This is a genomic window from Mycolicibacter sp. MU0083 (genome assembly GCF_963378075.1).
GTDB lineage: Bacteria > Actinomycetota > Actinomycetes > Mycobacteriales > Mycobacteriaceae > Mycobacterium > Mycobacterium kokjensenii.
This window is the reverse complement of sequence record NZ_OY726394.1, coordinates 3,654,812-3,885,497: the sequence shown is the minus strand read 5'-3', so window position 1 is coordinate 3,885,497 and position 230,686 is coordinate 3,654,812. Positions and strand designations below refer to the sequence as shown.

197 protein-coding genes, 2 tRNA genes and 4 pseudogenes (2 of these 203 cut by a window edge) are annotated in these 230,686 nt (G+C 70.1%); 117 read left to right on the top strand and 86 right to left on the bottom strand.

Features of this window, described 5'->3' with window-relative positions; all coding sequences use genetic code 11:
- A protein-coding gene (locus RCP38_RS18215; RefSeq protein WP_308474310.1) for a DNA polymerase III subunits gamma/tau crosses the window boundary here: on the top strand, positions 1-1,028 show its 3' portion. The gene continues 973 nt to the left of window position 1, outside the view; 1,028 of the gene's 2,001 nt are visible here — the last part of the coding sequence; its start codon lies beyond the left edge, outside the window; it ends in the stop codon at positions 1,026-1,028.
- 10 nt (positions 1,029-1,038) lie between these two features.
- Here the strand turns inward: RCP38_RS18215 and RCP38_RS18210 are convergent, their stop codons facing one another.
- A complete protein-coding gene (locus tag RCP38_RS18210; protein ID WP_308477408.1) occupies positions 1,039-2,352 on the bottom strand; it encodes a class I SAM-dependent methyltransferase in 1,314 nt (437 codons plus the stop codon).
- Between the two features lie 85 nt (positions 2,353-2,437).
- On the opposite strand from RCP38_RS18210, the gene RCP38_RS18205 reads away from it, so the two are divergent.
- Entirely contained in the window at positions 2,438-3,652 is a 1,215-nt protein-coding gene (locus tag RCP38_RS18205; protein WP_308477406.1) for an FAD-dependent oxidoreductase, read from the top strand.
- Here the strand turns inward: RCP38_RS18205 and RCP38_RS18200 are convergent.
- From RCP38_RS18200 to RCP38_RS18190, 3 genes are read right to left on the bottom strand one after another with little or no spacing between them, the layout of a single operon-like run.
- Positions 3,649-4,944 (bottom strand): class I SAM-dependent methyltransferase, encoded by a 1,296-nt coding sequence (locus RCP38_RS18200; RefSeq protein WP_308474309.1) that lies wholly within the window; start codon positions 4,942-4,944, stop codon positions 3,649-3,651. The two genes, RCP38_RS18205 and RCP38_RS18200, sit on opposite strands and share 4 nt — an antisense overlap.
- Positions 4,941-6,320 (bottom strand): FAD-binding oxidoreductase, encoded by a 1,380-nt coding sequence (locus tag RCP38_RS18195; RefSeq protein WP_308474308.1) that lies wholly within the window; start codon positions 6,318-6,320, stop codon positions 4,941-4,943. The genes RCP38_RS18200 and RCP38_RS18195 overlap by 4 nt, the downstream gene beginning before the upstream one ends.
- A gap of 46 nt (positions 6,321-6,366) precedes the next feature.
- A complete protein-coding gene (locus RCP38_RS18190; RefSeq protein ID WP_308474307.1) occupies positions 6,367-7,131 on the bottom strand; it encodes an Rv3717 family N-acetylmuramoyl-L-alanine amidase in 765 nt (254 codons plus the stop codon).
- Positions 7,132-7,250: 119 nt separating this feature from the next.
- Here RCP38_RS18190 and RCP38_RS18185 point away from each other — a divergent pair, with 119 nt between their 5' ends.
- The 3 genes from RCP38_RS18185 (at position 7,251) to RCP38_RS18175 (ending at position 9,249) form a co-directional block, all read left to right on the top strand.
- Positions 7,251-7,586: a YbaB/EbfC family nucleoid-associated protein gene (locus RCP38_RS18185; RefSeq protein ID WP_308474306.1), complete on the top strand. Its 336-nt coding sequence runs from the start codon at positions 7,251-7,253 to the stop codon at positions 7,584-7,586.
- A 10-nt stretch (positions 7,587-7,596) separates the two neighbouring features.
- Positions 7,597-8,208, top strand: a complete 612-nt coding sequence (gene recR / locus RCP38_RS18180) for a recombination mediator RecR (protein ID WP_308474305.1) — start codon at positions 7,597-7,599, stop codon at positions 8,206-8,208.
- A gap of 159 nt (positions 8,209-8,367) precedes the next feature.
- Positions 8,368-9,249: a hypothetical protein gene (locus tag RCP38_RS18175; RefSeq protein WP_308474304.1), complete on the top strand. Its 882-nt coding sequence runs from the start codon at positions 8,368-8,370 to the stop codon at positions 9,247-9,249.
- Here RCP38_RS18175 and RCP38_RS18170 read toward each other — a convergent pair.
- From RCP38_RS18170 to RCP38_RS18140, 7 genes are all read right to left on the bottom strand, one after another.
- Entirely contained in the window at positions 9,246-10,430 is a 1,185-nt protein-coding gene (locus RCP38_RS18170; protein WP_308474303.1) for an NAD(P)/FAD-dependent oxidoreductase, read from the bottom strand. The two genes, RCP38_RS18175 and RCP38_RS18170, sit on opposite strands and share 4 nt — an antisense overlap.
- The gene (locus tag RCP38_RS18165) at positions 10,427-10,609 is read right to left on the bottom strand and encodes a rubredoxin (RefSeq protein ID WP_308474302.1); all 183 of its coding nucleotides are present in this window, start codon (positions 10,607-10,609) and stop codon (positions 10,427-10,429) included. Before RCP38_RS18165 ends, RCP38_RS18170 begins: the two co-directional genes overlap by 4 nt.
- Positions 10,606-10,779: a rubredoxin gene (locus RCP38_RS18160; RefSeq protein WP_308474301.1), complete on the bottom strand. Its 174-nt coding sequence runs from the start codon at positions 10,777-10,779 to the stop codon at positions 10,606-10,608. Before RCP38_RS18160 ends, RCP38_RS18165 begins: the two co-directional genes overlap by 4 nt.
- A complete protein-coding gene (locus RCP38_RS18155; protein WP_308474300.1) occupies positions 10,779-11,996 on the bottom strand; it encodes an alkane 1-monooxygenase in 1,218 nt (405 codons plus the stop codon). Before RCP38_RS18155 ends, RCP38_RS18160 begins: the two co-directional genes overlap by 1 nt.
- A 63-nt stretch (positions 11,997-12,059) precedes the next feature.
- Entirely contained in the window at positions 12,060-13,337 is a 1,278-nt protein-coding gene (locus RCP38_RS18150) for a PucR family transcriptional regulator (RefSeq protein WP_308474299.1), read from the bottom strand.
- Complete coding sequence (locus RCP38_RS18145; RefSeq protein ID WP_308474298.1) at positions 13,334-14,032, bottom strand: type 1 glutamine amidotransferase; 699 nt, start codon at positions 14,030-14,032, stop codon at positions 13,334-13,336. The genes RCP38_RS18150 and RCP38_RS18145 overlap by 4 nt, the downstream gene beginning before the upstream one ends.
- Positions 14,025-15,251, bottom strand: a complete 1,227-nt coding sequence (locus RCP38_RS18140) for a Mur ligase family protein (RefSeq protein ID WP_308474297.1) — start codon at positions 15,249-15,251, stop codon at positions 14,025-14,027. The genes RCP38_RS18145 and RCP38_RS18140 overlap by 8 nt, the downstream gene beginning before the upstream one ends.
- An 86-nt stretch (positions 15,252-15,337) precedes the next feature.
- On the opposite strand from RCP38_RS18140, the gene RCP38_RS18135 reads away from it, so the two are divergent.
- Positions 15,338-16,336, top strand: coding sequence for a DEDDh family exonuclease (locus RCP38_RS18135; protein ID WP_308474296.1), 999 nt, complete (start codon positions 15,338-15,340; stop codon positions 16,334-16,336).
- Positions 16,337-16,343: 7 nt separating this feature from the next.
- Here the strand turns inward: RCP38_RS18135 and RCP38_RS18130 are convergent, their stop codons facing one another.
- Both RCP38_RS18130 and leuA read right to left on the bottom strand, forming a co-directional pair.
- Positions 16,344-16,943, bottom strand: a complete 600-nt coding sequence (locus RCP38_RS18130; protein WP_308474295.1) for a hypothetical protein — start codon at positions 16,941-16,943, stop codon at positions 16,344-16,346.
- A gap of 121 nt (positions 16,944-17,064) precedes the next feature.
- Positions 17,065-18,879: a 2-isopropylmalate synthase gene (gene leuA, locus RCP38_RS18125; RefSeq protein ID WP_308474294.1), complete on the bottom strand. Its 1,815-nt coding sequence runs from the start codon at positions 18,877-18,879 to the stop codon at positions 17,065-17,067.
- A 217-nt stretch (positions 18,880-19,096) separates the two neighbouring features.
- Here leuA and RCP38_RS18120 point away from each other — a divergent pair, with 217 nt between their 5' ends.
- The 22 genes and pseudogenes from RCP38_RS18120 to egtD all read left to right on the top strand — a co-directional run bounded on the left by RCP38_RS18120 (position 19,097) and on the right by egtD (position 43,129).
- On the top strand, positions 19,097-19,318 hold the full coding sequence (locus RCP38_RS18120; protein ID WP_308474293.1) for an antitoxin: 222 nt from the start codon (positions 19,097-19,099) through the stop codon (positions 19,316-19,318).
- Positions 19,315-19,776 carry a type II toxin-antitoxin system VapC family toxin gene (locus tag RCP38_RS18115; protein ID WP_308474292.1) on the top strand — a complete coding sequence of 154 codons (462 nt, stop codon included), beginning with the start codon at positions 19,315-19,317 and terminating at the stop codon, positions 19,774-19,776. Before RCP38_RS18120 ends, RCP38_RS18115 begins: the two co-directional genes overlap by 4 nt.
- A 64-nt stretch (positions 19,777-19,840) precedes the next feature.
- Positions 19,841-21,106 (top strand): aspartate kinase, encoded by a 1,266-nt coding sequence (locus tag RCP38_RS18110; protein ID WP_308474291.1) that lies wholly within the window; start codon positions 19,841-19,843, stop codon positions 21,104-21,106.
- A gap of 2 nt (positions 21,107-21,108) precedes the next feature.
- The gene (locus RCP38_RS18105) at positions 21,109-22,146 is read left to right on the top strand and encodes an aspartate-semialdehyde dehydrogenase (protein ID WP_308474290.1); all 1,038 of its coding nucleotides are present in this window, start codon (positions 21,109-21,111) and stop codon (positions 22,144-22,146) included.
- Between the two features lie 72 nt (positions 22,147-22,218).
- The gene (locus tag RCP38_RS18100; protein ID WP_308474289.1) at positions 22,219-23,364 is read left to right on the top strand and encodes a DUF4185 domain-containing protein; all 1,146 of its coding nucleotides are present in this window, start codon (positions 22,219-22,221) and stop codon (positions 23,362-23,364) included.
- 362 nt (positions 23,365-23,726) lie between these two features.
- Entirely contained in the window at positions 23,727-24,242 is a 516-nt protein-coding gene (locus tag RCP38_RS18095; RefSeq protein ID WP_308474288.1) for a PGRS repeat-containing protein, read from the top strand.
- Positions 24,242-24,457 (top strand): hypothetical protein, encoded by a 216-nt coding sequence (locus RCP38_RS18090; protein WP_308474284.1) that lies wholly within the window; start codon positions 24,242-24,244, stop codon positions 24,455-24,457. Before RCP38_RS18095 ends, RCP38_RS18090 begins: the two co-directional genes overlap by 1 nt.
- A gap of 16 nt (positions 24,458-24,473) precedes the next feature.
- Positions 24,474-24,632, top strand: coding sequence for a hypothetical protein (locus RCP38_RS18085; RefSeq protein ID WP_308474287.1), 159 nt, complete (start codon positions 24,474-24,476; stop codon positions 24,630-24,632).
- 140 nt (positions 24,633-24,772) lie between these two features.
- Positions 24,773-26,779, top strand: a complete 2,007-nt coding sequence (locus RCP38_RS18080; protein ID WP_308474286.1) for a hypothetical protein — start codon at positions 24,773-24,775, stop codon at positions 26,777-26,779.
- A gap of 580 nt (positions 26,780-27,359) precedes the next feature.
- A pseudogene (locus RCP38_RS19990) lies at positions 27,360-27,608 on the top strand (PGRS repeat-containing protein); the annotation flags it as partial.
- Positions 27,609-27,672: 64 nt separating this feature from the next.
- Positions 27,673-27,900 carry a hypothetical protein gene (locus tag RCP38_RS18075; protein WP_308474285.1) on the top strand — a complete coding sequence of 76 codons (228 nt, stop codon included), beginning with the start codon at positions 27,673-27,675 and terminating at the stop codon, positions 27,898-27,900.
- Complete coding sequence (locus RCP38_RS18070; protein ID WP_308474284.1) at positions 27,900-28,115, top strand: hypothetical protein; 216 nt, start codon at positions 27,900-27,902, stop codon at positions 28,113-28,115. The genes RCP38_RS18075 and RCP38_RS18070 overlap by 1 nt, the downstream gene beginning before the upstream one ends.
- Positions 28,116-28,199: 84 nt before the next feature.
- Positions 28,200-32,978 carry a PE family protein gene (locus RCP38_RS18065; protein ID WP_308474283.1) on the top strand — a complete coding sequence of 1,593 codons (4,779 nt, stop codon included), beginning with the start codon at positions 28,200-28,202 and terminating at the stop codon, positions 32,976-32,978.
- Positions 32,979-33,017: 39 nt separating this feature from the next.
- A complete protein-coding gene (locus RCP38_RS18060) occupies positions 33,018-34,115 on the top strand; it encodes a PGRS repeat-containing protein (RefSeq protein WP_308474282.1) in 1,098 nt (365 codons plus the stop codon).
- A gap of 1,749 nt (positions 34,116-35,864) precedes the next feature.
- Positions 35,865-36,194, top strand: a complete 330-nt coding sequence (locus RCP38_RS18055; RefSeq protein WP_308474281.1) for a hypothetical protein — start codon at positions 35,865-35,867, stop codon at positions 36,192-36,194.
- A gap of 82 nt (positions 36,195-36,276) precedes the next feature.
- Positions 36,277-36,645, top strand: a complete 369-nt coding sequence (locus RCP38_RS18050) for a hypothetical protein (protein WP_308474280.1) — start codon at positions 36,277-36,279, stop codon at positions 36,643-36,645.
- Between the two features lie 86 nt (positions 36,646-36,731).
- Positions 36,732-38,180: a catalase gene (locus RCP38_RS18045; protein WP_308474279.1), complete on the top strand. Its 1,449-nt coding sequence runs from the start codon at positions 36,732-36,734 to the stop codon at positions 38,178-38,180.
- Positions 38,181-38,202: 22 nt separating this feature from the next.
- Positions 38,203-38,838: a sensor domain-containing protein gene (locus RCP38_RS18040; protein ID WP_308477404.1), complete on the top strand. Its 636-nt coding sequence runs from the start codon at positions 38,203-38,205 to the stop codon at positions 38,836-38,838.
- 64 nt (positions 38,839-38,902) lie between these two features.
- Positions 38,903-40,189: an ergothioneine biosynthesis glutamate--cysteine ligase EgtA gene (gene egtA, locus RCP38_RS18035; RefSeq protein ID WP_308474278.1), complete on the top strand. Its 1,287-nt coding sequence runs from the start codon at positions 38,903-38,905 to the stop codon at positions 40,187-40,189.
- On the top strand, positions 40,186-41,475 hold the full coding sequence (gene egtB, locus RCP38_RS18030) for an ergothioneine biosynthesis protein EgtB (RefSeq protein ID WP_308474277.1): 1,290 nt from the start codon (positions 40,186-40,188) through the stop codon (positions 41,473-41,475). The genes egtA and egtB overlap by 4 nt, the downstream gene beginning before the upstream one ends.
- Positions 41,475-42,167, top strand: a complete 693-nt coding sequence (gene egtC / locus RCP38_RS18025; RefSeq protein WP_308474276.1) for an ergothioneine biosynthesis protein EgtC — start codon at positions 41,475-41,477, stop codon at positions 42,165-42,167. Before egtB ends, egtC begins: the two co-directional genes overlap by 1 nt.
- The gene (gene egtD, locus RCP38_RS18020; RefSeq protein WP_308474275.1) at positions 42,164-43,129 is read left to right on the top strand and encodes an L-histidine N(alpha)-methyltransferase; all 966 of its coding nucleotides are present in this window, start codon (positions 42,164-42,166) and stop codon (positions 43,127-43,129) included. Before egtC ends, egtD begins: the two co-directional genes overlap by 4 nt.
- 23 nt (positions 43,130-43,152) lie before the next feature.
- Here the strand turns inward: egtD and RCP38_RS18015 are convergent, their stop codons facing one another.
- Complete coding sequence (locus RCP38_RS18015; RefSeq protein ID WP_308474274.1) at positions 43,153-45,579, bottom strand: DUF7159 family protein; 2,427 nt, start codon at positions 45,577-45,579, stop codon at positions 43,153-43,155.
- Between the two features lie 300 nt (positions 45,580-45,879).
- On the opposite strand from RCP38_RS18015, the gene glpK reads away from it, so the two are divergent.
- Together glpK and RCP38_RS18005 are read left to right on the top strand one after the other, a co-directional pair.
- Positions 45,880-47,397, top strand: a complete 1,518-nt coding sequence (gene glpK / locus RCP38_RS18010; protein WP_308474273.1) for a glycerol kinase GlpK — start codon at positions 45,880-45,882, stop codon at positions 47,395-47,397.
- On the top strand, positions 47,349-48,125 hold the full coding sequence (locus tag RCP38_RS18005) for an HNH endonuclease family protein (RefSeq protein WP_308474272.1): 777 nt from the start codon (positions 47,349-47,351) through the stop codon (positions 48,123-48,125). Before glpK ends, RCP38_RS18005 begins: the two co-directional genes overlap by 49 nt.
- Before the next feature lie 9 nt (positions 48,126-48,134).
- On the opposite strand, the gene RCP38_RS18000 is transcribed toward RCP38_RS18005, so the two are convergent.
- Positions 48,135-48,887: a PadR family transcriptional regulator gene (locus RCP38_RS18000; RefSeq protein WP_308474271.1), complete on the bottom strand. Its 753-nt coding sequence runs from the start codon at positions 48,885-48,887 to the stop codon at positions 48,135-48,137.
- A 142-nt stretch (positions 48,888-49,029) separates the two neighbouring features.
- Between RCP38_RS18000 and RCP38_RS17995 the strand changes: the two genes are divergently transcribed.
- Both RCP38_RS17995 and RCP38_RS17990 read left to right on the top strand, forming a co-directional pair.
- A complete protein-coding gene (locus RCP38_RS17995) occupies positions 49,030-49,269 on the top strand; it encodes an AbrB/MazE/SpoVT family DNA-binding domain-containing protein (RefSeq protein ID WP_308474270.1) in 240 nt (79 codons plus the stop codon).
- A pseudogene (locus RCP38_RS17990) lies at positions 49,266-49,695 on the top strand (PIN domain-containing protein). Before RCP38_RS17995 ends, RCP38_RS17990 begins: the two are co-directional and overlap by 4 nt.
- On the opposite strand, the gene RCP38_RS17985 reads toward RCP38_RS17990, so the two are convergent.
- Positions 49,679-50,518, bottom strand: coding sequence for an RDD family protein (locus RCP38_RS17985; RefSeq protein WP_308474269.1), 840 nt, complete (start codon positions 50,516-50,518; stop codon positions 49,679-49,681). The pseudogene RCP38_RS17990 and the gene RCP38_RS17985 overlap by 17 nt on opposite strands.
- An 86-nt stretch (positions 50,519-50,604) precedes the next feature.
- Here RCP38_RS17985 and RCP38_RS17980 point away from each other — a divergent pair, with 86 nt between their 5' ends.
- Positions 50,605-51,597, top strand: a complete 993-nt coding sequence (locus tag RCP38_RS17980; RefSeq protein WP_308474268.1) for a stage II sporulation protein M — start codon at positions 50,605-50,607, stop codon at positions 51,595-51,597.
- 145 nt (positions 51,598-51,742) lie between these two features.
- Here RCP38_RS17980 and RCP38_RS17975 read toward each other — a convergent pair whose 3' ends face one another.
- Genes RCP38_RS17975 through RCP38_RS17955 form a run of 5 tightly spaced genes read right to left on the bottom strand, consistent with a single transcriptional unit; the run spans position 51,743 to position 57,011 of the window.
- Positions 51,743-53,062: a DUF58 domain-containing protein gene (locus RCP38_RS17975; RefSeq protein ID WP_308474267.1), complete on the bottom strand. Its 1,320-nt coding sequence runs from the start codon at positions 53,060-53,062 to the stop codon at positions 51,743-51,745.
- The gene (locus tag RCP38_RS17970) at positions 53,059-54,036 is read right to left on the bottom strand and encodes an AAA family ATPase (RefSeq protein ID WP_308474266.1); all 978 of its coding nucleotides are present in this window, start codon (positions 54,034-54,036) and stop codon (positions 53,059-53,061) included. Before RCP38_RS17970 ends, RCP38_RS17975 begins: the two co-directional genes overlap by 4 nt.
- A complete protein-coding gene (locus RCP38_RS17965) occupies positions 54,033-55,142 on the bottom strand; it encodes a DUF4350 domain-containing protein (protein ID WP_308474265.1) in 1,110 nt (369 codons plus the stop codon). Before RCP38_RS17965 ends, RCP38_RS17970 begins: the two co-directional genes overlap by 4 nt.
- Positions 55,139-55,747, bottom strand: coding sequence for a DUF4129 domain-containing protein (locus tag RCP38_RS17960; RefSeq protein WP_308474264.1), 609 nt, complete (start codon positions 55,745-55,747; stop codon positions 55,139-55,141). Before RCP38_RS17960 ends, RCP38_RS17965 begins: the two co-directional genes overlap by 4 nt.
- Before the next feature lie 10 nt (positions 55,748-55,757).
- Positions 55,758-57,011: a hypothetical protein gene (locus tag RCP38_RS17955; protein WP_308474263.1), complete on the bottom strand. Its 1,254-nt coding sequence runs from the start codon at positions 57,009-57,011 to the stop codon at positions 55,758-55,760.
- Positions 57,012-57,036: 25 nt separating this feature from the next.
- Between RCP38_RS17955 and RCP38_RS17950 the strand changes: the two genes are divergently transcribed.
- On the top strand, positions 57,037-57,501 hold the full coding sequence (locus tag RCP38_RS17950; RefSeq protein WP_308474262.1) for a GatB/YqeY domain-containing protein: 465 nt from the start codon (positions 57,037-57,039) through the stop codon (positions 57,499-57,501).
- Here the strand turns inward: RCP38_RS17950 and RCP38_RS17945 are convergent.
- From RCP38_RS17945 to RCP38_RS17935, 3 genes are all read right to left on the bottom strand, one after another.
- Positions 57,498-57,899: a hypothetical protein gene (locus RCP38_RS17945; RefSeq protein WP_308474261.1), complete on the bottom strand. Its 402-nt coding sequence runs from the start codon at positions 57,897-57,899 to the stop codon at positions 57,498-57,500. The two genes, RCP38_RS17950 and RCP38_RS17945, sit on opposite strands and share 4 nt — an antisense overlap.
- Positions 57,900-57,976: 77 nt before the next feature.
- Positions 57,977-58,585, bottom strand: coding sequence for a TetR/AcrR family transcriptional regulator (locus RCP38_RS17940; RefSeq protein WP_308474260.1), 609 nt, complete (start codon positions 58,583-58,585; stop codon positions 57,977-57,979).
- A gap of 113 nt (positions 58,586-58,698) precedes the next feature.
- A complete protein-coding gene (locus tag RCP38_RS17935) occupies positions 58,699-59,730 on the bottom strand; it encodes an alcohol dehydrogenase catalytic domain-containing protein (protein WP_308474259.1) in 1,032 nt (343 codons plus the stop codon).
- A 176-nt stretch (positions 59,731-59,906) separates the two neighbouring features.
- Here RCP38_RS17935 and RCP38_RS17930 point away from each other — a divergent pair, with 176 nt between their 5' ends.
- From RCP38_RS17930 to RCP38_RS17905, 6 genes are read left to right on the top strand one after another with little or no spacing between them, the layout of a single operon-like run.
- On the top strand, positions 59,907-60,800 hold the full coding sequence (locus tag RCP38_RS17930) for a metal-dependent hydrolase (protein ID WP_308474258.1): 894 nt from the start codon (positions 59,907-59,909) through the stop codon (positions 60,798-60,800).
- Positions 60,801-60,845: 45 nt separating this feature from the next.
- Positions 60,846-61,997 (top strand): hypothetical protein, encoded by a 1,152-nt coding sequence (locus RCP38_RS17925; RefSeq protein WP_308474257.1) that lies wholly within the window; start codon positions 60,846-60,848, stop codon positions 61,995-61,997.
- Positions 61,994-63,580 (top strand): flavin-containing monooxygenase, encoded by a 1,587-nt coding sequence (locus RCP38_RS17920; RefSeq protein ID WP_308474256.1) that lies wholly within the window; start codon positions 61,994-61,996, stop codon positions 63,578-63,580. Before RCP38_RS17925 ends, RCP38_RS17920 begins: the two co-directional genes overlap by 4 nt.
- Positions 63,577-64,857 (top strand): cytochrome P450, encoded by a 1,281-nt coding sequence (locus RCP38_RS17915; RefSeq protein ID WP_308474255.1) that lies wholly within the window; start codon positions 63,577-63,579, stop codon positions 64,855-64,857. The genes RCP38_RS17920 and RCP38_RS17915 overlap by 4 nt, the downstream gene beginning before the upstream one ends.
- 26 nt (positions 64,858-64,883) lie before the next feature.
- Entirely contained in the window at positions 64,884-66,095 is a 1,212-nt protein-coding gene (locus RCP38_RS17910; RefSeq protein ID WP_308474254.1) for a cytochrome P450, read from the top strand.
- Between the two features lie 17 nt (positions 66,096-66,112).
- A complete protein-coding gene (locus RCP38_RS17905; RefSeq protein WP_308474253.1) occupies positions 66,113-66,967 on the top strand; it encodes a mycofactocin-coupled SDR family oxidoreductase in 855 nt (284 codons plus the stop codon).
- A 97-nt stretch (positions 66,968-67,064) separates the two neighbouring features.
- Here RCP38_RS17905 and RCP38_RS17900 read toward each other — a convergent pair.
- A tRNA-Pro gene (locus RCP38_RS17900) sits at positions 67,065-67,138 on the bottom strand.
- Between the two features lie 222 nt (positions 67,139-67,360).
- Here RCP38_RS17900 and RCP38_RS17895 point away from each other — a divergent pair.
- Positions 67,361-67,546 carry a hypothetical protein gene (locus RCP38_RS17895; RefSeq protein ID WP_308474252.1) on the top strand — a complete coding sequence of 62 codons (186 nt, stop codon included), beginning with the start codon at positions 67,361-67,363 and terminating at the stop codon, positions 67,544-67,546.
- A gap of 5 nt (positions 67,547-67,551) precedes the next feature.
- Here RCP38_RS17895 and RCP38_RS17890 read toward each other — a convergent pair whose 3' ends face one another.
- Both RCP38_RS17890 and ponA2 read right to left on the bottom strand, forming a co-directional pair.
- Positions 67,552-68,517 (bottom strand): metallophosphoesterase, encoded by a 966-nt coding sequence (locus RCP38_RS17890; protein ID WP_308474251.1) that lies wholly within the window; start codon positions 68,515-68,517, stop codon positions 67,552-67,554.
- Between the two features lie 38 nt (positions 68,518-68,555).
- Positions 68,556-70,985, bottom strand: a complete 2,430-nt coding sequence (gene ponA2 / locus RCP38_RS17885) for a transglycosylase/D,D-transpeptidase PonA2 (RefSeq protein ID WP_308474250.1) — start codon at positions 70,983-70,985, stop codon at positions 68,556-68,558.
- A gap of 408 nt (positions 70,986-71,393) precedes the next feature.
- On the opposite strand from ponA2, the gene RCP38_RS17880 reads away from it, so the two are divergent.
- Positions 71,394-71,732: a WhiB family transcriptional regulator gene (locus tag RCP38_RS17880; RefSeq protein ID WP_373692528.1), complete on the top strand. Its 339-nt coding sequence runs from the start codon at positions 71,394-71,396 to the stop codon at positions 71,730-71,732.
- A 30-nt stretch (positions 71,733-71,762) separates the two neighbouring features.
- Here the strand turns inward: RCP38_RS17880 and bagB are convergent, their stop codons facing one another.
- Both bagB and bagA read right to left on the bottom strand, forming a co-directional pair.
- Positions 71,763-72,917: an ATPase BagB gene (gene bagB, locus RCP38_RS17875; protein ID WP_308474249.1), complete on the bottom strand. Its 1,155-nt coding sequence runs from the start codon at positions 72,915-72,917 to the stop codon at positions 71,763-71,765.
- Complete coding sequence (gene bagA / locus RCP38_RS17870; RefSeq protein WP_308474248.1) at positions 72,914-73,933, bottom strand: ATPase BagA; 1,020 nt, start codon at positions 73,931-73,933, stop codon at positions 72,914-72,916. The genes bagB and bagA overlap by 4 nt, the downstream gene beginning before the upstream one ends.
- A gap of 50 nt (positions 73,934-73,983) precedes the next feature.
- Here bagA and RCP38_RS17865 point away from each other — a divergent pair, with 50 nt between their 5' ends.
- The 3 genes from RCP38_RS17865 to RCP38_RS17855 are packed head-to-tail and all read left to right on the top strand — an operon-like array spanning position 73,984 to position 75,367.
- Positions 73,984-74,145 carry a DUF4177 domain-containing protein gene (locus RCP38_RS17865; protein WP_109413488.1) on the top strand — a complete coding sequence of 54 codons (162 nt, stop codon included), beginning with the start codon at positions 73,984-73,986 and terminating at the stop codon, positions 74,143-74,145.
- On the top strand, positions 74,142-74,600 hold the full coding sequence (locus RCP38_RS17860) for a RidA family protein (RefSeq protein ID WP_308474247.1): 459 nt from the start codon (positions 74,142-74,144) through the stop codon (positions 74,598-74,600). The genes RCP38_RS17865 and RCP38_RS17860 overlap by 4 nt, the downstream gene beginning before the upstream one ends.
- Positions 74,601-74,647: 47 nt before the next feature.
- The gene (locus RCP38_RS17855) at positions 74,648-75,367 is read left to right on the top strand and encodes an MBL fold metallo-hydrolase (RefSeq protein ID WP_308474246.1); all 720 of its coding nucleotides are present in this window, start codon (positions 74,648-74,650) and stop codon (positions 75,365-75,367) included.
- Between the two features lie 78 nt (positions 75,368-75,445).
- Here RCP38_RS17855 and crp read toward each other — a convergent pair whose 3' ends face one another.
- Complete coding sequence (gene crp / locus RCP38_RS17850; RefSeq protein WP_013830875.1) at positions 75,446-76,120, bottom strand: cAMP-activated global transcriptional regulator CRP; 675 nt, start codon at positions 76,118-76,120, stop codon at positions 75,446-75,448.
- A 311-nt stretch (positions 76,121-76,431) separates the two neighbouring features.
- On the opposite strand from crp, the gene nth reads away from it, so the two are divergent.
- Genes nth through marP form a run of 4 tightly spaced genes read left to right on the top strand, consistent with a single transcriptional unit; the run spans position 76,432 to position 79,830 of the window.
- Complete coding sequence (nth, locus tag RCP38_RS17845; protein ID WP_308477400.1) at positions 76,432-77,175, top strand: endonuclease III; 744 nt, start codon at positions 76,432-76,434, stop codon at positions 77,173-77,175.
- A 9-nt stretch (positions 77,176-77,184) separates the two neighbouring features.
- Entirely contained in the window at positions 77,185-77,808 is a 624-nt protein-coding gene (locus tag RCP38_RS17840) for a TlpA family protein disulfide reductase (RefSeq protein ID WP_308474245.1), read from the top strand.
- A 37-nt stretch (positions 77,809-77,845) separates the two neighbouring features.
- Complete coding sequence (locus RCP38_RS17835) at positions 77,846-78,640, top strand: NUDIX hydrolase (protein WP_308474244.1); 795 nt, start codon at positions 77,846-77,848, stop codon at positions 78,638-78,640.
- Positions 78,637-79,830 (top strand): acid resistance serine protease MarP, encoded by a 1,194-nt coding sequence (marP, locus tag RCP38_RS17830; RefSeq protein ID WP_308474243.1) that lies wholly within the window; start codon positions 78,637-78,639, stop codon positions 79,828-79,830. The genes RCP38_RS17835 and marP overlap by 4 nt, the downstream gene beginning before the upstream one ends.
- A gap of 16 nt (positions 79,831-79,846) precedes the next feature.
- Here marP and RCP38_RS17825 read toward each other — a convergent pair whose 3' ends face one another.
- Both RCP38_RS17825 and RCP38_RS17820 read right to left on the bottom strand, forming a co-directional pair.
- Entirely contained in the window at positions 79,847-80,797 is a 951-nt protein-coding gene (locus RCP38_RS17825; protein WP_308474242.1) for an alpha/beta fold hydrolase, read from the bottom strand.
- Positions 80,797-81,297, bottom strand: a complete 501-nt coding sequence (locus RCP38_RS17820; protein ID WP_308474241.1) for a phage holin family protein — start codon at positions 81,295-81,297, stop codon at positions 80,797-80,799. The genes RCP38_RS17825 and RCP38_RS17820 overlap by 1 nt, the downstream gene beginning before the upstream one ends.
- 286 nt (positions 81,298-81,583) lie before the next feature.
- Between RCP38_RS17820 and RCP38_RS17815 the strand changes: the two genes are divergently transcribed.
- On the top strand, positions 81,584-82,300 hold the full coding sequence (locus RCP38_RS17815; protein WP_308474240.1) for a chymotrypsin family serine protease: 717 nt from the start codon (positions 81,584-81,586) through the stop codon (positions 82,298-82,300).
- Between the two features lie 34 nt (positions 82,301-82,334).
- On the opposite strand, the gene acs is transcribed toward RCP38_RS17815, so the two are convergent.
- Entirely contained in the window at positions 82,335-84,296 is a 1,962-nt protein-coding gene (gene acs, locus RCP38_RS17810) for an acetate--CoA ligase (RefSeq protein ID WP_308474239.1), read from the bottom strand.
- A gap of 41 nt (positions 84,297-84,337) precedes the next feature.
- On the opposite strand from acs, the gene RCP38_RS17805 reads away from it, so the two are divergent.
- A complete protein-coding gene (locus RCP38_RS17805) occupies positions 84,338-85,084 on the top strand; it encodes an oxidoreductase (RefSeq protein ID WP_308474238.1) in 747 nt (248 codons plus the stop codon).
- Positions 85,085-85,510: 426 nt separating this feature from the next.
- Here RCP38_RS17805 and RCP38_RS17800 read toward each other — a convergent pair whose 3' ends face one another.
- Complete coding sequence (locus RCP38_RS17800; RefSeq protein ID WP_308477398.1) at positions 85,511-86,281, bottom strand: HAD-IB family hydrolase; 771 nt, start codon at positions 86,279-86,281, stop codon at positions 85,511-85,513.
- Between the two features lie 502 nt (positions 86,282-86,783).
- Between RCP38_RS17800 and ssd the strand changes: the two genes are divergently transcribed.
- The 7 genes from ssd to RCP38_RS17765 all read left to right on the top strand — a co-directional run bounded on the left by ssd (position 86,784) and on the right by RCP38_RS17765 (position 91,389).
- The gene (gene ssd / locus RCP38_RS17795) at positions 86,784-87,866 is read left to right on the top strand and encodes a septum site-determining protein Ssd (protein WP_308474237.1); all 1,083 of its coding nucleotides are present in this window, start codon (positions 86,784-86,786) and stop codon (positions 87,864-87,866) included.
- Positions 87,863-89,038, top strand: a complete 1,176-nt coding sequence (locus RCP38_RS17790; protein ID WP_308474236.1) for a TadA family conjugal transfer-associated ATPase — start codon at positions 87,863-87,865, stop codon at positions 89,036-89,038. Before ssd ends, RCP38_RS17790 begins: the two co-directional genes overlap by 4 nt.
- Positions 89,035-89,838, top strand: a complete 804-nt coding sequence (locus RCP38_RS17785; RefSeq protein ID WP_308474235.1) for a type II secretion system F family protein — start codon at positions 89,035-89,037, stop codon at positions 89,836-89,838. Before RCP38_RS17790 ends, RCP38_RS17785 begins: the two co-directional genes overlap by 4 nt.
- Complete coding sequence (locus tag RCP38_RS17780; protein ID WP_308474234.1) at positions 89,835-90,425, top strand: type II secretion system F family protein; 591 nt, start codon at positions 89,835-89,837, stop codon at positions 90,423-90,425. The genes RCP38_RS17785 and RCP38_RS17780 overlap by 4 nt, the downstream gene beginning before the upstream one ends.
- A gap of 99 nt (positions 90,426-90,524) precedes the next feature.
- On the top strand, positions 90,525-90,707 hold the full coding sequence (locus RCP38_RS17775) for a DUF4244 domain-containing protein (protein WP_308474233.1): 183 nt from the start codon (positions 90,525-90,527) through the stop codon (positions 90,705-90,707).
- 6 nt (positions 90,708-90,713) lie between these two features.
- Complete coding sequence (locus RCP38_RS17770; RefSeq protein WP_308474232.1) at positions 90,714-91,061, top strand: TadE family type IV pilus minor pilin; 348 nt, start codon at positions 90,714-90,716, stop codon at positions 91,059-91,061.
- Positions 90,964-91,389 (top strand): Rv3654c family TadE-like protein, encoded by a 426-nt coding sequence (locus RCP38_RS17765; RefSeq protein ID WP_308474231.1) that lies wholly within the window; start codon positions 90,964-90,966, stop codon positions 91,387-91,389. The genes RCP38_RS17770 and RCP38_RS17765 overlap by 98 nt, the downstream gene beginning before the upstream one ends.
- 6 nt (positions 91,390-91,395) lie before the next feature.
- Here the strand turns inward: RCP38_RS17765 and RCP38_RS17760 are convergent, their stop codons facing one another.
- On the bottom strand, positions 91,396-92,433 hold the full coding sequence (locus RCP38_RS17760) for a PAS domain-containing protein (protein WP_308474230.1): 1,038 nt from the start codon (positions 92,431-92,433) through the stop codon (positions 91,396-91,398).
- 308 nt (positions 92,434-92,741) lie between these two features.
- On the bottom strand, positions 92,742-95,096 hold the full coding sequence (locus RCP38_RS17755) for a DEAD/DEAH box helicase (protein WP_308474229.1): 2,355 nt from the start codon (positions 95,094-95,096) through the stop codon (positions 92,742-92,744).
- 314 nt (positions 95,097-95,410) lie between these two features.
- On the opposite strand from RCP38_RS17755, the gene RCP38_RS17750 reads away from it, so the two are divergent.
- The 3 genes from RCP38_RS17750 to topA all read left to right on the top strand — a co-directional run bounded on the left by RCP38_RS17750 (position 95,411) and on the right by topA (position 99,264).
- Entirely contained in the window at positions 95,411-95,614 is a 204-nt protein-coding gene (locus RCP38_RS17750; protein ID WP_005138711.1) for a cold-shock protein, read from the top strand.
- Between the two features lie 101 nt (positions 95,615-95,715).
- Complete coding sequence (locus RCP38_RS17745) at positions 95,716-96,327, top strand: hypothetical protein (protein ID WP_308474228.1); 612 nt, start codon at positions 95,716-95,718, stop codon at positions 96,325-96,327.
- Positions 96,328-96,441: 114 nt separating this feature from the next.
- Positions 96,442-99,264, top strand: a complete 2,823-nt coding sequence (topA, locus tag RCP38_RS17740; RefSeq protein WP_308474227.1) for a type I DNA topoisomerase — start codon at positions 96,442-96,444, stop codon at positions 99,262-99,264.
- Position 99,265: 1 nt separating this feature from the next.
- Here topA and RCP38_RS17735 read toward each other — a convergent pair whose 3' ends face one another.
- Positions 99,266-100,939, bottom strand: coding sequence for an adenylate/guanylate cyclase domain-containing protein (locus RCP38_RS17735; RefSeq protein ID WP_308477396.1), 1,674 nt, complete (start codon positions 100,937-100,939; stop codon positions 99,266-99,268).
- Between the two features lie 18 nt (positions 100,940-100,957).
- Between RCP38_RS17735 and RCP38_RS17730 the strand changes: the two genes are divergently transcribed.
- The 3 genes and pseudogenes from RCP38_RS17730 to RCP38_RS17720 form a co-directional block, all read left to right on the top strand.
- The gene (locus tag RCP38_RS17730) at positions 100,958-102,184 is read left to right on the top strand and encodes a DNA polymerase III subunit delta' (RefSeq protein WP_308474226.1); all 1,227 of its coding nucleotides are present in this window, start codon (positions 100,958-100,960) and stop codon (positions 102,182-102,184) included.
- A gap of 29 nt (positions 102,185-102,213) precedes the next feature.
- Positions 102,214-102,289, top strand: a tRNA-Thr gene (locus tag RCP38_RS17725).
- A gap of 192 nt (positions 102,290-102,481) precedes the next feature.
- Positions 102,482-103,243, top strand: a pseudogene (locus tag RCP38_RS17720) (class I SAM-dependent methyltransferase); the annotation flags it as partial.
- 7 nt (positions 103,244-103,250) lie between these two features.
- On the opposite strand, the gene epsC reads toward RCP38_RS17720, so the two are convergent.
- From epsC to RCP38_RS17695, 5 genes are all read right to left on the bottom strand, one after another.
- Positions 103,251-103,835 carry a serine O-acetyltransferase EpsC gene (gene epsC / locus RCP38_RS17715; protein ID WP_308474225.1) on the bottom strand — a complete coding sequence of 195 codons (585 nt, stop codon included), beginning with the start codon at positions 103,833-103,835 and terminating at the stop codon, positions 103,251-103,253.
- A 7-nt stretch (positions 103,836-103,842) separates the two neighbouring features.
- A complete protein-coding gene (gene cysK / locus RCP38_RS17710) occupies positions 103,843-104,778 on the bottom strand; it encodes a cysteine synthase A (RefSeq protein ID WP_308474224.1) in 936 nt (311 codons plus the stop codon).
- Positions 104,779-104,899: 121 nt separating this feature from the next.
- The gene (locus RCP38_RS17705) at positions 104,900-106,246 is read right to left on the bottom strand and encodes a M1 family metallopeptidase (protein ID WP_308474223.1); all 1,347 of its coding nucleotides are present in this window, start codon (positions 106,244-106,246) and stop codon (positions 104,900-104,902) included.
- Complete coding sequence (locus tag RCP38_RS17700) at positions 106,243-110,163, bottom strand: Pls/PosA family non-ribosomal peptide synthetase (protein WP_308474222.1); 3,921 nt, start codon at positions 110,161-110,163, stop codon at positions 106,243-106,245. The genes RCP38_RS17705 and RCP38_RS17700 overlap by 4 nt, the downstream gene beginning before the upstream one ends.
- 44 nt (positions 110,164-110,207) lie before the next feature.
- Positions 110,208-112,025, bottom strand: coding sequence for a hypothetical protein (locus RCP38_RS17695; RefSeq protein WP_308474221.1), 1,818 nt, complete (start codon positions 112,023-112,025; stop codon positions 110,208-110,210).
- On the opposite strand from RCP38_RS17695, the gene RCP38_RS17690 reads away from it, so the two are divergent.
- Positions 111,991-112,935, top strand: coding sequence for an NAD-dependent epimerase/dehydratase family protein (locus tag RCP38_RS17690; RefSeq protein WP_308474220.1), 945 nt, complete (start codon positions 111,991-111,993; stop codon positions 112,933-112,935). The two genes, RCP38_RS17695 and RCP38_RS17690, sit on opposite strands and share 35 nt — an antisense overlap.
- A 148-nt stretch (positions 112,936-113,083) precedes the next feature.
- On the top strand, positions 113,084-117,451 hold the full coding sequence (locus RCP38_RS17685; protein WP_308474219.1) for an HAD-IC family P-type ATPase: 4,368 nt from the start codon (positions 113,084-113,086) through the stop codon (positions 117,449-117,451).
- On the opposite strand, the gene RCP38_RS17680 is transcribed toward RCP38_RS17685, so the two are convergent.
- The 4 genes from RCP38_RS17680 to RCP38_RS17665 all read right to left on the bottom strand — a co-directional run bounded on the left by RCP38_RS17680 (position 117,373) and on the right by RCP38_RS17665 (position 119,950).
- The gene (locus RCP38_RS17680) at positions 117,373-117,573 is read right to left on the bottom strand and encodes an Rv1535 domain-containing protein (protein ID WP_308474218.1); all 201 of its coding nucleotides are present in this window, start codon (positions 117,571-117,573) and stop codon (positions 117,373-117,375) included. The two genes, RCP38_RS17685 and RCP38_RS17680, sit on opposite strands and share 79 nt — an antisense overlap.
- Positions 117,574-117,675: 102 nt before the next feature.
- On the bottom strand, positions 117,676-118,017 hold the full coding sequence (locus RCP38_RS17675; RefSeq protein ID WP_308474217.1) for a DUF2304 domain-containing protein: 342 nt from the start codon (positions 118,015-118,017) through the stop codon (positions 117,676-117,678).
- A 16-nt stretch (positions 118,018-118,033) separates the two neighbouring features.
- A complete protein-coding gene (locus tag RCP38_RS17670; RefSeq protein ID WP_308477394.1) occupies positions 118,034-118,732 on the bottom strand; it encodes a glycosyltransferase family 2 protein in 699 nt (232 codons plus the stop codon).
- Between the two features lie 30 nt (positions 118,733-118,762).
- A complete protein-coding gene (locus tag RCP38_RS17665) occupies positions 118,763-119,950 on the bottom strand; it encodes a hypothetical protein (RefSeq protein ID WP_308477393.1) in 1,188 nt (395 codons plus the stop codon).
- Positions 119,951-120,058: 108 nt separating this feature from the next.
- Here RCP38_RS17665 and RCP38_RS17660 point away from each other — a divergent pair, with 108 nt between their 5' ends.
- The gene (locus RCP38_RS17660; protein WP_308474216.1) at positions 120,059-121,051 is read left to right on the top strand and encodes a TerC family protein; all 993 of its coding nucleotides are present in this window, start codon (positions 120,059-120,061) and stop codon (positions 121,049-121,051) included.
- Here RCP38_RS17660 and RCP38_RS17655 read toward each other — a convergent pair.
- Positions 121,040-121,477, bottom strand: a complete 438-nt coding sequence (locus RCP38_RS17655; protein WP_308474215.1) for a nitroreductase/quinone reductase family protein — start codon at positions 121,475-121,477, stop codon at positions 121,040-121,042. The two genes, RCP38_RS17660 and RCP38_RS17655, sit on opposite strands and share 12 nt — an antisense overlap.
- 67 nt (positions 121,478-121,544) lie before the next feature.
- On the opposite strand from RCP38_RS17655, the gene RCP38_RS17650 reads away from it, so the two are divergent.
- On the top strand, positions 121,545-122,240 hold the full coding sequence (locus RCP38_RS17650; RefSeq protein ID WP_308474214.1) for a TetR/AcrR family transcriptional regulator: 696 nt from the start codon (positions 121,545-121,547) through the stop codon (positions 122,238-122,240).
- Here RCP38_RS17650 and RCP38_RS17645 read toward each other — a convergent pair.
- A complete protein-coding gene (locus RCP38_RS17645; RefSeq protein WP_308474213.1) occupies positions 122,221-122,709 on the bottom strand; it encodes an inorganic diphosphatase in 489 nt (162 codons plus the stop codon). The two genes, RCP38_RS17650 and RCP38_RS17645, sit on opposite strands and share 20 nt — an antisense overlap.
- 80 nt (positions 122,710-122,789) lie before the next feature.
- On the opposite strand from RCP38_RS17645, the gene dacB reads away from it, so the two are divergent.
- Genes dacB through hpt form a run of 4 tightly spaced genes read left to right on the top strand, consistent with a single transcriptional unit; the run spans position 122,790 to position 126,808 of the window.
- Positions 122,790-124,163: a D-alanyl-D-alanine carboxypeptidase/D-alanyl-D-alanine endopeptidase gene (dacB, locus tag RCP38_RS17640; RefSeq protein ID WP_308474212.1), complete on the top strand. Its 1,374-nt coding sequence runs from the start codon at positions 122,790-122,792 to the stop codon at positions 124,161-124,163.
- A complete protein-coding gene (locus RCP38_RS17635; RefSeq protein WP_308474211.1) occupies positions 124,160-125,203 on the top strand; it encodes a zinc-dependent metalloprotease in 1,044 nt (347 codons plus the stop codon). The genes dacB and RCP38_RS17635 overlap by 4 nt, the downstream gene beginning before the upstream one ends.
- Complete coding sequence (gene tilS / locus RCP38_RS17630) at positions 125,182-126,153, top strand: tRNA lysidine(34) synthetase TilS (RefSeq protein ID WP_308474210.1); 972 nt, start codon at positions 125,182-125,184, stop codon at positions 126,151-126,153. The genes RCP38_RS17635 and tilS overlap by 22 nt, the downstream gene beginning before the upstream one ends.
- A 22-nt stretch (positions 126,154-126,175) precedes the next feature.
- A complete protein-coding gene (hpt, locus tag RCP38_RS17625) occupies positions 126,176-126,808 on the top strand; it encodes a hypoxanthine phosphoribosyltransferase (protein ID WP_308477391.1) in 633 nt (210 codons plus the stop codon).
- Between the two features lie 6 nt (positions 126,809-126,814).
- On the opposite strand, the pseudogene RCP38_RS17620 reads toward hpt, so the two are convergent.
- Together RCP38_RS17620 and RCP38_RS17615 are read right to left on the bottom strand one after the other, a co-directional pair.
- Positions 126,815-128,352 (bottom strand): annotated as a pseudogene (locus RCP38_RS17620) (HNH endonuclease signature motif containing protein).
- Between the two features lie 55 nt (positions 128,353-128,407).
- Positions 128,408-129,148 carry an SIMPL domain-containing protein gene (locus RCP38_RS17615; protein WP_308474209.1) on the bottom strand — a complete coding sequence of 247 codons (741 nt, stop codon included), beginning with the start codon at positions 129,146-129,148 and terminating at the stop codon, positions 128,408-128,410.
- 65 nt (positions 129,149-129,213) lie between these two features.
- Here RCP38_RS17615 and RCP38_RS17610 point away from each other — a divergent pair, with 65 nt between their 5' ends.
- A complete protein-coding gene (locus RCP38_RS17610; RefSeq protein ID WP_308474208.1) occupies positions 129,214-130,068 on the top strand; it encodes an SCO6745 family protein in 855 nt (284 codons plus the stop codon).
- A 13-nt stretch (positions 130,069-130,081) separates the two neighbouring features.
- On the opposite strand, the gene RCP38_RS17605 is transcribed toward RCP38_RS17610, so the two are convergent.
- From RCP38_RS17605 to RCP38_RS17595, 3 genes are read right to left on the bottom strand one after another with little or no spacing between them, the layout of a single operon-like run.
- Positions 130,082-131,098: a zinc-binding dehydrogenase gene (locus RCP38_RS17605; RefSeq protein WP_308474207.1), complete on the bottom strand. Its 1,017-nt coding sequence runs from the start codon at positions 131,096-131,098 to the stop codon at positions 130,082-130,084.
- Positions 131,098-132,276 (bottom strand): LLM class flavin-dependent oxidoreductase, encoded by a 1,179-nt coding sequence (locus RCP38_RS17600; protein WP_308477389.1) that lies wholly within the window; start codon positions 132,274-132,276, stop codon positions 131,098-131,100. The genes RCP38_RS17605 and RCP38_RS17600 overlap by 1 nt, the downstream gene beginning before the upstream one ends.
- A gap of 11 nt (positions 132,277-132,287) precedes the next feature.
- Positions 132,288-133,292: an alpha/beta fold hydrolase gene (locus tag RCP38_RS17595; protein ID WP_373692389.1), complete on the bottom strand. Its 1,005-nt coding sequence runs from the start codon at positions 133,290-133,292 to the stop codon at positions 132,288-132,290.
- 129 nt (positions 133,293-133,421) lie between these two features.
- Here RCP38_RS17595 and ftsH point away from each other — a divergent pair, with 129 nt between their 5' ends.
- The 14 genes from ftsH to clpC1 all read left to right on the top strand — a co-directional run bounded on the left by ftsH (position 133,422) and on the right by clpC1 (position 147,906).
- Positions 133,422-135,758, top strand: a complete 2,337-nt coding sequence (gene ftsH / locus RCP38_RS17590) for an ATP-dependent zinc metalloprotease FtsH (RefSeq protein WP_308474205.1) — start codon at positions 133,422-133,424, stop codon at positions 135,756-135,758.
- Positions 135,759-135,786: 28 nt separating this feature from the next.
- Positions 135,787-136,353, top strand: coding sequence for a GTP cyclohydrolase I FolE (folE, locus tag RCP38_RS17585; RefSeq protein ID WP_308477388.1), 567 nt, complete (start codon positions 135,787-135,789; stop codon positions 136,351-136,353).
- The gene (gene folP / locus RCP38_RS17580) at positions 136,350-137,186 is read left to right on the top strand and encodes a dihydropteroate synthase (RefSeq protein WP_308474204.1); all 837 of its coding nucleotides are present in this window, start codon (positions 136,350-136,352) and stop codon (positions 137,184-137,186) included. The genes folE and folP overlap by 4 nt, the downstream gene beginning before the upstream one ends.
- Complete coding sequence (gene folB, locus RCP38_RS17575; protein ID WP_308474203.1) at positions 137,179-137,568, top strand: dihydroneopterin aldolase; 390 nt, start codon at positions 137,179-137,181, stop codon at positions 137,566-137,568. The genes folP and folB overlap by 8 nt, the downstream gene beginning before the upstream one ends.
- On the top strand, positions 137,565-138,083 hold the full coding sequence (gene folK, locus RCP38_RS17570) for a 2-amino-4-hydroxy-6-hydroxymethyldihydropteridine diphosphokinase (RefSeq protein WP_308474202.1): 519 nt from the start codon (positions 137,565-137,567) through the stop codon (positions 138,081-138,083). The genes folB and folK overlap by 4 nt, the downstream gene beginning before the upstream one ends.
- The gene (locus tag RCP38_RS17565) at positions 138,083-138,568 is read left to right on the top strand and encodes a DUF3180 domain-containing protein (RefSeq protein WP_308474201.1); all 486 of its coding nucleotides are present in this window, start codon (positions 138,083-138,085) and stop codon (positions 138,566-138,568) included. Before folK ends, RCP38_RS17565 begins: the two co-directional genes overlap by 1 nt.
- A gap of 105 nt (positions 138,569-138,673) precedes the next feature.
- A complete protein-coding gene (locus tag RCP38_RS17560; protein ID WP_308474200.1) occupies positions 138,674-139,888 on the top strand; it encodes a DUF6779 domain-containing protein in 1,215 nt (404 codons plus the stop codon).
- Between the two features lie 127 nt (positions 139,889-140,015).
- Positions 140,016-140,918, top strand: coding sequence for a Rossmann-like and DUF2520 domain-containing protein (locus RCP38_RS17555; RefSeq protein WP_308474199.1), 903 nt, complete (start codon positions 140,016-140,018; stop codon positions 140,916-140,918).
- Between the two features lie 74 nt (positions 140,919-140,992).
- Positions 140,993-141,868 (top strand): pantoate--beta-alanine ligase, encoded by an 876-nt coding sequence (panC, locus tag RCP38_RS17550; protein ID WP_373692527.1) that lies wholly within the window; start codon positions 140,993-140,995, stop codon positions 141,866-141,868.
- On the top strand, positions 141,868-142,284 hold the full coding sequence (panD, locus tag RCP38_RS17545) for an aspartate 1-decarboxylase (RefSeq protein WP_308474197.1): 417 nt from the start codon (positions 141,868-141,870) through the stop codon (positions 142,282-142,284). Before panC ends, panD begins: the two co-directional genes overlap by 1 nt.
- Positions 142,285-142,286: 2 nt before the next feature.
- Entirely contained in the window at positions 142,287-143,099 is an 813-nt protein-coding gene (locus RCP38_RS17540) for a type III pantothenate kinase (protein WP_308474196.1), read from the top strand.
- A gap of 51 nt (positions 143,100-143,150) precedes the next feature.
- The gene (lysS, locus tag RCP38_RS17535; protein ID WP_308474195.1) at positions 143,151-144,674 is read left to right on the top strand and encodes a lysine--tRNA ligase; all 1,524 of its coding nucleotides are present in this window, start codon (positions 143,151-143,153) and stop codon (positions 144,672-144,674) included.
- Between the two features lie 117 nt (positions 144,675-144,791).
- On the top strand, positions 144,792-145,133 hold the full coding sequence (lsr2, locus tag RCP38_RS17530) for a histone-like nucleoid-structuring protein Lsr2 (RefSeq protein ID WP_308474194.1): 342 nt from the start codon (positions 144,792-144,794) through the stop codon (positions 145,131-145,133).
- A 253-nt stretch (positions 145,134-145,386) separates the two neighbouring features.
- Positions 145,387-147,906 (top strand): ATP-dependent protease ATP-binding subunit ClpC, encoded by a 2,520-nt coding sequence (gene clpC1 / locus RCP38_RS17525; RefSeq protein ID WP_308474193.1) that lies wholly within the window; start codon positions 145,387-145,389, stop codon positions 147,904-147,906.
- A gap of 75 nt (positions 147,907-147,981) precedes the next feature.
- Here the strand turns inward: clpC1 and RCP38_RS17520 are convergent, their stop codons facing one another.
- Together RCP38_RS17520 and mhuD are read right to left on the bottom strand one after the other, a co-directional pair.
- The gene (locus RCP38_RS17520) at positions 147,982-149,286 is read right to left on the bottom strand and encodes a serine hydrolase (protein ID WP_308477386.1); all 1,305 of its coding nucleotides are present in this window, start codon (positions 149,284-149,286) and stop codon (positions 147,982-147,984) included.
- A 28-nt stretch (positions 149,287-149,314) separates the two neighbouring features.
- Entirely contained in the window at positions 149,315-149,632 is a 318-nt protein-coding gene (gene mhuD, locus RCP38_RS17515) for a mycobilin-forming heme oxygenase MhuD (protein WP_308474192.1), read from the bottom strand.
- 24 nt (positions 149,633-149,656) lie between these two features.
- Here mhuD and RCP38_RS17510 point away from each other — a divergent pair, with 24 nt between their 5' ends.
- Positions 149,657-150,418 (top strand): alpha/beta fold hydrolase, encoded by a 762-nt coding sequence (locus RCP38_RS17510; RefSeq protein WP_308474191.1) that lies wholly within the window; start codon positions 149,657-149,659, stop codon positions 150,416-150,418.
- On the opposite strand, the gene RCP38_RS17505 is transcribed toward RCP38_RS17510, so the two are convergent.
- Positions 150,385-151,332, bottom strand: coding sequence for an HhH-GPD family protein (locus RCP38_RS17505; RefSeq protein ID WP_308474190.1), 948 nt, complete (start codon positions 151,330-151,332; stop codon positions 150,385-150,387). The genes RCP38_RS17510 and RCP38_RS17505 overlap by 34 nt on opposite strands.
- Between RCP38_RS17505 and RCP38_RS17500 the strand changes: the two genes are divergently transcribed.
- Entirely contained in the window at positions 151,331-151,966 is a 636-nt protein-coding gene (locus RCP38_RS17500) for a carbonic anhydrase (RefSeq protein WP_308474189.1), read from the top strand. The two genes, RCP38_RS17505 and RCP38_RS17500, sit on opposite strands and share 2 nt — an antisense overlap.
- 93 nt (positions 151,967-152,059) lie before the next feature.
- A complete protein-coding gene (locus RCP38_RS17495) occupies positions 152,060-152,824 on the top strand; it encodes a hypothetical protein (RefSeq protein ID WP_308474188.1) in 765 nt (254 codons plus the stop codon).
- A gap of 5 nt (positions 152,825-152,829) precedes the next feature.
- On the opposite strand, the gene radA is transcribed toward RCP38_RS17495, so the two are convergent.
- Both radA and RCP38_RS17485 read right to left on the bottom strand, forming a co-directional pair.
- Positions 152,830-154,233, bottom strand: coding sequence for a DNA repair protein RadA (radA, locus tag RCP38_RS17490; RefSeq protein WP_308474187.1), 1,404 nt, complete (start codon positions 154,231-154,233; stop codon positions 152,830-152,832).
- 49 nt (positions 154,234-154,282) lie between these two features.
- Positions 154,283-154,837 (bottom strand): copper chaperone PCu(A)C domain-containing protein, encoded by a 555-nt coding sequence (locus RCP38_RS17485; protein WP_308474186.1) that lies wholly within the window; start codon positions 154,835-154,837, stop codon positions 154,283-154,285.
- Between the two features lie 248 nt (positions 154,838-155,085).
- Between RCP38_RS17485 and carD the strand changes: the two genes are divergently transcribed.
- Genes carD through ispF form a run of 3 tightly spaced genes read left to right on the top strand, consistent with a single transcriptional unit; the run spans position 155,086 to position 156,744 of the window.
- The gene (carD, locus tag RCP38_RS17480; protein WP_013830798.1) at positions 155,086-155,574 is read left to right on the top strand and encodes an RNA polymerase-binding transcription factor CarD; all 489 of its coding nucleotides are present in this window, start codon (positions 155,086-155,088) and stop codon (positions 155,572-155,574) included.
- Positions 155,575-155,605: 31 nt separating this feature from the next.
- Positions 155,606-156,271 carry a 2-C-methyl-D-erythritol 4-phosphate cytidylyltransferase gene (gene ispD, locus RCP38_RS17475; protein WP_308474185.1) on the top strand — a complete coding sequence of 222 codons (666 nt, stop codon included), beginning with the start codon at positions 155,606-155,608 and terminating at the stop codon, positions 156,269-156,271.
- Positions 156,268-156,744 (top strand): 2-C-methyl-D-erythritol 2,4-cyclodiphosphate synthase, encoded by a 477-nt coding sequence (gene ispF / locus RCP38_RS17470; RefSeq protein WP_308474184.1) that lies wholly within the window; start codon positions 156,268-156,270, stop codon positions 156,742-156,744. The genes ispD and ispF overlap by 4 nt, the downstream gene beginning before the upstream one ends.
- A gap of 27 nt (positions 156,745-156,771) precedes the next feature.
- Here the strand turns inward: ispF and RCP38_RS17465 are convergent, their stop codons facing one another.
- Positions 156,772-157,572 carry a hypothetical protein gene (locus RCP38_RS17465; RefSeq protein WP_308474183.1) on the bottom strand — a complete coding sequence of 267 codons (801 nt, stop codon included), beginning with the start codon at positions 157,570-157,572 and terminating at the stop codon, positions 156,772-156,774.
- A gap of 126 nt (positions 157,573-157,698) precedes the next feature.
- On the opposite strand from RCP38_RS17465, the gene cysS reads away from it, so the two are divergent.
- The 4 genes from cysS to RCP38_RS17445 all read left to right on the top strand — a co-directional run bounded on the left by cysS (position 157,699) and on the right by RCP38_RS17445 (position 162,380).
- A complete protein-coding gene (cysS, locus tag RCP38_RS17460; protein ID WP_308474182.1) occupies positions 157,699-159,108 on the top strand; it encodes a cysteine--tRNA ligase in 1,410 nt (469 codons plus the stop codon).
- Positions 159,109-160,050: a 23S rRNA (guanosine(2251)-2'-O)-methyltransferase RlmB gene (gene rlmB, locus RCP38_RS17455; RefSeq protein WP_308474181.1), complete on the top strand. Its 942-nt coding sequence runs from the start codon at positions 159,109-159,111 to the stop codon at positions 160,048-160,050. It abuts the gene before it with no gap.
- Entirely contained in the window at positions 160,047-160,943 is an 897-nt protein-coding gene (locus RCP38_RS17450) for a glycerophosphodiester phosphodiesterase family protein (protein WP_308474180.1), read from the top strand. The genes rlmB and RCP38_RS17450 overlap by 4 nt, the downstream gene beginning before the upstream one ends.
- Positions 160,944-161,060: 117 nt before the next feature.
- Entirely contained in the window at positions 161,061-162,380 is a 1,320-nt protein-coding gene (locus tag RCP38_RS17445) for an HNH endonuclease signature motif containing protein (RefSeq protein ID WP_308474179.1), read from the top strand.
- Between the two features lie 93 nt (positions 162,381-162,473).
- On the opposite strand, the gene RCP38_RS17440 is transcribed toward RCP38_RS17445, so the two are convergent.
- From RCP38_RS17440 to kstR, 3 genes are read right to left on the bottom strand one after another with little or no spacing between them, the layout of a single operon-like run.
- On the bottom strand, positions 162,474-163,718 hold the full coding sequence (locus RCP38_RS17440; protein WP_308477384.1) for an SLC13 family permease: 1,245 nt from the start codon (positions 163,716-163,718) through the stop codon (positions 162,474-162,476).
- A complete protein-coding gene (locus tag RCP38_RS17435) occupies positions 163,715-164,635 on the bottom strand; it encodes an MBL fold metallo-hydrolase (RefSeq protein ID WP_308474178.1) in 921 nt (306 codons plus the stop codon). Before RCP38_RS17435 ends, RCP38_RS17440 begins: the two co-directional genes overlap by 4 nt.
- 16 nt (positions 164,636-164,651) lie before the next feature.
- The gene (gene kstR, locus RCP38_RS17430) at positions 164,652-165,323 is read right to left on the bottom strand and encodes a cholesterol catabolism transcriptional regulator KstR (protein WP_308474177.1); all 672 of its coding nucleotides are present in this window, start codon (positions 165,321-165,323) and stop codon (positions 164,652-164,654) included.
- A gap of 217 nt (positions 165,324-165,540) precedes the next feature.
- Here kstR and RCP38_RS17425 point away from each other — a divergent pair, with 217 nt between their 5' ends.
- On the top strand, positions 165,541-167,667 hold the full coding sequence (locus RCP38_RS17425; RefSeq protein ID WP_308474176.1) for an acyl-CoA dehydrogenase: 2,127 nt from the start codon (positions 165,541-165,543) through the stop codon (positions 167,665-167,667).
- Positions 167,668-167,863: 196 nt separating this feature from the next.
- Positions 167,864-171,706: a bifunctional nitrate reductase/sulfite reductase flavoprotein subunit alpha gene (locus RCP38_RS17420; protein WP_308474175.1), complete on the top strand. Its 3,843-nt coding sequence runs from the start codon at positions 167,864-167,866 to the stop codon at positions 171,704-171,706.
- 10 nt (positions 171,707-171,716) lie between these two features.
- Here the strand turns inward: RCP38_RS17420 and RCP38_RS17415 are convergent, their stop codons facing one another.
- Both RCP38_RS17415 and RCP38_RS17410 read right to left on the bottom strand, forming a co-directional pair.
- Positions 171,717-172,274, bottom strand: coding sequence for a hypothetical protein (locus RCP38_RS17415; protein ID WP_308474174.1), 558 nt, complete (start codon positions 172,272-172,274; stop codon positions 171,717-171,719).
- 23 nt (positions 172,275-172,297) lie between these two features.
- Positions 172,298-173,386: a ferredoxin--NADP reductase gene (locus RCP38_RS17410; protein ID WP_308477382.1), complete on the bottom strand. Its 1,089-nt coding sequence runs from the start codon at positions 173,384-173,386 to the stop codon at positions 172,298-172,300.
- 173 nt (positions 173,387-173,559) lie between these two features.
- On the opposite strand from RCP38_RS17410, the gene hsaA reads away from it, so the two are divergent.
- The 3 genes from hsaA to hsaB are packed head-to-tail and all read left to right on the top strand — an operon-like array spanning position 173,560 to position 176,236.
- Entirely contained in the window at positions 173,560-174,750 is a 1,191-nt protein-coding gene (gene hsaA / locus RCP38_RS17405) for a 3-hydroxy-9,10-secoandrosta-1,3,5(10)-triene-9,17-dione monooxygenase oxygenase subunit (RefSeq protein ID WP_308474173.1), read from the top strand.
- A 16-nt stretch (positions 174,751-174,766) separates the two neighbouring features.
- Complete coding sequence (gene hsaC, locus RCP38_RS17400; RefSeq protein WP_308474172.1) at positions 174,767-175,663, top strand: iron-dependent extradiol dioxygenase HsaC; 897 nt, start codon at positions 174,767-174,769, stop codon at positions 175,661-175,663.
- 6 nt (positions 175,664-175,669) lie between these two features.
- Positions 175,670-176,236, top strand: a complete 567-nt coding sequence (gene hsaB, locus RCP38_RS17395) for a 3-hydroxy-9,10-secoandrosta-1,3,5(10)-triene-9,17-dione monooxygenase reductase subunit (protein ID WP_308477380.1) — start codon at positions 175,670-175,672, stop codon at positions 176,234-176,236.
- Between the two features lies 1 nt (position 176,237).
- Here the strand turns inward: hsaB and RCP38_RS17390 are convergent, their stop codons facing one another.
- On the bottom strand, positions 176,238-177,095 hold the full coding sequence (locus tag RCP38_RS17390) for an alpha/beta hydrolase (RefSeq protein WP_308474171.1): 858 nt from the start codon (positions 177,093-177,095) through the stop codon (positions 176,238-176,240).
- 33 nt (positions 177,096-177,128) lie between these two features.
- On the opposite strand from RCP38_RS17390, the gene RCP38_RS17385 reads away from it, so the two are divergent.
- Entirely contained in the window at positions 177,129-177,599 is a 471-nt protein-coding gene (locus RCP38_RS17385) for a hypothetical protein (RefSeq protein ID WP_308474170.1), read from the top strand.
- Here the strand turns inward: RCP38_RS17385 and RCP38_RS17380 are convergent.
- Genes RCP38_RS17380 through fadD3 form a run of 9 tightly spaced genes read right to left on the bottom strand, consistent with a single transcriptional unit; the run spans position 177,594 to position 187,268 of the window.
- Complete coding sequence (locus tag RCP38_RS17380) at positions 177,594-178,859, bottom strand: hypothetical protein (protein ID WP_308474169.1); 1,266 nt, start codon at positions 178,857-178,859, stop codon at positions 177,594-177,596. The two genes, RCP38_RS17385 and RCP38_RS17380, sit on opposite strands and share 6 nt — an antisense overlap.
- Positions 178,860-178,868: 9 nt before the next feature.
- Positions 178,869-179,270, bottom strand: a complete 402-nt coding sequence (locus tag RCP38_RS17375) for a heme-binding protein (protein WP_308474168.1) — start codon at positions 179,268-179,270, stop codon at positions 178,869-178,871.
- 54 nt (positions 179,271-179,324) lie between these two features.
- The gene (locus tag RCP38_RS17370) at positions 179,325-180,491 is read right to left on the bottom strand and encodes a pyridoxal phosphate-dependent aminotransferase (protein WP_308474167.1); all 1,167 of its coding nucleotides are present in this window, start codon (positions 180,489-180,491) and stop codon (positions 179,325-179,327) included.
- Positions 180,488-181,684, bottom strand: a complete 1,197-nt coding sequence (locus RCP38_RS17365; RefSeq protein WP_308474166.1) for an alpha/beta hydrolase family protein — start codon at positions 181,682-181,684, stop codon at positions 180,488-180,490. The genes RCP38_RS17370 and RCP38_RS17365 overlap by 4 nt, the downstream gene beginning before the upstream one ends.
- The gene (locus tag RCP38_RS17360) at positions 181,681-182,667 is read right to left on the bottom strand and encodes a linear amide C-N hydrolase (RefSeq protein ID WP_308474165.1); all 987 of its coding nucleotides are present in this window, start codon (positions 182,665-182,667) and stop codon (positions 181,681-181,683) included. Before RCP38_RS17360 ends, RCP38_RS17365 begins: the two co-directional genes overlap by 4 nt.
- Before the next feature lie 19 nt (positions 182,668-182,686).
- A complete protein-coding gene (gene ipdE2, locus RCP38_RS17355; protein WP_308474164.1) occupies positions 182,687-183,634 on the bottom strand; it encodes an acyl-CoA dehydrogenase IpdE2 in 948 nt (315 codons plus the stop codon).
- Entirely contained in the window at positions 183,635-184,600 is a 966-nt protein-coding gene (locus RCP38_RS17350) for an acyl-CoA dehydrogenase (RefSeq protein ID WP_308474163.1), read from the bottom strand. It abuts the gene before it with no gap.
- Positions 184,597-185,730 (bottom strand): acyl-CoA dehydrogenase family protein, encoded by a 1,134-nt coding sequence (locus tag RCP38_RS17345; protein ID WP_308474162.1) that lies wholly within the window; start codon positions 185,728-185,730, stop codon positions 184,597-184,599. Before RCP38_RS17345 ends, RCP38_RS17350 begins: the two co-directional genes overlap by 4 nt.
- On the bottom strand, positions 185,730-187,268 hold the full coding sequence (fadD3, locus tag RCP38_RS17340; RefSeq protein ID WP_308474161.1) for a 3-((3aS,4S,7aS)-7a-methyl-1,5-dioxo-octahydro-1H-inden-4-yl)propanoate--CoA ligase FadD3: 1,539 nt from the start codon (positions 187,266-187,268) through the stop codon (positions 185,730-185,732). Before fadD3 ends, RCP38_RS17345 begins: the two co-directional genes overlap by 1 nt.
- A gap of 55 nt (positions 187,269-187,323) precedes the next feature.
- On the opposite strand from fadD3, the gene ipdE1 reads away from it, so the two are divergent.
- Genes ipdE1 through RCP38_RS17315 form a run of 5 tightly spaced genes read left to right on the top strand, consistent with a single transcriptional unit; the run spans position 187,324 to position 191,727 of the window.
- The gene (gene ipdE1 / locus RCP38_RS17335) at positions 187,324-188,478 is read left to right on the top strand and encodes an acyl-CoA dehydrogenase IpdE1 (RefSeq protein ID WP_308474160.1); all 1,155 of its coding nucleotides are present in this window, start codon (positions 187,324-187,326) and stop codon (positions 188,476-188,478) included.
- Entirely contained in the window at positions 188,475-189,284 is an 810-nt protein-coding gene (gene ipdF / locus RCP38_RS17330; RefSeq protein WP_308474159.1) for a (5R,7aS)-5-hydroxy-7a-methyl-1-oxo-2,3,5,6,7,7a-hexahydro-1H-indene-carboxyl-CoA reductase, read from the top strand. Before ipdE1 ends, ipdF begins: the two co-directional genes overlap by 4 nt.
- A gap of 4 nt (positions 189,285-189,288) precedes the next feature.
- Positions 189,289-189,882, top strand: a complete 594-nt coding sequence (kstR2, locus tag RCP38_RS17325) for a TetR family transcriptional regulator KstR2 (RefSeq protein ID WP_308474158.1) — start codon at positions 189,289-189,291, stop codon at positions 189,880-189,882.
- A 1-nt stretch (position 189,883) separates the two neighbouring features.
- Positions 189,884-191,062 carry a steroid 3-ketoacyl-CoA thiolase FadA6 gene (gene fadA6 / locus RCP38_RS17320; RefSeq protein ID WP_308474157.1) on the top strand — a complete coding sequence of 393 codons (1,179 nt, stop codon included), beginning with the start codon at positions 189,884-189,886 and terminating at the stop codon, positions 191,060-191,062.
- An 11-nt stretch (positions 191,063-191,073) separates the two neighbouring features.
- On the top strand, positions 191,074-191,727 hold the full coding sequence (locus RCP38_RS17315) for a TetR/AcrR family transcriptional regulator (protein WP_308474156.1): 654 nt from the start codon (positions 191,074-191,076) through the stop codon (positions 191,725-191,727).
- Here RCP38_RS17315 and RCP38_RS17310 read toward each other — a convergent pair.
- Positions 191,724-192,329: a TetR/AcrR family transcriptional regulator gene (locus RCP38_RS17310; RefSeq protein ID WP_308474155.1), complete on the bottom strand. Its 606-nt coding sequence runs from the start codon at positions 192,327-192,329 to the stop codon at positions 191,724-191,726. The genes RCP38_RS17315 and RCP38_RS17310 overlap by 4 nt on opposite strands.
- Positions 192,330-192,413: 84 nt before the next feature.
- Here RCP38_RS17310 and RCP38_RS17305 point away from each other — a divergent pair, with 84 nt between their 5' ends.
- Positions 192,414-192,803 carry a VOC family protein gene (locus RCP38_RS17305; protein WP_308474154.1) on the top strand — a complete coding sequence of 130 codons (390 nt, stop codon included), beginning with the start codon at positions 192,414-192,416 and terminating at the stop codon, positions 192,801-192,803.
- 9 nt (positions 192,804-192,812) lie between these two features.
- Here RCP38_RS17305 and RCP38_RS17300 read toward each other — a convergent pair whose 3' ends face one another.
- The 3 genes from RCP38_RS17300 to RCP38_RS17290 are packed head-to-tail and all read right to left on the bottom strand — an operon-like array spanning position 192,813 to position 197,533.
- On the bottom strand, positions 192,813-194,234 hold the full coding sequence (locus RCP38_RS17300) for a phytoene desaturase family protein (protein WP_308474153.1): 1,422 nt from the start codon (positions 194,232-194,234) through the stop codon (positions 192,813-192,815).
- Entirely contained in the window at positions 194,231-196,048 is a 1,818-nt protein-coding gene (locus RCP38_RS17295) for a DUF3556 domain-containing protein (protein ID WP_308474152.1), read from the bottom strand. Before RCP38_RS17295 ends, RCP38_RS17300 begins: the two co-directional genes overlap by 4 nt.
- A 24-nt stretch (positions 196,049-196,072) precedes the next feature.
- Entirely contained in the window at positions 196,073-197,533 is a 1,461-nt protein-coding gene (locus tag RCP38_RS17290) for a class I adenylate-forming enzyme family protein (protein ID WP_308477378.1), read from the bottom strand.
- A gap of 171 nt (positions 197,534-197,704) precedes the next feature.
- On the opposite strand from RCP38_RS17290, the gene RCP38_RS17285 reads away from it, so the two are divergent.
- Positions 197,705-198,979 carry a PucR family transcriptional regulator gene (locus tag RCP38_RS17285; protein WP_308474151.1) on the top strand — a complete coding sequence of 425 codons (1,275 nt, stop codon included), beginning with the start codon at positions 197,705-197,707 and terminating at the stop codon, positions 198,977-198,979.
- Here the strand turns inward: RCP38_RS17285 and RCP38_RS17280 are convergent.
- The 5 genes from RCP38_RS17280 to echA20 form a co-directional block, all read right to left on the bottom strand.
- Positions 198,958-199,098 carry a hypothetical protein gene (locus tag RCP38_RS17280; protein ID WP_308474150.1) on the bottom strand — a complete coding sequence of 47 codons (141 nt, stop codon included), beginning with the start codon at positions 199,096-199,098 and terminating at the stop codon, positions 198,958-198,960. The two genes, RCP38_RS17285 and RCP38_RS17280, sit on opposite strands and share 22 nt — an antisense overlap.
- A 199-nt stretch (positions 199,099-199,297) precedes the next feature.
- Complete coding sequence (gene ipdC, locus RCP38_RS17275) at positions 199,298-200,374, bottom strand: (3aS,4S,5R,7aS)-5-hydroxy-7a-methyl-1-oxo-octahydro-1H-indene-4-carboxyl-CoA dehydrogenase (RefSeq protein ID WP_308474149.1); 1,077 nt, start codon at positions 200,372-200,374, stop codon at positions 199,298-199,300.
- Positions 200,374-201,126 (bottom strand): cholesterol ring-cleaving hydrolase subunit IpdB, encoded by a 753-nt coding sequence (gene ipdB / locus RCP38_RS17270; RefSeq protein WP_308474148.1) that lies wholly within the window; start codon positions 201,124-201,126, stop codon positions 200,374-200,376. Before ipdB ends, ipdC begins: the two co-directional genes overlap by 1 nt.
- Positions 201,123-202,016, bottom strand: coding sequence for a cholesterol ring-cleaving hydrolase subunit IpdA (gene ipdA / locus RCP38_RS17265; protein WP_308474147.1), 894 nt, complete (start codon positions 202,014-202,016; stop codon positions 201,123-201,125). The genes ipdB and ipdA overlap by 4 nt, the downstream gene beginning before the upstream one ends.
- A complete protein-coding gene (gene echA20 / locus RCP38_RS17260) occupies positions 202,013-202,768 on the bottom strand; it encodes a (7aS)-7a-methyl-1,5-dioxo-2,3,5,6,7,7a-hexahydro-1H-indene-carboxyl-CoA hydrolase (RefSeq protein WP_308474146.1) in 756 nt (251 codons plus the stop codon). Before echA20 ends, ipdA begins: the two co-directional genes overlap by 4 nt.
- A gap of 88 nt (positions 202,769-202,856) precedes the next feature.
- Here echA20 and RCP38_RS17255 point away from each other — a divergent pair, with 88 nt between their 5' ends.
- From RCP38_RS17255 to RCP38_RS17240, 4 genes are all read left to right on the top strand, one after another.
- Positions 202,857-203,633, top strand: coding sequence for an SDR family oxidoreductase (locus RCP38_RS17255; protein ID WP_308474145.1), 777 nt, complete (start codon positions 202,857-202,859; stop codon positions 203,631-203,633).
- A gap of 14 nt (positions 203,634-203,647) precedes the next feature.
- Positions 203,648-204,553 carry an SDR family oxidoreductase gene (locus RCP38_RS17250; protein ID WP_308474144.1) on the top strand — a complete coding sequence of 302 codons (906 nt, stop codon included), beginning with the start codon at positions 203,648-203,650 and terminating at the stop codon, positions 204,551-204,553.
- Positions 204,554-205,175: 622 nt separating this feature from the next.
- The gene (locus tag RCP38_RS17245) at positions 205,176-215,207 is read left to right on the top strand and encodes a PGRS repeat-containing protein (protein WP_308474143.1); all 10,032 of its coding nucleotides are present in this window, start codon (positions 205,176-205,178) and stop codon (positions 215,205-215,207) included.
- A 582-nt stretch (positions 215,208-215,789) separates the two neighbouring features.
- On the top strand, positions 215,790-225,368 hold the full coding sequence (locus RCP38_RS17240) for a PGRS repeat-containing protein (protein WP_308474142.1): 9,579 nt from the start codon (positions 215,790-215,792) through the stop codon (positions 225,366-225,368).
- A gap of 200 nt (positions 225,369-225,568) precedes the next feature.
- On the opposite strand, the gene RCP38_RS17235 is transcribed toward RCP38_RS17240, so the two are convergent.
- Genes RCP38_RS17235 through RCP38_RS17225 form a run of 3 tightly spaced genes read right to left on the bottom strand, consistent with a single transcriptional unit; the run spans position 225,569 to position 227,607 of the window.
- Entirely contained in the window at positions 225,569-226,057 is a 489-nt protein-coding gene (locus RCP38_RS17235; protein ID WP_308474141.1) for a nitroreductase family deazaflavin-dependent oxidoreductase, read from the bottom strand.
- Between the two features lie 9 nt (positions 226,058-226,066).
- Entirely contained in the window at positions 226,067-226,456 is a 390-nt protein-coding gene (locus tag RCP38_RS17230; RefSeq protein WP_308474140.1) for a DUF8021 domain-containing protein, read from the bottom strand.
- Positions 226,456-227,607, bottom strand: coding sequence for a steroid 3-ketoacyl-CoA thiolase (locus RCP38_RS17225; protein ID WP_308474139.1), 1,152 nt, complete (start codon positions 227,605-227,607; stop codon positions 226,456-226,458). The genes RCP38_RS17230 and RCP38_RS17225 overlap by 1 nt, the downstream gene beginning before the upstream one ends.
- Before the next feature lie 167 nt (positions 227,608-227,774).
- On the opposite strand from RCP38_RS17225, the gene RCP38_RS17220 reads away from it, so the two are divergent.
- The 3 genes in view from RCP38_RS17220 to fadE29 are tightly spaced (at most 37 nt apart) and all read left to right on the top strand, a layout consistent with a single transcriptional unit that may run on beyond the window.
- Positions 227,775-229,022, top strand: coding sequence for a cytochrome P450 (locus tag RCP38_RS17220; RefSeq protein ID WP_308474138.1), 1,248 nt, complete (start codon positions 227,775-227,777; stop codon positions 229,020-229,022).
- Positions 229,023-229,059: 37 nt separating this feature from the next.
- Positions 229,060-230,073 carry an acyl-CoA dehydrogenase family protein gene (locus RCP38_RS17215; protein ID WP_308474137.1) on the top strand — a complete coding sequence of 338 codons (1,014 nt, stop codon included), beginning with the start codon at positions 229,060-229,062 and terminating at the stop codon, positions 230,071-230,073.
- On the top strand, positions 230,058-230,686 hold the 5' portion of the coding sequence (gene fadE29, locus RCP38_RS17210) for an acyl-CoA dehydrogenase FadE29 (protein ID WP_308474136.1). 535 nt of this gene lie beyond the right edge of the window; the window shows 629 of its 1,164 coding nt (coding positions 1-629); its start codon is at positions 230,058-230,060; the stop codon falls past the right edge of the window. Before RCP38_RS17215 ends, fadE29 begins: the two co-directional genes overlap by 16 nt.

Genomic DNA, 230,686 nt, shown 5'->3' with positions numbered 1-230,686 from the left:
GGGAGCAGGCCGCCCGGCTGGGGCCGGCCACCCTGACCCGGTACGCCGAGGTGGTGCATGCCGGCCTCGGCGAGATGCGCGGCGCCACCGCACCACGACTGCTGCTGGAGGTGGTCTGCGCCCGGCTGCTGCTGCCGTCGGCCGCCGACACCGAGGCCGCGCTGCTGCAGCGGGTGGAGCGCATCGAGGGCCGGCTGGACATGTCGATCCCGGCGACCGCGACGGGCGCGGCACGGCCCGCTCCGGCGGTACGGCCCGCCCCTGCCGCACAGGCCGCCTCCGCCGCACCGGCCCGGCCGGTCGCGGCTCCCGCTCCGGCGGCTCCCGCCCCTGCTGCCCCCGCTCCGGCCCCTGCTGCGCCGGCACCCGCCGCCAAGCAGTTCACCCGGCGCTCCCAGGCGCCCGCGGCGACGGCGTCGTCCCCGCCGCCGGAGGCGCGTCCGGCACCCACCCCGGCCTGGGAACCCGAACCGGTCCGCCAGCCCGACCCGGCCCCCGCCGCAGCAGCGCCCCCCGCCGCAGCGCCCCCGGCCCCGGTGGCCCCGGCACCGGCGGCCCCCGTGTCGGCTGCTCCCGGCGAACCCGATGCGGCCGCCGTGCGCTCCGTGTGGAGCACCGTGCGAGAGAAGGTGCGTCAACGCAGTCGCTCCACCGAGGCGATGCTGGCCGCCGCGACCGTGCGCGCCGTCGAGGGCGACACGCTGGTGCTGTCCCACGAAACACCCTCGCTGGCCCGGCGACTGTCCGAACCGCGCAACACCGACGTCATCACCGAGGCCCTCAAAGACGCCCTGGGGGTGAACTGGCGGGTGCGCTGCGAAACCGGGGGGCCCGCCGGCGGCCACGCCGCGGCATCCGCACCGGTCGACGCCGAATCGGCCCGGCGCGCCGACGAGGAGGCCATGCTGGCCGAGGTCGCCGACGACGCCGCCTCGGGCGCCGACGCCGCGCCGCGCCGCGACCCCGAAGAAGTCGCCCTGGAACTCCTGCAGAACGAACTCGGCGCCCGCCGCATCGGCGGGGACTGACCACGGCCTGCTAAGGCTGCCACCAAGGCCGCAGCGGCAGATCGTCGTCGCCGTCGTCGTCGACGTTGCTGGCCAGCACCTGATGCAACTGGAACAGGTTGCGTTCGAAGCACAGCACCGACGCCGCCATGTAGAGCCCCCACACCTTGGCCCGGCCCAGCCCGACCTCGGCGACGGCGTCGTCCCAGTGCGCCACCAGGTTGCGGCCCCACTGCCGTAGCGTCATCGCGTAGTGGTGCCGGAAGTCCTCCTCGTGCAGCACCTCCAGCCCGGTCTGCTGGATGGCGGAGATGACGCGGCCCGACCCGGTGATCTCGCCGTCGGGGAACACGTACCGGTCGGTGAACGCGTCACCGCGGTAGGTCGAGTTGTCCGGCAGCGTCACGCACTGATTCAGCAGTAACCCGCCGGTGCGCAGCTTCGATTTGAGGCAACCGAAATAGGAGCGGTAGTGGCGCACCCCGATGTGTTCGCTGACCCCGATCGACGAAACGGCGTCGAACCCGGCCTCGCGCACATCCCGGTAGTCGCTGTAGCGCACCTCGGCCAGCTCCGACAGGCCCTCGGCGACGATGTCGCGCTGGGCCCGCGCCACCTGCTCGCCCGACAGGCTCACCCCGAGTACGTGCACACCGTGGCGGGCGGCGTAACGGACCATGCCGCCCCAGCCGCAGCCCACGTCGAGCAGTCGGTCGCCGGGTTGCAGACGCAGCTTCTCGAAGATCAGCCGATACTTGTTCTCCTGGGCCTCCTCCAGCGTCGCGTCGGCGCGCGGGTAGATCGCACAGCTGTAGGTCATCGACGGGCCCAACACCCATTCGTAGAAGGTGTTGGACAGGTCGTAGTGGTGGTGGATGGCGTCGGCGTCGCGGGCCCTGGAGTGCCGCAGACCGTCGACGGCCCGGCGCCAGCGCGGCGGCGCTTCCTCCGCCGGCGGCGCGATCGGCTTGAGGTTCTTGAGCCCGATAGAGCGCACGATGTTGGCCAGCGCCCGCGGCGCCGGATGCCGGAACTCCAGATCGGTCAAGGCGTTTAGCACCGGGTAGGGATCGCCCGGATGTACCCCGCGCAGTTCCAGATCACCGGCGACGTAGGCCCGCGCGATGCCGAGCTGGCCCGGCGAGGTCGCCAGATAGTTGGTGGCCCGCGGGGTCAGCAACTCCACCCCCAGCGCCGCGTCGCCCGGCCCGATGCTGCTGCCGTCGTAGGCGGAGATCTTCAGCGGCGGCTGCCCGCCGCCGGCGAGCAGCATCAAGACCTCGGCCAAGCCGAGTCTGCCGTCGGTGGCGGTCGGAGTGCTGGTGGTCGGCTGCGTTTTCACCATCATGATGGGTCCCCCCTTGCCCAGATGCGGATAACCGCCGGGACGGCACCTCAAACCCGCGTAACGTGGCACCGCGATGGGCGACATGACGGACACCACCACCTGCGCGATCGTCGGTGGCGGACCCGCGGGCATGGTGCTGGGTCTGCTGCTGGCCCGGGCGGGCGTGCAGGTGACGCTGCTGGAGAAGCACGCCGATTTCCTGCGGGACTTCCGCGGCGACACCGTGCACCCCACCACGTTGCGGCTGCTCGACGAACTCGGATTGTGGGAACGCTTCGAGACGTTGGCCCGCAGTGAGATTCACCAGGTCAGCCTCGATGTGGCCGGCCGCGACGTCACCGTCGTCGACTTCGGCCGGTTGCGCCGCCAGCCGCACCCCTACATCGCGATGGTGCCGCAGTGGGATCTGCTCAACCTGCTCGCCGAAGCCGCGCAGGCCGAGCCGACGTTCACCCTGCGGATGCAGACCGAGGTCACCGGGCTACTGCACGACGACGGCCGGGTGGCCGGGGTGCGCTACCGGGACGGGAACGGCGACGGCGAACTGCGTGCCGCCCTCACCGTCGCCTGCGACGGACGCTGGTCCATCGCGCGCCACGAGGCCGGCCTGCACTCCCGAGAGTTTCCGGTGAACTTCGATGTGTGGTGGTTCCGGCTGCCCAACGACCGCGCCGGCGAACCCACCCTGCTGCCCCGCCTGGGCCCCGGCCGGGCCGCGATCATGATCCCCCGCGACAGCTACTATCAGGTGGCCTATCTGGGGCGCAAAGGCACCGATGCGGACAAGCGGGCGCGCGGCATCGAGGCGTTCCGCCGGGACGTGGTGGAGCTCATCCCCGAAGCCGAGGAATCCGCTGCGGCACTGCGCACCATGGACGATGTCAAACACCTCGATGTTCGGGTGAATCGCTTGCGGCACTGGAGCATCGACGGCCTGCTGTGCATCGGCGACGCCGCGCATGCGATGTCCCCGGTGGGCGGTGTCGGCATCAATCTGGCGGTGCAGGACGCGGTGGCCGCCGCGACCATCCTGGCGCAACCGCTACGCGAAGGCCGGGTGAGCCGGCGTGAGCTGGCCGCCGTGCAACGGCGCCGTCAGGTGCCCACCGTCATCACCCAGACCGCACAGCGGGTGGCGCACCGGGCGCTGGGCCCGATCCTGCGCGGGGCGAACCTGAGCCCGCCCGCGGCCGTGGGCACCGTGTTGACCAGGCTGCCGTGGCTGGCGGGTATCCCGGCGTTCCTGGTCGGGGTGGGGGTGCGACCCGAGCGCGCCCCGGCCTTCGCCCGGCGCTAAGGCCGCCACCACGGCCGCAACGGCATCCCGGCCCCGGCCGTCCCGCCGACGTCGCCACCGTTGGCCGCCAGCATATGGTGCAGCTGAATCACGTTGTGCTCGAAGCCCAACCGCGACCCCGCCAGATACAGGCCCCACACCTTCGCGGTGGCCACACCGACCTCGGCGACCGCTTCGTCCCAGTGCGCCACCAGGTTGGCGCACCAATCCCGCAGCGTCAGCGCGTAGTGGCCGCGCAGATTCTCGGTGTGCAGCACCTCCAGGCCGGCGTCCTGGATCTCGCTGATGATGCGGCCCGAGCCGGCCAACTCCCCGTCGGGGAACACGTAGCGGTCGATGAAATCCCCTGCCTTGGGGCCGGATCGGTTGTCGGCGCGGGTGATGCAGTGATTCAGCAGCAGTCCGCCGGGGCGCAGCCGCGACTTCAGGAACCCGAAGTAGCCGGGGTAGTTCGCGACACCGACGTGCTCGGTCATCCCGATCGAGGAGACCGCGTCGAACCCCGACTCGGGCACGTCGCGGTAGTCGCAGTGCCGCACCTCGGCACGGTCGGACAACCCCTCGTCGTCGATGGCGCGCTGCGCCCAACGGGCCTGCTCGGCCGAGAGCGTCGCACCGATCGCATGCACCCCGTGGCGGGCGGCGTAACGCACCATGCCACCCCAGCCGCAGCCCACGTCCAGCAGGCGATCGCCGGGGGACAGGCGCAGTTTCTCGAAGATCAGCCGGTACTTGTTCTCCTGGGCCTGCTCAAGCGTCGCGCCCGGATCCGGGTAGACCGCGCAGGTGTAGGTCATCGACGGGCCCAGCACGCACGTGTAGAAGTCGTTGGACACGTCGTAGTGATGGTGGATCGCATCGGCATCCCGAGATCTGCTGTGCCGCAGTCCTTCCGCGATGCGTCGCCAGCGGGGCAGGTGCTCCTGCGGCGGCGGCGCGACCGGCACCAGATGCTCCACCCCGATCGAGCGCACGATCGAGGCCAGCACCCGCGGGGAGGGCCGCTTGAAGTGCAGCTCGTCGGCGAGCGACTTGAGCAGCAGGTAGGGGTCGCCCGGGTGAACGCCGTGCACCCCCAGGTCCCCGGCGACGTAGGCGCGGGCCATCCCCAGGTCGCCCGGTGCGGTGGCCAGGTAGGTGGTGCCCCGCGGGGTCAGCAGATCCAGCCCCAGCGGCGCGTCCTCGGGCCCGGCGGTGGATCCGTCGTAGGCGGTGAACCGCAGCGGCAGCCGGCCGTCGGTCGCCAGGGTCTGCAGCACCTGGGCCAGGCTGAGTCGGCCGGCCGTCGTCATCGCCGCCGCACCGCCTTGTCGTAGAGGTCCAGCAGCCGCGCATCGGGGTCGTAGATCTCCTTGACCGCCCGGTAGGCCGCGCCGCCGTAGAGTTCGTCGAACTCCGCCGGGGTGTAGTAGGAGTCGGAGTACAGCGACTTGTGGCCGTCGAGTTCGCCGACCTTCGCCTCGATCAGCCGATTGGTGGCGCCCTCGGTGGCACCGGCCGGGACCGACGACCAGAACCCGATGTTGACGTAGGTGCGGTTGGGCCGGATCGGGTACAGCGGCCACTGCTCGTCGGCGCGCAGTCGCAACGGGCACAGCCACACCGGCTGGATCGGCACGTGGGCGAAGAACCAGTCCAGGAACTCCACGCAGCGCCCCAACGGCACCTCGACGTCCTGGACGACCCGTTCCCGCGGCGGGCGGTGGTGACGCTTCTCGATCCGGTCGGCGATGCCGAAACGCTGGTCGTAGGCAACCAGTTTCGCGTAGACGCTGCTGCGCCGGTACCGCCGCGGCCACCAACGCCGCACCAGCGGCCGCTGGACCCCGAACGCCCGCGAACACCAGAACCAGTCGGTGTCCCAACGCCACAGGTAGTCGGCGACGGTCAACCGGTCGTCCTTGACGCCTTCCGGATGCCGGATCGACCGGTAGTAGATCCGCTGGCCGGTGTAGTCGCTGACCGCGCCGGGGACATCGGTCTGGATCCCCAGACACAGGTAGCTCTCCGCGGGGCTGAACACCACCCCGTCGAGGTAGTCCACCGCGACCCCGTCGAACCCGCCGGTGTCGATGATGCGGTCCATCGCCGACACCAGCTCCGACAGCGAATCGAACCGGATGTGCCGCAATGCGACGAACGGCTTGACCGGCTCCAGCTCGATCTGCAGTCGCGTCGAATACCCCAACGTGCCATACGAATTCGGAAACGCCTGAAACAGGTCGCGGTGTTTGTCCCGGGATACCGTCAGCAGCTCACCGGCACCGGTCAGCACCTCCATCTGCAGCACCGACTCGTGCGGAAGCCCGTTGCGGAACGACGCCGACTCGATTCCCAGGCCGCTGACCGCACCCCCGACGGTGATCGTCTTCAGCTGCGGGACCACCAACGGCGCCAACCCGAACGGCAGGGTGGCGGCGACCAGGTCCTCATAGCTGCACATCCCGCCGACGTCGGCGGTGCGTGTCTCCGGGTGCACCGCGATGACGTCGGCCAGCCCCGAGGTGTCCAGTCCCGGCGCCCGGCGTCTGGCGCGCGCCCGGAACAGGTTGGTGGTGGGTTTGGCCAGCCGGACCGACTCGCCGTCGGGGATGTTGCGGTAGCTATCCAGCAGAAGCTGCACCCCCCGCGCGTGGGATGTCGGTGTTTCGGCCGGCCGAACAGACATCACCATCCACGCTAGCCGCGGATCACCGGGCGCGCACCCGGTCGGGTCAGGGCAGTTGCGCCTGACTGCTCAAGAAGCCGGCGACCCCGCGGGCCATCGCCTCGGCGTAGCGCTGCCGGCCCGCCGGGCTCTCCATCAGGGCCGCGTCGGTCGGATTCTTCATGTTGCCCAACTCGACCAGCACCGACGGGTACTCGGCCAGGTTCAGCCCGGCCAGGTCGGCCCGGCCCTTGAGGCCGTCGGTGCCGATGTAGTTCGCCGGTGGAATCCCCGAGGCCTGCAACTGGCTGCGCATGACCTGGGCGAGCCGTACGGCCGGCCCCTCCTGGGCCGGGTTCAGCGGCGGCGCCGAGTAGTTGACGTGGAATCCGCGGCCGCCGGCAGGCCCGCCGTCGGCGTGGATGGACACGATGGCGCTGGGATGCAGCGCGTTGGCCGCCGCGGCACGGGCGTCGATGCACGGTGCCGGCCCGTTGTCGTCGCCGCGGGACATCGCGGTGCGCACACCCATCGCGGTCAGGGCCTGACGGAGTCGCAGCGTGGTGTCCCAGGCGAAGCTGTGCTCGGGGTAGCCGGAGTTGGTCGCGGTGCCGGTGGTCTGGCAGTTCTTGGTGCCGCCGCGGCCATTGGGCACCTGGCGGTTCAGCGCGGCGGGGTCGCCGGCGCCGCTGTGGCCGGGGTCGAGGAACACGATCATCCCGGCGATGTTGTTCGGGGCGGCCGAGGACAGCGGGGCGCTCGGGACCGCGGCCGCCGCCAGCAGGCCTGCGGTGACCGCGATACCGACACGCGAGAGAACTGGTAGGCGCACGCCGCCACGGTAGGCCGATGCCGACTACGCTGGGTTTCTCACACGCGCGGGGTCTGCCCAGCTGAAATCAAGCCGCAACCCGGTCGAGACCTCGCGAACGACGATGCAAGGGGAGTGTCATGCAACCAGGAGGCCCGCCCGACATGTCGGCGCTGCTGGCTCAGGCCCAGCAGATGCAGCAGCGACTGCTGGCCGCGCAGCAGGAGTTGGCGGTCACCGAGGTGCACGGCGAAGCCGGCAACGGGCTGGTCAAGGTCACCGCCAACGGCAGCGGTGAGGTGCTCGCCGTGCAGATCGACCCCAAGGTCGTCTACCCCGAGGACATCGAGACGCTGCAGGATCTGCTGGTGGGCGCGCTCGCCGACGCCTCGAAGAAGGCGCACAAACTGGCCCAGGAGCGGCTGTCTCCGCTGGCCGGCGGCATGGGCGGCGCACTCGGCATGCCGGGGGCCTAGGTGTTCCCCCTTGTTTGAAGGCCCGGTTCAGGACCTGATCGACGAGCTGGGCAAGCTGCCCGGCATCGGGCCCAAGAGCGCCCAGCGGATCGCGTTCCACCTGTTGTCGGTGGAACCGCCGGAGATCGATCGGCTCACCGCGGTGTTGACCAAAGTCCGTGACGGGGTGCGGTTCTGCGAGGTCTGCGGCAACGTCTCCGATGCCGAGCGCTGCCGGATCTGCTCGGACGCGCGCCGCGACGTCGCCCAGATCTGCGTCGTCGAGGAACCCAAGGACGTCGCGGCCATCGAGCGCACCCGGGAGTTCCGCGGCCGCTACCACGTACTGGGCGGGGCGCTGGATCCGCTATCGGGGATCGGCCCGGACCAGTTGCGGGTCCGTGAACTGCTCAACCGGGTCGGGGAGCGCATCGACGGGGTGGACGTCAGCGAGGTGATCATCGCCACCGACCCCAACACCGAGGGCGAGGCCACCGCCACCTACCTGGTGCGGATGCTGCGGGACATCCCCGGGCTGAGCGTGACGCGCCTGGCGTCCGGGTTGCCGATGGGCGGCGACCTGGAGTTCGCCGACGAGCTGACCTTGGGGCGGGCCTTCACCGGCCGCCGCGCGATGGCCTGAGCCGGATCCCCCGCCCGCGGGGCGCACCCGCCGGCCTCTCTCCCCGCGAAACCGACGTTTTGCAGGACCCTTCTCGCACTTTCTCTGCAAAACGTCGGTCTCGGCGAAGGGGAGGGAAGGGGAGAACGCGATGTCGGTGTCGGCTGGCACTCTGCCGCTATGGAAGGGGTCTTCGTAGCCGGCGCGGCGATAGCCGCCGGCCGGGTGACCCGCCACGAACTCAAACGGTGGTACCGCCCGCTGTACCGCGGGATCTATCTGCCGAAGCACTCCACCCCCACCCTCCGTGATCGGGCGACGGCCGCTTGGCTGGCTTCCGGGCGAACTGGGGTGATCGCCGGAGTCGCGGCGTCCGGCCTGCACTACGCGGAGTGGGTCGACGACGACATCGACATCGACCTCATCGACGGCACCATGCGGAAGCAGCCCGGCCTGATCGTGCACGACGAAACCCTGCGCGACGACGAGATCACCCAGGCGGGCCGGATCCCGGTCACCACCCCGGCGCGCACCGCCTACGATCTGGGCCGGTTGCTGCCCCGCGGCGACGCGCTGGCTCGGCTCGACGCGCTGGCCCGCGCCCGTTCGTTGCGCGCCGAGGACGTGTTGCTGATCGCCGAGCACCACAAAGGTGCCCGTGGCCTGCGCCGGCTGCGCAGCGTGCTGCCGCTCATCGACGCCGGGGCGGCCTCTCCGAAGGAGACCGGGCTGCGACTGCTGCTGATCGACGCCGGTCTCCCGATCCCCACCACCCAGATCCCGGTCTGCGACCGCGGCTACCGGCCGTTCGCCTTCCTGGACTGGGGGTACCGCCCGCTTGCGGGGGAGGGATGGGAGGAGTACCTGGTGTCCGCGGAGTACGACGGCGATCAACACCGCAAGGACCGCCTGCAATACGTCAGGGACCACAAGCGCCAACGCAAGTTGGAAGCTTTGGGCCGGAACAACATCCGCGTCATCAACGAAGACGATCCCGCCGAGGTGATCGCGCGGGTAACCGCGGCGCTACGGTCCCGTGGCTGGCGGCCGGGGAGAAACTAAACCGGTTGCAGCACGTCGGTGATCGCCACCCCACCGGCGATCAGGGCGCGGGCGGCGCGGATCTTCTCCGGCACACCGGCACCCACCACCGCCGCCAGCCTCCCGTCGCGCTCGTAATAGGCCAGGAACCGGCGGCTCGCCACGTCGTAGTCCTCGACCAGGTGCACGGTGTCCCCGGCGCGCGGATGCCCCAGGCATTGGATCTTGACGTCGTACTGGTCGCTCCAGAAGTAGGGCACCCCGGCCGCGACCGGCGCCGACCCCAGCATCGCCGCCACCATGATCCGGGCCTGCTCGGCGACATTGCTCCAATGCTCGACGCGGACCTGCGCGCCGGCGGCATCGCGCCACGACGCCACATCACCGATCGCCCACACATCCGCGGCGCCGGTCCGTCCGACCGCATCGCAGACCACGCCGTCGGCCACGTCGATACCGCTGCCGGTCAGCCATTCGGTGGCCGGACGCGACCCGACACCGACCACCACCAGGTCGGCCGCCAGCACCGAGCCGTCCGACAGCGTCACCGCCTCGACGTGATCGTCGCCGGTAACCGAGGCCACCTGCACCCCGGTGCGCACGTCGACGCCCTCGTCGCGGTGCAGTCGGGCGATCAACGCCCCGGCCTGCGCACCGAGCACCCCGGCCAGCGGCGCGGCCTGCGACTCCACCAGTACCACCGCCAACCCCCGGCTGCGCAGTGCGGCGGCGACCTCACAGCCGATGAACCCCGCACCGATCACCACGGCGCGACGCGCCGCGGCGGCCCGCCCGCGCAATGCCACACAGTCGTCGAGCGACCGCAGCACACAGATGCCGTCCACCTCGCCCAACGACGGGATGCGTTGCGGCACCAGGCCGGTGGCGATCACCAGCCGGTCGTAGCCGAGCGTCTCGCCGTCGGCCAACGCCACGGTGTGCGCGTCGACGTCGACGGCCCAGGCCGCCGCCCCCAGCCGCAACGTGATGGCGTTGTCGTCGTAGAACGCCGTCGGTTTCAAGGCCACGTCGTCGACCTCGCCGCGCAGCATCTGCTTGGACAGCGGTGGCCGGTCGTAGGGCGGGTGGTCCTCGGCGCCGACGACGGTGATCGGGTCGGTGTAGCCGTTGCGGCGCAGTTGTTCGGCGGTGCGGACCGCCGCCAGTCCGCCGCCCACGATCACCGTGCCGGCGTCGCTCACGGCCGCGCCACCTCCACCATCTCGAAGTCGGCCTTCGCCGCGCCGCAGTCCGGGCAGCTCCAGTCCTCGGGGATCTCGGCCCAGCGGGTGCCGGGCGCGATGCCGTCTTCCGGCCAGCCCAGCGCCTCGTCGTATTCGAAGCCGCACTGCAGGCACCGGAACAGTTTGTAGTCGCTCATCGGTTCTCTCCCGTCGGTTGGAAATCCAGCTTCTCGCGTACCGCACAATCCGGGCAGGTCCAGTCGTCGGGCACCTGCTGCCAGGGCGTCCCGGGCGGGAACCCCTCCCGGGGTTCCCCGGCGGCCTCGTCGTAGACGTAGCCGCAGCCCGGGCAGCCGTAGCCGGCCATCAGGCCGACACCCCGTAGCGGGCCAGGATCTTCTCCCGGCGGCGCGGCGAGATGTTGGCCCGGGTGATGTCACCGGCGTAGTGCTCGAGGACCCGGTGGTCCATCAGCTTCCGCCACACCGGCGGGAAGTAGGTCACCCCGATCAGCGCGCCGTAGCCGGCCGGCAGGTTCGGTGAGTCGTCGAAGCTGCGCAGCGTCTGGTAGCGCCGGGTCGGGTTGGCGTGGTGGTCGCTGTGCCGCTGCAGGTGGTAGAGGAACAGGTTGGTGACCATGTGGTCGGAGTTCCAGCTGTGCTGCGGCGTGCAGCGCTCGTAGCGGCCGCTGTCCAGCTTCTGCCGCACCAGCCCGTAGTGCTCCAGGTAGTTCACCGACTCCAGCAGCGACGATCCGTAGAGGGCGTTGATCAGCAGATAGGGGATCAGTGCCACGCCGAACACGGCCAGCAGCACACCCCAGAACAGCACCGAGATCGCCAGCGCGTTGAGCACGTCGTTGTCCGCCCAGGTGCGCGGGTTCCACGGGCTGCGGCCGGTCCGGCGGATGCGCTGCGCCTCCAGGTGCCATGCCGACCGGATGCCGCCGATCACGCTGCGCGGCAAGAACTCCCAGAACGATTCGCCGAACCGCGCCGACGCGGGGTCTTCCGGGGTGGCGACGCGGACGTGGTGGCCGCGGTTGTGCTCGACGTAGAAGTGGCCGTAGCAGACCTGGGCCAGGGTGATCTTGGCCAGCCAGCGCTCCACCGACTCCCGCTTGTGGCCCAGCTCGTGGGCGGTGTTGATGCCGACCCCGGCGACCGTCGCCGTGGTCAGCGCCACCCCGATCTTGCCCAGCCAGCCCAGCGGACCGTCGTAGCCGAGCCAGCTCAGATCGGATGCGGTGAACAGGTAGGCGCCGAACACGGCGCTGGCGTACTGGAACGGGATGTAGGCGTAGGTGGCGTAGCGGTAGTACTTGTCGTTCTCCAGGGCTTCCATCACCTCGTCGGGCGGGTTCTGCCCGTCGGCGCCGACCCACAGGTCCACCGTGGGCAGCAGCAGGTAGACCAGGAACGGCCCGATCCACAGCGGGATCTGGGAGGCGAGGTGCCAGCCGGCCTGGTTCATCGCCCACACCAGGGGCAGCATCAGAAACAACATGGTGGGCACCACCAGGCCCAGCAGCCACAGGTGGCGTTTCTTGTCCTGCCAGATCGCACTGGCCGTATTGGTGTTCATGATGCTGACGCTAGGCAGTGCGGCGGGCGGGCCGCTCGTCCCGCGCGGCCAAGAAACGGCCGGCTATTCGGCTTCGGGAGACAAGGGGGACAACACGCTGGTGCCGTACCACTGACACAGCAGCAGGGCGATCTCCACGTCCAGGCGGTCCTCGGCGATCGGGCGGCCCCGCCGCTCGACGGCCCGCTGCACCCGGTATTTGACGGTGTTGACGTGGAAGTGCAGTTGTTCACCGGCCGCTTTGAAGCTGGAACCGGTCCGCAGGAACACCCGCAGGGTGTCGCGCAGCCGGCCGTCGCCCTCGGTGTCGGCGGCCAGCGGGCCGAGCACCTCGGCGACCCAGGCCCGGGCGGCGGCCACGTTCTCACCGCCCAGCAGCGCGGCGGCCGACAATCCGGGATCACCGGCGGCACTGACCCGGTTGGCCGGCACCCCGGACGCCGCGGCCAGGGTGTGGGCGGCCAGCGCCTGCTGATGCGACCGGCGGAAACCCTCCACACCGGGCAGCGGTTCGCCGATCGCCACCCACGGCTGATCGGCCGCGTCGTGGGCGCCGGCGCGGATCCGTTCCACCACGCCGTCCGCGGCCTCCGAGGCCAGCGGCAGCCACGCCCACCCGGTGGTGCTGTCGGCGGGGATGAACAACGGCGCGCCGTGCACCGGCAGCGTGTCGGCCAGCTGCTTGACGAATCCCTCCGCCGCGGTCAGCCGGTCCTCGTTGGCGTCGGGATACCACACCACGATCCCCACATGGGTGCGCCGCAGCGGGTAGCGGATCGCGGTCGTCATCGCATCGACATCGGTGCCCTCGTCGGCGAGGATCTCGCGGACCCGCAACGCGCGCACCGCATTTCGACTGTCCAGCCAGCGTTCCCGCTCGGCCTGGTAGACCGCCACCACCTGTTGCGACATCTCGTCGATGTAGCCGAACATCAACGTCGACATCGCGCCGAGCACACTCAGGCTCAGGTCGGGATCCATGCGCGCGGAACGGATCTCCTCCAGCACCACCTGCAGTGCCACCGAATGGCCCAGCCGGTAGCCGCGCACCAGTGCGTTGACCGGCACCCCGCGTTGCGCCAGTCGCCGGGCATGCTCGAGTGCGACGGCGGGCGCGGTGACCTCGGCGACCGGAATGTTGTGCCGGATCGCCGAGAAATACGCGTCGACGTTGGCGCTGACGGTCTGGTGCAGCAACGCCAACAGCGGAGAGTCCGCGGCCAACTCGGGTGATTCCCGGGCCACCTGATCCTCGATGACCCCGATGGTTTCGGCCAGGCGGTCGTAGAGCCGCTGCGAGATCTCGATCGCGGCTTCGGCGACGCCGGGGTCCCCGGTCATGCCAACCGTTCTCGGCGCAGCAGGTTCACTTCGGGCAGCTCGAGCGGCGGCAGGTCACCGACCACCCTCGCCAGCAGCAGGTCGGCCAGCTCCGGGTTGCGGGCCAGGCACGGCCCGTGCAGATAGGTGGCGATGACGCTGCCCTGCACCGCGCCGTCGTAACCGTCGCCGGCCCGGTTACCGGCCCCCTTGGTGACCGCGCTCAACGGCGACGCGTCCGGCCCCAGCACGGTGCCGCCGCGGTGGTTCTCGAATCCGGTCAGCGGTTGGGTCAACCCGGCCAACAGCGGTGTGCCGACCACTTCGCCGATGGTGCGCGCGTCCTGCGGGGAGGTGGTCAGGTCCAGCAGGCCCACCCCGTCGACGCGTTCCCCCGCGGAGGTCTCATACCAGTGCCCGAGCACCTGGATGGCGGCGCAGATCGCCAGTACGGGGGCACCGCGGGCCGCGGCGCGCTGCAGGCCCGGGTGGGTGATCAGGTGCCGGGTGGCCAACCGCTGCGCGTAGTCCTCGGCGCCGCCCAGGGTGTAGAGGTCCAACGACTCGGGCACCGGGTCGGCCAGGGTGATCTCGACGATCTCGGCGGGAATGCCGCGCAGGCGCAGGCGCTGGCGCAGCACCACCGCGTTGCCCCCGTCGCCGTAGGTGCCCATCACATCCGGCAGCACCAGCCCGATCCGCACCGGCTCAGCCATCACCCAACCTCCGCTGCAACGCCAGGAACGCGGTGTAGTTGGCGACGACCTCGACGTGCCCCGGCGGACACGACGCGATCGCCGCGAGGGTGTCGTGCACCAGGGTGTGCGCCACGTCGGCATAGCCCAGTCGCACCGCCAGGTCGGTGCCGCGTTCGCCGGCCGCCACCACCTGCACCTGGTCGAAGTGCTCGAAGCGCACATCCCACAGCCAGGACAGGTCCTCGCCGTCGGGCACCTGGCCGTTGACCGCGATCACCACCCCGGCGGCGTGGTGGTCGACCATCGACAGCGCCTCCTGCCAGCCGGCCGGATTCTTGGCCAGCAGCATCCGCACGGTGTGCTCGCCGACCTGCACGCTGCGGTAGCGGCCGGCCACCTCGTCGACCGCCGACACCGCGGCCACCGCCTGGGCGGGATCGGCGCCGAGGGCGACCGCGGCGGCCACCGCCTGGGCGGCGTTGCCGCGGTTGACGGTTCCCGGCAGCGCCAGCCGCATCGGCAGCACCAGCCCGTCCGGGCCGTACAACGCGTCGTCATCGAACCACCACTGCGGGGTGGGGCGGCTGAAATCGCTTCCGGTGGAACGCCAATGGCCGTCGCGCCGGTCGATCAGCTCGCCGCTGCGCGGGCAGCTGACCGAGTCGCCGGACCAGCCGGCGCCCGCGGCCACCCAGATCACCCGGGGACAGTCGTAGGCCGCCGAGGTCATCAGCACGTCGTCGCAGTTGGCCACCACCACCGCGTCCGGATGCCGAGCCAGGCCGGTGCGCAGCGCGCGCTCCACGGCGTTGATCTCACCGACCCGGTCCAGCTGGTCGCGGGACAGGTTGAGCAAGACGATCACCGCGGCATCTACTGCGTCCAAGACATGCGGGACGTGCATCTCGTCGACCTCGAGGGCGGCCCGCTGCGCGGTCCGGTCGGCGGCCAGCGCGGCGACCAGCCCGGCGTCCATGTTGGCGCCCTCGGAGTTGGTGGCCACCGGGCCCAGGTCGGCCAGTGCGGCCGCGAGCATGCGGGTGGTGGTCGACTTGCCGTTGGTGCCGGTGACGATCGCGGTGCGTCGGCCGGCGCCGAGCTGCCGCAGGATCGAGCGATCCAGGGTCATCGCGATCAGGCCGCCGATCATGGCGCCCGCACCGCGGCCGGTCACCCGCGACGCCCACCGGGCCGTGGCGCCGGCGGCCAGCGCCAGGCGTCCGCGGGCGGTGATCATGGCCGTGAGTTTAGGGCCGCCGGTTAAGTCGGCGACACGGGCGGTGGGGACCCGCATACGTCACCGGGGCATGTCATCCTCGTCACATGAGTGCGCGGTGGGGGCGCCCGGCCCGTGAACCCGGCGACGGCTGGGTGGTGGTCGACGTCGAGACCTCGGGCTTCCGGCCCGGCCAGGCCCGGGTGCTCAGCGTCGCCGCGCTGGCGCTCGACGCCGAGGGCCGGGTGGAGCAGTCGGTGTCACACCTGGTCAATCCGGGCACCGACCCGGGCCCCACGCATGTGCACGGGCTGACCGCGGAGATGCTGGCCGGCCAGCCGCAGTTCGCCGACGTCGTCGACGAGATCACCGAACTGCTGGCCGGACGCACCCTGGTCGCCCACAACGTCGCATTCGACTACACCTTCCTGGCCGCCGAAGCCGAGATGGCCGGCGCCGTGCTGCCGGTGGACTCGGTGATGTGCACGCTGGAGTTGGCGCGCCGGCTGGATCTGGGGCTGCCCAACCTGCGGTTGCAGACGCTGGCGGCGCACTGGGGCGTGGTGCAGACCCGGGCGCACGACGCGCTCGACGACGCCCGGGTGCTGGCCGGGGTGCTGCAGCCGTCCCTGCAGCGCGCCCGGGAGCGCGACGTGTGGCTGCCGGTGCGGCCGGTGACCCGGCGGTGCTGGCCCAACGGCCGCATCACCCACGAGGAACTGCGACCGCTCAAGGCGCTGGCCTCGCGGATGCCGTGCGCCTACCTCAACCCGGGCCGCTATGTGCGGGGCCGCCCGCTGGTGCAGGGCATGCGGGTGGCGTTGTCGGCCGAATGCACCCGTACCCACGAGGAACTCGTCGAACGCATCCTGCACGCCGGGCTGGCCTACAGCGACGTCGTCGACGCCCACACCTCACTGGTGATCTGCAACGACGACCGGCCCGAGCAGGGCAAGGGCTATCTGGCGCACGAACTCGGGGTGCCGACGGTCTCCGACGACGACTTCATGGCGCGGGTGGGCGGGGTCGGCGGCGTCGTCCCGGGCACCGGCATCGAGGACTTCGTCGACGACGGGGCTCCCGGGGACCAGATCTCGCTGTTCTGAGGCGGCCTCAGGCCGGGATGTCGAAGAGCAGGATGGGGTCGGGACCGAACACGTACAGGTAGTCCGTGATGCCCGCGTCCGATGTCACCACTTCGTTGGCGATGCCGAAGAACGTGAAGAAGTCCGCGGTCATGTCGTCGGGCAAGCTGACCGATTGCGAACCGAACAGCGTGAACCCGGCCAACTGCAAACCGGAGGCATCCCACGTCGTCCCGGCCGGTAGGCCGGTACCGGCACTGTCGCTGACCACGTTGGAGTCGACCACGTAGGCGAACGGGACCAACGGGAATGGTGGGCCGAGCTGGTAATGCGTCAGGATGCTGTCGAATGAGCCGGTGGTGTTGCCGTCGGAGTCGAAGATCTGCCAGTTCGTCGTGGTTTGGTAGGCGGTGTAGTTGATGCCCGGAATCGACCCGAGATCCTTGGAGTCGGTGAAGTCATAGTCGTAGTCCGAGCCCAGTTGCGACGACGGCCAGTGGCTGAAGTCGTTGGGGCTGAACGGTTGATTCGACGGGTCAGCGTTGGCGACTGCGCCGACCAGTGCCACACCGCCCAGGGCAGCGCCTAGGACGATGCCCGGCAGGAGTGTGATCCGGCGAATGCTCACGGTGCCCCCCGATCTGCCTTACCGGACTTCGGTGAGTATCCGACCTAAGCCGATGTGGCTGACTATCCACCGACTTGAAGCTGAGCGCAACCTGTCGTTGGGGTGTGCACGTGCCCGCGGACTACGTGCGAGCCGCCCGGTTCACCGCGGAGACCACCGCCCGCAGTGACGCGGTGGTGATCGACGGCGCGATCCCCACACCCCACACGGTGTTGCCACCGATCTGCGCCTCCACATACGCCGCGGCCTGGGCCTCTTCGCCGGCGCTCATGGCGTGCTCGGAGTAGTCCAGCACGTTCACCTGGACGCCGATGTGCCCCAACGCATCGACGAATGCCGCCAGCGGGCCGTTGCCCTCACCGGCGATCTCGGTCTCCACCCCGTCGACCAGCACGACGGCTTCGATGCGGTCGGTGCCGTCGTCGGTCTCGGCGGCGATCAACTTCTGGTGCATCCGTTCCAGCGGCGTGATCGGGTTCAGGTATTCGTCGGCGAAGGCATCCCACATCTCCTTGGGGGTGACCTCGCCGCCCTCGCCGTCGGTGAGCTGCTGGATGACGCGGGAGAACTCGATCTGCAGCCGGCGCGGCAGCACCAGGCCGTGGTCGGTCTTCATCACATAGGCCACGCCGCCCTTGCCGGACTGCGAGTTGACCCGGATCACCGCCTCGTAGGTGCGGCCCACGTCGCGCGGGTCGATCGGCAGGTAGGGCACCTGCCAGAGGATGTCGTCGACGTCGGAGTCGGCGGCGTCGGCGTCGATCTTCATCTGGTCCAGGCCCTTGTTGATGGCGTCCTGGTGGCTGCCGGAGAACGCGGTGTAGACCAGGTCACCGCCGTAGGGGTGCCGCTCGGGCACGTTGAGCTGGTTGCAGTACTCCACGGTGCGACGGATCTCGTCGATGTTGGAGAAGTCGATCTGCGGGTCCACGCCGCGGGAGAACATGTTCAGCCCCAGCGTCACCAGGCAGACGTTGCCGGTGCGCTCACCGTTGCCGAACAGGCAGCCCTCGATCCGGTCCGCCCCGGCCTGATAGCCCAGTTCGGCGGCGGCCACCGCGGTGCCGCGGTCGTTGTGCGGGTGCAGGCTCAAGATCACCGAGTCCCGGCGGGCGAGGTTGCGGCTCATCCACTCGATCGAGTCGGCGTAGACGTTCGGGGTCGCCATCTCCACGGTGGCGGGCAGGTTGAAGATGATCGGGTTGTCCGGCGTCGGTTGGATGACGTCGCCGACGGCGTCGCAGACCCGCTTGGCGTACTCGAGTTCGGTCCCGGTGTAGGACTCCGGGGAGTACTCGTAGCGCCACCGGGTGCCCGGGTGCTTGGCGGCCTCCTCCAGGCATTTGCGGGCCCCGGCCACCGCGATCGCCTGCACCGCGTCCTGGTCGGCGCGGAACACCACCCGCCGCTGCAGGATCGACGTCGAGTTGTAGAAGTGCACGATCACGCTCGGCGCGCCCGAGCAGGCCTCGAAGGTGCGCTCGATCAGCTCGTCACGGCACTGGGTCAGCACCTGCAGGGTGACGTCGTCGGGCACCGCGCCGTCGTCGATGATCTCGCGGACGAAGTCGAAGTCGGTCTGGCTGGCCGAGGGGAACCCGACCTCGATCTCCTTGTAGCCCATCGACACCAGCAGGTCGAACATCCGGCGCTTGCGGGCCGGGCTCATCGGGTCGATCAGCGCCTGGTTGCCGTCGCGCAGGTCGACCGCACACCACAGCGGGGCACGGTCGATGACGCGGTCGGGCCAGGTGCGGTCCGACAGTGTGATGGGCTCGACCTCGTCGGCGAAGCTGCGGTAACGGTTGACCGGCATCGCCGAACCCCGCTGGGGGTTCCAGGACGGCTGGCCCGGACTGGGGGGACCCGCGGGCTTGGTGATGGCGCGGGAAGACGTGAAAGCGTCAGCGCTGGAAGGGCTGGAAAAAGTAGTCATGATGTTCGCTCCGGCTAGTCAGGACGTGTCCAGGGGACTCAGACCGGCGCATCGACGAAACCCGCGACGGGAAGCCGGTCTCGGTCAGACCCCGTCGCGGCGTCCGAGCAGGAGCGCGCGCAGCACGTAGGGAAGTCTACCGCGCCGAGGAAAGCAGGAGAAACTCGCAGCGCAAGTGGATTGCGCATCAGATGCGATCAATGGAAGCATCAGATGCATGAGGACCACAATCGACCTTGATGACGACATTCTGCGCAGGTTGAAGATTCGTCAGCGCGCCGAGCGCAAGACTCTGGGGCAGTTGGTATCCGAACTGCTCGCGCAGGCGCTCGCAGCCAGTCCCCGGCCGGTGGTCGATATCGCATGGACCACGGCAGATCTGCGCCCCCGCGTCGACCTCGATGACAAGGATGCGGTCTGGACGGTCCTGGACCGGTGAGTGAAACATTCGACGTCAACGTCCTCGTTTACGCAACGCATCGCGCGAGCCCGTTTCACGATCGGGCAAGGGCGCTTGTCGAACGATTCCTCGCCGGTCCCGGCCTTGTTTACCTGTTGTGGCCAGTCGCCCTCGGCTATCTGCGTATCGTCACGCACCCAGGTCTGCTAGATGCGCCATTGTCGCCTGAGGTCGCCGGCGCCAACATCGATCAATTTGTCTCCCGGCCCCATGTTCGGTTCGTCGGCGAGGCAGACGGGTTCTGGGAGGTTTATCGGCGGGTCGCGGCGGGGGTAAGCCCCCGAGGCAACCTGGTACCGGACGCTCATCTGGCGGCACTCATGCACCAGCACGGCATCTCGACGATCTGGACCCACGACCGTGACTTCCGCAAGTTCGACGGGATTACCGTCCGCGATCCCTTCGGCGATTCCTCCTTCGACGGCCAGAATTCCTAGCACGCGCGCGTCCCACTATCCTGGCTAGGTCTGTTCACCCCATCCGGACCTGAAAGGACGACCCGTGGCGCTCGTCGTACAGAAATACGGCGGATCATCGGTGGCCGATGCCGACCGGGTCCGCCGGGTCGCCGAGCGCATCGTCGGGACCAAGAAGGCCGGCAACCAGGTCGTAGTGGTCTGCTCGGCGATGGGCGACACCACCGATGACCTGCTGGACCTGGCCCAACAGGTCTGCTCCGAGCCGCCGGCCCGGGAGCTGGACATGCTGCTGACCGCCGGCGAACGGATCTCCAACGCGCTGGTCGCGATGGCCGTCGAGGAGCTGGGGCATGAGGCCCGCTCGTTCACCGGCTCGCAGGCCGGCGTCATCACCACCGGGGTGCACGGCAAGGCCAAGATCATCGACGTCACCCCAGGCCGGCTGCAGGCCGCGCTCGGTGAGGACCAGGTGGTGCTGGTCGCCGGTTTCCAGGGCGTCAGCCAGGACACCAAGGACGTCACCACGCTGGGCCGGGGCGGTTCGGACACCACCGCGGTGGCGCTGGCCGCGGCCCTGAAGGCCGACGTCTGCGAGATCTACACCGACGTCGACGGGATCTTCAGCGCCGACCCGCGGATCGTGCCCAACGCCAAGCGCCTGGACACCGTCACCTTCGAGGAGATGCTCGAACTCGCCGCGTGCGGCGCCAAGGTGCTGATGTTGCGCTGCGTGGAGTACGCGCGGCGCTACCACCTGCCCATCCATGTCCGGTCCTCCTACTCGGACAAGCCCGGCACCATCGTTTCCGGATCGATCAAGGACATCCCCATGGAAGACGCCATCCTGACCGGAGTCGCTCACGACCGCAGTGAAGCCAAGGTGACCGTGGTCGGCATCCCCGACCTGCCCGGCTACGCCGCCAAGATCTTCCGCGGCGTCGCCGACGCCGACATCAACATCGACATGGTGCTGCAGAACGTCTCCAAGGTCGAGGACGGCAAGACCGACATCACCTTCACCTGCCCGCGGGACAACGGCCCGGCCGCGGTGGCCAAGCTGGAATCGCTCAAGAGCGAGATCGGCTTCACCGAGGTGCTCTACGACGACAAGGTCGGCAAAGTGTCGCTGATCGGCGCCGGGATGCGCAGCCACCCCGGTGTGACGGCCACCTTCTGCGAGACGCTGGCCGACAACGGCGTCAACATCGACCTGATCTCCACCTCCGAGATCCGGATCTCGGTGCTGTGCTCCGAAGACGACCTGGACAAGGCCGTGGTCTCGCTGCACGAGGCGTTCGGCCTCGGCGGCGACGAGGCGGCCACCGTCTACGGCGGGACGGGGCGCTAATCATGGTCTCCATCGGTGTGGTCGGTGCGACCGGCCAGGTCGGCCAGGTGATGCGCACCCTGCTCGCCGAGCGCAACTTCCCGGCAGATCAGGTGCGGTTCTTCGCCTCGGCCCGCTCGGCCGGGCGCAAGCTGGAATTCCGGGGCGCCGAGATCGAGGTCGAGGACGCCGCGACCGCCGACCCGAGCGGCCTGGACATCGCGCTGTTCTCCGCGGGTGGGGCGATGTCGAAGGTGCAGGCACCGCGGTTCGCCGCCGCCGGGGCCACCGTGATCGACAACTCCTCGGCGTGGCGCAAGGACCCCGAGGTGCCCCTGGTGGTCGCCGAGGTGAACTTCGACCGCGACGTGCGCGGAGCGAAGTTGGCCAAGGGCATCATCGCCAACCCGAACTGCACCACGATGGCGGCCATGCCGGTGCTCAAGCCGCTGCACGACGAAGCCGGCCTGACCCGGTTGATCGTCTCGACCTACCAGGCGGTTTCGGGGTCCGGGCTGGCCGGCGTACAGGAGTTGGCCACCCAGGTCCGGGCGGTCGCCGACGGCGCCGAAGGACTGGTGCACTCCGGTGCGGCGGTCGATTTCCCGGCGCCGGACTGCTATGTCGCGCCGATCGCGTTCAACGTGGTGGCACTGGCCGGCTCGCTGGTCGACGACGGGTCCGGCGAGACCGACGAGGACCAGAAGCTGCGCTTCGAGAGCCGCAAGATCCTCGGTGTCCCCGAATTGCTGGTCAGCGGAACCTGTGTCCGGGTGCCGGTGTTCACCGGTCACTCGCTGTCGATCAACGCCGAGTTCGCCCGGCCGCTGTCGCCGCAGCGCGCCACCGAGTTGCTGGCCGCCGCGCCGGGCGTGACCGTGACCGACGTGCCCACCCCGTTGGCCGCCGCCGGCGCCGACGACTCGCTGGTGGGGCGGATCCGGGTCGACCCGGGTGCGCCCGAAGGCCGCGGACTGGCGCTGTTCGTCTCCGGGGACAACCTGCGTAAAGGTGCGGCACTCAACACGATTCAGATCGCCGAACTGCTGGCGGCGGGATAACTCCCGGCAACGCTCTGGCCGCCTGAAGCGCCGAACGTGCACCGGCTGCGAAGATTCGCCCAGAATTTCGCAATGGTTGCACGCTCGGCGGGATGTCTTGCCTCTGCGGCGCTGGCGGCGCTGACCGGCGGGCTCCCGGTCGCCCAGGCGGACCCACCGGCCCCGGCGCCGCACCCGATTCTGTGGCCGCTGGCCGAGGGGCAGGTGGTCCGGGTCGGTCCGGCGGCCGGAACCGGCACTCCCACCGGTGATTACGGAATCGGCGCCACCGACCTGTGCGAGTTCATGGCCTTCCCCGCCGCGGTGCTGCAGATCTGCGGCGACAGCTTCGCCGGGCAGGGTGTGGGCTACGGCGGCTGGTACTCGCCGATCGCGCTGCGCGTCGACCCCGACTCGGTCGACGACCCCGACGGGATGCGTTACATCGGAGTGCTCGGGGTGGACCGGCCGCTGCTGGCCGATCCCGCACCGGCGGGCTGCACCCAACTGCCGGCCGGGGTGGTTTCGATCAACCGGACCAACTACCTGATGGTGACCACCGCCAAGATGCTGGTACCGCAGTCCTCGCGGCTGGTGAAAGCCGATGCCGCGCAACCGGGTTGGCGAACGGTCCCCGGCTCGGTACGGTCGGCCTCCTACCAGGATTCCGGGCAGTCGCAGATCAGCGGCTACTACGACCCGATACCGACGCCGGAGTCGGACACCGGCTGGGTGTACCTGGTGGCCAACAACTTCGACCGCAGCTCCCCGGTGCGGCTGTACCGGGTGGCACCGGGGAAGTTCACCGACCGATCGGCCTGGCAGGGTTGGTCGTCCACCGACGGCTGGGGACACCCGCCCACCCCGTTGTGGACCGACCAGGTCGGCGAACTGAGCCTGCGCCAGGTGGACGGAAAACCGGTGTTGTCCTACTTCAACGGCACCACCGGGAACATGGAAGTGCGGGTGGCCTACGACCCGACCGGGTTGGGTACCGCGCCGGTGACCACGGTGGTCCAGCACGCCGACTGGCCGGAGGCGCCGGTGCCGGTCGAGACACTGCCGTCGCCGTTCGACAACCGGCTGGCCCAGCCCTACGGCGGTTACATCTCACCGGGCTCGACCCTGGATGAACTCCGCGTCTTCGTCAGCCAGTGGAATACCCAGCCGCGTGACCGGGCGCCGTATCGGGTCATCCAGTTCGCGGTCAACCCGTTCAAGCCCTGGTCGGTCGGCTGAGCCGCGCGGAATATCTGAGGGTCGCCGCAGAGCTGCCGTTGACTTTCCTGTGTTCATTTCGGTGGATGAGGCTCCGCCGAACCGTACTCTGAGCGGCAAGCAAGGGCCCAATACCACGCATCACATGCGCTGACGGATTCGGGGTGACTCAAATGGCTCGAGGTTTCCGGCACTCGGCGGTGGGGGTGTGTGTGGTGTTGGGGTTGGGGCCGTGGGGTGGGGTGGTTCGGGCGGATGTGGGGGATGGGGATTGGTGGGTTGAGGGTGGGTCTGTTGTGGGGGTGGCGGATTCGGGGGATTGGGGGTCGTGGGATTGGGGGGCGTTGTTTGAGGAGTTTGTGTATGCGCCGTTGCATGCGGGGGTGGAGGCCTGGATTGGGTCGGAGTTGGGGGTGGTGGTCGGTGGTGCGGTGAATGGGTTGTTGGGGTCGTTTGCGATTGGTGATGGTGCGGCGGGGACGGCGGAGGATCCCGATGGTGGTGCGGGTGGGTGGTTGTTCGGTGATGGTGGGGCGGGTTTTGACGGTTCGTTGAGTGGTGTTGCCGGTGGTGATGGTGGTGCTGCGGGGTGGTTTGGCGATGGGGGTGCCGGTGGTGCTGGGGGTGGGGGTTTCGCGGGTGGTGATGGGGGTGCTGGTGGGTCGTTGATGGGTGTTGGTGGTGCGGGGGGCGCTGGTGGTGTTGGTGGTGTGGGTGAGCCGGGGGTGCCGGCGGTGATGGGGGCGCTGGTGTGGGGTGGTTGTTTGCCGCGGGTGGGTCCGGTGGTGTCGGTGGTGATGGTGGTGTGGGGGCCGCCGGTGATGTGGGTTTTGTTGGTGGCGTGGGTGGTGTTGGTGAGGTTGGTGGTGTTGGGGGTGCGGGTGGCGCGGGGGTGGTAGTGCGTCGCGGTTGTTTGCTGTGGGTGGTGCTGGGGGTGCGGGTGGCAATGGGGGTGTTGGGGGTGTTGGCGGTGCTGGTGGTGATGGTGCTGTCGGGGATGGGTCGTTTGTGGTGGGTGCGGGTGCTGGTGGGGATGCGGGTGTGGGGGCGATGGTGGCGCGGGTGGCGCCGGTGGTGTGGGTGGTGCTGGGGGTGGGGTTGTTGGTTGGGGTAGTGCGGGGTTAACGGTGATGGGGGTGTTGGTGGCGATGGGGGTGAGTCGGGTGCTGGGGGTAATGGTGGTGATGGTGCTGATGGTGTGGGGTGGAGTGTTGATGGTGGTGCCGGGGGTGCGGGGGCGAATCCGGGTGAGGCCGGGGTTGGTGGTGTCGGGGGTGCGGCCGGTGTAGGTGGGCTCCATGGCTCGGGCCAAGCAGGAGCCGACGGGAACACCGGCGCCGTTGCCACAGGTGGCGGCAACGGCGGACACGGCGGTGACGGATTCGCCTACGGCGCAACGGGACTGCGGCCGACTCTGGGAATGTCGGAGATGGCGTCCCCCGATGCGTTCACCGTGCAGGCGGCCGGCGACTCGTCAGGTCCGACCGGTGGAAGTGGGGGTGCGGGCGGGAACGCCAGCGCGATCAACGGCGTCGGTGGCGACGGGGAGCGGGGAGCCGGGGGTAACGGAGGCAATGGCGGCAACGGCGGGTACGCCGGCGGTAGCGGCGGCAAGGGCGGCGACGGCGGCGCCGGCGGATCCGGGGGACGGGCAGCCAGACCGGCGCCGGTGGGGCCGGTGGCGTCGGCGGTGCAGGCGGTATCGGCGGCAACGGCGGTAACGGAACCGGAAGCGGCACACCGGAATCACCTGGACTGCCCGGAAACGGCGGGCAAGGCGGAGCGGGCGGTGCCGGCGGGACCGGGGGCGCCGGCTACGTCGGCATGGCCGGGGTCTCCGGAGTCGGACTCGGCAACGGTGAAGCCGGTGGTGCGGCCGGCAGCGGGGGGCACGGCGGCGCCGGCGGTGCCGGGGGAAACGCGGGCACCGGAATCAACAGCTCGGTGGGCGTCAACGGTGCCGGTGGCCACGGCGGTGACGGCGGGCGGGGCGGCAATGCCGGAGCGGGCGGCAACGGGGCACTCGGGGCATCCGGGATCGCTGGGGGGACCGATATCGGTGCAGGGCGTGGTGGTGGAGGCAACGGCGGTTCCGCGGGTGCCGCGGGAAGTGGCGGCGACGGCGGCGTCGGGGGCCGGTGGGACGACGGCGGGCGGTACCGGCGGTGCCCACGGAATAGGCGGCGACGGCGGCCGCGGCGGCGACGGAGCCACCGGCGGAACCGGACAGCAGGGTGCGGCCGGCGTCGTGGGTGTCGCGGGATCCGGTGGCAGCCTGGGCGCCGGCGGTAACGGCGGCAACGGCGGGGATTCCACCTTCGGGGGAGCCGGCGGTAAGGCCGGCGGCACCGGAGCGGACGCGGGCGCGGCCGGATTGAGCGGCACCAGTCCCATCGGCGCGGCCGGCAACGGTGGCGCGGGCGGCAACGGTGCAGCGGCCACCGCTGTCGCGGGGACCGGGGGCAACGGCGGCAACGGTGGCGCGGGCGGCAACATCGGCAACGGCGGCGCAGGCGGCGACGGCGGCAAGGGCGGCGTTGGCGCCACCGGAACTCAGCCGGCACCGGCCGGGCAAGCGGCGCCGGGCGTCAACGGCGCGGATCAGGCCTGCACGATATTCCTGGGCGTCTGTGTCATCGGTACCGTCACCCCCGCGACCGCGGGCGGCCCCGGAACTACTTCGACCACCAGCGGTCAAATCGGCGGAAACGGCGGTAACGGCGGCAATTCCAGCGCGCTCATCGGCACGTTGGCGGGCAACACCGCCGCCAACGGCGGCAAGGGCGGCGGTGGCGGTGCTGGTGCCGCCGGCGGTACGGGGGGACTCGGCGGCACTGCTACCAGCGGCGGGCTGCTCAGCCTGATCAATTCGGGTCGCGGCGGAAATGGCGGTGACGGCGGGGCCGCCGGAACGCTCGGTCCGAACGCGGTCGGCGGCAGCGGTGGACTGGGTGGTCACGGTGGAGCCGGGGGCGCCGGCGGCTCGATCTCCGGCAACGGCGGCAACGGTGGCACCGGCGGCGCGGGCGGCACCGGCGGCGTCGGAGCCGTCGGTGCGGCAGGTGGCGCCGGCGGCGCCGGCGGAAACGCGACCGCGACCGTCTCGGCACTCGGCACACTCATCGGAGGCAACGGGGGCAACGGGGCCAACGGAAGTACGGGTGGCGCCGGTGGCACCGGGGGCGACGGCGGCATGGGAGGTGCGGCCGGTGCCTCGGCGCACGGCACCGCGGGAGCGGCCGGTGCCGGCGGAACCGCGGGTGTCGGGGGTGCCGGCGGGGGTGGCGGCGCCGGCGGAGCGAAGGGTCCCGGCGGCGTAGCCGGTGGTCCGATCGGGCTGTTGCAGACGCTGGTGCAGGGGCAGCCAGGCACCGCCGGCGCCTCCGGAGCCCCCGGAGCCCCCGGCGGCCCCGGGAAGGCCGGCGCCTCCGGCTGACCCTCGGTCATCTTCGGAAGCGGTCGCACTGTGGTCCGTCCGGACCCCCACCGAGTCCGAAGATCGGTAATCGCGGGCAGATTTCCGGTCATGGAGCCTGAAAAGCGTCTTTCCGTTGATCTTGATGGTCGGACGCCAACAGGGGCGCTGAGCTGCGGAAACAGGCTCATTATCACAACCTGAGAACAAGATCAGTGAAATACACCAAAAAAAGTGTGAGTAACTTCACCCAATCTTGGGTTGCAACCAGTTAGCGTCTCCGATGTTAAGGGTTGTTTCAGCGACCCGTTGCCTCGTGTCGGGAGGAAATCGAAATGGCTCGCAATCGGCGTGTGGGGATGGGTTCGGTTTCAGATCGCCGCCGGGGTAGCGGTGAGCGGCCCGGGCGTCGCGGTCGCGGGGCGGGTTCGGTGGGCTCGGCGGTGGGTGTGTGTGTGGTGTTGGGGTTGGGGCCGTGGGGTGGGGTGGTTCGGGCGGATGTGGGGGATGGGGATTGGTGGGTTGAGGGTGGGTCTGTTGTGGGGGTGGCGGATTCGGGGATTGGGGGTCGTGGGATTGGGGGGCGTTGTTTGAGGAGTTTGTGTATGCGCCGTTGCATGCGGGGGTGGAGGCCTGGATTGGGTCGGAGTTGGGGGTGGTGGTCGGTGGTGCGGTGAATGGGTTGTTGGGGTCGTTTGCGATTGGTGATGGTGCGGCGGGGACGGCGGAGGATCCCGATGGTGGTGCGGGTGGGTGGTTGTTCGGTGATGGTGGGGCGGGTTTTGACGGTTCGTTGAGTGGTGTTGCCGGTGGTGATGGTGGTGCTGCGGGGTGGTTTGGCGATGGGGGTGCCGGTGGTGCTGGGGGTGGGGGTTTCGCGGGTGGTGATGGGGGTGCTGGTGGGTCGTTGATGGGTGTTGGTGGTGCGGGGGGCGCTGGTGGTGTTGGTGGTGTGGGTGAGCCGGGGGGTGCCGGCGGTGATGGGGGCGCTGGTGTGGGGTGGTTGTTTGCCGCGGGTGGGTCCGGTGGTGTCGGTGGTGATGGTGGTGTGGGGGCCGCCGGTGATGTGGGTTTTGTTGGTGGCGTGGGTGGTGTTGGTGAGGTTGGTGGTGTTGGGGGTGCGGGTGGCGCGGGGGTGGTAGTGCGTCGCGGTTGTTTGCTGTGGGTGGTGCTGGGGGTGCGGGTGGCAATGGGGGTGTTGGGGGTGTTGGCGGTGCTGGTGGTGATGGTGCTGTCGGGGATGGGTCGTTTGTGGTGGGTGCGGGTGCTGGTGGGGATGCGGGTGTGGGGGCGATGGTGGCGCGGGTGGCGCCGGTGGTGTGGGTGGTGCTGGGGGTGGGGTTGTTGGTTGGGGTAGTGCGGGGTTAACGGTGATGGGGGTGTTGGTGGCGATGGGGGTGAGTCGGGTGCTGGGGGTAATGGTGGTGATGGTGCTGATGGTGTGGGGTGGAGTGTTGATGGTGGTGCCGGGGGTGCGGGGGCGAATCCGGGTGAGGCCGGGGTTGGTGGTGTCGGGGGTGCGGCCGGTGTAGGTGGGCTCCATGGCTCGGGCCAAGCCGGAGCCGACGGTGCCGATGGCCAGCGGAACCTCGGCGGCGGCAACGGCGGACACGGCGGTGACGGCTACGACTTCAGCGCGGCGACCCCGGGCAACGGCGGCGCCGAATCCGGCGGAATGCAGCTGTTCGGCCTCATGGCCACCGCCCCGCGGGGCGGCAACGGCGGGATGGGCGGTGCGGCCGCCGAACTGGCCGGTGACGGCGGTGACGGCGGCGACGGCGGTTCCGGCGGCGCGGGCGGCAACGGCGGTAACGGCGGATGGGCGGCCGGTAACGGCGGCCTGGGCGGGAACGGTGGTAACGGCGGGGCCGGCGGGACCGGCAGCCTGACCGGTGTGGGCGGCAGCGGCGGCCTCGGCGGCGACGGCGGCAAAGGCGGCAACGGCGGCAACTGGACCGGCGATCAGCAGAGCCTCGACGCCGGAGCACCCGGCACCGCGGGCAACGGCGGCGGTGGCGGCCTCGGCGGATCCGGTGGGGAAGGCGGAAGCGGCTATGCCGGCGCGAAGGGGCTGACCGCCGGAGAAGATGGCGGCGAAGGCGGTGCCGGCGGCACCGGCGGCAAGGGCGGCACCGGCGGTGGTGGCGGCAATGCGGGCACCGGTGCCAACAGCACCGTGGGCGTCAACGGCAACGGCGGCAACGGCGGCGTCGGGGGTAACGGCGGTTCGGCCGGCGCCGGCGGTGAAGGGGCCGAAGGTGACGCCACGTTCCTGGTCAACAACGGTGCCGGGGGTAACGGCGGTTCCTCGGGCACTGCGGGTTCGGGCGGTCAAGGCGGCGCCGGTGGCGGCGGTGGCAGCACCGTCGGCGGCTCGGGCGGCAACAACGGCTCCGGCGGTAACGGTGGTGACGGTGGTGACGGCGCCAAGGGCGGCAACGGCGGTAACGGTGCCGCCGGCGTGCTGGGCCTGGCGGGCTCGCACGGAGAACTCGGCGCCGGTGGCAACGGCGGCAACGGCGGCGATTCCGACGTCGACGGCGGTGCGGCCGGTACGGGTGGCGCGGCCGGCACGGGCGGGACGGGTACCGCGGGCGCCGATGGAATCGCGGGCACCGGCGGTGGTGCCACCTCCGGTCCGGCGGGTAATGGTGGTGCTGGTGGTGTGGGTTATGACCCGTCGGCGGCGAATTCTGGTGCGGGTGCTGGGGTTTCGGGTGGTAACGGTGGTGTTGGGGGTAATGGCGGCAATATCGGTAACGGTGGTGCCGGGGGTGCGGGTGGTTCGGGTACCGAGGGTCAGTCCGGTGTTGCGGGTTCGTCGCCGGGGGCTAGTGGTACGTCGGGGACCAATGGTGGTTCCGGTGGCAACGGTGGTGCCGGTGGCCTGGGTGGTTCGGTGTCGGGTGATGGTGGCAAGGGTGGTGCCGGGGGGACGGGTGCCGATGGTGGGGATGCCGGTGCCGGTGCTGCGGGGCTGGCGGGGTCGTTCGGCAACGGTGGCAGTGGCGATGGTGGCAATGGTGGAAATGCGGGCGCGGCCGGTAAGGGTGGCGACGGTGGCGCCGGTGGTGTCGGTGGTGGGGTGGCCGTCGGTGGTTCGGGTTCGGTGGGGTTGTCGGGTACCGGTGGTGATGGCGGTGATGGTGGTGCCGGGGCCAAGGGTGGCGATGGCGGTGGTGGTGCCCATGGTGTGGCGGGCCAGCTCAACTCTGCGGGGAATTCCGGTGGTGGTGGTGATGGTGGCGATGGTGGTGATTCGTCGCAGGGTGGTGCCGGTGGTGCGGCCGGTGCCAATGGTGGGGCTGCGGGTGGTGTCGGTGACGGGGTTACGGGTCCGGCGGGCAATGGTGGTGCCGGTGGTGATGGGTATGACCCGTCGGCGACCAATGCCGGTGCCGGGGTGTCCGGTGGCAATGGTGGCGCCGGTGGTGATGGCGGCAATATCGGTACCGGTGGTCAGGGTGGTGCGGGTGGTTCGGGCACTGCCGGGGTCAGCAATACCGGGGTGGTGGCCGGTTCCGGTGATGGGGTTGCCGGTGGCAACGGTGGGTCTGGTGGCAATGGTGGTGCCGGCGGTAACGGTGGCGAGGATTCGGGTGCGGCCGGCGCCGGAGGTGCCGGTGGCAACGGCGCCAACGGCGGCGGCGGCGGCATAGGAGCCGCGGGTGTCGACAACTCCGCACTGACCAACGGCGCCGCAGGCGGAGACGGCGGCAAGGGCGGTACCGGCGGCACCGGCGGCGGAGGCGGCAACGGTGGTGCCGCAGGCAAACTCCTCGGCGGCACCGGCGCCTCGGGCGTGGTGGGCACCAACGGCAACGGCGGCGAAGGTGGCAGCGGTGGGGACGGTGGCGCCGCCGGTGGCGGTGCCGCCGGGGCCGCCGGGGTCTCGGGCGTTGCGGGCGGCTCGGACACCGGCGGCAGCCTGGGCGGCGGTGGCAACGGTGGCAGCGCCGGAAGCGCCGGCGCGGGCGGTGCCGGCGGCGCGGGCGGTGCCGGTGGTTCGACCGCGGGAACCGCCGCGGGCACCGACGGTTCCGGCGGTAACGGCGGTGAGGGCGGTGACGGCGCCAAGGGCGGTAACGGAGGCAACGGCGCCGCCGGGGCCGCCGGGACGGCCGGATCGGGCGGCGCGGCGGGCGCCGGTGGCAACGGGGGCAACGGCGGGGACTCCTCGCAGGGTGGCGCCGGTGGTGCCGGCGGCCTCGACGGCGACGGCAGCGGCACCGGGCAGGCCGGAAACGACGGTGCCGGCGTCACCGGTCCGGCGGGTAATGGTGGTGCTGGTGGTGTGGGTTATGACCCGTCGGCGGCGAATTCTGGTGCGGGTGCTGGGGTTTCGGGTGGTAACGGTGGTGTTGGGGGTAATGGCGGCAATATCGGTAACGGTGGTGCCGGGGGTGCGGGTGGTTCGGGTACCGAGGGTCAGTCCGGTGTTGCGGGTTCGTCGCCGGGGGCTAGTGGTACGTCGGGGACCAATGGTGGTTCCGGTGGCAACGGTGGTGCCGGTGGCCTGGGTGGTTCGGTGTCGGGTGATGGTGGCAAGGGTGGTGCCGGGGGGACGGGTGCCGATGGTGGGGATGCCGGTGCCGGTGCTGCGGGGCTGGCGGGGTCGTTCGGCAACGGTGGCAGTGGCGATGGTGGCAATGGTGGAAATGCGGGCGCGGCCGGTAAGGGTGGCGACGGTGGCGCCGGTGGTGTCGGTGGTGGGGTGGCCGTCGGTGGTTCGGGTTCGGTGGGGTTGTCGGGTACCGGTGGTGATGGCGGTGATGGTGGTGCCGGGGCCAAGGGTGGCGATGGCGGTGGTGGTGCCCATGGTGTGGCGGGCCAGCTCAACTCTGCGGGGAATTCCGGTGGTGGTGGTGATGGTGGCGATGGTGGTGATTCGTCGCAGGGTGGTGCCGGTGGTGCGGCCGGTGCCAATGGTGGGGCTGCGGGTGGTGTCGGTGACGGGGTTACGGGTCCGGCGGGCAATGGTGGTGCCGGTGGTGATGGGTATGACCCGTCGGCGACCAATGCCGGTGCCGGGGTGTCCGGTGGCAATGGTGGCGCCGGTGGTGATGGCGGCAATATCGGTACCGGTGGTCAGGGTGGTGCGGGTGGTTCGGGCACTGCCGGGGTCAGCAATACCGGGGTGGTGGCCGGTTCCGGTGATGGGGTTGCCGGTGGCAACGGTGGGTCTGGTGGCAATGGTGGTGCCGGCGGTAACGGTGGCGAGGATTCGGGTGCGGCCGGCGCCGGAGGTGCCGGTGGCAACGGCGCCAACGGCGGCGGCGGCGGAACCGGCGCCAACGGCACCGCCGGAACCTCCAGCGCGGTGGCCGGCACCGGCGGTGGCAACGGCGGTCAGGGTGGCACGGGTGGAGCCGGCGGCAACGGCGGTGTGGGCGGCAAACTGCTCGGTGGCAACGGCGCCCAGGCCGCGACCGGCACCGGCGGCAACGCCGGATCCGGTGGCAACGGCGGCCTAGGCGGCAACGGCGGCGCCGGCTACACCGGCACCGCGGGTACTTCCGGGGCCAACTCCGGGGCCGGTCAGAGCGGTAGCGCCGGTGGACTCGGCGGTCACGGTGGCGCCGGCGGAGTCGGCGGAAACGCCGGCACCGGTAGCAGTGTCGGCATCAACGGTTCCGGCGGATCGGGCGGCCAGGGCGGTATCGGCGGCAATGCGGGCTCCGGCGGCACCGGTGCGGGCGGCGTCACCGGTGTGGCCGGCTCCAACGGCAGCCTCGGCGCCGGCGGCGACGGCGGCAACGCGGGGGCCGCCGGCAAGGGCGGCGCGGGCGGTACCGGTGCACTCGGTGGTTCCACCGCCGGCAGCACTGCAGGCACCCAGGGCGTCGGCGGCACCGGCGGCAAGGGCGGTGCCGGGGCCGTCGGCGGCGACGGCGGCAACGGCGCTACCGGCACCTTCACCGGCGGCAACGGCAACGGCGGCAACGGTGGCGACGGTGGCAACGGTGCCCTCGGCGGGGCCGGCGGCACCGGCGGCACCGGCCGCATCAACGGCGGCAACGGTGCCGGCGGCGCCCTGCCTTCGCCACTGCCGTCGGGCAACGGAGGCCAGGGCGGCAACGGTGCCAACAACACCGCCCCCGGCGGTGTCGGCGGCAACGGCGGGGACGGCGGCAACGGCGGCATCTTCGGTATCGGCGGGGACGGTGGCAACGGTGGCAACGGCGCGGGAGGCCAGGGCCAATCGGGCTCTCCCGGCTAGGCGCACCCTCGACCGTCACGCAGATACGGGGCAGTCCAGATGACCGGTAGACACCGTGCCCGCGCACCGCGCACGCAGTTGTTTGGGGCGGGTATCGCAGCGGGAGTGCTCTGGGCGGTCGGCTTCGCACCGGCACATGCCGACGAATTCGATTGGTTGACAGATGTTTTCGCCAACCATGATCCGGGACCGGCGGCAGCCGACGACTGGTTCGCCCAGACCTGGCAGGTGGTGTTCTATCTGCCGCTGCACGCCACCCTCGAAGCCTGGATCAACAGCCCCTTCGGGGCCGCCGTCGATGACCAGATCAACCAATGGTTCGCCCCGTTCACCGACCCCATGGGTGCCTGCGGCCTGATCTGCGACGGCGTCGACGGAACCTCCCAGGACAACCCGGATGGACAGATGGGTGGCCTGTTCTTCGGTGACGGCGGCGCCGGTTGGAACTCCGACATCGCCGGGGTGGCCGGCGGAAACGGAGGCAACACCGGAGGAATCGGCAACGGTGGGGCCGGCGGCGATGGCGGGGCGGGCGCAAACGGCGGCAACGGCGGACACGGCGGCGAATGGTGGGGCAACGGCGGCGACGGTGGTGCCGGCGGGCACGGCCTCCTCGGTGTCAACGGCGGTGCGGGTGGTGACGGCGGGGCGGGCGGCAACAGCGCCAGCAACCCCCCGGTCGACTTCTTTGCGATCGGTGCATCCGGCAACGGTGGCAACGGCGGTGCCGGTGGCGACGGTGCGACCGGTAGCGCCGGAGAGCAGGCCGCGTCGAAGGGTGGCACCGGCGGCGCCGGCGATACCGGCGGACGCGCCGGCAACGGCGGTGCCGGGGGCAACGGCGGCGTCTTGTTCGGGGTAGGCGGCGCCGGGGGTGCAGGCGGGATCGGTGGTCTCGGCGGGGCCGGTGGGGCGGGCGGTGACGGATCAGTCGGCCAGACCGGCGTCGACAGCGGACGCGCCGGCAACGGCGGTGTCGGGGGCAATGGCGGGGCCGGGGGCAAAGGGGCCAGGGTGGTGCCGGCGGGGCGGCGGCAGCCTGTCGGGTGCGGCCGGTGCGAATGGCGACGGCGGTGCTGGCGGCGGCGGCGGTGCAGCGGGGGTCGGCGGCAACGGGGGGGCCGGTGCCGACGGTGACGCGGCCGCCCCCACCGGTGGGGCCGGCGGCAACGGCGGCGATGCCGGGACGGTCGGTACCGGCGGTGGTGGCGGTGCCGCGGGCACCGGTGGGCTGAGCGGGTCCGGAACCGCCGGCGCCAATGGGAACAGCGGAATCGCACCCGACGGCGGCAACGGCGGCAACGGCGGCGCCGGCTACCACGCCACCGCGGTCAACGCCACCGGTGGAACCGGCGGTGCCGGGGGCAATGGTGGCGACCATGGCAACGGCGGAGCCGGAGGGGCCGGCGGTAGCGGTGGCCTCGGTGCCGACGGCGATGACGCAACCACCGCCGGCGGCGCCGGCCAGGACGGGTATATCGGCGGCAGCGGCGGTACCGGCGGCGCCGGTGGCCTGGGTGGCTCGGCCTCCGGTAACGGCGGCGCGGGCGGTTCCGGCGGCGCCGGCGGGACCGGCGGTAACGGCGGTGCCGGCCAAGACGGTGCGGCCGCCACCGCCCCCGGCGGTCGAGGCCAGGACGGTGGGGCCGGGGGCACCGGTGGCCGGGGCGGCACCGGGGGAGCGGGCGGTGCCGGCGGCGGGGTGGCCGCGGGAGGTACCGGCGACAAGGGCGCCAACGGCGACGGTGGCCGCGGCGGCACCGGTGGCAACGGCGGAAGACCCGGAGACGGTGGGGATGGCGCCGACGGCGATGCCACCAACCCGACCGGCGGATTCGGTGGCGATGGCGGCGACAGTCCCCGCGGTTCCGGCGGGTTTGGCGGTGCGGCCGGTGTCGGCGGGCTCAACGGAACCGGTGATACCGGGGCCGCCGGTGACGGGGGCGGAATCGCTGCGGGTCCGGCCGGCAACGGTGGCGACGGTGGCGACGGCTACGACGCATCGAGCGACCCGACCGCGGTGCCCGGTGTCACCGGCGGCGCGGGCGGTGACGGCGGTGCCGGCGGCAATATCGGCAACGGTGGGACCGGCGGTGACGGCGGTGACGGGGCCGCGGGCGCCACCGGTCTGCCGGCGACGGCGGGCCAGCACGGTGGCGACGGCGGTCGGGGCGGTAACGGCGGTGACGGGGGAGTCGACTTCGGTGACGGTGGCGATGCCGGTGATGGTGGCAGCGGAGCCCGGGGTGGTGACGCCGGTGTCGGGATCGACGGCAGCGACGGAATCGCGGGGATCGCCCAGGGTGCAGGTGCCGCTGGAACTGACGCCGGAGCCGCCGGTACCGGGGGCGACGGTGGACGCGGCGGGGTGGGCGGTAGCGCGACGGCGCCCGGAGCCGTCCGCGGCGCCGACGGCATCGGCGGTGACGGCGGGCCCGGTGGTGACGGAGCCCTGGGCGGTGACGGCGGCGACGGTGCGCCCGGCGTGGTCGGGCTGGCCGGCTCCGGTGGAGCCCTCGGCGCCGGCGGTGACGGCGGTGAGGGTGGTGACTCCAGTTTCGGCGGGGCCGGCGGGACGCCGGGAGCCAACGGCGACGGCACCGTCACCGCCGGGTCCGGGCTGCCCGGCGGAGCCCCGCACGGCCCCGGAGGCAACGGTGGCGACGGTGGCGTCGGTGCGGACAACCCTGCCGGAACCGGTGGCAACGGGGGCAACGGTGGAGCGGGCGGCAATCTCGGAGTCGGAGGCGACGGTGCTGCCGGCGGCACCGGCGGCGACGGTGCGGGTGCGGCCGGATCCGGCCCCTGACCGACCGCGCCGGCTCATAGCGGATGCATAGCCGAGACCCAGCGGTATCGGGTGCTCACCCCGGCACCATGGCCCACATGAGCGAAACACCTGACACCACAGCCGCCTCGCCCGCACCTGCGGGCGAACCCAAGCCCTACTGGCTGTACCGACTCGCCGCGTGGGTCGCGATCGTCGCGGGAATCGTCTTCATCGTCTCCTCGATCTTCTTCGCCGGCGTCTGGGCGAGCCACGGCGGCCAGCGCGGCCATCACTGCCACGGCCACCACGGGCACCACGGGCACCACGCGGCGTTCCACCACGGCCACCACCGCGGTCCGGGCCCGAAGGCGCCCGCCGACCGCCCGGGCCCCGGTGAACTGCCGTCGTCGGTCACCCAGACCCCGGAACCCACACCTGGCCGGTAACCCGACCCGGCCACGCGTACCCGGCCGTCGCCCCTCGTAGAAGGGCGGCGGCCGGCGTCGTTCTGCGGCATGATGGATCGGTATGAGTGAGCCGCCAATTCCCACGCCACCGCCTCCTCCACCGCCGCCGGCCCCGCCGAATCGGCTCTATCAAGCGGCGGCCTGGGTGGTGATCATCGCCGGAACCGTCTTCGTCGCCGCGGTCGTCTTCTGCACCGGCGCCTACCTCAGCGGCGGCGGCTGGGGCGGACACCACCACCATCACGGGCCGTGCATGATGCATCACGGCCCACCGATGGGTCCGGGTTTCGGCCCCGCCGGCCCCGGCGAGGAACCGGCCTGGCCGGGATTCCGGCCCGCCGGTCCGGGCAACGGCCCGGGTGGCCCCGGCGGACCGCCCGCCCCGCCGCCCGCCCCACCGGCTCCGCCGTCGGCTCCGCCGCACCGCTGATCCCCCGAGTTCGTCGAGTGTGCGTTTGGTGAAGCCCACCAACGCGCACACTCGTTAGCCCGCTGCGCACCAGAGGAGACATCGACATGACCGAGCGCCACACCACCACCGAGGCCGGTGCGCCGGCACCCAGCGACGGCCAGTCACTGACCGTCGGCCCGGACGGCCCGATCCTGCTGCAGGACCACTACCTGATCGAGCAGATGGCGATGTTCAACCGGGAGCGCACCCCCGAACGCCAGCCGCATGCCAAGGGCGGTGGCGCATTCGGACAGCTCGAGATCACCGGGGACGTCAGCGCCTACACCAAAGCGGCGGTGTTCGCCCCCGGCGCCAAAACCGAGATGCTGGCCCGCTTCTCGACCGTCGCCGGCGAGCGCGGCAGCCCAGACACCTGGCGCGACGTGCGCGGCTTCGCGTTGAAGTTCTACACCGAGCAGGGCAACTTCGACATCGTCGGCAACAACACCCCGGTGTTCTTCCTGCGCGACCCGTTGAAGTTTCAGCACTTCATCCGCTCCCAGAAACGTTTGGCGGCAAGCAATCTGCGCGATCACAACATGCAATGGGACTTCTGGTCGCTGAACCCGGAGACCGCGCACCAGGTGACCTACGTGATGGGAGACCGTGGCCTGCCGCGGTCCTGGCGGCACATGAACGGCTACGGCAGCCACACCTACAGCTGGGTCAACGCCGCCGGTGAGATCTCCTGGGTCAAATACCACTTCATCAGCGATCAGGGCGTCGAACACCTCGACCAGGCCGAGGGCGACCGGCTGGCCGGCACCGACGGGGACTACCACCAGCGTGACCTCTACACCGCGATCGAACGCGGCGAATTCCCGAGCTGGGCGGTCAAGGTGCAGATCATGCCGTTCGAGGACGCCAAAACCTACCGACTCAACCCGTTCGACCTGACCAAGGTGTGGCCGCACGCCGACTACCCGCTGATCGACGTCGGGCGTTTCACCTTGAACCGCAACGTCACCGACTATCACGCCCAGATCGAACAGGCGGCGTTCGAGCCCAACAACACCGTGCCCGGCACCGGATTGAGCCCGGACAAGATGCTGCTGGCGCGCGGCTTCTCCTACGCCGACGCGCACCGTGCCCGGATCGGCACCAACTACAACCAGCTGCCGGTCAACGCCCCGAAGAACGACGTGCACAGTTACTCCAAGGACGGCGCCATGCGATTCCGCCTGGCCAGTGACCCGGTGTACGCGCCGAATTCGGCCGGCGGGCCGGTGGCCGATCCGGCTCTCGCGGCGGAGGTGCGCTGGCACGCCGACGGCGACATGGTGCGTTCGGCCTACACGCTGCGCAAAGACGACGACGATTTCAGCCAGGCCGGTGCCCTGGTCCGGGACGTCTTCGACGATGCACAACGGAAACGACTGGCCGCCAACATCATCGGGCACGTTTCGGCGGGCGTCACCGAGCCGGTGCTGTCCCGGGTGTTCGAATTCTGGCGCAACGTCGACCCCGATCTGGGCAGTGCGGTGGAAGCCGGGGTCCGGGCCAACCTTGCCTGACCGCCGGCGGGTCACGGCCCGCCTGCTGATCGGGCTGGCCGCTACCGGTGCACTGACCGCACCGGGGACACCGGTCGCGGCGGCGCGGCCCGCCGAGCCGGGAGTGGTCTCCTACGCGGTGCTGCCGAAGGGCTCGGTCGGCAACATCGTCGGCGCCCCGATGGGCTTCGAGGCCGTCTCCGGCGAGCCACTGCAGACGTACTGGGTGGACGAACCGGTCTGCAACAACTGGGCCGACATCGGCCTGCCCGAGGTCTACCGCGACCCCGATCTGGCGTCGTTCAACAGCGCGGTCACCCAGACCTCGGCCACCGACCAGCGCCATCTCGTCAAACAGGCGGTGGGGGTGTTCGCCACCGAAGCCGCCGCGACCGCGGCGTTCCACCGTGTCGTCGACCGCACCGTCGGCTGCTCGGGACGCACCAGCGCGATGCACCGAGACGACGGCACCACCGAGGTCTGGGTGTTCACCGGCGGCCCGGCCACCGCCACCGATGCCGCCTGGACCAAACAGGAGGCCGACACCGATCGGCGTTGTTTCACCCAGACCCGACTGCGGGTAAACGTGCTGCTGCAGGCCAAGGTCTGCCAATCCGGTAACGCCGGTCCTGCGGTAAACGTGCTGGCCGGAGCCATGCAGAACTCCCTGGGGGAGTAATCACCGGCCGTTCGGGCGGGCATCTCCGGTAGCGTTCAGAGGATCGACGGGCGGAGGGGCTGATATGGGGTTCGCCGCGGCGACGCAGCTGTCGCGCGGCGATGAGTCCTGTCCGGGCGGCCCGGAACTTTCCGGCGCCGACGCGGCCGCCGACTACATCATCGGACGCTGTCTCACCGATGGCCCCCACGGCCGGGTCGGCCTGGAGATCGAGGCGCACTGTTTCGACCCGGCCGACCCGCATCGGCGCCCCGGCTGGTCGGAGATCGGCGAGGTGCTGCAATCCGTGCCGGAGTTGCCCGGCGGCAGCGTCGTCACGGTGGAACCCGGTGGTGCGGTCGAACTGTCCAGCCCGCCGCTGCCCGGCGCCGTCGCCGCCATCGAGGCGATGATCGGCGATCAGGCGGTGCTCCGCGGGGCCTTCGCCGAGGCCGGGCTGGGCCTGGTCGCACTGGGCACCGATCCGCTGCGGCCGACGGCGCGGGTCAACCCCGGCGAACGCTACGCCGCGATGGAACAGTTCTTCACCGCCAGCCACACCGGCTCGGCCGGTGCGGCGATGATGACGGCCACGGCGTCGGTTCAGCTCAACCTGGATGCCGGCGCGAGTCCCGGCTGGGCCGACCGGGTTCGGCTGGCGCACGCGCTGGGCCCGACGATGGTCGCGATCTGCGCCAACTCCCCACTGCTGAGCGGGGAGTTCTCCGGCTGGCACTCCACCCGGCAACGCGTCTGGAGCAGGCTCGATTCGGCCCGCTGCGGCCCGGTCCTCGGCCTGGACGGGACCGACCCGGCCACCGACTGGGCGCGGTATGCGCTCAAAGCCCCGGTGATGCTGGTGCACACCCCCGAGGCCATTCCGGTCAGCCGCTACGTGCCGTTCGCGGACTGGGCCGACGGCCGGGTGCGGCTCGGCGGCCGCCGAGCCGGACTCAAAGACCTCGACTACCACCTGACCACGCTGTTCCCGCCGGTCCGCCCGCGCGGATGGCTGGAGATCCGATACCTCGACAGTGTCGACGACACGATCTGGCCGGCGCTGGTGTTCGTGCTGACCACACTGCTCGACGACCCCGCCGCCGCCGAGCGGGCCGCCGAAGCCGTGGCACCGGTCGCGACCGCCTGGGACGTCGCCGCCCGGACCGGGCTGGCCGACCCGCGACTGCACGCGGCCGCCCGACGCTGCCTGGAGTTGGTGGCCGACCGCGCGCCGGCGGGCCTGCGCGACGGGATGGATCGGTTGGTCGGCATGGTCGAACGCCGCCGCTCGCCCGCCGACGACGTCACCGACGAGGTGACCCGGACCGGTGTCGCCGCGATGGTGACGCGGATGGCGCGCGGACAGTCATGAGCAGCGTCGAGGCACTGGCCCGCGATCTGACCCGGGCCCGCGACCGCACCCTGGCGCTGGTCGACTTCGACGACGCCGAACTGCACCGCCAGTACGACCCGTTGATGAGCCCACTGGTGTGGGACCTGGCCCATATCGGGCAACAAGAGGAACTGTGGCTGTTGCGCGGTGGGAATCCGGACCGGCCCGGCCTGCTGACCGCGGACGTCGAAGGCCTCTACGACGCCTTCATCCACCCGCGGGCCAGCCGCGTCGACCTGCCGTTGCTGGCTCCCGAGCAGGCCCGAAAGTATTGCGCCACCGTGCGTTCCCGCGTCTTCGACGTGTTGGAGACGATGCCCGGTGACGGCGGGGCCGGTGTGGACGGCTTCGTGTTCGGGATGGTGCTCAGCCACGAACACCAGCACGACGAGACCATGCTGCAGGCGCTGAACCTGCGGACCGGGGCGCCGTTGCTGCCCGCCGGTGCCGGCCTGCCCGCCGGTCGCGCGGGCCTGGCGGGAAGCTCGGTGCTGGTGCCGGGCGGCGAGTTCGTGCTCGGCGTCGACGCGGCCGACGAACCCTTCGCACTGGACAACGAACGCCCCGCGCATCGCGTCGAGGTGCCCGCCTTCCGGATCGGCCGGGTGCCGGTGACCAACCGCGAATGGCGGGATTTCATCGACGACGGCGGCTACCGGCAACCCCGGTGGTGGAGCCGGCGGGGTTGGCAGCACTGTGTGCAGGCCGGATTGACGGCGCCGCAGTTCTGGGAGCCCGACCATCGCTCGCGGGTCCGGTTCGGGCACCGCGAAGACCTGCCCGACGACGAGCCGGTGCAACACGTCAGTTACTTCGAGGCGCAGGCCTATGCGGCCTGGGCCGGTGCCCGACTGCCCACCGAAATCGAGTGGGAGAAGGCCTGTGCCTGGGATCCGGTGCTCGGGGCGCGGCGGCGCTATCCCTGGGGTGCGGCCGCTCCGTCACCGGCGGTGGCCAACCTCGGCGGTGCGGCACTGCGCCCGGCCCCGGTCGGCGCGTATCCGGGCGGGGCGTCGGCGTACGGGGCGGAACAGCTGCTGGGCGACGTCTGGGAGTGGACGAGTTCGCCGCTGCGGCCCTGGCCGGGCTTCACACCGATGATCTACCAACGCTATTCGGAACCCTTCTTCGACGGCGACTACCGGGTGCTGCGCGGCGGATCGTGGGCGGTCGCCGCGGAGATCCTGCGGCCGAGCTTCCGCAACTGGGACCACCCCTACCGGCGGCAGATCTTCGCCGGCCTGCGACTGGCCTGGGACGCCTGATGTGTCGGCATCTGGGCTGGCTGGGCGAGCCGCGTTCCTTGGCCGGGTTGATGCTGGAACCGCCGCACGGGCTGCTGGTGCAGTCCTATGCGCCGCGCCGGCAGCGACACGGCACGATGAACGCCGACGGTTGGGGCGCGGGGTTTTTCGACGGTCCGGTGCCGCGCCGCTGGCGCAGTCCGGCACCGCTGTGGGGCGACGCCTCGTTCGCGTCGGTCGCCCCGGTGCTGGTCAGCCACTGCGTGGTGGCGGCGGTCCGCTCGGCCACCGTGGGTATGCCCATCGAAGCCAGTGCGACGGCACCGTTCACCGACGGCACCTGGCTGCTGTCGCACAACGGTGTGGTGAACCGTGCGGTCCTGCCCGATGCGGTGGGCGCCGAATCCGTCTGTGACAGTGCGATGCTGGCCGCGGTGATCTTCGACCGTGGGATGGAGTCGCTGGGGTCGGTGGTCGCCGAGATCGGTGCCGCCGACCGGGATGCACGCCTGAACATAGTGGCCGCCGACGGTTCCCGACTGTTGGCGACGACCTGGGGGGATACCTTGTCGATGTTGCACGGGTCAGACGGTGTGGTCCTGGCCAGCGAGCCCTACGACGACGACCCGCGCTGGGTGGACATCCCCGACCGGCACCTGGTCGACGCCCATGACGGCGACGTCCGGGTCACCGCGTTGGAGACCGCCCGGTGAGCGTCTCGATCGCCAATCACCTGGCCGCCGACGCCGCCCGCACCGCGCTGCGCGACGATGTCCGGAACGGACTGACGCAGCAGCCGAAATCATTGCCGCCCAAATGGTTCTACGACGACATCGGTAGTGACCTGTTCGATCGGATCACCCGACTTCCCGAGTACTACCCGACTCGCGCCGAAGCGCAGATCCTGCGTGCGCACTCCGCCGAGATCGCCCGGTTGGCGGGCGCGGACACGCTGGTGGAACTGGGCAGCGGAACCTCGGAGAAGACCCGGATGCTGCTGGATGCGCTGCGCGACACCGGCGCGCTGCGCCGGTTCGTCCCGTTCGACGTCGACGCCGGGGTGCTCGAGTCGGCCGGCGCGGCTATCGCCCGGGACTATCCCGGTATTGCGGTGCAGGCCGTCTGCGGCGACTTCGAGCACCACCTGGCGCAGATCCCCGGCGACGGCAGGCGGTTGTTCGTGTTCCTGGGCTCCACCATCGGCAACCTGACACCGGGTCCGCGTGCGGATTTCCTGGCCGCCCTCGCCGCGGTCATGCACGACGGCGACGGACTGCTGTTGGGTACCGACCTGGTCAAGGACACCGGGCGACTGGTGTCTGCCTATGACGACGCCGCCGGTGTGACCGCGGAGTTCAACCGCAATGTCCTCGCGGTGGTGAACCGGGAACTCGACGCCGACTTCGACCTGGGTTCTTTCGCTCATGTGGCGCGGTGGAACTCCGCCGAGCAGCGGATCGAGATGTGGCTGCGGGCCACCTCGGCGCAGCGCGTGGTGATCGCGGCGCTCGACTTCGTGGTCGACTTCGCGGCCGGGGAGGAGATGCTGACCGAGGTGTCCTGCAAATTCCATCCCGACCAGGTCGCCGACGAACTGGCCGCAGCGGGCTTGCAGCGCATGCGATGGTGGACCGATCCCGCAGGCGATTTCGGGTTGTCGCTCGCCGTCAAGTGAATCCGGCTCGCTGCCGGTGACGGTCAGCGGCCGAAGATCCCACCACCGCGGTGACCGCCGCCGCCGAAGAGTCCGCCGCCGCCTCCGCCGAAGATTCCGCCGGGCTTGCCACCCCCGCCGAAGATTCCGCCGGGCTTACCGCCTCCGCCGAAGATTCCGCCGGGTTTGCCACCTCCGCCGAAGATCCCGCCGGGCTTACCACCCCCGCCGAAGATCCCGCCGGGCTTGCCACCCCCGCCGCCGAAGATGCCGCCGTCCAACTTGGGCATGGACGGCGCGCTGGGCGCAGGAATCGACGGCAGTGCCGGTGCCTTGGGCGCAGGTAGCGACGGCAGCGCCGGAGCCTTGGGCACCGGAATCGATGGCAGCGCAGGGGCTTGGGGCGCGGGCAGGGGCGGCAGCGTCGGCGCCTTGGGGGCCGGGATGCCGGGCAGCGACGGCGGACTGAACGCCGGCTTGCTCGGCGCCGCGGGAATCATCGGTGCGCTGGGCGCGGGGATGGCGGGCAACCCGATCGGGGGTACCGGATTCGGCGGCTGCATAGGAACATCCGGAAGCTGAATCGGCGCGTCGGGGAGTTTCACCGGGATGTCGGGAACGCTGACCGGTGGGTCCGGGAGCGTGATCGGCGGCTTCGGAGTGACCACCGGGGGCTGGGGCTTGACGACCGGCACGTCGGGAAGCGTCACCGGCGGCTTGGGGACCTCGACCGGAGGTTTGGGCTTGACCACGGGGATGTCAGGGAGTTCGACCGGGGGCTGAGGTTTGACCACCGGCACCTCGGGAAGCTCAACCGGGGGTTTGGGTTTGACGACCGGGACGTCGGGAAGCTCGACCGGGGGTTTGGGTTTGATGACCGGGACGTCGGGAAGCTCGACCGGGGGTTTGGGTTTGACGACCGGGACGTCGGGAAGCTCGACCGGCGGTTTGGGTTTGATGACCGGGACGTCGGGAAGCTCAACTGGGGGCTTGGGTTTGACGACTGGGACCTCGGGAAGCTCGACCGGCGGCTCGGGCTTGACCTCCGGCGGTTGCGGCTTGACCACGGGCGCCGGTCCGGTCTGCTTCGGGGCGGGCATCCCCAACAGGAACGACAGATCGGGTAGCGCCGAGATCACCGGCCGATGCCGGTGCACCGGCGGCAGCAGCAACGGTGCCGGGTTATGTGCCGCCGGGTTCCTGCCGGGCATGGGCGGACCGAACACCGGGGCGGGGATGAACATCGGCGCGGTGCTCGCGCCGGCCGCCAGGGGAATCGCCGCCGGCAGCCCCGGCGCCGCCGCCGGCACCCCGGGGTCCGAAAGTCCGGGTGCGGGGAGTTCGGGCACCGACGGCAGGCTCAGCGGCGGAAGCGGCACCGAATCCACCGGCGTCTTACCCAGGACCGGCGTGTGGTCGCCGAACGGGTCGGCGTTCGGAATCTGCAGGTGCGGCGCCCGGTGCGGAATCGTCAACGCCCGGCCTAGATCCGGCCGCAGTGCGACCAGGTTGGGAGTGATGTCCAGCGTCATCGCCACCATCAGGGCCGACGCCGCGGCGAACCCGGCGGAGGCCAGCGCCGCACCGGCAACCAACAACGGACGCCGAGCGGGCTGTGCCACCGGCTCGAACAGTTCGGTGGCCGCTTCGGCCTCTTCATCGGCGACCGCACTGTAGGCCAGCGCGTCGGCGTCGAAACCGGGAATGTCGTAGTAGGCCGCGTCGAGGGCGCCCGGAGCGGGCTCTTGACTGTAGGCCAACTCCGCCGATGCCGCCCCGGCCTCGTTGAGGCGAGCCGATGCCAGTGCCGCACCGCGAGCCAGCGCGGAACGCGGTTCTGCGGGTTCGCAGACCTCGGGTGCGACGGCTGCCTCCAACATCGGCCGCAGTGTCGTCGAGTCGGTCGGGGAGCAGACCAGGAACAGTCCGTCCGGGCACGTCCCGGGGCCGTTGAGCCGATCGGCGACGGTATCGACCGCGGCGGCGGCGCCGCCTCCGGCGAAGGGCTGCCGGAAGATCCGGGTCACGGTGCCGTCGGTGCAATCGATCACGGCCAGGGTCGTTGTCGCCGATTCCACGGACAGCAGTCCCATCCGGTCGCAGCCCACCGTCCGCCCCAGATTGTGGGCCAGGCTCGCCGCCGCCAGGCTGGGAGAGACCACCGCGATGTTGGCCAGACCCGCCAGGTCGCCGGCGGATATCCGGGCGCTGAGTTCGGCGGCATCGAGGGGGTCGGTCACCGTCACCCCGGTGGAGACCAGGTGATGCCCCGACATCTCCGCGGTGTCGCGCGCCCGCAGGATCGCAGCGATCAAGGCGTCGACCGCGGGGAACTCGGTGAACTCAGCCGTGGGCACCGCGAAACTGAGTTCTTCCAGCGTGACGCCGTCGCCGTGCTCGCCGCAGACCAGCACGGTGTGGATGCTGGCGGGTGCGTCCGACGCGAGTGCCACACCGAGAACGACGTCCATTGTTCCTCCGATTCAGTTCTGACCTGCGGGTTTCCCGGATGTGGCGCCGAAGGGGGAGCGAGACGTCGACCACATTGCGATACCGTTTGTTACCCATATCGAGATTTACCCGCGACACTTCGAAATATGCGTTCGGATGAATGAATAACGACTGATGTGTTCGTGAAGAATGTCTAATTTTGTGGACCGGCTTCGGGCATCGGCGGGGCGTTCTCGCCGTGTAGCACCGCCCGAACGGGGTGCGGTGCGCCATGATGGACGCGGCACCGACCAGCACCGGTGAGGGGACAGGAGTCAGACTTGGCCGATTTCGTCGCATCGATCGACCAGGGCACCACCAGCACCCGGTGCATCATCTTCGACCACGACGGCGCCGAGGTGGGGCGCCACCAGCTCGAACACGAACAGATCCTGCCGCGTGCCGGTTGGGTCGAACACGACCCGTTCGAGTTGTGGAACCACACTGCCGCCGTACTGGTTTCGGCGCTGAACACCACCAAACTCGATGCGTCCGACCTGGCCGCCCTGGGGATCGCCAACCAGCGCGAGACGACGGTGGTGTGGAACCGCAAGACCGGCCAGCCGTATCACAACGCGATCGTCTGGCAGGACACCCGAACCGACGCGATCGCCGCGGCCCTGGAGCGCGACGGCCACGGCGAGGTGATCCGGCGCAAGGCCGGACTGCCGCCGGCCACCTACTTCTCCGGCGGCAAACTGCAGTGGATCCTGGACAACGTCGAGGGGGTGCGCGCCGATGCCGAGCGCGGCGATGCCCTGTTCGGCACCTGCGACACCTGGGTGCTGTGGAACCTGACCGGCGGCCCGCGCGGCGGCGTGCACCTGACCGACGTCACCAATGCCAGCCGCACCATGCTGATGAACCTCGAGACCCTGGACTGGGACGACGAACTGCTGGCGCTGTTCGATATCCCCCGGGCGATGTTGCCGCGCATCACGTCGTCGTCGACGCGGCGCCGGCACGCGGTGACCGCGAGCACAGGACCGCTGCGCGGCGAGGTGCCCATCGCCGGCATCCTCGGCGACCAGCAGAGTGCCATGGTGGGCCAGGTGTGCCTGTCGGCGGGCGAGGCCAAGAACACCTACGGCACCGGCAACTTCTTGCTGCTCAACACCGGTGAACAGATCGTCCGCTCCGACAACGGATTGCTGACCACGGTCTGCTATCAATTCGGCGACGCCAAGCCCGTCTACGCGCTGGAGGGTTCGATCGCGGTCACCGGATCGGCCGTGCAGTGGCTGCGTGATCAGCTCGGCATCATCAGCGGTGCCACCCAGGTGGAGTCGCTGGCCCGGCAGGTCGCCGACAACGGCGGAATGTACTTCGTGCCGGCGTTTTCGGGGCTGTTCGCACCGTATTGGCGGTCCGATGCCCGCGGGGCGATCGTCGGGATGTCGCGGTTCAACACCAACGCGCATCTGGCGCGCGCCACGCTGGAGGCGATCTGCTACCAGAGCCGCGACGTGGCCGAGGCGATGGAAGCCGATTCCGGTGTGCACCTTGGGGTTCTGAAGGTCGACGGCGGCATCACCGCCAACGACCTGTGCATGCAGATCCAGGCCGATGTGCTCGGCGTCGACGTGGTCAAACCGGTGGTGGCCGAAACGACCGCGCTGGGCGCGGCATACGCGGCCGGGCTCGGCGTCGGATTCTGGAAGGGTCCCGACGAACTGCGGGCCAACTGGCGTGAGGACAAGCGCTGGAGTCCGAACTGGTCGGAGGATCAGCGCGCCGAAGGGTACGCCGGATGGCGCAAAGCGGTACAGCGCACGCTGGACTGGGTGGAGCTGCCCTGAGGAGGACCGCACGCACGCCGACGCTGACCGCCGCGCTGGTGGTGCTGGCGGTGGTGGCGGCCGTCGGCTGGGCATGGTGGCAGCAGCAGGAGGCTCCGCGGTCCGCGGGGCCCTCGCCGACCTGGACGCCCCGCACACCGGAGCCGGCGGCACTCGATCCGCGCTACGACCAGGCCCGCACCATGCTCGACGCGCTGCCGGTCAAGGGTTGGGATCGCGTGCAGGACTTCAAACGCCACCGATTCGGCGAGCGGTGGAGCGATGACGTCACGGTCGAGTTCGGACACAACGGCTGCAACACCCGCGACGACATCCTGCGCCGCGATCTGACCCGGGTCGAACTGCGCCGGGGCACCTGCCTGGTGCAGCGCGGTGTCCTGCATGATCCCTACTCCGGAAACGTCATCGAGTTCGTCCGCGGCCCCGAGACCTCGGAGGCCGTCCAGATCGATCACCTGGTCGCACTGGCCGACGCCTGGTACAAGGGGGCGCGGTCCTGGGACGACGCCCGTCGCCGCGACTTCGCCAACGATCCGCGCAACCTGTTGGCGGTCGGCGCGCAGGCCAACTTCGACAAGGCATTCCGCGACGCCGCCGGCTGGTTGCCGGCGAACGCCGCGTTCGAATGCGAATTCGTCTCCCGTCAGATCACGGTCAAAAACGCCTACGGACTGTGGGTTTCGGCCAACGAGAAGACCGCGATGCAGCGCGTCCTGCGCCGCTGCTGACCGGACCGTTCAGTCGGTTTCGCCGAGGATCCCGTAGATACTCTTGCGTGCGCCGTTGAGGATGTCGACGACGCGCTGCTGTTGCTCGGGGGTGGCGGCCTGCGCGGCCTGCGCGACGGCGCCGAACAGCTGGTCGACCGCGGTGCGCAGGTTGAGCTGGCCCTGGTCGGCGCTGTCGGTGATCTGTTCCCACGGCGGGGTCTCGATCTGCTCGGCGACGTCGCGGCCCTCCGCCGTCAACTCGAAAAGCCTTTTCTTGCCGCCGGTTTCGCTCCCGACGATCAGGCCCTCGTCGACGAGCATCTGCAGAGTCGGGTAGACCGAACCCGGGCTGGGACGCCACAGCCCGTCGCTGCGTTCGGCGATCTGCTGGATGATCTCGTAACCGTGCATCGGGGCCTCGGCCAGCAGGGCCAGAATGGCCACCCGCACGTCGCCGCGCCGCCCCCGATGCCCGCGCCGGTGCCCACGGCGTCCGGGCGGGCCGAATCCGAAGCCGAGGCCCGGCCCGGGGCCGAATCCGGGCCCGAAGCCCGGGCCGCCGTAGCCGTGCCGGAAGCCGGGACCGGTTCCGAAACCAAACGGTGCGCACGGATCGCCGGCGTGATCGTTCAGGTGCCTACGGAACTCGCGCCGCGCCTGCCGGCGGGCCAGCTGCGCCGCGCGATGCGGGTGTGGGGTTGCGGGGCCGAAACCGAAGCCGCCGTGGTGATCCGGATCGGGCGTAGAAGGTCCGCTCGGCGGACCGAAGGGTGTGTGCATTCGTCACCTCAGTGCTGTGAAGAACGGAGCGACCATCGCTCGCGATAGATTAACGATATATCGAGAACTATCGGACGGCAATGTTGCGTGGACGGATTGCTAGGGCGTTCATAAATGGGATTTCACCGGTAGCGTCATCCCAATGGAGGCCGTGATCGATTCCGCAGGTGGAATCGTCGTGCCCAAGCCGCTGCGTGACAGCCTCGGGTTGACGCCCGGAACCGTGGTCGACATCTCCCGCTACGGCAACGGTGTCCAGATCACTCCGGGCGGGCGTACAGCGCGCCTGGAGCGCGATGCCACCGGGCGACTGGTGGCTCGAAGCGACACCGCCGTCTCCGATGAGACGATGTTCGGCCTTATCGATGCGGGTCGGCGTTGACGACCGCCGAAGTGGTGGCAGTCGATACCAGTGTGGCGGTACCGCTGCTGGTCGCCGGGCATGAGCAGCACGCCGACGTTGCTGTGTGGGCGCGCGGCCGAAACCTGTGCCTGACCTCGCACAGTCTGGCGGAGGCATACGCGGTACCAACTCGGTTGCCGGGTGATGCGCGGGTCTCCGCGGCAGATGCGGTGCGGCTCATTGACGAGAATTTCGTTCGGCCGCTTGTGCTTTCGGCACGCGCAGCCCGCGACTTCCATCGGGAGTGCGCAGCCAGGCGGGGTGACCGGTGCTGCGACCTACGACGCGCTCGTTGCGCTGGCAGTCAGGGAGAATGGGGTCCTGCTGGCCACCAGGGATGAGCGAGCGCGCGCCACCTATGACGCGATCGGCGCCGTCGTCGAAAGGCTCAGCCCGGGGGCATGAAGCCGCCCGCATTCGGCGGCGGCCACGGCATCGGCGGCAACGGGGTCGGCGGATAGTAGGAGCCCGGTACGCGGTCCTGTCGCCGGACGAGTTCGCGGTGATGCCGTTCGGCGAGCACCGCCGCCAGCACCAGTTCCGGCGGGGCATCCGGAGGCGGCGGGGGAGAGATGTGCGCCAGCACATCACCGGAGATCCGGTACGCCATCATCTGCCGGGTGTGCGGATCGAGTTGGTGGGCCCGGCCCAGGAACTGCCGGGCCAGTTCCGCGGATTCAGCCCGCAATCCGGAGAGCTGCAACGACGACGCCCACCACGCCAGCCCGGGCGGCATCACCGGCGGCGGCATCGACGCCGGGCCGCGTTCGCTGATCACCACGGTGCCGGCGAAGATGTCACCCAGGCGTTTCCCGCGCGGCGACAGCAGGCTGCAGATCACCGCCGGGCTGCCGGTCAGGGCCCAGATCTCCACCACCGCGGCCAATGCCCGAAACAGCGCCTGCCGGAAGTGTTCCGGCCCGCCGTCGTCGGAAACCACCCGCAACCCCATCGCCATCTTGCCCAGCGACCTGCCCCGGGTGAGGGTCTCGATGGTGACCGGATAGCCGACCAGCAACAGCACCCCGAAGATGATCATGATGGCGGCGGTCAACGCGTCGTCGAACCCGCCCACGGTCATGGCCCACAACACCAGCGCGCAGACGTAACCCACCAGCACCACGACGATGTCGATCAATGCGCTGACCGCCCGCACCGGTAGTTGCGCGACCGCGATGTCGAGCACCACCGCGTCGCCGGTCACCAGCTCGTGGCTGTGGTTCGGCATGGCACAGACGCTACTCGCAGTCTGGGTGGCGACGACCGGCTTCGACCGGCTCCGCCGCTCTCGCAGTCCTCGCTACTCTCGACGCTGTGGATGTCGACGCCTTCGTGCTGACTCACCGGGCGACCTGGGATCGGCTGGAGGCACTGGTCAAGAAGCGTCGGCGGCTCACCGGGCCTGAGATCGACGAACTGGTCGACCTCTACCAGCGGGTGTCCACCCAACTATCGGTGGTGCGCTCGTCGTCCACCGACGCCGCGCTGGTCGGCCGGCTCTCCAGCCTCGTGGCGCGGTCGCGGGCCGCGGTGACCGGTGCTCACGCGCCGCTGGCGTCGGAGTTCGTCCGATTCGTGACGGTGTCGTTCCCGGTGGTCGCCTATCGGGCGTGGCGGTGGTGGCTGGCCACGGCCGCGGTCTTCCTGGCGGTCACCGCCGTCATCGCCTGCTGGGTGGCCGGCAACCCCGATGTACAGGATCTGATCGGTACTCCCGCGGAGATCGAGCGGCTGGTCGACCACGAGTTCGCCGCCTACTACAGCGATCACCCCGCCGGTGCGTTCGCCCTGCAGGTCTGGGTGAACAACGCCTGGGTAGCCGCCCGCACCATCGCGTTCTCGGTGCTGTTGGGTCTGCCGATCCCGGCGCTGCTGCTCGTCAACGCCGCCAACCTGGGCGTGGGGCTGGGCCTGATGTTCCACGCCGGACGCGGAGCGTTCATGCTCGGACTGCTCGCCCCGCACGGACTGTTGGAGCTGACGGCGGTGTTTCTGGCCGGCGCCGTCGGGATGCGGCTGGGCTGGACGGTGATCGCACCCGGTGACCGGCCGCGCGGCCAGGTGCTCGCCGAGCAGGGCCGGGCCGTGGTCGCCGTCGCGGTGGGTCTGGTGGCGGTGCTGGCGGTGGCCGGACTGCTCGAGGCGGTGGTGACCCCGTCGCCGCTGCCGACGTGGCTGCGCATCGGCATCGGTGCGGCGGTCGAGGCGGCGTTCCTGGCCTACGTGGTGCATTTCGGGCGCAAGGCGGTGGCCGCCGACGAGACCGGCGATATCGCCGATGCGCCCGACGTGGTGCCCACCCGCTGATTCACCGGGCCTCCCACACCCCGCGAGCTGGGGGTACCTCCCACACCTCGCGAGCTGGGGGTACCTCCCACACCTCGCGAGCGTGCGTGTCTGTACGCCGACGCGCCGTGAATCGTGGCATTCTGCGCACGTTCGCGGCGGGAGATCACAGCCGGCCGGCCGACTTCAACGCCAGGTAGGCATCGGCCAGGGCGGGTGCCAGCTCCTCGGGCGCGGCGTCGATGACCTGAACACCGGCGCGGCGCAGCCGGGCCGCCATCGCGCGGCGCTCGTTGCGGAAGCGTTCGGCGGCGCCGGCGTCGTAGACCGCGGCCGCATTCTCGCGCCCGGCGGCCAACCGCTCCACGCGCGGATCGGCGACCGCGGCCAGGATCACCTGGTGTTCGGCGGTCAGCTTCGGCAGCACCGGCAGCAGGCCCTCCTCCAAGGCGGAGGCGTTGAGGTCGGTCAACAGCACCACCAGGTTGTCGCGGCGCGCCCGCCGGGACACCGTGGCCACCATCGCCGCGGCATCGGATTCGATCAGCGCGGGCTGCAGCGGGGCCATGGCGTCGACCAGCTGGGCGAACACACCGGTGCGCGAGGCACCGAACACACCCGCCCGGGTCACCTGGTCATGGGCCAGCAGATCGACGTGGTCACCGGCACGTAACGCCAACGCCGCCAACAACAGTGCGGCATCCATCGACCAGTCCAGCCGCGGCCAGCCCGCCGGGTCGCGGGTGGTCGGGTCCATCCCGATCCGGCCCGCCGCGGTCCGGCCGGTGTCGAGCACGATGACGACGCGCCGGTCCCGTTCCGGACGCCAGGTGCGCACCACCACCTCCGAGCGCCGTGCGGTGGCCCGCCAGTCGATCGAGCGCACGTCATCGCCGGCGACGTACTCGCGCAGCGAGTCGAACTCGCTGCCCTGACCCCGGACCAGTGCCGGCAGATTCCCGTCGACCTCGCGCAGCCGGGCCAGCCGGGCCGGCAGGTGCCGGCGCGACAGGAACGGCGGCAGCACCCGCAGCTGTCCGGGCACCTGCCGAGTACGTTGCCGCCCGGCCAGACCCAACGGGCCGATCGAGCGCACCGTGACCCCGGCGGCATGCTGATCGCCGCGGCGGGTGGGCCGCAATCCGGTGCACACCCACTGCGCCTGGCCGGGCGCCAATTCGAGCAGGTGGGCGCGCGGCGAGGCGCCGACGCTCGGCGGCCACGCGTCACGCACCTGACCGCGGAATCCCCGGCGGCCGTTGACGATCGACAACGTCGACGCCGCGGGCTCGCCGAGCCGAACCGTGTCGGCCCCGGACCGGACGATACGCAGCGAGGCGGGCGCGGCCGCCAATGCGGCATCGAGGACCACCGCCGCGGCCAGACCCGCCGCCAGCACCACGAACGCCGTCGCCGGCCACGGGGCCACCGCGACCGGTAGTGCGCAGACCAGTGCGATCAGCGCGGCGCGTCCGGTCAGAATCACCAGCGCGGCACCGGAACCGAGGCGAGGATGCCGTCGAGTACGCCGTCGGCGGTGGCGCCCTCGAGTTCGGCCTCGGGACGCAGCATCACCCGGTGCCGCAGCGTGGAACGCGCCATCGCCTTGACGTCGTCGGGCGTCACGTAATTGCGGCCGGACAACCACGCCCACGACCGCGATGTGGCCAACAGGGCGGTGGCGCCACGCGGCGACACCCCCAACTGCAGGGCGGGCGAATGCCGGGTCGCGGTCACCACGTCGACGATGTAGCCCAGCACCTGATCGGCCACCAGTACCTGGCGCACCGCGGCGCGGCCGGCCGCCAGGTCCTCGGCACCGGCCACCGGCGTCACCGCGGACAGGTCGTGCGGGTCGAACCCCTGCGCGTGCCGGGCCAGGATGTCGATCTCGGCCTGCCGGACCGGCAGCGGGACCGTCAGCTTGAGCAGGAACCGGTCGAGTTGGGCTTCCGGCAGCCGGTAGGTGCCCTCGTATTCGATCGGGTTGGCGGTGGCGGCGACGACGAACGGATCCGGCAACGGCTTGGCCGCACCGTCGACGGTCACCTGCCCCTCCTCCATCGCCTCCAGCAGGGCCGCTTGGGTTTTGGGCGGGGTGCGGTTGATCTCGTCGGCCAGCAGCATGTTGGTGAAGACCGGGCCGGGCCGGAACACGAACGCCGCGGTGCTGCTGTCGTACACCAGTGACCCGGTGATGTCGCCGGGCATCAGGTCCGGGGTGAACTGCACCCGTTTGAAATCGAGGCGCAACGCGGCGCTCAGCGTGCGGACCAGCAGTGTCTTCGCCACGCCCGGAACACCTTCGAGCAGGACATGGCCGCGGCACAACAGCGCGATCACCAGGCCGCTGACCACGGCGTCCTGGCCGACGACCACCTTGGCGACCTCGCTGCGCAGCGCCTGCAGCGCCTCTCGGGCCTCCGGTGCCGCCGGATCCGATGGGGGAGTGTGTGTCACGAGTCGGTGACCTGCCTTTCGATGTCGTCGAGTCCGTGGGCCAGTGCGATGAGCGCGTCATCGGAGTCGGGGGTGGGGCCGAAGAACACATGCCGCAACCAGTCCGGATCCTCGTTGAGGCGCTGCGCCGCCGCGTCGACCAGCGCCGGTGGTTCCGGCGTCGGCCCCAGTCCCAGCCGGGGGCCGAGTCGGCGCAGGGCCGCGGTGCGCAGGGCGGCGGCGGCCCGGTCGCGGGCCCGCCGCGAGCGGTAGAGCCGGCCCAATCCTTCGACGGTCTCCGATGCGCGGACGACGACGGGCAGCGGTTCGGAGACCAGCGGACCCAGCCGCCGCCCCCGCCACCATGCGGCCAGCGCCAACGCCGTGCACAGCTGCCAGAACAGCCACCGCACATTCGGCGGGATCAGATCGAAGATCGAGGAGGAACCGGCCTGGTCGCCCAGGATGTGTTGCGGCGCAAACCAGATCAGTCGCGGCGAGGAGCCGGCCAGATTCATCGCCAGCGCGGCGTTTCCCTCCCGAGCCAGCTCGGCATTGGTCAGGAACGACGCGCTGCCGACCACCGTGACGGTCCGGTCGCCGTCGCGGTAGCGCACCAGCGCGCCGCCGTAGCAGCTGTCCACCGACCGGCCGGGCGCCGCGACATAGCTGCGGGCGGCACCCAGATCGACGGTCCCGGCCCGCTCGGCTTCCCGCAGCGCGCAGCCGGGTCGATCGGTGAAGGCCGGGACACGACCGGTCCGGATATCCGGTGCCAGGATGGTGCGGGCCGAGGCATCGGGCGCCACCAGCAGCAGATCCCCGGGAAGGTCGGCCAAGCGGTTCAGCAGCGTGTCGTCGCGGATGCGCGGGGTCTGGGCCACCAGCACCAGGGTGTCGGGAGTGGCCTTGCGCACGACGTCGTCGACCGTGTCGGCCACCGTGACGTCGACGCCACGGTTCCGCAACAACGTGACCAGGGCGTGGGCGCCCTGCGGTGAGGTGGCGTGCGGATCCATCTCGCCACCCGGTCGCGGGGTGGTCAGGTAGGCCGCGACCGACGACACCGCGACGATCACCAGCAGCGCCAGGGCGACCCACCACCAGGTACGGCGTCGGGTGCTCACCGGTACTGCCGCACCCGCGTCGTGGCCCGCACCCGCTCGTCGAGGTCGGCGACGATCCGGTACCCCTCCGGGGTGCCCGGCAGATCGCCGTAACTGACGTCGTTGAAGACCTCCGCGGCCCGGAACAGGTCGTCGGCCGGCCCGGGTAGCGCCGCGGTGGCGTCGCGGGCCAGTTCGGTGGCGGTCCGTCCCGGCGCGGGCGGCAGCATCCCGGCCTCCTCGAGTTCGCGGGCCACCGCGCGCAGCCCGTGCCGGATCGCGGCGCCCCAATCGCCGGCCCGGGCCGCGTCGTATGCGGCGGCGCGGTGTTCGGCGGCGCTGTGCTGGACGGATCCGAACAGCGGCTGGTGGCGGTGGCCGTCGCGCAGCATGCGCCGGCCGACGTTCACGGCGGCGGCCACCGCGGCGGCCAGCACCATCAGCAGCACGGTGATGGTGAACCAGCCGCCGGGCAATTCCGAGCCCTTGAGCACCAACCGGCGCACCAGGTCGTCGACGAAGTCCAGGAATTGTTCCTTGGGGGACGGTCGCGGGTAGATCGGTTTGGTCAGCTCACGTTCGGCCGCCTCGCGGGCGGCGTCGCGGTCGATGTCGACGGTGGGCACCCGACGGTCCTTATCCCGGGGGGCGGGTCAGCCAGAGGTTGTCGGTCGGTGCCGCGCCGTAGGGCCCGGCGGCGGCGCCGCTGCGCAGCACCAGGTCGAACGCTTCGCCCCGGATGCGGCGGTCGGCGTACAACAGCACCGTCACCCCGGCGGTGAAGGGCAGCACGATGATCTCGCCGAGGGTCGAACCGATCCGGGAGAGCACCCCCAACTCGACGCTTCCGGTGGCGGCGTCGGCGCCGTGGGTCGCCAGCATCCCGATGATGTTGAACGGGAACGCCACCACGCTACTGATCAACGCGGCGATCAGGGCGGTCAGCACCATGATGCCCAGCACCCGCCAAAAACTGTTGCGCACCAGGAAGAACGACCGGCGCACCGCATCGAACACCGGTAGCCGTTCCAGCACGATCACCGTCGGCGCGAAGATCAGCACCGCGTAGCCGTAACCCAGCCCCGCGACCAGTGCCAGCCCCAGCGGGAGGCCGACGAGCACCGCGGCCGCCGGTCCGCCCACCCCGCCTGCGGCACCGATGAGGGCGGCGGTGAACCCGCACAGGACGACCGCGGCCAGCCCGAGCAGGCCGGCCAGTCCGAGTAGCGCCCCGATGCGGTCCCGCACGATCGCCCAGGCTTCGGCGATGGTGATCGGCGACCCGAATACCGCACGTCCGACCACGACGGTGAGCATTCCGGTCAGTACGACGGTGCTCACCGCGGTCAGGATCGCGGCGCCGACGATCCCGGTCAGCCACCCGGCCGCGTCCGCCCCGGAGATGTCCGAGGCCGCCCGTCCCGACCCCGACGGGGCGGTCGACGACATCAGTCCGTACAGCACGATCCCGGTGATGATCTGGGTGATCACGACGACGACGGCGGTCAGCCCGAGCACGGTCTTCGGGTTGGACCGGACATAGCCGACCGCGCCGTTATAGATGTCGGCCAGGCTCAGCGGGCGCAACGGGATGATGCCGGGCTTGAATTCCGGTTGCGGGTACTCCGGCGGTGGGCCGTATCCGGGCGGCCCGTACCCGGGTGGCGGCCCGTAGCCCGGTGCAGGCGGGCCGTACCCGGGCGGTGGCCCGTATCCGGGGGCCGGTGGGCCGTATCCGGGGGCCGGTGGGCCGTATCCGGGTGCGGGCGGGCCGTATCCCGGCGGTGGTCCGTAGCCCGGTGCGGGCGGCCCCCAACCCGGAGGCGGCGTACCGTAACCGGGCGGGGGAAAACCAGGCCCGGGATAGCCGGGCGGCGGCGGATTCACCATAGGGCTGAGCGTAGCGTTAGCTGCCATGGCAGAGCTGAAATCCCAGTTGCGAGCGGATCTGACCGCGGCGATGAAGGCGCAGGACAAACTCCGGACGGCCACCCTGCGGATGTTGCTGGCCGCGATCCAGGCCGAAGAGGTGGCCGGCAAGCAGGCCCGTGAGCTGACCGACGAGGACGTGCTCAAGGTGCTGGCCCGCGAATCCCGCAAGCGCGGCGAGGCCGCGGAGGTCTACGCCCAGAACGGCCGGGGTGAACTCGCCGCCGAAGAACACGCCGAGGCGCGGATCATCGACGAGTACCTGCCCACCCCGCTCACCGACGCCGAACTGGCCGACGTCGTCGACACCGCCCTGGCCCAGGTGGCCGAGGTGATCGGCGAGCGGCCGCACATGAAGCACATGGGCCAGGTGATGAAGGCCGCCACCGCGATCGCCGCGGGCAAGGCCGACGGCGCGCGCCTGTCGGCGGCGGTCCGCGAACGCCTCTAGGAACCGGTCGCCGGCAGCCGCGAACTCGTCGCCGCGGCGATGAACGTATCGGGGTCGGTGACGCTGACGTAGAGGCAGCGAACCGGTTTGTTGAAGATTCCGGCGGTGGGCGCCTTGGACGGTTTGACCCCGTGGGTCAGCCGGATCTCGACCACGCCGTGCCGGGATCCGTTGACCAGCCAGCCGTTGCACGCCTGGTGCACGCCCCAGCCCCACATGCGCTCCGGTGCGGGCCGGGCGGATTCGACGTAGTCCAACGGGATTTCGATTGCGAACGCCCACCCGCTGCGGACCTGCAACAGACCATCGGCCACCCGGATACTGGCGCGGGCCGGTCCCAGACCCACGACGGTGGCCAGGGGGCGATACCACCGGTCATAGCGCATCGCGAAGTCCATAGCCGCATTGTGGACGGCCGGCACGGCCGGTGGACCGGATTGGTGAAACCACCGGCCGAGCCCGCGGGAGCGTCTCCCTACCGGTGTGCGGCGATCTCGGTGAACACGACCGGGGCCACCCATCTGCGCAGGTAGTCGCGCAGCCGTTCGCCGCTACGCGGCGGGCGGCCGGGGTCGATGGTGAAGGACTGCAGAATCCGGAGCATGTATTCGACCAGGTCGTCGAGCGCGGCGTCGTCGAGTCCGAGGTCAGACCAGTCCACGTCGAGGCCCGCGAGGATCGCGTGGCCGAACTGCACGCAGGCATCGGAGGTGATTCCGGTTGAGGCCTTGGTGAAGTCGTGGACGAGCATCACCTGGATCGCGCGGTCCTCGGGGAGCCATTCCAGGGTGTAGGCCAGGCTTTCGACGAGGGCCTCGATGGGATCGGTGATGCCCGTGAGGTGGTCCGCCAGAATGTCGAGGAATTGCAGGCCGGAGCGAGTGGCCGCGGCTTCCAGGAGCGCTCCCGCGCCGGGAAAGTAGTTGTAGACGGTCTGTCGGGATACGCCCAGTGCCCGGGCGACGTCCGCGATGCGCATGTCGGCGCCGCGCGCTTCGATGGCATCGTCGGCGGCGTCCAGTATCCGGGTGATGGCTTCCTCGTCGCTGGAGGGCTGGGCGCCGCCCCATCCGTGTGTGCGCACCGGCGGCCCCTATCGCCGGTCCGTCGGCGCCGCCGACGGCGCGTCTTGTCGGGCGAACTGCGCGGTCATCGGATGATCTTCTCGGCGTACGTTCGCCGGTGTCAAACGAGGGATCACGTGGTGAGCAGCACTTTCGTGCAGTCGGCGGTACGCGCCGCCATGAGCTCGTAGCCTTCATCGGCGTCCTCGAGGGGGAGGCGGTGGCTGATGATGCCCGCGGTGTCCAATCGCCCGGCGAGTATCAGCGGTAGGAGTTCTCGCCACGCGCTCTGTACCGCGGCCAGCGACATCCGCAAGGTGATCGACTTGTAGACAGCCTGCAAGATCGGCAACGGGTAGGGCGCTAGTCCGTGGATTCCCACGACCGAGATGGTTCCGCCGGCCCGGACCGCAGCCACCGCGCAGTCCAGCGATACATCGGTGGCGACCGCGTCGATGACGACGTCGACACCGCGGCCATGAGTGGCGTCGGTGACCATCGCGGCGACCTCGGGTCCGTCGAACGTGGTGGCCCCGGACGCGGTAGCACGTGCACGCCTGGCGGCTATCGGGTCGTAGGCGAAGACTGTCGCCGCGCCCAACTGGAACGCACACCGCACGGCGCACTGGCCCACTGCGCCGAGCCCCAGTACGAGTACGGACTTGCCGGCCGTCACCTCGCCGCGGCGTGCCGCGGTCCACGGGGTGGCGAGGTTGTCGGCCAGCAGGACCGCGGCCTCGTCGGGGATGGCCGTGGGGATCGGTAGTAGCGCCGTATCGGCCATCGGGACGGCCAACAGTTCGGCCTGGGCCCCGGCCAGTGCACCGCCGAAGCCGAACAGCGAAGCGCCGGTATCGCAGGTGGCCGGGTCTCCGACGGCGCATCCGTGGCAATGGCCGCATCCGGTGATGCAGGAGACGACGACGCGATCGCCCTCGGCGACCCGGTGCACCTGCTCGCCGGCGTCGACGACGACGCCTACGGCTTCATGCCCGACGCTCAGCCCGTCGATGCAGGGTAGGTCGCCATCGTAGAAGTGCAGATCCGATCCACAGATCCCGGTCGCCTCCACCGCGATGATCACTCCTTGCGGCCCAGGCGATGTCGGGTCGGGCCGGTTGGCGATCCGCACCGATCCGCTGCTGTCCATGATCACCGCGCGCACCCGAACCTCCTCGCCTGCGCCGCCCGTGGTCAAACGGCGTCGCTGCCATGTTAACGGACGGCTGGACACTATTGACGATATGTCCATTCAGTCGTTAGGGTCATGCACACCCCGGACGCGGTCTCGGTGCTATCAATCGGCAGATCGCACCGACACCGCAGAAGAAAGGCGGAAGGGTGACATCACTGGAGATCCGCAGGCTCCGTTTCGATCTCGACGGCGATATACCGTTCATCTGGAATCCGGACAATCCGACGTTCTCGGTGTTCACCAACGCGGTCTCGGTCATCGCCGTCGTCTTCGAGAAGCTCATCGTGGCCACCACCCGCGAAGCCATCCCGCTGATCGATGATCCCGATACGAGGTCGGAGGCCGAAGCGTTCCTACGCCAAGAAGCCCAGCATGCCAACGCCCACCGCCAGCACATCGGTGCTCTGGTGCGGAGCTATCCCGGATTGGCGGACATGCTGGCCGAGGCGACCGCCTGCTTCGATCGGCTCATCGAGACCGCCCCGCTGGACTTCCGGCTCGCCTATACCGCCGATCTGGAGGCGACGTTCACACCGCTGTTCAAGCTTCTGCTCGACAACGAGGCCACGTTGTTCGCGCCGGGTGACGAGCGCGTGGCTTCGCTGTTCTTGTGGCACTTCGTCGAAGAGGTGGAGCACCGCAGTTCCGCGCTGATCGTCTACGACGCCCTGGTCGCCAGCCGCACACGTCGGGTGCGTGCTCTCCCGGCGATTCTCAAACATATGAACGAGGCCTTCTTGATCGTCGTCGACGGCTTCAACCGCCACGTGCCCGAATCGGATCGCATCATCGACGCGCGCCGAGCGCTTCCGGCGATGTCGTGGGCCGACCTGCGCAGGCCGCGTGTGGCGCCGGCAGCATTCGCGCACCTGCCCACCCGGCAGAAAGTGACGGCCCTGGCGCGCATTCTCGAATCGCAAGCCCCCTGGCACGATCCCGCCCGTCAACCGCTGCCGCAGTTCGCCGACGTCTGGTTCGCGCGGCACGCCGCCGGCGCGGACGTCGCCCACTGGTACAGCGCGGCGGCCGATCCGAAATAGCCGTCTTGCCCAGCCCGCCGCAAACTCGAGAGGGGTCCGATCACCTTGCCTGATGTCTGTATCCCCGACGTGGCGCGGCTGGCGGACCGGTTGGGATTCTCCTGTGTCGACGCGCCCCCGCTGATCCATCTGCGCGATCCGAGCGCACTGGCGAACTGGACGCTACCGCTGCTCGAGTTCACCTTCATCGGTGGCGCGGTGCTGGCACTGGTCCTGGCCCTCAAAGCCCGGCGCGGTCTGGGGGATCCGACGCGGGTGGCGTTGTGGTTCTCCAGCATTGTCTACGTTCTGGTGATCGAACCGCCCATCTATTTCCCCCGGTTGTTCGGACTTGAGTCTTCGGTGGGAATCGTGTTTGTGCACAATGTGTTCACCGTCGATTTGATGTTCGACCGGTTGCCGCTCTACATCGTCGCGCTCTACCCGGCACTGCTCACGTTGGCCTACGACATCGTGCGAAGCCTCGGCGTCTTCGCGCGCTACGGACGATTCACCGCAGCGGTGTGTGTCGGGTTCGTGCACTCCGTGTTCTACGAGATATTCGACCACATCGGACCACAACTGAAGTGGTGGGTCTGGAACACGGAAAACAGTGCCACGGCACCGGCGTTGGGTGCTGTTCCGTTGACCAGCATGGCATTGTTTTCGGCGGGTGCGCCCATCGCGGTGGCCTACTTCGTGCACCGTTGGGTGGCGCAGCCGGTTGCCCGTGGCCGTCGTTTCACGCCGGGTGCGCTGCTGGTCCGCACCGTGGCGATCGGCGTCCTGGGCACCGTGGCGATCGGTGTCCTTGGGATACCCGCCTGGTTGTTCGCACGGGCCTCGGCCGTTCAGACGTTCGTGTACTGGTCGATGATTGCGGCGATCCTGCTCGTCGGCGTGGTCACCGTGGCCCGGGCATGGCCGTCGGCACGGAGTGCGGGCGGCGCCCGCGACACCGGCTACGCCAGGGCATTCGGCACCTGGTATCTGGTGGTGATGGCGACCAGTTGGGGTGTCGGGCTGCCCGACTATTTCGCCGCGGTGGAGGGCGTCACGCCGTCCGGTACCGCCACCGGGAGTCTCGCCTATGCCGCAGCCTGTTTCGTCGCCGCAGCGCTGCTGGTCATCGCCATGTTCGCACTGCGCGGGAGAGCGGCTGCCGCCCGAATCCCGTATCGCAGCCATCAAGCGGTCGACGTGGGAGGCACCCGATGAACAGGAACACCGATGTCGAAGTTGCGATCATCGGCGCAGGCCCGGGTGGCATCGCTGCGGCTCACCTGTTGCGCCGGCGGGGGATCACCGACCTGGTCATCCTGGAGCGCGGCGACGATTTCGGGGGCACCTGGCGGGACAACCACTATCCGGGCCTTGCGGTCGACATCCCGATCTTCTGGTACGAGCTGTCCTTTGCCCGCAACCGTGAGTGGAGTCGATTGTTCGCGCCCGGCCCGGAGATTCAGCGTTACCTCACCGACACTGCCCGCCGCCTCGACCTCTACCGGCATCTTCGGGCCGGGAGCGAGGTCATTCGACAGGTGTGGGACGAGGGCAACAGCCGCTGGCGGCTGTCGATTCGCGGCGGTACCGAATACACGGCCCGATTCGTGATCAATTCGGTCGGCGGCTACGTCAACGCCAAGGACAGCGCGGGCCTTGCCGGGTTGGCGGACTTCGGCGGTACGGTGCTGCGTCCCAACGCCTGGGATGACGGCTACGACACCACCGGCAAACGGGTGGCGGTGATCGGGACGGGCTCCAGTGGGGCGCAGATCGTGTCGGCGCTGTCGGGCAAGGTCGGCCGGCTCGATGTCTATCAGCGCACCCCGAACTGGATTCTGCCCAAGCCCGACGCCGAGATCACCCCGCGTCTGCGGGCCGTGCTGGGCGCGCCCGGCGTCACCGCCGCGATTCATCACGTCGGACGACTGGTGTTCGACCTGTTCATGCTCGTGCCGATCGTGCACATCATGTCGCGCCTACCCGACCGGGTGCTGGTCTCGCTGATGAGCGGCTACGACGCCGTGTCACGAGTGGGGTTCCGCGCCCTGCTGCGCGCGGTGGTCCACGATCCGTCCGACCGGCGCAAGCTGCTCCCACGCCACGGCATCTTGGGCAAGCGGCCCATCATCTCCAGCAGCTACCTACCCGCGTTCAACGACCCGACCACCACTTTGATCACCACCCCGATCGAACGACTCACACCTCGGGGAGTCCGCACCGTCGACGGCGTTGAACGCGAGGCCGACCTGATCGTGACCGCCACCGGCTACGAACTGTGGACCGATCCCGAAACCTACCGGCCGGGAACCATTCTCGGCACCGCCGGGTTCGACCTCGCCGAGGACTACCGGGAACACGGCTTACGCAGCTACGCCGGAACCGCACACCCGCGGCTGCCCAACCGGTGGGAGATCGTCGGACCGCAGGGCTTCGTCGGCGTGGGCTGGACCGACTTCGTGGAGATGATGGCCGAGCACGCCGTCGACGTCATCGACCAAACCCGCCGCGCCGGTCCCGACACGGTGGTTGCCGTGCGCCAGCAGGCTTTCGACGATTACCAGGAGCGGATGCGAACGGCCGGCAAGACCGCGCATCTCTACTTCACCCGCTGCAACGCGGGCATCAATACCTACTTCGTCAACTCGCAGGGTGCGACCGTCTATCACCGGCCGCAGACCATCGTCGGCGCCCGCCGCCAGGCCCGCCGGGCCCCGAGGACCGATTACCAGATGACGCATGGTCGGCCCCTCGACGTCCAGGGAGATGTCGCGTCCGCGCGCGGGAAATCCTCATGAATGCACTACGCGCACTACCGGGGACGATCCGCGATTCGGCAGTGATGCTCGGCCGGGGAATGTTGCGTGACCTACGGCGGCGCAATGTCCGGGACGCCGGCCCGCAGGTTCCCCGGACCGGCTTCGATCCCACCGACCCCGCAGCCATCGCCAACCCCTGGCCACAACTGGCTCGACTACGCGAGCAGCGGGTCGTGGTCAACGAGCGGCTGAACGTGTGGATGCTGTCGCGTTACGACGACGTCGTCGCCGCCGCCCGAGCCCACGAGACCTTGTCGTCGGATTCGGGAATCCTGCTGCGCTCCATGCCGATGCCCGGTGTGGTCAGCACCGACGAGCCCGACCACAGCCGGCTACGGCGGATCACCGCGGCCTCGTTCACCCCCGGTGCGGTGCGCCGCCTCGAAGACGCGATAAACGAACTCGCCAAGCCCGCTATCGGCGCCCTGATGGGAGGCGAGACCGTCGACGCGGTTTCGACGCTCGCCGCGCCGCTGCCGATCGCGGCGATTGCGCTCATCCTGGGTGTCGACGAATCCCGCCGTGCGGAGTTCCAGCGGTACTCAGAAGTTTTCCGATCGGTGTTCGCGGTGAGTTCGTTGTCCGAGGTGACCAGATCCATGGGGCGAGTACTGCCCGGAATGCTGGCGATGCGCAGCCTGGTGCTCGACGACCTCGACCGCCGCGTCGGCCTGGAAACCGACGATGTCTTCGGTCGGGTCCGTAAAGCCCTCGATGCCGGTGACATGTCCATGCTGGAGGCGTTGACCGCCGCACTGATCCTGCTGGTCGCAGGAAGTGAAACGACCACCAACCTGCTCGGCATCCTTCTGACGCAGCTGGCCCGCGAGCCGGAACTCTATGACCGCCTTAGGCAGAACCGGGAGCTGATCGCTCCGGCCACCGAGGAGGCGCTGCGGTGGGGCTGCCCCGTGCAGTGGGTGGGCCGAACCACCCTGCGGCCGTACACCGTCGGAGACATCACCATCCCGGCGCGCTCGCGGATGGTGCTGTTCTATGCGGGCGCCAATCACGATCCCGGGCGATTCGCACGGCCGGAAGACTTTGACATCGACCGTGACCCGGTAGGCCATCTCAGCTTCGGTCACGGCGCCCACTTCTGTATGGGCGCTCATCTCGCGCGCCTGGAAGTACGTGTTGTCGTCAATCAACTTCTGGATGCGGCCGAACGCATCGAGCTGGCCGGACCGGTTACCTGGACCACCACCCCGTCACTGTCGGGGCCCACCTGTGTGCCGATACGGGTCACGAAGTGACCCGCCATGAGAAAGTGAGGATGCCGATGGGACACGATCCGGTGGACCGTCCCGATATCGATCTGACCGACGGCAACTTCTATGCCGGTGACTCGCACACGGCCTACCGGTGGATGCACAAGCATGAGCCGGTTTTCCGGGACCGCAACGGCTTCGCCGGTGTCGCGACTTACGCGGCGGTACTGGACGCGGAGCGGCGCCCCGAAGTGTTCTCCAGTGCCGGCGGGATACGCCCCGATCACGTCCAGCCGGTTCCGATGATGATCGACATGGATGATCCGGAACACCTGCGGCGCCGCAAACTGGTCAATGCCGGATTCACTCGAAAACGGTTGCAACAGCGCGCTGCCGGCATCAGCGCGGTATGCGACGCGCTCATCGACGCAGTGTGCGAGAAGGGCGAGTGCGACTTCGTGCGAGACCTGGCGGCACCGTTGCCGATCGCGGTCATCGGCGACATGCTCGGAGTGCTGCCACAGGACCGCGGCATGCTGCTCAAGTGGAGCGACGACATGATGGAGAACCTCAGCTCACACCTTTCGCCCGACCATCTGCAGATCGCGATCGAGTCGTTCGCCGCCTACCACGCGTACACCTCCGAACTGATCGCGCAGCGACGCGCCGAGCCGACCGATGACCTGATCAGCGTGCTGACCCACGGGGCCATCGACGGTGACACGCTCAGCGACGAGGAGATCCTCATCGAGGTGCTGCTCATCCTCATCGGCGGCGACGAGACCTCGCGCCACACGCTGTCCGGCGGGACCGCTCAACTGCTCTTGCACCCCGAACAATTCGACGCACTACTCACCGATACCGAACGGTTGTTGCCGGGTGCGGTGGAGGAGATGCTGCGGTGGACGTCACCGATCAAGAACATGTGCCGGACGCTGACCACAGACGTCGACTTCCACGGCACCGCGCTGCACCAAGGGGAGAAGATCATGCTGCTGTTCGAATCGGCCAACTTCGATGAGCAGCAGTTCGCCGACCCCGAGTCCTTCGACATCCGCCGTCATCCGAACAACCACGTCGCGTTCGGATTCGGCACCCACTTCTGTCTGGGCAATCAACTGGCCCGCCTGGAGCTGACCACGATGACCCGACGCATCCTGCAGCGGCTTCCCGATCTCCGGCTCGACGACCCGGACAACATGGTGCTGCGGCCGGCGAACTTCGTCAGCGGGCTGGAATCCATGCCGGTGTCATTCACCCCCGTGCCGCCACTGGCCGGTTGAATACGAAGGAGCGCGTCGTGAACCGACTCAACGGAAAAGTCATCGCCGTCACCGGAGCCGGCCGAGGACAAGGCCGCAGCCACGCCGTACACCTCGCCGATGAAGGCGCTGACGTGATCGCCCTGGATATCTGCGCCGACATCGCCACCGCGGAGTATCCGTTGGCGACACCCGCCGACCTGGAGGAGACAGAAGCACTGGTCGAAAAGGCCGGCCGGCGCGCCATCACCGCCCAAGTCGACGTGCGTGACCGGGCCGCCCTGAAGAAGGCCCTCGATGCGGCGGTCGCAGAACTCGGTGGCCTCGACGGCATCGTCGCCAACGCGGCGATCATGCCCCTCGGCGACCACATCCCCCCGCAGGGATTCATCGACGCCTTCGACGTCGACTTCATCGGCGTGGTCAACACCATCCACGTCGGCTTCCCGCACCTGAGCGCGGGGGCGTCGATCATCGTCACCGGTTCGATCGCCGGACTGGTACCCCAAACCGGTCTGCACGGCGCAACGCTGAAAGGCCCCGGCGGGGCCGCCTACGCGCTGTCCAAAACGATGATCCGCGACTACACCAAGGCTCTGGCCCTCACGCTGGGCCCGCACCGCATCCGGGTCAACGCCGTGCACCCCACCAACGTCGACACCCCCATGCTGCACAACGACAACACCTATAAGACGTTCCGGCCCGACCTGCCCAACCCGACACGCGCCGATGCCGAAGTCACCTTTCCCTTCATGCAGGCCATGCCCGTGCCCTTTGTCGATCCCGCCGACATCTCGCACGCGGTGGTCTACCTGGCATCCGACGAATCCCGCTACGTCACCGGTCAGCAGTTGTTCGTCGACGCCGGCGCGGGCCTGAAGATGGGGCTGTGACGCCGGGTACCGACGCGCGGAGAGCCGCTGCATACCGCAACGGAAAAGGGCCCCGACCGGATCAACCGGACAGAGCCCTTACCTGCAACAACCTGAGTCGGGGTGGCGGGATTCGAACCCACGACCTCTTCGTCCCGAACGAAGCACGCTACCAAGCTGCGCCACACCCCGTGTGAAGCCACGACAGCGTATCGCACTGCCCCGGCAGTCTCCCAAACGGCTGGTGAGAGCGCCGGAGAACGCCCGGATCCGTTGGCCCGCAACCCCCCGGGAGGCCCACGTCACTACCGCTTCGCGGCATGAAACGCCCCACAATCCGGCGTGTGGAGCTGCAAACATAGCCGGACTTAGGCAGACTGGCTAACCAGGTTTTAGCGCAAAGGGAGTCGAATCATGACGCTGTTGGGCGGCGCGGTGTATGCCGGGTTCTTCGCTCTGGCCGCGCTGTGGCTTGCGGCCACCAACCCCGATGCCGCCGACGATCGCGTGCACGCGAACGCGGGTCGGCAGGATCTCCCGAACCCGGTCGAACCCGCGGCGGGCTGCGTGGGCAGTCCCTGCGGCGCCGGCCGGTCCTGATCGGCTCAGCGCGCCGACACCGACGGTTCGGTGGAGCCGCGGGTCAACCGCGAGTCGTCGCCGCCGGTGGGCGCGGCCACCAGGGTCAGCAGGCTGGCCTCCGGGCGGCAGGCGAAGCGCACCGGCGCGAACGGTGACGTACCGATCCCCGCCGAGACGTGCAGGCGCATGTGTGCGCCCCACTGCGACGGCCCCTTGGCCCGGGTGCGGTCCAGCCCGCAGTTGGTCACCAGCGCGCCGTAGAACGGCACACACAGCTGCCCGCCGTGGGTGTGGCCGGCCATCACCAACTGGTAGCCGTCGGCGGCGAAACGATCCAGCACCCGCGGCTCCGGCGAATGGGTCAGGCCCAGCCGCAGATCGGAGGTGAGGTCGGCCGGACCGGCGATGGTGTCGTAGCGGTCCCGGCCGATGTGCGGGTCGTCGACGCCGGCCGCGGAGATCCGGTGCCCGGCCACGTCGAACTCCCGGCGGTTGTGGGTCAGGTCCAGCCAGCCGCGCTCGGTGAACGCCGCACGCAGGTCCTGCCACGGCAGCGGGGTGCCGTGAATCCGATGGGTGGGCTTGGTCAGATACTTCGCCGGATTCTTCAGCCGCGGGCCGAAGTAGTCGTTGCTGCCGAACACGAACACGCCCGGCACCGACAGCAGGTCGCCGAGGGCCTGCACCACCGCCGGCACCGCTTTGGGGTGTGCCAGGTTGTCCCCGGTGTTGACCACCAGGTCCGGCTCCAGGGCGACGAGTTCGCGCAGCCAGGCCTGCTTGCGGTGCTGCCCGGGCCGCATGTGGATGTCGCTGATGTGCAACACCCGCAGCGGCGAGGATCCGGGAGCCAGCACCGGCAGCGTCGTCCTGCGCAGCACGAACGCGTTACGTTCGACGATCGCGCCGTAGCCCACGGCCAGCGCGGCCGGCGCGAGGGCCGCCGCCGCGGCGACGACGGAGCGGGTCAGGGCGGGTGAAGCAGCCATGGGCATCAGCCTACTGTGCCGCGCCGTGCCGCCCGGGGTTACGGCGGTAACGGGACGCCGGGCGGCGGCGGTGGCATCAGCGGGATGGTGATCGGCGGCAGGCCCGGGATCTCCACCACCGTCGAGTAGACCGGCCCCATCGGCATGCCCTCCGGCGGCGGGGGAGGTGGCGGCGGAATGCCGTTGCTGACCTCGATGGTCACGATCGAACCGGGAATGGTCTGCCCGCTCGGCGAGGTGCCCACGACCGCGCCGGAGCGCGCGCTGCTGTTCACCCAGTTCGGCTGCTCGGCGACCTGGAATCCGACTTCTTTGAGCCGTGCCCGCGCCGCATCCACGTCCAGCCCGGTGACACTGGGCACCCGCGAATTCGGGCCGCCGTCGACGTACCGCGGATCGGTCGGCGGCATGATGACGTCGCCGAAGTCGACCGCGATGGGCTTCATCGCCGCGAACCAGGTGCGGGCCGGCTCGTTGCCGCCGTACAGATCTCCGTCGCCGCAGTGCCGCAGCGGGAACGAGCACAGGTCTCCCGGCGAACTGGAGTCGTCGAAGATGTAGTTGGCCGCCGCGTACTGGTTGGTGAACCCCAGGAAGCCCGACGACCGGTGGGCCTCGGTGGTGCCGGTCTTGCCCGCCATCGGCAGGTCCCAGCCCACCGAACCCGCCGCGGGCGCCGCGGTGCCGCCGGGCTGGATGTCCTTGGCCAACGCGTTGGCCAGCGTGTTCGCCAGACCTTCGGGAACAACCCGCTCACAGGCCTCGGTGGTCACCGCCACCTCGTTGCCGTTGCGGTCGAAGACCTTGTCGATCGGGTTCGGCGGGCACCACACCCCGCCGGAGGCCAGGGTGGCGGCCACGTTGGACAGTTCCAGCGCATTGACCTCGATCGGGCCCAGGGTGAACGAGCCCAGGTTCTGCCGCTTGACGAAGTCGGCCAGGCTCTCGTTGCTGTCCGGGTCGTAGTTGCGGGCGGTGCCCGGATCGGCGTAGGACCGCAGGCCCAGCTTGATCGCCATGTCCACGGTGCGGCCCACCCCGACCTGGGAGATCAGCTTCGCGAACGCGGTGTTGGGGGAGGTGGCCAGCGCGGTGGAGACGTTCATCGGGGAGCGGTAGGGCGCGACGTTGACCACGCACCAGGTCTCCTTGGGGCAGCCCTTGGCGCCGCCGCTGCCCATCCCCTTGGTCTGGAACCGGCCCGGCACCTCCAGATCGGCGCTGATCCCCATGCCCATCTCCAGCGCGGCGGCCACCGTGAAGGTCTTGAAGATGGACCCGGCGCCGTCCCCGACCAGTGAGAATGGTTGCGGGCGCATGGTTTCGCCGTCGTCGGCGTTGAGCCCGTAGGTGCGGTTGCTGGCCATGGCCAACACCGGGTGGGCGTCGCTGCCGGGCTTGATCACGCTCATCACGCTGGCGATGCCCTGCACGTTGGGGTTGGCGAAGGAGTCGATCGCCTCCTTGACCGGAATCTGCACGTCGGGGTCCAGCGTGGTGTGGATGACGTAGCCGCCGCGGGCCACCTGCTCCTTGCTGATGCCCGCCCGGGTCAGGTATTCCTGCACGTAGTCGCAGAAGAAGGCCCGGTCGCCGGCGGCGATGCAGCCGCGCGGCAGCTCGTTGGGTTGCGGCAGGATGCCCAGGGGCTCGGCCCGGGCCTCCCGCAGCGCGTCGGCCTTGTCGGGCAGGTTTTCGATCATGGTGTCCAGCACCAGGTTTCGCCGTGCCAGTGCACCCTCGGGATTGGTGTAGGGATTCAGCGCGCTGGTCGACTGCACCATGCCGGCCAGCAGCGCGGCCTGCTGCCAGTTCAGGTCCGCGGCGTCGACACCGAAGTAGGTCTGGGCGGCGTCCTGGATGCCGAACGAGTTGTTGCCGAACGACACCAGGTTCAGGTAGCGGGTCAGGATCTGAGACTTGGTGAAGGTCCGGTCCAGGGTGAGTGCCATCCGGATCTCCCGGAGCTTGCGCGCCGGGGTGGTCTCGATCGCGGCGCGCTTCTCGGCGTCGGTCTGGGCGAGCACCAGCAGTTGGTAGTTCTTGATGTACTGCTGCTCGAGGGTGGACCCGCCGCGGGTGTCGATGTCCCCGGAGGCGTATCCCGCCAGCCCGGTCAGGGTGCCCTTCCAGTCCACCCCGCTGTGCTCGGCGAACCGCTTGTCCTCGATGGAGACGATCGCCAGCTTCATCGCGTCGGAGATCTTGTCGCTGGGCACCTCGAACCGGCGCTGCGAGTACAGCCACGCGATGGTGTTGCCCTTGGCGTCGACCATCGTCGACACCGCCGGGACGTCGCCGCTGACCAGTTGGGCCGATCCGTTGGCCACCACATCCGAGGCGCGGTTGGACATCAGGCCGATGCCGCCGGCGACGGGAAACAGCAGCGCCGCGACGAGCACGGCGGCGAGCAGGCAACACCCGGCCAGCTTGAGCGCAGTAGGGCCGGTCGGGGGACGCTCCGACATGGTTAACACCCTAGCGGCGATCGCAAGAACGGCGGAGCCGGGCGTAGCGGGTCGCCGCCATCGGCCTAGCGGCGATGGCAAGGGCGGCGGAGCCGGGCACGAGCCGGGCCGCGGGCGCCGATAGCAGAAAGCCGCGGGTTCCGGCGGTATCCCGCGCTGCGTGGGGCGTCAGATCACGCTCGGATTGCACGGTTGTCCCAAAAAAGGGGCGGTCAACCAGTTGCGCTCATGCCACGTGACCACCTAACTTGGACATCAAGTGCGATTCAGGTAACACTGATGACACGATGTGGCGTAGATCGCAGTTAGGTCGACGTCGAAGTTGAATAGGTGGCTGCCGGGGGCGGCCGGGACGGAGGATCGTCAGTGTCTGTAGCAGGGACAGCGGTTCGAAACGCCAAGACGCCGGTGGCTCAGGCCGCGCAGGCTCCCCAGGCTTCCCGAACGGTGCTGCGCGGTGTTCAGGACGAGGGGCGGATCGCGTGGGTCGCCAAGGCGGTCTGCCGCGGTGCGGACCCTGATGAACTCTTCGTCCGCGGTGCCGCGCAACGCAAGGCGGCGGTCATCTGCCGGCACTGTCCGGTCGTGCTGGAATGTCTGGCCGACGCCCTGGACAACCGCGTCGAGTTCGGGGTGTGGGGCGGTATGACCGAGCGGCAACGCCGGGCACTGCTCAAGCAGCACCCCGAGGTGACGTCCTGGGGCGAATACTTCGCCGCTCAGCGCAAGCAGCGCGACGCCGGCTGATGCCCGGCTGAGACTTCTTGGTCTCTGCTTCTACTTCGCCGTGAGCTGATCGGCGATCGCCCGCAGTGCCTCGAGGTCGGAGACGTCGAACGGCAGTGACGGCACCCCCACGATGGGAACACGCGGGTTGGCCCGGGTGAAGCGCGACAACAGCCGGATCTCCCGCTTGGCGGTGGCGCCGCGTTCGGCGTGGATCTGCAGAGCGGCCGCGGTCAGCGCTTTCGCACCCTCGGACAGCGACGTGCCGGTCTTCGCCTCCGCCAACGCCTCGATCCCGTCGATGGCGCGTTCCACCGGCAGATCGCACAGCATCGGATGGGTGCGGTTGAGAATCAGCCCGGCCAGCGGCATGTGCTCCTGGGAGAGCCGGTCGACGAAGAACGCGGCCTCGCGCAACGCGTCGGGCTCGGCCGCCGACACCACCACGAACTGGGTTCCGCGACGCTTGAGCAGGTCATAGGTGCGCTCGGCCTTCTCCCGGAAACCACCGAAGGTGGCATCCAGGGATTGGACGAAATTCGCCGCGTCGGAAAGCATCTGCGAACCCAGCACGGTCGACAGCGCCTTCATCGCCAGGCCGACGGCGCCGGCGACCAGCTTGCCGATGCCACGGCCCGGACCCAGCAGCAGCTTCCACAGCCGACTGTCCATGAAGCTGCCCAGCCGCTTCGGGGCGTCCAGGAAGTCCAACGCGTTGCGGGACGGCGGAGTGTCGACGACCACCAGGTCCCAGCGATCCTCGGCCAGCAACTGGCCGAGCTTCTCCATCGCCATGTACTCCTGCGTGCCGGAGAGCGAGGTGGCGACCGTTTGGTAGAACTGGTTGCCCAGAATCGCCTCGGCCCGCTCCGGTCCGGAGTACTGCGTCACCATCTCGTCGAAAGTGCGACGCATGTCGAGCATCATCGCGTGCAGCTCACCGGGCACCTCCGCGGGCAACGACACCCGCTGCGGGTGGTTGCCCAGGTCGTCGATGCCCAGCGCCTGCGCCAGCCGGCGGGCCGGGTCGATGGTCAGCACCACCACGGTGCGGCCGTATTCGGCGGCCCGCAGCGCCATCGACGCCGCAGTGGTGGTCTTGCCGACGCCACCGGCGCCGCAGCACACCACCACCCGGTTGGAGGTGTCGGCCAGAATCGTCGCCAGGTCCAGCGCCAGCGGCTTGCCGGTCGAATCGGATGTCATCGGACCCCCTGTTGGCCGAGAATCTCGGAGAGCTCATAGAGGCTGCCGAGGTCGACCCCGTCGGTGATCGTCGGCAAGTGCAGGCGTGGAACGTCCAACTGCTCCAACTGCTCGGCGGTTTCGGTCCGGGCGGTGATGCGGATGGCGTGCTGGATGGTCTCGGTCAGCAGTCCGGCGAAGTCGTCGTCGTCCAGGGTGATTCCCGCCGCCGCCAGGCCCGCCCGCACCGCATCGGCGTCGACGGCGCCCTCGGCGGCTTTGGCCAGGTCGGCCGGCGCCAGGTGCGCGGGGATGTCACGGTTGACGATCACGCTGCCGATCGGTAGATCCAGTTCCCGCAGCTCGTCGATGGCCTCGAGGGTCTCCTGCATCGGCAGGGCCTCCAACAGCGTCACCAGGTGGATCGCGGTCTGATCCGAATGCAGCAGCTTCACCACGCCGTCGGCCTGGGAGTGCACCGGGCCGCCCTTGGCCAACTGGGAGACCGCCTTGGTGACGTCGAGGAATCGGGAGATCCGGCCGGTCGGCGGGGCGTCGACGACGATCGCGTCGTAGACCGGCTTCTTGTTCTTGTCGGTCTGGATCACGTGGTACTTGATCTTGCCGGTGAGGATGACGTCGCGCAGCCCGGGCGCGATGGTGGTGGCGAACTCGACGGCGCCCACGCGCCGCATCGCCCGCCCGGCGATCCCCAGGTTGTAGAACAGGTCGAGGTACTCCAGGAACGCGGCCTCGATGTCCATCGCCAGCGCGTCGACCTGCCCGCCGTCTTCGGCGGTCGCGACCTTGAGTGGGTCGGCCGGTAGTGGCGGAACGTCGAAGAGCTGCGCGATACCTTGGCGCTCTTCGACTTCCACCAACAGCACCCGGCGGCCGCCGGCCGCCAGCGACAGCGCCAGCGCCGCCGCGACCGTCGATTTACCCGTGCCGCCCTTGCCCGTCACGAAATGCAGCCGGGCCTTCGTCAATCGCGAAGGCCAGCCGATCGCAGACCTGCTGCTGGATGTGGCTGTCACTACTGCATGCTAACCAAGGCTCCGGGCTCGCAAGCGATAAGCTCGCTGGCATGAGTCAACGCACGGTGTGGGAGTACGCCACCGTTCCCTTGATCACGCATGCCACCAAGCAGATCCTCGACCAGTGGGGCGAGGACGGCTGGGAGCTGGTCTCGGTGCTGCCGGGGCCGTCCGGCGAGCAGCTGATCGCGTTCTTGAAACGTCCGAAATGAGCTGGCGGGCCCGGCTGACCGACCTCGGGATCGAGTTGCCCGCGGTGGTGGCGCCGTTGGCGGCCTACGTGCCCGCGGTGCGCACCGGCAACCTGGTCTACACCTCCGGCCAGCTGCCGATGCAGGCCGGTGAACTGCCGCAGACCGGCAAGGTGGGCGCGGGCGTCAGCCCCGAAGAAGGGCACGCGCTGGCGCGCATCTGCGCACTCAACGCGTTGGCCGCCGTCGACGCCCTGGTCGGCCTCGACGCCGTCGCCCGGGTGGTCAAGGTGGTCGGGTTCGTCGCGTCGGCGCCGGGCTTCAACGGCCAGCCCGCGGTGGTCAACGGGGCCTCCGAACTGCTGGGTGAGGTGTTCGGCGACGCCGGCAGGCACGCCCGCTCCGCGGTCGGTGTCTCCGAGCTGCCGCTGGACGCGCCGGTGGAGGTCGAGCTGATCGTGGAGCTGGCGCCCTGAGCCATCCCGCCTACGGTCGGCTGCGACCGGTCACCGAGACCGCGTCGGTGCTGCTGGCCGACAATCCGGGGCTGATGACCCTGGAGGGCACCAATACCTGGGTGCTGCGCGGGCCGGGCAGTGCCGAGGTGGTGGTGGTCGACCCCGGCCCCGACGACGACGCGCACATCGGCGCGCTCGCCGAGGTCGGCCGGATCGCGCTGGTGCTGATCAGCCACCGGCACTGCGACCACACCGACGGCATCGACAAGCTGGTCGATGCGACCGGGGTGCCGGTGTACTCGGCGGGCAGTGGATTCCAGCGCCGGCTCGGCGGCGGTCTGGTCGACGGCCAGGTGATCGAGGCGGCCGGGCTGCGCATCACCGTGTTGGCCACCCCGGGGCACACCGCCGACTCGCTGTCGTTCGTGCTCGACGACGCGGTGCTGACCGCCGACACGGTGCTGGGCCGGGGCACCACCGTCATCGACAGCGAGGACGGCGATTTGGCGCACTACCTGGACTCGCTGCACCGGCTGCGCGGGCTCGGCGGGCGCACCGTGCTGCCCGGGCACGGGCCGGAACTGCCGGACATCGACGCGGTGGCGCAGGGCTATCTGGCGCACCGCGAACAGCGACTCGACCAGGTGCGCTCCGCGCTGACCGCGCTGGGCGAGGACGCCACCGCCCGCCAGGTCGTCGAACACGTCTACACCGACGTCGACGAGAAGCTGTGGAGCGCCGCCGAATTCTCGGTGCAGGCCCAGCTGGACTATCTGCGGGGCTGAACTAGCCTCGCGAGATCCCGCTCACGCAGGTCTGTACTCGCACTTTTACTGCGTAGGCGGGATCTCGGCGAAATGTCACTACCGCGCGCGGCGGGCCAGCCGCTCGGAGTCGCTGATCAGCACACTCTTGCCCTCCAGCCGGATCCAGCCGCGGTGGGCGAAGTCGGCCAGCGCCTTGTTCACCGTCTCCCGCGATGCCCCGACCAGCTGCGCGATCTCCTCCTGGGTCAGGTCGTGGGTGACCCGTAGCGCGCCGCCTTCCTGGGTGCCGAACCGCTGCGCCAACTGCAGCAACTGCTTGGCGACCCGGCCGGGCACGTCGGTGAAGATCAGGTCGGCCAGGTTGTTGTTCGTGCGGCGCAGCCGGCGGGCCAGCACCCGCAGCAGCTGCTCGGCGATCTCGGGCCGATCGGAGATCCACGACCGCAGGGCGTCGCGGTCCATCGAGACCGCACGCACCTCGGTGATCGTGGTCGCGCTCGACGTCCGCGGTCCGGGGTCGAAGATCGACAGCTCACCGAACATGTCGGACGGGCCCATGATGGTCAGGAGGTTCTCCCGGCCATCGGGGGACCGCCGGCCGATCTTCACTTTTCCCGAGACGATGATGTACAGCCGGTCGCCGGGCTCTCCCTCGGCGAACACGGTGTGTCCGCGCGGAAAGTCCACGGGCTGAAGCTGCTTGGTCAGCGCGGCTACGGCGCTCGGCTCAACTCCTTGGAAGATTCCGGCCCTCGCCAGGATCTCGTCCACGATGCCCCTTAGGTGTTCTTGATGAAGGTTTGAACGCGCAAGCGCCAGCCGTTACCCGGCAAGCAACCTGAGTCTAGAGCTCGGCGTCAAGCGAGGTTACAACGCTACACACGATTGGCACGCCGATTCGCTCGAAACCGCCGATTGGTCGGCTCGGTTCGGTCCAGTCCGGTCTCGATGCGCTCCAACCCGACCGCGGACAGCATCAGCAGCGGCGGGAAGGTGGTGATCAGCAACCAGGACACAAGGTGTCAGTAAACCCGGGCAAAGTCTCGTCAAGGTCACAAATTAGTACCCTGTCGGAGGTGACAGTGGACAAAACCCCTCGCGCACGGACCGAGACCCGCACCGGCCTGGTCCGGCGTGCCCGCCGGATGAACCGGACCCTGGCGCAGGCGTTCCCGGAGGCCCACTGCGAACTGGACTTCAGCACGCCGCTGGAGCTGGCCGTGGCGACCGTGCTCTCGGCCCAGTGCACCGATGTGCGGGTGAACCTGACGACACCGGCGTTGTTCGCCCGGTACCCGGCCGCGCTGGACTACGCCCAGGCCGATCGCACCGAACTCGAGGAACTGATCCGGCCCACCGGCTTCTACCGCAACAAGGCCGCGTCGCTGATCAACCTGGGACAGGCGTTGGTGGAGCGCTTCGACGGGGAACTGCCGCACACCATGGACGAGTTGGTGCGCCTGCCCGGGGTGGGCCGCAAGACCGCGAACGTGATCCTGGGCAACGCATTCGGTGTCCCGGGCATCACCGTCGACACCCATTTCGGGCGACTGGTGCGACGCTGGGCCTGGACCGCCGAGGAGGACCCGGTCAAGGTCGAACACGCCATCGGTGAGCTGATCGAGCGCAAGGAATGGACCCTGCTGTCGCACCGGGTCATCTTCCACGGCCGGCGGGTCTGCCATGCCCGCAAACCCGCGTGCGGGGTGTGTGTGCTGGCCAAGGACTGCCCGTCGTTCGGGCTCGGCCCCACCGACCGGATGGAAGCCGCCGCACTGGTCAAGGGGCCGGAGACCGAACACCTGCTGGCCATGGCCGGGCTGTAGCGGCAGTCGATGAGCAACTCGACGCGCTGGACCGTCGCAATCCTGGTGGTGGTCGCGGCGTTGCTGACCGGTTTGGTCAACGAACTGCGTCGCGAGCCGGTGGCGTCGCATCCCGGCGGTGGCGCCGTGGCCGGCACCGCGCAGCCGGATCTGGCCGAACTACGCCGTCGCGCCGACCTGCCGGCCTGCCCCGCCGGGACCGGACAGACCGGCCCGTCGGCGCTGCACGGCGTCACCGTCGAATGCGCGGCCGACGGCGCGCCGGTCGACGTGGCAGCGATGGTGGCCGGCCGACGGGTGGTGCTGAACCTGTGGGCCTATTGGTGCGGGCCCTGCCGCGACGAACTGCCGGCGTTCGCCGAATACCAGCGCCGCGCCGGGCCGGGCGTGATCGTGGTGACGGTGCACCAGGACGACAACGCGGCCGCCGGTTTAGCCCTGCTGACCGAACTGGGCGTCCGACTGCCCACCCTGCAGGACGGCCGGCGGCGGTTGGCGGCGGCCCTGCGGGTGCCCAACGTGATGCCCGCGACGGTTGTGCTGGCCGCGGACGGTAGCGTTGCCCGCATCCTGCCGCAGTCGTTCGCCAACGCCGAAGAGATCGCCGCCGCCGTCGACAGCAGTGGCCGCTGAGGTGGGGCCATCACGATCTGGCACAGAGGGAGGCGCGGTGAGCCCTGGTGACGCCCGGCCGTGGTCGCGCCCCTGGGACCCCGCCCGTGCGCCGGGCTGGCTGCATCCACTGGTCGACAACGTCGAAAGCGTCCCGACGGCCTACCTGCATCGGCTCCCCGACGACGTGCGCGCCATGATCACCGCCGCCGATGCCGAGGCCAGCGCCGCCGGTACCGGACGTGACGCCGCGGTGCTGGTGCTGTTCTCCGGGCCACCGGCCGCACATCCCGGTGCCCTCCCCGAATCGGCGGACCTGCTGGTCACGGTGCGCTCGGCGACGCTGCGCCATCACGCCGGTCAGGCCGCGTTCCCGGGCGGCGCGGTCGACCCCGGTGACGAGGGACCGGTCGCCACCGCGCTGCGAGAGGCCAACGAGGAGACCGGGATCGATCCGCGCCGGGTGCATCCGCTGGTCGCGTTGGACAAGATCTTCATCGCGCCGTCGGGGTTCCACGTGGTCCCGGTGCTGGCCTACTCCGAAGATCCGGGCCCGGTTGCCGCCGTCGACCCCGGCGAGACCGCAAGCGTGGCCCGGGTACCGGTCCGGGCATTCATCAACCCCGAGAACCGGTTGATGGTTTACCGTGATGCGCGCAGTCGGCGTTGGGCCATGCCGGCCTTCCGGCTCAACGAGATGCTGGTCTGGGGATTCACCGCGCAGGTGATCTCGGCGATGCTGGACGTGGCCGGCTGGGCGCAGCCCTGGGACACCACCGAGGTTCTCGGGCTCGACGAGGCCATGGCTTTGGTTGGAGGAGAACCTGGTGGAACGGGGATGACTGGGATATGACGTCGTCGCAGTGGCTGGACCTCGCCGTGCTGGCGATCGCCTTCGTTGCAGCAGTCTCCGGTTGGCGCTCCGGTGCACTGGGCTCGCTGCTGTCGTTCGTCGGGGTGGCACTCGGCGCGATGGCCGGGATGCTGTTGGCACCGCGACTGTTCGGCGATCTCAGTCAGGTCCGGCTCAAACTCTTCGCAGCCCTCTTCCTGGTGCTGATCATGGTCGTCGTCGGCGAAGTCGCCGGGGTGGTGCTGGGCCGGGCGGTTCGGGGCGCGATCCGCGGACCCGGTGTCCGACTGGTGGACTCCCTGGTCGGGGTGGTCCTGCAGTTGATGGTGGTGCTGGTCGCGGCGTGGCTGTTGGCCACCCCGTTGACCGCCTCCGATCAGCCCGGCCTGGCCGCGGCGGTCAACGATTCACGGGTGCTGCGCCAAGTCGACGACGTCGCACCGGAATGGCTGCGCAACGTGCCGCGGCGGTTGACCGCGGTGCTCGAGGACGCCGGGATGCCCGCCGTGCTCGAACCCTTCAACCGCACCCCGATCGCGGCCGTCGACGCACCGGACCCCGAACTGGCCGCCAGCCCGGTGGTGGAGGCCACCGCGCCGAGCGTGCTGCGGATCCGCGGGGTCGCCCCCAACTGCCAGAAGGTGTTGGAAGGCACCGGATTCGTGGTCTCGCCGACCCGGGTGATGACCAACGCACACGTGGTGGCGGGGGCGGACAGCGTCACCGTGGAGAGCGGCACCAAGTCCTATGAGGCGACGGTGATCTCCTTCGACCCGCAGGAAGACATCTCGATCCTGGCCGTGCCGGACCTGCCGTTGCCGGCGTTGCCGTTCGCGTCCAAGCCGGCCCAGCCCGACACCGACGCGCTGGTCCTGGGCTACCCCGGCGGCGGCGTCTTCGAGGCCACACCGGCCCGGGTCCGCGACACCATCAACCTCGAGGGCCCCGACATCTACCGCAGCACCACCGTCACCCGCCACGTGTACACCATCAGAGGCACTGTGCAGCAAGGCAATTCCGGTGGCCCGATGATCGACATGGACGGCCGGGTGCTGGGCGTGGTCTTCGGTGCGGCAGTCGACGACGCCGACACCGGATTCGTGATGACCGCCGACGAGGTCGCCAACCAGCTCGCCCGGATCGGGGACAGTCAGCCGGTCTCGACCCAGACCTGCGTCGGCGGCGAGTGATCCCGGCGGCGGCCGGCTAGGCCCGCTGCAGAAACCGCGTCAGCTCGGCGTTGACCGTCTCGGGTGCTTCTTCGTGGGCGAAATGCCCGGCGCCGGGCACCGACACGTAGCGTCCGTGCGGCGCATACCGACGGGTCCGCTCCACCGGATCGGCCAGGACGTAGGGATCGTGCTCGCCGCGCAGATGCAACAGCGGGATGGTCAGCGTGCGAAGATCCAGCGCTTTCATGAAGCGGCGGCCTTCGGCCCGGAACTGGCTGCGCACCGCCCAGCGCTGATACTCCAGTGTGCAGTGCGCCGCCGAGGGGATCTGGATCGCGGTACGCAGGTGCCGCACCGTTTCGGCGAAGTCCGCGCCGGCCTGCCAGTCCGCCCCGGCACGGCTGCGCACCAGCCGCTCGAGTTCGGCGCCGTCGTGGCGGGTCAGGGCGCGTTCCGGCCAGATCGGTACCTGGTAGCGCAGCAGCCACGGCAGCAGCGCGCGGCGCTGTTCGGCGTCGGTGAGCGCCGAGCGGCGCAGCGCCGCCGGATGCGGTGAACTGATCACGGCGATATCGCGCACCAGCCGGGGGTGCAGCAACGCGGTCGCCCAGCACACCAGGCCGCCGTCGGCATGGCCGACCAGGGTCGCCGAGGAGTGCCCCAGCGCCCGGATCAGCCCGGCGGTGTCACCGGCCAGCGTCCAGCCGTCGTACCCGCGGGGCGGTTTGTCGCTGCCGCCGTAGCCGCGCAGGTCCACCGCGACGACGCGGGCGTCGGGCAGGCCGCGCAGCTGATGGCGCCAGGTCCACCAGAACGAGCCGAAGCCGTGCAGCAGCATCACCAGCGGCCGAGCCGTCGGCGCGACGCCGGCGGCCGGGCCGACCGGCAGTGCCTCGACGACATGGAAGCGGATGCCGTTGGCGTGGATGTCCTGATGGCGCCACGGCCCGTCGATCCGGGTGACCGACGGATCCGGTGGCGGCACTACCAGCCCGAGGGGTCGGTGGTCGAGCTCGCCTCGCTACCGTTCGACGGCAACGACGCGGGCGAAGCGTGAGCGCGGCCGGGGTCGGGACGCAGCGCGTCACGCGTCTCCTGCAGGGATTCGATGGTCTGGCGCGGTCCGCGGATACGACGCACCCGCAGGAACCCGAAGAGCGCCAGGGCGGCGGTCGTCACCAGCATGATCCCGAACACGATCAGGTAGGCGGCCCAGTCCTGCAGCCACAGGTTGAGCACCTCGGCCAGGAAGAAGAAGAAAAAGAACGTCGAGTAGAACAGCACGACCAGGGCCGCGATGAAGAAGACGCTGCCGGTCACGCCCTTCTTGACGTCCCGGGTGATCTCCGCGCGGGCCAGTTCGACCTCCGCGCGCACCAACGTCGAGATCTGCGCGGTGGCGTCTTTGACCAGGTCGCCCAGCGACGGGTCGGTGGGCAGGGCATGCGGGTCGGCCAGTGGGATGGTCGCCAATGTGTCGGGCACCCCATTGCGGTCCGTGCGGACGGATCTGCTCGAGGCACGTGATCCGTTCTTGCGATCGGCCTTGCTCACTGGCTGTCCTCCCGTTCACCTTCGTCGCGGCTTATGTTGCCATGCGGTAGCCGACCCGACGAGCGAGCCCGGTAAAGCTACGGCGGATCTTGGGCTCGTCTCATGCCGGACCGATGGTGGCGACCCGCGGCGCGTCCGGTGCCGCCGTGTCGGCGACCGCCGCTACGCTTGGTTCTTTACCACCGTGGGTGGGGTGTTGATCGACAGGAGAACCGCCGTGCAGATGGCACATCGTCGTTTGCTGCGTGCCTTGACGGCGCTGCTGACATGGGTGACGTGTTTTGCGGTCGTCACCGTCGCCGGGCCGGTCGGTCCGGCGGCCGCCGACGAGCGAGTGGTGATGGGCGGCGGCGCCGGCCTGGTCGTCGACGGCGACACGTTGTGCACCCTGACCTCGATCGGGCACGACAGGACCGGCGCGTTGATCGGCTTCACCTCGGCGCACTGCGGCGGGCCGGGCGCCGAGGTCGCCGCCGAGGGCTCCGAGGGCAACGGCATCATCGGCCGGATGGTGGCCGGCAACGACAACCTGGACTACGCGGTCATCGAGTTCGACCCGGAGAAGGTGACGCCGGTGTCGAACTTCGGCGGGTTCGTGATCGGCGGCATCGGCCCGGACCCGATCTTCGGCCAGATCGCCTGCAAGCAGGGCCGCACCACCGGAAACTCCTGCGGGGTCACCTGGGGTCCGGGTCAGGATCCGGGCACCATCGTGATGCAGGTCTGCGGGCGTCCCGGTGACTCCGGCGGACCGGTGGTGGTGAACAACATGCTGGTCGGCATGATCCACGGGGCGTTCAGCGATGCGCTGCCGACCTGCGTGGTCAAGTACATTCCGCTGCACACCCCGGCGGTCGTGGTGTCGATCAACGCCGTGCTCGGCGACATCAACGCCAACGACCGCCCCGGCGCGGGCTTCGTCCCGATCGCCTGAGCAGCGGCCCCTCTCCCGGGACTTGGTCCGCGACTCAATCCGCCGCGCGGATCGCGTCGAAGACGCTGGGGTCCACCAGGGTTGAGGTGTCGCCCAGTTCGCGGCCGTCGGCGATGTCGCGCAGCAGCCGCCGCATGATCTTGCCGCTGCGGGTCTTGGGCAACTCCGGGACGATGTGGACGTTGCGGGGCTTGGCGATCGGCGAGATCTCCACGGTGACGCGCTCGCGCAGTTCGTCGACAATCGAATTACCCACGCCGACATGCGACGACGCGAGCACCACGAACGCGCAGATCCGCTGCCCGGTCTGCTCGTCGATGGCGCCGACCACCGCGGCCTCGGCCACCGCGACATGGCTCACCAGTGCGGACTCCACCTCCGAGGTCGAGATGCGGTGTCCGGACACGTTCATCACGTCGTCGATGCGGCCCAGCACCCAGATATCGCCGTCGGCGTCGTAACGGGCGCCGTCGCCGGCGAAGTACCAGCCCTGCTCGGCGAACCGGGACCAGTAGGTGTCGATGAAGCGCTGCGGGTCACCCCAGATTCCGCGGGTCATCGCCGGCCACGGCTGGTCGATCACCAGATATCCGGTGACCGGTTCCGCGCCTGCGGTATCCGGGGCCAGCAGGTCGCCGTGGTCGTCGACGATGCGGGCGGAGATCCCCGGCAGCGGGGTCATCGCCGCACCCGGCTTGGCGGCGGCCACCCCGGGCAGCGGGGTGATCATGGCCGCGCCGGTCTCGGTCTGCCACCAGGTGTCGACCACCGGGACGGCGTCCGCACCGATCACCTTCCGGTACCAACGCCAGGCCTCGGGGTTGATGGGTTCACCGACCGAGCCCAGCAGCCGCAGGCTGGTCAGGTCGTGGGCGTCGGGCATCTCGCGGCCCCACTTCATGAAGGTGCGGATCAACGTCGGCGCGGTGTAATAGATTGTCACACCGTACTTTTCGATGATCTGGAAGTGCCGGTGGTGGTCCGGGAAGTCCGGGGTGCCCTCGTAGATGACCTCGGTTGCGCCGTTGGCCAGCGGCCCGTATACCGCGTAGGTGTGCCCGGTGACCCAGCCGATGTCGGCGGTGCACCAGAACACGTCGGTATCGGGCTTGAGGTCGAAGACGTAAGAGTGGGTGTAGGCGGCCTGGGTCAGGTAGCCGCCGCTGGTGTGCACGATGCCCTTGGGTTTGCCGGTGGTTCCCGAGGTGTACAGCAGGTACAGCGGCTGCTCGGCTTCGAACGCCTCGGGGGTGTGCTCGGGCGACGCCGGGTCCACCACGTCGTGCCACCACAGGTCGCGGTCGGGCTGCCACGCCACCTCGCCGCCGGTGCGGCGCACCACCAGTACGTGCTGCACGCTCGGTGCATCCGAGACGGCCTCGTCGACCGCGGGCTTGAGCGGCGCGGGCTGGCCGCGGCGGAACTGGCCGTCGGAGGTGATGACCACCTTCGCCTCGGCGTCGTCGATCCGGGAGCGCAGTGCGTGTGCGGAGAACCCGGCGAACACCACGGTGTGCAGCACGCCCAGCCGTGCGCACGCCAGCATCGCGACGACGGCCTCGGGGATCATCGGCAGGTAGATGGCCACCCGGTCGCCGGCGACCAGGCCGAGTCCGGTCAGGGCGTTGGCCGCCCGGCAGACGTCGGCCTGCAGGTCCGCGTAGGTGATGGTGCGGGAGTCACCGGGTTCGCCCTCCCAGTGGATCGCGACCCGGTCGCCGTGGCCGGCCGCCACGTGGCGGTCCACACAGTTGTAGGCGACGTTGAGCCGCCCGTCGGCGAACCAGCGCGCGAACGGCGCCTTCGAGTAGTCGAGCACCTCGGTGAAGGGCGTCGCCCAACTCAGCCTTTTGGCCTGGTCGGCCCAGAACTCCAGCCGGTCGGCTTCGGCCGCGCGGTAGATCTCCGGACCCGCGTTGGCCTTGGCGACGAACTCCGCCGACGGCGGATACGACGGTGTGGCGGGGGCGGGTGCGGTCTCTGAGTGGCTGCTCACGATCACCGAGCCTAATCATCTTGTCGGTAGTGTCACTACCCGTGACCAACGCCGAGGATCCGCTGGCCCCATTAGTCGCATTGCCGGGCGTCGCCGAGGCGAGCGAACAGGTACGCGACGAACTTGCGCGGGTGCATCGGCACAAGAGCAATATGCGCGGTTGGCCGGTCAGCGCCGCCGAGGCGTCGCTGCGGGCGGCCCGGGCGTCGTCGGTGCTCGACGGGGGCCCCTCGGCGGTCGACGCCGACACCACCACCGACCCGGTTTTCGCCGGCGCGCTGCGGGTGGCCCAGGCGCTGGAAGGCGGGGAGACCTCGCTGGTCGACGTGTGGCGGCGGGCCCCGCTGCAGGCGCTGGCGCGGCTGCATGTGCTGGCCGCCGCGGATCTGGTCGACGAGGACGCGCTCGGCAGGCCGCAGGGCGGCGCCGAGGTCGGGCGACGGCTGGAGATGCTGGCCGACCTGGCCACCGGAGGTACCGCGGTGGCCGCGCCGGTGTTCGCCGCCGTGGTGCACGGTGAACTGCTGACGTTGGCGCCGTTCGGCAGCGCCGACGGGGTGGTGGCCCGGGGCGCGGCCCGGTTGGTGACGATCGCCAGTGGGCTGGACCGGCACGGGCTGGGGGTGCCGGAGGTGACCTGGATGCGCAACGCCGCCGACTACCGGCGGGCGGCGACGAAGTTCGCGACCGGTTCGACGCCGGGGGTCACCGCTTGGCTGCAGTTGTGCTGCAGTGCCATGCGCACCGGTGCGTTGGATGCGCTGGGGATTGCTGAAGCCGCGCGCTGAGGGCCGATCCGGGGGCGCCCCGGACGAACGAAGCGGGCGGCGTTCCGAATGAATCGGTTCGCCGCCCGCTAGCACGGTACACGGTTACCAAGCGTCCAACGTGGGTTGCGTGGGTGGCCTCGGCGCTCCTGCGGTGTTCTTCGGCTGCATCCCCACCCAAAGGGCTGTCGACACCGATCACGCTCCGCAATTACGCAGGCCCGCAACGCTTCTGCCATCTTCGCGGCTGTGGCTCCGCGTGGGTACCGCTCTCCGTACTGGGAAGTTCGGCTCGGGAGATCGATCCTTCTCTTCCGGGTCGATCCTGGCCTCACCGGCTTCCGTGCTTCCTTTGTACTACGTGACGCACGACACAGCAAGGGGGAATCGCGAACGGCTTGCGCGGTGTCATCGGTTTGTGACCGAAAATGTTTGCTGGATACCGGTTCAGCGCACCAGGCGGCGCAGCACGGAGTACGTCAGCGCGCCGGCCGCGAGTGCGCTGAGGCCGACGGCGGCGGTGGTGGCCACCGCAGCGCCGGACGGTGCGGGGAGGCGGTCCCGCAACGACACCGGCCGGGAGAAGGTCAGCACCGGCCAGCCGTTGGCGATCGCCTCCCTGCGCAGCGCGCGGTCGGGGTTGACCGCCGAGGGGTGTCCGACCACCTGCAGCATCGGCAGGTCGGTGATCGAATCCGAGTAGGCGTAGCAGTGCTCCAGCGGGTACCCCTCGCGGGCGGCCAACTCGCGGATCGCCTGCACCTTGCCCTCGCCGTAGCAGTAGAACGCGATCTCCCCGGTGTACTTGCCGTCGGCTACCACCATCCGGGTCGCCATGGCGTGGGTGGCGCCCAGTGCCCGGGCGATGGGGGCCACGATCTCTTCCCCGGAGGCCGAGACCACCACCACGTCACGGCCGCAGAGCTTGTGGTCGGCGATCAATTCGGCGGCCTCGGCGAAGATCAGCGGGGTGACGATGTCGTGGATCGTCTCGTTGACGATCGCCTTGACCTGCTCGACGTCCCAGCCGGTGCACATGTTGGTCAGATGCGCGCGCATCCGCTCCATCTGGTCGTGATCGGCGCCGGACAGCAGCATCAGGAATTGCGCGTAGCTGGACTTGAGAACGGTGCGGCGGTTGATCAGTCCCTGGTCCATAAAGGGTTTGCTGAAGGCCAGTGCGCTCGACTTGGCGATGACCGTCTGGTCGAGGTCCAGGAAGGCGGCGGTGCGGGGCGGTGGGGCCCCGCGGGGGTGCTCGCAGGGGTGGTCGGTGACTGCGGATGCGGGGTGGATGCGGTCACCGCTACAGCATAGGTCGGCGGCGCCGCCCGGTCCGTGGCTACGGAAGAAAGCGCACTTCACACGTAGTGCGACACATCGGAACGGCATTTGGCGGCAACACTTGCGCCGCACCACCCTGTCGTGTGTATAGTGGCATCACTCGGCTTATGCTGAGGGTGTATCGGCCCGACCCCCCGGGGTTGATGCACGACGACCTCCGCCTCCTCCCCCCCTGGCGGGGGTCGTCTTTTTTAACCGGTAAATCGTTCGCCGGGCCCCTCTCTCCGACCGGATCGTGGAATAGAACCCTCGAAACATTCAATCGGTATGGTTTTTATGCATTTGCATAACGCTGAGTTTTAAACAGTCCGTGATTTCCTCCCCAGCAGCCGCGCATCGACTGGCCCGTCTGGGGTGATCGCGCCACGGTGAGGCGGTGAACGCAGCCGCCGGCCTGTTGGCCCTCGTGTCCGGATCGGCCCTGCGCGACGAGGTGGACCGGGTGGCCGCAGCGGTCGGGGTGCGCGTCATCCAACTCGGCGCCGCCCTACCGAGCCGCAAGGCCTGGTCGGCCGCGGCGGCGGTGGTGCTCGACGAAGAAGCCGCGGTGCGCTGCGGCGAGGCCCGGCTGCCGCGCCGAGCACACGTCGTGGTGCTAACCGGGGCGGAATCCACCACCCTCACCTGGCAGGCCGGCGTCGCCGTCGGCGCGCAACGGGTCCTGGGAATCCCCGCCGAGGCCAACGACCTGGTGGCAGAGCTGGCCGAGGCCGCCGAGTCCGTCCGGGGCGCTCGCCGCCGCGGCGACGTCGTCGCGGTGATCGGGGCGCGCGGCGGCGCCGGGGCGTCGCTCCTGGCCACTGCGCTGGCCCAGCGGGCGGGGGAGGCGCTGCTGGTCGACCTGGACGCCTACAGCGGCGGCCTGGACCTGCTGGCGGGCACCGAGAACGCCGCCGGGCTGCGCTGGGGTGACCTGCGGCGCCAGAGCGGACGGTTGACCTGGCCGGCGCTGCACGCCGCACTGCCGCGGCACGGCCCGGTGACTGTGCTCTCCGGTGCGGCCCGCGGCGATCGGACCCGGCGGGTCGGCGACATCGAGTCGGCCACCGTGGAGGCCGTCGTCGAGGCCGGCCGGCGCGGCGGCGTCACGGTGGTCTGCGACCTGCCGCGCGGCCCGTCCGAACCGGCCGAGGCCGCGCTCGGTGCCGCCGACCTCGTGGTGGTGATCAGCCCGGGCGAGGTACGGGCCTGCGCGGCCGGGGCGGCGCTGGTGCCGCGGCTGCGGGCGGTGAACCCCAACATCGGTCTGGTGGTGCGCGGCCCGGCTCCGGGTGGCCTGCGCGCCGCGGAAGTGGGCGAGATCGTCGGGCTGCCGGTGCTGGCCGCGCTGCGCGCCGAACCGCGGCTGGCCGAACGGCTCGAACACGCCGGCCTGCGACTGCACCGCCGGTCCGCGCTGGCCGCCGCGGCCGACCGGATCCTGCAGCACCTACCCAACCGGAAACCGTTGTCGTCATGACCGATTCATTGATCGACCGGGTCCGTGAGCGGCTGGCGGCGGAATCGCCGACGACATCGGTGCTGCGCCCGCAGACCGTGGCCGCGGCCATCCGCGCCGAAACCGGCGGGGTGCTCGGCGATACCGAGCTGCTGTCCGATCTGCGGGTACTGCAGACCGAATTGACCGGTGCCGGTGTCCTGGAGCCGCTGCTGTGCGCGGCCGGCACCACCGATGTCCTGGTGACCGCACCGGATTCGGTGTGGGTCGACGACGGGGCGGGCCTGCGGCGCACCGAGATCCGGTTCGCCGACGAGGCCGCGGTGCGCCGGCTGGCGCAACGGCTCGCGTTGGCCGCCGGTCGCCGGCTCGACGACGCCCAACCGTGGGTCGACGGCCGGCTGCACGGCATCGGTACCGGAGAGTTCGCCGTTCGCCTGCACGCGATCCTGCCGCCGGTGGCGGCCGACGGCACCTGCCTGTCGCTTCGGGTGCTGCGGCCGGCCACCCAGGACCTCGCCGCACTGATAGCCACCGGCGCCATCGCGCCGCAGGCGGCCGCCCTACTGGCCGACATCATCGCCGCCCGGCTGGCCTTCCTGGTCTCCGGCGGCACCGGCGCCGGCAAGACCACCCTGTTGGCCGCCATGCTGGGCGCGGTCGGGGCGGACGAACGGCTGGTCTGCGTCGAGGACGCGCCCGAACTGCAGCCCCGCCATCCCCATCTGGTCCGGCTGGTCGCCCGTGCGGCCAATGTCGAGGGCGCCGGCGAGGTCGGACTGCGCGAACTGGTCCGGCAGGCGTTGCGGATGCGGCCGGACCGCCTGGTGGTCGGTGAGGTGCGGGGCGCCGAAGTGATCGACCTGCTGGCCGCGCTGAACACCGGCCACGACGGAGGTGCCGGCACCGTGCACGCCAACAGCCCGGCCGAGGTCCCGGCCCGCCTGGAAGCCCTTGCCGCACTGGGCGGCCTGGACCGCGCCGGACTGCACAGTCAACTGGCGGCCGCCGTGCAGGCCCTGGTGCACGTGGCCCGTGACCGCGACGGCCGGCGCCGGGTCACCGACATCTCGATGCTGGCGCGCACCGACTCCGGGCAGGTGCGGGTGGCGGCGATCTGGCGGGTGGCCGGCGGCCTGACCCGGCACGCCGCGGGCTTTCGCGCGCTGCTGGCCGATCGGATGCCGGCGTGAGCGGCCCGGGAGCGGCGGCGCTGGCACTGGCGGCCGCAGTCCTGCTCGGCGTATCGCCCCGGCGGCGCCTCGCCTCGGGCGCAGGCCGTCGCCGCCGCCGGTCGGGCCGGCGGGGGTGGACCGGCGCGGCAGCGCTGGCGTGTGTCGCGGTGCCCGCCGTCGCCGTACTCCCGACCGGCGGGTGGCTGGCCGCGGCGGTGCTGGGCGGTACCACCGCATGGCGGCGGCACCGGAGTCTGCGTCGTCGCCGGGCCCGGGCCGAAACCCGCGCGCTGCAAGCCGCACTGGATGTCCTGACCGGCGAGTTGCGGGTCGGCGCTCACCCGGTGCGGGCGTTTGCGACCGCCGCCGTCGAATCCGGGCATCCCGCGGTCGCCGCCGGCCTGCGCGGGGTCTGCGCACGGGCCGGGTTGGGGGCCGACGTCGCGAGTGGACTGCGGGAGGCGGCCCGGGGCTCGGCGTGGCCCGCGCACTGGGAGCGGCTCGCGGTCTACTGGGAACTCGGCGGTGAGCACGGGCTGGCGATCGCCGCCCTGATGCAGGCCGCACAGCTCGATATCACGGCCCGACAGCGCTTTTCGGCGCGTGCCGATGCCGGCATGGCGGGTGCCCGCGCCTCGGCGACACTGCTGGGCCTGCTTCCGGTACTGGGCGTGCTGCTCGGGCAACTGATCGGAGCGCATCCGCTGGCTTTCCTGGCCGGCGGCTTCGGTGGTGTGCCGGCGCTGGTCGGCGTGAGCCTGATCTGTGCGGGACTGCTGTGGTCGGATCGGATCACCACCGTAGGCGGATCGCCGTGACCGCCGTCGCGGTGCTGCTGGCGCTGGCGGTGTTGGCGGGCGCCGGACCGTCGACGGCGCGCGCCCGCGCCGGGCGGTCCCGGCCCGAACGGCCGCCACCCCGACGACCCGCCCCGGGAACCGACGTCGTGGCGCTGGCCGCGGATCTGGAGGTGTTCGCACTCTGCCTGTCGGCGGGCATGCCGGTGTCGGTGGCCGCGACCGCCACCGCCCGACACGCCGCACCGGAGTTGGCGGCGGTGCTGAGCCGCGGCGCCGACCTGCTGGCACTGGGCGCCGAACCGGAGATCGCCTGGTCGGCTCCGAACGACGAGCCCGCCGACACCGGCCACAGCACGGCGGCCGCGGTACGACGACTGGCGCGCCGGTCGGGTTCGTCCGGTACGGCACTGGCCGCCGGGCTCACCGAGCTCGCCGCACAGTGCCGCGACGACGCCGCGCAGGCGGCCACCGCCGCCGCCGAGCGCGCCGGGGTGCTGATCGCCGGGCCGCTCGGGTTGTGCTTCCTGCCGGCGTTCGTCTGCCTCGGGATCATGCCGGTGGTCGCCGGGCTCGCCGGCGACGTGCTGGGGTCAGGCCTGCTATGACCGGCGATGCTTCGCGGACAGACCGCGAGAACCCTTACCGGGGACGATGAAGGAGGTTCGGTGAATCATCAGATATCGCGGGCGCGCAACGTATTTCGTGTGCTGGGACTCAAGGCCGCACTGCTGGCGACCGATGAGTCAGGAATGTCGACCGTCGAGTATGCGATCGGCACCGTCGCGGCCGCCGCGTTCGGCGCGATCCTCTACACCGTGGTCACCGGCGATTCGATCGTCTCGGCGCTGACCCGGGTCATCGGGCGCGCGCTGAACACCAAGGTCTGACGGGCGGTGACCGGACGTGGCCCGACCGCCGACGACACCGGCGCGGCCACGGTCGAGGCGGCGTTCGCACTGGCCGCCCTGGTGGCCGTGCTGGTGCTGTGCCTGGCCGGAATCGGTGCGGTATCGGCCCAGGTCCGCTGCATCGACGCAGCCCGGGAAGCCGCCCGGCTCGCGGCCCGCGGAGACGCTGCGGCGGCCACCGCGGCGGTGCCCCGGATCGCGCCGGCCGGCGCCACGATCGTGCTGCGCTTCGAAGGTGACCTGGTGGTCGCGACCGTCAGCGCCGCATCGGCGCTGCTGCCCGGAGTGGCGATCCACGCCGAGGCGGTGTCGGCGGTCGAGCCCACACGCTGAGGCGGGCGGTGCCACCGTGGCCGCCGCGGCGATGATCGCGGTGCTGCTGAGCGGCACCGGCGGTGGTGTGCTGCTCGGCGCCGCGGTCATCACGCGGCACCGGGCGCAGGCGGTCGTCGACCTGGCCGCGTTGGCCGGCGCGGCCGGGCTGCCTGCCGGTCCCCGGCACGCCTGCGCACAGTCCCAGCGGCTGGCCGTGCGGAATCACGGCGGTGAGATCACGTGCACGGTAGACGGACTCGACGTGGTGGTCACCGTCGCGATGCCGGTTCCCGGATGGCGGCTCGGCCACGCCCGGGCAAGCGCCCGCGCCGGGCCGGTCGGTTAGCGCCGGTCAGGACCTACCCAGCTGCTGGTCCAACCCGGCCGCGGCCAGCTCGGCCTCGGTGGGCAGGCGCAGCGCGACCAGCCCGCCCACCGTGCCCGGTTCGATCTCCACCTTGTTGACCGTCACATGGACCGGCGCCCAGCCGCCGTCCACCCCGCGCAGCCGCAGCACGCCGCTTGCCGGTGCCTGGGTCCGGATCAGCTCGCCCTGCATCCGGTCGAGCTGGGCCTCGTCGTCGGGATGGACCCGCGGTTGATCGCCCGAAGTGCGCCAGTCGTAGAACGGGCACGGCTCGTCGAGCCACTTCAGCAGCCGACGGTTGGCCAGGTCGACCATGGCCCGGTGCACGCCGGGCTGCGCCAGGGCGTGCAGGATCTGTTGGGCGAGGGAATCCGGACGCTGCACCGCGCCGTCGTGCTGACCGCGCCAGTTCATGCCCCTGGTCACCAAATGCTCCCGACCACCCGGGACGGACTCGCGCGCCGTACGCACCACGAAGCCGACCCGGACGACCGCGCCGTTGAAATCGGTGACATCCCAGCTGCTGCAGATGGTCTGGCCGGGTTCGGCCCGAATGGCCAGGGCCAGCACCTTGTTCTCGTTCGGGCTGAACTCGCGGGTGGGCAGTTCCTCGGCGAACGCCCGACCGTGGGTGGCTTCCACCTCCGGGTCCTTACCGCTGTTGATCAGCGATTCCCGGGAATCGGTGGCCACCCCCAGCGTCAGATCCCACTTCAGCGGGCCCGGGATGGGCCGCTCGGGTGGTTCGATGTCGGCCGGCCCGGTCCAGACGTGCACGCCGTGCACGCGACCGTCGGACATCACCACGGGTTCGGTGCGGATCACCCGGTCGTGGCGCGCGGTGATGCTGTCGAGACTCTGCCCGGTACGCACCGATTCGCTGATCGCGGTCTGTACGGCGGGCAGATGCGGGCTGCGCCGCAAGAACTGTGTGATCGGCACCATGTTCTTCAGCACGCGACCCTGCGCGACGACGACCGGTTCACCTCCGAGGGTCTCCACCAGCAACCAATCGTGCGCCACGATCCGGGATATTACGGCTCGTAATGCTTCACCTGCGCCAATGGTCCCCGATTCGACGGATCTGTGGCCGATCGCACACGACAAATCGGCCGTTCGAGTTGCGCAGGGTCCGGTCTAGCCGGTAACTTACGGCTCCGTCCGATGTTTTATCGGATTTGGGAACGGGTCGCTTTTCTCGACCGTTCGTCTTATCGCTCCGTCTGCATTGTTGCGTGGTGACCCGTGTCACCAAAACAGTGCACGCTGCGGGTAAGGGGCTCGGGGAGTCGGCCGTTCGGGGGGTCGGCCGACTCCCGCAGTCCGCGGAATCAATGGCTGTCGCCGTCCGCGAGATGGTCGAGCACCAGTCGCAGAACCTGCACAGCCCCCTGCTTGTCCAACGGGTCGTTTCCGTTGCCGCACTTGGGGGATTGCACACACGAGGGGCAGCCCTGCGGGCATTCGCACGACGCGATGGTCGCCGCGGTGGCGGCCAGCCAGGCGGTGGCGGCGTGGAATCCCCGTTCGGCGAATCCGGCCCCGCCGGGATGCCCGTCGTAGACGAAAACACTGGGCAATCCGCCCAATGATTCCGGGCCCACCGCGGTGGACAATCCGCCGATGTCGCCCCGGTCACAACTGGCCACCAGTGGCAGCAATCCGATCGCCGCGTGCTCGGCGGCATGTAGCGCGCCGGGGATTGACCGTTCACTTATTCCGCGGGCGGCCAGTTCCTCGGCGGTGACGGTGTAGACCACCGCCGTGGTGGGCAGGGTGGCCGGCGGGAGATCGAGGTCGATGAAGTCCAACACCTCGCCGGTCGGAAGTCGCCGCAGGTAGCCGACGATCTGGTGGGTCACGGTCACCGGCACCAGGCCGAGGCCGACCGGGCCGAACAGGATTCGTTCACCCTCGCCGGTCACGTCGATGTCGGTGACTTCCCGAGCAAACGTCGTATAGCCCGGATCCTCGGCGTGCACGAACGCGATCCGGCGTTCGATGTCCAGCGAGTCGACCAGGTAACTGTCGCCCTGATGCAGGTAGACCGCCCCGGTGTGCACGGTGGCCGGGGCCCGCCCGGCGTCGACGCTGCCCAGCAGCCGGCCGGTGTCGGCCTCCACGATCACCACCTGCCCGCCGACGGACCCGCGGATCTCCACCGTCGCGTGCGGATCGAGCCCCGGTGCCGGGAAGTACTTCTCGGCGCGTCGCCGCAACAGCCCGTCGTCGACCAGGTCCTCGACCACCTGCTCGGCGCCCAGTTGCGCCACCTCGGCGGCGGTCACCGGCAGTTCGGCGGCCGCGCACAGCAACTGCGGCCCCAACACGTAGGGGTTGGTCGGGTCGATCACCACCTGTTCGATCGGCTTGTCCAGCAACGCCGCGGGATGATGCACCAGGTAGGTGTCCAGCGGGTCGTCCCGGGCGACCAGCACGATCAGGGCCGTCTGGCCGCGGCGCCCCGACCGGCCGGCCTGCTGCCAGAACGACGTCACCGTGCCGGGGAAACCGGCCATCACCACCGCGTCCAGCCCCGCGATGTCCACACCGAGCTCCAGGGCGTTGGTGGTGGCCAGGCCGAACAGTTCCCCGGACGCCAGTGCCCGTTCCAGATCCCGGCGGTCTTCGGCCAGGTATCCGGCGCGGTAGGAGGCGACCTTGTCGACCAGCGCCGGGGCCACCGTCTCCAGCCGGGTGCGGGCGGCCAGCGCGGTGAGTTCGGCGCCGCGGCGAGACCGCACGAACGTCAGGGTCCGGGCGCCCTCGGCGATCAGGTCGGCCATCACCCGAGCCGCCTCGGTCCCGGCGGCACGACGCACCGGGGCGCCGTTCTCGCCGGTCACGTCGGTGCGCAGCGCCGGTTCCCACAGTGCCACCGTCCGTGCGCCGTGCGGCGACCCGTCTTCGGTGACCTCGGCGACGGGCCGGCCGATCAACGCGGACGCGCTGGCTCCCGGCGCCGCGGTGGTGGCGCTGGCGAAGATCACCGTCGGGCCGGGCGCGCCGCGAGTGGCGTACCGCTCGCACAGGCGTAACAGCCGGCGCAGCACCATCGCCACGTGCGAGCCGAAGACGCCCCGGTAGTAGTGGCACTCGTCGACGACGACGAACCGCAGGCCGCGCAGGAACACCGCCCAGCGGGCGTGGTTGCGCAGCAGCGACAGGTGGATCATGTCCGGATTGGAGAACACCCAGCGGGAGCGTTCCCGGGCGAACCGCCGGATCTCGGCCGCGCAGTCGCCGTCGTAGGCGGTGGGGGCGACCGCACCGGCGCCGCCGGCCAGCCGGGCAACGGAGGCGGTCAACGCGTGCGCCGCACGCAACTGGTCGTGGCCCAGCGCCTTCGTCGGCGACAGGTACAGCACGCGGGCGCGAGGATCTGCGGCCAGCGCCTGCAGGGCGGGAAGCTGATAGGCCAGAGATTTGCCCGACGCCGTACCGGTGCTGATCACCACGTTCCGCCCGGCGTGGGCGAGTTCGGCGGCGGCCGACTGGTGCGACCACGGCGCGCTGATACCGCGCCCGGTGAACGCGCCGATCACATCGGGGTCGGCCCAGGTCGGCCAGCTGCCGGGGCGGCCCTCGGCGGCCGGCAGGTCGGCGACGTGACGCAGTGGCTCTTCACCGGCTTCGACGCCGCCGAGTGCGGCGGCGAGCAATTCACCGCCGAAATTCGCCGCCATTGGTCCCCGTCCTCGATTGCCCGCTCGGAATGTCCGCGGAAGTATTGTTCACTCTTTGGCCGAGATTTCGGCACCGCAGTCTGTCCTCGGCGCGATGAACATGGTTGACTGATGGGCGGTCGTAGCTTCTGTGTTCGTGTTAAGCCTTCGCAGGATCTGTGGTTGCGGCCGCAATGCCCGCGGGGAGCGGCGGTGGTAGCACCGACCGACCGCCAGGGGTACGGCGGTTGGAACAGGCCCGGGGCAGCGAAAATCGGTGCCCCGACCAACGGTGTGCACTACACCGGGCAAGAAGAGTAAGGAAAGATCGACAAATGCCACAGGGAACTGTGAAGTGGTTCAACGCAGAAAAGGGCTTCGGCTTCATTGCGCCTGAAGACGGGTCGGCGGACGTGTTTGTCCACTACACGGAGATCCAGGGGTCCGGCTTTCGCACCCTCGAGGAAAACCAGCGCGTGGAGTTCGAGGTCGGGCAGAGCCCCAAGGGTCCGCAGGCCACGGGCGTTCGCGCCGTCTAAGCAACTGGATTCGACGACACCCCCCGCGCAGCTCCCAGCAACGGAGCGCTGCCGGGGGGTTTCGTTTCGGACGGGGCCGACACCGGCTTACTGTCGGTGACGTGAGCCAGCTTTCCTTCTTCTCGGCGGATTCGGTGCCGCCCGGCGTCACCGACCTGACCGGGGTGCTGGCCGGTCCCGGCCAGATCGTCGTAGTGGGCGACGGGGCGCGGCTATCCGTTGTGGTCGACGCCCCGTGGCGGGCGGTGGCGCTGGCCGAATTGATCGGTGCGGCCGGTCTGCAGGCCGAAGTCACCCGCACCGAGGAGGACACTCCGCTGGTGCGCACCGCGGTCGATGCCCGGCTGCGTGCGCTGGCCGCCGACTGGACCCGTGGCGCGGTCAAGACGGTGCCGCCGCAATGGCAGCCCGGCCCGCGGGAACTTCGGGCCTGGACGCTGGCCGCGGGATCGGTCGAGGCGGACCGGTACCTGCTCGGACTGGACCCGCATGCACCGGATACCTTCGCTCCGCTGGCGTCGGCGCTGACGCGCGTCGGGATCGCGCCCACCCTGATCGGCTCCCGCGGCGGCCACCCGGCGTTGCGGATCACCGGCCGGCGTAGGTTGTCGCGACTGGTCGAGAACATCGGGGAATCACCGGCCGATCCCGAGGCGTTGAGCCAGTGGCCGCGTGTCGGAGCGACCATCCCGGGGCAGCGGGATGAACTTTGAGAGAATTCAGCGCTGAACGCCGGTTTGCATCGGCACGACGGTGAGTGTGAGATTGTCAGTTGTCCACCGGTGGCGTGACCCGGCGGTTCGGACAGAAGTGGAGTGGAAGCGCAGTTGGCTGACCCCAAGACGGTGAGCGCCCGCAATGGCGATACGACACCCGTGCGGCGGCTCGTCATAGTCGAGTCGCCCACCAAGGCACGAAAAATTGCCGGTTACCTGGGCAGAAACTACGTCGTCGAGTCTTCTCGAGGCCACATCCGGGACCTTCCCCGCAACGCCGCCGACGTGCCGGCGAAATACAAGACGGAAGCCTGGGCGCGCCTGGGCGTCAACGTCGACGCCGACTTCGAGCCGCTCTACATCGTCAGCCCCGACAAGAAGAGCACGGTCACCGAGCTCAAGGGGCTGCTCAAGGACGTCGACGAGCTCTATCTGGCCACCGATGGTGACCGGGAAGGCGAGGCGATCGCCTGGCATCTGCTGGAGACGCTGAAGCCCCGCGTCCCGGTCAAGCGGATGGTGTTCCACGAGATCACCGAACCGGCGATCCGGGCCGCCGCCGAGAACCCGCGCGACCTGGACATCGACCTGGTGGACGCGCAGGAGACCCGGCGCATCCTGGACCGGTTGTACGGCTACGAGGTCTCACCGGTGCTGTGGAAGAAGGTCGCGCCGAAACTGTCGGCCGGCCGGGTCCAGTCGGTGGCCACCCGGATCATCGTGGACCGCGAACGCGAGCGGATGGCGTTCCGCAGCGCCTCCTACTGGGACGTGATGGCCCAGCTCGACGCCAGCGTCTCCGACCCGACGGCATCGCCGCCCACCTTCGGGGCCCGGCTGGTCTCGGTGGACAACCTGCGGGTGGCCACCGGCCGGGACTTCGATTCGCTGGGCACATTGAAGAAGCCGGCCGAGGTGACCGTGCTCGACGAGGCCGCGGCCACCGCGCTGGCGTCCGGGCTGCGGGGTGCGTCGCTGTCGGTGACCTCGGTGGAGGAGAAGCCCTACACCCGGCGGCCCTACGCCCCCTTCATGACCTCGACGCTGCAGCAGGAAGCCGGCCGCAAACTGCGGTTCTCCGCCGAGCGGACGATGAGCATCGCCCAGCGGCTGTATGAGAACGGCTACATCACCTACATGCGTACCGACTCGACGACGTTGTCGGCCAGCGCTATCGATGCCGCCCGGAACCAGGCCCGGCAGCTCTACGGCGAGGAGTACGTCTCGCCGTCGCCGCGGCAGTACACCCGCAAGGTCAAGAACGCCCAGGAGGCGCACGAGGCCATCCGGCCCGCCGGCGAGACGTTCGCCACCCCCGATGCGGTGCGCAACGAGTTGGGCAGCGACGAGTTCCGGCTCTACGAGCTGATCTGGCAGCGCACCGTCGCCTCGCAGATGGCCGACGCCCGCGGCACCACCTTGAGCCTGCGGATCGGCGGCGACTCCGACGGCCGGCAGGTGACGTTCGCCGCCAGCGGCCGCACCATCGTCTTCCCCGGATTCCTCAAGGCCTACGTGGAGACCGTCGACGAACTGGCCGGCGGCGAGGCCGACGACGCCGAGCGCCGGTTGCCGCAGCTGACCCAGGGCCAGCGGGTGGACGCCGCCGAGGCCACCCCGGACGGGCACTCCACCAACCCGCCGGCCCGCTACACCGAGGCCTCGCTGGTCAAGTCGCTCGAAGAGCTGGGGATCGGGCGGCCCTCGACCTACTCCTCGATCATCAAGACCATCCAGGACCGCGGCTACGTCTACAAGAAGGGCAGCGCGCTGGTCCCGACGTGGGTGGCGTTCGCGGTCATCGGACTGCTCGAACGGCACTTCGGCCGGTTGGTGGACTACGACTTCACCGCGGCCATGGAGGACGAACTCGACGGGATCGCCGCCGGACGCCAGCGTCGCAGCGACTGGCTGCACAACTTCTACTTCGGCGGCGAGCACGGGGTGGAGGGCTCCATCTCGCGGGCCGGCGGTCTGAAGAAGCTGGTCGGGGTCAACCTGGAGGGCATCGACGCCCGGGAGATCAACTCGATCAAGCTGTTCGACGACGCCGAAGGCCGGCCGGTCTACGTGCGGGTGGGCAAGAACGGCCCCTACCTGGAACGCATGGTCGCCGGCGACGACGGTGAGCCGACCCCGCAGCGGGCCAACCTCGACGATTCGCTGCCGCCGGACGAGCTGACCCTCGCACTGGCCGAGGAACGCTTCGCCACTCCGCAGGAGGGCCGCCCGCTGGGTGTGGACCCGGCCACCGGGCACGAGATCGTCGCCAAGGACGGCCGGTACGGCCCGTACGTCACCGAGGTCCTGCCGCCGCCGCCCGACGACGAGTCGGGCAGCACGGCCAAGAAGGGCAAGAAGCCGACCGGGCCGAAGCCGCGCACCGGTTCGCTGTTGCGCAGCATGGACCTGCAGACCATCACGCTCGACGACGCGCTGAAACTGCTGTCGCTGCCACGGGTGGTGGGCCTGGACCCGGAATCCGGTGACGAGATCACCGCGCAGAACGGCCGCTACGGGCCCTACCTGAAGCGCGGCACCGATTCCCGGTCGCTGGCCACCGAGGAGCAGATCTTCGAGATCACCCTCGAAGAGGCGCTGAAGATCTACGCCGAGCCCAAGCGTCGCGGTCGGCAGGCCGCGGCCGCCCCGCCGTTGCGGGAGTTGGGCACCGACCCGGCCAGCGGCAAGCCGATGGTGATCAAGGACGGCCGGTTCGGCCCGTACGTCACCGACGGTGAGACCAACGCCAGCCTGCGCAAGGGCGACGAGGTCGCGACGATCACCGACGAGCGGGCCTCCGAGCTGCTGGCCGACCGGCGGGCACGCGGGCCGGTCAAGAAGGCCGCGAAGAAGACCGCCGCCAAGAAGGCCACCGCTCGTAAGGCCCCGGCGAAGAAGGCCGCCGCCAAGAAGGCCGCCAAGAAGGCCTGAGTCAGTCCGCCGCGGCGGGTTCGACGCCGTCGGTGGCCAGGATGTCCAGTGTCGCCAGGTTCAGCGGCCGGGCCAGCTGGGTGGGCACGGTGCGGCCGCGGAGTTCGACGATCTCGCCGACCTCCCAGCACAGGGCCTCGGCGTCCACGGCGCCGCTGACCGCCACCGCCGAGGCCAGCACGTGGCCGTCCTCCATCTTGGCCAGTTCGGTCAGCCGGGCGGCCTCGTTGACCGGGTCGCCGATCACGGTGTATTCGAAGCGGGCGCGGGCACCGATGTGGCCGGCGATCGCCCGCCCGGCCGACACCCCGATGCCGAACTCTTCGGAACCCAGGACCGGCAGCAGGCCGTCGTGCAGTTCGCGGGCCGCCGCCAATGCCGCGCTCGAGGAGTCCGGATGCTCGATGGGTGCACCGAAGATGGCCAGGGCCGCATCGCCCTGGAACTTGTTGACGAATCCGCCGTGTCGCCCGACGGCCTCGACCACCACCCGGAAGAAGTCGTTGAGCAGGCCGACGACCTCGCTGGGCGGCCGGGTGGCGGCCAGCTGGGTGGAACCGACCAGGTCGATGAAGAGCACCGCCACGTCGCGTTCCTGCCCGCCGAGCTCGGTACCGCGCTCCAGGGCCCGCCGCGCCACGTCCTCACCGACGTAGCGGCCGAACAGGTCGCGCAGCCGCTGCCGCTCGGCCAGATCCCGCACCATGTCGTTGAACCCGGCCTGCAGCAGGCCGAGTTCGCTGGCGTCGTAGATCTGCATGTGCGCGTTGTAGTTACCGCGCTGCACCTCGCCGAGTGCCCAGCGCAGCTGACGCAGCGGGTCGGCGATCGACATCGACACCAGCACGGTGCCGGCCAGCCCGATGAACAGCGCGGCCAGTGCCATCAGCAGGATCGGGGTGAACAGCTTGTCGGGGGAGGCGTTGAGCAGCGCCGCCTTGCCGGCCAGCACCGACAGGATAATGGCCAGCACCGGGACACCGGTGGACAGCAGCCAGGTCAGCAGTTGCCGCAGGATGACCCCGGGGGCTCGCAGCTTCTCCGGGGTTCCGTCGCGCAGGGCGGCGACGGCGACCGGCCGCAGCACCCGCTCGGCCTGCAGGTAGCCGATGATCGCGGTGGCGGCGGCACCCAACGCGGTAGCGGTGACCACCACCGGGACCACGTTGTGGACCACCTGCCAGCTGATGGCCACGAACACCACACCGCCGACGGTCCAGTAACAGATGCTGATCAGCGAGCGGTAGAACGGCATCCGTAGCGCCCGGGAGCGCGCCAACTCGGTGGCCGCGGGGTCCGAGCCCGGCCCGTTCTCCAGGTCGGCGAGCAGCGCTTCCCTGCGCTGCCAGCGGAACACCGGCATCAGCAATGCGGTGCTGAGCGAGAAGCCGACGACGAACAGCACCAGCAGGACGAGGGCGAAGATCACCAGGCTGTTGCGCGGCAGGTCCTGCAGGTTGATCCGGTCCTCGTCGGGCAGGCCGAACCGCAGGAAACCGAAGACGAACAGCGCGCCGATGATGTCGGCTTGCAGCATGCTCAGCGAGAAGACCGGCCAGGGCGTGTGCAGCACCCAGCGGACGAATCGGTTGATCCGTCTGACCAGGGACGTAGTGCTCACCAGCACACCGTATCCGGCGCGACCGCAAAGCCGGAGTCCGAATGTCCGGTCCAGCCGTTACTGTGACCGATGATGTCCGGGGTTTTCGCACGATTGGTGGGCCAGCAGACGGTCGAAGCCGAGCTGACGGCCGCCGCACGCGCGTCCCGGCATGATTCGGCTCACAGTGCGATGACATCGGGTGCGATGTCACACGCCTGGCTGATCACCGGCCCGCCGGGATCGGGGCGGTCGATCGCGGCGGTCTGCTTCGCCGCGGCGCTGCAGTGCACCACCGACGAGGCCGACGGCGGGCCCGGCTGCGGCTGGTGCCGGGCCTGCACGACGACGATGGCCGGCACCCACGCCGACGTGCGCCGGGTGGTGCCCGAAGGACTGTCCATCGGGGTGGGTGAGATGCGGGCCATCGTGCAGGCCGCCTCCCGGCGCCCCGGCACCGGCCGGTGGCAGATCGTGGTGGTCGAGGACGCCGACCGGCTCACCGAGGGTGCGGCCAATGCGCTGCTGAAGGTCGTCGAGGAGCCGCCGCCGTCGACGGTGTTCCTGCTGTGCGCTCCGTCGGTGGACCCCGAAGACATCGCGATCACCCTGCGCTCCCGGTGTCGGCACGTGGCGCTGGTGACGCCGTCGCCGGCGGCGATCGCCCAGGTGTTGATCGACAACGACGGACTGGACGCCCAGACCGCCGACTGGGCTGCGGCGATCAGCGGTGGGCACGTGGGGCGGGCCCGGCGGCTGGCCACCGACGCCGAAGCGCGGCGCCGCCGCCAGCGGGCGGTGGGGTTGGCGCACGACGCGGCCAGTCCGGCGAAGGCGTTCGCCGCGGTCGACGAACTGGTGGCCGCGGCCGACTCCGAGGCCAAGGACCTGACCGCCGAGCGCTCCGAGATCGAGACCGAGGAACTGCGCACCGCGCTGGGGGCCGGCGGTACCGGCAAGGGCACCGCGGGGACGCTGCGCGGCACCGCCGGGATGATCAAGGATCTGGAGCGTCGGCAGAAGTCCCGGGAGAAGCGGGCGTCGCGGGACGCGCTGGACCGTGCGCTGATCGACCTGGCCACCTACTTCCGCGATGCGCTGCTGGTCGCCACGGGTTCGGGCGGGGTGGCCCGGCCCAACCATCCCGACATGGCCGATTCGGTGGCCGTGACCGCGGCGCAGGCCTCACCGGACGGGTTGTTGCGCTGCATCGAGGCGGTGCTGGAATGCCGTGAGGCGCTGGCGGCCAATGTGAAGGCCCGCTTCGCGGTCGGAGCGATGGTGGCCACCATTGGACAGGCACTGCGAAACGACCTGTAGACTGACTCGGCCCGGCTTCGGTCGGGCACGCCACCTTAGCTCAGTCGGTAGAGCAATTCACTCGTAATGAATAGGTCAGGAGTTCGATTCTCCTAGGTGGCTCCATCGCCCGGTGTTTTTCCTTCCGCGAACGTGCGTGTCTGTACCACGACACGCCGCGTCTGCCGTCATTCTGTGCACGTTCGTCGCGCTTGCCCGCCACCGTCGCGCGGCACCCACCTTAACGACAATGATTTTCACTAAAGGGTCGTTCGCGCTACCCTGACCCCGATGGTCCCCGACGCCAAACCGCCGCACGTCTCAGCGCTGTTCGGCTATATCGCATCCCTGCACGGCGACCGGCCCTGGGGCAGCATGCTCGATGCCGGCGCCGGCGTGAAGTCGCTGCAATGGATCCGGACGTTGCCGACCGACAGTTGGACGGCGATCACCGCGGCACCCGGCATGGCCGACTCGGTACGTGCCGCGCTGGGCGAGGCGATCCGGCCGCAAGACCGGTTGTTGGTGGGTAATTGGATCGACGACGACCTGCTGGCCGGCGAAACCTTCGACACCGTACTGGTCGACTACCTCGTCGGCGCCATCGAGGGTTTTGCCCCGTACTGGCAGGACCGGGCATTCGAAAGGCTTCGTCCCCTGGTCGCCGACGACGGCCGGCTCTACGTCACCGGCCTGGAACCCTATGTCCCGTACCGACCCGAGACCGAAAGCGGCCGCATCATCTGGGAGATCGGCCGGGTCCGCGACGCGTGTCTGTTGTTGGCCGGTGAGCGGCCGTATCGGGAGTACCCCCTGGAATGGATGCTGCGGCACCTCGAACAGGCGGGCTTCGAGGTGGTGGAGAGCCGGCGTTTCCCGATCCGCTACGGCCCGCGCCACATCAACGGCCAACTCGACATGTGCCGAAGAAGGCTGCAGCGCTTCGGCTCTACCGACCTCGCCGGCTCGATGCTCCGCTATGTCGAAGAACTACGGCTGCGGGCGCTGGCGGTCTACTTCCGCGAAGCCGGCCTGCGACACGGCCACGACTACGTCATCGCCGCCCGGCCGCGGTCCTGAGCAACCCTCAGATGTACATCGCCGGGTCGATGTAGCTGGTCGGGTCCACCAGCGGCTCGCGCTGCTTGGCGGTGCGGTGCCGCACCGCGGCCGGAATGCCGGTGGCGATGCAGTCCGCCGGAACATTCTGGGTGACAACGGCATTGGCGCCGATGGCACTGCCGTCGCCGACGGTGATGGGGCCCAGCACCTTTGCGCCGGCGCCGACGGTGACTCCGTTGCCGATCGTCGGGTGCCGCTTGCCGTGGTCCAGTGACCGCCCGCCCAGCGTCACCCCGTGATAGACCATCACGTCGTCGCCGATCTCGGTGGTCTCACCGATCACCACACCCATCCCGTGGTCGATGAAGAACCGCCGGCCGATGGTGGCACCCGGGTGGATCTCCACGCCGGTGGCGAACCGGGTGGCCTGTGCCAGTACCCGGGCCACCCCGCGCAGCGCCGGCCGTGCCCACAGTCGGTGTGCGACGCGATGCGACCAGATGGCGTGCAGGCCCGAATAGACCAGTGCGTTCTCCAGATCGCCCCGGGCGGCCGGGTCGTGATTGCGCGCGTTGCGCAGATCCTCGCGCAGCGTCGAGAGGATACCCATGCGGCGGCTATCCCCGGATGTGCTCGAACAGTGCGGTCGAGATGTAGCGCTCGCCGAAGTCCGGGATCACCACCACGATCAGCTTCCCGGCGTTCTCGGGGCGTTTGGCCAACTCCAGGGCCGCCCAGACGTTGGCGCCCGCGGAGATCCCGCCGAGGATGCCCTCCTCGGTGCCCAATGCGCGGGCCACCCGGATGGCGTCTTCGAACTGGGCGTCGATGATCTCGTCGTAGCAGTCCCGGTCGAGCACCTCGGGCACGAAGTTGGCGCCCAGGCCCTGGATCTTGTGCGGACCGGGGTCGGCGCCGTGCAGGATCGCCGAATCCTTCGGTTCCACGCCCACGATCCGCACGCCGGGCTTGTGCGCCTTGAGGGCGTGCGCCACACCGGTCAGGGTGCCGCCGGTGCCGATACCGGCGACGAAGATGTCCACTGCGCCGTCGGTGTCGGCCCAGATCTCCTCGCCGGTGGTCTGCTGGTGGATGGCCGGGTTCGCCGGGTTGGCGAACTGGTCTGCCGACAGCGCGTTGTCGGTGTCGGCGACGATCTGGCGGGCCTTGGCCACCGCACCGGCCATGCCCTCGGAGCCCGGCGTCAGCACGATCTCCGCGCCGTAGGCCCGCAGCATCACCCGCCGCTCGGTGGACATGGTGTCGGGCATGGTCAGGATCACCTTGTAGCCGCGCGCCGCGCCGACCATCGCCAGCGCGATACCGGTGTTTCCGCTGGTGGCCTCGACGATGGTGCCGCCCGGGCGCAACTGGCCGGATTTCTCGGCGGCGTCGATGATCGCGACGCCGATCCGGTCCTTGACGCTGTTGGCCGGGTTGTAGAACTCGAGTTTGGCCGCGACCTGCGCGCCCAAGCCCTCGGTCAGCCGGTTCAGCCGCACCAGGGGGGTGTGCCCGATCAGTTCGGTGACGTTGTCGTAGATCCTGCCCATCAATCGACCTTTCCTACCGTCTCGGGCGGGGCGTGATGCAGCGCGTGTTGCGCGGTGACGTCGGCGATCATGTTGCTACTACCCTGCCACGACGCGCTGCTCTGCACACCGATAGGTCCGCCTAATCCAGTGCGGGCAGCGCGGTCGAGTACAGCCAGGCCTGCCACAACGGCTGCAGGGACTCGCCTGTGTAGCCGGCGGCCAGCGCGGTGAAGTCCTCGGTGCCGGCGTTGCTGTGGCGATGACGCGACGTCCAGTCGCGCAGCAGTGCGAAGAAGGCGTCGTCGCCCAACCGGCCGCGCAGCACGTGCAGGGTGATCGCGCCGCGCTTGTAGACCCGGTCGTCGAACATGTCGGCCGGCCCGGGATCGGCCAACAGCAGATCCTGGGGCAGACCGGCGAGCCGCTGGTGGTAGCGGCGCGCCAGTTCATCGGCGCTCGGGCCGCCGGAATGCTGTGACCACAGCCATTCCGCGTAGCAGGCGAACCCCTCGTGCAGCCAGATGTCACTCCAGCGCCGCAGGGTCACACTGTTGCCGAACCACTGGTGTGCCAACTCGTGGGCGATCAGCCTGGTCGATCGGCCGGTGCCGTCGCAGTGGTTGGCGCCGAAGATCGAAATCCCCTGTGCCTCCAGGGGTATCTCCAGGTTGTCGTCGGTGATCGCCACGGTGTACCCGGCGGCCAACGGGTAGGGGCCGAACAGCCGCACGAACAATTCCATCATCTGCGCCTGATCGGCGAAGTCCCGGTCGAATTCATCGGTCAGTCGGGCGGGCAGCACCGCCTGGATGGGCACCGCCGACCCGGGCACCCGACGCGACTCGTACCGGCCGATCTGCAGGGTGACCAGATAGGTCGGGGTGGGTTCGGGCTGTTCGTAGACCCAGGTGGTGCGTGACGCCCGGGTCCGCCGCGACACCAGTTCGCCGTTGGCCAGGGCGTAGTACGGGCTGTCGGTGCTGAGCTCGATACGGTAGCTGGCCTTGGCGTAGGGATGGTCGTCGCAGGGGAACCACGACGGTGCGCCGTTCGGTTGACCCGACACCAGCGCCCCGTCGGTCAGCTCCTCGAAACCCACCTCGCCCCACAGTGTTTCGCTGGGGCGCGGTGACCCCGAGTAGCGGATCGCGATCACCAGCGCAGCGCCGGGGGGCACCTCGGCGGCCAGCGTGATCCGCAGCTTGTCCGCGGTGGTGGCGAACCGCGTCGGCGGGCGGCCGTTGACCCAGACCTTGGCGACCGACAGGGTGCCGGCGAGATCCAGGGTGAGCTGACGCAGTGCGGTCACCGTGACCGCGGTGATGGTCGCCGTGCCCGACAGCCGGTTGCTGCTGACCTTGTATTCCAGGGCCAACTCGTAGCGCGAGACCCGGTAACCGGTGTTGCCGCTGCCCGGCAGATACGGGTCGACGACGGGCACGGACTCCACGGCCGCTTTCGCCGGCGCCTTGGTGGGTTTGCTCACGCCGCGGGCTCCTGACTCGATGAGGCCGAGGCCCGGCGCTTCTTGCCCGGCACCGGCCACGGCGCGATCGGGTTGCCCTGCCAGCGGGTTCCCGCGGGCACCTCGTCGCCCCGCATCACCAGCGAGGCCGGCCCGACGGTGGCGCCGGTGCCCAGCCGGGACGCCGGCAGCGCCACGCAGTTGGGCCCCAGGGTGGTGCCCGCCTCGAGGGTGACGGTGTCCATCTGCATGATCCGGTCGTGGAACAGGTGGGTCTGCACCACGCAGCCGCGGTTGACGGTCGCGCCGTCGGCCAGCGTCACCAGGTCGGCTTCGGGTAGCCAGTACGTCTCGCACCACACGCCCCGGCCGATGTCGGCACCCAGGGCCCGCAGCCACAGGTTCATCACCGGCGTGCCGGTGGCCGCCCGGGCGAACCAGGGTGCGGCCACGGTCTCGACGAAGGTGTCGGCGACTTCGTTGCGCCACACGAACGACGACCACAGCGGGCGTTCGGTGGCCCGGATCCGTCCTACCGCAAGCCATTTCGCCAGCACCGCGATGCCGCCGGCCACCGCGCCCGCAGCCAGCAGCGCCACGCCGCTCGCCAGTGCCGTGAGGCCGTAGCCGAACCGTGTCGCCCCCCACTGCAATGCGGCCAGCACCGAGATCCCGATCGCGAAAGTCACCATGACCGGGATCAACCGGAACGTCTCCATGACCCCGCGCATCACCTTCAGCCGCAGCGGGGGCTGGAAGGTCCGCTCGGCGTCGAGGTCGGCCGCCTTGCGCCGCAGCCGCACCGGCGGGCTGCCCAGCCACGACGAACCGTTCTTGGCTTTGCGTGGCGCGGTGGACAACACCGCGACCAAGGCGTTGTCCGGCACCCGCCGGCCCGGCTGGGTGATCCCGGAATTGCCCAGGAACGCGCGTTTGCCGATGGTCGCCGGTGCGACGTGGATCCAGCCGCCGCCCAGTTCGTAGGAGGCCACCATGGTGTCATCGGCCAAAAAGGCGCCGTCGGCGATCTCGGTGTATTTCGGGATCAGCAGTGCCGTCGAGATCTCGGTGCCCCGCCCGACCTTCGCGCCCAGCAGCCGAAGCCACCACGGGGTGATCAGGCTGGCGTACACCGGGAACAGGTAGTCGCGTGCGGCGTCCATCAGCCGTTCGGTGGCCCACAGCTGCCAGCCCACCCGACTGCGCACCGGGTGGTAGCCGTCGCGCAGCCCGATCGACAGCAACCGCACCCCGAGCACGGTCAACGCCGCATAGCAGGCCATCGCGACCAGCGCCGCCGGCGCGACGGCCAATGCCGCCGGCAGCAATGCCTCGGCCAGGGTCGCGCAGTCGCGCACCGCCCAGCCCACCACCGCCAGGCCCGCACTCAGTGCCGCCAGCGGCAGGCCGGCGAGCAGCAGCGAAGTCACGCCGTAGATGACCGCCCACACCGGGCGGGGCGGCGGTCGGTGATCCGGCCAGGGGTGGCGTGCCTTACCGGTTTTCGTCGCCGGTGAGCCGGTCCAGTACTGCCCCTTCTTCACCTCGCCGACCACCCCGGAGCCGGGTGCGACGTCGGCGTCCTTGCCCACCGAAGCGCCCGGCAGCAGCGTGGTGCGGGCACCGATGGTGGCGTCGTTGCCGACCTCGATCCGGCCGACGTGGAACTCGTCGCCGTCGATCCAGTGCCCGCTCAGGTCCACCTCCGGTTCGATCGAGCAGCGGTGGCCCAGCGTCAGCATGCCGGTCACCGGCGGGGCGGAGTGCAGATCCACGCCCTGCCCGATCTTGTTACCCAGCGCCCGCGCATAGTACACCAGCCACGGCGCTCCGGACAGATTCTCGGCGCCGCTGGCGGTGGCCAACCGCTCGGCGATCCAAACCCGCAGATGCTCGGGGCCACCCCGGCGGTAGGTGCCCGGTTGCAGACCGGACAGCAGCGCGCGCGCACTCAACGCCGCGATGCCCATCCGCCCCAGCGGGGTGACGAACAGGACGAACGCCGCGATCACCCACCACCAGTCGAGCCGCACCAGCCAGGGCAACGGATGCACGGTGGCCACCGTGTTGTTGATCAGCGCCAGCCAGGTCACCCACTGCAGTCCGGTCAACGTGGCCAGCGGCACCGACAACGCCACCTGCGCGGCCTGCATCAGCCGCGGGGTGGGTGCGACCGTCCGGGAGGCGGCCGGCGCGTCGGGGTCGCTGCAGCCCATGTCGTCGAGGAACGCGGCCAGCGAACCCAGCCGGGGCCGGTCGTAGAGCTGGGCGACGGTGGTCTGCGGGTAGCGCGTCCGCAACACGGCCACCAGTTGCGCGGCCTGCAGCGATCCGCCGCCCAGGGCGAAGAAGTCGGCCTGCTCGTCATCGACCGGGGCGCCCAGCACATCACGCCAGAGCCCGGCCAGCCAGCCCAGCGTGCTGTCCGGGCCGTCGCCGGCCAGTCCCGGTCCGCCCGGTTCGGGCCCCACCGGCCACGGCAGTGCATCCCGGTCCACCTTGCCCGAGGTGCGGGTGGGCAGCTCGTCGACCAGCACCAGCCGGGGGACCAGCGCGGCGGGCAGGCGCCGGCCCAACTCGGTGCGGGCCGCCGCCAGATCGAAATCCGGGTCGGCACTGACCAGATAGCCGACCAGCAGCGGGGATCCGCCGGCGCTGGTGCGCACCGCGGCGGCGCCGCCGCTCACCCCGGGTAGGGTCACCAGCGCGGTGTCGACCTCGCCGAGCTCGATGCGCCGGCCGCCGACCTTGACCTGATCGTCGGCGCGACCGCAGAACAGCAGCCCGTCGGGTTCCAGCCGGACCAGGTCCCCGCTGCGGTAGGCCCGCGGCCAGTCCAGTTCGGGCAGCGGCGCGTACTTCTCGGCATCCCGGTCGGGGTCCAGGTAGCGGCCCAGGCCGACGCCGCCGATCACCAGCTCGCCGACCTCGCCGACCTCGACCGGTGTGCCGTCGGCGCCGAGTACCGCCAGGTCCCAGCCCAACAGCGGCAGCCCGATCCGAACCGGGCCGGTGCCGTCGAGTTGCGCCGCGCAGGCCACCACGGTGGCCTCGGTGGGGCCGTAGGTGTTCCAGACTTCGCGGCCGTCGACCGCCAGGCGGGCCGCCAACTCCGGCGGGCAGGCCTCGCCGCCGAAGATCAGCAACCGGACCGCTTCGAGCGCCTCGGCGGGCCACAACGCGGCCAGGGTGGGCACCGTGGACACCACGGTCACGTCGCGGGCCACCAGCCACGGGCCCAGGTCCATGCCGCTGCGCACCAGCGACCGCGGTGCCGGCACCAGGCAGGCGCCGTAGCGCCAGGCCAGCCACATCTCCTCGCAGGATGCGTCGAACGCGACCGACAGCCCGGCCAGCACCCGGTCGCCGGGCCCGATCGGGTTGTCCTGCAAGAACAATTGCGCTTCGGCGTCGACGAAGGCCGCCGCATTGCGGTGGGTGATCGCCACCCCCTTGGGGGTGCCGGTGGAGCCGGAGGTGAAGATGATCCAGGCGTCGTCGGTGGTCGCCGGCGCCGTCGCCCGCCAGCCGCGCGACGCGCCGGGGCCCCGGGTCAACCCCCGCTCGGTGATCACCGCGGCGACCTGCGCCTCGGTGAAGACCAGCTCGGCGCGTTCGGCAGGATCGTCGGCGTCCACCGGCACGTAGGCCGCGCCCGCGGCCAGCACCGACAGGATCGCCACATACAGCGCGTAGTTGCCCGACGGCATCCGGATGCCGATCCGGTCGCCGCGGCCCAGCCCGCGGGCGGCCAGCCAGGCCACGCTGTCGTCGATGTCCTCGATCAGTTCCGCGTAGGTCAGCACCACGGTGCCGTCGTCGATGGCCGGCGCATCCGGGTAGCGGGCGGCGGTCTCGTGCAGGATGTCGATCAGGGTGCGCGGCTGTGCGGCTGAGGAGCCACGCAGATACTGCGCGGGGACTTGCGGTGAGGGCACGACTGTAGAACGTACCGAGCGCGGATCGGGTGCGCAGCGCGTCGTCACCTCGGCGCGACGTAACCCACCGGGCCGACCGCGATACACACCGACAGCGCCGCGGTGTCGGCGCGTGCGGTCACCGCCGAACCGGCGCCGGGCAGTCGCACGAAGACCCGGTTGAGGCCCGGTCGCACCCGGACCCGCACCTCGGGGCCCTCCGACAGCGCCAGCGTCATCGCCCCGTCCACGTTGGCCAGGTAGTTGATCTCGGCGGTCCAATCCGCCGGCAGCAGCGGGCCGTCCAGCGTCAGGGTCGCCGGCTGCTCGGGCTGCACCAGGTAGCCGCAGCGCGGCACAGGACCCGGCAGCAGCGTCCGAACCCAGGTCACCTGGGCGTCGGCCAGCGTTCCGGTGCTGGTCAGCATCCGCAATTCCGTTGTAGCCGAAGAAAATTCGGGCCGATCGGCGACCAACGCGAACAGGTGGCTGGCCAGGTTCTCCGGGTAGACCACCCGCTGCAGCACCAGCGGATCCACCTCCTGATCCAGCATCGGCGCATCCGAGGCGGCACGGGCCGCGGCCAGGCCCCGTTGGGCGTTGTGCAGGTAGGCCCGCGCCGGGTCGTCGCGCCAGCAGGTCAGAAACGTCGACGTCGAGTACAGGCTGCTCGCGGTGAACAACGCGGTCAGCGCGCCGACCGCCGCGGTGCGCCGACCCGAGGCGTCCAGCCACCGCGACGAGTCCCGGTTGCCGGCGCACAGCCCGACGGCGCCCAGCATCGCCAGCACCACGACCAGATCGGCCAGGTAGCGCAGGGTCTGGGCCAGCTCCAGTGCGGTGAACGCCGAGGACCGCATCAGATAGATCGGCACCTGGCAGGCCGCCACATAGCCGACCGCGGCCAGCCACACCGGCCCCAGCCGGTGCTTGCGTGCCAGCGACACCGCCAGCAGGCCCACCAGCACCAGCCAGCCCAGCACGGTCACCGTCGGGCCCGGCAACGCCCACGGTGAGGCCGGTGCCCAGCGCGCCCACGTCCAGGGCCCCCCGGCCAGGCTCGGGATCACCCCGTGGGTGATCGAGCGCCCCAGCAGTTCCCGGGTCATCTCCAGGTCGAGAGTCCACCGCTTCTGGTTGACCACCGCCACGTAGACCGCGATCCAGCCCGCGGTCACGGCCAGCATCGCCGTCCACATCCGCGCCCCGGACCGCCACGCCCCGCGCACCGCGGCGGCGGCCGGCGAACCGGAGACGTAGTTCAGCAGTGCGATCACCGTGAACGCCACGAACGGGATCACCGCGGCCTTCTCGAAGAACAGCAGCCCACCCAGGAACGCCAACGTCCCGGTCACCGCGTAGCGCCGCCGCCCGGTGCGCACCAACAGCACCGCATCCCCGCACGCCCAGGCCATCGCCGCGCACATCGGCAGCGAATTCAGCGCCGCCGACCACCACGCGAAGGCGGGCAGACCCAACGGCGACCACAACGCGAAGGCCAGCGGGACCAGCAGCACCGGCCGCCACCCCAGGATCACCCACAGCACCCGCAGCAGCGCACCGGACAACAGCGCCTGCAGCACCACCAGGCTGACCGCCGGCGCCGCCCACTGCAGCGGCCACACCTTGGTCAGCGCGCCGGCCACCAGGAACGCCCCCGGCATCACATGGCCGTCGTGGTCGTCGAACAGATACGACGGCGACAACAGCGCCTGGGTGCCGGCCCGGCCGACCAGGATCAGGTCATCCCAGTAGAAGTAGCCGCCGAACGCCACCACCGCCCGCACCACCAGCTGGGCGGCGATCAGCGCGACGGCGGCCCACACGACACCTCGGTATGGTGACCCGGTGCGCACACTGGTTACCGGAGCTGCCGGATTCATCGGCTCGACGCTAGTCGACCGACTGCGGGCAGACGGCCACTCGGTGGTCGGCCTGGACAACTTCGCCAGCGGGCGGGCGACGAACATCGAGCACCTGACCGGCGATCCGGGATTCGCCTTCGTCGAAGCCGACATCGTCACCGCCGACCTGGGCGAGGTGCTGGCTCAGCACCGGCCGGAGGTGATCTTCCACCTGGCCGCCCAGATCGATGTGCGCCACTCGGTGGCCGATCCGGTCCACGACGGCTCGGTCAACGTGATCGGGACCATCCGGCTGGCCGACGCGGCGCGCGCCAACGGGGTCCGCAAGATCGTGCACACCTCCTCGGGGGGCTCGATCTACGGCACCCCGCCGCACTATCCGACCGGCGAGGACGTCCCCACCGATCCCGCCTCGCCCTACGCCGCCGGCAAGGTGGCCGGGGAGATCTACCTCAACACCTATCGGCACCTCTACGGGCTGCAGTATTCGGCCATCGCGCCGGCCAACGTCTACGGTCCGCGTCAGGACCCGCACGGCGAAGCCGGGGTGGTGGCGATCTTCGCCCAGGCGCTGCTGGAGGGCGCAACGACCAAGGTGTTCGGCGACGGCTCCAACACCCGTGACTACGTCTTCGTCGACGACGTGGTGGACGCCTTCGTGCGGGCGGCCGGGCAGGACGGCGACGGGCAGCGGTTCAACATCGGCACCGGGGTGGAGACCTCCGACCGGCAACTGCATTCGGCGGTGGCGGCCGCCGTCGGCGCCCCCGACGACCCGGAGTTCCACCCGCCCCGGCTGGGCGACCTCAAACGGTCCTGCCTGGACATCTCCCGGGCGGCGCAGGTGCTGGGCTGGAGCCCACAGGTCACGCTGTCCGACGGCGTGGCGCGCACCGTTGCCTATTTTCGGGACGTAAAGTCCGCCTGACACCTGTGGCATACTGGCCGGTCGGAGGGGAGTATTCCCCAAGCCGCAGTCTCGTCATCACGTCGCCCGTCACCGGGTGACCGGGGCTGGGGGTCGGGTATCCCGGCGGAAGAGACCTCCAGCGCATCACTGACGCTGGAGGCAAACCATGGACGTTTTCGCGATCGGCCGCTTCGGTCTGGACGCTGTCGGCGCGGTCGCGTCGGCCAGCCTGGACCTCGCCGCCATCCCGCTGCGTGAAGGCGCCCGGATCCTCGCCGGCGAACCCACCGATCTGACCACCGACCGGCGCAGTTGGCGCGGCGCGGGCCGCGCCTGGATCGAGGTGCGCGGACTCGACGACCCGGACGGCGGCGACGCGGTCGCCGAAGCCGTGCAGGCGGCGCTGCGGGCCCGCGCCGACGTCACTTCGGTGCGGCTGAACCGTCCGCTGGCCCGGGTGATCGTCGAGATCGGCGACGACGTGCCGCTGGCCGAGCTGTGTGCCGCGGTGCGGGCGGCCGAGCAGAGCGAGGCACTGACCGACACCGGAGCGGCCGCCCTGCCCGGCGACGGCCTGCTGCTGGCCGCCAAGGGCGCCATGGTGGGCGCCAATGCGGTGGGCCTGGCGATCGCGACCACCGGCAGCCTGCTGCGCTGGCCGGCCGCGCCCAAGATCGTCGACGCCGCCGCATCGGTCGCGCGCTACCAGCCGCGGATCCGCGGTTTCCTGGAGAGCCGGATCGGGCCCGGCCGCACCGAAACCGTGCTCTCGCTGGCCTCGCTGGGCTCCCACGTCATCACCATGTCCCCGGCGATCCTGGCGGTCGACCTGATGGTGGAGGGGCTCAAAGCCGCCGAATCCCGGTCCGGGGCATTGGCCTGGAACCGCTACGAACCGGCGCTGGCCCGCTACGCCGACCACCCCGAAACGCATGCGGTGCAGCGGCCGGTCCCGCGCCCGGACGGCCCCGCCGAGAAGCACCTGAAGCGCACCGCGCTGGCTCAGGTGCTCGGTGCCGGGGTGGTGGGTGTCCTCAGCCGCAATCTGGACACCACCTCCAACGCGATCCTGGCGGCATCACCCAAAGCGGTCCGCACCAGCTGCGAATCCTTCGCCGCGACCCTGGGCCAGGGCCTGGCCGACGACCACGGCGTGCTGCCGCTGCGGCCGGACAGCCTGCGCCGCCTCGACAAGGTCGACACCGTGCTCATCGACCCGCGGGTACTGGCCGGCGACCAACGCCGGGTGGTGCAGATCCGCGGCGCGACCGAGCACGAGCTGCCGCTGGCCTACGAACGCGCCCAGGCCCTGCTCGACAAGGCCGGCCTGCGCCCCGGCTGGCACCGGGTGCCGCGGATGACGCCCCGCGGTACCACCCGCGCACACCCGGTGGAGGCGCTGATCCTGCCCGCGCACCACGCGCTGGCCTCCGCGGTGGTGCTGCAGGCCCGGGCGGCGGGCGTCGAACTGGTCACCGTCGACGCCGACGTCCTCGGTGAGCTGCGGCCCGGCTTCGACGACGTCCGGCCCGCCGACGGCGACATCGACGCCGCGCTGGCCGCCGCGGTCACCGAGCTGCAACGGGCCGGCCACACCGTTGCGGTGCTGTCCACCGCGGCCGGGCAGGCCCTGGCGTCCGCGGACGTGGCACTGGGTGTCATGCCCGCGGAGACCAGCACCGACGTGCCCCCGCCGTTCTACGCCGATCTGCTGCTGGCCGACCTGGCCGGCGCCTGGCAGGTGCTGGGGGCGCTGCCGGCGGCCCGCGAGGCCACCGAGCGGGGTGTGGCGATCTCGATCGGCGCCTCGAGCATCGCCGGGCTGCTGCTGGTGCCCGGCGTGCGGGCGAGCATCCCCGGGGTGGGGGCCGGTCAGCGCAGCGGTCCCGGACCGGTCACCGTCGGTGCCGGCGCCGGGATGCTGTCCGGATACCTGCTGGCCCGCCGCACCCTGCGGGCCCGGGCACCCCGACCGGCACCGGCCTACGAATGGCACGCGATGTCGGTGGAGCAGGTGCGTGAACTGCTGGCGCCGAGCGAGCAGGTGCCGGTGGCCGACCGGGCTCCGGTCGACACCGCCTCGAACGGCATGTTCTGGCCGTTCCTGCATGCCGTCCGCGAGGAACTGGCCGACCCGATGACCCCGATCCTGGCGCTGTGCTCGGTCGCGACCGCCATGCTCGGTTCGCCGGTCGACGCCGTCATGGTGGGCACCGTGCTCGGCGGAAACGCGATGCTGGCCGCCTACCAGCGGCTGCGCGCCGAGAACCGGTTGAACGCCCTGCTGGCGCAGCAGGCCCCGCCGGCCCGGCTGGTGGTCACCGGTGCCGACGGCACCCCGGGCTATCAGGAGATCGTCGCCGAGCAGCTGCTGCCCGGTGACCTGATCGAGGTCCGCAGCAACGAGGTGGTCCCCGCCGACGCCCGACTGATCGAGCAGTCCGACGTCGAGGTCGACGAATCCTCGCTGACCGGTGAGTCGCTGTCGGTCGGCAAGCAGCTCGAACCCACCCCGGGCGCCGAACTGGCCGAACGCAGCTCCATGCTCTACGCCGGCACGACGGTGATCGCCGGGCGCGCGTTGGCCATGGTCACCGCCGTCGGCGCCGACACCCAGACCCGCCGGGCCTCCGAACTGGCCGCTGGCGACCTGCCCGAGGTCGGGCTGCAGCACCACCTGAGCCAGCTGGTCAGCCGGGCCTTCCCGGTCAGTGCCGCCGGCGGGGCCGCGGTCGGCGCGCTCGGGTTGCTGCGTCAGGGCGGCCTGGCGCAGGCCTTGGGCAACGCGATCGCCGTGGCGATCGCGGCGGTCCCCGAGGGGATGCCGCTGATGGCCACCCTGGCCCAGCATGCGTCGTCGCAGCGGCTGGCCAAAACCGGAGCCCTGGTGCGGATCCCGCGCTCGGTGGAGGCGCTCGGCCGGGTCGACGTGGTCTGCTTCGACAAGACCGGGACGTTGAGCGAGAACAGGCTGCGGGTCACCACGGTGCACGCGCTGGCCGGGTACACCGACGACGACGTGCTCGGCAACGCGGCGCAGGCCGCTCCGGCGCCCGACGGTGCCGCGCACGCGCACGCCACCGACCAGGCCATCGTCGAGGGCGCGGCCGCCGCACCGGGGGCCCGGGCCTGGACCGAACCGGATGCGCACCTGCCGTTCCGCTCCGGCCGGGCCTTCTCGGCGTCGCTGGTCGGCTCGGAACTACTGGTCAAGGGCGCCCCGGAAGTGGTGCTGCAGTCCTGCAAGAACGCCGGTGCCGAGGAGGAGCAGCAGGTCACCGCGATGGCCGCCCGTGGGTTGCGGGTGATCGCGGTGGCGCACCGCAAACTGACCGCCGCGCAGGTGCGCACGGTCGCCGCGGACGCCGACGGCACCGACCGGATCACCGAGGTGGCCGGCTCCGGGCTGACGCTGATCGGGTTCCTCGGACTGGCCGACACCCCGCGCGCCGACGCACCGCAGCTGCTGACCGACCTGGCCGCCCGCGGCGTGGACATCCGGATGATCACCGGCGACCACCCGATCACCGCGACTGCGATCGCCGCCGAGATGGGCGTGACGGTGCCCGCCGAGCAGGTCATCACCGGCTCGGAGTGGAACGAGTTGAGCCGCAAGGAACAGGAACGCGTGGTCTGCGAGCGGGTGATCTTCGCCCGGATGTCGCCGGAGAACAAGGTGCAGATCGTGCAGACCCTGGAACGCGCCGGCCGGGTCTCGGCGATGGTGGGCGACGGCGCCAACGACGCCGCCGCGATCCGCGCGGCCACCGTCGGCCTGGGCGTGGTCGCACACGGCAGCGACTCGGCGCACGCCACCGCCGACGTGGTGCTCACCGACGGGAAGATCGGCGCGTTGATCGACGCGATCGACGAGGGCCGCCGGCTGTGGAAGGGCGTGCAGCTCGCGATCTCCGGCCTGCTCGGCGGCAACGCCGGTGAGGTGGTGTTCTCGGTCATCGGCAGTGCGATCACCGGCAACTCGCCGCTGAACACCCGCCAGCTGCTGCTGATGAACACCCTGACCGATGCGCTGCCGGCCACCGCGGTCGCGGTCAGCACCCCGGCGGGTCCGATCGGCGGCGCCGTCCCCGGACTCGACGAGCAGAAACTGTGGCGCGCGGTGCGGTTCCGCGGCGCGGTCACCGCGGCCGCCGGGACCGCCGCGTGGGCGATGGCCTCGGTGACGGGAACCCCGCAGCGGGCGTCGACGGTCGCGCTGATCTCGCTGGTCTCCACCGAACTCGGCCAGACCCTGGTGGATTCGCGGGCGCCGCTGGTGCTGGTCACCGCGGCGGGTTCGTTCGTGATGTTCGCCGCGATGGTCACCACCCCGGGCGTCAGCCAGCTGTTGGGCTGCACACCGGTGGGCCCGATCGGGTGGGCGCAGGGGGTCGGCACCGCCGCGGCCGCCACCGCAGCGGTGGCGGTGGCCAGCCGGTTCCCCGCGATCGAGGGTCAGACGCCGCCGGCCCCCGAGTCGGTTGCCGAGGTGCCCGCCGAGACGGCGCCGCGGAGACTGGAACTGGTGCGCTGAGCTTCCCGGGACTCCAGCAGTCCCGTCCGCCACAGCCATGCGTAGAGCTCGCGGGCCGGGTGCGTCAGAATCAATCCCGCCGCGTCGGCCAGAGGTTCTGCCAGGGCATTGGACGTCCGCATACCGTCCACGGTGACGGCGTGAACCGGACGAGCGGCAAACCCGTTGTTACGCCCGGGACAACTGTTGCCGAATACTGCGCTCGACGAGCCCGGACCGCCGGGCTACCGGCTGTCCGGCGGTTGGGCCTGGGCGAGCGCCACCGCCCGGGCCAGCCGCGCGTAGCGCAGCTCCAGGTCGTGGAAGCGCATGTAGGTGCTCAGGGTCGTGAACGCGAATGCGATCACCAGGATGTACAACATCAGGTCGGTGCCGCGACGCACCCCGAGCCAGTTGGCCACCACGGTGGTGTCGTCCGGCCGCAGCACCGCATAGATGCCGGCCACCACGAACATCAGGTAGCCCACCTTCACCCAGGCCCGGGACTGGGCGGAACGCCGCGACAGCAGCAGATACACCAGCAGCACCAGCACCGCCGCGATCAGCAGCACTTTGATCCAGTTCATCGCGCATCGCCCCCGTTCATCGCGACATCCTCTTGCGCAGCAGCCCGTCGAACAGGATGTTCACGCCGTTGAGCAGGGGCTGCCCCTTCGATTTCGAATAGTCGGTGTAGAGCACCTCGATGGGCTCCTCGGCCACCCGCCACCCGTTCTCGGCGATCAACGCGATGAACTCGCCGGCGTGGCTCATGCCGTTCATGGTGAGGTCGAGGCGGTCGGCCACCCGCCGGTTGAACACCCGCAGACCGTTGTGGGCGTCGGACAGGCCCAGCCGGCGGATCCGCGGATTGAGCCCCACCGCCGTCCGCAGCACCAGGCGCTTGAGCGGGGGGACCGCGGTGGCGGCCGCCGGTGCGGCGAACCGGGTGCCGATGACGATGTCGAGATCCGAGCCGTCGAGTCGGTCGATCATCTGCACCACGTCGACCACCCGGTGCTGGCCGTCGGCGTCGAAGGTGACGAACAGCCGGGCGTCGGGGCGGCTGCGGGCGAATTCGACCCCGGTCTGGATCGCCGCGCCCTGCCCGAGATTGACCGGATGACGCACCACGTGGGCACCGGCGCGCCGGGCGGTCCCGGCGGTGTCGTCGCTGCTGCCGTCGTCCACGCAGACGACGTGGTCGAAGACCGCCCGGACATCGGTGATGACGGCACCGATGACGGTCGCTTCGTTGTACGCCGGGACGATGACCCAGACATCGGGATAGCGGGTTTCGATGACCTAAAAGTTACACGCTCACGGCATGCCCTAATCGGTGCGCAACGCGGCCAGATGCACCGCGATGCCCACCAACGGACCGCACAGCAGGGCCACCACCGCCCGCGTCGACAGTTCCAGCGGGAGCAGCAGCAGCGCCGTCGAGGCCACCGTCGCACCCACCCAGCCCAGTGCGTAGGCGCGGTGCAGTGCCGCGGCCACCGCCGCCGCGCCGGTCAGGGTCAGCAGTGCGATCGCGGTGGCCGCCACGGTCAGCTCGGCCAGCAGCAGCCCGTCGGTGTGATAGTCCGGGCCGAACACGGTGCGCAGCAGCCACGGCCCGAGCAGGCCCGCCGCCACCGCGCCGACCGCACCCAGCGCGCCGACCCCGGCGGCCGGGATGCTCAAGGCCCGCAACCGGCGGCCGCGCTGGTCGACGAAGTGTGCGATCAGGTTGCCCTGCATCGCGGTCAGCGGCACCAGCAGGGGGGCCCGGGTCGCCGTGACCGCCAGGATCAGCACGCCGCCCGCGGCCCCGAGTTCGCCGTAGGTGGCCTGCAGCAGTACCGGAAACCCCATCACCAGGATCGCGCTGGCCCCGGCCGCGGTGATCGAATGCGCCGCGCCGCGCAGGAATCGTGCCGTGCTCACCGCGGTCGGCAGACGCGCCGCCGAGCGCGCCGCGGGCGAGGCGGTCAGCAGCAGCAGCCAGGCCATCGCGCCGGCCACGGTGGCCCACAGGAACCCGGCCAGCCCCCAGCCGATCACGAACGTCGCGGTGGCCACGGCCACCCGGGTGCCGGCATCGGCGACCATCAGCGCGCCGTACTGCGTCCACCGGTTGGTGCCGGCCAGCGTGCCCAGCAGCGTGGCGTGCATCGCGAAGTTGGCCAGCCCGAAGCAGAGCAGGCCCACCGACAGCCAGCGTGCCTCGACGAAGACGTGGCCGCTCCACAGCGGCGAACTCACGGCGACCACCGCGGCCGCGGCCAGTCCCGTCAGTCCGGCCACCTGCAGCGGGCGGGTGTGCGGTGTGCCCGCCGGTGCGGGGCCGGCGTCGCGGACCTCGCGGGTGGTCTCCTGCAGCAGACCGTTGGCGGCGCCGTTGACCAGTCCGAACGCGCCCCAGAACACCCCGAACACCGCGAAGCCGGCCGGGTCGAGGTCGCGGGCCGCCAGGTACAACACCGCGTAGCCGCAGAGCGCGGAGAGCAGGGTCGCGGTGCCCACCCGGGCCATACTGGCCCGGGCGACGGGGCCGGAGGTCACCACGGCGAAAATACTAAGCGCCCCGCGAGGTACGGTCGGACGTCCCGCTGAACCGACTCGACGACCGGAGGGCCACCGTTGGATCCGTCGCTGTTGGAATGGCTGCTGACGTTCGCCGGGTTGAGCGCGGTACTCGGGTTCGATCTGTTCCTGGTCGCCCGCCGCGTGCACGAGCCGTCGATGCGCGAAGTCGTCACCCGGCTGTCCTGCTACATCGGCCTGGCGGTCGCGTTCGGCATCTGGGTGTGGAGCTTCCACGGCGCGAAATACGGGATGCAGTTCTACGCCGGCTGGCTGACCGAGTACAGCCTGTCGGTGGACAACCTGTTCGTGTTCGTGATCATCATGAACAGCTTCGGCGTCCCCAAGCAGTACCGGCAGGAGGCGCTGTTCGTCGGCATCATCATGGCGCTGGCGTTCCGGTCGGTGTTCATCGCGCTGGGCGGGGTCGCCGTCCAGCGGCTGTCCTGGACGTTCTACGTGTTCGGCGCGTTCATGGCCTACACCGCGTTCAAGCTGCTGCGCCACGACGATCCCACCGGTGACGGGGAGAGCGAGGGCGGCAACAACGCGGTGGTGCGCTTCGCCCGCACCCACCTCAAGGCCACCACCGGCTGGCAGACCGGGGTGCGGTTCTTCGTCCGCGACCGCGCCGGGGCCTGGGCCATCACGCCGATGTTCCTGGTGGCGCTGGCGCTGGGCACCACCGACCTGGTGTTCGCGATGGATTCCATCCCGGCCATCTACGGGCTGACCCGCCAGCCCTATCTGGTGTTCACCGCCAACGTGTTCGCCCTGATGGGCCTGCGGCAGCTGTTCTTCATCCTCGGGCAGATGCTGAACCGGCTGGTGTACCTGTCCAAGGGGCTGGCCGTGATCCTGGGGTTCATCGGGGTGCGGATGGTGTTGCACGCGCTGCGCATCAACGAGGTGTGGTTTATCAACTCCGGCCGCGGCCTCAACGTCCCGGAGATCCCCACCCCGGTCAGCCTGGCGGTGGTGGTGACGGTGCTGGCGGCCACCACGGTCGCCAGCCTGTACCGCACCCGCGGGGCGTCCTCAGCGCAGTGAGAACACCGGGATCGAGGACGCCGCGTCGCGCAGTTCCGCGTCACCGGAATCCGGCGTCAGGCCCGCGACGTAACCCTTGACCTGCCAGTACCACCGCTGCAGATACCGCCGCAGCACCTCCGGTTTGTCGGCGTCGGCGACTTCGATGGCCCGGGCCGGTCGCCGGTGCCATCGCGGACCGATCTCGAGTTGCCCGGCCGCGCGGACGTTGCGCACCCATTCGGTGTCGCCCCGCGGTGCCACCAGGTAGTCCACCCCGTCGACGGTCAGCAGGTTGATCACCGCCCGGCGCTGCTTGCCGCTCTTGCGGCCGCGCACCGCGATCGCGCGAGTGCCGGCGATGCTGATGCCCGCCTCGGCCAGCGTGCGGATCAGCGTGTTGGCGAAGCGGGCGGCGGTGTTCGGGCGGTCGTATCCGGTGGCCATGGTTGATCGTGACACACCGCGAGACGCAAAACAAGAGCAGTGCTCTCGAATCTGTCAGACTCGTGGGATGGGAAAACGCCAGGAGTCACGGGCACGCATCGAAGCGCAGATCATCGAGGTCGGGCGCCGGCATCTGCGCACCGATGGCGCCGCCGGGCTGTCCCTGCGCGCCGTCGCCCGCGACGTGGGCCTGGTGTCCTCGGCGGTCTACCGCTACGTGGCCGACCGCGACGAACTGCTCACCCTGCTGCTGGTCGACGCCTACTCCAGGCTGGCCGACGTCGTCGACGCGGCCCGGACCCCGGCGGCCTGGGACGCCGACATCCGGGCGATCGCCCACGCGGTGCGGGACTGGGCGCTGGGGGAGCCCGCCGGCTGGGCCCTGCTGTACGGCAGCCCGGTGCCCGGCTATCACGCCCCGCCCGAGCGGACCGTGGCGCCGGGAACCCGGGTCGTCGGTGCGCTGTTCGACGCCGTCGCGGCGGGCATCGAGGCGGGCGCGGTCCCGGCATCGAATGCGGGGGTGGCGCAACCGCTGGCCGACGATTTCGGCCGGGTCCGGGCCGAATTCGGCTTCACCGGCGACGACGTCGTCGTGGCGAAGTGCTTCCTGTTCTGGTCCGGCCTGGTGGGTGCGGTCAGCCTGGAAGTCTTCGGCGGATACGGCGCGGACACGCTGACGGTGCCGCGCGCGCTGTTCGACGTCCAGCTCGACCTGCTGCTGGACGTGCTCGCCAGCGGGCTCAGTGACCGGAGGTCTTGAACCGCTCGATCGACCGGGTGATCTCGGCCTCGGCCTCGGCGCGGTCCACCCAGTCGGCGGCCTTGACGAACTTGCCGGGCTCCAGGTCCTTGTAGTGCACGAAGAAGTGCTTGATCGCGTCCAGTTCGTGCGCGGGCACGTCGGTGATCTCCTGGATGTGGTCCCAGCGGTGGTCACCGGCCGGCACGCACAGCACCTTGGCGTCGCCACCGGCTTCGTCGGTCATCTGGAACATCCCGACCGGACGCGCCTCCACCAGCACACCGGGGAACACCGACTGCGGCAGCAGCACCATCGCGTCCAGCGGGTCGCCGTCCTCGCCGAGGGTGTCCTCGATGAAGCCGTAGTCGGCGGGGTAGCCCATCGGCGTGTACAGGTAGCGGTCGAGCTTGACCCGCCCGGTGGCGTGGTCGACCTCGTACTTGTTGCGCTGGCCCTTGGGGATTTCGATGGTCACGTCGAATTGCACCGGGCCAGTGTAGAGCGGCCCGGACCAATAACAGGAATCCGCCCGTCGGGCACAATTGCGCCTGAGAAGGCAGGAGAGACATGGACCCCACTCGGTGGCGACATTCCACCAACCACCTGGGCATCGCCGCGGCGGTCATGGCGGTGGCCGCGATCGCGGTGGTGGTGGCGGTGGTGCTGCCGGACCGGTCCGGGGCGGGCGCGCACGTGGTGCCCCCGGTGCCGGTGGCCGTCGCCGCCCCGGGAGTGGTGCCGGTCTCCGACGACGCCCCGATGCCGACCGGTTCCGCGATGGCGGCCGCGCTGGCCGGCGCGCTGGCCGACCCGAACCTGGGGCGGCTCACCGGCCGGGTCACCGACGCATTGACCGGTAAGGCGCTCTGGACGCAGCAGGAAGACCTGCCGATGCAGCCGGCCTCGACCAACAAGGTGCTCACCGCGGCGGCCGCACTGCTGGCACTCGACCCGGGCGACCGGGTCACCACCCGGGTGACGGCCGGTGACCGGCCCGGGGTGGTGGTGCTCGTCGGCGGCGGAGACCCGACGCTGTCGACCGCCGAAGTCGGTCAGGACACCTGGTATCGCGAGGCGGCGCGCATCACCGATCTTGCCGAGCAGGTTCGGCGCAGCGGGGCCGACGTCACCGAGGTACAGGTCGATGTGTCGGCGTTCACCGGCCCCACCATGGCGCCCGGTTGGGACGCCGAGGACATCGAGGGCGGCGACATCGCGCCGATCGAGGCGGTGATGGTCGACGGCGGCCGGGTACAGCCGACCACCGTCGAATCCCGGCGTTCGCCGACGCCCGCGCTGGACGCCGGGCGGGCGCTGGCCGAGGCGCTCGGCGTCGACTCCGAGCAGGTGAGCATCACGACCTCCTCGGTGACCGGGCGCGAGTTGGCCGCGGTGCGGTCGGCGCCGCTGGTGGTTCGGCTCGGCGAGATGATGAACGCGTCCGACAACGTGATGGCCGAATGCATCGGGCGTGAGGTGGCCGCGGCCATGGGCCGGCCCCGATCGTTCGCCGGTGCGGTCGATGCGGTGACCAATCGGCTGGCCACCGCGCATATCTCGCTCACCGGAGCCACCCTGTTCGACTCCAGCGGGCTGTCCAACGACGACCGGCTCTCAGCCCGCAACCTCGATTCGGTGGTGCAGGCGGCCGCCGGCCCCGACCTGCCCGAGCTGCGCCCGCTGCTGGACATGCTGCCGGTGGCCGGCGGCAGCGGCACGCTGTCCGAGCGTTTCCTCAACCCCCGGACGGGGCGAGGTGCCGCCGGCTGGCTGCGCGCCAAAACCGGTTCCCTGACCCGCACCAACGCATTGGCCGGCGTCGTCACCGACCGTGACAACCGGGTGCTGACGTTCGCGTTCATCTCCAACGACGCCGGGCCCACCGGGCGGATCGCGATCGATTCGCTGGCATCGGTGCTGCGCACCTGCGGATGCAGATGAGCGAATCCGGCGTCGGCAACGCGGTGGACTGGGGGTTCGCCGCCTCGGTCGGCGGTTGGCTGGCCCGCCCGGCGCCGCCGATGACCGATTACACCCGCCGGCAGGTCATCGACGAACTGCACACCGGTGCCCGTGCGGCCGAGCCCCTGGTCCGCGAGGTCACCGGGCTGGGCGCCGACGGGCCGGTTCCCGAAGCGCGGGTAGTCGACCGTCGGCAGTGGATCGCCGCCGCAGCGGATTCGATGCGGCTGATGATGGGCGGCACGGACCGCTCCGCCGGTTTCCTCACCGGCCGGCTGACCGGCGCGCAGACCGGCGCGGTGCTGGCCTTCGTCTCCTCGGGCATCCTCGGCCAGTACGACCCGTTCTGCGCCGACGACGACGGGACGGCGGGGCGCCTGCTGCTGGTCTACCCCAATGTGGTGGCCGTGGAGCGGCAGCTGCGGGTCACCCCGGCCGACTTCCGGCTGTGGGTGTGCCTGCACGAGGTGACCCATCGCGTGCAGTTCAGCGTCAACCCGTGGCTGGCCGCCTACATGTCCGACGCGCTGGCGGTGCTGACCGGCGACACCGCCCCCGACCTCACCGAGGCGGTGGGCCGGCTCGCCGATCACCTGCGCGGCCGCGACACCGACAAGGCCACGGGCCCCGCCGGCATCCTCGGGTTGGTGCGCGCGGTGCAGCCCGAAGAGCAGCGGATCGCGCTGGATCGGCTGCTGGTGCTGGGCACGCTGCTCGAGGGCCACGCCGACCACGTGATGGACGCGGTGGGGCCGGCGGCGGTGCCGTCGGTGGCGACCATCCGCAGCCGCTTCGAGGAACGACGGCAGCGCAGCCAGCCGCCGCTGCAACGGCTGATGCGCGCACTGCTGGGCCTCGACGCCAAGCTCAGCCAGTACACCCGCGGCAAGGCCTTCGTCGACGCCGTCGTCGACCGGGTGGGCATGGACCGGTTCAACGCGGTCTGGTCGGGTCCGCAGACCCTGCCGCTGCCCGCCGAGATCGAAGAGCCGCAGGCATGGATCGACCGGGTGCTGTAGCGGCCTTGCGTGCCGCACTGGCGACGTTCGCCGGGCGGTACCTGGCCGGCGGCGACAGTTGGGCGGTGGCGCTGTCGGGCGGGCCGGACTCGCTGGCGCTGACCGCCGCCGCGGCCGGACTGCGCCCCACCACGGCGCTGATCGTCGACCACGGTCTGCAGGCCGGGTCGGCGCAGGTCGCCGCGGACGCCCGCAGCCGGGCGCTGGAGCTGGGCTGCGTCGAGGCCCGAGTCATCCCGGTGACCGTCGGAGTGCGCGGCGGACCGGAAGCGGCGGCGCGCACCGCCCGCTACGCCGCGCTGGCCGATGCCCGCGCCGGCGCCCCGGTCCTGCTGGGGCACACCCTCGACGATCAGGCCGAGACGGTGCTGCTGGGGCTCGGCCGCGGGTCCGGTGCCCGCTCCATGGCCGGGATGCGGCCGTACGACCCGCCGTGGTGCCGCCCGCTGCTGGAGATTCGGCGTGCGGCGACCCGCGACGCCTGCACCGAGCTGGGACTCACCCCCTGGCACGACCCGCACAACGACGACGCCCGTTTCACCCGGGTACGGCTCCGCACCGAAGTGCTGCCGCTGCTCGAGGACGTCCTCGGCGGCGGGGTGGCGCAGGCCCTGTCCCGCACCGCGATCGCACTGCGGGAGAACGCCGAGCTCATCGACGACCTGGCCGAGCAGGCCCGGCCGGGTGCGACCGCCGGTGCGGACGCCCAGGCACTGGACGCGGCCGCCCTGACGGCATTGCCGGGGCCGGTGCGCCGCGCGGTTATCCGGCGCTGGCTGCTCCACGGGGGCGGACGCGGCCTGACCGACCTGCAGATCCGGGCGGTGGAGCGGCTGGTCACCGCGTGGCGCGGGCAGGGTGGGGTGGCGGTCGGGTCGGATCTGCGCGGTGAGCGGTTGTTCGCGGTGCGCGGCGACGGCCTGCTGCGGCTGCGCCGCGAGCCGGTCTGAGCATCCGGCGTGACATTGCCCGCTGCAGTTGGTTGTCGGCCGACGGGCATGGCACGCTGTGCGGGTGGCTGCGATCTCGTCGGGGCAAGGACCCGAGTTGTACGCGGGGGACATCAAATCGGTTCTGCTGACCGAAGAGACGATCCGGGCCCGCACCGCCGAACTCGGGGCGCAGATCGCCGCCGACTACGCCGACGACCGTGCCGACAACGACGACCTGCTGCTGATCACCGTGCTCAAGGGTGCGGTGCTGTTCGTCACCGACCTGGCCCGGGCGATTCCGCTGCCCACCCAGTTCGAGTTCATGGCGGTCAGCTCCTACGGCTCGTCCACCTCGTCGTCGGGCGTGGTGCGCATCCTCAAGGATCTCGACCGTGACATCAGTGACCGCGACGTGCTCATCGTCGAGGACATCGTCGACTCCGGTTTGACCCTGTCGTGGCTGCTGCGCAACCTGGCGACCCGTCGGCCCCGCTCCCTGCGGGTCTGCACGCTGCTGCGCAAGCCCGATGCCGCGCGCGCCGACGTCGACATCGCCTATGTGGGCTTTGACGTCCCGAACGAATTCGTGGTGGGCTACGGCCTGGACTACATCGAGCGCTACCGCGACCTGCCCTACATCGGCACCCTGGACCCGCGGGTCTATCAGAGCTGAGCGCCGTCAGAACGGCGGTGGGTCGTTGTCGTGGTAGTCGGCCGGCAACGGGTTGGTCCAGGGTTCCCACGCGGCGTCGCTGCGCCCCTGTCGAATCTGGCGGGCCTGGCGGTTGTGATTGCGTTCGGCGGTGATGCGGGCGGCGCGGTCCCGGGTGCGGGTGCGTCGGCGGCGGGGCATCATCGCCGCACGGTCGCTGCAGCGGTCATCGGTGCGGCGTTGCAGAGGCGTGAGGCCTGCGGTGGGCGCGCACAGGTGCGGGAAGAGCAGGGAACTGCCCGGGGTGCTGACATAGGTCTGCCCGGACGGGGCGGTGAGGATGACGGTGCCGTCGGGCAGTTGCCGATCGCGCCAACCCCAGAACGTCTTCACCAGATGGTGTGTGCGGCAATAACATTTCAGGTTCGAGGCATGGGTGGGGCCGCCCTCGCCGTAGGGAATCGTGTGGTCGATGTCGCAGTCGAATGCCGGCCGGTCACAGCCCGGCCAGCGACACGTCAGATCCCGGCAGCGGACGAATTCGGCGAGGGCTTTGGAGGGCACGTAGCCGGGTTCGGGCGGGGTGTCGGCGGGATGGACCAGCGGCACCAGCTTGGCGGTCTTGGCCAGGTCGGCGATCAACTCCGGCGGAACCAGCCCATCGACACCGACCAGCGAACCGGGGGTGACGCCGGTGCCGTCGACGGTGACCTGCTCGGCGATCACATGAATGACCACCGGCGATACCCTCGGGGCCCCGGCGGCCGTGCAGTCCTCCCGGCCGCAGCGGCAGCCCAACCGGTCCGCACGCACGGCCAGCGCCCCCATCGCGTCGGCGCGACGTTGCTCGCGGGTGCGGGGGTCGTGCTCGCAGACGGTGGCCGCCAGGGCGTCGAGGGCCTTCTCCACAGCGCGGGCATCGGTGCTGAACAAGCTGCCCCAGATCTCCGAAAGGCCCCTTCGACGTAGTCGCCGAACCCGATCTCACGTTCGGCCTGGCGGTCTCTGCGTCGGCGTACCGCATCGGCGTCGGCTTTGGCCACGATCTTGTCGATCTTGCCGGCCAGTCGGCGCATGGTCAGCGACGGCCAGCGGGGCACCTGCACCGCCAACTGGGCATCCACGGCGGCCAGGATCTGCCGGTCGGTGATCAACGCGGTGCGGTAGACGATGGTCTGGAACAGTCGCATGTCGATATCACCGGCGGCGAACACCGCGCCGATTTGCGGTAGGTCCTCGCGCATCGCCCGGGCGTAGCGCAGTCGGCTCGCGGCCAGGCCCTGGCCGATCCGCAACGCTGCGGCCACCTCCGCGGCGACCGCGGCTTCGGTGTCCACCGCCCACTCCTCGGTCTCCCGGCAGCGACTCAACCGCAGGGCGAACAGTTCCCCGATCGCCACCAACTGGGCTGCCGCGGCCCGGTTCTCCGCCCGCGTCGCCGCGACGACCCGATCCACCAATGCCGCGGACTCGGGTGTCACCGACGGGTAGTGCCGCTCGAAGCGCTCGGTCAACCGCGCTATCGACTCCGGTGAGGGAACCTTCGACCGCGGCTGTTCGAACATACTTTCGATTATACGGATGGCCCCGACAAGCTGCCAGGAATCCGGGGGCGACCGGTTAGTCGAGCTCCCAGACCGCCGTCACGGTGAAGCTCACGGTCTGCTGGCCGGGCTCGACCGGGGGTGCCGCGGCCATCGCCCGCGGCATCGGCATGCCCGCCGGCGCCGGCGGCGTGTCGCCGGCCACCTCGGAGATCGACAGCACCCGGCCCAGATGCTGGCCGGACAACTGCGCGTACTGCTCGGCTCGGTCCTTGGCGTCGTTGAAGGCGCGTTCGCGGGCGTCGCGCACCAGTTCCGAATCGTCGTCGATGGAGTAGCTGATCCCGTTGATCCGGGCGGCGTCCCTGCCCTTGTTCACGATCACCGCGAGCACCTGCGAGGCGTTGTCGCGCTCCACCTTCACCCGGATGGTGTTGCCGGCCCGGTACCCGGTGATCGTCGAGGTGCCGCCGGGCTCGGGATTGCCGTACTGCGGCTGCAGGCTGACCCCGGTGGTGCTGATGTCCTTGCGGTCCACGCCGGCATCCACCAGGGCCTCGATCACCTCCTGCTGACGCTCACTGGTCTGGTTCATCGCGGTGGTGACGTCCGCGGCGACGAACTCGATGCCCGCCTCGGTGGTCAGGGTGTCCGGAATGCCCTGGACCTCTCCGGTGCCCACCACGGTCACCTGGCGCGAGCCGTCGGACGCACCGCCCGGCGTGGCGTCGCAACCGGCCAGTGCGAGGGAGGTCAGGCCCGCCAACGTCAGGATCGTCGACCGGCGGACGGCTTTGCGGGCACGGTGTGTCGGCATGTCTGGCACCCTATCGGAGTCGGTGTCGGCACAGCGGGGAAAGATCCATGCGGCACACTGATGCGATGAGCATCGCGCCGTCTCGAGCACTGTCCGCCGCCATCGAGCCGTTCTCCGGCCAGGTGTACTTCTCCCCGGAATGTCATCGCGGTTACGCGGCCCTCGGCTTCGGCGCCAGTCCCGCGACATCGGGGGGTGTCGAACTGCCCGACGGCCCGGCGTACTTCTGCAGCCGCGGCTCGGCGCTGGGGCAGGCACCCGGCGAGGTGATCGCCGCGACCTTCGCGGTGTTCAACCCGGCCGTGGTGGTGCCCGCCGTCGACTACGGGTGGAAGCTGACCGACGCGCCGACCATCCGCGCCGCCCGCACCGAAGGCGCGGTGGGACAGCTGCGCCGCGTGCTCGGTGCCGCGCCGGACGGCCTGGATCGTGCGCTTCAGCTGCTGCAGCGGGCCGCCGACGGACTCCCGGTGGCCGGCAAGCCGCTGTTCGCCGGCCTGGTGGCCGACGGACTGACCGGTGACCCCCTGACCGACGCCTGGCTGCTGGCCGACCAGCTGCGTGAGTTCCGCGGCGACGCGCACGTGAACGCCTGGGTCGCAGGCGGTTTCGATGCCGTGGAGATCGGTTTGATCACCGAGCTGTACCGGGGGATGCCGCCGCGCACCTACGTCCGGTCCCGGGCCTGGAGCGACGACGAGCTGACCGCCGGTGAAGAGCGGCTGGCCGAACGGGGCCTGGCGCGCGACGGGGTGCTCAGCGATGCCGGCCGCGCCGCCCGCGAGGCCGTGGAGACCGCCACCGACGCGGCGTGCGCCCCCATCCTGGCCCGCCTCGGCGACGACCTCGGCGAGCTCGTCGAGTTGGTCGGCGGATGGTCCGAGCAGTTGGTCGAGGCCGGCGGCTTCCCCAAGATCTGACCGGGGCGCCGGCCTACGGCGTGACCAGGATCTTGCAGTGCCGGTCGGGATCGGCCAGTTCGTCGAACGCCGCGCCCACGCCGTCGAGTCCGACCTCGCCGGTGATCAGCGGCGCCACGTCGATGTGGCCCTCGGCGATCGCGCGAAGCGACGCGGTGAACTCCGCCGGTTCGTAGGCCAGCACGAACTGGATGTTGATCTCTTTGGCGATGGCGTAGAACGGGTGCACGGTGTCGGCGTCCATGCAGACTCCCGCGACCACCAGTCGGGTGCCCACCGGCGCCCGCCGCAGCACGTCGTCGATGATCCCGGGTGCACCGACCGCTTCGAAGACCACCTTCGGTGTGACCGCGTCGAACGGGGACTGCAGCGCCGGGTCGAGTGCGACATGTGCGCCCATCGTCGTCGCCAGCGCACGTCGTGCCGACGAATAGTCCGCCGCCACAATGTTTTCCACGCCAGACGTGTGCAGTGCGGCGATGATCGCCATGCCGATCGGCCCGCAGCCCAGCACCAGTGCCGTCTCGCCGGGGGTGATACCGGACTTGTTGACCGCATGCAGGCCCACCGCCATCGGCTCGGTCAGGGCGGCGTGGCGGGGATCCAGCCCGTTGGGGATCGGCACCAGCAGCGGGGCCGACAGCAGCATCTTCTCGGCGTAGCCGCCCAACGTGGTGTTGGAGTAGACGATCGGCTCGATGCCCTTGGCGGCCAACAGGACCGGAATCGAGGTGACCGGGGTGCCGGGGGCGAAGGTCTCGGTCTCCGGGCCGGCGGCGAGCACCTTCGCGGCGAACTCGTGGCCCATGAAGATGTCGGCACCCAGGTCGACGGTCGTGCCGGACGACGGGCTGCCCGACATCGACTGCGTGGCGGCCAGCATCTGTTCGCCGTGGGAGGCGAAATGCAGATCGGAGCCACAGATCCCGCAGGCCGTCACTTCCACGAGCACCTGCCCCGGGCCGGGCGTCGGCTCCGGCACGTCGTCCCGGTAGACCATCCGCCCGTCGCGCAGCACCGCCGCACGCATCAGTGCGACCCGCCCCCGGTGTCGGTGACGTGCTCGACCACGGCGTTCTTGATCGCCTCACCGGCGCGGCCGAACAGTGTGTCGCGCATGCCCTTGGCCCACTCGTGCGAGGCCCGCGGCGCGGCGAGCTGGCCCTTGAAGTGCGGAATGACCTTGCGGGCCAACAGCTCATAGCTGTGGTAGGTGGCCTCCGGGGAAGCCCAGTCGTGTCCGAGGAACAGCAACGTCCCGAAGCCGCCGGACCGCTCCAGCAGGTCGGTGATGTGCGCGATCGCGTCATCGGGGGTGCCGATGCAGCAGCTGCCGGCCGCGGCGTAGGCCTCGACGAACTCCGTCGGCGTCTGCGGCGACCCCTCGACTTCACTGGCCAGCGGCACGAAGCCCGCCGCCCCGAAGTAGTTCGCGAAGTCCTGCAGGCCGTAGGTGCAGTCGGCGATCGCCTGCTCTCGGGTATCGGCGATGTGCATAATGCTCAGCACCCGCCAGTTGTCGCGGTCCGGCTCGGGGTGGCCGGCCTTGGCCGCCTGATCGCAGACCACTCCCCAGGTGTTCTCCAGGGCGGCGAAACCGCCTGGCACCGACATCGACAGCGACAGCAGCGACGTGCCCAGCGCGCCGGCCAGCCGCGGACCGGACGGCGAGACCATGGCCGCCGCCGAGATCTCCGGGTAGGGCCAGGTGTAGGGGCGGATGTGCAGGGATGCGTCGCGCAGGGTGAACCAGTCCGAGTGCCGGGTGACCAGTTCTCCCGGCTCGGCCCGGAACAGCGCCAGGATCGCCTCCAGGGACTCCTGCATCATCCGGCGTTGCTCGACGGGGTCGATGCCCATCATGTGCGCGTCGGTGGGCAGCGCGCCCGGCCCGGTGCCGAACATCACCCGGCCGCGGGTCAGATGGTCCAGCAGCACCCAGCGGTCGGCGACCATCAACGGGTGGTGATAGGGCAGCGAGACCACCCCGGTGCCCAGCCGGATGTGCTTGGTGCGTTCGGCGGCCGCCGCGATGAACACCTCCGGGCAGGCGATCAGCTCGTAACCGCCCGAGTGGTGTTCGCCGAACCAGGCCTCGTCGAACCCCAGCCGGTCCAGCGCCACGACCCGGTCCAGGTCGTATTCCAGGGCGACGGTGGGTGATTGGCCCAGGGCGTGGAACGGGGTGATGAAGACCCCGAAACGCATCGGACGAGCGCTCACGAGACCGCTCCGGTCGGCAGGCCGGCGAGGAACTCCAGCAGGGCGGCGTTGACCTCGTCGGGCCGTTCCTGCTGCAGCCAGTGGCCCGCGCCGTCGATCATCACCTCCCGGTAGGGGCCGGTGACGACCTCGGCCGCCCGGTCCCGGCGGGTGAATACCAGCACCGGATCTGCGGATCCGGCGATGAACATGGTGGGCACGTCGATGGTGGCGGCGGGTGGATTGCTCATGATCTCCCAGTTGCGGTCGAGGTTGCGGTACCAGTTCAACCCACCGGTGAAGCCGGTGCGGGTGAATTCGGAGATGTAGTGCTCGAGTTCGTCGGCGCCGATCCAGTCCGGGCGTGCCGACGGCTCGGCCAGGCGGTCGATGAAACCCATCGGGCCGGGGGCGTTCATCAGCAGCGCCGATTCCCGGTCGGCGGGGGACAGGCTGCCCATCATCCGGCGCATGGTCCGTGCCGGGTCGGAATCCAGTTCCGCATCGGCGACGCCGGGCTGCTGGAAATAGAGCATGTAGAAGAAGTTGTCGCCGAAGACCTTGGCGAATGCCTGCGTCGGCGGCAGTTGCGGTCGCGGCACCGGGGGCACGCTCAGCCCCACCACCGCGGCCACCCGGTCGGGGTGCAGTTGCGCGGCACTCCAGACCACCGGGCCACCCCAGTCGTGCCCGATCCAGACCGCGCGCCGGGCGCCGACCTCGTCGAGCAGTCCGACCAGGTCGCCGGTGAGGGCCGCGATGTCATAGGCCGCGATGTCATCCGGTCGCGACGAGCCGCCGTAGCCGCGCTGGTCGGGGGCCAGCACGTGGAAGCCGGCGGCGGCCAGCGCCGGGATCTGATGGCGCCACGAGTAGCCCAGTTCCGGGAAGCCGTGTGCCAGCAACACCACCGGGGCGCCGGCGTCGCCCGCTTCCAGGACCCGCAGGGTCACGCCGTTGGTGTCGATCAGTCGTTCGGTCACGCGTCCGGTGTCTGAGGCCACCGTCACACCAAAGCACAACCGGCCCCACCGGAACAGGGTTGCCCGCGGGACCGGGCCACGCTGGGTCCCTACCCGGTGGTTGCCGGTAGCCTGAACATGCCCAGCTGCATGTACTGGAAGGATTTGGCCGCGCATGGCCGATGTCTGATGAATCGCAAAAATGTGATCCGCACCGTAACCGCGATCGCGGTGGTGTTGGTGCTCGGGTGGTCGTTTTTCTATTTCAGCGACGACACCCGCGGATACAAACCCGTCGACACCTCGGTCGCGGTGGCCCAAATCCACAGTGGCAACGTCAAGAGCGCTCAGCTCGACGACCGTGAGCAACAGCTGCGGCTGGTGCTGAAGAAACCGCTCACCAGCGTCGAGGTCGACGGCGCCGCCGGCAAGACCGGCAAGGTCGACAAGTCCGGCCGCGAAGAGAAGGTCGACAAGCTGATCACCAAGTACCCGACCGGGTACGCCGTGCCGCTCTACACCGCGCTGACCAAGCAAAAGGCCGAGATCAACACCGTCGTCAACCAGGGCAGCGTGCTCGGTTCACTGTTGATCTACATGCTGCCGATGCTGCTGCTGATCGGCCTGTTCGTGATGTTCTCCCGCATGCAGGGCGGCGCCCGGATGGGCTTCGGATTCGGCAAGTCGCGGGCCAAGCAACTCGGCAAGGACATGCCCAAGACCACCTTCGCCGACGTCGCCGGCGTCGACGAGGCGGTCGAGGAGCTCTACGAGATCAAAGATTTCCTGCAGAACCCGGGCCGCTACCAGGCGTTGGGCGCCAAGATCCCCAAGGGCGTGCTGCTCTACGGCCCGCCGGGAACCGGTAAGACCCTGCTGGCCCGTGCGGTGGCGGGGGAGGCCGGGGTGCCGTTCTTCACCATCTCCGGGTCGGACTTCGTCGAGATGTTCGTCGGCGTCGGCGCCTCCCGGGTGCGTGACCTGTTCGAGCAGGCCAAGCAGAACAGCCCCTGCATCGTGTTCGTCGACGAGATCGACGCCGTCGGCCGGCAGCGCGGCGCCGGCATGGGCGGCGGGCACGACGAGCGTGAACAGACCCTCAACCAGTTGCTGGTGGAGATGGACGGGTTCGGTGAGCGGGCCGGGGTCATCCTGATCGCCGCCACCAACCGTCCGGACATCCTCGACCCGGCGCTGCTGCGGCCCGGCCGCTTCGACCGCCAGATCCCGGTGACCAATCCCGACATCGCCGGCCGGCGCGCGGTGCTGCGGGTGCACGCCAAGGGCAAGCCGATCGGGCCGGACGCCGACCTGGACGGGCTGGCCAAGCGCACCGTCGGGATGTCCGGCGCCGACCTGTCCAACGTGATCAACGAGGCCGCGCTGCTGACCGCGCGCGAGAACGGCACCGTGATCACCGGTGCCGCGCTGGAGGAGGCGGTGGACCGGGTGATCGGCGGCCCGCGCCGCAAGAGCCGGATCATCAGCGAGCACGAGAAGAAGATCACCGCCTACCACGAGGGCGGACACACCCTGGCGGCGTGGGCGATGCCCGACATCGACCCGGTCTACAAGGTGACGATCCTGGCCCGCGGCCGCACCGGCGGCCACGCGGTGGCCGTGCCCGAGGAGGACAAGGGCCTGCGCACCCGCTCGGAGATGATCGCCCAGCTGGTCTTCGCCATGGGCGGGCGCGCCGCCGAGGAGCTGGTGTTCCGCGAGCCCACCACCGGCGCGTCCTCCGACATCGAGAAGGCCACCGCGGTCGCGCGCGCTATGGTCACCGAGTACGGCATGAGCGCCAAGCTCGGCGCGGTCCGCTACGGCAGCGATCACGGTGACCCGTTCGTCGGCCGTGCGATGGGCACCCAGCCGGACTACTCGCACGAGGTGGCCCGCGACATCGACGACGAGGTGCGCAAGCTGATCGAGGCCGCGCACACCGAGGCGTGGGAGATCCTCACCGAGTACCGCGACGTCCTCGACGTGCTGGCCGGCGAGCTGCTGGAGAAGGAGACACTGCACCGCGCCGACCTGGAGAAGATCTTCGGCGATGTGACCAAGCGGCCCCGGTTGACCGCGTTCGACGACTTCGGCGGGCGGGTGCCGTCGGACAAGCCGCCGATCAAGACCCCGGGCGAGCTGGCCATCGAGCGCGGCGAGCCGTGGCCGCAACCCAAACCCGAACCGGCGTTCAAGGCCGCCATCGCCCAGGCGAGCCGGGAAGCGGCCGCCGCCAACGGCGCTCCGGTGCCCGGCGAGGCCGTGCCGCCGAGCACCCAGCCCGACTACGGCGCCCCGGCGGGCTGGCACGCCCCCGGCTGGCCGCCCCCCGGCCAGCAGCCGCAGCACCCGCAGCACCCGCAGCAGCCGGGCTATTGGTATCCGCCCCAGCACTATCCGCAGCAAGGCTACCCGCCCGCCCAGCACTACCCGCCCGGGTCCTATCCGCCTGCCGGGCCCTACCCCGGTGCGGCCCCGCCGCCGCCACCGCCTGCAGAGTCGGAGAAGCCGTCCGGTGAGTGAGAAAGCGGGGTCGACGATGACGTCGGCGATTTTCGATCAGGCGCGCGCCGAGGCCGCCGTGCGCGAATTGCTCCTCGCGGTGGGTGAAGACCCGGACCGCCAGGGGCTGCTCGACACCCCGGCGCGGGTGGCGCGGGCCTATCAGGAGATGTTCGCCGGGCTCTACACCGATCCGGACACCGTGTTGGAGACCACCTTCGACGAGGAACACGAAGAGCTGGTGATCGTCAAGGAGATCCCGCTCTACTCGACCTGCGAGCACCATCTGGTGTCGTTCCACGGGGTGGCGCACGTCGGGTACATCCCCGGTTACGACGGCCGGATCACCGGACTGTCCAAACTGGCTCGGGTGGTCGACCTCTACGCCAAGCGGCCGCAGGTGCAGGAGCGGCTGACCGCGCAGGTCGCCGACGCCCTGATGCGCAAACTCAATCCGCGCGGGGTCATCGTGGTGGTCGAGGCCGAGCACCTGTGCATGGCGATGCGGGGCGTGCGCAAGCCCGGCGCCATCACCACCACGTCGGCGGTCCGCGGCCAGTTCAAAACCGACAGCACATCGCGCGCTGAGGCTCTGGAACTCATCCGGCGCAGGTGAGCACGACACGCGTGCAGGTCGTCGGGGTGGTCAACGTCACCGCCGATTCGTTCTCCGACGGCGGTCGCTACCTCAGCGTCGACCGCGCGGTCGCCCACGGCCTGGCACTGGCGGGTCAAGGCGCTGCGATCATCGACGTCGGGGGTGAGTCGACCCGGCCGGGCGCGGTCCGTGTCGACCCGCGGGCGGAGGCGCAGCGGGTCCTCCCGGTGGTCGAAGCGCTTGTCGCACAGGGTGTCACGGTCAGCATCGACACCATGAACGCCGCCGTCGCCGGTGCCGCGCTCGACGCCGGCGCGGCGATCGTCAACGACGTCTCCGGTGGGGCCGCGGACCCGGGCATGGCGCCGCTGCTGGCCGGCTCGGGCGCATCGTGGGTGCTGATGCACTGGCGGCCGGTCGATCCCGCCGACCCGCATCGGGTTCCGTGCTATCGCGACGTCGTCGCCGAGGTCCGTGCCGACCTGCTGGCCGCCGTCGATGCGGCGGTGGCCGCCGGGGTGGACCCGGCGAAGCTGATCATCGATCCCGGACTGGGATTCGCCAAGACGGCGCAACACAATTGGGCGCTGCTGAACGCGTTGCCGCAGTTGACCGAGACCGGATTCCCGGTGCTGGTCGGCGCGTCGCGCAAGCGCTTTCTCGGTACGCTGCTGTCCGGTGCGGACGGCACGCCGCGGCCGCCCGATGAGCGGGAGACCGCCACCGCGGTGGTCTCGGCGTTGTCGGCGCTGCACGGCGCCTGGGGCGTACGGGTGCACGATGTGCGGTCCACGGTGGACGCACTGCGGGTGGTCGGAGCGTGGAGTCAAGGAGGCGCGGGCGGTGACTGATCGGATCGAACTGCGCGGCTTGCAGGTTCGCGGCAATCACGGGGTGTTCGCCCACGAACGCGCCGACGGTCAGGACTTCGTCGTGGACATCACGGTCTGGATGGACCTGGCCGCCGCCGCGGCCAGCGACGACCTGGCCGACACCTACGACTACGGGACGCTGGCGCAGCGCGCCGCGGCGATCGCCTCCGGTCCGGCCCGCGATCTGATCGAAACCGTCGCCGCAGAGATCGCCGACGAGGTGATGGGCGATGCGCGGGTACAGGCCGTGGAGGTGACGGTGCACAAGCCGCACGCCCCGATCCCGCTGACCTTCGCCGACGTCGCCGTGGTGGCGCGACGCTCCCGGGGTGATCGGCGGGGCAAGGTGGTTCCGGCGTGAGCCGCGCGGTGCTGTCCATCGGCTCCAACCTCGGGGACCGCCTGGGCTTCCTGCAGTCGGCGGTCGACGGCCTGGGCACCGCGGTGCGCGCGGTCTCGGGTGTCTACGAGACCGCCGCGTGGGGTGGTGTGGAACAGGATCCGTTCCTCAACGCGACGCTGATCGTCGAGGACGACGACTGCGATGCGCCGGGCTGGCTGAGCCTGGCGCACGCGTTGGAGCAGGCCGCCGAGCGGGTGCGGGTCCAGCGCTGGGGGCCGCGCACCCTCGACGTCGACGTGATCTGCTGCCACGACTCCGCGGGAACGCAGGTGCTCTCCGGCGACGAGGCGCTGACCCTGCCGCATCCACGTGCCCACCTGCGCGCGTTCGTCCTGGCTCCGTGGCTGGAGGTGGCACCCGAGGCGCAGCTGACCGTGGCCGGCGAAGAACGTGCGGTGCGCGATCTGCTGGCCGGGCTGGATGCGGCGGAGCGGGACGGGGTGCGGCGCACCGAGCTGGCGTTGGAGTCCTGATGGGCCCGACCCGCATCCGTGATGTGGCGGCCGCGGCGGCCCTGGTCGCGGTGCTGTCCTATCTGGCGGTGCAGTTGCTCTACCGGTGGTTCCCCCCGATCACGGTGTGGACCGGGATATCGCTGTTGGCGGTCGCGATCGTGGAAGCCGTCTGGGGCCGCCACGTCGGGGCGAAGATCGATGCCGGCGAGATCGGTGACGGTGCCGGCCGGTTGCATCCGCTGGCGGTTGCGCGCACCGTCGTGGTCGCCAAGGCGTCGGCGTGGATGGGGGCGCTGGTGCTGGGCTTCTGGCTGGGCGTCGTCGGTTATCTGCTGCAGCGCCGGTCGGAGTTGCAGGTGGCCGCCGCCGACACCGGCGGGGCGGTCGTCGCGGCGGTCAGCGCATTGGCGTTGCTGATCGCCGCCCTGTGGCTGCAGCACCGCTGCCGCTCGCCGCAGGATCCGGGCCAGGCCGGTCCGGTGGCCGGAAACCAACCCGGATGAGAATCGCCGGAGCGGGGCGACACGCGGATTGACCTCGCCCGGGTACAGTCGGGCAATGCGCGCCAGCAAAGGTACGGGATACAGCGACGAGGTGGGGCGGCGCAAATGAATTCGGTCCTGTCCCGCGCCCCGAGTCGGCGTGGCGGCCGCAGGCCGGGCTGGACGTTGATGACGGCTTTGCTGATCCTGGCGATCGCGGCCAGTTCGGCGCTGGTGTTCACCAACCGGGTGGAGTTGCTGAAGCTCGCGGTCATCATCGCGTTGTGGGCCGCGGTCGCGGCGGCGTTCGTGTCGGTCATCTATCGACGGCAGAGCGATGTGGACCAGGCCCGGGCGCGGGACCTGAAGCTCGTCTACGACCTGCAGTTGGACCGGGAGATCTCGGCGCGCCGGGAGTACGAGCTGACCGTCGAATCCCAACTGCGCCGTGAGCTGGCCTCGGAGCTGCGGGCGCAGGCCGCCGACGAGGTCGCGGCGTTGCGCACCGAGTTGGCCGCGCTGCGGACCAACCTGGAGATCCTGTTCGACACCGACCTGAGCAACCGGCCCGCGCTCGAGACGGAACGCCCGCCGGTGCGCGATCACAGCGACTGGGCGCGGACGCCCGAGGTCCCCACCGTCGGCCCCATTCGGGTAGCTCCCCCCGTCGCGCCGAGCTATCCGCCGGCATCGGTGACCGAGACCGCCGAGAACCCGATCATCGACGTCCCGGAGGTGCGCATCCCGGCCGCCGGACAGCACGCCGAGGGCTACCGGGGTTCGCACCGGCGCGCCGCGGAGGACGCGCCGCAGCCGCCGTCGCGGCCGCAGCCGCAGCCGTCGCCGCAGCCACAGCCGCAGCCGCAGGCCGGGCGTTGGGAGCAGCCGGCGAAGCCCTTCGTCGTCCCGCAACCGCCGCAGCCCGCCCGGCCCGAACCGCCGGCCGCGGCGACGTCGGCCTGGCAGCCCGTACCGGCCGAAGGCGCATGGCTGCCACCGGGCGCACCGGGCAGCAACTGGGCCGCGGAGGTCCCGGCGGAAACGGGCCGGCACGGCCGTCACGCGGGTTCCGCCGAAACCCCCGCAGCTCCGGAAGGACAGGGCCGCCGCCGGGCGCGCTCCCGGCACTCCGCCGAACCGGCGCCCGAACCGGCGCCCGAGCCGGTGGCCGAACCGGTGCCCGAGCCGGCCGTCGAGCAGCCCGCCGCATCCCGGCACTCCGCAGCGGCCGACGGCGAAGCGCAGGACTCCAGTACCGGTGGACAGTCGGTGGCAGAGCTGCTGGCGCGGCTGCAGACCACCCCCTCGGGGGGCCGGCGTCGGCGCCGCCGCGAGGACTGACCCCCGACCGCTGCGACCAATCTCACTCTCCGGGGCGGCGCCCACGGGGATAGACTCTTCGGCGACCGTCCGGTACCCGCAGCGCGGGACTGGAACGAAACCAAGAGAACCTGCGAGGTCGTCTGCGATGGTGCAGTTCGACGGACTGCGGCCCGCCCGGCTCAAGGTCGGCGTCATCTCGGCCGGCCGCGTCGGCACCGCACTCGGCGTGGCGCTGGAGCGCGCCGAGCACGTCGTGGTGGCGTGCAGTGCCATCTCCGAGGAGTCCCGCCGGCGTGCCCGGCGCCGGCTGCCCGACAGTCTGGTGCGCTCGGCGCCCGATGTCGCCGAGCACGCCGAACTGCTGCTGCTTGCGGTGCCCGACACCGAACTGGCCGGCATCGTGAGCGGCCTGGCCGCCACCGGGGCGGTGCGCGCCGGCACCATCGTCGTGCACACCTCCGGCGCCACCGGGATCGGTGTCCTGGCGCCGCTGACCGAACAGGGCTGCCTGCCGCTGGCCGTCCACCCGGCGATGACGTTCACCGGTTCCGACGAGGACATCGACCGGCTGTCGGAGAGTTGCTTCGGGGTGACGGCGGCCGACGAGATCGGCTACGCGATCGCCGAGGCGCTCACGTGCGAGATCGGCGGTGAGCCGTTCCGGATCGACGAATCCGCCCGCACCCTCTATCACGCCGCACTCTGCCACGGCGGAAACCACGTGGTCACCGTCATCGACGACGCGTTGACCGCGCTGCGGGCCGCGTTGCCCGCCGCGGTGGGTTCGGTGGTGGCGCAGGACCCCGACGGCATCGCCGAGCGGGTGCTGGGGCCGTTGGTGCGGGCCGCGGTGGCCAACACGCTGCGCGACGGCCGCGCCGCGCTGACCGGGCCGGTGGCCCGTGGCGACTCGGCCGCCCTGGCCCGGCATCTGGCGGCCCTGACCGCGGCGGACCCGGACCTGGCCGAGACCTACCGCAGCATCGCGCTGCGCACCGCGCACCGTGCCGGTGCCGCCGAGGACGTACTGGAGGTATTGGCGCGGTGAGCGCACACCCGACACGGGGCGCGCAGCCTCGCTACACCGCCGGTGGACTCAACGTCTACGACCGGCCGGAGGACATGGCCCGGGTCAGCCGCGCGCTGCGGTCGACCGGCCGCCGGGTGATGCTGGTGCCGACCATGGGCGCCCTGCACGGCGGCCACCTGGAACTGGTGGCCGCGGCCAAGCGGGTGCCGGGTTCGCTGGTGGCGGTGTCGATCTTCGTCAACCCGTTGCAGTTCGGTACCGGTGAGGACCTCGACGCCTACCCGCGCACCCTGGATGCCGATCTGGCCCTGCTGCGCGCCGCCGGCGTCGATCTGGTGTTCACCCCGACCGCGGCCGCGATGTACCCGCACGGTCCGCGCACCGCCGTGCACCCCGGTCCGTTGGGGGCCGAACTGGAAGGCGCCGCCCGCCCGACGCACTTCGCCGGGATGCTGACCGTGGTGGGCAAACTGCTCTCGATCGTGGCGCCCGACCGGGTGTTCTTCGGCGAGAAGGACTATCAGCAACTGGTGCTGGTGCGTCAGATGGTCGCCGACCTCAACCTCGAGGTGACCGTGGTGGGGGTTCCCACCGTGCGCGAATCCGACGGTCTGGCGTTGTCCTCGCGGAATCGCTACCTCGACGCCGAACAGCGTGAGGCCGCGACCGCGCTGTCCGCGGCGCTGGCGGCCGGTGAGCGCGCGGCGACCGCCGGTGCCGCGGCGGCACTGGAGGCCGCCGGCGCGGTGTTGTCGGCGGTCCCAGCAGTCGACGTCGACTACCTGCAGGTGCGCGGCGTCGACCTCGGCCCGGCGCCCGCCGACGGTCCGGCCAGGCTGCTGGTCGCGGCCCGGGTCGGGACGACCCGACTGCTCGACAACGCCGCGATCACTCTCGGACTTCCCGCCGACGCCGAAATCGCGTCGGCCGGTTTGGATGCAGATCCCGAATCTACCCGGAGGAATTGATGTTTCGGACGATGCTCAAGTCGAAGATTCACCGCGCCACGGTCACCGACGCCGACCTGCACTACGTGGGCTCGGTGACCATCGACGCGGACCTGATGGACGCCGCCGACCTGCTCGAGGGCGAGCAGGTGACGATCGTCGACATCGACAACGGTGCCCGGCTGGTGACCTACGCGATCACCGGTGAGCGCGGCAGCGGCGTCATCGGAATCAACGGCGCGGCAGCGCATCTGGTGCATCCGGGTGACCTGGTGATCCTGATCGCCTACGGCACCATGGAGGACGCCGAGGCGCGTGCCTACCAGCCGCGGATCGTGTTCGTCGATGCCGACAACAAGCCGGTCGACCTCGGCCACGACCCGGCCTTCGTGCCCGACGACGTCTCCGACCTGCTGTCGCCCCGGAGCGTGCGATAACCGTGCTGCTGGCGATCGACGTCCGCAACACCCACACCGTCATCGGTCTGATCGCCGGGTCCGGCGATCATGGAAACGTCGTGCAACAGTGGCGGATTCGCACTGAAGCGGAGATCACCGCCGACGAGCTGGCGCTGACCCTCGACGGTCTGATCGGTGACGACGGCGAACAGCTCACCGGGGCCGCGGCGCTGTCCACCGTGCCGTCGGTGTTGCACGAGGTCCGCCTGATGCTCGACCAGTACTGGCCTTCGGTTCCGGCGGTGCTGATCGAGCCGGGGGTACGCACCGGGATCCCCCTGCTGGTGGACAACCCCAAGGAAGTGGGAGCCGACCGGATCGTCAACGGATTGGCCGCCTTCCACAAGTTCAAGACCGCGGCCGTCGTCGTCGACTTCGGTTCGTCGATCTGTGTCGACGTGATCTCGGCCAAGGGCGAGTTCCTCGGCGGTGCCATCGCGCCTGGCGTGCAGATCTCCTCCGATGCCGCCGCGGCACGGTCGGCCGGCCTGCGCCGGGTGGAACTGACCCGGCCGCGATCGGTGATCGGCAAGAACACCGTGGAGTGCATGCAGGCCGGCGCGATCTACGGATTCGCCGGATTGGTCGACGGGCTGGTCCGCCGGGCCCGCGAGGAGGCGGCCGGATCCGGTGACGACGTGACCGTGGTGGCCACCGGCCACAGCGCACCGCTGTTGCTCGAGGATCTGGAGACCGTCGACCACCACGACGCAAACCTCACCCTCGACGGTCTGCGGCTGGTGTTCGAACGCAACCGGGACGGTCAACGGGGCAGGCTCCGTCCGGCGCGGTGAGCCCGCGCGGCTTTTCGTCAAGGAGGGCCGGTTCCTCTAAGCTGGCGGGTCGTGAGCTCCGCCGACGCAACTCCCGACACGCTGGACGAATCCGACCTCCCTGAGCAGTTCAGGATCCGCCGCGACAAGCGGGCTCGCCTGCTGGCCGAGGGCCGTGACCCCTACCCGGTCGAGGTGGCCCGAACCCACACGCTTGCCGAGATCCGCAACGCCTACCCGGACCTGGCCGCCGACACCGCCACCGGTGACGTCGTCGGCATCGCCGGCCGGGTGGTGTTCGCCCGCAACTCGGGCAAACTGTGCTTCGCCACGCTGCAGGAGGGCGACGGCACCCAGCTGCAGCTGATGATCAGCCTGGCCAGTGTGGGGGAGCAGGAGCTGGAGGCCTGGAAGACCGACGTCGACCTCGGTGACATCGTCTTCGCGCACGGTGAGGTGATCAGTTCCCGCCGCGGCGAGCTGTCGGTGCTGGCGGACTCGTGGCAGATGGCGTCGAAGTCGCTGCGGCCGCTGCCGGTCGCGCACAAGGAGATGAGCGAGGAATCGCGCGTCCGGCAGCGCTATGTGGATCTGATCGTCCGGCCGGAGGCGCGCACGGTGGCCCGTCAGCGCATCGCGGTGATCCGGGCGGTTCGCAATGCCTTGGAACGCCGCGGATTCCTCGAGGTCGAAACGCCGATGCTGCAGACATTGGCCGGCGGTGCGGCGGCCCGGCCGTTCGTCACCCATTCGAACGCACTCGATGCGGATCTTTACCTGAGAATTGCGCCAGAACTTTTCCTGAAACGCTGTGTTGTCGGCGGGTTCGACCGGGTCTTCGAGCTCAATCGGGTTTTCCGTAATGAGGGCGCCGATTCCACACATTCGCCCGAGTTTTCAATGCTGGAGACCTACCAGGCCTACGGCACCTATGATGACTCGGCCCTGGCGACACGGGAGATTATTCAAGAAGTCGCCGACGAGGTGATCGGGACGCGCCAGTTACCGCTGCCCGACGGCACAATCTACGACATTGGCGGCGAATGGGCGACGGTGGAAATGTACCCGTCGTTGTCGGCGGCGCTGGGCGAGGAGATCACGCCCGAGACGTCGCTCGCACATCTGCTTGCCATAGCCGATCGACTAGGCGTGGAAATTCCCGCAGATCGTGGTTTTGGTCACGGAAAACTGATCGAAGAACTATGGGAGCACACCGTCGGACACGAGCTCAGTGCGCCGACTTTTGTCCGCGATTTCCCGGTGGAGACCACGCCGCTGACCCGCCAGCACCGCAGTATCGACGGTGTCACCGAGAAGTGGGATCTCTACATGCGCGGCGTCGAGTTGGCGACCGGGTATTCCGAGCTCGTCGACCCCGTGGTGCAGCGGGAACGGTTCGCGGCCCAGGCCCTGGCGGCGGCCGCCGGTGATGACGAGGCGATGCTTCTCGACGAGGACTTCCTGGCCGCGATGGAACATGCGATGCCGCCCTGTACGGGTACCGGAATGGGTATCGACCGACTGTTGATGGTCTTGACGGGTCTATCAATTAGGGACACCGTTTTGTTTCCGATTGTTCGTCGCCAAGCCAACTGAACGGCGCCGATCGCGTGCTGTGTTGAAGCAGCCGTATTTTTATGGCACATTGGGCGGCGAGGTCGAATACGGCTTTGCGCACCGTGGGAGCGCAGGAAAGCAAACCGAGGGGTACCAATGGCGAAAAAAGTGACCGTCACCTTGATCGACGATTTCGATGGTGAGGGTGCTGCCGACGAAACGGTCGAATTCGGCCTGGACGGGGTGACCTACGAGATCGACCTTTCAAGCAAGAATGCGACGAAACTGCGCGCCGAGTTGAAGAAGTGGGCCGACGCGGGACGCCGGGTCGGCGGGCGCCGGCGCGGGCGGGCCGGCAGCGTCGGCGGACGGCGCGGTGCGATCGACCGCGAGCAGAGTGCGGCTATCCGGGAATGGGCTCGCCGTAACGGTCACAACGTGTCCACCCGCGGCCGTATCCCGGCCGACATTATCGACGCATTTCACGCCGCCACCTAAGGCACGTAATCCGCGGAACGGATTTCGCTGCTGGCGAACCGGGCGGCCCCCCGGAAACGTATTCGGGGGTAGTGGCGTTGCTCTCTTGCATCCGGTGCCAGGCCTTTTTCGGGCCCGGCATCGGATGGCAGGTTAAGTAGGCACTGCAAGGCAGGTCACAGCGCGCTGCGGCGCCCACTAGAGTGGATGCAGGCACGCCGGCCGAGCCGAGGCCGAGCAGGTGCCGATCGCGAGGGAGAGCAGGTAGCCACCGATGTTCGAGAGATTCACCGACCGCGCCCGCCGGGTGGTCGTCCTGGCCCAGGAAGAGGCCCGGATGCTCAACCACAACTACATCGGGACCGAGCACATCCTGCTGGGCCTGATCCATGAGGGCGAAGGCGTGGCCGCCAAGTCGCTGGAGTCCCTCGGCATCTCGCTGGAGGGGGTGCGCAGCCAGGTCGAGGAGATCATCGGCCAGGGCCAGCAGGCGCCGTCCGGGCACATCCCGTTCACTCCGCGTGCCAAGAAGGTGCTGGAGCTCAGCCTGCGTGAGGCGCTGCAGCTCGGCCATAACTACATCGGCACCGAGCACATCCTGCTGGGCCTGATCCGCGAGGGCGAGGGCGTCGCCGCCCAGGTGCTGGTCAAGCTCGGCGCGGACCTGACCCGGGTGCGTCAGCAGGTGATTCAGCTGCTCTCCGGCTACCAGGGCAAGGAGACGGCCGAGGCCGGCACCGGAGGCCGGGGCGGTGAGTCCGGTTCCCCGTCGACGTCGCTGGTGCTCGACCAGTTCGGTCGCAACCTGACCGCGGCCGCCATGGAGGGCAAGCTCGACCCGGTCATCGGCCGCGAGAAGGAAATCGAGCGGGTCATGCAGGTGCTGTCCCGGCGCACCAAGAACAACCCGGTGCTCATCGGCGAGCCCGGCGTCGGCAAGACCGCCGTCGTCGAAGGACTGGCCCAGGCCATCGTGGCCGGCGAGGTCCCCGAGACGCTCAAGGACAAGCAGCTCTACACCCTGGACCTGGGTTCGCTGGTGGCCGGCAGCCGATACCGCGGTGATTTCGAGGAACGCCTGAAGAAGGTCCTCAAGGAGATCAACACCCGCGGCGACATCATCTTGTTCATCGACGAGCTGCACACCCTGGTGGGTGCCGGCGCGGCCGAGGGCGCGATCGACGCGGCCAGCATCCTCAAGCCGAAACTGGCCCGCGGGGAACTGCAGACCATCGGTGCGACCACGCTCGACGAGTACCGCAAGTACATCGAGAAGGACGCCGCCCTGGAGCGCCGGTTCCAGCCGGTGCAGGTCGGGGAGCCCACCGTCGAGCACACCATCGAGATCCTCAAGGGTCTGCGGGACCGCTACGAGGCCCACCACCGGGTCTCGATCAGCGACTCCGCGATCGTGGCGGCGGCCACCCTGGCCGACCGCTACATCAACGACCGGTTCCTGCCGGACAAGGCCATCGACCTGATCGACGAGGCCGGCGCCCGGATGCGGATCCGCCGGATGACCGCGCCGCCGGACCTGCGTGAGTTCGACGAGAAGATCGCCGACGCGCGCCGGGAGAAGGAGTCCGCGATCGACGCGCAGGACTTCGAGAAGGCCGCCAGTCTCCGCGACCGGGAGAAGCAACTCGTCGCGCAGCGTGCCGAGCGCGAAAAGCAGTGGCGTTCGGGCGATCTCGATGTGGTTTCCGAGGTCGACGACGAGCAGATCGCCGAGGTGCTGGGCAACTGGACCGGTATCCCGGTGTTCAAGCTGACCGAGGCCGAGACCACCCGTCTGCTGCGGATGGAAGACGAGCTGCACAAGCGGATCATCGGCCAGGAGGACGCCGTCAAGGCGGTCAGCAAGGCGATCCGCCGCACCCGTGCCGGGTTGAAGGACCCCAAGCGGCCGTCGGGCTCGTTCATCTTCGCCGGCCCCTCCGGTGTCGGTAAGACCGAGCTGTCCAAGGCGCTGGCCGAGTTCCTGTTCGGCGACGACGACGCGCTCATCCAGATCGACATGGGCGAGTTCCACGACCGGTTCACCGCGTCGCGGCTGTTCGGTGCCCCTCCGGGATACGTCGGCTACGAAGAGGGCGGCCAGCTCACCGAGAAGGTGCGGCGCAAGCCGTTCAGTGTGGTGCTGTTCGACGAGATCGAGAAGGCGCACGCCGAGATCTACAACACCCTGTTGCAGGTCCTCGAGGACGGTCGGCTCACCGACGGCCAGGGCCGTACGGTGGACTTCAAGAACTGCGTGTTGATCTTCACCTCCAACCTGGGCACCTCCGACATCTCCAAGGCGGTCGGGCTGGGCTTCACCCAGGGCGGCGGGGAGAACAACTACGAGCGGATGAAGCTCAAGGTCAACGACGAGCTCAAGAAGCACTTCCGTCCGGAGTTCCTCAACCGCATCGATGACATCATCGTCTTCCACCAGCTCAACCAGGAAGAGATCATCGAGATGGTCGATCTGATGATCGGCCGGGTGGCCAAGCAGCTCAAGGCCAAGGACATGGACATCGCGCTGACCGACAAGGCCAAGTCGCTGCTGGCCAAGCGCGGCTTCGACCCGGTGCTGGGTGCGCGGCCACTGCGCCGCACCATCCAGCGCGAGATCGAGGACCAGCTCTCGGAGAAGATCCTCTTCGACGAGGTCGGACCCGGTCAGCTGGTGACCGTCGACGTCGAGAACTGGGACGGCGAGGGCTCCACCGAGGCGGCGGTGTTCACCTTCGCCGGCAGCCCCAAGCCGTCGGCCGAGGAGACCGACCTGGCCAAGGCCGCAGCGGAGTAGGTTTCCGCAACGCCGAAAAGTCGCGAAAGCCCCCTTTCCGAACGGAATTGGGGGCTTTCGTGATTGGTCGCGTAGCTACCTGCGCACCGGGAGCAGCCCGAACGCCTGCTTGGCGACCTGCAACATCCAACTGCCGACGCTCTTGCCGTGGTCGCGCGGCCAGTTCAGCTGGAAGCTGACCACCCACGGCTGGCCGCCGTGGTCGATGGCGTACCAGCTGAAGGTCAGATCACCCGGCAGCCCACCGGCTTTGGCGCCGATATAGGGCCAGTCGGCGTGCGGCAGATCGATACCGCGGACCGCCGACAGGATCTCCCGCACCGGGGTGGCCTTGCCGACCGCGGCGGCCTGCAGCGCGACATGCACCCGGCAGATGTCCTCGGCGTTGCCGTACCACTCGGCGCCGTAGGCCGACGCCGGGTCGTGCGCTCGCAGCGGATCCGGCTCGTAGGGCCGGGAACGCGCCTGCTGCAACAGTTTCGCCCGCTGCTGCGGGGTGCCGTGCTGCCACTGCTCGCGCAGATCGGGTTTGCCCCAGCCCACCGAGAACAGTTCGTACATGGTGGGGAACGGGGTCATGCTGGCCGGGTCGTGGTGGCCGGCGGCGGCCAGTGCCCGCTCGACCGCGCCGGGCCCCATCCGGCCGATCAGCAGGTCGGTCGCCATGTTGTCACTGGTGGCGATCATCTTCTCGGCGGCCCGGCGCACCGACACGTGCGCTCCGTTCGGCAGTTCCTCCAGGCCCGACGAGCCGACCGCCTTGGCCCGGCCGGTGATGGTCAGCGGGTCGTCCCAGGACAGTCTCCCGGCCTTCACCTCATCGGCCACCGCCAGCAGCACATACAGCTTGAAGATCGACGCCAGCGGCAGCGACTGGGTGGGATTGGCACCGGCCACCGGCTTGCAGACACCGTCCTCGATGCGCGACGCCTGGTAGGAGTAGCGGGCGCCGGTCTTGTCCAGCACCGCGTCCAGGTCGCGCCAGGAGTCGATCTTCGGCGTCTCGGTGGTGGCCTTGAACAGATTCACCATGCCGTCGTCGTCGGTCCGGATCCGGATGTCCTGACGGGCCCCGTAGGACGTGGTCAGGTGCAGGATGGCCGAGCCGGTGTGGACGTCGACGCCGTCGAGCTGGAACGGCCGGTCCCACCACAGCGATTCCATGGTCGTGACGACCTGGTCGACCTTGTCCGGTGCGGCCAGGGTGGCGACCCCGACCGGGCCGATCGGCCAGTCGGAGTTGAGCATGTCCATGGTCTGCTTGGCGCGCAGCCCCGGAGGGGTCCTGGTGGGGATCACCACGCCGCCGTCGGTGCCGGCGTCGGCGGGCGAGGCCGGTGAGGGAGCACAGCCGACGGCTGCCGTGGCGGTGAGGACCATCAGGGCCGCCAGCCGGCGCCGCACGGGGCTAACCCTGTGCGGCGGTTCCGGCAACGTCAAGCACGACCTCGAATTCCAGCAGTGACGCGCCGGTGGCCACCGGGTTGGCCCGCTGTCCGGCGTGTGCTTCGACGGCGGGACCCTTGGCCCACGCCTGGAAGGCCTCGTCGGACTCCCAGTGCGTCACCACGAAGTAGCGATCGTCGCCCTTGATCGGGCGCAGCAGCTGGAAGCCGAGAAAACCGGGCTGGTTCTCCACCGCGTGCGCGCGATTGGCGAACCGCTTCTCCAGCTCGGGCCCGGCGTCCGCGGGCACCTCGATTGCATTGATCTTCACCACTGACATGTGGCCTAGGCTACCGTGCCCCGGGTGGAGAATGCGTCGACCGAGTTGCTGACCTATCGCGGCGGGCACGGAACGCCGCTGGTGCTGGTCCACGGCTTGATGGGCCGCGGAAGTACCTGGCCCCGGCAGTGGCCGTGGCTGTCGCGACTGGGTTCGGTCTACACCTACGACGCGCCCTGGCACCGTGGCCGCGAGGTCGACGACCCGCACCCGATCTCCACCGAACGCTTCGTCGCCGACCTGGCCACCGCGGTCGAACAGCTGCCCGGGCCGGTGCGGTTGATCGGCCACTCGATGGGTGGACTGCACTCCTGGTGTCTGGCGGCTCGGCATCCCGAGCTGGTGTCGGCGCTGGTGGTCGAGGACATGGCGCCGGACTTCACCGCCTTCACCACCGGGGCGTGGGAGCCGTGGGCGCATGCGCTTCCGGTCGAGTTCGGCCGGGCCGAGGATGTGATCGCCGAATTCGGCGAGATCGCCGGCCGGTACTTCCTGGAGGCCTTCGACCGCACCGAGACCGGCTGGCGGCTGCACGGGCGGCCGGAGAAGTGGGTGCAGATCGCCGCCGAGTGGGGCACCCGCGACTACTGGGCGCAGTGGCGCGCGGTGCGCGTCCCGGTACTGCTGATCGAGGCCGGCAACACGGTGACACCGCCGGGGCAGATGCGGGAGATGCACCGGTTGACGCCCGAAGGCAGCTACCTGCACGTCCCCGACGCCGGGCATCTGGTGCACGACGACGCTCCGCAGACCTACCGCGAGGCCGTCGAGTCGTTCCTGTCGTGACCCGGCAGCGCGAAGCGGCCATCGGGCAGGCGTTCGGCCAGGCCGTCGTCCAGCAACGACGACAGCGCCCGCTCGCGCTGCACCGCATCGGCCGGCCATGCCAGGTCCAGTTCGGCACGTGTCACGGCAACAGTGTTGTCCCGCAACACATCCAACAGTCGGCCCCGGGCCTGCCGATCGGTGCCGGCATAGCGCTGGGCGGGCCGCTTACGGTCGGCACCAGGTGGCGAGCCGGCCAGCAGCCATCGGCAATCACCGCGCAACGGGCAGTGCCCGCACTGCGGCGCACGCGCGGTGCACACGATCGCGCCCAGTTCCATCAGCGCCGCGGAGAACCGGGCCGCCCGCTCGGCGTCGGGTAGCAGGGCCAGCAGAGCCTCCACGTCGGCGTGATCGCGTTTGACCGAAGGGGACCCGGCGTCCGCCTGTCCGTGCACCGCCCGGGCCACCACCCGGCGCACGTTGGTGTCGACCACCGGAACCGGTTGGCGGTAGGCGAAACCGGCCACCGCGCGGGCGGTGTAGCTACCGATCCCGGGCAGCTGCTCCAGGACCTCGACGTCGTCGGGGACCTCGTCGGCGAAGTCCCGGGCGATCACCGCAGCGCATTCGTGGAGTCGCTTGGCCCGCCGGGGATAGCCGAGTTTCCCCCAGGCCCGCAGCACGTCGGCCTGGCTTGCCGCCGCGGTCGCCGACGGGGTCGGCCAGCGCGCCACCCAATCCGGCCAGATCGGCAGCACCCGGGCCACCGGGGTCTGCTGGAGCATGAACTCGCTCACCAGGATCTGCCACGGCGTGACATCTCCCGCCCGCCACGGCAGGTCGCGTTCGGCGACGGCGAACCAGCCCAGTAGGTCGTCGGCATCGATGCTCACCGCGCGGCCGCCGCCGATGCAGTGCAGAATGATGGACATGCCCAACTCGAACCCGGTCTCAGCGTGGAAGGCACTCAAGGAGGGTAACCAGCGTTTCGTCGCCGGTAAGCCCAGCCACCCCAGCCAGGGGGTGGCGCGTCGGGCCGCACTCGCCGAGGGGCAGAAACCCACCGCGGTGGTGTTCGGCTGCGGCGACAGCCGGGTAGCCGCGGAGTTGATCTTCGATCAGGGCCTGGGCGACATGTTCGTGGTGCGCACCGCCGGCCACGTCATCGACTCGGCGGTGCTGGGGTCGATCGAATTCGGGGTGGAGGTGCTCGACGTCCCGCTGATCGTGGTCCTGGGTCACGACAGTTGCGGTGCGGTCAAGGCCGCGCTGGCCGCGCTCGACGACGGCGAGGTGCCGGGCGGCTTCCTGCGCGACATCGTCGAGCGGGTGGCCCCGTCGATCATGCTGGGCCGCCGCGACGGCCTGCGCGGCGTCGACGAGTTCGAAGCCCGCCACGTCAGCGAGACCGTGACGCAACTGGCGACCCGGTCCACGTCGATAGCCCAGCGGATCGCCGCCGGTTCGCTGGCCATCGTCGGCGCCACCTATCACCTCGCCGACGGGCAGGTGACGCTGCGCAATCGGATCGGTGACGTCGGCGACGTCGGCGACATCGAGGACTGAGAACGGCCGAATAGTCGCCGAAGGTCACAACGCGGCAACGACACGCCGGGACGGATCGGACAACTCGCGCGGGGCGCGACCTACCGTGAGAGCGTGCTCGATTTGGAACCGCAGGGTCCGCTGCCTTCGCAGATCTATTGGCGACGACGTGGCCTCGCGGTGGGTATTGCACTCACCGTGATCGCAGTGGTCTCGGCCATCTTCTTCTTCGCCTCACACAGTGGCGGCAGCAAGACGGCCGACGCGAAGAACACGTCCACCTCCGCCGGCGCCAAGCCGCAGGGCTCGTCGCCCGAAGAGGTCAAGACCCCGGTGGTCCCGCCGGCGGAGCAGGCACCGCCACCGTCGGCGACCCCCACCGCCGCGGTGACGCCGCCGCCGGTGCTCAAGGAGGGCGACGACTGCCCCGATTCGACGCTGGCGGTCAAGGGCCTGACCGGTCCGCAGTACGCGCTCGGAGAGCAGCCCCAGTTCACCATGGTCGTCACCAACATCGGTCTGGTCGCCTGCAAGCGGGATGTGGGCGCGGCGGTGCTGGCCGCCTACGTCTATTCGCTGGACAACCAGCGGTTGTGGTCGAACCTGGACTGCGCACCGTCGAACGAGACCCTGGTGAAGACCTTCGACCCGGGCGAGCAGGTCACCACCACGGTGACCTGGACGGGCATGGGTTCGGAGCCGCAGTGCCCACTGCCGCGACAACCGATCGGGCCGGGCACCTACAACCTCGTCGTCCAACTGGGCAATCTGAGATCGGCGACGGTGCCGTTCATGCTGACCGAGGGTGCGCCGGATGCGCCCCCGCCGGTGGAGGAAGTACCGCCGCCGCCGGCGGACGCGCCGCCGCCCGGCAACTGATCGGGCTAGTCGCCGTCCAATGACCGGGGCGCCGGCCGACCGGTGCGCCGCCCCGCGATATCGGCCAGGTGGCGCAGCGCCGCGCCGATATTGGCGGCCGCGACGGTGCGCAGGCCGCCCACCGCGGCCGGGGCGCTCGGCGGCGTCAGCGCCGTGGTGAACCCCAGTCGGGCCGCTTCGGCGAGCCGGCGGTCCATACCGTTGACCGGTCGCAGATCGCCGGCCAATCCGACCTCGCCCACCACGACGGTGGTCGCGGGCAGCGGCAGTTCGGTGTAGGCCGACGCCAGCGCCACGGCGACCGCCAGATCGGTCGACGGGTCGGTCAACCGCATCCCGCCGACCGTCGACAGGTAGATGTCGCCGGCCGCGATCGGCAGTTTGCCGTGCTTGTCCAGTACCGCGGTGATCATTGCGGCGCGGGCGTGATCGATCCCGCTGACCGCCCGGCGCGGCGAGCCGCCCGACGGCGTGGCCAGCAGGGCCTGCACCTCACCGATCAACGGGCGCTTGCCGTCCAGCGCCACCGTGATCGCGGTGCCCGCCACCGGTTCGCTGCGCTGCTCGAGGAAGAGCCCGGACGGGTCCGCGATGCCCTCGATACCGTTGTCGTGCAGCAGGAAACAGCCCACCTCGTCGGTGGCGCCGTAACGGTTCTTGACCGCGCGCACCATTCGCAGCACCGAGTTGCGGTCGCCTTCGAAGTGCAGCACCACGTCGACGAGGTGCTCCAGGGAACGCGGGCCGGCGATCGCGCCGTCCTTGGTGACGTGCCCGACCAGCACCAGTGCCACATCGGCGGCCTTGGCCGCGGCGGTCAGTGCCGCGGTGACGGCACGTACCTGGGTGACGCCGCCGGTCACGCCGTCGGTGTCGGAGGCGGCCACGGTCTGCACCGAGTCGACCACCATCAGGGACGGCCGTACCGCCGCGATGTGGCCGAGTACCGTCTGCAGGTCGGATTCGGCGGCCAGATAGATCTCGTCGTGGCTGGACCCGGTGCGTTCGGCCCGCAGCCGGATCTGCCCGGCGGATTCCTCCCCGGACACGTACAGTGCCCGCCGTCCCGCCAAGGCCCAGCGATGGGCGACTTCCAGGAGCAGCGTGGACTTTCCGACGCCGGGATCACCGGCGAGCAGGGTGACCGAGCCGGGCACCACGCCGCCGCCCAGCACCCGATCCAGTTCGGCGACGCCGGTCGGTTGGGGCCGCGCGGAACCCACGGCGATGGAGCTGATCGGAACCGCGGGGCGTGCCGGGGTCGCCGGTCGCAGGCCGCCGGCCGCCGGTGCCGCCTCGGCTACCGGGTCGATACCGCCCCAGCTACCGCATTCCGGGCAGCGACCCACCCATTTCGCGGTGGTGTTCCCGCATTCCGAACAGCGATAGAGCGAACGTGCCTTGGCCACTCGGCGACCGTAACGGGTCGGTCCGACAGTGCCGGTCGAGGCGCCGGGGTCAGTGGTGGTGCGAGACCGGTCCGGCCGAGATCGGCACCTGCAGGCTCACCTTGCCGGCGTTCTTGAAGTTGAAGGTGAACTCGTAGGTGAGTCCGTTGCGGATCTCCTGGTCCAGCGTGACCGTCGCCGATGCGGTGTTGGCGTCGGCGACCTCGGGCAATGCCTTGGCCGCGGGTGCGGTCGGCAGGTCCGGGCCGGCCGGGGTACCGACCACCAGGACGCCGTCGACGGGCACCGTCTTGGCCCCGGTCAACGGCGACACCTTGCCGATCGGGGAGGTGATCTCGGTCAGTTCGTCGGGGGTCTGTGTCGACTGGTTGGTGACGACGAAGACCAGGTCGACGGTGTCGCCGGGCTCCAGGGCGTCGCCGGACTGCACGGCCTGGATCTGCACGTCGCGCAGTGCCAGGTCGCCGACGTCGGCCGCGCTGCCGTTGACCGCGGCCGCCTGGTCGGCGGTCTGCGAGTACTGGCCGGTGCCGCACGCGGCCAGCGCGGTGGCGGCGACAAGTCCGATAGCGGCCTTCTTCAAGGCACTGTTGAACCGGTTCACGTATGGTCTCCTGCTCGGCTGGCGCGGCTTGTGACTATGCACTGTAGTAGCAACCCGGTTGCGGCGGTAGCGCAGGGTTCCGGGTCGCCCGCAACCGCACCGACCTGCCCCGATCGGGCCGCGCCATGCATGGTTAGCGCTTGCTGTCAACCCCCCTCGGGGCCCTGCGATGCCCCTGACCTGCACCGTTGGTGGTCCGGTGTCGGCGGGCCGTGTTAGCATGGGGTAGCGAAAGGGGCTCAAATCAGATGATCTTCAAGGTCGGAGACACCGTCGTATATCCACACCACGGTGCAGCGTTGATCGAGGCGATTGAAACCCGGACCATCAAAGGTGAGCAAAAGGACTACCTGGTCCTCAAGGTTGCCCAGGGCGACCTCACCGTTCGAGTTCCCGCTGAAAATGCTGAGTACGTCGGTGTGCGTGACGTTGTCGGCCAGGAAGGCCTCGACAAGGTTTTCCAGGTGCTGCGGGCTCCGCACACCGAAGAACCGACCAACTGGTCGCGTCGTTACAAGGCCAACCTGGAGAAGCTCGCCTCCGGTGACGTGCACAAGGTAGCCGAGGTGGTCCGCGACCTGTGGCGTCGTGACCAGGAGCGTGGCCTGTCCGCCGGCGAGAAGCGGATGCTGGCCAAGGCACGTCAGATCCTGGTCGGTGAACTGGCCCTGGCCGAGAACACCGATGACGCCAAGGCCGAGACCATCCTCGACGAGGTACTCGCGGCGGCGTCCTGATCGCAGTACCGGTGAGATTCCGAGGGAATCTATGCCAAGCACGGTAGCCGTGGTTCCGGCCGCGGGATCGGGTAAGCGCCTGGGCGCCGGAATCCCGAAGGCTTTCTTTCTGCTCGGCGGGCACACCCTGGTCGAGCGTGCGGTCGCGGGTCTCCGGGATTCCGGGGTCGTCGACCGCGTGGTGGTCGCGGTGCCGGCCGGCCGCACCGATGAGGCCAAGCTGATCCTCGGCGAGAGCGCCACCGTCGTGGCGGGCGGTGCCGACCGCGTCGAGTCGGTCCGATTGGCGCTGGCCGCCGCCGGCGAACCCGATTTCGTGCTGGTCCACGATGCGGCTCGCCCGTTGACCCCGTCGTCGCTGGTGGTCCGTGTCGTCGAGGCGCTGCACGCGGGACACCGCGCCGTGGTACCCGCGCTCCCGGTCGCCGACACCATCAAGGCCATCGATGCCAACGGCGCGGTGCTGGGCACGCCCGAACGGGCTGGGCTGCGGTCGGTGCAGACACCGCAGGGATTCGCCGCCGACTTGTTGTTGCGCGCCTACCAGCAGGCGGGTTCGGGCGACCGATTCACCGACGACGCCTCGATGGTCGAGCACATCGGCGGCCAGGTCCAGGTGGTCGAGGGAGATCCGTTGGCCTTCAAGATCACCACCGGCCTGGATGCGGTACTCGCCGAGGCCCTGGTGAATCGGTGAGCCTGCTGCCCCGGGTGGGCCTGGGCACCGATGTCCATCCGGTGGAGCCGGGCCGGCCCTGCTGGCTGTTGGGGTTGTTGTTCCCCGACGCCGACGGCTGCGCCGGGCACTCCGACGGCGACGTGGCCGTACACGCCCTGTGTGACGCGCTGTTGTCCGCGGCGGGGCTGGGAGACCTGGGCTCGGTGTTCGGCGTCGACGATCCCCGCTGGGCCCGCGTAACGGGTGCCGTGATGCTCGGCCACGTACGCGATCTGCTCGACGAGCACGGATTCGTGGTCGGAAACGCCGCGGTGCAGGTGATCGCCAACCGGCCGAAGATCGGGCCGCGCCGCGGCGAGGCGCAACAAGTCCTGACCGAACTGCTCGGCGCACCGGTGTCGGTGTCGGCGACGACCACCGACGGACTCGGACTCACCGGCCGGGGAGAGGGCCTGGCCGCGGTCGCCACCGCGTTGGTGGCGCCGCGTTAGGTCAGGCGGGGAGAGCGGGAAAGAGGCTTAGCCGCAGAGGCCGAGGAAGGACAGGCCCAAGCAGACGCCGTCGCCGGCCGCCTGGGTGCCGATCTCGGTACCGGTCTCCGCGGCGATTCCGGGGAGGTCGCCCGCCAGGCTGGAGGCGAGCTCGCCGGAAATGTCACCCGCGGCGGCAGCAGCAGCGTCGCCCACGGCGTTGCCGACTGCGTCCGTGCCGTCGATCAGGGCACCGGGGTCGAGGAAGTCCGGGGTCAGGCCTTCGCCCAGGTTGAAGGGCAGGTCGGCGGCGGTGGCCCCGGCGAAATCGGTCGCCGCGGACGAGCCGGCTACCGCGGCACCGTCGGCGGCCAGATCGCTGGCGGTGACAGCGCCGGCGGCCGCACCCGAGGTGGCGAGGCTGGTCATCAGCGGGGTCGCCAGCGGCATGGCCATCATCGGCGCGTACATCGCCATCATCGGGGCCATCATGGCCAGCTGCATGCCGATCTGGGGGCCCATCGCGGCCATGCTGGCGGTGCTGACACCGGCGCCGGCGGTGGTGGCCTGACCCATCTGGTCGGCCTGCTGCTCGGCCATCTGCCGCTGCTGCTCGTCCTGAGCCTCTTGGGCGTTCTGCATCATGTCGTGCTGGCCCGGGGCGAGCTCCTGGGCGGGGGCGAGCTGCTGCTCGTCCGGAGGGGTCTGCTGCACCGGCGCCGACACCAGTTCCGCGGGCTGCGGCTGCTGCTGGTTGTTGTTCGGCTCATCGGCGTACGCCGTCGCGGGACCGGCAATTGCAATTGCAGCGAGGAATGCTCCGGAGGCTGCGACCAGACGTTTGCTCACTGCCGCAATATATGCCACCTTCCAGCACCTGTCCAACGATGCGGCCTGAGGCGACTGTTTCTGAGAAACACCTGGTAAAGGCGGGTGTGGAGGTTATGGTTCTGGCGCCCGGTAAGCTGGCCCGTCGTGACCGATCGCCCCAGCCTGCGGCTGCACGACACGGCAACCGGCGCCGTGCGTGATTTCATCCCGCTGCGGCCCGGCCAGGTGTCCATCTATCTGTGCGGTGCCACCGTGCAGGCCGCCCCCCACATCGGCCACGTCCGCAGTGGCGTGGCGTTCGACGTGCTGCGTCGCTGGCTCACCGCCCGGGGCTACGACGTCGCGTTCGTGCGCAACGTGACCGACATCGACGACAAGATCCTGACCAAGGCCGCCGCTGCGGGCCGGCCCTGGTGGGAGTGGGCCGCCACCCACGAGCGGGAGTTCACCGCCGCATACGAGGCCCTGGGCGTACTGCCGCCCTCGGCCGAGCCGCGCGCCACCGGTCACATCACCCAGATGGTGGAGCTGATCGCGCGCCTGATCGACACCGGCCACGCCTACGCCGGCGACGGTGACGTCTACTTCGACGTGCTGAGCTACCCCGACTACGGGCAACTGTCCGGGCATCGCATCGACGACGTGCACCAGGGCGAGGGCGTGGCCACCGGCAAACGCGATCCGCGGGATTTCACGCTGTGGAAGGGCGCCAAGCCCGGTGAGCCCAGTTGGCCGACGCCGTGGGGGCCCGGCCGGCCCGGTTGGCACCTGGAGTGCTCGGCGATGGCGCGGGCTTACCTCGGCGCCGAGTTCGACATCCACTGCGGCGGTATGGACCTGGTCTTTCCGCATCACGAGAACGAGATCGCGCAGAGCCGCGCGGCCGGCGACGGGTTCGCGAACTACTGGCTGCACAACGGGTGGGTCACCCTGGGCGGCGAGAAGATGAGCAAGTCGCTGGGCAACGTGCTGTCGATGTCGGCGGTGCTGCAGCGGGTCCGGCCGGCCGAGTTGCGCTACTACCTGGGCAGCGCCCACTACCGGTCGATGCTGGAGTTCTCCGAGACCGCGCTGCACGACGCCGTCAACGCCTATGCCGGCATCGAGGACTTCCTGCACCGGGTCCGCAGTCGGGTGGGCGCCGTCGACCTCACCACCTGGACGCCGAAGTTCGCCGCCGCACTCGACGACGACCTGTCGGTGCCGATCGCGCTGGCCGAGGTGCACCGCACCCGCGCGGAGGGCAACCGGGCGCTGGACTCCGGCGACCACGACGGCGCATTGGCGGCCGCGGGTGCCATCCGGGCGATGATGGACGTGCTGGGCTGCGACCCGCTCAACGAGCGCTGGGAATCGCGGGACCAGGAGTCGGCGGCGCTGGCGGCGGTGGACGTGTTGGTGCGCGCCGAACTGGAACGCCGGGAAACGGCTCGCGCGGAACGGGATTGGCAGTTGGCCGACGAGATCCGCGGGAGGCTCAAGGATGCCGGCATCGAGGTCACCGATACCGGGGACGGTCCACAATGGTCACTGCTGGTCGAAGGGGCTGAGTAGATGGCCGGAAACTCCAAGCGCAAGGGTGCGGTCCGCAAAGCGGGCACCAAGAAGGGCCCGACCGTCGGTTCCGGTGGGCAACGTCGCCGCGGGCTCGAGGGCCGCGGTGCCACTCCGCCGGCCCACAAGCGCGAGTACCACCCGGCCGCCAAGGCGGCCAAGGCCGCGGCTAAGCAGCGTGCCTACCGGACGGCCAAGCGGGCCGACGAGAGCGAGACGGTGCTGGGTCGCAACCCGGTGCTCGAGTGCCTGCGCGCCGGGATCCCGGCCACCGCGCTGTATGTGGCGCTGGGCGCCGAAGCCGATGAGCGCCTGACCGAATCGGTAACCCGCGCAGCAGATTCCGGGCTGCCGATTCTCGAGGTTCCGCGGTCCGACTTGGACAAGATGACCACCAACGGACTGCATCAGGGCATCGCGCTGCAGGTTCCTCCCTACAGCTACGCCCATCCCGACGATCTGTTGGACGCCGCGCGTCAGGACGCGGCTCCGGCCCTGCTGGTCGCGTTGGACAACATCTCCGACCCGCGCAATCTGGGTGCCATCGTGCGGTCGGTGGCGGCGTTCGGCGGGCACGGTGTGGTCATTCCGCAACGCCGGTCGGCTTCGGTGACCGCAGTGGCATGGCGGACCAGTGCCGGTGCGGCGGCACGGATTCCGGTCGCGCGGGCGGCCAACCTGAACCAGACGCTCAAGGCGTGGGCGGACCGCGGCCTGCAGGTGGTCGGACTCGACGCCGGCGGCGACACCGTCGTCGACGAGTTGGACGGCACCGGACCGATGGTCGTGGTCGTCGGCTCCGAGGGCAAGGGCCTGTCCCGGCTGGTCCGGCAGAACTGCGACGCGATCGTGTCGATTCCGATGGCCGGTCCGACCGAATCGCTCAACGCGTCGGTGGCCGCCGGCGTGGTGCTGGCCGAGATCGCCCGCCAACGGCGGTGATTCGCCGCGCAGTCGCGGCGGCCGTGCTGTTGGCGGCTGTGTCGGGGAGCCTGGCCCCGGCGTCCGGCGCGCAACCTTCCGGGTTCGACCTGCAGGCGCATCGCGGTGGCCGTGGCGAGACCACCGAGGAATCGCTGCGGGCGTTCGCCAAATCCCTTGAATTAGGTGTCAGCACACTGGAGTTGGATGTCGTGCTGACCCGCGACGGTTTGCCGCTGGTCTGGCATGACCTCTCGATCGAATCGGTGAAATGCGCCGACACGGGTCCGGTGTTCGCCGGCGATCCCGACTATCCGTACGTCGGCAAGCGGGTGGGGGAGTTGGACCTCGCCCAGATCCGCACCCTGGACTGCGGGTTGCCGCAGCCCGAGTTCCCGCACGCGGAAGTGGTGGCCGGCAACAAGATCGCGACGCTACCGGAGGTCTTCGCGCTGGCCCGTCACACGGGTGTGCGCTACAACGTCGAGACCAAGGTGGATGGCGAGAATCAGCAGCGGCTGGTCGAGGTGATCCTGGCGGCGGCGCGTGCCGCGGGAACGCTGGGCGACGTCGAGGTCCAGAGCTTCGACTGGCGCACGCTGGCGTTGGTGCGTGCGATCGATCCGACGGTGCCGCTGGTCGCGCTGTGGGAGCGGGGATCCGATCCGATCGACGGGGCGGTGGCGGCGGGCGCAGACATCGTGTCGCCGGACTACGCGGTGGTGGATCGGAAGTTCGTCGAGCGGGCGCATGCGGCGGGGTTGTCGGTCATTCCGTGGACGGTCAACGACCCCGCAGTGATGCGCGAGCTGATCGCCGTGGGCGTCGACGGCATCATCACCGACTATCCGAGCAGGTTGCGCACCGTGCTCGCCGAACTGGGCATGCCGCTGCCCGGGGGTTATCGGGTGTGATCTCCCCACGCGTCGACTGTCACCGATGTCCTGAGACATCACGCCTTGCGGGCGGCGGAAATCCGAGTAGCATCGAACATATATTCGATTAATGTCATCGCTCGGAAGGTACCCGCCATGGACGCTACCGATCTCGAAGCCTTCGTCGATCGGCTCATCGGCGACCTGACTCCCGCCTGCGGGGTGCAGCGCGGACTGTCTGCACTGCTCAACGACCCCCGCCGCGACTTCGATGAACAACCACTGCTGGCCGCACTGCGGGCCGCGGTGACGTTGGGCAATCTGATCGATCACCTGATCGCCTCGGCGGTCGCGGCCGCCGAGCGCCTCGGGATCCCCGCACGCAAGCATCTGCGATCCGGCGCGGACCTGCTGATCGGGCTCGGTGTCGCACCGGCCGTGGCGTACCGGTCTGCGCGAGTCGGGCGAGCCGCCCCGCAACTGGCAGCACTCACTCGAGCCCAGCGCCTGGGAGCAGTGGGCATCGAGTTCGCCGATGCCGTCGGTGTCGGGATCGGCCACGTCGCCGACCGCGTCGGGCTATCCGATGACGAGGTCGCGCGACTGGTCACGAAACTGATGATCGAGACCACCCCGGCCGCAGTAGGCAGAAAAGCCCGGGCGATCGCCATCGCCGCAGCGCCGACCGCACCTTGTGAAGGCTCGGTGCCGGTGGCCGAGGACGCCGCGCTTAATGAGATGACGCTGACCCACGACCGCGACGGCCGGATCAAAGCCAGTTTCGACCTCGACGTACTCACCGGCGAAGAACTGCACGCCGCCCTGGACCCCCTGTGTCGGCCGGTACCCGCCCCCGACGGCTCCTCGGATCCCCGCACCACCGCCCGGCGCCGCGCCGACGGATTCGGCCAACTCATCCGTGACTACCTATCTGGTTCGGGGCGCCCACAATCGGGCGGAGTGCTACCGCATGTCACCCTTGTTCGACCCACCCCCGCCGCGACCGTGGCAGGGACCCCACCGGTGGACATGCTCGGATTCACCGGCCCGGTCAGCATCCCCACCGCCGAACTGATCTCCTGCGACGCCACCGTCGACGCCGTGCACGTCGATGCCCACGGCGCACCCCTGGACGTGGGACGTAGTCAACGATTGTTTCCTCCCAAGATCCGCAAAGCGCTGACCGTCCGCGATCAGGGATGTGCTTTCCCCGGCTGTGGCAGACCCGCTTCCTGGTGCGATGCCCACCACATCCGCCCCTGGACTGCTGACGGGGTGACCAGCCTCGACAACGGGGTACTGCTATGCCGGCGCCACCACACCGTCATCCATCACGACGGCTGGCAGGTCTACCTCGGCGCAGACCGTCACCCCTGGTTCATCCCGCCACCAGACCCGAAGCACCCCCGCAGAAAATCCGACCACCTACGCGCACACGCTCGCCGGACCCTGACGCCTCTGCTCACCGCAGCCTGACCCAAAAGCGAACATTGACAACACAACAGAGACAAAGCGGCGTTACGTGGCGGGCATCGGTCGTGTCGGCCGAGGCGGGCCGTGGGGATGGCGTCAAACCCCCAACAGGCGTGCACCGGCCCACAATGCCAGCACTGCTGCCAGCAGGGTGGCCGGCACCGTGCACAGCCCCAGGCGGGTGTACTCGCCCACCCCGGCCGTCACCCGATGCCTGCGCACCACCCGGCGCCACAGCAGGTTCGACAGCGATCCGGTGTAGCTGAGATTCGGTCCGATGTTGACCCCGATCAGCACCGCCAGCACCGCGATCGGGCCGCCGGGGGCCACCAACGGCGCCAACACCAGCGTCGCGGGCAGGTTGTTGACCACGTTGGCCAGTACCGCGGCGACTGCCGCGATCCCCAGCAACGCCGGCAGGCCCGTGCCGGTCGGCAGCAGGGTGGCCATCCGGTCACCCAGCCCGTTGTCCACCACGGCCCGCACCACCACGCCCAGCGCCAGCACGAACACCAGAAAGCTTGGGCTGGCGGCCCGCACGATGCCGCCCGGGGTGCTGCGGCGCTGCGCCAGTCCGCGCACCGCCAGCACCGCCGCCCCGGCGACCGCCGCCCACGCCGGCGGCACGCCCAACGACTCGGCGACCACGAACCCGGCCAGCGTCAGGCCCAGGACCACCAGCACGAACACCGGGACCGGCGGCGGTGGGCCGGCTTGCGGGTGCGCCGGCGTGGCGCGTAGATCGGCGCGGAAGAACCACCGGAAGATCAGGTACACCACGGCGGTGCCGGCCAGCCACGGGGCCGCCATCAGTGCGGTGAACTCCGCGAACGACAGCCCGGTCTCGCGGAACGCCAACAGATTGGTCAGGTTGGACACCGGCAGCAGCAACGACGCGGTGTTGGCCAGGTGCGCGGTCGCATACGCGTGCGGGCGCACCGGTGCCCGGCGGCGGCGGACCATCGTCAGCACCACCGGCGTCAGCAGCACCACCGTCGCGTCCAGGCTCAGCACGGCGGTCAGGCCGGCGGCGATCACGAAGACCCGGCGCAACAGATGCTGCGGCGGCCCGACGTCGGCGCGGGCCATCGCGGCCCCGGCGGCGTCGAACAGGCCCTCGTCGTCGCAGAGTCGGGCCAGTACCAGCACCGCGCCCAGGAACGCCACCACGTGCAGCAGGGCGGCGACTTCGGCGAGGGCGGCCGACACCGAGATGGCGCCTGCCGCAACACAGATCACCGCGGCCGGTACCGCCGCGAACGCTTCCGGCCAGCCCCTGGGGCGGGCCACCGCGAACCCCAACACCGTGGCGAGCGCCAGCAGTGCAAGAGCCAGACTCAGGCCCACGGATCCTCACGTCGCCACACCGTGGGCAGGTGCAGGCCGACCCCGTCGGCCTCGGCCAGCTCCCCGAGGACCCGCATCGTCACGTCCAGGTCGTCGCCGGCATAGGGCAACGCGCGCAACGGCTTCGACAGCGGCCGGAAGAAATCATCCCAGTGGGTCAACACCACGGTCTTGGCGCCGACGGTGCGTACCGTCTCCGACCAGTAGTCGGTCAGGTAGCGGCGGGACTGCAGCCCGAGCTGGCCCACCCCCAGATAGGCGACCTCGGCCCGGTACCCGTCCAGCGAGCCCCGGACGAACCCGGCGCTGCCGACCATCAGCACCCGCCGGTCCGTCGGGCGGTGGGCCACCACCGCCGACCACGCTTCGCCGCAGCGGTAGGCCTTGGCCCGGACCGGGGGAGTGACCGGTGCGGTGATGTCGCCGGGGAACCGGTCCGGGGGGCAGTGCTCCGATTCGACCAGCGTCACGTCGTAGGCGCCCAACGAGATCGGCCGGTTCGGTGTGGCGAGCACCAGCCGGCCCTCGGTCAACCCGTGGCCGCGGCCCACGTTGACCGCCGACTCGCCGCCCACCAGCAGCGCACCGGTACGTTCGGCGACCAATGCCGAATCCAGCACGTGGTCGATGTGGGTGTGCACCGGCACCACCGCCGCCAGCCCGGAGATACCGGCGCGGGCCAGACAACCGTCGACGCGGGCCGGCACCGGGGCGACCTTGCCGAACTGGATCCGCGCCAGACCGGGGCGGGAGAAGTAGCCGTCGGTCAGCAGCGCCGACGAACCGTCGTCGATGAGCACCGTCGACACCCCGAGCCAGGTCAGGCTCAGCGGCGCATCCGGCGCCGCGGGCGGGACGTCGAACCGGTGGGCGTAGCGATCCAGGTCGGGGCGACCGAGTTTGAGACGCATCAGCCGGGGCGTGGAATCAGACCTTGGGACTGTCGTCGTCGCCGATCAGCAGACGGACCGCCAGGTCCAGTCGGGTGCTGAAATCGGTGGCCGAGGCCCGCCGGGTCAGCCAGGCGAGCAGGTTCGACAGCCAGACATCGGAGATCACCCGGGAGATGTGGTACTGCTCCTCGGTCGGCTCGCCGTCGCTCATCGCCCCGGCGAACATCGAGTCGATCAGCTTCTGGACGTGGTCGACCTCGCCGGCCGCCGAGGCGTCGGCGAACACGTACGCCCGGGTCATGGCCTCGGTGAGCAGCGGATTGCGCTGCATGGCGCGGTTGAGCTTGTTGACCACCAGGTTGAGTCGCTGGTGGCGGGTGGTGGCGGCATAGGTCACCGGGTCGGTTTTGGTGTCCACCCGCGCGATCTCGCGGCCCATCGCCGACACCAGCAGGTGGACCTTCGACGGGAAGTAGCGGTACAGGGTGCCCACCGCCACGTCGGCCCGATCGGCCACCGCGCGCATCTGCACCGCGTCGTAGCCGCCCTTGGAGGCGATCGCCAGCGTGGCGTCGAGAATGCGTTTGCGGCGCTCGCGCTGCGCTTCGGAGCCGAGGTCGGATTCGGTCAGCACGGCGACGTTGACGACTTCGCGCGGTTGACCGGACGATCCGCGTCCTGCGGTGCTGTCGGCTGGTGACGACATGTGCTGCGCGGCTCCCTCCGTTGAACTATCGGCCAATAACGATACGCACCGCGTAGTGGAATTTCTTACTCCCAACACCGGCCGGACCTCATGTGTCCAGCCACAACGGTTCGACTTGACGCCCTTGCGCTGGCACTATTAGAACACGTTCTAGTGCCTCGGGCGGCCTCCTCGGCCGACCCGGCCACCCGTCTGTTTCGACCCGGAGGAGCCCAGCGTGTCCGTGACCACCACCGACGAACAGCTCGCCGCCCGCGAACTGGTCCGTGACTGGGCTGCCGCAGCGAACACCGCCGAAGCGATTCGCGCCACCGAACTGGGCGAAACCGACGCCTGGCGTGCCGTTTTCGCTCGCCTGGCCGAATTGGGCCTATTCGGGGTGGCGGTCCCCGAGGAGGCCGGCGGGGCCGGTGGGCGCCTGGAAGACCTCTGCGCGATGGTCGACGAAGCCGCCAAGGCACTGGTTCCCGGGCCGGTCGCGACCACGGCGCTGGCCACCCTGGCCGTCGAGGACCCGCAGCTGCTGGAGGCCCTGGCCGCCGGCGAGAAGACCGCCGGGGTTGCGGTCGACACCTCCGCGGCCAGCGTCCGTTTCGACTCCGCGGCCGGCCGGGCGACGGGCACCGCCGAGCGCGTGCTGGGCGGCACCGCCGACGGGCTGCTGCTGCTGCCCACAGATGCCGGCTGGGTGCTGGTGGACGCCGGAGCCGACGGGGTGGACGTCGAACCGCTGGTGGCCACCGACTTCTCCCGGCCGCTGGCCAAGGTGACGCTGTCCGCGGCGCCCGCGGTGCGGCTGGAAAGCAGCGACCGGGTGGAGAACCTCGCGGTCACGGTGCTGGCCGCCGAGGCCGCCGGTATCGCCCGGTGGGCGCTGGACACCGCCGTCGAATACGCCAAGGTGCGTGAGCAGTTCGGTAAGCCGATCGGCAGTTTCCAGGCCGTCAAGCACCTGTGCGCGGAGATGCTGTGCCGGGCCGACCAGGCTGCGGTGGCCGCCGCCGACGTGGCCCGCGCCGCATCCGACCCCGACGGGCAGCAGTTCGCGATCGCCGCCGCGGTCGCCGCCGCCATCTGCATCGACGCCGCCAAAGCCAACGCCAAGGACTGCATCCAGGTGCTCGGCGGCATCGGCATCACCTGGGAGCACGACGCGCACCTGTACCTGCGGCGGGCCTACGGCATCGGCCAGGCGCTCGGCGGTCACGCACGCTGGCTGCGCCGCACCGCCGAGCTGACCCGGGACGGGGTGCGCCGCCGCCTCGAGGTCGACCTGGGCGAGACCGCCGACATCCGGCCCGAGATCGCCGCCGAAGCGGCCCGCATCGCCGCACTGCCGGACGCCGAGCAGCAGGCCGCGCTGGCCGAATCGGGTCTGCTGGCGCCGCACTGGCCCGCCCCCTACGGGCGCGCGGCCAGCCCCACCGAGCAGCTGGTGATCGACCAGGAACTGGCCGCTGTCGGCGTCGGGCGCCCCGACCTGGTGGTCGGCTGGTGGGCGGCCCCGACCATTCTCGAACACGGCACGCCCGAGCAGATCGAACGCTTCATTCCGGCCACGCTCAGCGGCGAGGTGTTCTGGTGCCAGCTGTTCTCCGAGCCCGGAGCCGGTTCGGACCTCGCGGCGCTGCGCACCAAGGCGGTGAAGGTCGACGGTGGCTGGCGGTTGACCGGACAGAAGGTCTGGACGTCGCGGGCCCACGACTCGCAGTGGGGGATCTGCCTGGCCCGCACCGACGCCGACGCGCCCAAGCACAAGGGCATCACCTACTTCCTGGTCGACATGGCCGCCGAGGGCATCGACATCCGGCCGCTGCGGGAGATCACCGGTGAGGCGCTGTTCAACGAGGTCTTCCTCGACGACGTGTTCGTCCCCGACGAGATGGTGGTCGGCGGCGTCAACGACGGTTGGCGGCTGGCCCGCACCACGCTGGCCAACGAGCGGGTCGCGATCGCCGGCGGAACGGCACTGGGCAATCCGATGGAAGAACTACTGGCGGCGCTGTTCGGTGACAGTCCGGAGATCGACACCGCCACCGCGGAGCGGCTGGCCCGCCTGATCATCGCCGCGCAGGCGGGATCGCTGTTGGATCAACGCATCGCGCAGCTCGCCGTCGGTGGGCAGGACCCGGGCTCGGAGTCCTCGGTGCGCAAGCTGATCGGAGTGCGCTACCGGCAGAACCTGGCCGAGTTCCGGATGGACGTCTCCGACGGGGCCGGCGTGCTGGCCGGTCGTCCGGTGCACGACTTCCTCAACACCCGCTGCCTGTCGATCGCCGGCGGCACCGAGCAGATCCTGCTGACGCTGGCCGCCGAACGGCTGCTGGGCCTGCCGCGGGGCTGACCCCCGCGGGCCCGGCCCCCGCCACAGTCGGCGGCGGGTCGGGTCAAGATCACATTCCGGGGCGTATGCGCCGGTCAAGGCGCTGTCTCGGCGCCGCTGAAGGAATGTCGCAACGCGTGGTAATTGTCCGGCAATGATCTTGAAACGTGCGGGCGGCAGGGTAACGGCAAGGCCCTGACCGTAGGAGGTGCCCTCCGTGCCCGTGCAAGACGACCCCCGGGTCCCCGGGACCACCGAATCCGTGGCGACGTTGTGCGCCTACTGCGGCGTCGGCTGCGGCCTGGTGCTGCAGGTCGAGACCGATCCGGCCACCGGGCGCCGCCGGGTGGCGAAAGCGATCGGGGACAAGGCGCACCCGGCGAACTTCGGCAGGCTGTGCACCAAAGGCGCGACGACCGCCGACATGCTGGCCGCGCCCGGCCGGATGTCCTCGGCGTTGCTGCGTTCGGCCCGAGACGAACCGGCCGAACCGACCGGGATCGACACCGCCATCACGCACTGCGCGACCCGGCTGCGGGCGATCGTCGACGAACACGGGCCCGACGCCGTCGCACTCTACGTCTCCGGCCAGATGTCGCTCGAGGCACAGTATCTGGCGAACAAGCTGGCCAAGGGCTTCATCGGCACCAACCGGATCGAGTCCAACTCCCGGCTGTGCATGTCCGGCGCGAGCACCGGCTACAAGCAGTCCCTGGGAGCCGACGGCCCGCCCGGCTCCTATCAGGACTTCGAGCACGCCGACGTGTTCTTCGTGACCGGCGCCAACATGGCCGACTGCCACCCGATCCTGTTCCTGCGGATGATGGACCGCGTCAAGGCCGGCGCCAAACTGATCGTGGTCGACCCGCGGCGCAGTGCCACCGCGGACAAGGCCGACCTTTTCCTGCAGATCGCGCCCGGCACCGACCTGGCGCTGCTGAACGGACTGCTGCACCTGATCGTCGCCGACGGGTACACCGATGACGCGTTCATCGCCGAGTTCACCCGGGGCTGGGAGGTGATGCCCGACTTCCTCGAGCAATACCGGCCCGAGACGGTAGCGGCGATCACCGGCATCCCCGAAGCCGACATCCGCACCGCCGCAACGTGGATCGGGCAGGCCGCCAACTGGATGAGCTGCTGGACGATGGGGCTCAACCAGTCCACCCACGGCACCTGGAACACCAACGCACTGTGCAACCTGCACCTGGCCACCGGGGCGATCTGCCGGACCGGCAGCGGCCCGTTCTCACTCACCGGGCAGCCCAATGCGATGGGCGGCCGGGAGATGGGATACCTGGGGTCGGGACTGCCCGGGCAGCGCAGTGCGGCCGATGCCGAGGATCGTGCCTTCGTCGAGGACGCCTGGGGCGTCCCGCGCGGATCGCTGCGCACCGACGGGGATGCCGGTGCCATCGACATGTTCGAGCAGATGGCCGACGGCCGGATCAAGGCATGCTGGATCATCTGCACCAATCCCGTTGCCACCGTGGCGAATCGCAAGACCGTCCTGGCGGCGCTCGAGCGTGCCGAGCTGGTGATCGCCCAGGAAGCGTTCACCGAGACCGAGACCACCGCCTACGCGGACGTGCTGCTGCCGGCGGCGCTGTGGACCGAGTCCGAGGGGGTGATGGTCAACTCCGAACGCAACCTCACCCTGTTCACCAAGGCGGTCGACGCGCCGGGGGAGGCGCTACCGGACTGGCAGATCATCGCCCGCGTCGCCGCCGAGATGGGCTACGCCGAAGCATTCGACTACGCCTGCGCCGAGGACGTCTTCGACGAGATCAAGCGATTCGCCAACCCCAGGACCGGCTACGACCTGCGCGGCATCAGCTATCGGCGGCTGCGCCGCACGCCGGTCCAATGGCCCTGCCCGCCCGGCGACCGCCGGGACCGTCACCCGATCCGCTACCTCACCGCCGGCGCCGCGCCGCGATTGGCGTTCCCCACCGACGACGGCCGCGCGGTGTTCTTCGCCCGCCCGCACCTGCTGCCCGACGAGATGCCCGACGGCGACTACCCGTTCCTGCTCAACACCGGCCGCCTGCCCCATCAATGGCACACCATGACCAAGACCGGAAAGGTCGCTCGACTCAACCGGCTCAACCCGGGACCGTTCGTGGAGATCCACCCCGACGACGCCGCCCGACTGGGCGTCGTCGACGACGACGCGGTGGAGATCGCCTCGCGCCGGGGCCGCGCCGTGCTGCCGGCGCTGGTCAGCGACCGGGTACGGCCCGGGGACTGCTTCGCGTCGTTCCACTGGAACGACGCCTTCGGCGAATACCTGGCGATCAATGCGGTCACCAACGATGCCGTCGACCCGGTATCGCGGCAGCCGGAATACAAGGCCTGTGCGGTCACTCTTGCCCGGGTCGCCGGTCGGTCTGCGCCGGCCCCGGCAGACGCGAGCTACCTGCCGCCGCCGGAGGTTTCGGCGCCGACCGGCGACGCATCGCGTGCGCCCGTCGCGGTGTTGTGGGCCTCGCAGACCGGCACCGCCGAAGACGCCGCGGCGCGGTGCGCGGCGCAGCTGGGCCAGGCCGGCCTGGCGGTCAGGCTGTGCGGCATGGACGATTTCCCGGTCGCTGATCTGGCGGGCGCGTCGACGCTCCTGCTGATCACCAGCACCACCGGTGACGGCGACCCGCCGGACAACGGTGCGGCGCTGTGGGAGTCGCTCAACGCGGCCGACGCACCCCGACTGCCCGACACCCGCTACGCGGTGCTGGCGTTGGGCGATTCCAACTACGACGACTTCTGCGGCCACGGGCGCAGACTCGACGAGCGACTGGCCGAACTCGGCGCGCACCGCCTCACCGACCGGGTGGACTGCGAACCCGACTACGAGGCGGCGGCCACCGGGTGGCTGACGAACGTCTGCGGGGCCCTCGTTGCCACCCCGGGCGTCTCCGCGGCTGTGGCGCCGGTGACGCCGCTGTCCTACGGTAAGAAGAATCCGCTGATCACCTCGTTGGTCGTCAATACCAGGCTCAGCGGGCCGGGCTCGGCGAAAGACGTGCGGCAGTTGGCTTTCGCGCTGCCGGAGAACACCGTGGACTATCAGGCCGGCGACGCCCTGGGGGTCTGGCCGCGGCACCACCTCGATCTGGTCGAGGAATGGCTGGCCGTCACCGGGCTGGACGGTGACACAGTCGTGGAGGTCACCGGCGGGCAGCTGATGGTGTTGCGCGATGCGCTGCGGGAACGGCTCGCGATCGCCCGGGTCAACCCGGACCTGGTCCGGTTCGTCGCCGAGCGCAGCGGCAGCGTCGAACTGGCCGAGCTGGTCCAACCGGGGAACAAGGCCGCGTTCGCCGACTGGGCCTGGGGGCGTCACCAGGTCGACCTGCTCGCCGAGTTTCCGGTCCGGGTCTCCGCCGAAGACTGGCTCGCGGTCCTCAAACCCCTTCAACCGCGGCTGTATTCGATCTCGTCGAGTCCCAAACACGACCCGCGCCGAATCCAGCTGACCGTGTCGACGGTGCGCTACGACTTCCGGGGCCGTCCCCGACGCGGGGTCTGCTCGACCTATCTGGCCGACGCCGCCCGGGACGGGGTCGGGATCTTCGTGCAGAAGGCCAATCATTTCCGGCCGCCGGCCGATCCGGACACCCCGATGATCATGGTGGGCCCCGGAACCGGGATCGCCCCGTTCCGCGGGTTCCTGCACGAGCGGCGCGCACTGGGCCACACCGGGCGCAACTGGTTGTTCTTCGGCGAGCAGCACGCGGCCACCGACTTCTACTACCGCGACGAGATCACCGGCATGCACGCCGACGGATTCCTCACCGAACTGGACCTGGCGTTCTCCCGCGACCAGCCCGAGAAGGTCTATGTGCAGCACCTGATGCGCCGGCGCGGTGCACAGCTGTGGCGGTGGTTGCAGGACGGCGCGCACCTGTATGTCTGCGGCGACGCCCAGCGCATGGCGAAGGCGGTGGATGCCACCCTGGTCGAGATCGCCGGACAGCACGGTGGTCTTGATCCCGAGGCGGCCAGGGGGCAGATCCGGGCGTTGGCGTCGGCCGGCCGCTACCAGCGCGACGTGTACTGAATCAGACGGCTCAGAACACCGTCTGGGCGCAGGTGGACGGTGTGGTCAGGTTGACTCCGGCGTACACCACCTGGACGTGCGTGCAGACGATCACGTTGGCGTCGGTCTTGGGCCGGCCGGTGCTGTACTCCAAGACGTCGATGCTGCCGTTGGTCTGGTATTTCTCCGGCGGGCCCTCGCCGTAGTACATCGACTGGATCACCGCGCCGGTGCCGTCCTTGAACACCTTGGTGCCCGGGCCGCCCCGGTCCTTGAACCAGCCCTCGCCGCCGTCGGTGTGCACGTCGAGGTAGGCCGATCGCTTCGATGAGCGGATCTCGGTGCTCTGGCGCGCCCACAGGTCCGGCGGGAATCCCCGCATGCCGTCGGGCGTCTGCAACTGCACCCCGACGGTGAACCGGCACAGCGGGGGCGCGCTGCAGTCGACCCAGCTGTGGGTCTGCAGCTGGTCGAACTCGTTGACAGGGAACAGTGAGGTCTTGGTGTCGCTTGCCGCCGAGGAGATCGCGGGCGGGACCAGCGCGGCCAACAGCAGCAGCGCCGCCGGCACCGTCAGCAACCGTCTCATGTCGCACCAACCTAGCCGTGGGATCACTCGTCGTAGGTCACTTCCACCGAATCGGTCTCGGGGCGGGCCTGGCAGCCCAGGATCAGGCCCTCGGCGAGATCCTGGGGTTCGAGGACGTCGTTGATCTCCATGCTGACCTTGCCGCTCTTCAGGTCGCAGGCGCAGGCGCCGCAGTGTCCTTCGCGGCAGGAGAACGGGGCGTCGAGGCCCTTGTCGAGCAGCAGGTCGAGCAGTTTGACGTGGCGGGGCCAGGCCAGCTCGTGCTTCTCGCCGTCGAGTTCGACGATGAGGGTGGCCGGCGGCTGGGCCTGCTCGCCCTCGGGTGCCTCGGTGATCTTGACCGCGGCGAACGGGTCGCTGTCCAGCGACTTGAACACCTCCAGGTGCACCTGCTCGGCGGGGACCTTGCAGGTCTCCAGCGCCTCGCGGGCGGCCTGCATGAACGGGCCCGGCCCGCAGATGAAGACCTGGCGGTCGGCGAACGGGGCCACCAGGTTGGCCAGCGCCGCGGGGGTGGGCAGGCCCTGCACCGACTCCAGCCAGTGCACGACGGTCAACCGGTCGGGGTACTGCGCCACCAGTTCGCGCAGCGCGGCGCCGAAGATCACCGATCGCTCGTCACGGTTGGCGTACAACAGCTTCACCTTGCCGGTGCCCTGCGACAGCGCCGACTTGGCGATCGCCATCATCGGGGTGATGCCGCTGCCGGCGGCCAGCAGCAGGAAGTCGGTGTCCAGCGATTTGGGCACGAACGTTCCCGAGGGGGCCAGCACGTGCACCCGCATCCCGGGGCGGGCGTTGTCGCACAGCCAGTTGGATGCGTAGCCGTCGGCGGTGCGCTTGACGGTGACAGCCAGCGCGTCATCGGTGAACGGCGAACTGCACAGGGAGTAGCAGCGGGCCACCGAACCGGTGCGATCGCTGGGAATGCGCAGGGTCAGGAACTGGCCCGGCGAGTACTGCAGGCGCTGCGCCGGAATCTCCGGGTCGTCCGGGCCGTCGGGGACGCCGAAGACCAGCGAGCGCGCGTCGTCGGTCTCGGTGACGACTTCGGTGATCTGCAGTTCCAGCACGTGAGCACCGAGTGGTTCGTCCGGAATGGTCTCCGTCACGGCCCGCCCTTCATCTTCGGTCATAACTAGAACAGGTTACAGAAAAGCGCTCCGGTATCGCTACCAACTGCAGGAACGCCCTGCTCGACACAAATCGGAACGTGTTCTAATCTCACTCTAGGGTGGTTGGAAAACACCGCCGGAGAACCTGTTCACTCCTGGAAGGCAATCTAGTGACGTCCATTCAACAGCGTGACGCCCAGTCGGTATTGGCCGCCATCGACGACCTGCTGCCGCAGTTGCGTGAGCGCGCCCAGGAGACCGAAGACCTCCGCAAACTGCCCGACGCCAACGTCAAGGCGCTCGAGGACGCCGGCTTCTTCCGGCTGCTGCAGCCCGAGCAGTGGGGCGGCCTGCAGTGCGACCCGACGATCTTCTACGAGGCGGTGCGCCGGCTCGCCAGCGCCTGTGGCTCCACCGGATGGGTCGCCGGGATCATCGGCGTGCACAACTGGCACCTGGCGCTCTTCGACCAGCAGGCCCAGGAGGACGTCTGGGGTGAAGACACCGGAGTCCGGATCTCCTCGTCCTACGCGCCGATGGGCGCCGGGGTGGTCACCGAGAACGCCGACGGCTACATCGTCAACGGCGCCTGGAACTGGTCCTCGGGCTGCGACCACGCCACCTGGGCGTTCTTGGGCGGTCCGGTGATCAAGGACGGTAAGCCCGTCGACTTCGGCAGCTTCCTGATCCCGCGCACCGACTACACCATCGACGACGTCTGGCACGTGGTCGGCCTGCGCGGCACCGGCTCCAACACCGTCGTGGTCAAGGACGTCTTCGTGCCGCGGCACCGGTTCCTGTCCTACAAGGCGATGAACGACGGCACCGCCGGCGGGTATGAGACCAACACCGCGCCGGTCTACAAGATGCCGTGGGGCACCGTGCATCCCACCACCATCTCGGCCCCGATCATGGGTATGGCCTACGGGGCCTACGCCGCGCACGTCGAGCACCAGGGCAAGCGGGTGCGTGCGGCGTTCGCCGGCGAGAAGGCCAAGGACGACCCGTTCGCCAAGGTCCGGATCGCCGAGGCCGCCAGTGACATCGACGCCGGCTGGCGTCAGCTGATCGGCAACGTCGGCGACGAGTACGCGCTGCTGTCCGCCGGCAAGGAGATCCCGTTCGAACTGCGGGCCCGGGCCCGGCGCGACCAGGTGCGTGCCACCGGTCGGGCGATCGCCTCGATCGACCGGCTGTTCGAGGCGGCCGGTGCCACCGCGCTGTCCAACGACGCTCCGGTGCAGCGGTTCTGGCGTGACGCCCACGCCGGCCGGGTGCACGCGGCGAACGACCCCGAGCGCGCGTACATGATCTTCGGCAACCACGAGTTCGGGTTGCCGCCCGGCGACACCATGGTCTGATCGGAGGGATCAACAGATGAGTATCCGCTCGCTGGGATACCTGAGAATCCAGGCCACCGACATGGCCGCCTGGCGCGACTTCGGGCTGAAGGTCCTCGGCATGGTCGAGGGAACCGGAACCACCGAGGGTGCGCTGTACCTACGGATGGACGAGTTCCCCGCCCGCCTGGTGATCGTGCCCGGTGACACCGACAAGCTGCTGGTGTCGGGTTGGGAATGCGCCAACGCGCCGGGGCTGGCCGAGATCCGGCAGCGCCTGGACGCCGAGGGCACCCCGTATCGGGAAGCCACCCCGGCCGAACTGGCCGAACGCAACGTCCAGGAGATGATCTGCTTCGACGACCCGTCGGGCAATCACCTGGAGGTCTTCCACGGCGTCGCGCTGCAGCACCGCCGGATCGTCAGCCCCTACGGGCACCGGTTCGTCACCGAAGAACAGGGCCTGGGCCATGTGGTGTTGTCCACGAAGGACGACGCCGAGGCGCTGCACTTCTACCGCGACGTGCTCGGCTTCCGGCTGCGCGACTCCATGCGGCTGCCACCGCAGATGGTGGGCCGCCCCGCCGACGGCGACCCGGCCTGGCTGCGGTTCTTCGGCTGCAACCCGCGGCACCACAGCCTGGCGTTCCTGCCGATGCCCACCCCGACCGGAATCGTGCACCTGATGGTCGAGGTGGAGAACTCCGACGACGTCGGGCTCTGCCTGGACCGGGTGGCCCGCCGCAAGATCCCGATGGCCGCGACTTTGGGCCGGCACGTCAACGACAAGATGCTGTCCTTCTACATGAAGGCGCCCAGCGGTTTTCAGGTCGAGTTCGGCTGTGAGGGCCTGGAGGTCGACGACGAGGACTGGGTGGCCCGGGAGAGCACCGCGGTCAGCCTGTGGGGTCACGACTTCACCGTGGGTATGTAAGTGGCGGTGTCCGAACCGTCGATCGACCCGCGCGCGTTCCGCAACGCGCTGGGTCAGTTCGCCACCGGCATCACGATCATCACCACCGTCGACGACGGGACGCCGGTCGGGTTCGCCTGCCAGTCGTTCGCCGCGCTGAGCCTGGATCCGCCGCTGGTGCTGTTCTGCCCGACCAAGCAGTCCCGGTCCTGGCAGGCCATCGAGTCCAGCGGGAAGTTCTGCGTCAACATCCTCGCCGAGGAGCAGAAGGACGTCTGCGCCCGGTTCGGCTCCCGTGAGCCGGACAAGTTCGCCGGTGTGGACTGGGAGCCGTCACCGCTGGGGTCGCCGATCCTGGCCGGGTCGCTGGCCCACATCGACTGCACGGTGGCCTCGGTGCACGACGGCGGCGACCACTTCGTGGTCTTCGGTGCGGTGCAGTCGCTTTCGGATGTCCCGGAGGTCAAGCCCCGCCCGCTGCTGTTCTACCGCGGCGACTACACCGGCATCGAACCGGACAAGACCACCCCGGCGCACTGGCGCGACGACCTCGAGGCGTTCCTGACCGCCACCACCGACGACACCTGGCTGTAAATCACGCCCCCAACAGGGCCCGGAGCCAGGCCGCCTGATCGTCGATGATCGCGGCCGATCGACCGGAGAACGGCTCGAAATGGGCGACGTCATAGCTTTTGCGGGTGACTCGCGGTGCTCGACGGGCCAGTTGCTCGATTGACCGCGCTGACACCGAACCGTCCCTCTCGCCGGCCTGAATCAGCACCGGGCAGGCCAGCTTTCGCGCCTTGGTGACCGGACGCCAGAGCGGTAACGGCAACGCGAGTCCAGCACCCACCTCGTTACGCCAACCCGGCGCGACAATCGACAGGAATCCCTCCAGTTCACCGGGGAACGTCATCCCGCCGTGATCGCCCGGGGCTGCGGAGGCCGACACCAGGGCGTCGCGCATCCCTTGCACGGTCAGCCACAGTGCATTGCGCGGATCCATCCGCAATCCGCGCAGCGTCCGCCATCTGCCGTCCAGGAACGGGCAGAGCAGGATCGCGCCGGCCACCCGGGGGTCGGCGACCGCGGCGTCCACCGCAGTGCCGCCGCTCAGCGAGTACCCCCACAGGATGATCCGGTCGGGATCGATACCCGCCAGCGACCGGGCGAATGCGATGGCGGCCAGCCGGTCGGTGAGTTGCTCCGGCATCCGGATGCGTTGCCGGGGTTCGCCTTCCGAATCACCCAGATAGCGGTGGTCGTAGGCCAGCACCGCCACCCCGGCTCGTGTCAGCGCCTCGGCGTAGCCGGCCAAGCCGTCGTTGCGGGTCAACGCGAATCCGTGTGCCATCACCACGCATGCGACATCGGCGGACGCATCGGCCGGGCGATAGAGCCAGCCCGCGCAGGCTGTCCCGGCAGATGAGAACGTGACATCCTCGCGGCTCATGGACCGGGACACTAGCCGACTACTATCCAGCGGATGAGGCGATTGGCATGGGCGGCAGGGACATGGCTCGGCTACGGCGCGGTGATGATGGAGCTGGAACGCCGGATGCGCAAAACCGGTGGTCCCGGAATCGTCCCGTTCGAACTGGCCGGCAATGCCGAGCGCGCCGGGCAGATCCTGGAGACCTGGGGATCGGACGGCCGGCGCTGGGCGCGGCTGTCGCTGTGGCTGGACTTCGGGTACATGCTGACCTACGGCGTCTTCGGACTGCTGCTCGTGGAGCGGGTTCGCGTACGCCGGGGTGACCCGATCGCGTTGCGGCTGTTGCCGATCGGCTCGGTGGCCGGTGACGCCATCGAAGGTGTGGCGCTGCTGCGGGTGCTCGACGGCGTCGACGTCGATGCCAACGCCCGACGTGCGCGCACCGCCGCCCTCGGCAAGTTCGCGTTGCTGGCGGTGGGGCTGGCCTACGCCGTTATCGGCGGGGTCCGCCCGCGGTCATGATGTGTGCCAGCATCGCTGGTGCTCGGCATGGGTGCGCAGGTACGCGCCGGGCGAGTAGAACTCGTCGTAGAAATCGGTGTCCAGGTGCTGGGCCTGCAGGTACATCAGGGCGTGCACGGTCGGCACGGTGCCGGGCAGCTTCCCGAAGGTGTCGTAGATGTAGGACGCCTGGCAGGTGACCAACTCGGCGATACCGTCGGCAGGCAGCGCCGAACCCCGGACCCGTGCGCTGTCGATCCACGGCCCCGGTGTCTGCGGGTGCGACGGCCCGCCCGGACCGAACTTGCGGGCCACCAGCTTCTGCACGCCCTCGGCGACCGTGGCCACGTGCGGCGGGCTGAGCGTCTCGAAATAGCCGGGCAGACCGGTGATGTTCGGCTGTGCTGGTCTTTTGGGACCACAGCGCGGGTCGTCGTCGGCGACGAAACCGAATCCGTTCAGCACCGAGACGCGATCCAACCCGTCGAAGATCCAGCCGCCCAAACCCATCGCCTGCAGGCCCAGCGCCCCGTTGTGGGCGGCGATGGACAATTCGGCGCTGGCCTCGGTCAGGGTGTACTGCTCGACGAACGACAGCGGCATCGGGTCGTCGGCGTGCGCCAACTGCGAAAACTCCTGCACGCCCGGGATATCGCGGCCGTTGATGTCATCGCGGACGGCGTAGCCGTTGGCGGCGAAGAACCACAGGTTCTCCAACAGGTGCTCGGCGAGATCCGCCACGTTGAAGGCCAACAGGCTGCCCGGATGGTTGCCGATCCAGGTGTTGTGGCCCTCCATGTAGGGCTCCTCGCGGGGCAACACCAGTCGTGAATCAGACAGCTGCACATAGGAATCGGCGGTACGGCTGATCCAATCCTCGATGGTGTCGAATTCGCGGTACGGCTGATCGCGGGTGGGCAGCAGGTAACAGCCGCTGTCGTCGGTGAAGAACAACTGGCTGGTGTGGAACCCGGCCGCCGACGGCATGGCCCGCCCGGTGGCACTGCCGGGATAGTTCGGCAGCGCGGGCGCGTACCCGGGGTGATGCGTGATGCCGTCGTGCCAACCGGTGCCACCGGCCATCAGCGACAGCAGCAGGGCGCGCTCGACTTCCGACAGCGGCTGGACCGGGTGCCGGCTGGTGTAGGCCAGCGCGCCGGCCGGGATGGCGCCGCCCACCGGGAACCGGCGGGACCGGCGTCCGGTGATCGCGGCGAACAGCCCGAACCCGGCCGCCGACGCCAGCGCGGCCCGCTCCTGGTCGCTGATCGACAGGGCCACGGCCCGGCCCTACTTGGTGACGGTCTCCAGCAGGGTGGCCAGCTGAGTCGGCGAGACCGCGATGCCGCACTGGCTCTTCAGGTCGGTCAGCGGCTGGGCGATGCCCTGCAGTGTCGACAACTGGTCGAGGTGGCCGATGAAGTAGCCCTGCACCGAGGACTTGGCCTGCTCCGGGGGCATGGTGGCGGCATTGGTCAGCACGTCGTTGGCCTCCGGGTGCTCGTTGAGGAACGCACCCGCCTGGCTCAGCACGCCGCTGGCGGTGCTGGACAGCCCGGCCGCCGTGCACGAACCCGGGGCCGCATCGGCGGCGGGCGAACCGGTCGCCGCGGTCGCCGCGACGGCCACCGCGCCCAGGATGCCGGCGGCTGCTGCGCCGATCGCCAGGTGAGAACCCTTGGTTGTGCGCATAGCGGTGATCCCTTCGATCAGGTGGTGGCAGGTATTGCCGGATAGCTTCTCAACCTACCGGAGCGGCAGCCACCCGCCGATCCTGCGCAGCGCTTCCTCGATGTCGCTCGTCGGGCCGGCGAACGACAATCGGACGAAGGTGTGGCCCCGGTCGGGGTCGAAGTCGATACCGGGTGCCAGTGCGACCCCGGTGTCGGCCAGCAGTTGCGCGCAGAACGCCAGCGAATCGTCGGTGTGGGCGGCGACGTCGGCGTAGACGTAGAACGCGCCGTCGGTGGGGGCCAGCCGGTCGATGCCCATACCGCGCAACCCGTCGAGCAACAGGGCCCGGTTGGCCGCATAGTGCTGCAGGTGGCCGTCGGATTCCGCGATGGCCGCAGGCGTGAACGCCGCGACCGCCGCGTGCTGGGCCAGCACCGGAGGGCAGATGGTGAAGTTGCCGGTCAGGCAGTCCACCGCGCGGCGCAGGGCCGGCGGCACCAGCAGCCAGCCCAACCGCCAGCCGGTCATCGCGAAGTACTTCGAGAAACTGTTGGCCACCACCGCGTTGCGGGAGGTCTCCCAGGCGCAGCTGGTCTGCGGCGCACCGTCGTAGACCAGACCGTGGTAGACCTCGTCGCTGATCAGCCGCACGTCGTTGGCGTCACACCAGCGGGCGATCGCGGCCAGCTCGGCCGGTTCCAGGACGGTGCCGGTCGGGTTGGCCGGGCTGGCGACGATCACCCCGGCCAGCGGTCCGGGGATCTCGGCGAGCATCTGTGCGGTCGGCTGAAACCGGGTTTCGGGGCCACACGGGATCTCGACCACCTCGCAGCCCAGCGCGGTCAGGATGTTGCGGTAACAGGGATAGCCCGGGCTGGCGATCGCCACCCGGTCCCCGGCGTCGAAGCAGGCCAGAAAGGCCAGCAGAAAACCCCCGGAGGAACCCGTGGTCACCACCACGTCGTCGGGGTCCACGCTCAACCCGTACCGGTCGGCGTAGGAACCGGCGATGGCCGAGCGAAGCTCCGGGGTGCCCAGCGCGACGGTGTAGCCGAGCGTGTCGCCGGCCAGGGCCGCCGCGGCGGCCGCCCGCACCGGTTCGGGTGCCCCCACGCTGGGTTGCCCGGCCGACAGGTTCACCAGGTCGCCGTGGGTGCGCTGGCGTTCGGCGGCGGCCAGCCACACGTCCATCACGTGGAACGGGGGGATCCCGGCGCGCAGCGCGACGCGATCGGTCATCGGTTCTCCTCCGTCATGATGCGGTGCAGGAAGCGGGTGGAATCGGGCATCGAGGCGGTCACCGTGCCGGAATGGTCCTGATCGGGATAGATGTGCAACTCCACGTCCTGATGATTGTCGACGAGCTGCCGGTACAGGGTCTGGGTGGATACCGGGGGCACGTCGGTGTCCAGCAGGCCCTGGCCCAGGAAGATCGGCCGGTCGTAGCCGTCGGTGGGCGTCCCCATGAACTCGTCGAGCGCCCCGACGATGCCCGGCAGCGTGTCGATGGGCGAACCGAACATGTCGTTGATGCGGGTGCCGGCCGCCTGCTGGTCCAGCGCGGGTTTGCACACCGTCTGCGCCAGGTCGACCAACTCGCGCCCCCGCGGGGTCAGCACCTCGTCGACGCCCAGTTCGGGATGGGCCTCGCGCAGTGCGGCCAGGATGTAGGAGGCATAGCTGACCGCGGCGGGCGAGGCGGGCGGTGACGCCATATCGGGGCCGGCCTGGATGACCACCCGTTCGATGTTGGCCGGGGTGCCGGTGGCCACCACGCCGCGGTAGTCCAGTCCGGTGCCGGCGGTCAGCCGGTCGGCCCACCAGGCACTGTTGACCGCCGCGCCGCCGCCCTGGGATTGGCCCACGATCGCCCACTTCGGTGACAGCGGCAGGTCCATCTGGTGCACGGCCCGCACCGAGTCGATCACCGAATGTGCTTCGGCGACGCCGTTGAGGTAGCTCATCAGCCCCGGTGTGCCCAGCCCCGCGTAGTCGGTGCCGACCACCAGATAGCCCTGCTCCAGCCAGTGCGACAGGTAGCGGTCATCGCGGGGGCTGCGCGGCAGGGCCGACGGGGTGCAGTCATCGCCGAGCCCGACGGTGCCGTGCGCCCAGGCGATCACCGGCCAGCCCTCGGCCGGCGCCGCGCCGCGCGGCACGAACACCGCTGCGGTGCTCACCGCCGGCCGATCGTGCTGATCCACCGTGGCGTACAGGATGCGGAACGCGTCCGCGGCGCCGCTCACCGACAGGGCGGGGGCCAGCGGTACGGATTCGATCAGTGCACCGGCGGCCGGGATCGGCCCCGCATAGGCCCGGGCGTCCAGGCCCGACCAGTCCGGTGCGGGTGTCGCGCCCGCGACCCCGCTGGTGATCGGGGCGCACAGCAGCACCGCCGCCAGGACGGCCCCGATGATCCGGACCGTGTTCACGCGGTGATGCCGAGGAAGGTGAACGGCTCGGCGGTCTCGAAATGTGCGGAGGTCTCCCCGGCGTAGGTGTTCGAGTCGTCGTCGCCGAGGGCCAGTCGGAGCGCCGGGGCGCCCTCGGTGAGATCCAGCTTGTTCAGATCCACCCAGAACACGTTGGGGGTCAGGGCGGATTCGAAGAAGTACAGCTTGCGAGTGTGATGGGCCACGGTGCGCCAGCGCGTCGAGGAGATGTTGGGCTCGTCGGCCGTGGAGATGCCGAACGGCACCGAGACGTTGCGGACCACGCTGAGCACCGAGGCGATCGCCACCCGGGTGTCCTCGGCCTGCGGAATCGCGTTGACGTAGAACGATGCCCGCGCGAATCGGTCCGCGGCCCGGTTGGTGCCCGGCAGCATCACGGTGCCGCCGAGCTGTTCCCAATAGGCGTTGACCGCCAACTGCTGTTCGAACAGCGGTGAGTTCGTCATCACCTGGTAGTCCCGACTGTGGTGGATCACCGGTCGGCCGTCGACGTACTCGATGATCGCACTGTCGCCGGTCGCATCCGAGATCGACAGATGCAGGGTCGCCATGCGGTCTTCGCCGGGTACGCCTGCGGTGAGTACGTCAAAGGAGTTGGCGCTCAGCGCGGCGACCGCTTCGGCCACGGTGGCGAAACTGTCCAGCACGTATTGGGCCCAGGCCGCGATCGTCAGGCCGGGCCGGGACGCGTCGTGGGACGGGTAGTGCGATTCGGCCAGCCACAGCAGGTTGGCGGACAAGCCGGCCTCGTTGAGGCCGTCGGTGGTGCAGATGTTGTAGCCGCTGGCCACCACGCTGCCGTAACGCGACGTCCACTCCAGGGAGTTCGCGCCCACCTCACCGCTGCGGCGCATCCCGCGGGGGAATGCCCAGAGATCCGTGGACAGCTCCCACTTCCAGTCCATCGACCGCCCGGTGATGATGTTGCCGTTCGGGCCCAGATAAACCAACCGAGTACACATGCCGCCTACCGTAAGGGGTTCAGAGCACCTCTGCCCGCAACCGGCGCAACTGCTCGGCCGGCTGACCCAGTAGCTGCGAACTGCCGTGCGCGCGTTTGAAGTACAGCTGGATGTCGCTCTCCCAGGTGATCGCGATGCCGCCGTGCAGCTGCACGGCCTCGCCGGCCACCTTGGAGAACGCCTCGCTGGCGACGACCCGGGCCAGCGCGGCCGACGTGGCCGACGGCTCGGCCACCGCGTCGTCGACGACGGCGCGCGCCGAGGAGACCGCCACGTACAGGTCGGCCATCCGGTGCTTGAGCGCCTGGAAGCTGCCGATCGCCCGGCCGAACTGCACCCGCGACTTGGTGTACTCCACGGTCAGGTCCAGGCAGCGGGCGGCCGCGCCGACCTGCTCGGCGGCCAACAGGATCGCCGCGTAGTCCGCGATACCCGGGTCGGCGCCGATCGGTGCCGTCTGGCCGGCGGTGACCCGCCCGAGCCGGCGGGTGGGGTCCATGGTGGCCGCCGGTTGGCTGCTGAATTCGGTCCAGCGTTGCAACTGGCCGTCCTGCGCGCCGACGACCACATCGGCGATGTCACCGTTGACCGCATAGTCGGTGCCGAACACCACCGCACCGATCGCGGTGCCCTCCGCCAACTGCTCGAGCGTCGCGGCGTCCGGCTCCGGCGCGGCCAGCAGGGCCAGCTCGGCCAGTACCGTCCCCAGCAGTGGGGTCGGTACCAGCGCCTTGCCCAGTTCCTCGAGAACCACGGCGGCATCGCCCAGCTCGCCGCCGGCGCCGCCGAGTTCCTCGGGCACCACCAGCGCCGCGGCGCCGACCTGCTCGCACAGCAGCTGCCAGAGGTTCTCGTCGTAGCCGCGTTCGGACTCCATCGCGGCGCGCACGGCTTCGGGGTTCGCGTGCTTGTCGACCAGTGCCGCCACGGTTGCGCGCAGCAGGTCGCGTTCTTCGTTGTGTGCCACTTAGATCACCTCCAACACTCGCCGACGGTGGGCGGTCGGGTCACCCCAGGCCGGGCGCAGCGCCTGCACCCGCAACAGCCACAGCGACAGGTCGCATTCGCTGGTGAAGCCGATGGCACCGTGGGTCTGCAGCGCGGAATGGGCGGCCAGCAGGGCCGCATCGGAGGCGGCCACCTTGGCCGCACTGACATCCCGGGCGGTGTCGGGGGAACCGTCCGCATAGGACAGTGCCGCGCCGTACACCAGCGGGCGGGCCAGCTCGAGCGCGATGTGCACATCGGCCAGCTTGTGCTTGATCGCCTGGTAGCCCCCGATCACCCGGCCGAACTGGGTGCGCTGCTTGGCGTAGTCCACGGCGATGTCCAGCATGGCCTGCCCGGCCCCGATCAGCTGCGCGGCGGTGGCCAGCGCGCCCATCTCGTAGGCGCGCACGGTGTCGGCGTCCCAGGCGTCGTCGCCGGCGGCGACGTCGAAGACGCCGCGGCTGGGATCCACCGAGGCGTGCCGGGTCCCGACCTGCGCGGTGGCGGCCCGGCCGGCCTCGGCGTGCAGCACCAGCCCGGCGCGATCGGCATCGACCGCCCGCGGGGTGTGCGGCGGCAGCGCCACGGTGGCGATCAGCTCACCGGCGGCCAGGCCGGCCAGCCGGTCTGCCGCATCCGGGGCGCCGGCCAGCAGGATGGGCGCCACCGCGATCGATTCCACCACCGGACCCGGTACACACCAGCGGCCCAGCGCCTCGATCGCCAGCACCACGTCGACCGGGTGGGCGCCGATGCCGTCGAACTCCTCGGGAACCGCCAGCGCGGTCACCCCGAGTTCGGTGAGTCGGCTCCACACCGCCCGGCCCGGTTCGGCGTCACCGGCCGACCAGGCGCGCACCGCGCCCGGAACGTCGGCGGCGCCCAGGGCGGCGTCGATACTGGCCGCGAAGTCGCGCTGATCTTGGTCTAGATCGAATTTCATTTCTTCTCCCGGGGCAGGCCCAGCAGCCGCTCGGCGATGATGTTGCGCTGAATCTCGTTGGTGCCGGCGTAGATCGGCCCGCCGAGCGAGAACAGGTAACCGTGGGTCCAGGCGTCGGCGAGTTCGCCGTCGGCGGCGCGGATGTCCAGACCGGTCTGGTGCAGGGCGACGTCGAGCTCGGACCAGAACACCTTGGTCACCGAGGACTCCGCGCCCAGCTCGCCGCCGGCGGCCAGCCGGGTCACGGTGCCGAAGGTCTGCAGCCGGTAGGCCTGGGCTTTGATCCAGGCATCGGCCACCGGAGCGGTGAACGCCGGGTCGCTACCGTGTTCGCGCCACATCGCCGCGAGCTTCTCCGCACCCACCAGGAAGCGGGCCGGGCTGCGCAGGCTCATCCCGCGCTCGTTGCTCGACGTGCTCATCGCCGCACGCCAGCCCTGGTTGGGCTCACCGATCACGTCGTTGTCGGGGACGAAGACGTCGTCGAGGAAGATCTCACCGAAACCGGTCTCGCCGCCGAGCTGTTCGATGGCACGCACGGTGATCCCGGGCGCTTTGAGGTCGAACATGAAGTAGGTCAGGCCGTGGTGGCGCTGCGCTTCCGGGTCGGAGCGGAACAGCCCGAAGCCGCGCTCGCCGAACGGCGCCCGAGAACTCCAGATCTTCTGGCCGTTGAGCTTCCAGCCGCCGTCGACCTTGGTGGCCGTCGAACGCAGCGACGCCAGGTCGCTGCCGGACTCCGGCTCGCTCCAGGCCTGCGCCCAGATCTCCTCGCCGGAGGCCATCTTCGGCAGCACCCGGTCCAATTGCTCCTGAGTGCCGTGCGCGAACAGGGTCGGCGCCAGCATCGAGGTGCCGTTGGCACTGGCCCGTCCGGGTGCACCGGCGCGGAAGTACTCCTCCTCGTAGACCACCCACTGCAGCAGGGTGGCGTCGCGTCCGCCGTACTTCTTCGGCCAGGCGATCACCGACAGCCCGGCGTCGAAGAGCACCTTGTCCCAACGGCGGTGCTGCTCGAAGCCCTCGGCGATGTCGTAGGAATGCGTGGGGAACTTGTCCCGGTTGTCGTTGAGGAACTGCCGGACCTCGGCCCGGAAGGCCTCGGTCTCGGCGTCGAAATTCAGATCCATCACGTCATCTCTCGTAATAGGGGCTTGACGACCTTGCCGCCGGGATTGCGTGGCAACGTCTCGAGGAAGGCCACCGAGCGCGGCGCCTTGAAGTTCGCCAGATGTTCACGGGCGTAAGCGATCACCGCGGCTTCGTCGAGCGCGGCGCCGGGCCTGCGCACGATGAAGGCCCGACCGACTTCACCCATCCGCTCGTCGGGCACCCCGATCACCGCCACGTCGGCCACGCCGTCGAGCCGGCTCAGCACCTGCTCGATCTCGGCGGGATAGACGTTGAAGCCGCCGCAGATGTACATGTCCTTGAGCCGGTCGGTGATCCGCAGATTCCCGGCCGCGTCGACGGTGCCGATATCGCCGGTGTGCAGCCAGCCGTCGGCGTCGATCGCCGCGGCGGTGGCCTCGGGGTCGTCGAGATAGCCGAGCATGATGTTGGCGCTGCGCAGCAGCACCTCGCCGGAGTCGTCCAGGCGTAGCTCGAAATCCCCGATCGGGCGCCCGCAGGTGGTGGCGACGGTGACGGCGTCGTCGTCGGCGCGGCACATGGTGCCGAACCCGCCGGACTCGGTGAGCCCGTAGGCCGTCAGCACGATGTCGATGTCGAGTTCGGCCTGCATCCGCTCGATCAGCACCACCGGCACGGTGGCGGCGCCGGTGACGGCGAACCGCAGCGAGGAAAGGTCGTAGCGGTCACGGTCGGGATGGTCCAGCAGGGTCTGATAGATCGTCGGCGGCCCGGGCAGCACGGTGATCCGGTGCTCCTCGATGGCCCGCAGCGCGCCGGCCGGGTCGAAGACGACCTGCGGGATCAAGGTGGCCCCGGTCTGCAGGCAGGCCAGGATTCCGGCCTTGTAGCCGAAGTTGTGGAAGAACGGGTTGATGCACAGGTAGCGGTCGGCCGCGGTCATCTGGCCGCACTGTGCCCAGGCCGCCGGCCCGGCCAGCGACTGCCGGTGTGCGCACAGCACGCCTTTGCTGCGGCCGGTGGTCCCGGAGGTGAACAGGATGTCGGAGAGGTCGTCGGGTGCGACGGCCGCCGCGCGCGCATCGACGTCGGCGGCCGGCACCGCGGCCCCGGCGGCGATGAACTCGTCCCAGGATGCAGCGGCTTCGACGTCGTCTTCCTGGACGGGAATCCGCACCACGCTCTGCAGGTCCGGCAACTGTGCCCGGTCGAGTTCGGCGAGCCGGTCGGCCTTGAGGAACCGGCCCATGCCGACCAGTACCTTGGCATTGCTGCGGGCCAGGATGTCGGAGGCCTCCGCCGCGGTGTAGCGGGTGTTCAGCGGCACCAGGACGCCCCCGGCGTAATGGGTGCCCAGGCAGGTGATGACCCAGTGCCAGGTGTTCGGCGACCACAGCCCGACCCGGTCGCCCGGTTCGACGCCGAGGGCGATCAGGGCCGCGGCGGCCCGGCGGACCTCGTCGCGCAGCTGCGCGTAGGTGAAGCGGGCGGACTCGGTGACCAGGGCGTCGTGGTCCGGGAGCGTGTGCGCGATGTGGTCGAGGGCCGCAGGAGTGGTCTGCGGATCGCTGATCATGAGGGCTCCCGACTCGGGCTAACAAAGCAAGTGCTTGGTAGGTTAGCCTACAAGGGTGCAAGCAGTCGAGGAGTTCCGGGCTGAGGTCCGCGCATGGCTGGCCGACAATCTGGTCGGGGAGTTCGCCGAGCTCAAGGGCCTCGGTGGCCCCGGGCGCGAGCATGAGGCGTTCGAGGAGCGGATGGCGTGGAACCGCCATCTGGCCGACGCCGGCCTGACCTGTCTGGGGTGGCCGACCGAGCACGGTGGTCGCGGCCTGTCGGTCGCCCACCGGGTGGCGTTCTACGAGGAGTACGCCCGCGCCGACGCGCCCGACAAGGTCAACCATCTCGGTGAGGAACTGCTGGGGCCGACGCTCATCGCGTTCGGCACACCCGAGCAGCAGCAGCGTTTCCTGCCCGGCATCCGCAACGTCACCGAACTGTGGTGCCAGGGCTACTCCGAACCGGGCGCCGGATCCGACCTGGCCAACGTCGCCACCACCGCCGTCCTCGACGGCGGGGCTCAGCAGTGGATTATCAACGGCCAGAAGGTCTGGACCTCGCTGGCGCACCTGTCGCAGTGGTGCTTCGTGGTGGCCCGCACCGAGAAGGGCTCTAAGCGGCACAACGGCCTGTCCTACCTGCTGGTCCCGCTGGACCAGCCCGGGGTCCAGATCCGCCCGATCGTGCAGCTGACCGGCACCTCGGAGTTCAACGAGGTGTTCTTCGACGACGCGGTCACCGACGCCGACCTGGTGGTCGGCGAGCCCGGCGACGGCTGGAAGGTCGCGATGGGCACGCTCACCTTCGAGCGGGGCGTCTCGACCCTGGGCCAGCAGATCCGCTACGCCCGCGAACTGTCCTCGCTGGCCGAACTCGCGCAGCGCAACGGCGCCGCCGACGACCCGCTGATCGCCGAGCGCCTGACCCGCTCCTGGGTGGGGCTGCGGGTGATGCGGTCGTACGCGATGGCCACCATGGATGTCGAACAGCCCGGGCAAGACAATGTGTCAAAACTGTTGTGGGCCAACTGGCATCGCGACCTGGGCGAGCTCGCCATGGACGTGATCGGGCACGACTCGATGGTGCTGGCCGACGGCGAATTCGACGAGTGGCAGCGGCTCTACCTGTTCACCCGCTCCGACACCATCTACGGCGGGTCGAACGAGATTCAGCGCAACATCATCGCCGAGCGGGTTCTCGGCCTACCCCGGGAGGCAAAGGGATGAGCTCGGCCGATATCTCCAAGGATCTGTCCAAGGCGCCGGAAGAGATCGCCGGACACGGACTGCTCAAGGGCAAGACGGTCCTGGTGACCGCCGCCGCCGGCACCGGGATCGGTTCCACCACCGCGCGCCGCGCACTGCTCGAAGGCGCCGACGTGGTGGTGTCGGACTTCCACGAGCGCCGGCTCGGCGAGACCCGCGACGAACTGGCCGGCCTCGGGCTGGGCCGGGTCGAAGCGGTGGTCTGCGACGTCACCTCCACCGCCGCGGTCGACGCACTGATCGAGACCGCCGTGGCGAAGATGGGCCGGCTCGACGTACTGGTCAACAACGCCGGCCTCGGTGGGCAGACCCCGGTCATCGACATGACCGACGACGAGTGGGACCGGGTACTCAACGTCACGCTCAACTCGGTGATGCGGGCGACCCGTGCCGCGCTGCGCTACTTCCGCGATGCACCGCACGGCGGGGTGATCGTCAACAACGCGAGCGTATTGGGCTGGCGCGCACAACATTCCCAGTCGCACTATGCCGCCGCCAAGGCCGGTGTGATGGCCCTGACCCGCTGCAGTGCGATCGAGGCCGTCGAGTACGGGGTGCGGATCAACGCCGTCTCGCCGTCCATCGCCCGGCACAAGTTCCTGGAGAAGACCAGCTCGGCGGAGCTGCTGGACCGGCTCGCCGACGACGAGGCGTTCGGCCGGGCCGCCGAGCCGTGGGAGATCGCCACCACCATCGCGTTTCTGGCCAGTGACTACTCCAGCTACCTGACCGGCGAAGTCGTCTCGGTTTCCAGCCAGCGCGCCTGATGCCATGACGCGCCGAGACGAACTCCTGAACCTGGCTGCGGCGATGATCGCCGAGCGTGGCCTGCGTGCCACGACCGTGCGTGACATCGCCGACGCCGCAGGAATTCTCTCGGGCAGTCTGTACCACCACTTCTCCTCCAAGGAGGAGATGGTCGACGAGGTGCTGCGCGATTTTCTGGACTGGTTGTTCGCCCGCTACCAGCAGATCATCGATTCCGAGTCCGATCCGCTCGAGCGGTTCAAGGGGCTGTTTCTGGCCTCGTTCGACGCGATCGAACACCGGCACGCCCAGGTGGTGATCTACCAGGACGAGGCCAAGCGGTTGTCGGCCCAGGAGCGGTTCTCCTACGTCGATGAACGCAACCGCCAGCAACGTAAGATGTGGCTCGACGTGCTGGCGCAGGGCGTTGCCGCGGGTTGTTTCCGACCCGATCTGGACGTCGACCTCGTCTACCGCTTCATTCGTGACACCACCTGGGTATCGGTGCGCTGGTACAAACCGGGTGGACCACTGACCGCCGAGCAAGTCGGCAACCAATACCTCGCCATCGTCCTGGGCGGCATCGCCGCTGCGGAGACCAGCAAAGAAGGAGTCTGAAATGGCCGCTGAAGTATCTGAGGCTTACGTCATCGATGCCGTGCGCACCGCGGTCGGCAAGCGCAACGGGTCGCTGGCCGGGATCCATCCGATCGACTTGGGCGCGTTGGCTTTCAACGGTCTGCTGGACCGGGTCGGGATCGACCCGGCCGCCGTCGACGACGTGGTGGTGGGCTGTGTGGATGCGGTCGGCGGCCAGGCCGGCAACATCGGCCGGCTGGCCTGGCTGGCTGCCGGCTACCCGGAGGGCGTGCCCGGGGTGACCGTGGACCGGCAGTGCGGTTCGTCGCAGCAGGCGATCTCCTTCGGCGCCCAGGCCATCATGAGCCGCACCGCGGACCTGATCGTCGCCGGCGGCGTGCAGAACATGAGCTGGATCCCGATCTCCTCGGCGATGGTCGTCGGTGAGCAGTTCGGCTTCACCTCGCCGACCAACGAGTCCAAGAAGTGGCTGGCACGCTACGGCGACGCCGAGGTCTCGCAGTTCCGTGGCGCCGAGGCGATCGCCGAGCGCTGGGACATCTCCCGCGAGGACATGGAGCGGTTCGCGCTGCAGAGCCACCAGCGGGCGTTCGCCGCGATCGCCGAGGGCCGCTTCGACAACGAGATCATCCCGGTCAACGTGGACGGCACCGAGTTCCGCACCGACGAGTGCCCGCGTGAGTCCACCCTGGAGAAGATGGCCGGCCTCAAGACCCTCATCGAGGGGGGCCGGTTGACCGCGGCGGTGTCCAGCCAGATCTGTGACGGGTCCGCGGCGGTGCTGCTGGCCTCGGAAAGCGCAGTACAGGCGCACGGTCTCAAGCCGCGTGCCCGGATCCACCACATCAGCGCCCGCGGTGACGACCCGGTGATCATGCTGACCGGCCCGATCCCGGCCACCCGCTACGCGCTGGAGAAGACCGGGCTGAGCATCGACGACATCGACGTCGTTGAGATCAACGAGGCGTTCGCCTCGGTCGTGCAGGCCTGGAACAAGGAGTTCCCGATCGACCCGGCCAAGGTCAACCCCAACGGCGGGGCGATCGCGCTCGGTCACCCGCTGGGGGCCACCGGAGCCAAGCTGTTCACCACCATGCTCAACGAGCTCGAGCGCACCGGTGGTCGGTACGGCCTGCAGACGATGTGTGAAGGCGGTGGCACCGCTAACGTCACCATCATCGAACGGCTCGACGGCTAAAATTCCGGGTTATGGCAGTGACGACGACGGAGACGCCCGCGGGTCGCAAGATCCGCGGGCTGGACGCCGAGCAGCGCCGCGCCCAGCGCCGTACGCAGCTCTTGGACGCAGCATTCGACTTGTTTGCCCGAGACGGGTACACCAACACCTCGATCGAGCAGATCTGCCAGACGGCCTACGTGGGCAACAAGGCGTTCTACGAACTGTTCGACAGCAAGGAAGACTGCTTCCTGGCGTTGCTGAGTGAGATCGGTGAGCGCATCAAGGAGCAGGTCTCCGAAGAGCTGAAGGACGCGGTGGACGACACCGAAGAGGGGACCGCGCGGCGGGTTCTGACGGTGTTCGCGCGGGCACTGGTCGAAGACCCGCGGGTCGCGGTGGTGTCGTTTCGGGAGTGCACCGGAATCTCCCAGCGCGTCGAGGACCTACGTCGGGAGAACCGGCAGTGGGCGGCCGCGGCATTGGAAGCGTTCTGGCGCAGCCACGCGAAAACCGGGGACGTCGTCGACTACCGGGCGATGGCGGTGGCCACCGTCGGGGGACTGTTCGAGACCATCGCCGACTTTCTACACCCGAGTGACCCGGCGCGGTCGATGGACGACCTGACTCGCGATCTCGCGGCCTTCGTGATCGCGGTCGGCAGAGGAATCCACCAGCGTAGTTAACCGGCGATCCCGGTGATGATGTCATCGACCGTTCGCTGGGCCAACACGTCCAGATCGGCGCGCGGGGTACCCCGCAGCGGGCCGCGCAGGGCCAGTTCGGCGAACCCGTGCACTGCCGACCAGCACGGCCACTCCGCTCCGGCGCGCCGATTCGGTTGCAGGGCACCGGCGTCCATCATCGCATCGAGGGCTTCGACCAACGCCTGGAACGGCGACGGGACGGGGCCGTCGCCGAGGGCCGCGGAGCCGGAGCCGAAGAAGGCCACGCTGAACCAACCGGGCTCGTCGAGGGCGAACCCGATATAGCCCAGGCCCACGGCACGTAGCCGCCGGCGGGCCCGGTGCTGCGGGGTCCCGCGCGGGTGCGACGGGGCCAGCATGCGGGACGCCATCCGGTCCCCGATCGCGACGGCCACCGCCTGCAGCAATGCCTCACGATCGGCGAAGTGGCGATAGGCGGCATTGGGGGACACGCCCGCGCGCCGCGTCGCCGCCCGCACGGTCAGCGCCTCCGGGCCACCGGTGCGCGTGAGTTCCAGGCCGGCGTCCACCAGTGCTGTGCATAGATCGCCGTGGTGATATCCGGACTTCGTGCCGACCAACTCTTGACAGTCCCCTCGCGTAGAAGTGTACGGTGTCAACATAGTAGATGTGGACGCTGTACACATGGAGATGGGGTAAGTGAGATGGGTGCTGTCGAGGTCGGTTTGAAGACGATCAACCTGGTATGCGTGCCGACCGTCGAGCAGGACAGGGCGGTCGCGTTCTACGAGGCGCTGGGCTTCGAGAAGCGCACCGACGAGGCGTTCGGCGACGGGTACCGCTGGATCGAGGTCTACCCGCCCACCGGCGGGACCGGTATCGCGCTGGCCCCGCCGCCGCCCGACAGCGGGCCGGTCACAGCCGTCGACACCGGCATCACGTTGAACACCGATGACATCGACGCCACCCATGCCGCCATGCGCGACCTCGGCGTCGACGTCGACGACCAGGTGTCCCGGATGGGCGACCCCGTCCCGCCGCTGTTCATGTTCCGTGACCCGACCGGGCACACCCTGATGGTCGTCGAGGTCTGACCGGGCGGCTCAGCCGACGCGGCTGAGGTGCTTGAGGGCGGACCGTGCGGCGTGAAAACCGCACATGCCGTGCGCCCCCGGTCCGGGAGGCGTTGCCGCCGAGCAGATGTAGCTCCCCGGTATGCCCAGCGAATAGGGGTTCAGCGTGGTGCGGGGTCCGAATACCAGTTGCCGGATGTCCTTGGCGCCGGTGATGATGTCACCGCCCACGTAGTTGGGGTTGTAGACCGACATCTCGGTCGTCGACCGCACCGCCTGCCCGACGATCCGGTCGCGGAACCCCGGGGCGAATCGCTCGATCTGGCTGATGATCGCCGCGGTCGCGTCGCCGGTGTAGCCGTGCGGCACATGGGCGTAGGTCCACACCGGCACGATGTCGCCCGCCGCCCGACCCGGGTCGGCCAGATACTGCTGCCCCACCAATACGAACGGGCGCTCCGGCATTCTCCCGGCGTGGATGTCCCGTTCGGTGGCGGCGAGTTCGGCGTAGTCGCCGCCGAGGTGGACGGTGCCGGCCCGGTGTGCCTCGGGGTTGGTCCAACCGACTCCGCCCTCGACGGCGAAGTCCACCTTGAAAGCGCCCGGACCGTGCCGGAATCTGCGGTAGGCGCGCGACACCCGCGCGGGCAGCAGGTCGCCGAGGATATCGGCGACCGCGCCGGGTGCGAGGTCGAACAGCGTCACATCGGTGCGCGGCAGCTGAGTGGCGGACTCGACCCGGACCCCGGTCTCGATCTTGCCGCCCAGATCGACCAATAGATCCACCAGCGCATCGGTGATCGATTGCGAGCCGCCGGCAGCGACCGGCCAACCGTACCGGTGGCCGGCGGTGATGATACCGATACCGATGGCTGCGGTCATCGGATAGTGCAACGGCCGGAAGGTATGCGCCGCAACGCCACCGAACAGTGCCCGGGCCCCCTCGGTGCGGAACAGTCGTGCCACGGCGGATGCGGGCAGCACGGTCGGTGCCCCGAACCGGGCCAACGCCAACGGGTGATCCGGTACCCGCAACAGGGGGCCGGTGATCGCGGACGACAGGGCGTCGAACCGTTCTGCGGACGGGCCGAACAGCAGTCGCCAGCGCCGACCGTCGGCGCCGAGGCCGGCGGCGGTGTCGTCGACCGAACGATGCAGGATCCCGGCGGTGCCGTCGTCCAACGGGTGTGCGCAGTCGATCTCCGGCCAAAGCCAGCGCAGGCCGCGACGCTCCAGATTCAAGCCGTTGAGGAAAGGGGAGCCGACAGCCATCGGGTGAATCGCAGAGCAGTGGTCGTGGAGCAGTCCGGGGACGATCGCCTCGCTCGATCGGGCGCCGCCGCCGACCTCGTCGGCCGCCTCCAGCACCGTGACGTCGACGCCTTCGGCCGCCAACGTGACCGCGGCGGCGAGCCCGTTGGGCCCGCCGCCCACCACGACCGCGGATGTCACGCGGACGCGCCCTGACGGCGCCGACGGTGGCGGCCGGTGTGGGCGGCCCCTCCCGACAGGGTCCAGGTGACCTGGGTCGGGATCGGCCCGTTCGGCAGCCACGGTTGCTCGGCGACCGCGTCGGCGACCTTCCAGGTGCCCCGCTCCGTCACCCCCAACGCCGCATCGATCACCTGATAATGCTGCACCGTGCTGGCCCACGCCTGCGACTCGACCCAGACGACCACCAGTTCGCCCGGCTCGAACCCGGCCTCGCGTTGCACGGCGGCGACCATCTCCGCGTTATGCAGGTGACCGTCACCGAAGTTGAATCCGATCAGCGAGTTACACGCGAACTCCGCTTCCCGAACGGTGCGTGAATCGATGTCGGCGAGATTCTTCAGCAGCACCGAGAACAATCCCCGCCCCTGACTGTGCATGGCCCGCCAGGCGATCGCCTGCTGGGTGGTGATCTCGGCCCAGATCGGTTCGTAGCCGAAGTCGACGAACTGGTCCACGAGATTCTTCGCCGGGCGGGTGACGCTGTTCAGTTTCGCCTCGGCACCCGGCGCGAACGCCCACACAGCCGACGCCCAGTTGCCGGAGTACTGGCGCAGTGACGGCAGGAAGGACACCTTGTCCGGGCGGAAATTGCCCAGCACCGGGAAGAACAGCAGGGCCGCCACGATGGCCAGCGTCAGCCACGGCGAGGACATGTCACCGACCGCATAGCCGTCACCGGCCGGGAAACCCAGGAACAGAAAGACCGTGGCATAGGCGAAGACCGCATTCCATTCCAGCGGCACCGCCAGCGGGAAGGTGGAGATGATGAACAGGTGGAAGCAGACCATCAACGCCGCCGCCGCCAGGGTCAGCCGTACGTCGGTGGAGAAGAGCAGGACCAACGGGGTGATGACTTCGACGGTCGTACCGAGGACGTGCGCCATCGCCTCGGCAGTCCGCGACGGACGCAGATCGCGGGGAAAATCGCGGTACTGCAAGCGTTTCAGCGCATTGAACGGCACCAGCGGAGTGTTGCTGATCATCGGCGGGATGACATTGGCGAAGTGCTTGCCGAACTTCGAGACACCGGCGCCCACCCACACCACCACGATCAGCAGCTTCAACGCGACGATCATGTCGGTGAAATGCGAGAACGGCAGCGCGGCGAAGAAGAACAGTGCGGGCAGGTACTGCTCGCCTCGAGCCGCCAGGAATACTGTCTTGTCCCGCAGTCCGATCACGATGAGCAACACGATGATCGTGCCGAGCAATACCGGGGACACCAATCCGGAGGCGTTGTGCGGCCGGGCCTGCGCGAGCGAGTCGCAGTACTTTCCCGGACCGGTGAGTGCGGCGGCGAGGACCGCCAGCAACAGCAGATAGACGGCGACGTCGAATCGGGTACGGCGGTCACCGGCGGTGAACGGCACCCATGACCACGGCCGCAACCGAATCGTTCCCGGCTTCGCCCAGAACAGTATTCCGCCGGTCATCGGTTTGACCTTGCCGCACAACGGCCCCCACGCACCCGCCACGCCGACGGCTTCGAGCAGCACGGTCCACAGGATCACCTTCTGATAGACGATCGGCTCGTTCCACCACTGCGACACGTGCCAGAAGGCCGGCAGGCCCGAGGTGGCCGTCGCGACGGTGATGCCGCCGAGCACGAAGAAGAAGAGCAGTTTGGACAGGTAGATCGCGTGCACCATGCGCGGCGACCCGAACCCGTGATCCACCCAGTTCGTGGCGAGTATCCGAACACGCTCCATCAGGGGTTTGGCGAGGAATTCGTCCGGATCGACGTCGGGCAGGTCCGGCGTGGTTAGCCCCATGATTGCGCTCCTTCTTCTTGAGGTTCAGGCGGTGTGGCTGTCGCGGCTGCGCAGTGTCGGCTTGTCGATCTTGCCGATCGGATTCTTGGGAAGATCGTCGATGATCGTGATTGCCACCGGCCGTTTGTATTTCGAGAGCGAACGCTGCAGATGGGCAGCGATCCCCTCGACGTCGTCGGTGGCGCCCGGCTTCAGGGAGACGTAGAGCACCGGAACTTCGCCGTACACCGGATTCGGCCGGCCGATCACGGCGGCCTCCATGACCCCGGGGAGTCGGTAGACGACGCTCTCGATCTCCTTCGGGTAGATGTTCTCGCCGCCGCGGATGATCATGTCCTTGGCCCGATCCACCAGCACCAGATAGCCGTCCTCGTCGACGCGCCCGACGTCCCCGGTGTGCAACCAGCCGTCGACGATCGTCTTCGCCGTCTCCTCGGGCCGGTTGAGATAGCCGCGCATGACGTTGGGGCCCTTGATCAGTACCTCGCCGGTCTCGCCGGCCGCCACCTCGCTGCCGTCGGGGCCCACCACCCGGATCTGCTGTCCGGGCAGCGGCAGCCCGACGGTCCCCGCCTTGCGGATTCCGTGCAACGGGTTTCCGGTGCTGGCGCAGGTCCCCTCGGACAACCCGTAGCCTTCGATGATCGGTGTGCCGTAGCGGGATTCGAATGCGGCGAGCAATTCCACACTGGCCGGTGCCGCCCCGCAGACGGCAAAACGCAGGCTGGACGTATCGGGCCGGATCTCGTCGGGCAGATTGCACAGCATCGTGTAGATGGTGGGTACGGCCGAGAAATAGGTGGGCCGGTGGCGCTCGACGAGTCCGAAGAACGCGTCCGGGCTGAACCGGCCGGCGATGACGGTGCTGCCGCCGGCAAGCAGCGGTGACAACACGCTCACCACGATGCCGTTGACGTGGAACAGCGGCAGTATGAGCAGGCTGCGGTCGGCGCCGGTCAACTCGAATGCCTCGATCACCATGTCGCACATCGCGATCAGGTTGGCGTGGCTGAGCATCACGCCCTTCGGACGACCGGTGGTGCCGCTGGTGTAGATGAGCAGGGCCAGCGTCTGGCCGTCCTGCCCGGTAGGGCCGGTGTCGGCGGTCGGGTCGCCGTCGGAGAGTTCCCTGGGAGTCACCGTCGGAACGGGTGCCGATGCGAGCGGCTCGCCGGCGATCAGCAGCGCTGCACCGGCGTCGCCGATCTGGTAGCCGACTTCGTCGGCCACCAGGGACGGATTGACGGGGGTGACCGCGGCGCCGATTCGCCAGGCCGCGAAGAGCGCCACGACGAACTCGATGCTGTTGGGCAGCATGACGGCCACGACGTCGCCGGCTGATATGCCGCGTTCGCGCAGCGTTACCGCGGCACGCTGCACGGCGGTGAGTAACTCCGCGTTGGTAAGGCTCATCCGATCGTCGGCAACCGCCGAACCCGCCGGAGCCTGTCCGGCGCGGAGATCCGGTAGTGCGCTGAGTTTCATAACCGTTCCTGACCGGCCGTGGCCTTCGTGAGATTCATGGAAACTAATTTGCGTGCTGCCCTCGGCGCTATGTTTCGCGGCGATCATGTCTGGGATCGCAGTTGTCTCCCGGCAACAAGTAATCGGACTGAACGGCGTGCTCAGCTGTAGATCGGGTTCTACGATTTGTTCATGGCGGAGCCTGAGTCGGTGGGGGCCGCTGCGATCGCCCATTCTGCGGCGGCCATCGCGGCGCGATTGTCCGGTCGCATCGATGACGTCACCGCGGCCATCTACCAGCACCTGGTTGACGAGATCTCCGAACTGCGCGGGGACCCCCAGCTGCTGGACCTGTTGCGGGACAGCACCGAGGGCAACGTCGACACGTTGTTTTCGGCCCTTCGCCACGACATACCGATCACCAATGTCGAGCCCCCGACCGCCGCGCTCGAATATGCGCGGCGGTTGGCCCAGCGCGGCGTGTCGGTCAATGCACTGGTCCGCGCCTACCGGCTCGGTCAGCAGACCCTGCTCGGCGTGGTGCTGGACGAGGTCCGCGACACCGGCCTGGACCCGCAACGCAGCCTGGACATGCTCCGCCAGATCACCGTCACGACCTTCAACTACATCGACTGGATCTCACAGCAGGTGATCGCCACCTATCAAAGCGAACGCGATCGGTGGCTGGAGACGCAGAACAGTACGCGAGCACTGCGGGTCGGTGAGCTGTTGGAGACCGACACCGACGTCGCCGACGTCGACGCGACCAGTGCTGCGATCGGATATCCGCTGCGCCGATCACACCTCGCCGTGGTCATCTGGTGCCGCGAGACCGGCCAGGGTGACGAACTGGGCCGGATGGAGCGATTCATCCGTGACCTGGGCGAGAATCTGGGAAGCCACGGTGCGCCGCTGTTCGTGGCGGCGGACACGGTGACCGCCTGGGGCTGGATTCCGCTCACCGCCGCCGCCACCGACGATGCGGTGACGTGCGCGCGCCGGTTCGCCGAACGGCATCCCCAGCTCCCGTCGCTGGCCATCGGCGATCCGCTCTCCGGTGTCGACGGTTTCCGGCACTCCCATCGGCAGGCGGTGGCCGCGCACACCGTTGCACTGGCCGCAGGTGGGCAGGATCAGCGCGTCGTCGCCAACGCCGATCCGGGCCTGGCCGTGGCGGCACTGCTCAGCGAGAACCTGACCGCGGCACGGGGATGGGTCTGCGATGTCCTCGGCCCGCTCGCGTCGACCACGGAGAGCGACCAGCGACTGCGGGAGACGTTGCGGGTCTTCCTGCAGGCCGGCTCAAGCTACAAGGCTGCCGCCGCGGAACTGAACATGCATTTCAACACGGTGAAATACCGGGTTCAGCGGGCCGAGCAGCGACGTGGCCGCCCGATCGACGATCGCATCGAGGTGGAACTGGCGCTGGTGCTCTGCCACTGGCTTCACAGCGCGGTATTGCGCTGAGCCCTCGAGTTCTTCCGCACGTCGTCGATCGCGTGGTATCCGCTGATCGCAGCGGGCAACAGGATGGGCCACAGGACCAACACCAGGACCAAGGCGATGGGGGCGAGATTAAGGATCATGACCGACTTCGATTCTCCGCCTAGCGGATCGATGGAATGTTTCCGATCGAACGCGAGGCGTTGAATCTGGTTCTCGGTGTGGGCTTCTGGCTTCGCGTCCGCGCTGAAAGCTATCCAGAAGACGGGTGAGCGACCATGTGGCGGGCCGACCAAGTCCGTCGCCGGCGTTGTTTCCCGACGACAAAGCGGTGACGGCGGCTCAGGGGCTGTCGATGAGCGTCGACGCGGCCCGCAGGTGTTCGACGGCGTCGGCGACGATCCCCTCGATCAGCTCAGCGCACGACGGCAGACTGTCCAGAATGCCGGCGACCTGCCCCGAGGCCAGCACGCCGGCTTCGGTGTTGCCTTCCACCAGGCCGGCTTTGAGCAGCATCGGGGTGTTGGCGGCCATCAGAACCTGCGACCAGGTCAGCTCTTTGCCGTGCCGCATCGCCAAGCCGTCACGGACCATGGTGGGCCAGCTCATCTGCGACATCTTCTTGAACTTGGCGGCATTGCGGATGGCGGCACTGAAACCACGTGCCCGCGAACCGCTTTCGAGCTTCTCCACCAGTTCGGTACGCAGCACCCGGTGTGGCATGCCGTCCACCCGGGTGGAGACCACGGTGCCGCTGAGGTCGGCGGCCAGGTAGCGCTGCTTGACCGCGTCGGGAACGGTGGAGTCGGATGTCAGCAGGAAGCGGGTGCCCATCGCGACACCGGTCGCACCGTAGGACAGTGCGGCGGCCAGACCCCGGCCGTCGAAGAAGCCGCCGGCGGCGATCACCTGCACACCGGTGCCGGCGACCGCATCGAGCACCGACGGCAGCAGCAGCGTGGTGGCGACCGGGCCGGTGTGCCCGCCACCTTCGCCGCCCTGCACGATCACCGCGTCGGCGCCCCAGGAAGCCACCTTCTTGGCGTGCTTGGCCGCGCCGACCGACGGGATGACCACCGCGCCGGACTCTTTGAGCTTGGCGATCAACTCGGCCTTGGGGGCCAGCGCGAACGACGCCACCTTGACGCCCTCGCGGATCATCAGATCCACCCGGTCGCCGGCGTCGGAGGCGTCGGCGCGGATGTTGACGCCGAACGGCTTGTCGGTGGCCGACTTCACCTTCGCGATGGCGGTGGCCAGTTCGTCGATCGTCATGGTCGCCGAGGCCAGGATGCCCAAGCCGCCGGCGTTGGCGGTGGCCGACACCAGTCGCGCCCCGGCCACCCAGCCCATCCCGGTCTGCACGACGGGATGGTCGATGCCGACCAGCTCGGTCAGCGGGGTCTTCAGCCGGCTCATTAGGAACGGACCTCTTTGTCCCGCAGCGACTTCGGGTCGATGACCTCGCGGATCAACCGCAGCTCCTCGACCTCGGGCAGTCGGGTCTTCGGGGCGTCGGCCAGGCCGTGGACCTCGAAGGTGGTGTTGTCGGTGACCTCGTCGGCAGTCACCCCCGGGTGCAGGGATACCGCACGCATCTGGTGTTCGGGGCCGCCGAAGTCGAATACCCCGAGGTTGGTCACCACCCCGCCGAGGTTGAAGAACCGGAACGCCGGGTTGGCCGGATCCACCTTGTCGTAACCGATTCCGGAGACGATGTCGACGCTGTCGCAGAACACCCGCGACGAGTGGGCACCCACCCAGTAGCTGGTGGTGTGGTTGATGGTGTTGCCCGGTGCGCCCCGCACCCCGAACATCTGCCGGGTCGGGTGCTGCAGCGGCCCGAACGCCGACAGGTTCTGGTTACCGTAGCGGTCGATCTGGTTGGCGCCCATGATCACATGGCGCCGGCCCCACGACAGGGTCTCGAAGACCCGGTTGAACGGCATCCAGCCCTCCAGCGGGCCGACCTTGCCGACCGCCGGGGTGTCGGCCAGGATGCGGGCTTCACCGTCGGTGAGCACCAGGTCGGGGGAGAAGGTCAGCCGGGCCAGTCGGGCGCCGATCAACGGCACCGTGGCCATGGGTGAGGCCATGATCTCTCCGGCGTCGCGGAACAACTCCGCGCAGGCGATCACGCAGATCTCGGCGCGGGTGGGTGAGTCGGTCATGCGAGTGCCTCCGCTCCGAATGCCTTGACGGCAGCCTGGTAGTCCTCTTCGCTGCCGGACAGGTAGGTGGCCTTGAACTCCGCCCAGGTCTCGTCGGACTTGGCGGCTTCGGCGTAATGCCGCTGGAACTTCTCGTCGCGCCCGTAATCGGCTGCGCCGATGGTGAAGTGGGCGCCGTTGGGGGCCTCGACCACCTTGTCCACCATCATCCGGTTGATGATCTGGGTCTGCGGCGAGGTGCTGGCGATCAATTCCTCGGTGGGCACGATCTTCTCCACCGACAGGAAGCGACGCTGTGCCGACATCAGGAACAGGTCGTCGAAATACGGGTCGATCCCGGTGTAGGCGGCGTTGCCGCGGGCGTCGCCGAGGTTCATGTGCACGAACGCGGCATCCAGGTTCAGCGCGGGCATCGCGACCAGCGTCTCGTGGCCGCCGCCGTCGGCGGCCGAGACCGGGTACGGCGAGGTGACGGTCTTGAGCTCGCCCTCCCAGAAGTCGATCACCGAGCTGCCCAGTCCCGCGCGGATCGGCAGGAACGGCAGTCGCTGGGCGGCGGCCTGCAGCCCGCAGCGCAGCATGCCCTCGTCCATCTCACGGGCCTCGATGGCGCCGGAGGTGCGGGCCTTGGCGAACCACGGGTCGTAGAACGGCGGGGAGTCCAGGGACACGAATCCGTAGTAGACCCGGCGGACCTTGCCCGCCGAGCACAGCAGGCCCAGATCCGGGCCCCCGTAGGTCACCACGGTGAGGTCCTTGACGTCGGTGCGCAGGATGGCGCGGACGAACGCCATCGGCTTACGGCGCGAACCCCAGCCGCCGATCCCGATCGTCATGCCGTCGCGCAGTTCGGCGACGGCTTCGTCGAGGGTGGTTACCTTGCCGCTCACTTCTTCCCCTTCTCGGTGCCGGCGAACGCGTCGCGGTGCTCGTCGGCGACGCCGGCGAGGTTGAGCTCGAAGGTAAACCCCTGCTCCATCCGGTAGCTGGAGTTGACCTTCTGCACGTCGATGAGATTCAGGGCCTCCTTGGCGGCCCGGATCACCCGGGTGTCCTTGGCGGCGATGTCGCGGGCCACCCGCAGTGCGGCTTCGTCGAGTTCGGCGCGCGGGACCACCTCGTGCACCGAGCCGTACCGGTGCAGGGTGTCGGCGTCCACGGTGGCCGCGGTGTAGAACAACCGGCGCATCATGTGCTGCGGCACCAGCCGGGACAGGTGGGTGGCGGCACCGAGTGCGCCGCGCTCCACCTCGGGCAGGCCGAACTTGGCGTCGTCGGACGCCACGATCACGTCGGCGTTGCCGACCAGGCCGATCCCGCCGCCGACGCAGAAACCGTTGACCGCGGCGATCACCGGCACCTCGCACTCGTAGACGGCCTTGAACGCCGCGAAGCAACCGCGGTTGGCGTCGATCAGCGCGGTGAAGCCCTCGGTGTTCTGCATCTCCTTGATGTCCACGCCGGCGTTGAAGCCGCGGCCCTCGGCCCGCAGGATCACCACGTGGGTGGCCATGTCCCGGCCGGCGGCGGTGATGACGTCGCCCAGCTCGAACCAGGCGCGGGAGGGCAGGGCGTTGACCGGGGGGAAGTCGACGGTGACCGCGACGATTCCCGGTTCGACGGTGGTTGTTGTGATCGGCATTCGAAAAAACCTGCGCTTTCCCTGTCGATTCGTAGGGCGGGGAATACCTGAGCTACCTAAGCAAGCACTTGCTTGGTACGCTAGCACAATGTCTGTTCCCAGGGCTGGCGCCCTCGATTTCGGATTGACCGGCAAAGTCGTTCTGGTGACCGGCGGAGTCCGCGGCGTCGGCGCGGGCATCAGCGCGGTCTTCGCCGAGCAGGGCGCGACGGTGGTGACCTGCGCGCGGCGCCCGGTCGAGGGCCTGCCGTATGAGTTCCATGCCTGCGACGTGCGCGATGACGAGGCGGTCAAGGGCTTGATCGACGCGGTCGTCGCCAAGCACGGCCGCCTGGATGTGGTGGTCAACAACGCCGGCGGCTCCCCACACGCACTGGCCGCCGAAGCCTCGGCCAACTTCAGCCGCAAGATCATCGAACTCAACCTGCTGGCCCCGCTGCTGGTCTCCCAGCACGCCAATGCCGTTATGCAAGCCCAGGACGCCGGCGGCGCGATCGTCAACATCACCAGCGTCAGCGGCCACCGGCCTTCACCGGGCACCGCGGCCTACAGCGCCGCCAAGGCCGGCGTCGACAACCTGACCGCCACGCTGGCCGTCGAGTGGGCACCCAAGGTTCGGGTGAACTCGGTCGTGGTCGGCATGGTCGAGACCGAGCAGTCCGAACTGTTCTACGGCGACGCCGAGTCCATGGCCGCCGTCTGCGCCACCGTGCCACTGGGACGGCTCGCCAAGCCCGCCGATATCGGTTGGGCCGCAGCTTTTCTCGCTTCCGACGCCGCCTCATACATCAGCGGTGCCAGCCTGGAAGCGCACGGCGGCGGCGAGCCGCCGGCCTACCTGCAAGCTACGAGCGCCAACAAATAAAGGAGAGAACACAGATGGGACTTCTCGACGGCCGCGTGGTCATCGTCACCGGAGCGGGCGGCGGCATCGGCCGGGCGCACGCACTGGCTTTCGCCGCTGAGGGCGCGCGGGTTGTCGTCAACGACATCGGTGTGGGCCTGGACGGTTCGCCCGCCGGTGGTGGGAGCGCGGCGCAGAGCGTGGTCGACGAGATCGTCGCCGCCGGTGGGGAAGCCGTGGCCAACGGCTCCAACGTCGCCGACTGGGAGCAGGCCGCCGCGCTGATCCAGACCGCGGTCGACACCTTCGGGGGCCTGGACGTGCTGGTCAACAACGCCGGCATCGTGCGCGACCGGATGTTCGCCAACACCAGCGAAGAGGAGTTCGACGCCGTCGTCGCCGTGCACCTCAAGGGGCACTTCGCCACCATGCGGCACGCGGCCGCCTACTGGCGGGCCAAGTCCAAGGCCGGCGAGACGGTGGACGCGCGGATCATCAACACCAGCTCCGGCGCCGGCCTGCAGGGCAGCGTCGGCCAGGCCAACTACTCGGCGGCCAAGGCGGGCATCGCCGCGATGACCCTGGTCGCCTCCGCCGAAATGGGTCGCTACGGGGTGACCGTCAATGCGATCGCCCCGTCGGCACGCACCCGGATGACCGAGACGGTGTTCGCCGACATGATGAACACTCAGGGCCAGGCGTTCGACGCGATGGCACCGGAGAACGTCAGCCCGCTGGTGGTGTGGCTGGGCAGCGTCGAGTCGCGGGACGTGACCGGCAAGGTGTTCGAGGTCGAGGGCGGCAAGATCCGGGTCGCCGAGGGTTGGGCGCATGGGCCGCAGGCCGACAAGGGCGCTCGCTGGGATCCCGCGGAACTGGGGCCGGTGGTCGCAGACCTGTTGGCCAAGGAACGGACTCCGGTGCCCGTCTACGGCGCCTGATCGCCAGGGTAGGTTCGAGGTTTTCTCGGTCGGAGAATTCACCGGATGGAACCCGTGATCAAATACAATCGAATATTGTGAGCGTAAATAAAAAGCCCCGGTTTCGCCGGGGTTTTTTATTCAATATGGTCGACTATCGTGGATAATCTGCCGCACCGATGCGGGCCCGGCGACGCGCGACCGGTCCCGAATTCGTGCCCTGGGTCATAGTGTGGGGCCGCCGTGACTGCGGCCACTTGCGGCGAGCGTTTGACGTCTCCGGGTTGCCATATATGCAGGTCAACGCCGTATTCACTCGCGTGATGCTGTCCCGGCGGGGTAAATGATCGCGATGCTTCGACAAGCTATGTCGAATATCACTCGCGGAGTATTGCTGTAATCGGGGTAACGCGGCTCGTGGTAATCACCAGGCTTTTGGGGTTCCTGTGACCCAACACGGGTAAGAATAGCGGTTCGCATACATTTGCGGGCATTGGCTTGTCTCCGGCGGAATGAGTAACTTCCCTGCTTGCGGACATTTTCCGCACCTCGATACGGGGTTTCGCATCGAATATTCAGGGGCAGGTAAGTGGTTCGCTCGCGCGGTAACAATGGTGTTCGCCGTTCTTATGGTCGACAGGCAATGGCGGCATCCAGCGCATTCGGTGCGGCACTGACCTTCGGTCTAATGCCATTGGCCAATCCGGCACCGGCCCACGCCGATGGCTTCTGGGACTTCTTCGGTATCGGGCCGAGCGACGATACGCCGGTATTCGACCCATTCGATCTGTCCACCTGGACTTTCACCGGCCCCTTGGACGAGGTGTTCGACGCGGACCACGCGCAGCAGTGGCAGGAGACGTTCTACCTGCCGTTGCACGACGCGATTCAGGACTGGATCAACAGTGACCTCGGTTCCGGGGTCAACGGGGCGATCAACATGTTGTTCGCGCCGTTGACCGAAGGTGCCTGTGGGTTGATCTGCAACGGTGCCGACGGTACGGAGTTCAATCCGGATGGTCAGACCGGTGGGTTGTGGTTCGGTGACGGTGGGAACGGCTGGAACTCGACCATCGAGGGTGTCGCCGGCGGCAACGGCGGGCTTGCCGGTGGCATCGGCAACGGTGGTGACGGTGGAGCCGGTGGCCTGGGAGCCGACGGTGGTAACGGTGGCCATGGTGGTGAGCACTGGGGCAACGGCGGTGACGGTGGTGCCGGCGGTGCGGGTACCGCATTCCTGGCTGGCGGCGACGGCGGCGACGGCGGCTCGTCGGGCCAGGCGCAGGACTACTTCGGGATGGGTGCCTGGGGTAACGGCGGTAACGGTGGCCGCGGTGGTGACGGCTGGACCGGACTCAACGGTGCCGACGCCGGTCTCGCCGGCGGCGCCGGTGGCCATGGTGTGGTCGGCGGCATGGCCGGCAACGGCGGCGCCGGTGGTGCGGGGTCGTCGTTCGTCGGGATCGGCGGCAACGGCGGTGCCGGCGGTGTGGGCGGCGCCGGTGGTAACGGCGGCAACGGCGCAGACGGGCTGAGTGGCGGATTCACCGGCGGTGGCATTGGCAGTGTCGACGGCGGTGCCGGCGCTGTGGGTGGCGCCGGTGGTAACGGTGCGGCCGGTGGCCGGGGTGGTCAGGGCGGTGCCGCCGGTTCTGGGGGCTCGGCCCATGGCGTCGCCGGGCTCGACGGTGACGGTGGCCGTGGCGGCAGTGGTGGTGTCGGAGGTGCCGGAGGCGCTGGCGCAGATGGCGGTGTGGTCGGTGCCGACGGCGGTAACGGCGGCGCCGGCGGTGCCGGTGGTCAGGCCGGCGCTGGTGGCGCGGCGGGTGGTGCCGGTGCTCGTGCGGGTGCCGATGGCGACGCCGGTGTGGGCGGTAATGGTGGTGCCGGTGGTCGGGGTGTTGATGGTGTCGATGGTGTTGCGGGTGCGGTCGATGGCACTGCCGGTGGCAACGGTGGTGCCGGTGGCTCGGGTGGCCTCGGTGGTCTGACCGCCGATGGCTTGGACCGGGCATCGCAGGGCGATGGCGGCGACGGTGGTGCCGGCGGTGCAGGCGGCGACGGCCTCGATGGCGGGTCCGGGACAAATGGTGGTGCCGGATCCGACGGTGACAACGGGACGGCCCTCTCGCCCAACGGCGGCAATGGCGGCGTCGGCGAAGACGGCACGGCCGGTGGCCGGGGCGGCAACGGTGGTGCGGGCGGTAACGGTGGTGCTGCCGGTGCGGGTGCCCGCGATGGCAACGCCGGGGCGGGCGGTGTCGGTGGTGCGGCCGGTGATGGTGGCGATGGCGGCAACGGTGGTGCCGGCGGCCAGGGTGGTAATGGTTTCGAGCAGGTCGGTGATGGCCTGGCCGGTGGCAATGGCGGCAGTGGTGGTGCCGGCGGCGACGGTGGTGCCGGTGGTTTGGCTGGAACCGTGGGCCGCGGTGGTCTCTCCGGCGACGGCTTGACTCAGGCTGCTGATGGTGCCGCGGGCACCGATGGCCGACAGGGTCTCGGTGGTGTCGGCGGTGACGCCGGGAATGGTGCTGATGGCACCGATGGTGCCGACGGTCGCGATGGTCTGAGCGACGGCAACACCTCCATCGACGGTGAAGCCGGCCAAGCTGGTGGCGCCGGCGGTAATGCCGGTGTCGGCGGTACCGGTGGCAGTGGCCGGGGTGGTCAGGCGGCTGATGGTGCCGATGGCGAAGCCGGCGTGGGCGGTAACGGTGGTGCCGGTGGTCGGGGTGCTGATGGTGTCGATGGTGTCGCGGGTGCCATCGATGGCACTGCTGGTGGCAATGGTGGTGCCGGCGGCTCGGGTGGCCTGGGTGGTCTGACCGCCGATGGCGTGAACCGGGCATCGCAGGGTGATGGCGGCAACGGTGGCGCCGGCGGTGCCGGCGGTGCTGGCCTGTCGGGTGCTGCCGGGACTCAGGGTGGTGTCGGTGCCGACGGTGCTGAAGGCGCCGCGTCGTCGATCAACGGTGGCAACGGTGGCGTCGGTGAAGACGGCACCGATGGTGACCGTGGTGGCGATGGTGGTGCGGGCGGCAACGGTGGTGCCGCTGGCACGGGTGCCCGTGACGGTGTCGCCGGGGCTGGTGGTGTCGGTGGTGCGGCCGGTGATGGTGGCGATGGCGGCGATGGTGGTGCCGGCGGCCGGGGTGGTGATGGTTTCGAGCAGGTCGGTGACGGTCTGGCTGGTGGCAATGGCGGCAGTGGTGGCGCCGGTGGTGATGGTGGTGCCGGTGGCGCGGCTGGAACCGTGGGCCGTGGTGGACTCTCCGGAGACGGCTTGACTCAAGCTGCCGATGGTGCCGCGGGCACCGATGGTCGGCAGGGTCTCGGTGGTGTCGGTGGTAACGCCGGCGACGGTGCTGATGGCACCGATGGTGCCGACGGCCGTAATGGTTTGACCGACGGCAACACGTCGGTCGATGGTGAAGCCGGCCAGGCCGGTGGTGCTGGCGGCAATGCGGGTGTCGGTGGTGTCGGTGGCAGTGGCCGCGGTGGGCAGGCGGCTGATGGTGCCGATGGCGACGCGGGTATCGGTGGCACTGGTGGTGCCGGTGGTCGGGGTGCTGATGGTGTTGATGGTGTTGCGGGTGCGATCGATGGCACCGCTGGCGGTAATGGTGGTGCCGGGGGATCGGGTGGCCTTGGTGGTCTGACCGCTGACGGCCAGGCGCGTGGCCTGCAGGGTGATGGCGGCAACGGTGGTGCCGGCGGTGCAGGCGGTGCCGGCCTGTCGGGTGCTTCGGGGACTCAGGGTGGTGTTGGTGCCGATGGTGCTGAAGGCACCGCGTCGTCGATCAACGGCGGCAATGGTGGCGTCGGTGAAGACGGCACCGATGGTGAACGCGGTGGCAATGGTGGTGCGGGCGGTAACGGTGGTGCTGCCGGTGCGGGTGCCCGTGATGGTGTCGCCGGTGTTGGTGGTGTCGGTGGTGCTGCCGGTGATGGTGGCGACGGCGGCGATGGTGGTGCCGGCGGCCACGGTGGCAATGGTTTCGAGCAGACCGGTGACGGTCTGGCCGGCGGCAACGGCGGCAGTGGTGGCGACGGCGGCGACGGCGGTGCCGGTGGCGAGGCCGGAACCGCGGGCCGCGGTGGACTCTCCGGCGACGGCTCGACTCAAGCTGCCGATGGCGAGGCCGGCACCGATGGCGCCCAAGGTGTTGGTGGTGTTGGTGGTGACGCCGGGAATGGTGCTGATGGCACCGATGGTGCCGACGGTCGTAATGGTTTGACCGATGGCAACACCTCGGTTGATGGTGAAGCCGGCCAGGCCGGTGGTGCCGGTGGCGATGCCGGTGTCGGCGGTGTTGGTGGCAGTGGCCGCGGTGGTCAGGCGGCTGATGGTGCCGATGGTGAAGCCGGCGTGGGCGGTAACGGTGGTGCCGGTGGTCGGGGTGCTGATGGTGTCGATGGTGTTGCGGGTGCCATCGATGGCACTGCAGGTGGCAATGGTGGCGCTGGGGGATCGGGTGGTCTGGGTGGTCTGACCGCTGACGGCCAGGCGCGTGGCCTGCAGGGTGATGGCGGTAACGGTGGTGCCGGTGGTGCCGGCGGTGCTGGTCTTTCGGGTGCTGCGGGCACCAATGGTGGTGTCGGTGTCGATGGTGCTGAAGGCACCGCGTCGTCGATCAACGGTGGCAATGGTGGCGTCGGTGGCGACGGCACCGATGGTGAACGCGGTGGTAGCGGTGGCGCGGGTGGCAACGGCGGTGCTGCTGGCGCGGGTGCCCGTGATGGTGTTGCCGGTCTTGGTGGTGTCGGTGGTGCTGCCGGTGATGGTGGCGACGGCGGCGATGGTGGTGCCGGCGGCCACGGTGGTAATGGTTTCGAGCAGACCGGTGACGGCTTGGCCGGGGGTAACGGCGGCAGTGGTGGCGCCGGCGGCGACGGCGGTGTCGGTGGTCTCGCCGGGACCGTGGGCCGCGGTGGACTCTCCGGCGACGGCTTGACGCAGGCTGCTGATGGCGAAGCGGGCACCGATGGCGTTCAAGGTGTTGGTGGTGTCGGTGGTGACGCCGGTAACGGTGCTGATGGCACCGACGGCGCCGACGGCCGTAATGGTTTGACCGATGGCAACACCTCCATCCACGGTGAAGCCGGCCAAGCCGGTGGTGCCGGTGGCAATGCCGGTGTCGGGGGTGTTGGTGGTAGCGGTCGGGGTGGTCAGGCTGCTGATGGTGCCGATGGCGAAGCGGGTATCGGCGGTAACGGTGGTGCCGGTGGCCGGGGTGCTGACGGCGCCGACGGTATTGCGGGTGCAATCGATGGCACCGCTGGCGGTAATGGTGGTGCCGGTGGCTCGGGTGGTCTGGGTGGTCTGACCGCCGATGGCTTGGACCGGGCATCGCAGGGCGACGGCGGCAATGGTGGTGCCGGCGGAGCCGGTGGCGACGGCCTCGATGGCGGGTCCGGGACAAATGGTGGTGCCGGATCCGACGGTGACAACGGGACGGCCCTCTCGCCCAACGGCGGCAATGGCGGCGTCGGCGAAGACGGCACGGCCGGTGGCCGGGGCGGCAACGGTGGTGCGGGCGGTAACGGTGGTGCTGCCGGTGCGGGTGCCCGCGATGGCAACGCCGGGGCGGGCGGCGTCGGTGGTGCGGCCGGTGATGGTGGCGACGGCGGCGATGGTGGTGCCGGCGGCCACGGTGGTAATGGTTTCGAGCAGGTTGGTGACGGCCTGGCTGGTGGCAACGGCGGCAGTGGTGGCGCCGGCGGCGACGGTGGCGCAGGTGGCGAGGCGGGAACCGTCGGCCGCGGTGGACTCTCCGGCGACGGCCTGACTCAGGCTGCTGATGGTGCCGCGGGCACCGATGGCCGGCAGGGTCTTGGTGGTGTTGGTGGTAACGCCGGTAACGGTGCTGATGGCACCGACGGCGCCGACGGTCGTGATGGCCTGACCGATGGCAATACCTCCATCCATGGTGAAGCCGGTCAAGCCGGTGGCGCCGGCGGTAATGCCGGTGTCGGCGGTGCCGGTGGTAGCGGTCGCGGTGGTCAGGCGGCCGATGGTGCGGACGGTGAGGCCGGTGTCGGCGGTAATGGCGGCAGTGGTGGCCGGGGTGCTGATGGTGTCGATGGTGTTGCGGGTGCAATCGATGGCACTGCCGGTGGCAACGGTGGTGCCGGTGGATCGGGTGGTCTGGGTGGCCTGACCGCCGACGGCCAGGCGCGTGGCCTGCAGGGTGATGGCGGCAATGGTGGTGCCGGCGGAGCCGGTGGCGACGGCCTGTCGGGTGCTGCCGGGACTCAGGGTGGTGTCGGTGCCGACGGTGCTGAGGGCACCGCGTCGTCGATCAACGGTGGCAACGGTGGCGCCGGTGGCGACGGCACCGATGGTGAACGCGGTGGCAATGGTGGCGCGGGCGGCAACGGTGGCGCCGCAGGCACGGGTGCCCGCGACGGCAACACCGGGGCCGGTGGCGTCGGTGGTGCGGCCGGTGATGGCGGCGACGGCGGCAACGGTGGTGCCGGCGGCCACGGCGGCAATGGTTTCGAGCAGACCGGTGATGGCCTGGTCGGCGGCAACGGCGGCAGTGGCGGCGCCGGCGGCGACGGTGGCGTCGGTGGTCTGGCTGGAACCGTGGGCCGCGGTGGACTCTCCGGAGACGGCTTGACTCAAGCTGCCGATGGTGCCGCGGGCACCGATGGCGCCCAAGGTATTGGTGGTGTCGGTGGTAACGCCGGGAATGGTGCTGATGGCACCGATGGTGCCGACGGCCGTGATGGCTTGAGTGACGGCAACACCTCCATCGACGGCGAAGCCGGCCAGGCCGGTGGTGCTGGCGGCAATGCGGGTGTCGGTGGTGTCGGTGGCAGTGGCCGCGGTGGCCAGGCGGCCGATGGTGCCGATGGCGACGCCGGTGTGGGCGGTAACGGTGGTGCCGGTGGTCGGGGTGCTGATGGTGTCGATGGTGTTGCGGGTGCGATCGATGGCACTGCCGGTGGCAATGGTGGCGCTGGGGGATCGGGTGGTCTGGGTGGTCTGACCGCCGACGGTCAAGCGCGTGGCCTGCAGGGTGATGGCGGCAACGGTGGTGCCGGCGGTGCAGGTGGCGACGGCCTCGATGGCGGGTCCGGGACCAACGGTGGTGTCGGGGTCGACGGTGACAACGGGACGGCCCTCTCGCCCAACGGCGGCAACGGTGGCGTCGGCGAAGACGGCACCGATGGCGACCGCGGTGGCGATGGTGGCGCGGGTGGCAACGGTGGTGCCGCAGGTACCGGTGCCCGTAACGGTGTCGCCGGTCTTGGTGGTGTCGGTGGTGCTGCGGGTGACGGCGGTGACGGCGGCGACGGTGGTGCCGGCGGCCACGGCGGTCATGGTTTCGAGCAGGTCGGTGACGGCCTGGCTGGTGGCAACGGCGGCAGTGGTGGCGCCGGCGGCGACGGTGGCGCCGGTGGCGTGGCCGGGACCGTGGGCCGCGGTGGACTCTCCGGAGACGGGGTCCGGGCCGCTGATGGTGATGCAGGCACCGATGGCCGGCAGGGTCTCGGTGGTGTCGGCGGTAATGCCGGTAACGGTGCTGATGGCACCGACGGCGCCGACGGTCGTAATGGTTTGACCGATGGCAACACCTCCATCGACGGTGAAGCCGGCCAAGCCGGTGGCGCCGGTGGTAACGCCGGTGTCGGCGGTACTGGTGGTAGCGGCCGTAGTGGTCAGGCGGCCGATGGTGCCGATGGCGACGCGGGTTCCGGCGGTAACGGTGGTGCCGGTGGTCGGGGCGCTGATGGCGCCAACGGTGTTGCGGGTGCAATTGATGGCACTGCGGGCGGTAATGGTGGCGCTGGGGGTTCGGGTGGTCTGGGTGGTCTGACCGCCGATGGCCTGGACCGGGCAGCGCAGGGTGATGGTGGCAATGGTGGTGCCGGTGGTGCTGGCGGCGACGGCCTCGATGGCGGGTCCGGGACCAACGGTGGAGCCGGGGTCGACGGTGTCGATGGGACCGAGTCGTCGATTGATGGCACTGCAGGTGGCCGCGGTGGCGACGGCACGGCCGGTGAACGCGGTGGCGATGGTGGTGCGGGCGGCAACGGTGGTGCCGCAGGTACCGGTGCCCGTGATGGTGTCGCCGGTGTTGGTGGTGTCGGTGGTGCTGCCGGTGATGGTGGCGACGGCGGCGATGGTGGTGCCGGTGGCCACGGTGGCAATGGTTTCGAGCAGACCGGTGATGGCCTGGCTGGTGGTAACGGCGGCAGTGGTGGTGCCGGCGGCGACGGTGGCGCCGGTGGCGCGGCCGGGACCGTGGGCCGCGGGGGTCTCTCCGGTGACGGGGCCCGGGCGGCTGATGGTGATGCAGGCACCGATGGCCGGCAGGGTCTTGGTGGTGTCGGTGGTGACGCCGGGAATGGTGCTGATGGCACCGATGGTGCCGACGGTCGTAATGGTTTGACCGATGGCAACACCTCCATCCACGGTGAAGCCGGCCAAGCCGGTGGCGCCGGTGGCAATGCGGGTGTCGGCGGTGCCGGTGGTAGCGGCCGCGGTGGCCAGGCGGCTGATGGTGTCGACGGCCTCGCGGGTTCCGGCGGTAACGGTGGTGCCGGTGGTCGGGGTGCTGATGGTGTCGATGGTGTCGCGGGTGCGATCGATGGCACTGCCGGTGGCAACGGTGGCGCCGGCGGTGCAGGTGGCCTCGGTGGCCTGACCGCCGATGGCCTGGACCGGGCATCGCAGGGTGATGGCGGCAACGGTGGTGCCGGCGGTGCCGGCGGGGACGGCCTCGATGGCGGGTCCGGGACCAACGGTGGTGTCGGGGTCGACGGTGTCGATGGAACCGAGTCGTCGATTGATGGCACTGCAGGTGAGCGCGGTGGCGACGGCACCGACGGTGGCCGAGGCGGCAACGGTGGCGCGGGCGGCAACGGTGGTGCCGCCGGTGCGGGCGCCCGCGATGGCAACTCCGGTGTTGGTGGTGTCGGTGGTGCTGCCGGTGATGGTGGCGACGGCGGTGACGGTGGTGCCGGCGGCCAGGGCGGTAATGGTTTCGAGCAGACCGGTGACGGTCTGGCTGGTGGCAATGGCGGCGCAGGTGGTGCCGGCGGCGACGGCGGCGCCGGTGGTCTGGCTGGAACCGTGGGCCGCGGTGGACTCTCCGGAGACGGCCTGACTCAAGCTGCCGACGGCGAAGCTGGCACCGACGGCCGCCAGGGTCTTGGTGGTGTCGGTGGTAACGCCGGTAACGGTGCCGATGGCACCGACGGCCGCGATGGCCGTGATGGTCTGACCGATGGCAACACCTCCATCCACGGCGAAACAGGCGGGGCCGGCGGCACCGGAGGCAACGCCGGCGTCGGCGGAATCGGTGGCGCCGGCCGTAACGGCCAAGCGGCCGCAGGCGCGGACGGCGCGGCGGGTGCCGGTGGCACCGGCGGCAGTGGTGGCCGGGGCGCGGACGGTTCCGACGGAACCGCACGCGCGGTCGATGGCACCGCAGGCGGCAACGGAGGCACCGGTGGTCAGGGCGGTCAGGGTGGTCTACAGGCCGACGGACACACCCGCGGTCCTCGCGGTGTAGGCGGCAGTGGTGGGGACGGTGGCACCGGCGGCAAGGGCGCCACAGGTGTTCCGACTGTCGACAACGGTCAGGGCGGCCGCGGAGGTCAGGGTGGCCGGGGTGGCGATGCCGGGGACCTCACGGGACGGGCCGGCAACGGCGGTGCCGGAGGTGCCGGTGGTGACGGTGCTCGCGGGGACATCAGGTCCAACAACGGCTACGGCGGGCGCGGTGGCAACGGTGGCACCGGCGGTCTGGCCGGTCTGGTGGGTACCGGCGGCCTGGCGGGTAATGGCGGCGATGGCGGTGCCGGCGGTGATGGTGCGCACGGCGACATCACGGCCAACAACGGCTACGGCGGGCACGGCGGGAACGGCGGTCGGGGTGGCGATGCCGGGGATCTGACGGGTCGGGCCGGTAACGGCGGTCATGCCGGTGATGGCGGTGACGGCGCGCATGGCGATATCACGAAGAACAACGGCTACGGCGGGCACGGCGGTGACGGTGGCACCGGTGGTCTGGCCGGTCAGGTCGGCGCCGGTGCCCGGGTAGGCGATGGTGGCGACGGAGGGATCGGTGGCGATGGCGCGCACGGCGTCATCACGACCAACAACGGGTATGGCGGTTTCGGCGGGAACGGCGGCCGGGGAGGCGACGCCGGCGACCGGACCGGCCTGGCCGGCAACGGCGGTGATGCCGGTGACGGTGGCGACGGTGCGCACGGTCAGATGCCGACCAACAACGGCTACGGCGGCCGGGGCGGCAACGGCGGATTCGGGGGTAGCGCCGGCGGTGAACTCGGCCGAGCCGGATCCGGTGGTAACGGCGGTAACGGCGGAACCGGTGCGACCGGCACTATCAGGTTCAACAACGGCACCGGCGGCAATGGCGGTGACGGTGGCACCGGAGGCGATGCCGGCCGGGTCGGTATCGGCGGCAGCCCGGGGACCCGGGGCCCCGTCGACTCCGGTGACATCAGCGGCCTGAACGGCAACGGCGGTGCCGGCGGTACGGGCGGCAACGGCGCCGACGGCGTCGCCGGCGTCAACAACGGCACACCCGGCCAGGGTGGCGCCGGCGGGGCGCTCGGCCGGGCTGGTAGCGGCGGCATCGGCGGCGAACCCGGTACGTCCGGCGATCGCGGAGCCCCCGGGAAGCCGGCCGCCTAGACCGGCGGCTAAGCCACGGATATCGGCTCCGCCTCAACGGGTCGGAAGCCCGCCGGATCTACCGATCCAACGCAAATAAAAAGTCCACAATGATGGACGATTGACGACCATTTGGGGTGGGTTTTCACCGCGTGTCGCAGACTCGCGGTCGGTGACGGGTCGTCGTCGGTGGCCGTGCGGGCTGTATTAGTGAATGATGATTCTGAGTGATCTAGCGCTTCGGCGTTGGCGGTCTGCGGCCCTTGATCGAGCCTGATGGGCCGAATCTGACGGCCGTTGTCAGCCTGAAAAGGCTCCTTTTCCCTGATAAAAGTCCAGAAGTCTCGCCTGGCGCACGCTGGTGAGATTGCTCACATAAATCGTCCATAATGATGGAACTCACACGCGCTATTTCGGTCCGAACTGGCGTTATCGGGCATATATGCGGCTGTTAGGTCTACCACAGAGCACTTCTCTCCGATTTCGTGTTGGTGAAAAAGATAACCCTCGGTAGCTTCCGTCTTCGCGGATTCTTTTCACATCCTCAGCTCTCTGAAATATTCCGGTTTTGGAGACTCCTCGAACCCTGGAGGCGGTACAGACGTGGCTCGTCAGCGCAAGCGCATCAGCAAGGTCAACGGTCGATCGCAGGGGCGGCGTGTCTTCGCGGCGTCGTCGGCGGTGGCCGCGTTTCTGACTTTCGGTATGGGGCCGTGGGCGAACCCGGCACCGGCGCAGGCCGACGACTTCGGACTGGACGGGTTCTGGGACCTCTTCGGGGTGCCCGACAGCAGCACCGCGGTGGAATTCAACCTGTTCGACAGTTCGACGTGGGGTGCGCCCGGTTCCGCCGAGGGCAGCTGGTTCGACGCGGACTACGCCAACACCTGGCAGGAGACCTACTACCTGCCGTTCCACGAGTTGATGCAGGACTGGATCAACAGTGACTTCGGCCAGGTCATCAACGGCATGGTCAACGATCTGTTCGCGCCGTTGACCGAGGGCGCCTGCGGGCTGATCTGCAACGGTGCCGACGGCACCGAGTTCAACCCGGACGGCCAGACCGGTGGCCTGTGGTTCGGCGACGGCGGTAACGGCTGGAACTCCACGATCGAGGGCGTCGCCGGTGGTAACGGTGGTCTGGCCGGTGGTTGGGGCAACGGTGGTGACGGCGGTGCCGGTGGGCTGGGTGCCGACGGCGGCAACGGTGGCCACGGCGGCGAGATGTGGGGCAACGGTGGTGACGGCGGTGCCGGTGGTGCCGGTACGGCGTTGTTGGCCGGTGGTGACGGCGGCAACGGTGGGTCGTCCGGGCAGGCCCAGGACTTCTTCGGCATGGGCGCGTGGGGCAACGGCGGCAACGGTGGCCGCGGTGGTGACGGCTGGACCGGCACGAACGGCTCCGACGGCGTCCTCCCCGGCGCCAACGGCGGCGACGGTGTCATCGGTGGCGCTGCCGGTAACGGTGGCGCCGGTGGTGCGGGGTCGTCGTTTGTCGGCATCGGCGGCAATGGTGGTGCCGGCGGTGTGGGTGGTGCCGGTGGCGATGGTGGCGATGGTGCTGCGGGCGCCGCGGGTTCTTTCGCCAACGGTGGGACCGGTGATGGTGCAGCCGGTGGTATCGGTGGCAATGGTGCCGTCGGTGGCAAGGGCGGTCAGGGCGGCGCCGCGGGTAAGGGCGGATCGGCCGACGGCGCCACCGGTGTCGACGGCGACGGTGGTGTCGGCGGTAGCGGCGGACTCGGCGGCGACGGCGGCGCCGGTGCAAACGGCCTGGCGGGAACCGAAGCGGGCGCAGCCGGTGGTGCGGCCGGTAACGGCGGCGTCGGCGGTAACGGCGGCGCTGCCGCCGCGGGCGGAGCGGCCGGCGGTGCCAGCGCCCAGGACGGCGCCCGCGGCGTCGACGGCGACGGCGGCAACGGCGGCAACGGTGGTATCGGTGGTGACGGCGCCCGCGGTGCCGACGGCACCGACGACGACATCAATGGCCAGAACGGCGGCGTGGGTGGTGCCGGCGGCGCGGGCGGCGTCGGCGGCAACAGCGGTGGCGAAACCGGCTTCGGTGGTCGCGGCGGTAACGCCGGGGCCGGTGGCAACGGTGGCGACGGCGGGACCGGCGCCAACGGCGTCGACGGTGCGACGGCGACCTTCCCCGGCCAAGCCGGTGGCAGTGGCACCAACGGCGGTCGCGGTGGCGACGGCGGTGCCGGCGGCCCCGCGGGCAGCCAGGGCCAGGGCGGACGCAACGGTGACGGCACCCGTGCCGGTGACGGTGCGGCGGCCGAAGACGGCCTGCAGGGTCTCGGTGGCGTCGGCGGTAACGCCGGCAACGGTGGTGCCGGTGCCGACGGTGCCGACGGCCGCGACGGCCTGACCGACGGCAACGAGTCGATCGACGGTGAAGCCGGCCAGACCGGTGGTGCCGGCGGTGACGCCGGTGTCGGGGGCGCGGGCGGATCCGGCCGTGGCGGCCAGGCCGCCGCGGGTGAAGACGGTGTGGCCGGTGTCGGTGGTAACGGCGGCCACGGCGGCCGGGGTGCCGCCGGAGTCAACGGCGACGCGAACTCCCCCGACGGCACGCTCGGCGGCAACGGTGGTGCCGGCGGCAACGGCGGTACCGGCGGTCTGCAGGCCGACGGCGAATCGCGTGCCTCCGACGGCGACGGCGGCAATGGCGGCGTCGGCGGTGACGGCGGCAACGGCATCAACGGCATCAACGGTGAGACCCCCGGCGCCGACGGCGCGCGAGGCGGCAACGGTGGCGCAGGTGGCGCCGGCGGCATCGCCGGAACCGGTGCCAACAACGGTCTGGCCGGTGCCGGCGGCGTCGGCGGTAACGCGGGCAACGGCGGCAACGGCGCCGACGGCGCCAACGGCGGCAACGGCGACGACGACCACCAGGCGGGCTACGCCGGCCAAGACGGCGGCGCCGGTGGCGACGCCGGTGTCGGTGGCGCCGGCGGACTCAGCGGCGACGGCATTGCGGCGGCCGACGGTAGCGACGGTGCAGCCGGCCGCGGCGGCAACGGCGGTGTCGGTGGCACCGGTATGGACGGGGTCAACGGCACCGCGGACCATGTCGACGGAACGTCCGGCTGGGCCGGCGGTGCCGGTGGCAGCGGCGGCAAGGGTGGACTCGAGGCCGACGGCGAGACTCGGGCGATCGACGGCAACGGTGGTGCCGGTGGTCTGGGTGGCCGCGGCGGTAACGGCTTCAACGGTGCCAACGGCACCACTCCGGGGGGCGACGGCGCCAACGCCGGCGCCGGTGGCGACGGCGGTGCGGGCGGTGTCGGCGGCAGCGGTGCCGTCGAGGGTGACCACGGTGCCGGTGGCGTCGGCGGTAACGGCGGCAACGGCGGTAACGGCGCCGACGGTGCCAACGGCGCCGACGGAGACGCCAACCATGTCGACGGATACGCCGGCCAGGACGGCGGTAAGGGCGGCAACTTCGGTGCCGGCGGCAAGGGCGGTGACTCCGGCAACGGCACCACCGCGGCGAACGGCAGCGACGGCGCCGGCGGCCTCGGCGGTAACGGCGGTACCGGTGGTGCCGGTCTGAGCGGCAACAACGGCACGATCGGCAGCATCGACGGAACCGCCGGCGGCAACGGTGGTGCCGGTGGTAACGGTGGTACCGGCGGCCTCAACGCCGACGGCTCGAATGCGGCGACCGGTGACGGCGGCGACGGCGGTCGCGGCGGCCTCGGCGGCAACGGTCTCAACGGCTTCAACGGCACCACCCCGGGCGGTTCCGGCACCAACGCCGGTGACGGCGGCAGGGGCGGCAACGGTGGTGTCGGTGGTAGCGGCACCAACGCCGGTGACCACGGCGTCGGCGGCGCCGGCGGTAACGGTGGCAACGGTGGAAACGGTGCCGACGGGTCCGACGGGGCCAACGGCGACGCCGACCACATGGACGGCTATGCCGGTGGTGCCGGTGGTAACGGCGGCAACGCCGGCGCCGGTGGCGCCGGTGGCGACTCCGGTAACGGCCAGCGCGCCGACAACGGCGACGACGGCATCGCCGGTACCGGCGGCAACGGTGGCGCCGGTGGCCACGGCATGGACGGTGGCAACGGCGGCCGGGACAGTGTCGACGGCATCTCCGGCGGCAACGGCGGTAAGGGCGGCGCCGGTGGCGCCGGCGGTCAAGAGGTCGGCGGCGGCCACGCGACCGACGGCAACGGTGGCGCCGGCGGTAACGGCGGCGCCGGTGGTGACGGCTTCGACGGTGCCGACGGCAACGCCGACCACGTCGACGGCTACGCGGGCGGCCACGCCGGTTCCGGCGGCACCGGCGGTGACGGTGGTGCCGGCGGTGGCAGCACCGGAGTCGGCGGCAACGCGGGCAACGGTGGTAACGGCGGCACGGCCGGCGACGGCGGTGACGGTATCGACGGCACCGCAGCGCACCCCGACGGCGGCGCGGGCGGCCGCGGCGGTAACACCGGCGTCGGTGGCGCCGGCGGTACCGGTGGTGCCGGGTCGACCGCGGGCAGCAACGGTTCGGCGGGCAACACCCCGGACAGCGGCGGCAACGGCGGCCACGGTGGCGCCGGCTACGACGCCGCGTCCGACCCGACCGCCGCACCCGGCACGTCCGGCGGCAACGGTGGTGCCGGTGGTGCCGGTGGTGACCACGGCAACGGCGGTAACGGCGGTGACGCGGGCAACGGTGCGACCGGTGGTGCCGGCGCCGACGGCGTGAACCCCGGCGACGCCGGCCAGAGCGGCCAGACCGGTGGATCCGGTGGCCGTGGTGGCGCCGGTGGTGCCGGCGGATCGATCGCCGGTGACGGCGGTGACGGTGGTGCCGGTGGTACCGGCGCCAACGGTGGCGTGGGCGGTAACGGCGCCACCGGTTCCGACGGCACGTTCGACAACGGCGGGACCGGTGTCGGTGGTACCGGCGGCGACGCCGGTGTCGGTGGAAACGGTGGTAACGGCGGCGCCGGTGGTGCCGGCGGTAGCTCCACCAACGGCAAGGCGGGTGCCGAGGGAACCGGCGGCAACGCGGGTGACGGCGCAGACTCCGGTAAGGCCGGCGACGGCGGCAAGGGTGCCGACGGCACCGCGGACAACCCCGACGGTGGCGCCGGCGGTCAGGGCGGTAACTCCGCGACCGGTGGCGACGGCGGTACCGGTGGCAGCGGCCGGACCGACGGCACCGACGGCCAGGACGGCGGCATCCACTCCGGCGTCCAGGGCAACGGTGGCGCGGGTGGCGACGGTTACGACGCGTCGACCGACCCGAACGCGGGACCGGGTACCTCCGGCGGCAACGGTGGTGCCGGTGGTGCCGGTGGCGACCGCGGTAACGGTGGTGCCGGTGGTAACGGCGGTAGCGGTACCGACGGCATCGACGGCGGGAACGGCAGCGGCACCGACGCCGACGGCAACGGCAACGAAGGCGGCGCGGGTACCGCCGGTGGCTCCGGTGGTAACGGTGGCGCCGGTGGTCAGGGCGGCTCGATCAGCGGTGACGGTGGCGCCGGTGGCTCGGCCGGCAACGGCGGCAACGGCGGCAACGGTGGAACGGGCGCCGACGGTGCCGACGCCACCGAGCCCGGCCAGGACGGCGGTAACGGCGGCGTCGGTGGTGACGCGGGCAACGGCGGCAAGGCCGGTACCGGTGGTAGCGGCGGTACCGCCACCAACGGCTCCGCCGGTGCCAACGGCGACGGCGGCAACGGCGGCAACGGCGGCAACGCCGGTATCGGCGGTGACGGTGGCGACGGCGCCGACGGCGACGCGAACAACCCCGATGGCGGCAAGGGCGGCGACGGCGGCAACGACGGTGCCGTCGGCCTGGGCCAGAACGGCGGTTCGGCGGGTAGCGGCGGTGCGACCGGCACCGGGACCGGCGGCGACGCCGGCACCGACGGCACGGCCGGCATCGGTGGCGACGGTGGCGCCGGTGGTGACGGCTATGACGCGTCCACCGACCCCAACGCCGGCCCGGGTACCTCGGGTGGCAACGGTGGTGCCGGTGGCAACGGCGGTGACCACGGCAACGGTGGCGCCGGCGGTAACGGCGGCAGCGGTACCGATGGCGCCGACGGATCCGACAGCACCGACTCGGATGTCGCCGGCGGCGCAGGCACGGCCGGCGGCAACGGCGGCTCCGGTGGTGCCGGCGGTAGCGGTGGCTCGATCGTCGGCGACGGCGGCGACGGCGGTGCCGGTGGCAACGCCGGTAACGGCGGTAACGGCGGTTCGGGTGCCGACGGCGAAGACGCCACCGAGCCCGGAGCCGACGGCGGCACCGGCAGCAATGGCGGCAACGGTGGATCCGGTGGCACCGGTGGCGCCGGCGGTAACGGCGGTTCGTCGACCAACGGCAACACCGGGGGCAACGGCGACGGCGGTACCGGTGGCAACGGCGGTAACGCCGGATCGGCCGGCGACGGCGGCGACGGTGCCGACGGCGACGCCGACAACCCCGACGGCGGCGACGGTGGCACCGGTGGTAACACCGGCACGGCCGGGTCCGGCGGCAACGGCGGCGGTGCGGGCACCGGCGGCACCGGCGGTACCGGCGGCGACAACGGCGGCGACGGTGCCGAAGGCACCCCGTCCGGCGACGGCGGAAACGGCGGTCACGGCTACACCAACCCCGACGGTGACGGCGGAAACGGCGGTAACGGCGGTAACGGCGGCGACCACGGAAACGGCGGTAACGCCGGCAACGGTGGCGACGGCCTGGGCGACGACTCCAACGGTGGCTCGGGCGGTACCGGTGGTGCCGGTGGCACCGAGACCGGTAACGGCGGCAACGGCGGTAACGGTGGTGACGGCACCCGCGACGGCGGTGCGGGCGGCAACGGCGGCAACGCCGGAAACAACGGCAACGGCGGCGACGCCGGCGACGGCGGCACCGGCCAGACCGGTGACGGCGGATCCGGTGGTGACGGCGGCTCCGGTGGCACCGAGACCGGTGACGGCGGCAACGCCGGTGACGGTGGCGACGGCGGCCAGAACGGCGGCAACGGTGGTACCGGCGGCAGCGCCATCGGCGAGGGCAACGGCGGCGACGGCGGTTACGGCGGCGACGGCCTGCCCGGCCCGAACGGCCCCAACGGTGCCAACGGTGGCAGCGGAACGCAGCCCGGCGAGTCCGGCCAGGACGGCGAGGCCGGTGGCGCCGGTGGCGCCGGCGGTAACGGCGGTGCGGGCAGCGGAGTCGGCTACCACGCCGGCAGCGGCGGCCTAGGCGGTAACGGCGGTAACGGCGGTAACGGCGGCAACGGAGCCAAGGGCGCCACCGGAACCTTCGCCGGCGGCGGCAACGGCGACGGTGGCCAGGGCGGCGACGCCGGTAGCGGCGGCGCGGGCGGCGCGGGCGGCGCCGGCGGTGAGGCCGGTATCGGGCTCAACGGCGCCACCGACGGTATTCACGGTGCCGGCGGTACCGGTGGCAACGGCGGCAACGCCGGCACCGCGGGCGACGGCGGCAAGGGTGCCAACGGCACCGCGAGCCACCTCAACGGCGGCAACGGTGGCGCCGGCGGTGCCGGTGGCGACGCCGGAGCGGCCGGTGTCGGCGGCGACAACGGCGACGGCACCACCGGCGCGAACGGTCAGGCCGGCAACGGCAGCATCGGTGGCGACGGCGCCGACGGCGGCCGCGGCTACATCGGCGCCAACGGCACGGCCGGCGACATCGACGGCACCGCCGGCGGTAACGGCGGTGCGGGCGGTAACGGCGGTGCCGGTGGTATCGACGGCAACGGCACCCAGCTCAACCAGGGTGACGGCGGCAGTGGCGGCGACGGCGGTGCCGGTGGTAACGGCTACAACGGCCTCAACGGCAAGACTCCCGGCGCCGACGGCGGCAACGGTGGCGACGGCGGTGCCGGTGGTAACGGCGGTGTCGCGGGAACCGGCCACACCGCCGGTGACCACGGTGTCGGCGGTCTCGGCGGCAACGGCGGTAACGGCGGCAACGGCGCCGACGGTGCCGACGGGTCGGCGGGCGGCGGCGACGGCCAGAACGGCGGCGCCGGCGGTAACGCCGGTGAAGGCGGCAAGGGCGGCTCCAGCGGCAACGGCGAGTACGCGGAGAACGGCACCGACGGCGCAGCCGGTATCGGCGGCGACGGTGGCGACGGCGGCCGGGGCATCGACGGTGCCAACGGCACGACCGCGGACGTCGACGGGACCGCAGGCACCAACGGCGGCAAGGGCGGCAACGGTGGTCTGGGCGGCCTGGAGGTCGACGGTGAGCGCGCCGCTACCGGTGCCGGCGGCAACGGCGGTGCCGGCGGTAACGGCGGCAACGGCATCAACGGTGCTGCCGGGTCTTACCTGACCGGTGACGGCCACGGCGGCCGGGGCGGTAACGGCGGCGCCGGCGGCGACGGCGGTGCCGGTGGTACCGGGTCCACCAACGGTCAGCTGGGTGCCGCGGGTAACGGCGGCAACGCCGGCAACGGTGGCGACGGTGCGGACGGCGCCGACGGTGCCAGCGGCATCACCGGGCAGAACAACGGCGCCGGTGGCGCCGGCCAGAACGGCGGCAACGGCGGTGACGCGGGTGTCGGCGGCAAGGCCGGTACCGGCAGCGGCTCGGCGACCGACGGCGCCGACGGTGACGGTGGCTCCGGTGGTGACGGTGGTGACGGTGGCGACGGCGTCCGCGGCGCCAACGGCACCGCGCCCGGCGCCAGCGGCAGCAACGGTGGTGTCGGTGGCCAGGCCGGCAACGGCGGCCAGGGCGGCAGTTCCGTCGGCGGCCGCGGCGGTGACGGCGGCGCCGGCGGTGAGGGCGGTGCCGGCGGCAGCGGTGGCGATGGCGTCAACGGTGCTGCGGGCTCCTTCACCGGCGGCGGTAGCGGCAACGGCCAGGCCGGTGGCAACGCCGGCAACGGCGCGGTCGGCGGTAAGGGCGGCGTCGGTGGCGCGGCCGGTACCGGTGGCGCCGGTGCCGGCACCGCGGGTGCCAACGGCGACGGTGGTGCCGGTGGCGACGCCGGCCGGGCCGGCAACGGTGGCGACGGCAGCGACGGCCAGACGGTCACCGGGGTCGGCGCCAACGGCGGCCGCGGCGGCAACGGTGGCGCCGGCGGCAACGGCGGCAGCGCGGGCGAGGGCGGCGCTGCCGGCGGTGCCGGTGCCGACGCGGGAAGCCGCGGCATCGACTCCGACGGCGGTGACGGCGGTGACGGCGGCGACGCCTCCGACGCGACCGCCGGCCGAGACGGCGTCGACGGAATCAACGGCTACAACGGAGTGGTCGTCGTTCCCCACGTCGCGGCGACCAACGGCGGCAACGGTGCAGCGGGCGGTAACGGTGGCGCCGGTGGCGCCGGCGGCGGCCTGAACGGCAACGGCGGCCAGGGCGGCGACGGCGGTCACGGCTCCGACGGTGGCCGGGGCGGCCACGGCAGCGTCACGGTGCACGACGACGGCACCGACTCGGTGCACGGCAAGTACTTCGTCCCCGGCAACGGTGGCTCCGGTGGTGCCGGCGGTAACGCCGGTGCGGCCGGTGCCGGCGCGGTCAACGGCACCGACGGCCGCATCGGTAACGGCGGTTCCGGCGGTGACGGTGGTACCGGCGGCAACATCGCCGACATCCGCAGCCACACCTCGGTTGAAGGACCGGTCGGCTCCGGTGTGATGGGCCCACAGGGGTCGGCCGGCACCGGTGGGTCCGGTGGGACCGGTGGCTCCGGTGCCACGGGCGGTAACGGCGGTCGCGGTGGTGACGGCGGTAGCGACCTGTATGCCGGTGGTACCCACGGCGGCAACGGCGGCAAGGGCGGTACCGGCGGTGCGGGCCTGCTGAACTCCGACGGCACCGGAGGCGTCGGCGGCAACGGCGGCAAGGGCGGCGACGGCGGCGACGGCAGCAACATCCGTTGGGGTAACCCGAAGGCGCCGACCACGTCCGGTGACTCTTCCTCGGGTCCGATCGCCGGCATCCGCGGCGGCACCGGCGGTGCCGGTGGCAGCGGTGGCGCCGGTGCCCGCGTCGGCGGTGACGGTGGGGCCGGCGGTAACGGCGGCGACGTCCTGACCCCGCACTTCGGTTCCGACGGCAAGAACGGCGGCGCCGGCAACGTTCCGGGTACCGGCAGCACGGGCGGTACCGCGGGAACCGGTGGCTCCGGTGGCGCCGGCCCGATCACCGGCACCGGCGGGTCGAGCGGCTCCAAGGGAGTCGTCATCCCGTAGTCCGGACAGCTAGACGCAGACGCTCGGCTGGGGTTTCCCAGCCGAGCGTTTTGCGTGGTGTGGGTGATGCGCTGTGGGTGACGTGCCGCAACGGCATCGCCGCCGACAGTGCCGGCGACGCCGACGGCCGCATGGGAGAGATTGGAACCGCGGCGGCGCCTCAGCGCACCCGCCGCGAAACAAGAAGTGCCGGTAGACCTTTAGGGGTCGCAGATGACGATCGGGATCTCCCGACCGGCCCAGGCCCGGTAGTTGACGAAGTCCGGGTACATCGCGTCCAGCTTGGGCCAGTAGGCCGCCCGCTCGGATTCGTCGGCGTCGCGGGCACGCAGCGACAACACCTCGCCGCGGACCCGGAACGTCACCTGCGGGTTGGCCTTCAGATTCAGGTACCACATCGGGTTGGTGGAACGCCCACCCTGCGAGGCCACCAGAACCACCCGGTCGCCTTCGCGCAGGAACAGCAGCGGGGACTCCCGCTGCTGGCCGCTCTTACGTCCGATGGTGGTCAGGATGCCGACCTCGGGGACATCACCGAAATGCTTGGTGCCCAGTCGCCATTTGGCGCCCACCCGGCCGCCGGTCGCCTTGAAGGCCCAGGTGTTGGCCCGCGACATCCACTTGATGATCGTGCCGGTGACCGGCGAATCCAGCGACTTCGGTTTCTCGGGGATGTCTGGGTTGCTCACCGGCCCACCTTAGCGTTGGACGAACGGACGAAGTGCAGCCCGGATGTGGTGGATCACCGCGGTGCCGTCCGGGCTGTCGGCCGGGATCCGGAATACCTCGTCGACGTGGCTGCAGACCCGCATCCCGAACAACGAGGGTTTGGTGATGATGTCGAAGACCGCCCGCACGTCGTCGCCGTCGACGCTGAACTCCGGCGTCGTGGCCCGTGCGATCACCCGGAACTGCGGACCGCGGTTCAGGCTGCGGCGCAAGTGATTCCCGGAGAAACCGGTCTTGAGCCCCATCTCGATACGGACGCAGTCCGGGCTGAACGGAACCGCCGACGCGTCGTGACTGACCAATCCGTCGATGTAGGACTGGGCGGCCGCGATGCGGGCGGCCTCGGGAACCGCAACCACTAGAGACGCTCGATGATGGTGCCGGTCGACAGCGCGCCACCGGCACACATGGTGATCAACGCGGTCGAGGCGTCGGTGCGCTCGAGCTCGTGCAGGGCGGTGGTGATCAGCCGGCTGCCGGTGGACCCCACCGGGTGGCCCAGCGCGATCGCGCCGCCGTTGACGTTGACGCGGTCCATGTCCGCCTTGTGGACGTCGGCCCAGGACAGCACCACAGACGCGAACGCCTCGTTGATCTCGACCAGGTCGATGTCGGCCATGGTCATGCCGGCCTTCTCCAGCACCCGGGCGGTGGACTGCACCGGACCGTCCAGGTGGTAGTAGGGCTCGGCGCCGACGTTGGCCTGGCTGATGATCCGGGCCCGCGGCTTGAATCCGAGCGCCTTGGCCTTGTCCTCGTCCATCCAGAGCACCGCGGCCGCACCGTCGGAGATCTGTGACGAGGTGCCGGCGGTGTGGATACCGCCCTCGATCACCGGCTTGAGTGCCGACAGGCCCTCGATGGTGGTGTCGCGCAGGCCCTGGTCGCGGCTGACCATGTTCAGCTCGGCGGTGGGCTGCTTGTTCTCGTCGATCACCGGCGCCTCGATCGCGGAGATCTCCCGGTCGAACCGTCCCTCGGCCCAGGCCTGCTTGGCCAGCTGCTGGGAGCGCAGCCCCAGCGCGTCCACGTCGGCCCGGGTGATGCCGCGCCGCTTGGCGATGCGCTCAGCCGCCGTGAACTGGTCGGGCAGGTCGATGTCCCAGGACGCCGCGCGAGCGCCGCCGCCGTTGGCGCCCAGCGGCACCCGGCTCATCGCCTCCACACCGCAGGCGATGCCGATGTCGATGGCGCCGGTGGCGATCAGGCCGGCGATCAGGTGGTTGGCCTGCTGCGCGCTGCCGCACTGGCAGTCGACGCTGGTGGCGCCGACGTGCTCGGGCAGTCCGGCGACCAGCCAGGACTGCCGGGTGACGTTGTTGCCCTGCTCGCCGAACTGGGTGACGCAACCGCCGATGACCTGTTCGACGCTGCCCGCGTCGATGCCCGCCTTGGCGACCAGTGCCTTCTGCACCGCCCCGAGAAGCTCGGTGGCGTGCAGGCCGGACAACCAGCCGTTTCGTTTACCGATGGGGCTACGCGTGGCTTCGACGATGACAGGATTACCCATGCGGCCAGGCTAGAACACGTTTCATTAGTCTGACAAGCGGCGATGCGGCACCGCCTTTGATCTGCGGTCGGGCCGTGTTTCAATGGTCGCAATCGGACACTAGACGGCGTTGTTCCGACGTCGTCGAACCCGCACAGTAGGCAATAGATCACCCTAGGAGTAGGCACATGGGCTGCCCCGTCCCCCACGACTTAGACCTCCTCGACTCGGAGCTGAACCTCAAAGGCCTGCCGGTCAAGGAGCTCGCCGAGCTGCGTAAGTCCGAGCCGGTGCACTGGGTCGACGTGCCCGGCGGCACCGGTGGCTTCGGTGACAAGGGCTACTGGCTGGTGACCAAGCACAAGGACGTCAAGGACGTCTCGCTGCGCAGCGAGGTCTTCTCCAGTGCGATGAACGGCGCCATCCCGGTCTGGCCGCAGGACATGACCCGCGAAGCGGTCGATCTGCAGCGCGCGGTGATGCTCAACATGGACGCCCCGCACCACACCCGGTTGCGCAAGATCATCTCGCGCGGCTTCACGCCCCGCGCGCTGGCGCGGCTCGAGGACGAGCTGAGGTCACGCGCGCAGAAGATCGCCGAGAGCGCCGCGGCCAGCAACACCGGCGACTTCGTCGAGCAGGTCTCCTGCGAACTGCCGCTGCAGGCCATCGCCGAACTGCTCGGTGTGCCCCAGGACGACCGCGGCAAGCTGTTCCGCTGGTCCAACGAGATGACCGCCGGTGAAGACCCCGAGTACGCCGACGTCGACCCGGCCATGTCGTCGTTCGAGCTGATCACCTACGCGATGAAGATGGCCGAAGAGCGGGGCGTGAACCCCACCGACGACATCGTCACCAAGCTGATCCAGGCCGACGTCGACGGCGAGAAGCTCAGCGACGACGAGTTCGGCTTCTTCGTGGTCATGCTCGCCGTGGCCGGCAACGAGACCAGCCGCAACTCGATCACCCACGGCATGGTCGCGTTCTCGCAGAACCCCGACCAGTGGGAGCTGTACAAGAAGGAACGCCCGAAGACCGCCGTGGACGAGATCATCCGTTGGGCCACCCCGGTTTCGGCGTTCCAGCGCACCGCCAGCGAAGACACCGAGATCTCCGGCGTGAAGATCAAGGCCGGTGAGCGAGTGGTGATGTCCTACCGTTCGGCCAACTTCGACGAAGAGGTGTTCGAGGACCCGTTCACCTTCAACATCCTGCGTGACCCGAACCCGCACGTCGGCTTCGGCGGCACCGGTGCGCACTACTGCATCGGCGCCAACCTGGCCCGCCTGACGATCGACCTGATCTTCAACGCGATCGCCGACCACATGCCCGACCTGAAACCGATCGGCGACCCCGAGCGGTTGAAGTCCGGCTGGCTCAACGGCATCAAGCACTGGCCGGTCGACTACAGCGGCGCGTGCCCGGTAGCGCACTGAGTCTCCTGTCCGCGTAGACGAATCTAGGAGGATTCGGGTGGATTTCGCACCGAACCCGGAGCAGCAGGCCGTCGCCGATGTGGTGACGTCGGTGCTCGACCGGGACAACAGTTGGGAAGCGCTGGTCGCCGGCGGTGTGTCGGCACTGGCGGTGCCGGAGCGCCTGGGCGGCGACGGGCTCGGGCTGTCCGAGGTCACCACGGCGCTCACCGAGATCGGTCGGCACGGGACCATCAGCCCGGCGTTGGCCACCCTCGGGTTCGGCCTGGTGCCGCTGCTGGACCTGGCCACCGACGCGCAGCAGGACCGCTACCTGGCCGGGGTGGCCAAGGGCGCGGTACTGACCGCCGCGTTCGACGAGCCGGCCGCCGCACTGCCCGAACAGCCCGCGGTGAAGCTGGCCGGTAATCGGTTGTCCGGCACCAAGGTCGGTGTGCCTTACGCCGAGCAGGCCGAGTGGATCGTGGTCACCGCCGACACCGGTGTCGCGGTGATCTCCGCCAAGGCCGACGGTGTCACCCTGACCAAGACACCGACCGCGAACCACAGCGACGAATACGTGGTGGTGTTCGCCGACGCCGAGGTCGACCAGGTGCTCGAGGGCGCCACCGCCCACCGGGTCAACGAGTTGCTGCTCGCCTCGATCGGCGCGTTCACCTCCGGCCTGGTCGCCGGGGCGCTGCGACTGACCGCCGACTACGTGGGCAGCCGGGAACAGTTCAACCGGCCGCTGTCGACGTTCCAGACCGTGGCCGCCCAACTCTCCGAGGTCTACATCGTCTCGCGCACCATCACGCTGGCGACGACGTCGGTGGTGTGGCGGCTGGCCAACGACCTCGACGCCACCGACGACCTCGCGGTGCTCGGCTACTGGATCACCTCGCAGGCACCGCCGGTGATGCAGCTCTGCCACCACATGCACGGTGGCATGGGCATGGACATCGACTATCCGATGGACCGCTACTACTCCTCGATCAAGGACCTCAACCGCCTGCTCGGCGGCCGGTCACAGCGTCTCGACCTGGTGGGAGCCCAATGTTCGTCGATCTGACCCCGGAGCAGCGCAAGCTGCAGGCCGAACTGCGCGAATACTTCTCGAACCTGATCAGCCCCGAAGAGGCTGCGGCGATGAACACCGACCGGCACTGCAGTGCCTATCGGGACGTCATCCGGCGGATGGGCAGCGACGGCAAGCTCGGCGTCGGCTGGCCCAAGGAGTTCGGTGGGCTGGGATTCGGCCCGATCGAGCAGCAGATCTTCGTCAACGAAGCGCAGCGTGCCGACATCCCGCTGCCGGCGGTGACGCTGCAGACCGTCGGCCCGACCCTGCAGGTGTACGGCAACGAGGCGCAGAAGAAGAAGTTCCTGCCCGCGATCCTGGCCGGCGAGGTGCACTTCGCGATCGGCTACACCGAGCCCGAAGCCGGCACCGACCTGGCGTCGCTGCGCACCACCGCGGTCCGCGACGGCGACCACTACATCGTCAACGGTCAGAAGGTGTTCACCACCGGTGCCCACGATGCCGACTACATCTGGCTGGCGGTGCGCACCGACCCGACCGCGGTGAAGCACAAGGGCATCTCGATCCTGATCGTCGACACCAAGGACCCGGGCTTCTCGTGGACCCCGATGATCCTGTCCGACGGTGCGCACCACACCAACGC

Excerpts from the sequence above, each read along its gene's own strand:
- RCP38_RS18210 (WP_308477408.1), bottom strand. The coding sequence starts at position 2,352 with ATGGTGAAAACGCAGCCGACCACCAGCACTCCGACCGCCACCGACGGC.
- RCP38_RS18205 (WP_308477406.1), top strand. The coding sequence starts at position 2,438 with ATGACGGACACCACCACCTGCGCGATCGTCGGTGGCGGACCCGCGGGC.
- RCP38_RS18200 (WP_308474309.1), bottom strand. The coding sequence starts at position 4,944 with ATGACGACGGCCGGCCGACTCAGCCTGGCCCAGGTGCTGCAGACCCTG.
- RCP38_RS18195 (WP_308474308.1), bottom strand. The coding sequence starts at position 6,320 with ATGTCTGTTCGGCCGGCCGAAACACCGACATCCCACGCGCGGGGGGTG.
- RCP38_RS18185 (WP_308474306.1), top strand. The coding sequence starts at position 7,251 with ATGCAACCAGGAGGCCCGCCCGACATGTCGGCGCTGCTGGCTCAGGCC.
- RCP38_RS18175 (WP_308474304.1), top strand. The coding sequence starts at position 8,368 with ATGGAAGGGGTCTTCGTAGCCGGCGCGGCGATAGCCGCCGGCCGGGTG.
- RCP38_RS18165 (WP_308474302.1), bottom strand. The coding sequence starts at position 10,609 with ATGAGCGACTACAAACTGTTCCGGTGCCTGCAGTGCGGCTTCGAATAC.
- RCP38_RS18160 (WP_308474301.1), bottom strand. The coding sequence starts at position 10,779 with ATGGCCGGCTACGGCTGCCCGGGCTGCGGCTACGTCTACGACGAGGCC.
- RCP38_RS18155 (WP_308474300.1), bottom strand. The coding sequence starts at position 11,996 with ATGAACACCAATACGGCCAGTGCGATCTGGCAGGACAAGAAACGCCAC.
- RCP38_RS18150 (WP_308474299.1), bottom strand. The coding sequence starts at position 13,337 with ATGACCGGGGACCCCGGCGTCGCCGAAGCCGCGATCGAGATCTCGCAG.
- RCP38_RS18145 (WP_308474298.1), bottom strand. The coding sequence starts at position 14,032 with ATGGCTGAGCCGGTGCGGATCGGGCTGGTGCTGCCGGATGTGATGGGC.
- RCP38_RS18140 (WP_308474297.1), bottom strand. The coding sequence starts at position 15,251 with ATGATCACCGCCCGCGGACGCCTGGCGCTGGCCGCCGGCGCCACGGCC.
- RCP38_RS18135 (WP_308474296.1), top strand. The coding sequence starts at position 15,338 with ATGAGTGCGCGGTGGGGGCGCCCGGCCCGTGAACCCGGCGACGGCTGG.
- leuA (WP_308474294.1), bottom strand. The coding sequence starts at position 18,879 with ATGACTACTTTTTCCAGCCCTTCCAGCGCTGACGCTTTCACGTCTTCC.
- RCP38_RS18120 (WP_308474293.1), top strand. The coding sequence starts at position 19,097 with ATGAGGACCACAATCGACCTTGATGACGACATTCTGCGCAGGTTGAAG.
- RCP38_RS18105 (WP_308474290.1), top strand. The coding sequence starts at position 21,109 with ATGGTCTCCATCGGTGTGGTCGGTGCGACCGGCCAGGTCGGCCAGGTG.
- RCP38_RS18100 (WP_308474289.1), top strand. The coding sequence starts at position 22,219 with ATGGTTGCACGCTCGGCGGGATGTCTTGCCTCTGCGGCGCTGGCGGCG.
- RCP38_RS18085 (WP_308474287.1), top strand. The coding sequence starts at position 24,474 with ATGGGGGTGTTGGTGGCGATGGGGGTGAGTCGGGTGCTGGGGGTAATG.
- RCP38_RS18080 (WP_308474286.1), top strand. The coding sequence starts at position 24,773 with ATGGCGTCCCCCGATGCGTTCACCGTGCAGGCGGCCGGCGACTCGTCA.
- RCP38_RS18060 (WP_308474282.1), top strand. The coding sequence starts at position 33,018 with ATGACCGGTAGACACCGTGCCCGCGCACCGCGCACGCAGTTGTTTGGG.
- RCP38_RS18055 (WP_308474281.1), top strand. The coding sequence starts at position 35,865 with ATGAGCGAAACACCTGACACCACAGCCGCCTCGCCCGCACCTGCGGGC.
- RCP38_RS18050 (WP_308474280.1), top strand. The coding sequence starts at position 36,277 with ATGAGTGAGCCGCCAATTCCCACGCCACCGCCTCCTCCACCGCCGCCG.
- RCP38_RS18045 (WP_308474279.1), top strand. The coding sequence starts at position 36,732 with ATGACCGAGCGCCACACCACCACCGAGGCCGGTGCGCCGGCACCCAGC.
- egtA (WP_308474278.1), top strand. The coding sequence starts at position 38,903 with ATGGGGTTCGCCGCGGCGACGCAGCTGTCGCGCGGCGATGAGTCCTGT.
- egtB (WP_308474277.1), top strand. The coding sequence starts at position 40,186 with ATGAGCAGCGTCGAGGCACTGGCCCGCGATCTGACCCGGGCCCGCGAC.
- egtC (WP_308474276.1), top strand. The coding sequence starts at position 41,475 with ATGTGTCGGCATCTGGGCTGGCTGGGCGAGCCGCGTTCCTTGGCCGGG.
- RCP38_RS18015 (WP_308474274.1), bottom strand. The coding sequence starts at position 45,579 with ATGGACGTCGTTCTCGGTGTGGCACTCGCGTCGGACGCACCCGCCAGC.
- RCP38_RS18005 (WP_308474272.1), top strand. The coding sequence starts at position 47,349 with ATGGCGCAAAGCGGTACAGCGCACGCTGGACTGGGTGGAGCTGCCCTG.
- RCP38_RS18000 (WP_308474271.1), bottom strand. The coding sequence starts at position 48,887 with ATGCACACACCCTTCGGTCCGCCGAGCGGACCTTCTACGCCCGATCCG.
- RCP38_RS17995 (WP_308474270.1), top strand. The coding sequence starts at position 49,030 with ATGGAGGCCGTGATCGATTCCGCAGGTGGAATCGTCGTGCCCAAGCCG.
- RCP38_RS17985 (WP_308474269.1), bottom strand. The coding sequence starts at position 50,518 with ATGCCGAACCACAGCCACGAGCTGGTGACCGGCGACGCGGTGGTGCTC.
- RCP38_RS17955 (WP_308474263.1), bottom strand. The coding sequence starts at position 57,011 with ATGGTGAATCCGCCGCCGCCCGGCTATCCCGGGCCTGGTTTTCCCCCG.
- RCP38_RS17950 (WP_308474262.1), top strand. The coding sequence starts at position 57,037 with ATGGCAGAGCTGAAATCCCAGTTGCGAGCGGATCTGACCGCGGCGATG.
- RCP38_RS17945 (WP_308474261.1), bottom strand. The coding sequence starts at position 57,899 with ATGGACTTCGCGATGCGCTATGACCGGTGGTATCGCCCCCTGGCCACC.
- RCP38_RS17920 (WP_308474256.1), top strand. The coding sequence starts at position 61,994 with ATGAACAGGAACACCGATGTCGAAGTTGCGATCATCGGCGCAGGCCCG.
- RCP38_RS17915 (WP_308474255.1), top strand. The coding sequence starts at position 63,577 with ATGAATGCACTACGCGCACTACCGGGGACGATCCGCGATTCGGCAGTG.
- RCP38_RS17910 (WP_308474254.1), top strand. The coding sequence starts at position 64,884 with ATGGGACACGATCCGGTGGACCGTCCCGATATCGATCTGACCGACGGC.
- RCP38_RS17895 (WP_308474252.1), top strand. The coding sequence starts at position 67,361 with ATGACGCTGTTGGGCGGCGCGGTGTATGCCGGGTTCTTCGCTCTGGCC.
- RCP38_RS17890 (WP_308474251.1), bottom strand. The coding sequence starts at position 68,517 with ATGGCTGCTTCACCCGCCCTGACCCGCTCCGTCGTCGCCGCGGCGGCG.
- ponA2 (WP_308474250.1), bottom strand. The coding sequence starts at position 70,985 with ATGTCGGAGCGTCCCCCGACCGGCCCTACTGCGCTCAAGCTGGCCGGG.
- bagB (WP_308474249.1), bottom strand. The coding sequence starts at position 72,917 with ATGACATCCGATTCGACCGGCAAGCCGCTGGCGCTGGACCTGGCGACG.
- RCP38_RS17865 (WP_109413488.1), top strand. The coding sequence starts at position 73,984 with ATGAGTCAACGCACGGTGTGGGAGTACGCCACCGTTCCCTTGATCACG.
- RCP38_RS17860 (WP_308474247.1), top strand. The coding sequence starts at position 74,142 with ATGAGCTGGCGGGCCCGGCTGACCGACCTCGGGATCGAGTTGCCCGCG.
- RCP38_RS17840 (WP_308474245.1), top strand. The coding sequence starts at position 77,185 with ATGAGCAACTCGACGCGCTGGACCGTCGCAATCCTGGTGGTGGTCGCG.
- marP (WP_308474243.1), top strand. The coding sequence starts at position 78,637 with ATGACGTCGTCGCAGTGGCTGGACCTCGCCGTGCTGGCGATCGCCTTC.
- RCP38_RS17790 (WP_308474236.1), top strand. The coding sequence starts at position 87,863 with ATGACCGATTCATTGATCGACCGGGTCCGTGAGCGGCTGGCGGCGGAA.
- RCP38_RS17755 (WP_308474229.1), bottom strand. The coding sequence starts at position 95,096 with ATGGCGGCGAATTTCGGCGGTGAATTGCTCGCCGCCGCACTCGGCGGC.
- RCP38_RS17750 (WP_005138711.1), top strand. The coding sequence starts at position 95,411 with ATGCCACAGGGAACTGTGAAGTGGTTCAACGCAGAAAAGGGCTTCGGC.
- RCP38_RS17730 (WP_308474226.1), top strand. The coding sequence starts at position 100,958 with ATGTCCGGGGTTTTCGCACGATTGGTGGGCCAGCAGACGGTCGAAGCC.
- epsC (WP_308474225.1), bottom strand. The coding sequence starts at position 103,835 with ATGGGTATCCTCTCGACGCTGCGCGAGGATCTGCGCAACGCGCGCAAT.
- cysK (WP_308474224.1), bottom strand. The coding sequence starts at position 104,778 with ATGGGCAGGATCTACGACAACGTCACCGAACTGATCGGGCACACCCCC.
- RCP38_RS17695 (WP_308474221.1), bottom strand. The coding sequence starts at position 112,025 with ATGAATCCGGCAGCTCCGGTAACCAGTGTGCGCACCGGGTCACCATAC.
- RCP38_RS17685 (WP_308474219.1), top strand. The coding sequence starts at position 113,084 with ATGGACGTTTTCGCGATCGGCCGCTTCGGTCTGGACGCTGTCGGCGCG.
- RCP38_RS17680 (WP_308474218.1), bottom strand. The coding sequence starts at position 117,573 with ATGCGGACGTCCAATGCCCTGGCAGAACCTCTGGCCGACGCGGCGGGA.
- RCP38_RS17675 (WP_308474217.1), bottom strand. The coding sequence starts at position 118,017 with ATGAACTGGATCAAAGTGCTGCTGATCGCGGCGGTGCTGGTGCTGCTG.
- RCP38_RS17665 (WP_308477393.1), bottom strand. The coding sequence starts at position 119,950 with ATGGCCCGGGTGGGCACCGCGACCCTGCTCTCCGCGCTCTGCGGCTAC.
- RCP38_RS17655 (WP_308474215.1), bottom strand. The coding sequence starts at position 121,477 with ATGGCCACCGGATACGACCGCCCGAACACCGCCGCCCGCTTCGCCAAC.
- RCP38_RS17650 (WP_308474214.1), top strand. The coding sequence starts at position 121,545 with ATGGGAAAACGCCAGGAGTCACGGGCACGCATCGAAGCGCAGATCATC.
- dacB (WP_308474212.1), top strand. The coding sequence starts at position 122,790 with ATGGACCCCACTCGGTGGCGACATTCCACCAACCACCTGGGCATCGCC.
- RCP38_RS17635 (WP_308474211.1), top strand. The coding sequence starts at position 124,160 with ATGAGCGAATCCGGCGTCGGCAACGCGGTGGACTGGGGGTTCGCCGCC.
- tilS (WP_308474210.1), top strand. The coding sequence starts at position 125,182 with ATGGATCGACCGGGTGCTGTAGCGGCCTTGCGTGCCGCACTGGCGACG.
- RCP38_RS17615 (WP_308474209.1), bottom strand. The coding sequence starts at position 129,148 with ATGCCGACACACCGTGCCCGCAAAGCCGTCCGCCGGTCGACGATCCTG.
- RCP38_RS17610 (WP_308474208.1), top strand. The coding sequence starts at position 129,214 with ATGAGCATCGCGCCGTCTCGAGCACTGTCCGCCGCCATCGAGCCGTTC.
- RCP38_RS17605 (WP_308474207.1), bottom strand. The coding sequence starts at position 131,098 with ATGCGTGCGGCGGTGCTGCGCGACGGGCGGATGGTCTACCGGGACGAC.
- RCP38_RS17600 (WP_308477389.1), bottom strand. The coding sequence starts at position 132,276 with ATGCGTTTCGGGGTCTTCATCACCCCGTTCCACGCCCTGGGCCAATCA.
- ftsH (WP_308474205.1), top strand. The coding sequence starts at position 133,422 with ATGAATCGCAAAAATGTGATCCGCACCGTAACCGCGATCGCGGTGGTG.
- RCP38_RS17565 (WP_308474201.1), top strand. The coding sequence starts at position 138,083 with ATGGGCCCGACCCGCATCCGTGATGTGGCGGCCGCGGCGGCCCTGGTC.
- RCP38_RS17560 (WP_308474200.1), top strand. The coding sequence starts at position 138,674 with ATGAATTCGGTCCTGTCCCGCGCCCCGAGTCGGCGTGGCGGCCGCAGG.
- RCP38_RS17555 (WP_308474199.1), top strand. The coding sequence starts at position 140,016 with ATGGTGCAGTTCGACGGACTGCGGCCCGCCCGGCTCAAGGTCGGCGTC.
- panC (WP_373692527.1), top strand. The coding sequence starts at position 140,993 with ATGGCCCGGGTCAGCCGCGCGCTGCGGTCGACCGGCCGCCGGGTGATG.
- panD (WP_308474197.1), top strand. The coding sequence starts at position 141,868 with ATGTTTCGGACGATGCTCAAGTCGAAGATTCACCGCGCCACGGTCACC.
- lsr2 (WP_308474194.1), top strand. The coding sequence starts at position 144,792 with ATGGCGAAAAAAGTGACCGTCACCTTGATCGACGATTTCGATGGTGAG.
- clpC1 (WP_308474193.1), top strand. The coding sequence starts at position 145,387 with ATGTTCGAGAGATTCACCGACCGCGCCCGCCGGGTGGTCGTCCTGGCC.
- RCP38_RS17520 (WP_308477386.1), bottom strand. The coding sequence starts at position 149,286 with ATGGTCCTCACCGCCACGGCAGCCGTCGGCTGTGCTCCCTCACCGGCC.
- mhuD (WP_308474192.1), bottom strand. The coding sequence starts at position 149,632 with ATGTCAGTGGTGAAGATCAATGCAATCGAGGTGCCCGCGGACGCCGGG.
- RCP38_RS17500 (WP_308474189.1), top strand. The coding sequence starts at position 151,331 with ATGCCCAACTCGAACCCGGTCTCAGCGTGGAAGGCACTCAAGGAGGGT.
- RCP38_RS17505 (WP_308474190.1), bottom strand. The coding sequence starts at position 151,332 with ATGTCCATCATTCTGCACTGCATCGGCGGCGGCCGCGCGGTGAGCATC.
- carD (WP_013830798.1), top strand. The coding sequence starts at position 155,086 with ATGATCTTCAAGGTCGGAGACACCGTCGTATATCCACACCACGGTGCA.
- ispD (WP_308474185.1), top strand. The coding sequence starts at position 155,606 with ATGCCAAGCACGGTAGCCGTGGTTCCGGCCGCGGGATCGGGTAAGCGC.
- rlmB (WP_308474181.1), top strand. The coding sequence starts at position 159,109 with ATGGCCGGAAACTCCAAGCGCAAGGGTGCGGTCCGCAAAGCGGGCACC.
- RCP38_RS17445 (WP_308474179.1), top strand. The coding sequence starts at position 161,061 with ATGGACGCTACCGATCTCGAAGCCTTCGTCGATCGGCTCATCGGCGAC.
- RCP38_RS17435 (WP_308474178.1), bottom strand. The coding sequence starts at position 164,635 with ATGCGTCTCAAACTCGGTCGCCCCGACCTGGATCGCTACGCCCACCGG.
- kstR (WP_308474177.1), bottom strand. The coding sequence starts at position 165,323 with ATGTCGTCACCAGCCGACAGCACCGCAGGACGCGGATCGTCCGGTCAA.
- RCP38_RS17415 (WP_308474174.1), bottom strand. The coding sequence starts at position 172,274 with ATGAGACGGTTGCTGACGGTGCCGGCGGCGCTGCTGCTGTTGGCCGCG.
- hsaC (WP_308474172.1), top strand. The coding sequence starts at position 174,767 with ATGAGTATCCGCTCGCTGGGATACCTGAGAATCCAGGCCACCGACATG.
- RCP38_RS17390 (WP_308474171.1), bottom strand. The coding sequence starts at position 177,095 with ATGAGCCGCGAGGATGTCACGTTCTCATCTGCCGGGACAGCCTGCGCG.
- RCP38_RS17385 (WP_308474170.1), top strand. The coding sequence starts at position 177,129 with ATGAGGCGATTGGCATGGGCGGCAGGGACATGGCTCGGCTACGGCGCG.
- RCP38_RS17375 (WP_308474168.1), bottom strand. The coding sequence starts at position 179,270 with ATGCGCACAACCAAGGGTTCTCACCTGGCGATCGGCGCAGCAGCCGCC.
- RCP38_RS17370 (WP_308474167.1), bottom strand. The coding sequence starts at position 180,491 with ATGACCGATCGCGTCGCGCTGCGCGCCGGGATCCCCCCGTTCCACGTG.
- RCP38_RS17360 (WP_308474165.1), bottom strand. The coding sequence starts at position 182,667 with ATGTGTACTCGGTTGGTTTATCTGGGCCCGAACGGCAACATCATCACC.
- RCP38_RS17350 (WP_308474163.1), bottom strand. The coding sequence starts at position 184,600 with ATGAAATTCGATCTAGACCAAGATCAGCGCGACTTCGCGGCCAGTATC.
- RCP38_RS17345 (WP_308474162.1), bottom strand. The coding sequence starts at position 185,730 with ATGGATCTGAATTTCGACGCCGAGACCGAGGCCTTCCGGGCCGAGGTC.
- fadD3 (WP_308474161.1), bottom strand. The coding sequence starts at position 187,268 with ATGATCAGCGATCCGCAGACCACTCCTGCGGCCCTCGACCACATCGCG.
- ipdF (WP_308474159.1), top strand. The coding sequence starts at position 188,475 with ATGAGCTCGGCCGATATCTCCAAGGATCTGTCCAAGGCGCCGGAAGAG.
- kstR2 (WP_308474158.1), top strand. The coding sequence starts at position 189,289 with ATGACGCGCCGAGACGAACTCCTGAACCTGGCTGCGGCGATGATCGCC.
- fadA6 (WP_308474157.1), top strand. The coding sequence starts at position 189,884 with ATGGCCGCTGAAGTATCTGAGGCTTACGTCATCGATGCCGTGCGCACC.
- RCP38_RS17315 (WP_308474156.1), top strand. The coding sequence starts at position 191,074 with ATGGCAGTGACGACGACGGAGACGCCCGCGGGTCGCAAGATCCGCGGG.
- RCP38_RS17305 (WP_308474154.1), top strand. The coding sequence starts at position 192,414 with ATGGGTGCTGTCGAGGTCGGTTTGAAGACGATCAACCTGGTATGCGTG.
- RCP38_RS17295 (WP_308474152.1), bottom strand. The coding sequence starts at position 196,048 with ATGGGGCTAACCACGCCGGACCTGCCCGACGTCGATCCGGACGAATTC.
- RCP38_RS17290 (WP_308477378.1), bottom strand. The coding sequence starts at position 197,533 with ATGAAACTCAGCGCACTACCGGATCTCCGCGCCGGACAGGCTCCGGCG.
- RCP38_RS17285 (WP_308474151.1), top strand. The coding sequence starts at position 197,705 with ATGGCGGAGCCTGAGTCGGTGGGGGCCGCTGCGATCGCCCATTCTGCG.
- RCP38_RS17280 (WP_308474150.1), bottom strand. The coding sequence starts at position 199,098 with ATGATCCTTAATCTCGCCCCCATCGCCTTGGTCCTGGTGTTGGTCCTG.
- ipdC (WP_308474149.1), bottom strand. The coding sequence starts at position 200,374 with ATGAGCCGGCTGAAGACCCCGCTGACCGAGCTGGTCGGCATCGACCAT.
- ipdB (WP_308474148.1), bottom strand. The coding sequence starts at position 201,126 with ATGACCGACTCACCCACCCGCGCCGAGATCTGCGTGATCGCCTGCGCG.
- echA20 (WP_308474146.1), bottom strand. The coding sequence starts at position 202,768 with ATGCCGATCACAACAACCACCGTCGAACCGGGAATCGTCGCGGTCACC.
- RCP38_RS17255 (WP_308474145.1), top strand. The coding sequence starts at position 202,857 with ATGTCTGTTCCCAGGGCTGGCGCCCTCGATTTCGGATTGACCGGCAAA.
- RCP38_RS17250 (WP_308474144.1), top strand. The coding sequence starts at position 203,648 with ATGGGACTTCTCGACGGCCGCGTGGTCATCGTCACCGGAGCGGGCGGC.
- RCP38_RS17245 (WP_308474143.1), top strand. The coding sequence starts at position 205,176 with ATGGCGGCATCCAGCGCATTCGGTGCGGCACTGACCTTCGGTCTAATG.
- RCP38_RS17225 (WP_308474139.1), bottom strand. The coding sequence starts at position 227,607 with ATGGGTAATCCTGTCATCGTCGAAGCCACGCGTAGCCCCATCGGTAAA.
- RCP38_RS17220 (WP_308474138.1), top strand. The coding sequence starts at position 227,775 with ATGGGCTGCCCCGTCCCCCACGACTTAGACCTCCTCGACTCGGAGCTG.